We start from the raw sequence: 227831 nt of genomic DNA on the forward strand, positions 1-227831 counted from the left end.
CGACCATGCGCACCGTCCCTTCCCGCAACCGTTACCGCTCGTTTGCGATTCAGCTCACGATCGTGATCCGGTTCGCGACCGGCGGCGAAAGAGGGCTCGCCGCCGAGGAGTTGGCCGTCAGGTACTGCTCCAGCGCCGCCAGGTCGTCCGAGCCGACCAGGTCGTTCGTGCCCTGGCCCAGTGTGGTGATGCCGTCGCCGCCGCCCGCGAGGAAGCTGTTCGTCGCGACGCGGTAGGTGGCCGCCGGGTCGATCGCGGCACCGTTCAACTTGATCGAGTCCACGACGATCCGGTCCGCGCCGGTCTTCGTCATGTCCAGCGTGTACGTCAGACCCGCCGACGGCTGAAGGATCTTCGGCGCCGCCGCGTTCGAGCCGCTGACCTGCTCCTTGAGCACCTGGATCAGCTGCGCGCCGGTGAAGTCCTGGAGGTTCACCGTGTTGGAGAACGGCTGGACCGTGAAGCCCTCGGCGTAGGTCACCACGCCGTCGCCCTCACTGCCCTTGGCCGCGTACGTAAGGCCGGCCCGCACACCGCCCGGGTTCATCAGCGCCAGGTCCGTCTCGGGGTCCAGCTGCTTGCCGTGGGCGAGCTGCGCGTCCGCGATGAGGTCGCCCATCGGGGACTCGGTGCCGGTGCTCGGGATGTCGGCGGAGATGTGGCCGATCGCGCGGTTGCCGATGGGCGCCGCGAGGGTGTTCCACTTGGTGATCAGCTCGGTCATGTCGGTCGCCTTGGCGACGTCCCGGGTGACCACGTGGTTCGCCGTCTTCACGGCCGTACGGGCGATGTCACCCGTCCACCGGTCGTACGTCAGCGTCGTGTCCGTGTAGAGCCGGCCGAAGGACGCGGCCGAGGTGACCGTGCGCGGGTTGCCCGCCGGGTCGTTGATGGTGCAGGCGTAGGCCGCGTGGGTGTGGCCCGTGACCAGCGCGTCGACCTGCGGGGTGATGTTCTTGGCGATGTCGACGATCGGGCCGGATATGCCGTCACCGGCGCCCGGCGAGTCGCAGTCGTAGTTGTACGCCGTCGAGGCCGGGGCCCCGCCCTCGTGGATCAGCGCGACGATCGACTTCACGCCCTGTGCCTGGAGCACGCGGGCGTACTTGTTGATCGTCTCGACCTCGTCCTTGAACTTCAGGCCCTTGACGCCCTCGGCGGAGACGACACCCGGGGTGTCCTCCAGGGTCACGCCGATGAAGCCGATCTTGACGTCCTTCTTCTTCCACACCCAGTACGGCTTGAGGATGGGCTTGCCGGTCTTCTCGTTCTGGACGTTGGCCGCCAGGTACGGGAAGTCGGCGCCGGCGAAGCCCTCTTCGCTGTAGCAGCCGTCCGTCGGGTGGCAGCCGCCGTTCTGGAGGCGGGCCAGCTCGACCGCGCCCTCGTCGAACTCGTGGTTGCCGACGCTCGTGACGTCCAGGTCGAGCTTGTTCAGCGCCTCGATGGTGGGCTCGTCGTGGAAGAGGCCCGAGATCAGCGGGGAGGCGCCGACCATGTCGCCGCCGGCCGCGGTGACGGAGTACTTGTTGCCCTCGCGGGCCTGGCGCAGGTGCGTGGCGAGGTACTCGACACCGCCCGCGTTGATGGCCTCGGTGGTGCCGTCCTCGTGGAGATGGGTGACCCGGCCGGAGGAGCCGGACGGCGGCTCGAGGTTGCCGTGCAGGTCGTTGAAGGACAGCAGCTGGACGTCCTGGTAGCGGCTCCAGCTGTGGCCGCCCTTCCGGTCGCCCTCCTCCGCGGTCGCCGTCGCCGGCAGCGCGGCGGCCAGGGCGCCGGCGGTGGCGAGGCCCGCCGCGGCGGTGAGGATCAGATGCGTCCGGCGTCTGCGGCGGTGCTGCGGCTGCGTGGACATGGCTGGCATACGCCCCCCTGTGAGTCGTGTGAAAGCAGAGTCCTGTGAGGACTGGCCCAGGCGCGCAGCCTAGAGTCAACGCGCGTAGCGCGGAAGGTGGTTCCGGGTTACATCCTGGTTTCCCTTTTGCCGTGGGTTTGCTGTGCCATCGGCTTACCCTCGTACGCATGACCAGCGACGACACCGCACGGCCCGGTGGGGGCCGCTCCATCGAGACCTATTCCGCACTCGCCCCCGAACAGACCGAGGCGGTGCTCGACCTGCTCGCCGAGGCCGCCCACAGCGACGGCCAACAGGCGGTGTCCGAGCAGGGACGGCTGCAACTGCGCGGCGGCGAGCGCGAGGGCGTGCGGCATCTGCTGCTCAGCGTCGACGACGAACTCGTCGGGTACGCCCAGCTGGAGGACACCGATCCGGTGGAGGCACCGGCCGCCGAACTGGTCGTCCACCCCGCGCACCGCGGGCACGGCCACGGACGGGCGCTCGGCTCGGCCCTGCTCGCCGCCTCCGGCAAGCGGCTGCGGGTGTGGGCGCACGGCGGCCACTCGGCGGCCCGGCATCTGGCGCAGGTGCTCGGGCTCACCCTCTTCCGTGAACTACGGCAGATGCGGCGGCCGTTGGCCGGCCTGGACCTGTCCGAGCCGGGGCTGCCGCAGGACGTGACGGTACGGACCTTCGTGCCCGGTCAGGACGACGCGGCTTGGCTCGCCGCGAACGCCGCCGCCTTCGCCCACCACCCCGAGCAGGGCTCCCTCACCCAGCGCGACCTCGACGACCGGATGGCCGAGCCGTGGTTCGACCCCGCCGGGTTCTTCCTTGCCGAGCGGGCGGGCGAGCTGATCGGCTTCCACTGGACCAAGGTGCACGCCGAGGAGGGAATCGGCGAGGTGTACGTCCTCGGCGTGCGTCCCGGTGCGCAGGGCGGCGGCCTCGGCAAGGCGCTCACCGCGGTTGGCCTTCGGCATTTGGCGGAACAGGGGTTGCCGACGGCGATGCTGTATGTCGATGCCGACAACAAGGCGGCGGTGTCGGTGTATGAGCGGATGGGGTTCGAGACGTATGAGACGGATTTGATGTATCGGACGGAGACGTAGGCGCTTGTCGGTCGGCTGCGGCGCCGTCGTGGCTGGTCGCGCCCGCGCGGCGGAGCCGCAAATCGGCACAGCCCCGCGCCCCTAGGGGCGTACTGGTTCCCGAGCCCAGACGGCGAACCCGGCCAAAGCCGCCGTCAGCGCCACCCCCCACCGCTCATGGGCGTCGGCCCACCGCGGGTCGTCCACCGTGACGAACAGCTCCCACCGATCGGGCCAGAGCAGCGGAGCCAGTACGGCCACCGTGAGCAGCCCGGCGCCGACCCCGACACCGGGCTCCGGCTCGTCGGACCGTCGGATCCACGCCGCCGCCCCCGCCAGCGCCAGCGCACACGCGGCCGCCGCCTCCAGGGTGACCGCGCCAACTGGGGGCCGCAGCCCGTCCGGCACCAGCAGGACCGCCGCCGCCCACCACAGCGCCGCGAACGGGGCGACCAGCGCCAGGCGCAGGGCCTGGCGGACGGGCCGTCGGGTGGGCACGGTGGCCGTGGTGTGGCGGGCCGGGTCGTCCAGGAGGAAGGCCAGGCCCAGGGCGAAGGCGAGGGCTGCGGCGCGCAGGGCGTTGAGGGCGAGGCCGGGGCTGAAGCCGTCTTCGAGCCACCGCGCGGTTCCGGCGATCAGCAGTCCTACGGCCGCCCCGGCGCCGAGCGCCCGCCAGGGCAGCGTGCGCCAGACCGGGCGGAGCAACTCCGTCACTCCTGGCATCCGTCCTTCTCCGTGATCCCCTTGACCCCGAGCAGCTCGGCGGCCTGCGCGGTGGTCACCCCGGGAGCCGTCAGCTCGGGCCAGTGCGCCTTCACCTGCGCCGTCACCTCACCGCGAGGGCGGGTCAGCAGCGTACGTACGACATCGGTCTGCGCCGCCGACATCGACAGCGGATCCGTCGGCTGCAGCACGATCGCCGAGCCGGAGACGCTGTCGTCGAGGCGGACCTTGCGCAGCGCGTCCATGGGTTGGTCCTGCCAACCCAGGGCGAGCCACATCACCGTGACCATCCGCCCGTCGCAGAGCTCACTGCCCGCCTGTTCACTCCCCGCCACCAGCACGGCGGCGACGGCCGAGGAGAACTCGGGGACGCGGTTGCCGCCCCACCGGGTGCCCACGGTGACCTCGTGCGCGGTGCTCAGGGGCTGGAGTGCGCCGTCCCCGGAGAGTCCGTAGCGGGCCTCGACCCGCTGGCGGACGAGGAGCCGCTGCTCATGGGCGGTACCGCCGGCCAGCTCCGCCACCTCGTCCACGACCTGCGCCCAGGTCCCGACGCGGGGCGTCCACTCCGGGTAGGCGCAGTACGTCGACCGCCCGCGCTGCACACACGTCTGTTCCGGATCGACCGTGGCCTTTTCGCGGGCCGCCGTCAGCGAGGCCGGTTCGCCGCCGGACTGGGCGACCGCGCCGACCAGCACCAGGGCCATGGCCCCGCCGAGGGCGGCGTAGACAGTCTTCAAGCGGCGACCGCCACCCGCCAGCACCGCGAGGACACCGACCGCGAGTCCCAGCCCGAGCAGATACAGCGCGTGCCAGGCGGCCGGGCGGCCCAGCAGGTCGGAGGGGAGCGTCTCGGAGCTGCTCTCGCCGACCACAGGGTGCAGCCAGCGCGTCCCCGACTCGGCACCGCCGGGGGCCACTCCGAGGACCAGGAAGAAGAGGAAGAACACGACCAGCAGCGGGCCCACGAAGGCCGACTTCAGCACTCGGGCCAGCAGCACCCCGAGCGTCCCGAACAGCAGCACCGTCAGCGGTCCGACGAGCAGCTCGCCCGGCGAACCGTGCCCGACGGCCCCCGGCTTGAGCGCCTCCCAGCCGAACTGCACGCCCACGCACACCGCGGTCAGCAGCACCGCCGGGACGACGGACAGGACGTGGGCGACCGTACGGCGCCAAGTCGTGACGACCAGCACGTCGAAGTGCCGATCGGTGTCCCGGCGCCGGGAGCGCAGCACGGCCAGGTTCACGCTCAGCAGCACCGCGAGCCCGACGAGCAGGGGCGAGCTCTGGGTGTCGCGGTCGGCGTCCTGGAGTGCGGGGAAACCGTCGTAGGAGTCGAGGGTCTGCCACACGATCCAGGCGATGTACACGGCGAAGGCGACCAGCACCGGGGGCGACAGGAGGAGTCGGCGCGCCTCGAAACGGGCGAGCGTGAACACGGACGCCCAGGAGTCGCGGGGTTCGGTGCGTACGGCGACGGGCGCCGGTTGGACGAGCGTGCTCATGCCGTCACCGCCAGGTCCTGGCCGTCGAGGGTGAGCAGATAGCCGTCCTCGAGGGTGGGTTCGAGGAGGTCTGCGCCGGGCGGTGGGTCGCCTACATTGCGGAAGGTGCCGGCGCCGGTGCGCCAGCCCGCCTTCGCGTCCGGGGCCCGTTCGGTGCTGCTCCAGACCCGGCCGGCCGCCCGCGCGGTCAGTTCGGCGGGGGTGCCGTCGAAGTGGATACGGCCACCGGCCATCACCAGCACCCGGTGGCAGAGCATCGCCACGTCCTCGGTCTGGTGTGTGGACAGCAGCACCGTCCGGCCCTCGCCCGCGTGGGCGATCAACTCCCGGAACCGCATGCGCTGTTCGGGGTCGAGCCCGACGGTCGGCTCGTCCAGGACCAGAAAGCCGGGGTCCCCGACGAGCGCGGCGGCGAGCGCGACCCGCTGCCGCATACCGCCGGACAGCTTCTTGATCCGCTTGCCGCGTACGTCGCCGAGGTCGACCTCGTCCAGAACGCGGCGCACCTCGCGGTGGCGGGCGGCGCGGTTGTTGATCTCCTTGAGGATCGCCACGTAATCGACGAACTCGAAAGCGGTGAAGTCCGGGTGGAAGCCCGGCGTCTGCGGCAGATAGCCGAGGCGCCGCCTGACCTCCTGTCGGCCGCGTGTGGAGCCGGGGTCGTGCCCGAGCACCGTGAAGGCCCCGCGCTGGGCGGGCACGGCGGTGGCGAGCACCCGCAACAGGGTGGTCTTTCCGGCGCCGTTGGGCCCGAGCAGCCCGGTCACACCCGGGGTCAGCTCCAGCGACACCTCGTCGAGGGCGCGGGTGCCGCCGTAGTGGAGGCTGAGCCCGGAGGCGGAGACGGTGGAGGTCATACGGCGCTCCTGGGGAAGACGTCGAATCGGTCACGTACGAGGTAGAGAAGGCCGACGGCAAGGGCGGCGACCGCTGCGGCGGTGCCCTGTCCGGCGGCGGTGAACGGGATGAGCGGTCCGTCGCCGCTCGCGTCGGCCGCGGCGATCAGCGCCACCCACGCGCCGCCGACCAGGGACGGCGCGAGGACCGGCCCGAAGCGGGGGGTCAGCGCGAGTCCGGTGGCGGTGAGGGCGAGCGCGGGCAGCAGCCAGGCGAGGGCGCGCAGGCCGTAGTCGGGAAGGGCGAGGGTCGCCAGGCCGTTGAGGCCGAGTCCGGCGGCGAGCACGGCGAGCGTCCGGATCATCAGCAGCTTGAAGCCGTGCACCGGGGCGACGACCGCCATCTCGTACGTCGGGTCCAGCGCGGGGCCGTACGACAGCGCGACCCCCGCGAGCGGCAGCAGCGGTGCCAGGGCGAGGAACAGCGTCGGCGAACCGGCCGAGTGCACCACCCCGACCGTCGTCAGCAGCAGGAACACCACCGCCGCCAGCCAGGAGCGGCGCAGCACGGGTGTCGCGGCGAGCAGTCGCGCGGTGTGGTCGGCGACCCCGAGCCGCACCAGCAGCCCCTCGAACAGTCCGGGGCGGGGCGCGTCGAGTTCGGCGTCGAGCCGCTCCCAGCCGAGGTCGACGGGATCGCTGACCTCGGCCAGCACCGACCGGCACGGCGCGCAGGCAGCCAGGTGGGTGTCGGCGGACCACAGCAGCGGGGCCGCCAACTCGCCCCGCGCATAGGCCCGTAGATCATCTTCTGCCACATGCCAGGTCGTCATGCCAGCGCCTCCCGCAGTTGCTTACGGGCCCGCATCGCCCGCGTCTTGACGGTCCCCGGCGGAATCCCCAGCAGCACGGCCGCCTCACGGGTGGTCAGCCCGTCGACGACCGTGGCCTGGAGCACCGCGCGGAGCTCCGGTGAGAGCCGGACCAGAGCGCCCGCCAGATCCCCGTGCTCAACCCCCGCGAGCACGCGGTCCTCCGCGGACACCTCGTCCCGGTGCCGCAGCCGCGCCAGCGCCTGCCGCAACCGGCCCCGCGCCCCGTCCCCGCGCAGCGCGTCGACGAGCCTGCGCGACCCGATCCGCCACAGCCACCCGGCGACATCCCCGTCCTCCCGGTACTTGGCGGTCCCCCGCCACACCGCGAGAAACGTCTCCTGTACGACGTCGTCGACGATCCCGGGGTCGGCGCACCGGCCCCGCAGACGTGCGGTCAGCCAGGGCGCGAACCGCCGGTACAGCTCCTCGAAGGCGCGCCGGTCCCCGTCCGCCGCGACGGCGCGCAGCAGCTCCCCGTCGCTTCTCGTTTCGCTCACGTCTCCTCATCGGACGAGCCCGGCTGTTCGGTTCACGACATCACGGCTTGACTTTCGGACTCCACTTCCACCACCCTTTCACTACTCAATTAGTGAAAGGGTGGTGGAAGTCAGTGGTCGAGTACCGCATCGACCGGCGCAGCGGCGTCGCCACCTACCTGCAGATCGTCCAGCAGACCAAACAGGCCCTGCGCCTGGGCCTGTTGGCACCGGGCGACAAGCTCCCCACCGCGCGGGAGGTCGTGGAGGCGACGGCCATCAATCCGAACACCGTTCTGAAGGCCTACCGCGAGCTGGAGCGCGAGGGCCTGGTCGACGCCCGCCGCGGCCTCGGCACGTTCGTACGGAAGTCCCTGGGCGCCTCGCCCGCCGACTCCCCCCTGCGCACGGAACTGACGGACTGGGCGGTGCGGGCCCGCGAGGCGGGCCTGGAGCACGACGACGTAGCGGCACTTTTCACGGCCGTACTGGACGAGCACTTCAAGGGGGACGAGGCGTGAACGAGATCGCCATAGAAGCGGCGGCGCTGGGCCGCAGATTCGGCCGACGCCGCAAGCGGGCGCTGGACGGCTGTGAGTTCCGGCTTCCGGCGGGACGGATCTGTGCCGTGGTCGGCCCGAACGGCGCCGGCAAGTCCACCCTCCTCGCCCTCGCCGCCGGCCTTCTCCGGCCCAGCGAGGGCACCGTCACCGTGCTCGGCACCACCCCGGCCGCCGCCCGCGAACGCCTCGCCTACGTCGCCCAGGACAAGCCCCTGCACCCCCAGCTCACCGTCGCCGCCACCCTCCGGCTCGGCCGTGAGCTGAACCCCCGCCGCTGGGACAACGCCGTCGCCGAACGGATCGTCGCCGAGGGCGAGCTCGACCCGGGCGCGAAGATCCGCACCCTCTCCGGCGGCCAGCGCACCCGGGTCGCCCTCGCCCTGGCCCTCGGCAAGCGCCCCGAACTGCTGCTCCTGGACGAGCCGATGGCCGACCTCGACCCGCTCGCCCGGCACCAGCTCACCGGCACCCTGATGGCGGACGCGGCCGAACACGGCACCACTGTTGTCATGTCCTCGCACGTTGTGGCGGAGCTGGAGGGCTCCTGCGACCACCTCCTGCTGCTCGGCGCGGGCCGGGTCCGCCTCGCCGGACCGCTGGAGGACATACTCGCCGCGCACGCCCTCGTCACCGGCCGCGCCGAGGACACCCTCGCCCCGCACACCGTCGTCGAGTCCCGCACGACCGGCCGCCAGCTCACCGCGCTGATCCGCCCCGAGGGCCCGGTCGCTACCGGCTGGCAGTCCAGCGAGCCGACCCTGGAAGAGCTCGTCCTCGCCCACCTGCGCTCCCCCGAGGCCCCGGCGCTCACCCTGGACGAGGCCCAGGAGGCGTCCGTATGACCGCCGCGACGGTGCCCGCGACCGCCGCCGCGCCGCGCTCCCGCGGTCCGCGCGGGCTGCTCTGGGCGATGCTGCGGGTGCACCAGTCGGCGCTGCTGTTCTGGCTGATGCTGGTGGCCGTGGTGGCGGGCGGGCTGCTGTGGGCCTATGGCCCTGGCGCGGACGCCGCCTGGGACGAGTACCGGGACATGGGCTGCGGCGCCGGGCAACCGGGCCTGGGCTGCGACTTCACGGGCCCCGCCTTCGGCCGCTACGACGACATCCTCGCCGTCTGCGGGTCGCTGATGAACTTCGTGCCGCTGTTCGCCGCCTCCTGGGCGGGCGGCGCGCTCATCGGGCGCGACATGGAGAACGGCACCGCCCAGCTGGCCTGGGTGCAGTCCGTCTCCCCGGCGCGCTGGCTGGCCGCCAAACTCGCCGTCCCGGCCGCGCTGCTCACCGCAGGCATGCTCACGCTCACCCTGCTGCACCGCCTGACGTGGTCCTCGGACGGGGAACTGCACCGGACCATGGGCTGGCGCTCCTGGCACGACGACTCGATCTTCCTGGCCAACGGCACCGCCGCTACCGCCTACGCCCTGCTGGGCCTGGCCGTCGGCGCCCTCACCGGCCTGCTCCTACGGCGCGCCCTGCCCGCCCTGACCGTCGCCACCGTTGCCACAGCGGCCCTCACCAACCGCCTGGGCGAGCTGCGCCCGCACCTGTGGCCGACCGAGACCGCGCTCGCCAAGGACGACTACCCCGAGACCGTCGGCATGATCGTCGAAGGCGGCGCCCTCACCTCCACCGGCGCCCGGGTCCCGCTCCCGGACTGCATGGGCGAGCCCCGCTGCCTCAGCGACCGCGACATCACCGGCTTCTACGCCGACTACCACCCGACCTCGCACTTCTGGCCCCTCCAGCTGATGGAGACCGGCATCGTCCTGGCCCTCGCGGCCGTGGCGGTCGTAGCCGCGTTCTGGCTGCTGAGGCGCCGTACCGGAGCCGCCGTATGACCGCCGTCACCGACCCGACCGTCCGAGGCACGGGCCTCTTTCGGGCCGTGCTGCGGCTGCACCGCACGGCGCTTGTCCTGTGGGGCCTCGCCCTGCTCGCCGGCACCGGCTTCCTTCTCTATCTCGCCGCCCTCTCCGACGAGGCCGAGCGCGGGAACAGCGCCTGTGCGATCCCGGCGACCGACGAGCTGCCGTCGTGCGCGGCGGTCGACGCGATCACCGCCGACGAGACGTACTCGACCGGCCTCGCCTTCGTCACCGCCGTCCTGGTCTGGCTGATCTTCCCGGTGGCCGCCTGGGCGGGCGGCGCGCTCATCGGCCGCGAACTGGAGAACGGCACCGCGCGGCTGGCCTGGACCCAGTCGATCACCCCGGCCCGCTGGCTGACCGCCAAGCTCGCCGTACCGGCCGTGCTGCTCACCGTCGGTACGACCGCGCTGGTCCTGCTGGGCGAGTGGGCGCGGGGCAAGGACAACCCGAACCTGGTCGGGGACTGGTACTACCCGGACGTCTACGTCGGCACCGGCCCGACCGCCGTCGCCTACGCCCTGACCGGCCTCGCCCTCGGCGCACTCGCCGGGATGCTGCTGGGACGGGCGCTGCCCGCCGCCGGGGCCGCCCTCGTGGCCTCGCTGGTCCTCTTCAACCTGCTGGAGAGGCACCGCGGGAGCCTGTGGCCGACGATCACCCGCGACACAACGGACTGGGAAGTACCCCGCTCGGTCTTCCAGGTGACCGCCTCCCAGACCAGGTTGAATTTCCACCCCCGGTCCCACTTCTGGCCACTCCAGTACGTGGAGAGCGGCATCCTCCTCACCGTCGCAGCCGCCGCCGTGGCGACCGCCTTCTGCCTGCTGCGCCGCCGCACCCCCTGAACTCCGGAGCCGTACGTCTCTCCTACGGGGGGAGGGACGTGCGGTCCCGGCATACAGGGCCTGTCCGGCGGATCATGTCGACGTCGCGGGCCCTGGCACGCGCTTCTGCCGCGTTGTCGTCGGTTGCCGACGCTCCGCGTCGCCGCCCTCCTCCGCCTTGCAGCTGCACGCACCAGAGCCCGCTCGGCTCAAACCGGTCAGTACCGTGTCCTGCAACCGACCTGATCCGCCGGACAGGCCCTCGACGCCCGGGAGCCGCCGCTCGGTGTCCCGCACGCCATGTCTCCGTAACCATTGGTTCAGACGGACTTGCGACGCTCGGCGAATGAAGCCCGCCGTGCCAGAGCCTTCGCCGCCTCCCGAGGGGAGTTCGGGGAACGGGGACGCCCGACGTCTCGCCGCCAAGCTCCCGCCCGCGTCTTCCGACGCGCCCGTATCCCTGGATGCGCGGAAGAATGGGTCCATGAGTCAGCAGAACGCCCAGGCACAGGTCCAGCACGCGCAGCCGTCCGTCGGTTCCATCGCCGCCCACCGGTCGCGCACCGTGGCCGGTTCGATGTCCGACCTCGAACCCGACATCGATGCCGACCTCGACGCCTACGAGGAGGCGCCGAGCGACGGCGCACCCCTGCCCCAGGGCCGCTTCCTCGACCGGGAGCGCAGCTGGCTGGCGTTCAACGAGCGGGTGCTCGAACTCGCCGAGGACCCCAACACTCCACTGCTGGAGCGGGCGAACTTCCTGGCGATCTTCGCCAGCAACCTGGACGAGTTCTTCATGGTCCGGGTGGCCGGTCTGAAGCGCCGTATCGCCACCGGCGTCGCCACCCGGTCGGCCTCGGGTCTCCAGCCGACCCAGGTGCTGGAGATGATCTGGGCCCGCTCGCGCGAGCTGATGGCCCGGCATGCCGCGTGCTTCCACGAGGACGTCGCCCCCGCGCTCGCGGAGGAGGGCATCCACCTGGTCCGCTGGAGCGAGCTGACGGAGAAGGAGCAGGCCCGCCTGTTCACCCTCTTCCGGCACCAGATCTTCCCCGTGCTGACCCCGCTGGCGGTCGACCCGGCGCACCCCTTCCCCTATATCTCCGGCCTGTCCCTGAACCTGGCCGTCGTGGTGCGCAACCCGGTCAGCGGCCACCGCCACTTCGCCCGCGTCAAGGTGCCGCCGCTGCTGTCCCGCTTCCTGGAGAGCTCCCCCGGCCGGTACGTCCCCATCGAGGACGTCATCGCCGCGCACCTGGAAGACCTGTTCCCGGGCATGGAGGTGCTGGAGCACCACGCCTTCCGCATCACGCGCAACGAAGACCTCGAGGTCGAGGAGGACGACGCCGAGAACCTCCTGCAGGCCCTGGAGAAGGAGCTCATGCGGCGCCGCTTCGGGCCGCCGGTGCGCCTGGAGGTCGAGGAGTCCATCGACCGCGAGGTCCTGGACCTGCTGGTCCGCGAGCTGAAGATCACCGAGGCCGAGGTCTACCCGCTGGGGGGACCGCTGGACCTCACCGGCCTGTTCCGGATCGCCTCCCTGGACCGGCTGGAGCTGAAGTACCCCAAGTTCGTCGCCGGCACCCACCGCGATCTCGCCGAGGTCGAGTCGGCGTCCGCGCCGGACATCTTCGCGGCGCTGCGCAACCGTGACGTCCTGCTGCACCACCCGTACGACTCCTTCTCCACCTCCGTGCAGGCGTTCCTGGAGCAGGCGGCCGAGGACCCGGACGTCCTCGCCATCAAGCAGACCCTGTACCGGACCTCGGGCGACTCCCCCATAGTCAACGCGCTCATCGACGCGGCCGAGGCCGGCAAGCAGGTGCTTGTCCTGGTCGAGATCAAGGCCCGCTTCGACGAGCACGCCAACATCAAGTGGGCCAAGCGTCTGGAGGAGGCCGGCTGCCATGTGGTCTACGGCCTCGTCGGCCTGAAGACCCACTGCAAGCTGTCCCTGGTGGTCCGCCAGGAAGGCGACACGCTACGGCGCTACAGCCACGTCGGCACCGGCAACTACCACCCGAAGACGGCCCGGCTGTACGAGGACCTCGGCCTGCTGACGCAGGACCCCCAGGTGGGCGCGGACCTCTCCGACCTGTTCAACCGGCTGTCCGGCTACTCGCGCCGGGAGACCTACCGCCGGCTCCTCGTCGCCCCCAAGTCCCTGCGCGACGGCCTGATCTCGCGGATCAACAAGGAGATCCAGCACCACCGTGCCGGACGCCCCGCGTTCATCCGCGTCAAGGTCAACTCGATGGTCGACGAAGCGATCATCGACGCTCTGTACCGCGCGTCCCAGGCGGGCGTGCCGGTCGACATCTGGGTGCGCGGCATCTGCGCGGTGCGCCCGGGTGTGACGGGCCTCTCGGAGAACATCCGGGTCCGCTCGATCCTCGGCCGCTTCCTCGAACACTCCCGGGTCTTCGCCTTCGGCAACGGCGGCGAGCCCGAGGTGTGGATCGGCAGCGCCGACATGATGCACCGCAACCTCGACCGCCGCATCGAGGCACTGGTCAGGGTCACCGACCCGGCCCACCGGGCGGCCCTCAACCGGCTGCTGGAGACCGGCATGTCCGACACCACCGCCTCCTGGCATCTCGGTCCGGACGGCGAGTGGACCCGGCACGCGACCGACGCGGAAGGCCAGCCCCTGCGGAACGTCCAGGAGATGCTCATAGACGCCCGGAGGCGCCGGCGTGGCACAGCAACACCTTGACCCGACGAACCCCACGGCCGTGCCGGTGACCGGGGAGGCTCTCGAGACCTACCTGCGTACCCAGGCCATGGAGTTCCTCCGCGCACTGCGGCTGCACCGGGAGACCGGCGGCGGTGACGGAGGATCTCCGGGGCGGGCGAAGTCACGGGCCGGGGAGAACGGCACACAGGAGGCGGTCGACGCGGCCCGGTCCCTACGCCGCTCGGCCCGCCGCATCAGCGCCAGCCTCCACACCTTCCGGCCCCTCCTGGACCCCGACTGGTCGGAACGCATCCGCCCGGAACTGGCCTGGCTGTCCGGCACGCTGGCAATGGAACACGCGTACGCGGCCCGCTTGGAACGCCTGCTGCTGGCACTGCACCGGTTGTCGGGGGCGACGGTGTTCCCGACCCAGGCCGCGGACTCGGCCGACGCAGCGGGCACCCGCGCCGACGCCGCCGCCGCAGGCAGCCGTACCGACGTAGCTGCGGGCAGTCGTGCCGCTGGGGCGGCACCCGTCCCACTGAAAGCGGCCCCCGGCAACGACGGCCACCCCTCCCACCCCACGGCCACGACGGAACGCGGCAACTTCGAAGCCGACGCCGCCGCAGGCACCCGTACCGACCTGGCTGCGGGCAGTCGTTCAGAGCGCGGCAACCTGACAGTCGGCGCCGCCAAAGCCGGCGCCCTACTGGACCGCCAGCTCACCCTCGCCCGGACAAGGGCCCACAGCACCGCCCTCCAAGCCCTCGGCTCCTCCCGCTTCCACGCAGTCGCCGACAACATCGCCGTACTGGCAAGCGAGGTCCCCCTCACCCAGACCGCCGCCACCACCGACCTCCGCCCCCTCGCCGCAGCCGCCGAGGAGCGCCTCACGGACGCGGTGAGCGCCCTCCCTCTGGTCACCGCAGGCCACCCGTACAACGCCGAGGCCCTCATCCACGGCCTCTCCCCGGACCCGGCCCCACACCCCCAGGACGCCCCCTGGCACCAGGTCCGCCTCCTGCTCCGCCTGCACCGCTACTCCCGTGAGTGCCTCCTCGGCGAGGACGCCCCCCTCGACGTACGACTGCTCACCGCGGGCCAGGCCCTCGACCGGCACCGGGACGCCTCCGAGGCGGCGGCAGCGGCAGCAGCCGCGGCGCGCACCCCGCGCATCGCCCCGGCCACGGCGTACGCCCTCGGCGTGCTCCACGCCGACCAGCGCCACGAGGTCGAGGCGGCCCGCTTCGCCTTCCAGCAGTCCTGGCAGACCTGGCAGAAGCAGAAGCTCAGCACCCCCTGAGCCCGACCGAGCACACGAAGGAGGCCGGCGTACCTGTGGCACCGAACGACACCACCGTCCAGGCCGCCGGCTGCGTGCTGTGGCGGCGCTCCCCGGTCGACGGCAGGCTGGAGGTCTGCCTGGTCCACCGGCCGAAGTACGACGACTGGTCCCACCCCAAGGGCAAGCTGAAGCGCGGCGAGGAACCACTCGCCGCGGCCCTGCGCGAGGTCGAGGAGGAGACCGGCTACCGGGCCGTCGCCGGCACCGAGCTCTCCACGCTGAACTACATGGTCGGCGGCCGCCCCAAGCAGGTCCGCTACTGGGCGGCCGAGGCCGGCCCCGGCACCTTCGTGCCGACCACCGAGGTGGACCGCCTCCTGTGGCTGACCCCCACAGAGGCCCGGCAACGCCTCACACAGCCCCGTGACCGGGCGCTGGTCGACGAGCTGATCCGGGCCTTCGAACACACGTAGCGGAATGGTTGAACGGGCGGCGGCTCGGCCGATCGGGGGGCGGCGGTCACACTCCGTGCCGCCCCGGGATGAGGGAAGCAGCTCGACTGCCTAGAGTGGTCAGCCGCAGGCCCGGGACGGGATCAACCCGTGTCCCCAACGTAAGCGTTCCGTGACCTCACCGCACCGTCCCCAGGGGTTCACCCCTCGTTCACTTACGGCCATCGGCGCCTTCACCTGTTCTGCCTAATTTCGGGCTTACGCGGTGCGACGCGCAGTTCGAAAGACACGCGTCCGCATCACCCAGTCTTCGCACGCCGCCGGAATTCAGGACGGCGGCTCCTGGAAGGAACTCCCTCAAGTGAAGCTTCAGCGCATGAACCGGCGGGCCCTCGCTCTCGGTGCTCTTGCCGTCTCCGGCGCCCTGGCCCTCACGGCGTGCGGCTCCGACGACACCGGCACCAGTGGCAACGGCGACGCCACCACCAGTGCTCAGGCGGGCAACATCAAGTGTGACGACGCCAGTGGTCAGCTCCTCGCCGACGGCTCGTCCGCGCAGAAGAACGCGATCGACGCGTGGGTGAAGCAGTTCACCGCCGCGTGCAAGGGCGTCCAGATCAACTACAAGGGTGGCGGCTCCGGCGCCGGTGTCACCGCGTTCACGCAGGGCACGGTCGCCTTCGCCGGCTCCGACTCGGCGCTGAAGCCCGAAGAGGTCACCGCCTCCAAGGAGGTCTGCTCCGGCGGCCAGGGCATCGACCTCCCGATGGTCGGCGGCCCGATCGCCCTCGCGTTCAACGTCGAGGGTGTCGACAACCTCGTCCTGGACGCGCCGACCCTGGCGAAGATCTTCAGCGACAAGATCAAGAACTGGAACGACCCGGCGATCGCGAAGCTGAACCCCGACGCCGACCTGCCCGACCTCAAGATCCAGGCGTTCCACCGCTCGGACGAGTCCGGCACCACCGACAACTTCACCAAGTACCTGCTCGCCACCACCCCGGACAACTGGAAGTACGAGGGCGGCAAGGCCTGGACGGCCCCCGGCGGCCAGTCCGCGTCCGGCTCCTCCGGTGTCGCCCAGCAGGTGAAGCAGACCAACGGCGCGATCAGCTACATGGAGCTGTCCTACGCCAAGGACGCCTCCGTCGTCGCCATCGAGACCGGCGCCAGCGAGCCGGTCAAGGCCTCCGTCGACACCGCCACCGCCGCCATCGCGGACGCCAAGGTCGTCGGCACCGGCAAGGACCTGGCCCTGGAGCTCAACTACGCCACCAAGGCCGACGGCGCCTACCCGATCACCCTGGTGACGTACGAGATCGTCTGCGACAAGGGCAACAAGGCGGAGACGCTGCCCACCGTCAAGGCGTTCCTGACCTACATGGCCAGCGAGGACGGCCAGAAGATCCTCGCCGAGAACGACTACGCCCCCATGCCCGACGACATCATCACCAAGGTCCGCGAGACCGTCGCGGGCCTGAGCTGACCTGAGTGTGCGGTCCGGTCCCCCCGCGGGACCGGGCCGCACCGTCCGGTGCACCGCCGCCAGGAGCCCCGCGTAGAGCAGGGCGCCGCAGACCGGAGAACCCGATGGACATAACTACCAAGACACCTCCCCCCACACCACAGCCGTCCGTGGCCGAGCGCAAGCGCGCCGCCCGCGGCGCCACCCGTCCCGGAGACCGCGTCTTCCTCGGTCTCGCCCGTGGCTCGGGCATCTTCCTGCTGGTGATCATGGCCGCCATCGCGGTCTTCCTCACCTGGCGGGCCGCCGTCGCCATCAGCAAGGACGAGGGCAACTTCCTCACGACCTTCGAGTGGAACACCGCCGGCACCGAGCCGGTCTTCGGCATCGCGGTCCTGGCCTACGGCACGGTGATCTCCTCGATCATCGCCATGGCCATCGCGGTCCCGGTCGCCGTCGCCATCGCGCTGTTCCTCACCCACTACGCCCCGCGCAGGCTGAGCGGCCCGATCGCCTACGTGATCGACCTGCTCGCCGCCGTGCCGTCCATCGTGTACGGCCTGTGGGGCGCCCTGATCCTCGTACCGAACATGGACGGCCTGTTCGGCTGGCTGAACGACTACTTCAGCTGGACCGGCATCTTCGACTGGGAGGGCGGCGCCCCCCGTTCGATGCTCACGGTCGGCATCCTGCTCGCGATCATGATCCTGCCGATCATCACCAACGTGAGCCGCGAGGTCTTCCGCCAGGTTCCGCAGATCCACGAAGAGGCAGCCCTGGCCCTCGGCGCCACGCGCTGGGAGGTCATCCGCATGGCGGTGCTGCCCTTCGGCCGATCCGGCGTGATCTCCGCCTCGATGCTCGGCCTCGGCCGCGCCCTCGGCGAGACGATGGCCGTCGCCACCGTGCTCTCCCCGGACTTCCTGATCCACGGCAGCCTGCTCAACCCGGGCGGCGGCACCTTCGCCCAGAACATCGCCAGCAAGTTCGGTGAGGCGGACGAGTTCGGCCGGGACGCGCTGATCGCCTCCGGTCTCGTCCTGTTCGTCATCACCCTGCTGGTCAACGGCGCGGCCCGCATGATCATCGCCCGCCGCAAGGAGTACTCGGGGGCCAACGCATGAGCACCACGACCGTCGTTCAGCACCCGAGCTCGCTCCAGGGCGCCCGTCTGCCGAAGTGGTCCCCCTGGGCCATCGCGGGCGGCTCCGTCGCCGTCTCCGTCGGCCTCTGCCTGGCCACCGGCGTCGAAAGCAAGATCCAGTGGGGCCTGATCTCCGCGCTGCTCTTCGTCTTCGGCTCCTATGTCATCGCCTCCCTCGTGGAGGGCAAGCGCCAGGCCAAGGACCGCATCGCGACCTCGCTGGTCTGGGTCGCCTTCCTGGTGGCCCTGGTGCCGCTGGTCTCCCTGGTGTGGACGACCATCGTCCGCGGTATCAAGGTCCTCGACGTCTACTTCCTGACCCACTCCATGGGCGTGGTCAGCGACACCGAGCCCGGCGGCGGCATCTACGCCGCCATCATCGGCACCCTGGAGCAGGTCGGCATCGCCACCCTGATCGCCGCACCGGTCGGCGTGCTCACCGCGATCTACCTGGTCGAGTACGGCCGTGGCCACCTGGCCCGCGCCGTCACCTTCTTCGTCGACGTGATGACCGGCATCCCGTCGATCGTCGCCGGTCTGTTCATCCTCAGCCTCCTGCTGATCTTCGACATGAGCTTCTCCGGCTTCGCGGGCGCCCTCGCGCTGGCGATCCTGATGATGCCGGTCGTGGTCCGCTCCACGGAGGAGATGCTCAAGCTCGTCCCGAACGAGCTGCGTGAGGCATCCTTGGCGCTGGGCGTGCCCAAGTGGCGCACCATCCTGAAGGTGGTCCTGCCGACCGCGATCGGCGGTATCACCACCGGTGTGATGCTGGCCGTCGCGCGTATCGCGGGTGAGACCGCACCCGTCCTGCTGCTGGTGTTCGGCAACCCGTTCATCAACAACAACCCCTTCGAAGGGGCGCAGGCGTCGCTGCCGCTGTACATCTACCAGCAGTACGCGAACAGCGCGGGCTCGGAAGCGGCGTACGACCGCGCCTGGGCAGCGGCTCTCACCCTGATCGCCTTCGTGATGATCCTGAACCTGGGTGCCCGCGGCATCGCCCGCTGGAAGGCCCCCAAGACCGGTCGCTGACGCGCGGCCATACAGCGACCGATCGCAAGACTTTCCTGAAAGAAGCAGTGATACCCATGGCCAAGCGAATCGACGTAAGCGGCCTCAGCGCCTACTACGGCTCCTTCCGCGCCATCGAAGACATCTCGATGACCGTCGAGCCCCGCTCCGTGACCGCCTTCATCGGCCCCTCCGGCTGCGGCAAGTCGACCTTCCTGCGCACCCTCAACCGCATGCACGAGGTCACCCCCGGCGGCCGCGTCGAGGGCAAGGTCATGCTCGACGACGAGAACCTGTACGGCGCCGGGGTCGACCCGGTCTCCGTGCGGCGCGAGGTCGGCATGGTCTTCCAGCGCCCGAACCCGTTCCCGACGATGTCGGTGTACGACAACGTCGCGGCCGGCCTCAGGCTGAACGGCTCGTACAAGAAGTCCCAGCTCGACGACATCGTCGAGAAGTCCCTCAAGGGCGCCAACCTCTGGAACGAGGTCAAGGACCGCCTGAACAAGCCCGGCTCTGGCCTCTCCGGTGGTCAGCAGCAGCGTCTGTGCATCGCCCGCGCCATCGCGGTCGAGCCGAAGGTCCTGCTGATGGACGAGCCCTGCTCCGCCCTCGACCCGATCTCCACCCTCGCCATCGAGGACCTGATCGGCGAGCTCAAGGAGCGCTTCACGATCGTCATCGTGACGCACAACATGCAGCAGGCGGCCCGTGTCTCGGACCGCACCGCCTTCTTCAACCTGGCGGCCGTCGGCCAGCCCGGCAAGCTGATCGAGATCGACGACACGGAGCGCATCTTCTCCAACCCGTCGGTCCAGGCCACCGAGGACTACATCTCGGGCCGCTTCGGCTGACAGACCCCTCGCGGTGCTGCATGGCGGTGCCACCGCGAGGCAGATAAGGGCCCGCCCCCCGGAATCCGGGGGGCGGGCCCGTGTCTTTCCCCGCTACTTCTGCTGTGACGTTTCTGCAGTTAGCCGATTCGCGTGTACGTCCGTCCCCTACAGGAACGCGAGGTGCACGATCCCGAACGCCCCCGCGGCCACCAGCGCGGCGGCCGGCATGGTGATGAACCACCCGAGGACGATGTTCTTGGCGACCCCCCACCGCACGGCGTTCAGTCGCTTGGTCGCGCCGACGCCCATGATGGCGGAGGTGATGACGTGGGTGGTCGAGATCGGCGCCTTGAACAGGAACGCCGTGGTGAACATGATCGACGCACCGGTGGTCTCGGCCGCGAAGCCCTGCGGCGGGTCCAGCTCGATGATCTTCCGCCCCAGCGTCCGCATGATCCGCCAGCCACCGGCGTAGGTGCCGAGCGACAGCATCACGGCGCAGACGATCTTCACCCACACCGGGATCGGATCGCCGTAGTCCTCGACATCGGCGATGACCAGCGCCATCACCACGATGCCCATGGTCTTCTGCGCGTCCTGCAGACCGTGCCCGAGCGCCATACCGGCCGCGGACACCGTCTGCGCTATCCGGAAGCCGCGCTTGGCCTTGTGCGGATTGGACCGCCGGAAGATCCACATGATGGCGGTCATGACCAGATAGCCGACCCCGAGCCCCACCAGCGGCGAGATGAACATCGGGATGATGATCTTCTCCAGCACCCCGTCCCAGTACACGGTGGTCCCGCCCGCGAGCGCGGCCCCCACCATGCCGCCGAAGAGCGCATGCGAGGACGAGGACGGCAGCCCGAAGTACCAGGTGATGAGGTTCCAGGTGATGGCCCCGACCAATGCCGCGAAGAGGATCCCCATCCCCTTCGACCCCTCGGGCGTCTGGATCAGCCCCTCACTGACGGTCTTGGCGACACCTGACCCCAGAAAGGCGCCGCCGAGATTCATCACCGCGGCCATCAGCAGCGCGGCCCGAGGGGTGAGTGCCCGGGTGGAGACGGACGTGGCGATGGCGTTCGCCGAGTCGTGGAAGCCGTTGGTGTACGTGAAGAAGAGCGCGACCGTGATGGTCACGACCAGAGCGAAGGTCTCCATGGAGGCGCCTCAGGACTCCTTCACGGCGATGGTCTCCACCGTGTTCGCCACGTGCTCGAAAGCGTCGGCCGCTTCTTCCAGGACATCCACGATCTGCTTGAGCTTGAGGACCTCGATGGCGTCGTACTTGCCGTTGAAGAGATGCGCGAGCAGCTTGCGGTGGATCTGGTCGGCCTGGTTCTCCAGACGGTTGACCTCGATCCAGTACTCGGTGAGGTTGTCCATGGTCCGCAGATTGGGCATGGCCTCGGCGGTCAGCTCGGCGGCCCTGGCGAGCACCTCGATCTGCTGCTCGACGCCCTTGGGCAGTTCCTCGACGTTATAGAGGACGACCAGGTCGACGGCCTCCTCCATGAAGTCCATGATGTCGTCGAGGGACGACGCGAGCTTGTAGATGTCCTCGCGGTCGAACGGCGTGATGAACGAGGAGTTCAGCTGGTGGAAGATCGCGTGCGTGGCATCGTCACCTGCGTGTTCCGCGGCCCGCATACGCTCTGCGATCTCGGCCCGGCCGGCGGTGTCCGCCCCGAGCAGTTCCATGAGGAGCTTGGAGCCCGTGACGATGTTGTCCGCGGATGCGGCGAACATGTCGTAGAAGCTCGTCTCCCTTGGGGTCAGACGAAAGCGCACGTGGGGTCCTCAGGGTGCTTCGGTTTCGGTCAGGCTGATGCTAGGCGCATCATCCGGCCACGGCTAATGGGCCGTCCCCCAGTGTCGCCCATCAGGCACAGTGATCAGCACGGGGGCGTACCAAGGGCCCTATACCCAGCAAAGTTCGGTACGATATACCCAGTAGGGGTATATGTCTGGAGGACGCGATGACGACGACCGAGGCCGGCGCCACGGCGCCCTCCGAGCACGCCGCCGAGCACGCCACGCACGGCTATCACAAGCAGAAGGACGAGCACCTCAAGCGGCTGCGCCGGATCGAGGGCCAGATCCGGGGACTGCAGCGGATGGTCGACGAGGACGTCTACTGCATCGACATACTCACGCAGGTGTCGGCATCGACGAAGGCCCTCCAGTCCTTCGCCCTCCAGCTCCTCGAGGAGCACCTGCGCCACTGTGTCGCGGACGCGGCCGTGAAGGGCGGCGACGAGATCGACGCGAAGGTGGAAGAGGCGACGAAGGCGATCGGCCGCCTGCTGCGGACGTAAGGCCGAAAATCATCGGGAGGGGCGGCCGGGACCCGAGGGGCCCTCGCGCTCCTCCGCCACCCTCAGCACCTGATCGATGCTCTCCATACTGAGCCGGTCCTCGGCGGCCGAGGCCGCGATGATGAGCTCACCGCACAACTCGATCTCGGCGAGGGCCACGTGGTCCTGAACTGCCGTACCGCCGACCGGAGCCACGCGCATCACCTCTTCTCTGCCGTTACCGACTTCCTAGAGTAGGGAGCGGCCTACGCACCGCGCATGGCACGGACGGGCTAGTCCTTGACGACCGTCGAGGTTCCTCACTCCTCGGCGATGCGTCCGGCATAGATGTCGTCGCGGTCGGGCAGCCGTACGTCGACGGGCACACCGAAGTCGAAGAGCAAGGTGGTGGAGGCGACAGCCACAGCATCCTTCTGCTGCCCGTTGACGAAGCTGAACCGATGCCGGACCTTGCGGATCCGCCCTTGCTCGTCCAGATAGACATCGAACGGAACCCGGGGACTGGCGAACCCTTTCGCCGCGGCGGCAAGGGAGTCACGGGTCCCGTCGGAGGCGCGCTGGGCGGCGAGCCGCAGATCCGCGGTGCCACGGTAGTGAGTGACGTCAGTACCGGCGAGCTGCTCCTGCCCCACATAGCTGACGGACTTAACGCCGAGGAGGAGTTGAGCGGCGGCGGAGGGATCGGTGGCGCCGCCGGTGACGAGATTCCCGTCCGAGATGGAGGCGGTCTCGACCCGGACCCATTTGTCGGCGGGAACACCGGCGCCGCGGTTCTTCATGAAGAGAGCGCCAGGGGCAAGGAGTTCGGTGATGGCCCGCTGGGAGGAGTCCCCGGCAGGCCCCTGCGGCAACAGCACCTTGAGCCGCCCCACATGCCGACGAAAGTCGTAAACGCCCTCGCCCCGGATGGTGACACGGGTCCCACCGGTGGCCATCTCCATAGAGGTGTGCGCCTTGGAACTACGAGCATCCACAAGCACGGAGGCGGCCCGCCGCACAACGTCGACCTGCTCCCCACCCCGCCCGTCATCAAGAGGTGCCCCACACCCACCGACGGCCACGACCCCCGCCGCAACAACCGCCCCCCTCCGCCTGAACCGCCGCTCCGCCATCGCCTGCCTACCCCCCAGCCGGTACGTCCGTCACGGGCCCCCCGTCGCCCCGCATAACGACGACCAGGAGCCCCCCGTCACGCACCCGCCCTCCATAGAAGCCCTTTACCAAGCCTCGGTACGGTTGACCCCGTGGCCCACGACCAAGCCTCACCTCCCACCCCCCACCGCACAGTCACCATCGAACGGGGCCCGTTCTGCACGGCCCAGTGCACCTGCGGCTGGAAGGGCCCGGCAAGAAGGGCCAGAAGCCAGGCCAGAGCGGATGCGGCGGCACATAGGGGGGATTGAGCGCGTACGAAGGGGAACGACGCGCCCAATCAAGCCGAACCAACACAGCCCAGCCACATCCAGCCCGTCCGGCGTTTGAGGACGAGGCCGTTCAGGCCGAAGGGGGGTCTGGGGGCGCAGCCCCCAGGGATGGGACGGGTAGGGGCGGCGGGGGCGAGACACTGCTCGGGGCAGCCGAGATGGAACCCCCACCCCCAGCACCCCGTCTCGTTCCACGTAACCCACGGGAGGCGACATGGAACGGCGTACCTTCATCGCCGGCGGCGCAGCCGCACTAACGGCCACCGCCTGCACAGGCACGCGCGCGGACACCAAATCCGGCACCACCACCTCCCGCCCTCCCCTACGCACCACCAGCGCCACCACCCCCACCACCTGGTCCGCCCTCGCCCAAGACCTCGACGGCCCCCTCATCCGCCCGGGCGACACCACGTGGAACACCGCCCGCCAGCTCTACAACACCCGCTTCGACACCCTGAAGCCGGCCGCCATCGCCTACGTCGCCCACCCCGCCGACATCCGCACCGCCCTCACCTACGCCCACGCCCACAACCTCCACGTGGCAATCCGCAACGGCGGCCACTCCTACGCAGGCTGGTCCTCCGGCAATGGCCGCCTGGTCATAGACGTCAGCAAGCTCAACAAGATCCACGCATCGGCCGGCACCGCCGTCATCGGCGCAGGCGCCAAACTCATCGACGTCTACCGAGGACTCGCCGCAAAGGGAGAAACCATCCCCGCCGGCTCCTGCCCCACCGTCGGCGTCTCCGGCCTCACCCTCGGCGGCGGCCACGGAGTGGTCTCCCGGGCGTACGGCCTGACCTGCGACAGCCTCACCCGCGCCACGATCATCACCGCGGACGGCAAACAACTCACCGCCGACGCCACCACCAACAAGGACCTCTTCTGGGCCCTGCGCGGCGCGGGCAACGGCAACTTCGGCATCGTCACCGAGCTCCAGTTCAAGACCCACCCCGCCCCCCAAGCCGTAACGGCCTACATGTCCTGGCCCTGGTCGAAGGCCGCCGCCGTACTGAAGGCCTGGCAGGAATGGGGACCCACCCAGCCCGACGAGATCTGGTCGTCCTTCCACCTGGCGAACGCCGCCGGCGGCACCCCGACCGTCTCCGTCGCCGCCTTCTCCCTCGGCACCTACGGCGAACTCCAGAACGCGGTAGACCGCCTCGCCGACCGCATCGGCGCCCCAGCCACCAGCGTCGCCCTGCGCCGCCGCTCCTACGAGGAGTCGATGGAGCTCTACGCCGGCTGCTCCTCCTTCGCCACGGACGCCCAGTGCCACCTCCCCGGCGCCACCCCGGGCCGCTCCCCGCAGGGCGCCCTGAACCGCGAGACGTACGCCGCGAAGTCGGACTTCTTCGACCGCTCGATCTCCGCGGCAGGCATCCAGACGCTGCTGAACAAGATGAAGTCCGTCCGCGGCGGCTCCGGCAGCATCGCCCTCACCGCCCTCGGCGGCGCGGTCAACCGCGTCAACCCCACAGCGACGGCGTTCGTCCACCGCCGCTCCCGCATGCTGGCCCAGTACATCGCCGCCTGGCGGGCGGGCACGAGCGGCGCCACGGCCCAGTCCTGGCTGACCGAGGCCCACACCGCGATGAAGCCGTACGCGTCGGGCGCGGCCTACCAGAACTACACGGACCCGAGCCTGAAGAACTGGCGCACGGCGTACTACGGGGACGCGGCCCCGCGTCTGACCCAGCTGAAGAAGCAGTACGACCCGACGGGGTTCTTCACCTATCCCCAGGCCCTGTGAAAGGCCCTCAGGCCGCCAGGTCCCGCTCCTCGGCGTCCGCGTTCTCCTTGCGCGCACCCGGGATAACGGCACCGTCGTATGACGACACCTTTCTGGACCGGACGAGCCACCCCACCCGAGGGGACCGCTCGACGGCCTTCATCAGCGGCGTGAGCAGCGCCGAGGCGACCGGCGACAGCAGCAGGGTCACGGCGGTCCCGAGCGCGAACCCGCCGATGACATCGGTCGGATAGTGCACACCCATGTAGACCCGGCAGAAGCCCTCGAGCAGGGCCAGCCCGATCCCCACAAGGCCGAACTTCCGGTTGGCGACGAACAGCCCGACCCCCATGGCCATGGTGATCGTCGCGTGGTCGCTCACGAAGGAGAAGTCGGTCTTGCCGGAGACCAGGACGTCCAGGCCCTGGTGGTCGAGGAAGGGCCGGGGCCGTTCGACGAATCCCCGTATCGGGACATTCACCAGCACCGCGATCCCGGCCGCAAGCGGCGCCCACACCAGCGCGGCGACGGACGAGGCGGCATCCTCCCCGCCCCGCCTGCGCACGGACCACCAGCACCACAGCACCAGCAGCACCATGGCGATGAGCAGCCCGAACTCACCGACGTACTCCATGACCCGGTCGAACCACTGCGGTGCGTCCTTGGCCAGGCCATTGATGTCGTAGAGCAGCTCGACGTCGGGGTTCGACCCGGATGCTGCGAGTCCAGCCATGGTGCTGCGGCCCCTTCGTCGTCTCTCCCGCTACGCCATCAGGAACGCACGGCTCCTGTTAATACGTTCCACACTCCACTGAATGATCACTCAGACGTTATCGAAGAGAGACACATCATCGCAGCTCAGGGGGTGGGTTCACGCTGCGTCTACACCTCGGTGGGGAGCGCTTTCGCGCCATCTTCGGTGACCCGGGTGGCCCCGAAGTAGTCGGGGGTGTCGATCGGGTCGAACCGGATCACAGCACCTGTTCTCGGGGCGTCGATCATGTACCCGCCACCGACATAAATCCCCACATGGCGGATGGCCCGCGAGTTGGTGAGGTCGTCCGAGAAGAACACCAGATCCCCGGGGAGCAGCTCGTCCCTGGCCGGATGCGGCCCGGCGTTGTACTGATCGTTGGCGACACGCGGGAGCGAAATCCCGACACTTTCGTACGCGGCCTTCGTCAGCCCGGAACAGTCGAACCGCCCACCGTCCTCGGCGGTCCCGTCACCACCCCACAGATAGAGCGTCCCGAGCTTCTCCTGCGCGTAGGAGATGGCCCCGGCGGCCTGCTTCGAGGGATCGACCCGGCCGACGGGCGCGGCAAAGCTGTCCTGCAGCGTCGTGATCGTCTTCACGTAGTTCTGGGTCTCGCGGTACGGCGGCACGCCCCCGTACTTGATGACCGCGTACGCCCCGGCGTTGTAGGCGGCGAGCATGTTCTTCGTCGCGTCGCCCGGCACGTCCTTGACGTAGGAGGCGAGTTCGCAGTCGTACGACGCGGCCGAGGGGATCGCGTCCTGCGGATCCCATACGTCACGGTCGCCGTCGCCGTCGCCGTCGATGCCGTGGGTGGCCCAGGTGCCGGGGATGAACTGCGCTATCCCCTGCGCGGCGGCCGGGCTCTGCGCCTTCGGGTTGAAGCCGCTCTCCTGGTAGAGCTGGGCGGCGAGCAGCGCCGGGTTGATGGCGGGGCAGAGGTTGCCCCACTTCTGCACGAGCGTCGAGTAGGCGGCGGGCACCGCCCCCTTGGCGAGCGCCTTGGCCCCGCCGCCGATGCCGTTGGCGAGGTTCCCGGCGACGACGTACACCCCGACGACGAGCAGCATCACGAAGCTGAGCCCCGCCGCGACAACGGCACCCGCCACGATCCACGCCTTGCCCACCGTCAACCGCCCCTCGCCCACCGGGAGTCCGCCCGCGTCAGTCTAGGAGCTTCCCACGCGGAATCCGGCGCAACCAGGGCGGTGGTGACGGTGACTCAGAAGGTCGTCGTCATCCAGCGGTTCAGAACAGCCATGGCTCATCGGCCGGGGCCCATTACCTGACAGGTCATCGACCCCCGCCCGCCCCGCTGACACGATCGTCCATGTCAGCGGATGCCAGCCGATGCCAGTCGAAGCCAGGAGCCCGACCACCCCGACCCGGAAGGACCCCCGCCATGAGCGCCTACGCCATCGCCCATCTCCGCGAGATCACCCCGCACGCGGAGATCGCCGAGTACATCGAGCGCATCACCGCCACCTTCGAGCCGTACGGCGGCCGCTTTCTCGTCCATGGGCGGGAGCACGAGACGGTGGAGGGCGACTGGGCCGGGGCTGTGGTGATGATCGGCTTCCCGGGGATCGACGAGGCGCGTCAGTGGTGGGACTCACCCGCCTATCAGGAGATCGCCCCCTTGCGCTCCCGGCACATCGAGGGCGACATCATCCTGGTCGAGGGCGTGGACGAGGGCTACGACCCGGCCACCACCGCGAAGGCACTACGGGACTCCCTGCCCTCCTAGGCGGTCAGTTCCGTCTCGCCCGTCCGCGCGTCGGATATGAGTTCCTGGCGGATGTACCACTCCGTGCCGAGGATCCCCTCGCGCGCCCCCGCCGGGAGAGCGGCCAGCATGCCCGGCGCCGCCCCTCGCTCGGCCTCGCTGCGATGGGCCTGCACAGCGGCCCACTTCCGCTCCAGCCAAGGGCGGACATCGACCGTGGTCGTGACCCACTCGTCCGGCACGGTCCTCATGCCCTTGCCCGCCTCCGCGAACTCACCCAGCGCCCAGACCGCCGAGTGCGGATGCGTGGCCAGATACAGCGCACGCGGCTGCCAGGGCTCGCCGGCCTCGGGATACAGCCGCTCAAGTCCCGCCGCCTGCACCGCCAGCACGGTCACGCGGTGGGTGTGCACATGGTCCTCATGGCCGGTGAGACCGCCGTACGCGTCATGGGTGACGACTATGTCCGGGCGGAACTCCCTCAGCTGCGCCACCAGCCGGCCGACGGCCCCGTCCAGCGGGGCGTCGCACAGCCGTGGGCTGCCGGGGGCCGACTCCGGGACCCGGGAGTCGGCGTAGCCGAGCATCCGGGGTTTCTCGGAGGTGCCGAGTATCCGCAGGGCTTCGGCGAGCTCGGCAGCCCGGTGGGTGCCCTCGGCCCAGGTGGCCGTCACCACCGCCGTACGAGAGCCCTCGGCGGCGTTTCTGGCCAGCACCCCGCCCGAGAACAGCGACTCGTCGTCAGGGTGCCCGAACACGGCGAGCAGACTCGGCATCGATCGACCACCTCCGGAGGAACTCAGGCCACCTGAACCTCCAACGGGCAGACCACGCCCGTAAGTTCCTCCGACACCGTCCACAGTCGCCGGGCCGTCGCCGGATCGCTCGCCGCCCGGGATCGGCTCACCAGCGTGGGGCCGCCCCGCCACTCGCCCCAGCCGTCGGGGCCGACATAGCCGGCGCCGGGCAGGTCCTGGGTGGCCGCGTACAGGGTGGGCAGGGCGCCCGCCCGGTCGCTCTGGGCCAGGAACCTGTTGCCGAACCGCATCCCCACCCGGTCCAGCGGACTCGCCGCGTGGCTCTGGAGGTTGGTGGCCGAGTAGCCGGGGTGGGCCGCCAGGGCGCGGACGCGGGAGCCGGACTCGGTCAGCCGGCGCTGGAGTTCCAGGGTGAACAGCAGGTTCGCCAGCTTGGACTGGGCGTAGGCACCGCGCGGGGTGTAGTTCGCGTCCATGTTGAGGTCGTCGAAGCGGATCGTCGCGTCGCCCCAGCGGTGGGCGGCCGAGGCGACCGTGACGACGCGGTCGGTGATGTGCGGCAGGAGCAGGTTCGTCAGGGCGAAGTGCCCGAGGTGGTTGGTGCCGAACTGCATTTCGAAGCCGTCCTTGGTCCGCTGCCGCGGGAGCATCATCACGCCCGCGTTGTTGATCAGCAGATCCAGCGGGCGGTCCCAGCCGGCCGCGAACTCCCGTACGGACGCCAGGTCGGCCAGGTCAAGGCGCCGCACCTCGGTGCTGCCGGACACGGTCGCGGCAGCGGCCCGGCCGCGCTCGGGATCCCGTACGGCGAAGACGACATGCGCGCCCGCTCCGGCCAGCGCGTGGGCGGCGGTGAGTCCGATGCCGCTGTTGGCACCGGTGACGACGGCCGTGCGGCCGCTGAGATCGGGGAGATCGGTCGCGTTCCACTTCTGCGTCTGGGTCATACCCCGAATGTAGGCGCCGACAACAATGCTGTCAACGACAACAATGATGGCGACGCCAACAAAGCTGACGCCGTCAACATCGGGCTACGATGTGCCCATGCCCGAGAGCCGCCCCTACCACCACGGAGACCTGCGCTCCACCCTCCTGGCCGGCGCCGAGCGCACCCTGCGGACCAAGGGCGCCGGCGCGCTCTCGCTGCGCGAACTGGCCCGCGAGGCCGGCGTCAGCCACGCCGCGCCCGGCCGCCACTTCAAGGACAAGCAGGCCCTGCTCAACGCGCTCGCCCTGGCCGGTTACGACCGTCTGGAGCAGGCCCTCCGGGCCGCCGACGACCCCGACCTCCCCCTCGAACCGCGGCTCACCGCCCTGGCCCGGGCCTATCTCCGCTTCGCGCTCGACAACGGCGAGCTGCTGGAGCTGATGTACGCCCGCAAGCACGAACCCGACGCCTACGAGCAGATGGCCTCGGCCATCGACCGCACGGTCGGCTCACTGGAACGGGTCATGGCCGACGCCCAGCGGCGGGGCGAGATCATCGAGGCCGACCCCGCCCAGCTCACGCTTCTCACCGGCGCGACCCTGCACGGCATGGCCGCCTTCGCGGCCGGCGGCATGCTCGAACCCGAGGCGGCCCTGGCGGGCATCGAGGAACTCGTCCACACCCTCCTGCACGGCCTGAGGCCCCGCTGACGCCCGACCAGAAGGGCGTAGCCTTCAGTAGCCTTCACTCGGAGAACGTGTGCCCGTAAGAACGGACAACGACGGAACCACACAACAGGTTCCGCTCCGACTTCATTGCCCGGCGTAACCAGCCGTGATACACAGAGTGACGATACGACTCCGGACAAGGCGTTCGTACGAAACCCGCCAATCAATGACGCCAAGTCGACATACGACGGCGACATTGTCGGCGAGAATGAGGCCTGACCTCTGCGCCCACGCAGGGGATACGGAACTACCCACCAGGGGCGGTGACTTACATGCTCTTTGCGGCCGACGAGGGAGACATCAACACCATCATCGGGGGGATCGCTCCGGACTGGGGCCCCTTCGGCAGCCTGGGCAACGAGGCGAAGGTGATGATCGAGGTGGTGATGGCGGTGGCCATCCTGCTGTGCCTCGGCATCGCCATCTGGGGTGCGGCCAAACAGCGCATCGGCGCCACCGCCCTCCGGGACACCTTCAGCGCGGAGCAGGGCAAGGGCCTCATCATCGCGGGCCTGACCGGCGTCTTCATCATCGGATCGCTCGGCACGCTCTTCACCATCGTGTACGGCATGGCCGTGTAGCCGCGCCCACTCGTCCCCTCCGGGCACGCCCGGTCCGGCCCCCGTCCCTCCCACCCGCCCGTCGTGCCCACCGGCTGAGGTTGCGTTTCCCTGATGTCGAGTCACCACACCGCGCCCGCGCGGGAACCAGCACGGCTACCGTCGTACTCCAACGGCTTCCAGTACGGCGGTAAGGGGGCGTACGCGGCATGAGTCTCGGAGACGAGCGGGAGGCCTCCGGCGGTTACGGAGGCACGGGCCAGACCCGCACGCGACTGCCGGAGGGCGGCGGCGACGTATACGGAGGCGCACGGCGGAGCGGCCGCTCGTCGTCCCGGAGCCTGGTGACGGTGGTCGGCGTGGTGGTCCTCCTGATTGCGGCAATCGCGTTCGCCAACCGTGGAGGAGACGATTCCTCATCGAGCGACGAGGCGACCGACAAGCCGCAGGCGGCGCCTACGGCGGCGAGCGGGGAGCGGCCGGTGGAGGCGGGGTTCGCGCGGGATGAGCAGGGGGCGGAGAGTGCGGCGGCCAACTATGCGGTGACGCTGGTCTCGGCCGACATGCTCAAGCCGGCCCGGCGCACCGAGATCGTGCGGCAGGTTTTCGTCACCGACAAGCAGGCGGAGTTGGAGGACAAGTTCAACGCCGCCTACTCCCAGGAGTTCCTGAGCAACCTCGGCCTCGACGAGAACGGCAACGCCACGGGCGGCAACACCTACGTCTCCCGCACCATGCCGATCGGCACCAAGGTCACGAGCTACTCGGACACCGCGGCGACCGTCGAGGTCTGGTGCACCGGCGTGTTCGGCACAGCCGGGGAGGGCTCCACCGACCCGGTCAGCAGCGACTGGTTCACCATGACCCTCCAGCTGCGCTGGGCGGACAGCGACTGGAAGGTCGACAGCTTCGCCCAGAAGGACGGACCCGCACCCGTCCCCGGGGACAACAAGGCGTCCAGCGCCGACGAGATGGCCAAGGCCGTCGAGGAGTACGGAGGGTTCACGTATGCCCGGTAGCCCGCGCCGCGTCCTCAAGGTCGCCGCCGCCGTCACCGCCGTACAGACCACGGCTGTACTGCTCGCCACGCGTGCCGTCGCCGCACCCACGCCCTCTCCGACGCCCTCGGACGACAACTGCGACCTCATCGTCGGCCCCGCCAAGGACTACTGCGAAAGCGACAACGGCTCGGGCGGCTCCGGCGGATCCACCACCCTGGACCCCACCTCCACCCTCGACCCCCTCTCCTCCCTCGCCAAGGGCTGTGCCGATGCCGCCGCATGGACCGTCGAGAAGCTCAGTGAGGCCGTAAAAGACACCGCGAACGTCGACTTCACCAACCCCAAGTTCCTTCAGCAGTACGCCGTCGTGTTCGCGGCCTCGACCATCCTCACCCTCCTGCTGTGGCTGCTGGCGGTAGCCAAGCGAGCCGTGCGCGGCGTACCGCTCACCACCGCCATCGGCGAAGCGATCGGGTTTCTCTGGCTGACCGTGCTCGCGTCCGCCTTCACCCCGCTGATCCTCTACACGGTCGTCTCCGCCACCGACGGCGTCTCCGAGGTCCTCGCGAAGACGACGGGCGATCAGACCGACGCCTTCTTCGGCACCTTCTCCGGCGCCCTGGAGAAGGGCGAGGACATCGGCGGCGGACCGATCATGCTGATCGTCGTCTCCCTGGTCAGCATCCTCGCCGCCGGAGTCCTCTGGCTGGAGCTCGTCATCCGCGCCGCCCTGCTCTACGTCGGCGCCCTCCTCGGCACCGTCGTCTACGCGGGCCTGGTCGACAAGAACCTGTGGGGACACGTCCGCCGCTGGGCCGGCATCATGATCGCCGTCATTCTGGTGAAGCCGGTCATTGTCATCGTCCTCGGGCTCGCCGGTGCCCTGTCCACCGACGAAGGCCCCGACGCCTTCTCCGCCGTAGTCTCCGGCCTCGCCATCATCCTGCTCGCCATCTTCGCCTCGGCGATGATCTACCGCTTCGTCCCAGGCTTCGGCGACGAGATCGCCGGCTCCCGCAGCAACCGCATCATGCAGGGCGCCGAGAGCAAGGCCGCCGCAGTCATCAGCTCCCCCGCAACCCTGGTCGCCCAGGGCATCAAGACCCACAGCTCCCGCGCCGACAACAACGGCCAGGCCGCCGGAGGCAACAGCGCCCGCCCCGCCAACCAGACCGCCGGCGGAGTCGCCGCGCACAGCTCCCGCCCCACGAACGGAGGCGGCGGAACTGTCCCCTCCGCCGCACCCGTGCCCCGGTCCGGCAGCGCGGTGAACACGCCCCACGCCAGCAACACCCGCAACAGCAGTACCAACAGCACGGGAGGTGAAGGGCGTTGACGACCGAGTCCCACGTGTCCCATCCGGTCACGCCCCGCCGTACATATCTGATCGGCCGCGCCCGGCCGAACGCGATCGTCGGCCGGAATCGTGAAACCGGCGAGATCGCGCTGATCATCGCGGGCGCGTTCCTCGGCATGATGTGCGGGCTCCTCGTCCCCGTCCTCACCCTGCGCATCGTGCTGCTCATGGGCTTCCCGATGCTGGCGCTGGCCGCGGTCTACGTGCCGTACAAGCGCCGGACGTTCTACAAGTGGTTCGAGATCAACCGCAGCTTCAAGCGCAGCCTGCGCCAGGGAACCGTCTACCGCTCGGCGGTGATGGAGGCGGGCGTCCGGATCGACGGGCGCGAGGTCGAGGTCGGCCCGCCGCCCGGCATCGGCCGGATCACCTGGCTCGCCGCCCCGTTCGGGCCCGACGAGATCGCCGTACTGCTGCACGCGGACCGCAGGACGGTGACCGCCGCCATCGAGATCGAGGGCCCGGGCGTCGGTCTGCGTGACTCCGAGGACCAGGAAGCCCTCGTCGACCGCTTCGGCACGCTGCTCAAGCACGTGGCCAACGGCGACGGCTTCGTCACCCGTCTCCAGATGCTCGCCCGCACCCTCCCCGCCGACCCCGACGCCCACGCCAAGGACGTCGCCGTACGCGGGGACGAGAAGGCACTGCCATGGCTGCAGCAGTCGTACGACCAATTGCAGTCGATGGTGTCGACCAGCAGTGAGCAGCACCGGGCGTATCTCGTCGCCTGTATGCACTACACGCGCGAACTGGCCGCCGAGGGGCACGCCATGGCGCGGGCCGCGCGGCCGCAGCAAGGGCGGAAGGTCGACAAGGACGCCGGGCTGGCTGTCGTCATGGCGCGTGAGCTGACCGATATCTGCTCGCGGCTCCAGGAGGCGGACATCCGGGTGCGGCAGCCGCTCGGTCAGGGGCGGCTCGCCTCCCTCATCCACTCCATGTACGACCCCGACCACCCGATCGACCACATCCAGGCGATGACGAAACGTAATGCCTGGCCGGCCGAGCTCGACGCCATGGAGCCCACCTACCTCCAGGCCAAGACCCGGGAGTCCTCCACTCGCGCGCCCTGGTGCCATGCCACGGCCTGGGTGAAGGAGTGGCCGATGACGCCCGTCGGCGTCAACTTCCTGGCCCCGCTGCTCGTCCACACCCCGGACGTCATCCGCACGGTCGCCGTCACGATGGACCTCGAACCCACCGAGATCGCCATCGAGCGCATGCTGACGGAGAAGACGAACGACGAGGCGGAGGCCTCCCGCGCGGCCAAGATGAACCGGACCGTCGACCCGCGTGACGTCGCCGCCCACAACCGCCTCGACCAGCGCGGAGAGGATCTCGCGAGCGGCGCGGCGGGCGTGAACCTCGTCGGTTACATCACGGTCTCCTCCCGCAACCCGGAGGCCCTGGCCCGCGACAAGCGGACCATCCGGGCGTCGGCCGGGAAGTCGTACCTGAAGCTGGAGTGGTGCGACCGCGAGCACCATCGCGCCTTCGTGAATACGCTCCCGTTCGCCACCGGCATTCGAAGGTAGGGCCGCCGCATGCGGGATCCGATGTCCATCCTCACCGACGCCTTCACCTCGTTCCTCTTCGGCAAGGTCGAGACGACCCGGCTGCCCGTGCGCACCTCGACCGGGCAGGCCCAGGCCGTCTATCTCCCCACGGCCGCGCCCGGCCTCGGCGACTCGGGCGTCATCATCGGCCGCGAGGTCTACTCCGGGAAGGGCTATATCTACGACCCCTTCCAGCTGTACGGCCAACAGCTCCCGGCTCCGCACTGGCTCGTCCTCGGCGAGTCCGGCAACGGCAAGTCGGCGCTGGAGAAGACGTACGTCCTACGGCAGTTGCGCTTCCGCGACCGGCAGGTCGTCGTACTGGACGCGCAGGGCGAGGACGGCGTCGGCGAATGGAACCTGATCGCGCAGGAGCTGGGGATAACTCCTATCCGGCTGGACCCGATGGCCGCCCTGGACATGGGGATCCGGCTCAACCCGCTCGACCCGGCGATCACGACGACCGGGCAGCTCGCCCTGCTCCGGACCATCATCGAGGTCGCGCTGGGCCACGGCCTCGACGAACGCTCCGGCTTCGCGCTCAAGGTCGCGCACGCCTACGTCAACGAGACCATCGTGGAACGCCAGCCGGTCCTGACCGACATCGTCGAGCAGCTACGGCATCCCGAACCGGAGTCGGCCGAGGCGATGAACGTCGACATAGACGATGTACGGGCCTGGGGACTCGATGTCGCCCTGGTCCTGGACCGGCTGGTCGACGGTGACCTGCGCGGCATGTTCGATGGCCCGACGACGGTCGGCATCGACCTCGACGCGCCGCTGATCGTCTTCGACCTGTCCCACATCGACCGCAACTCCATCGCCATGCCGATCCTGATGGCGATCGTCGGAGTCTGGCTGGAGCACACCTGGATCCGCCCCGACCGGAAGAAGCGCATCTTCCTGGTCGAGGAGGCCTGGCACATCATCAACAGCCCCTTCGTGGCCCAGCTCTTCCAGCGGCTGCTGAAGTTCGGGCGGCGGCTGGGTCTGTCCTTCGTCGCGGTCGTCCACCATCTGTCCGACGTGGTGGACGGGGCGGCGGCGAAGGAGGCGGCGGCCATCCTGAAGATGGCGTCGACCAGGACGATCTACGCCCAGAAGGCGGACGAGGCGAGGGCGACGGGCCGGGTGCTCGGGCTGCCCAGGTGGGCGGTGGAGATCATCCCCAGCCTCACCCCCGGTATCGCCGTCTGGGATGTCAACGGCAATGTCCAGGTGGTCAAACACCTGGTAACCGAGACCGAACGCCCGCTGGTCTTCACCGACCGCGCGATGACCGAATCCTCGAGCGACCACTTGAGCGACGACGCGCTGCGCGCCGCCGAGCTGGAGGCCGAGGAGCGGGCGGCGGCCTTCGTGGAACAGCACCTCGGCGACTCCGAGTCGACGGTGGCGTAAAGGGGGCGACGGCGTGCGCGCAGACGACCGACGGCAGGAACAGGCGGGCGGCATCCCTGACGGGCTGCTGGTCGGCATACTCGCCTTCCTGCTCGGCCTGACCCTGATGGTGTGGACGGCGACGGGCCTGGCCGGGCTGTTCTCGCACGGCGCCTGGCCGACCGGCGTCACCTTCACCCGTACGCCGCTGGCCCTGCGGTATCTGCTCGGCGCCCCGCACGACATCGCCGGGGCATGGCCGGAGACTCCGGAGGGGGAACTTTCGGGGTACGGGCTCTTCTGGGGGCTGTTCATCGGGCAGTTGATGGTGCTGATCGTGCTCACCGTGTTCGTCATGGGGACGGTGGCCCGGTGGCGGGCGGTGCGGGCGCGGCAGCGGCAGGAGCCGGCGGCGCCCGAGCCGGCACCTGAGCCGATTCCCGTGCCCGTCCAGCACGAGGTGCCCGCGCCGAGACCGGAGCCCGTTCAGGAGACGGCCGCACCCGCAGCTCCGCTGCCCGCGTGGGAGAAGGTCTTCGTGGCCCCGCGGGAATCCCGCCACACCGCCGCGACCCAGGCCGTACGCGACGCCGAGGGCCCCGCCCTGGTCATCACCTCCAACCCGGCGATCTGGCAGGACACCAAGGACGCCAGAGCCAAACTGGGCCCGGTCCACCTCTACGACCCGACCCACCTGTGCGACACCCCGTCCCGCCTCCACTGGTCCCCCACGACAGGCTGCGAGGACAAGCAGACGGCGGCGGCGAGAGCGACGGCGCTTCTCGCCCCGGTCCGGCCGAGCGCGAAGATCGACCAGGCCGTGGCGGACGTAGCCGAAACGCTCCTTCGCAGCGCCCTGCACGCCGCCGCGATAGACGGCCGTACGATCCGCCATGTCCACCGCTGGTCCCAGGGCACCCAGCTCCAGGACGCGGTCCGCATCCTCCGTACCAGCCCGAAGGCCGCGCCCGGCGCCGCCGGTGAACTCGAGGCGGCGCTCACCGCGCACCCCGAACGCCGGGACATGGCCCAACAGTTGACGACCCGGGCGCTGTCCGCCCTGTTCACGGTGAACATCCGCGAGGCCTGCACGCCCAACCGAACTGATGCACTCGCCTTGGATTCCTTCGTGAACGAAGGGGGCACGCTTTATGTGGTGGGTGAATCGATCGAAGATCCCCGCACGAACCCGGGCGCGATGCCTCTTCTCACCGCCCTGGCCTCAAGCGTGGTCGAGCGCGGCCGGCGCATGGCCGAACGGTCATCCTCCGGTCGCCTCGACCCACCACTGACGCTCGTCCTCGACGACGTCGCGGCCGTCGCTCCACTTCCCCAGCTCCCGGAGCTGCTGGCCACCGGGGCGGACCGGGGCCTGCCGACCCTGGCCCTGCTCCGGTCCCGCGAACAGGCCCGCGCCCGCTGGCCGCATGACGAACTACCGGTCTGAGCAGCCCTTCTCGATCACGAACTACCGGTCAGTGCCCTTGTCGAGCACGAACTCGCGCTCCAGCGCCCCGGGTTGCCCCGCGAGCGGCACCGTCACCCCGCTCGGCTGAAACCCCATCCGCCGATAGAAGGCCTGCGCCCGCCCGTTCTCCTCGTGCACGATGAGCCGCACCCGCTCGAGCCCCTGTCGCCACGACCACTGCAGTGCCTCGTCGAAGAGCAGCTCGGTCAGCCCGCACCCGCGATGCTCGGGCCGCATGAACACGCCCACGAGATGCCCCTGCCGCCGCTCCACCGGGAACCCCGCCCAGTCCGTCGTCCCCGCCTCTTCCACCAGCACGGTCAGCGTCCCGACCCACGCCCCGTCCGGCCCCTCGGCGACGACCTGCTGCGCCCCGTCGGCCCCCTCGGAGGTCCGCTCGGTCCGCTCCTTCCAGAACGACTCCGGCTTGGCCTCGGCTTCCTCGTACGTCTCCAGAAAGGCGATCGGCGCCACGGGATCCCGCAGCGCGGCCAGCCGCAGCTCCCTCACCGACGGCCACTCATCGGCCCGCACGGACCGGACGACGTACCGCTCCCCATTGCTCACGCTCATGGCCGCCACGGTAATACCCGGGTACTACGCCCCTCACCTGATATCCCGCCCTCGCCCGACGCCCGCGAGCCGCCGAGCAGGCAGGATCGGACCATGCGGACGTCGGCCAAAGCAGCGAGACAGGGCAGCCCCGAGCCCCTGACCCAGTACACCCATCGCGTCCTCACGCGCATCCGCGCCTTCGACCGACGCCACCCGCTCGCCTGGGACCTGCCCCTCACCGGCGCCATCGTCATCGCCGCCGTGGTCGACTACACGAGCGGCGGCTGGAAGTACATCGCCGAGAACGACACCCTCCCCGGCTGGCTGGTCCTCGCCCTGTCCCTGGGCTTCTCGGTGCCGCTCCTGTGGCGCCGCACCCACCCCGTACCAGTCCTCCTGGCCATGATCCCGGTGGCCATCGTCAACTCGGCGACAGGCGCCCTGCTCCAGGCCTCCCACCTGCTCCTCATAGCCCTGTTCAACGCGGCCCTACGCGTCCGCATGCGCACCCTGCTCTGGCTCTACGGCCTGCTCCTGACGCCCTTCGTGGTGGCCGCCGCCCGCTACCCGGCCGAACAGGGCCCGGACCAGACCCTCATACCCGCCACCATGAGCCTCGCCCTGGCCGCGATGTTCGGCATCGTGGTCCGCGCCCGCAAGGACCACCTGGCCTCTCTCGTCGAACGCGCCCGCCAACTGGAGGTCGAGCGCGACCAACAGGCCCGCCTGGCCACCGCTGCCGAACGCGCCCGCATCGCCCGCGAGATGCACGACATCATCGGCCACAACCTCTCCGTCATCACCGGCTTGGCCGACGGCGGCCGCTACGCGGCAGTCAAATCCCCCGAACGAGCCGCCCAGGCCCTGAACTCCATAGCCACCACCAGCCGCCAGGCCCTGACAGAACTCCGCCGCCTCCTGGACGTACTGGCGGCGGACGATCACACACAACCGGCCCTCACCCCCCAGCCCACGCTCACGGACCTGGACCCACTCCTGGAGAAGGTCCGCGAGGCAGGCCTGCCCACATCACTGGCCATCAAGGGCACCCCCACCATCACCCCCGGCCGCCAACTCACCATCTACCGCGTCATCCAGGAAGCCCTCACCAACACCCTCAAACACGCGGGCCCACACGCCACTTCACACATCGAGATGTCCTACGACGAAGGCGGCGCCGTCACCGTCACGGTGACCGACACCGGCCGCGGCGGCACGCCCAACGGCACCGCGGGCCGCGGCCTACCGGGAATGCGCGAGCGAACGGCCCTGTACGGCGGCACACTTGACGCCGGCCCACTGCCCACGCGGGGCTGGCGCGTCCATCTGGAACTACCGGAGGAATCCCACCAGTGACCACGGTCCTCATCGCCGACGACCAGCCTCTCCAGCGCTTCGGCTTCCGGATGCTGCTGGAGAGCCAGGACGACATGACGGTGCTGGGAGAAGCAGTCAACGGCGTCGAGGCGGTACGCCTGACCGCCCGGCACCACCCCGATGTGGTCCTGATGGACGTCCGCATGCCCGGCCTCGACGGCATCGAGGCCACCCGTCGCATCATCGCGTCCGGCGACCGCACCCGAGTCCTGATCCTCACGACCTTCGACCTGGACGAATACGCCTACGCGGGCCTGCGAGCCGGGGCTTCCGGCTTCCTCGTCAAGGACGCACAGCCGGAGGAACTCCTCGCCGGCATCCGCGCGGTGTCGACGGGCGACGCGGTAGTGGCCCCGAGCCTGACGCGCCGGCTCCTGGATGCATACGCCCACCATCTCCCCATGGGCGCGGAGGACACCTCGGAAGGGGAAGACCCTCGCCTGGCCCCGCTCACCGAACGGGAGCGCGAGATTCTTACGGTCATCGGGATGGGCTGGACCAACACGGAGATAGCCGAGCGGCTCCACCTCGCCGAATCGACGGTGAAGACACATGTGGGCCGCGTGCTGGCGAAGACGGGGGCCAGGGACCGGATCCAGGCGGTGATTCTGGCGTATGACACGAGGCTGGTGGAGCCGTCGTGAAATGCGGGTCGTGAAATGCAGAAAGGCCCACACCATAAGGTGTGGGCCTTTCTCAAAATTTGTTCGGCGGCGTCCTACTCTCCCACAGGGTCCCCCCTGCAGTACCATCGGCGCTGTAAGGCTTAGCTTCCGGGTTCGGAATGTAACCGGGCGTTTCCCTCACGCTATGACCACCGAAACACTATGAAACTGTGAACTGCCGCACCACACCGTGACCATGGCATGGGGCTGTTCGTGGTTTCAGAACCAACACAGTGGACGCGAGCAACTGAGGACAAGCCCTCGGCCTATTAGTACCGGTCAACTCCACACGTTACCGTGCTTCCATATCCGGCCTATCAACCCAGTCGTCTACTGGGAGCCTTACCCTCTCAAGGAGGTGGGAATACTCATCTCGAAGCAGGCTTCCCGCTTAGATGCTTTCAGCGGTTATCCCTCCCGAACGTAGCCAACCAGCCATGCCCTTGGCAGGACAACTGGCACACCAGAGGTTCGTCCGTCCCGGTCCTCTCGTACTAGGGACAGCCCTTCTCAATATTCCTACGCGCACAGCGGATAGGGACCGAACTGTCTCACGACGTTCTAAACCCAGCTCGCGTACCGCTTTAATGGGCGAACAGCCCAACCCTTGGGACCGACTCCAGCCCCAGGATGCGACGAGCCGACATCGAGGTGCCAAACCATCCCGTCGATATGGACTCTTGGGGAAGATCAGCCTGTTATCCCCGGGGTACCTTTTATCCGTTGAGCGACGGCGCTTCCACAAGCCACCGCCGGATCACTAGTCCCGACTTTCGTCCCTGCTCGACCCGTCGGTCTCACAGTCAAGCTCCCTTGTGCACTTACACTCAACACCTGATTGCCAACCAGGCTGAGGGAACCTTTGGGCGCCTCCGTTACTCTTTAGGAGGCAACCGCCCCAGTTAAACTACCCATCAGACACTGTCCCTGATCCGGATCACGGACCCAGGTTAGACATCCAGCACGACCAGACTGGTATTTCAACGACGACTCCCCCTGAACTGGCGTCCAGAGTTCACAGTCTCCCAGCTATCCTACACAAGCCGAACCGAACACCAATATCAAACTGTAGTAAAGGTCCCGGGGTCTTTCCGTCCTGCTGCGCGAAACGAGCATCTTTACTCGTAGTGCAATTTCACCGGGCCTATGGTTGAGACAGTCGAGAAGTCGTTACGCCATTCGTGCAGGTCGGAACTTACCCGACAAGGAATTTCGCTACCTTAGGATGGTTATAGTTACCACCGCCGTTTACTGGCGCTTAAGTTCTCAGCTTCGCCACCCCGAAGAGTGACTAACCGGTCCCCTTAACGTTCCAGCACCGGGCAGGCGTCAGTCCGTATACATCGCCTTACGGCTTCGCACGGACCTGTGTTTTTAGTAAACAGTCGCTTCTCGCTGGTCTCTGCGGCCACCCCCAGCTCGAGGAGCAAGTCCTCTCACCAAGCGTGGCCCCCCTTCTCCCGAAGTTACGGGGGCATTTTGCCGAGTTCCTTAACCATAGTTCACCCGAACGCCTCGGTATTCTCTACCTGACCACCTGAGTCGGTTTAGGGTACGGGCCGCCATGAAACTCGCTAGAGGCTTTTCTCGACAGCATAGGATCATCCACTTCACCACAATCGGCTCGGCATCAGGTCTCAGCCTTGATGTGCGACGGATTTGCCTATCGCACGGCCTACACCCTTACCCCGGGACAACCACCGCCCGGGCTGGACTACCTTCCTGCGTCACCCCATCACTCACCTACTGCAAGTCTGGTCCGTCGGCTCCACCACTCCCCTTTGCCCGAAGGCTCCGGGGCGGCTTCACGGACTTAGCATCGCCTGGTTCAGTGTTTGACGCTTCACAGCGGGTACCGGAATATCAACCGGTTATCCATCGACTACGCCTGTCGGCCTCGCCTTAGGTCCCGACTTACCCTGGGCAGATCAGCTTGACCCAGGAACCCTTAGTCAATCGGCGCACACGTTTCTCACGTGTGTATCGCTACTCATGCCTGCATTCTCACTCGTGAACCGTCCACCACTGCCTTCCGGCGCGGCTTCACCCGGCACACGACGCTCCCCTACCCATCACAGCACCCGTTGGGGCTTATTGCTGCAATGACACGACTTCGGCGGTACGCTTGAGCCCCGCTACATTGTCGGCGCGGAATCACTAGACCAGTGAGCTATTACGCACTCTTTCAAGGGTGGCTGCTTCTAAGCCAACCTCCTGGTTGTCTGTGCGACTCCACATCCTTTCCCACTTAGCGTACGCTTAGGGGCCTTAGTCGATGCTCTGGGCTGTTTCCCTCTCGACCATGGAGCTTATCCCCCACAGTCTCACTGCCGCGCTCTCACTTACCGGCATTCGGAGTTTGGCTAAGGTCAGTAACCCGGTAGGGCCCATCGCCTATCCAGTGCTCTACCTCCGGCAAGAAACACACGACGCTGCACCTAAATGCATTTCGGGGAGAACCAGCTATCACGGAGTTTGATTGGCCTTTCACCCCTAACCACAGGTCATCCCCCAGGTTTTCAACCCTGGTGGGTTCGGTCCTCCACGAAGTCTTACCTCCGCTTCAACCTGCCCATGGCTAGATCACTCCGCTTCGGGTCTTGAGCGCGCTACTATACCGCCCTATTCGGACTCGCTTTCGCTACGGCTTCCCCACACGGGTTAACCTCGCAACACACCGCAAACTCGCAGGCTCATTCTTCAAAAGGCACGCAGTCACGACCCATTGGGTAAACCCAATGAGCGACGCTCCCACGGCTTGTAGGCACACGGTTTCAGGTACTATTTCACTCCGCTCCCGCGGTACTTTTCACCATTCCCTCACGGTACTATCCGCTATCGGTCACCAGGGAATATTTAGGCTTAGCGGGTGGTCCCGCCAGATTCACACGGGATTTCTCGGGCCCCGTGCTACTTGGGTGTCTCTCAAGCAAGCCGCTGATGTTTCGACTACGGGGGTCTTACCCTCTACGCCGGGCCTTTCGCATGCCCTTCGCCTACATCAACGGTTTCTGACTCGCCTCACAGCCGGCAGACTGTGAAAGAGAGATCCCACAACCCCGTATGCGCAACCCCTGCCGGGTCTCACACGCATACGGTTTGGCCTCATCCGGTTTCGCTCGCCACTACTCCCGGAATCACGGTTGTTTTCTCTTCCTGCGGGTACTGAGATGTTTCACTTCCCCGCGTTCCCTCCACATACCCTATGTGTTCAGGTATGGGTGACAGCCCATGACGACTGCCGGGTTTCCCCATTCGGAAACCCCCGGATCAAAGCCTGGTTGACGACTCCCCGGGGACTATCGTGGCCTCCCACGTCCTTCATCGGTTCCTGGTGCCAAGGCATCCACCGTGCGCCCTTAAAAACTTGGCCACAGATGCTCGCGTCCACTGTGCAGTTCTCAAACAACGACCAGCCACCCATCACCCCGAACCCATACAGTCCGAGTGCACTGGGGCCGGCGACTGAGGAAAAACCATTCCCTCAGACACCCAACAACGTGCCCGGCACACTCCCCGCTCCCCTCGACGTTCCACACTCTTGCGAGCAGTACTGGAAGGAGAAGACGATCAAGTGTGCCGAATAGTCAACGTTCCACCCATGAGCTAACCACCGTCGATCATTCGCCGACGTAGTGGCTCTGGACCACCAAGCAAGCTTGGCGGCCTAGATGCTCCTTAGAAAGGAGGTGATCCAGCCGCACCTTCCGGTACGGCTACCTTGTTACGACTTCGTCCCAATCGCCAGTCCCACCTTCGACAGCTCCCTCCCACAAGGGGTTGGGCCACCGGCTTCGGGTGTTACCGACTTTCGTGACGTGACGGGCGGTGTGTACAAGGCCCGGGAACGTATTCACCGCAGCAATGCTGATCTGCGATTACTAGCAACTCCGACTTCATGGGGTCGAGTTGCAGACCCCAATCCGAACTGAGACCGGCTTTTTGAGATTCGCTCCACCTCACGGTTTCGCAGCTCATTGTACCGGCCATTGTAGCACGTGTGCAGCCCAAGACATAAGGGGCATGATGACTTGACGTCGTCCCCACCTTCCTCCGAGTTGACCCCGGCGGTCTCCTGTGAGTCCCCATCACCCCGAAGGGCATGCTGGCAACACAGGACAAGGGTTGCGCTCGTTGCGGGACTTAACCCAACATCTCACGACACGAGCTGACGACAGCCATGCACCACCTGTACACCGACCACAAGGGGGGCACTATCTCTAATGCTTTCCGGTGTATGTCAAGCCTTGGTAAGGTTCTTCGCGTTGCGTCGAATTAAGCCACATGCTCCGCTGCTTGTGCGGGCCCCCGTCAATTCCTTTGAGTTTTAGCCTTGCGGCCGTACTCCCCAGGCGGGGAACTTAATGCGTTAGCTGCGGCACCGACGACGTGGAATGTCGCCAACACCTAGTTCCCACCGTTTACGGCGTGGACTACCAGGGTATCTAATCCTGTTCGCTCCCCACGCTTTCGCTCCTCAGCGTCAGTAATGGCCCAGAGATCCGCCTTCGCCACCGGTGTTCCTCCTGATATCTGCGCATTTCACCGCTACACCAGGAATTCCGATCTCCCCTACCACACTCTAGCTAGCCCGTATCGACTGCAGACCCGGGGTTAAGCCCCGGGCTTTCACAATCGACGTGACAAGCCGCCTACGAGCTCTTTACGCCCAATAATTCCGGACAACGCTTGCGCCCTACGTATTACCGCGGCTGCTGGCACGTAGTTAGCCGGCGCTTCTTCTGCAGGTACCGTCACTTTCGCTTCTTCCCTGCTGAAAGAGGTTTACAACCCGAAGGCCGTCATCCCTCACGCGGCGTCGCTGCATCAGGCTTTCGCCCATTGTGCAATATTCCCCACTGCTGCCTCCCGTAGGAGTCTGGGCCGTGTCTCAGTCCCAGTGTGGCCGGTCGCCCTCTCAGGCCGGCTACCCGTCGTCGCCTTGGTGAGCCATTACCTCACCAACAAGCTGATAGGCCGCGGGCTCATCCTTCACCGCCGGAGCTTTTAACCCCCGCCCATGCAGGCAGGAGTGTTATCCGGTATTAGACCCCGTTTCCAGGGCTTGTCCCAGAGTGAAGGGCAGATTGCCCACGTGTTACTCACCCGTTCGCCACTAATCCCCACCGAAGTGGTTCATCGTTCGACTTGCATGTGTTAAGCACGCCGCCAGCGTTCGTCCTGAGCCAGGATCAAACTCTCCGTGAATGTTTTCCCGTAATCGGGATGACACCACGAGAGCGGTGCGAGAGGAGGAATAATCCCCTCGCACACAGCGTCCTCGCTGTGTTATTTCAAAGGAACCTCGACCATCGGAGTATTCCGACGGACGGGGTATCAACATATCTGGCGTTGACTTTTGGCACGCTGTTGAGTTCTCAAGGAACGGTCGCTTCCTTTGTACTCACCCTCGCGGGCTTTCCTCCGGGCTTCCCTTCGTTCTTGCGTTTCCGACTCTATCAGATCTTTCCGATCCGATTTCCTCGGCGCTTTCCAGGTTCCCGCTTTCGCGTTTCCCTTTCCGGCGGTTCCGACTCTATCAGATCCTTTCGGGCCTGACTCCCAGTCAGAGGGGGTTGTCCTCGCGGCCGTTGGGCCGTTCCGACGTTTCAAACCTTAGCGGATCCGCTCGGCAGTTGCTAATCGAGCTGCCGGGCCCGAATCGAATTGAATTCGGGCACGCCGAATTCACTCCGGTCCGGAGATCGTGCTGGTGGTTTGGTTGCCGCTGATGCGGCGGAGGTGCTGTCGCAGAACCGTTACGGCTCGGCGGCAACCCGAAGAACTTTACGGATCGGGCAGGGGGGTGTCAAGCGACCCCTGTCAAGATCTTTAATCGAGGTCGGTCAGCCGGCCGCCGGCATCCGGCTGGGCGTGTTCCACCCTGCGCAGCAGACGGGTGAGGACCTCGCCGAGGGCCGTGCGCTCCTCCATTGAGAGGTCCTGGAGCAGGTCCTCCTCGAAGCCCGAGGCGAGACGCATCGCCTCCGTCCACTTCTCCCGGCCCTCCGTCGTGAGCTCCACGATGACGCGGACCCGGTTGGACTCGTCGCGCTCCCGGGTGACCAGGCCCTCGGTGACCATGCGGTCGATCCGGTGGGTCATCGCGGCCGGCGTCAGACCGAGACGCTTGGCGAGCTCGCTCGGGCCCATCCGGTACGGGGCACCGGAGAGGACGAGGGCCTTGAGGACCTCCCACTCGGTGTTGCTGATGCCGAGGGTGGCGGTCTGGCGGCCGTAGGCGACGTTCATACGGCGGTTCAGCCGGGACAGCGCGGAGACGATCTTCTCGACCTGGGGGTCGAGGTCCTGGAACTCGCGCTGGTAGGCGGCGATCTGCTCTTCGAGTGTCGGCTCGCCGCTGATGCCGGAGTTGTCGCCCATGGGTCGCAGTATCGCACGGCAGTAGTTGGCGTTGAAGTCCTTCGATGTGTACTCTTTAGCTTCGAACTTTAGCTTTGAAGTCTTCAGGCCTAACCACTTCAGGCCTAACTACTTGAGAGAGGTGAACGTGACCAGGGCGATGGGCGCTGCGATGCGCCGGATCCACGTGGGCAACGCACTCAGCGCGTTCGGGCTCGGCTTCACGGTCCCGTACCTGTACGTCTATGTGGCGCAGGTGCGTGGCCTTGGTGCCGTCACTGCGGGTCTCGTACTCGCCGTGTTCGCCGTGGCCGCGCTGGTCGTGCTGCCGTTCGCCGGGCGGGCGATCGTCCGGCGCGGTCCGCTTCCGGTGCTGCTCGCCGCCCTGGTCACTGCCGCCCTTGGTGCGCTGAGCCTCGGGCTCGCGGGGAACGCGACGGCCGTACTGCTGTCGGCGGCTGCGCTGGGTGCCGGGCAGGCCGTGATGCAGCCGGCGCTGGCGACGATGATCGTGGACGTGTCGACGGCGGAGACTCGGTCGCGGGCCTTCGCGATGCAGTTCTTCCTGCAGAACCTGGGTCTCGGCGTGGGCGGTCTCATCGGCGGTCACCTGGTCGACACGACCCGCGTTTCTTCCTTCACCCTGCTCTTCGCGATCGAGGCGGCGATGTTCCTGCTGCTGGTCGTGGTGATGGCGACCGTACGGATGCCGCACTCGCCGCGGATAGGGGACGCGCCCGCGTCGGCGAAGGGCGGCTGGAAGCAGTTGCTCGGGAACCGGGCGATGGTGCAGCTGTGTGTGCTGGGCTTCGTGCTGTTCTTCGCCTGTTATGGGCAGTTCGAGTCTGGGCTCAGCGCGTACGGCGTGGAGGCCGCGGGGATCTCTACGTCGGCGCTCGGGACCGCTCTTGCCGCGAACACGGCGATGATCGTCGTGGCGCAGTTCGCGGTGCTGAAGTTCGTGGAGCGGCGGCGTCGGTCTCGGGTGATCGCTGCGGTTGGGCTGATCTGGGCTGTGGCGTGGGTTGCGGCGGGGTATGCCGGGCTTGGGCATGGCAGCCAGGAGATGGCCACGGCGGCGTTCGTCTCGACGTATGCGCTGTTCGGGCTTGGTGAGGCGATGCTGTCGCCGACGGTTGCGCCGCTGGTGGCGGACCTGGCGCCCTCTGGGATGGCGGGGCAGTACAACTCGGCGTTCGCCCTGGTGAAGCAGCTGGCTCTCGCGGTTGGTCCGGCGGTGGGGGGTCCGATGGGGGCGGCGCTGCATGCGCCGTACATCGTGACGTTCTTCCTGTTCTCGCTGGGCATCACGGTCCTGGCGCTACGTCTGGGCCGCCACCTGACCCCCGAGCAGAACCAGCCGGCGCTGGCGAAGAGCCGGGTGGTGGCAACGGGTGCCACAGCCCCGGCGCGGGTACACGCCTGAATTTCCTCGCCCCCGCCGCCCCTACCCGTCCCATCCCAGGGAGCTCTGCCCCCTGGACCCCCGCTCCTCAAACGCCGGAGGGGCTGAAAATCAGCCCCTCCGGCGTTTGAGGACGAGGCCCCTTCAGCGGCGGGGGCGGAAACAGCCCGGCGTTCTGGCTTACGCGCGTGGCAAGGCGAACTCGCACCACACTGCCTTGCCGCCGCCCGGCGTCCGGCGGGAGCCCCAGGACGAGGCGATTGTCGCGACGATGGCGATGCCTCGGCCCGATTCGTCGGCCGGGTCGGCGCGGCGGCGGAGCGGAAGGTGGTCGTCTCCGTCCGTGACCTCGACGATCAGGCGGCGGTCGGTTCGGCGTAGGCGTAGGCGCATGGGCGGGGTGCCGTGTTGGAGAGAGTTCGCGACCAGCTCGCTTGCCGCCAGCACGCCCAAGTCGTGCAAGTCCGTCGGGAACCGCCAACTCGTCAGCACGCCGGAGGCGAACGCACGCGCGCGTGGCGCCGCTTCCACGCCGCCGAGCAGTTCCAGGGCGGCGTTGCGGAACAGGTCGCCGTCCGGGCCGGTGCGGGCCGGGTGCTGCAGGACCAGGACCGCCACGTCGTCGTCGTGGTCCGCCGTGACGCCCGCCGAGCGGACCAGGCGGTCGCAGATGACCTGGGGGGTGCCGGTGGCGCCCGCCAACGCCCGCTCCAGGGACGCGATGCCCTCGTCCAGGTCCTCGTTCCGGCGCTCCACGAGGCCGTCCGTGTAGAGGACCGCCGTGGAGCCGGGGCTCAGCGGGATCGAGCCCGACGCGTGCATCCAGCCGCCCGTGCCCAGCGGCGGCCCTGTCGGCTCGTCGGCGCGCAGCACCGTGCCGCTCTCGTCGCGCACCAGGATCGGCAGATGCCCGGCGGAGGCGTACACCAGGCGGCCCTCGTTCGGGTCGTGGACGGCGTAGACGCAGGTCGCGATCTGGTTGGCGTCGATCTCGGTCGCGAGGCCGTCCAGCAGTTGCAGTACCTCGTGCGGGGGAAGGTCCAGACGGGCGTACGCGCGGACCGCCGTACGGAGTTGGCCCATCACCGCGGCTGCCCGCACCCCCCGCCCCATCACGTCCCCGATCACCAGCGCCGTACGACCGCCGCCGAGGGTGATGACGTCGTACCAGTCGCCGCCGACCGCGGCCTCCGTGCCGCCGGGCTGGTAGGTCGCCGCGATGCGCAGGTCGTCCGGCTGTTCGAGTTCCTGGGGGAGCAGTGATCTCTGGAGGGTGACCGCGGTCTCGCGCTGGCGGCGTTCGCTGGCGCGCAGCCGCTCGGCGGCCTCGGCGTGGTCGGTGACGTCGGCGGCGAAGACCAGGACGCCTCCGTCGCCTTCGGCGACCGGGGTGCAGGTGAAGGTGTAGGAGCGGCCGTCGGGGGCCTTGCGGGACTTGACCGTACGGGGCTTGCCGCTGCGCAGGACCTGGTCGAGGAGTGGGAGCAGGCCCAGTTCGTCCAGCTCCGGCAGGGCCTCGCGGGCCGGTTCGCCGAGCGGGCGGACGCCGAAGGCCGTGGCGTAGGCGTCGTTGACGTAGGCGAGGCGGTGGTCGGTGCCGTGGACCAGGGCGACGAGGGCCGGCACGCGGTCCAGCACTTCGCGTACCGGCAGTTCGTCGAGGGCGGGGACGGGCGGGGCCTCGTCGGTGAGCTGTTCGGCTCTGGCCGCGGGGACGGAGCCCGCGCTCTCGCCGCGCCGCTCCGCGGGGACCGCGTGTTCGGTCCGCGCTGCGGCGCGGCGCTGCGTTCCGGGGAGCCGGGCGCTCCAGCGCGTGAAGTTCACGAATCCTTGCCTCGTGTCGTCGTCTTCGGCCAGCTCCGGACCCGGCCGGGGCGGAGAGTCGCCCGTCGGAGGGCGGCCGGCGTCGGGGGTCAGTCTGGCAGTGTGGCGGACCGGGCCGACATCCGTCAGACGCCCGCCCGGGCGGTGGAGTTCCTGGGTCCGGTCAGGACGACCCCTTCGGGTCGTTGTCGGTGTCGACAGGAGGCTTTCCACCGGCCGCGAGTTCGAACTCCGCTCGGGGATGTTCGAGCGATCCGAGGGAGACGATCTCCCTCTTGAAGAGCCCCGACAGCGTCCATTCGGCCAGGACACGGGCCTTGCGGTTGAAGGTGGGCACCCTGCTGAGGTGGTAGACGCGGTGCATGAACCAGGCAGGGTAGCCCTTCAGCTTGCGCCCGTAGACGTGTGCGACACCTTTGTGCAACCCGAGTGAGGCCACCGAGCCGACGTACTTGTGGGAGTACGTCTGAAGCGGCTCGCCGCGCAGGGAGTGCGCGATGTTGTCGCCCAGGACCTTCGCCTGGCGCAGCGCGTGCTGGGCGTTGGGGGCGGTCTCGGTGCCGGGCCGCTCGGCGGTGACGTCGGGGACGGCGGCGGCGTCTCCCGCGGCCCACGCGTGCGTGGCGCCGTCGATCGTCAGCTCGGCGGTGCATTTCAGCCGTCCGCGCTCGGTACGCGGGAGGTCGGTGGCGGCGACCAGGGGGTGCGGTTTGACGCCGGCCGTCCACACGACCGTACGGGTCGGGAAGCGGGCGCCGTCGCTGAGCTGCGCTATGCGGTCGGCGCAGGAATCCAGGCGGGTGTTGAGCCGTACGTCGATATTGCGGCGGCGCAGTTGGGTGACCGTGTAGCGGCCCATCTCCTCGCCGACCTCGGGGAGGATGCGGTCCGAGGCCTCGACGAGGATCCATTTCATGTCCTCGGGGCGGACGTTGTGGTAGTAGCGCGCGGCGTAGCGGGCCATGTCCTCCAGTTCGGCGAGCGCCTCGACGCCCGCGTAGCCGCCGCCGACGAAGACGAAGGTGAGGGCCGCGTCGCGGATCGCGGGGTCGCGGGTGGAGGAGGCGATGTCCATCTGCTCGATGACGTGGTTGCGCAGTCCGATGGCCTCTTCGACCGTCTTGAAACCGATGCCGTGGTCGGCGAGTCCGGGGACGGGCAGGGTGCGGGAGACCGAGCCGGGGGCGAGGACGAGTTCGTCGTAGGAGAGCTGCTCGGTGCCGGTGCCCTCCTCCTCGGTGGCGAGGGTGGTGAGGGTCGCGGTGCGCTTCGCGTGGTCGATGGCGCGGACCTCGCCGATGACGACCCGGCAGCGGTCGAGAACGCGGCGCAGCGGTACGACGACATGGCGGGGGGAGATCGAACCGGCCGCCGCCTCGGGAAGGAACGGTTGATAGGTCATGTACGGGTCGGGTGAGACGACCGTGACCTCGACTTCTCCGCGTTTGAGTTCTGGTTTCAACTTTCTTTGGAGTCGCAGGGCCGTGTACATCCCGACGTAGCCGCCGCCGACAACGAGAATGCGCGCACGTTCCTTCACCATCCCATGACGCACCGGGCGCTTGAGTTTGTCCACAGCCTCGGCAATTTGTGTGACCACAAGCCATCGCGCCACCGGGTTGGCCGAATTACCGGAGTGCGGGGAAGGTCCGCAGGTCAACGGGTGTGCGCCGGGGGGTCGCAGGGGGTGCAATCGGGACGTATACGACCCGTACGCCGATCGGGGGGCGCTCCGTGCGGAACGTGCCCCTTCTGAATTGACTCCCTCTCAACTATGTTCGTGTGTCGACGGGGTGTAGGGGGATGCGCTCGTCGGGCTCAACGGGTTCGCGACGGGCGGGCTCGGGTCCGTGCATGTTCCACAACGCTCCGGCGATCAATGGCGGGGAAGTCTCCGGGGGGAGACGTCATTACCGGGGGAACGCTTATGCATGTTCAGGACTCTCATTGGTCGTCCACGTCCGCCATCACACCCGGTGGCGGAGCGATGGGCGGGGCGATGGGTGGAGCCATGAATGCGGCGGGGAACGGACGCGACAGTTCGCGGACGACACCGCTGCGGGTGGACGCACAGCGCAATCTGGAGCACGTACTGCGTGCGGCGCGCGAGGTCTTCGGCGAGCTGGGATACGGCGCGCCGATGGAGGACGTGGCGCGGCGCGCGCGGGTCGGCGTCGGGACGGTGTACCGGCGCTTCCCGAGCAAGGACGTCCTGGTGCGCCGGATAGCCGAGGAGGAGACCTCCCGGCTGACCGATCAGGCCCGGGCGGCGCTCGGGCAGGAGGACGAGCCGTGGTCGGCGCTCTCGCGCTTCCTGCGCACCTCGGTGGCGTCCGGCGCCGGGCGGCTGCTGCCGCCGCAGGTGCTGCGCGTCGGGGTTGCGGAGGAGCACGCGGACGGCGCGGGGTTCGACGAGGCGCGGGTGCCGCAGCAGCGGATGCAGCCGGGCTCGGGCGAACTGCGGCTGGTGCCGGGGGAGACTCCGGCGGGTCCGGCCGTGTCCGCCGAGGACGACGCCGGGGCTTCGGCGCTGCTGGAGGTCGTGGGGCAACTCGTCGAGCGGGCACGGGAGGCCGGTGAACTGCGGGCCGATGTGTCGGTGGCGGACGTCCTGCTGGTGATCGCGACGGCGGCGCCCTCGCTGCCGGACGCGGCGCAGCAGGCCGCGGCTTCGGCACGGCTGCTGGACATCCTGCTGGAGGGGCTTCGCTCGCGGCCGTCGTGATGCAGCGCGGTGACGTGTGACCCGAAAAGGTGACGAGGAGGCGTGGGCGCCGGGCGCTCTCGCCTCGGGAACACTCGTAGAACATTTCGGGAATTCCGGGCGGTTGCTCAACTGTCGCTCCGGGAACGTCATTTGAACCTTCCCCGTATGGGTGATGGCTAGTACTGCCTCGCGTGAAGTCCCCACGGATGAGTGGATGCCCCCTCCTGCCGGTTACTGACCAAAATTCGATATGGCACTCTGACCCGGTGTTCGGGACTGGTTGGGCTGGCGGCGGGGGCTTTCCGCGATGAGCGTTGACGGGCGGGACGGGTCACTCGGTGACGGTGACGCGGAGGGCGGCGGCCCGGCCTCGCCTCATGTGCCGAGTCAGGGCGGACGGGCGGACCTGCCGCAGGGCGGTGACCCCACGGTGGCCCCGATCCCGGCGCAGGGCGGCGAGCCCGTGGAGGGCAGCGTCCCCGCGCAGCGGGACCGGCGCGAGGACAGCGTCCTGCCGCCACCCAGGAATCTTCCGCCGTCGGACGCCGATCTGATCGGGCGGATGCGCTCGGGCGACGACTCGGCCTACGAGGAGCTCTTCCGTCGGCACGCCGACGCCGTCCGCCGGTACTCCCGCACCTGCTGCCGTGACGGCCACACCGCCGACGACCTCACCGCCGAGGTCTTCGCCCGCATGCTCCAGGCGGTCCGCGGCGGTTCGGGCCCCGAGCACGCCGTACGCGCCTATCTGCTCACCTCCGTCCGGCGCGTCGCCGCCACCTGGACGAAGTCCGCGAAGCGGGAGCAACTGGTCGACGACTTCGCGGTGTTCGCCTCCCAGGCCGCGCGGGTGTCCGAGGTGTCCGACGACGACACTCTCGACCTGGGCGCGGATGTGCGCGCGATGCATGAGGCCGAGCAGTCGATGGCCATGCAGGCCTTCCGGTCGCTGCCGGAGCGCTGGCAGGCCGTGCTCTGGCACACCGAGGTCGAGGACGAGTCGCCCAGCGAGGTCGCCACGCTCTTCGGGCTCGACGCCAACGGCACGCGCGTGCTCGCCAGCCGCGCCCGCGAGGGCCTCAAGCAGGCTTACCTCCAGGCCCATGTCAGCGTCACCCTCGCCACCGACGAGGAGTGCGCCCGCTACGCCGACCGGCTCGGCGCCTACGCCCGCGGCAGCCTGCGCACCCGTGCCGAACGCGGCCTGCGCAAGCACCTGGAGGAGTGCGCGAAGTGCCGGCTGGCCGCGGGCCAGATCAAGGAAGTCGCCAGCGGTATCCCGGCGGTCGTGCCGGTCGCGGTCATCGGTTGGTTCGGCGCCGCCGGGTACGCCAAGGTCGCCGCGCTCATCGCCGGTGGCACCGGAGCGGGTGCCGCGGGTGCGGCGGGCGCTGCCGCCGCGGCGGGCGGTTCCTCCTCCGGCGGGGCGAGTGCCGGTGGCGGGGCGGCGGCCTCCGAGGGTCTCGGCGCGCCGGTGAAGGCCGGTATCGCCGCCGGTGTGGTCGCCGTGGCCGCCGCCGCGGTGGCGCTCGCGCTGGTCGGCAACGACGATCCGGCGCCGAAGCCGGACGCCAAACCGCCGGTGTCCTCCCCTGCCCCCGTCGTCGAGGAGTCCCCGACTCCCAGGCCCCCGAAGAAGCAGCCGCAGCCGGCCCCGCCCGTCTTCGCCCCCGACCCGACCCCGACGCCCACCCCCACACCCAGCCCGACCCCCACCCCGAAGCCGACGCCGAAGCCCACACCGACGCCGACCCCGACCCCGACGCCCACACCGACTCCCACCCCGACACCGACGCCGACGCCTCCGCCCGCTCCGGCCGAGTACCAGTGGAGCGAGCTGGCGTACAACGTCAACGGCGACGGCACCGAGCCCGAGATGCGGCTCGGCGAGAGCAGTTGGGTGTGGCAGCGCTACGGCGTGTCGATCGATGGCACGCAGTACGCCCACGGGGTGACGGTGCACGGCGAGTCCTCCGTCACCATCGACCTCAACCGGGAGTGCACCTCCTACCGGGCCCTGGTCGGCGTCGACGACATGAATCTGATGCTGGGCAAGTTCTACTTCTCCGTGTACGCCGACGGGGTACGACTGTGGCGGTCCGGGATGATCAAGGGTGGTGACCCGGCGGTCCCCGTCTCGGTCAACATCGCGGGGCGCGAGACCGTACGGCTGGTGGTGGAACCGCACAGCCACTTCGACAAGATCCTTCTCGCGGACTGGGCGGAGTCGAAGTTCACCTGCTCCTAGCGGCCCCGGCGGGGTGGTCACCGACGGCCCCGGCGAGTTCGCCCAGGACGTCGTCCACCGTCAGGGCGGCGCCCCGGGCCCGCTCCGCGGCCAGGCGGTCGGCGGGCAGGGCCGCTTCGGCGAGGGCCTCGATGCGCTCGGCCTCGGCGCACTCCGGCGTCGGGCGTGGCAGGCCCGCGCGCCAGTGGTCGGAGGCGGCGAGCAGGCGGAGCGCACGCGGCAGGTCGTCGAGCCGGGCGAGCAGCATCGCCGTACTGTCCGCGAACGCCGCCCTGACCGCCTCCGCACACCGTTGGTCCACGGCCTCGCGCAGCGCACGGGCCAGGATCGGCAGTCCGTGTTCCGGGCCGGACTCCTCGGCCGTGACGAGGCCGTGGATCAGGTCGAGGCCCGCGAGGAACTGCGGCGGTGGTGTACCGCGCTCGCATGCCGCCCGTGCCGCCTCGTAGTGCTCGCGCGCGCCGGCGATGTCCTGGTCGTCCAGCGCGATCAGCGCCCGCTGGAGCAGGACGAACGCGCGGGAGTCCGGCACGCCGTGGCGGTCGGCGGCGGCGTTCGCCTCGTCGAGGGCGGCGAGCGCGGCCGTACGGTCGCCCGTGCGGTAGGCGATCTCGGCGAGCCGGGCGATCAGAAACGGTGTCTCGGCGTGTGCGCCGACCTCCTGGGCGAGCCGCAGCGCCTCCTGGTACTCGCCCCTGGCCGCGTCGAAACGGCCGCGCGCCATCGCCGCCTCGCCCGCCGCGCTGCACACCTGGGCCCGCATCCAGCGGTCCCCCGCGCGGCGGCTGAGCACCCGCAGCTCGGCGAGGCCGTCGTCCACGACCCTCAGGCCGCCCGCCGAGTCGACGGCCAGATGCGTGCGGAACATCAGGACGATGGAGATCTCCCAGTCGCCGCCGTAGGCACGGCAGTTGGTCAGCGCCTCGTCCAGTTCGGGCCGTCGGTCCTCCGGGCCGCCCAGCAGGGTGCTCGTCAACGGCCAGGCGAGACCCGGCAGTCGCGCCGCCTCCGGTCCTCCCGCGGCGAAGAAGGCGCGCACTCGGTCGAGTTGTTGCCGCTGCCGTGCGTCCAGGGGGCCGTTCCACGGCTCCGCGTCGGCAAGGAGGAAGAAGCGCAGTATGCGCAGGCGCATCCACAGGGTGTGGAAGGGGTGGTCCGGGTCCTCGTCCGGGTCGGGGTTGCTGCTCAGGCCCAGGACGCGGGCGACCCAGTCCGCGCCCTCGTGACGGTAGTTGCGCAGCCACCAGAACCAGCCCAGGGCCAGGGCCAGTGCGCCGGCCTCCGTCACATCGGCGGCCGTCAGGGAGCGGTGCAGGGCCGCGCGGATGTTGTCCAGCTCGGTCTCCAGGCGGGAGATCCACGGCAGTTGCTCGGCCGAACGCAGGCGCGGATCCGCCTCCTCGACGAGGCCGCGCACCCACGCGCGGTGCCGGCGCTCGGCCGTGGCGCGCACCTCGGGGGTCTCGGCGGCACGCTCCACCGCGTACTCGTGGATGGTCTCCAGCATCCGGTACCGCATGCCCTGGGGGCTGCCCCGCTCGCACGGGGCCGCCACGACGAGGGACTTGTCGACGAGGGCGCCGATGAGCTCGGCGGCGGGTCCCGTGCACACGGCCTCCGCGGCGGCCAGGTCCCAGCCGCCCGCGAACACGGACACCTCGCGCAGGACGGTGCGCTCCCGCTCGTCGAGCAGCTCCCAGGACCAGTCGACGACCGCGCGCAGGGTCTGCTGGCGGGGCAGAGCCGTACGGCTGCCGGAGGTGAGCAGGCGGAAGCGGTCGTCGAGGCGGTCGGCGAGCTGCCGGGGGGTGAGCAGCCGCAGCCGGGCGGCGGCCAGCTCGATGGCGAGCGGCAGCCCGTCGAGGCGGCGGCAGATCTCGGCGACGGCCTCCTTGTCGGCGAGCACGGTGTCCGCGTCGGGGCGGGCGGCGGAGGCGCGCTCGGCGAAGAGGCGGTGGGCCTGGTCGGGGAGCAGGGGCTCGACCGGGCGCACCGACTCGCCGGGCACGCCCAGGGGTTCACGGCTGGTGGCCAGGATCGTGAGCCCCGGGCAGCGGGTCAGCAGCAGCTCGGCGAGGTGGGCTGCTGCATCGATGACATGTTCGCAGTTGTCAAGGATCAGGAGTTGGCTGCGCGGGGCGCAGTACTCGACGAGCAGGGCGACGGGGTCGTCCTGCGGGGCCGTCAGCTCGCTGGTCATCAGCACGGTCTCGCGCAGACCGAGGGCACTGACCACCGCGCCAGGCACCGCCTCCGGCCGGTCGAGCGGCGCCAGCTCGACCAGCCACGCCTGCGGCAGCCCGGCGGCGGCTTCCTCGGCGAGGCGGGTCTTCCCAGAGCCGCCCGGTCCGGTGAGCGTGACCAGTCGGGCCCTGTGCAATTCGGAACGGATGGCGGAGATCTCGGGTTCCCGGCCGACGAAAGTTGTCAGGCGGGGGCGGAGGTTGGTGTGGGGTCTGGGTTCACTCGCGGCCTTGGGCATGGACGGAGCTTCTGCCGGAGCGAGGAGTTCCGCGTGCAGAGCCCGGAGTTCGGGGCCCGGGTCGGTGCCCAGGCCCTCGGACAGGGCCCGGCGGGCGGTTTCGTAGGCGGCGAGGGCGTCGGCCCGGCGGCCGGTGTCGCGCAGGGCGCGGATGAGGAGGGCGTGCAGCGGTTCGTCGTACGGATGCGCCGTGGTGAGCTCCGTCAACTCCGGTACGGCGTCCTGGGCGCGGCCGAGTCGCAGGTCGGCCTGGGCTCGGGCTCTGATCGCGGTGAGCCGCAGCGAGTCGGGGCGGGCCGCGGCGGTGCGGTCCGGGAGGTCGGCGAGGGCGGGGCCGCGCCACAGGGCGAGGGCGGCGCACAGGGTCTCGGCGGCCGTGGGCGCGTCGCCTCGGTCCAGGGCCGACGTGCCGTCGCGCACGAGCCGTTCGAAGACATACAGGTCCACGTCGTCCCGGCTCGCCGCCAGCCGGTACCCGCCGCTCCCGGAGACGATCGCATCCTTGCCGAGGCTACGGCGGAGGCGGCCGACGAGGGCCTGGAGCGCGGCCGGGGCGTCCTGGGGCGGGTCGTCGGACCAGACCTCGTCGATCAAGGTCTCCGGAGCGACTACCTGACCCGGCCGCAGAGCCAGGGCGGTCAGCAGGGCACGCAGCCGTGGTCCGCCGACGGCGACTTCGGCCCCGTTGTCGTCCTCGGCCTGGGTGACGCCCAGGATTCTGTACCGCACGGGGTCATTGTCGCCGGGGGACGACGGCCGTGGTCGTACGGCCTGACTTACGTCCGCCCGCGCCGCGCCCCGGCGGGGTGATCGTGCTGACTTATGCCGACCGCGGGGGCGTCCGCCCTGACCCATGCCCGCCCCGCCCCGGCGCGGATGTCGTGCGGCGTGGCTTACGCCAACCGTGCCCCGCCCCGCGCAGTGGCCGTACCCCCGACCTACAACCCGCCGCGCCCCGCCGTACGACCGGCACTCACGCCCGCCGTGCCCCCGCCCCCGCCCCCAACGCCCCCCTCTGCGGCGTGATCCCTGCAGGCACCGCACGCGCGCGTGCCGGGGTTCCCGTCCAGCAGGTTCCCCTGCGGGCCATCAGTCGGGTGAGCCAGAGTTCCAGGGAGACGAGGTCTGCCAGGCCGTCCAGGGGGAGGGGTTCGCCGTCCGCGGCCGCGCGTAGGGCCTTGCGGACCACTCGCGCCTCCACCAAGCCCGCCTGCGCCAGCAAAGGTGTGCCGAACAGCGCCATCAGGTCGTTCGCCGCCACCCGCAGCCCTGTGCGCGCCGCCACCGCCGCCGGTGCGTGGGACGTGGCGCCCCAGCCCGGCGGGAGGTCGGCCACGCCGGCGCCCTCCAGGACCGTACGCAGGATCGCCGCACGTGCGCCGGGGCGGACGCGCAGGGCCTCGGGGAGTGCGCGGCAGGCGCGGACGACCTGGTTGTCGAGGAACGGCGCGTGCAGGCGCTGGAAGCGGATCTCGGCGGCCTGCTCCAGCACGCGCAGGTCCGCCGCATGACGGGCGAGCGCGGCACGCGCGCGATAGTCGCCGGGGCGCTGTCCCGGGCCGACCCCGGAGCGGCTCGTCGCCCCTTGCAGGCGAACCGATACTTCAGCCAGCGCCTCCCCTGTCAGCCAGCGCGCCGCCGGGCCCGGTCTGGCCCAGGTGAGCGCCGCGAGCGACGCCCCCACGGCACCTCCGGGTTCGTCGAACCGCCGGTCCATGAGCCGCTCGGCCAGCGCGTCCAGGCCCGTGCGATACGGCGTGCGCGCCAGCTTGCGCGCCGCGCCGTACACGCGCGCGGGGACCAGCACCGAGCCGTCCGCCTTGGCGAGCGCGGCGACGGGGCGGACCAGGTGCCGGCGCTGGCGGTCCATCAACAGGTCCGTCAGCCGGGCCGGATGGGCGTCCAGCACCTGACGGGCGCCGTAGCCGGTGAAGTGGTCCGCGCTGCCCGCCGCCAGCCGCGCCCGGTGCCGGGCGGCCGTCACCAAGGAGGGCCCGGGTTCGTCGGTGAGCGGGCCGTCGAGATCGGCGTACGGGAGTGTTTCCTCCCCGCCCGCCACGACCACATGGTGCAGGCGCGGGTTGGCCGCAAGGGTGCCCGCCCGTTCCAGCTCGGACTCCCGGCCGCCGACGGTGAGGTCGTTGAAGGTGACCGCCAGCAGCCGCTCCCCCGCGCCCGTGCCGTGGCCCAGCACGGTGCCCGGCATGCCGGGCAGGCCCGCGGCGAGCAGGGCGAGGGTGCCGGAGGCCGGGCCACCGGAGAGGTCCGCCCCGATACCGGGAACGGGCATCCCGCGCGCGGCACGGCGTTCGGCGGGACCCATGCCGGGGACGGGGCCGGGGTCGATGTCGGCGCCGGGCACATGCCGGGGTGCGGACAGCCGGGCCCGTACGGCGTCCACGAGCGCGTCGCGCACGGCGTCCACCGCGCTGTCCGGGTCGGCCGGGGGCGCCGCCACCGCGAGGGAGGCGACCGGCTCGTACCCGGCGATCTCGCGTGCCCCGGCGCGAAGGATCAGCGCGTGCCCCGGCGGAATGCGCCGGACGCCGTCATAGGGGGTGGAGTCGTCCAGAGCCGCGGGGACGTCCGGAGCGGCGAGCAGGGCGGCCAGATGCCCGAAGTCGAGGTTGGCCTCGATGAGGTCGGCGAGCGGCAGCGCGGCGGTCGCGTACGCCGTACCGCGGGCCCACGGGGTGTAGAACACCGGCCGGGCGCCCGCGAGATCGCCGCACACCATGACCCTGCGGCCGACCTGGACGACGGCCGTGTAGCTGCCGGGCCAGGCCGTCAGATGCCGAAGTGCCCCGCCCCGCGCGGCGAACAGACCGACCCGCAGCTGCTCGTCGCTCGCCCCGCAGATGCCGAGGACGGCGATCCGGTTCTGGGCGTCGGCCTGGACCACGCGCACCTCGTCGGGGCGCCAGTCGCCGACCGCCCACAGCGGATCCGGGTCGCCCCACAGGAGTTGGGACCCGACCGGGTGCACGGTCTCGCCGTCTGGCCCCGTGGCCCCCGCGGAACCGATCTGGGCGGCTCCCGCGGCGGTGCTGCTCCATCCCACCAACCACCGCATCGACGCCTCCACAGGCTGTGGACAACCAGTGCACCGTACGAACCGGCACCATGCTGCCATGAAGGACGCGTGCCGGAGACGCGGTGACACCGCTTGAGATCCGCGAAGTGCGCCCCGTAGGCGCCCCCATAGGGCATCCATACCCGTGCAGGCCAAGGAGACCACTCGGCCACGGCGACGCGAATGCGCCCCCGGTTCACTCCCCCAGAACGCCCTTCGCGCCCTCAAGTGCCGTGGTAGGAGCGGTATTCACCCGCGAGAGGCAGGGTCGGTTTTCGGCCAAATCGGCGTGACGACAACAGATTTGGCCACGCTCCGTACAGGCCCTGCGCATCACTTGGCGTGTGCGCAGTCCGGGAGGCGGGACTCGCCCCCCGGACCGTTCCGCCGCCCGCGGGGATGGAGGCGGCGGTGTCCCCCAGCCCACTGGATCCAGTACAGCGGGCCGACCCACGCACGATCCATGGAATCGCTCCCCCGATGGCCGGAGAAGAGCGCACGGACGGGCGCACGGCCACACAGCGGGAGCACACCGCAACCGTCCGTACCTGAACCGCACTTCAGTACGGACCACAATCCCGCCATCCGGAAGAATGCCCCTTAACGCTTGGGATGCGGCGAACTACGCTGGGTTTACGAATGCCGCGTGGTTATGCCAGCGCGGCAGCCGTCTGTGTCGAGGGGTGGCGCATGTCCAGGGAGCAACGCGGGCCGAACGAAAAACTCGGCACCGTTCTCGCCCTCGCGGGAATCAGCAACGCAGGACTCGCGCGTCGCGTCAACGACCTTGGCGCTCAACGCGGGTTGACTCTTCGCTACGACAAGACCTCGGTGGCGCGCTGGGTGTCGAAGGGAATGGTGCCGCAAGGTGCGGCGCCGCACCTCATCGCCGCCGCCATAGGGCAGAAGCTCGGCCGCCCGGTGCCGCTCCACGAGATCGGCCTGGCGGACGCGGATCCCGCACCCGAAGTCGGCCTCGCCTTCCCCCGGGACGTCGGACAGGCGGTCAGATCGGCGACGGACCTCTACCGCCTCGACCTCGCCGGACGGCGCGCCGGCTCCGGCGGCATCTGGCAGTCCCTCGCCGGATCGTTCGCAGTAAGCGCATACGCAACGCCCGCCTCACGGTGGCTGATAACCCCGGCCGACAGCTCGGTAGCGCGTGAGGTGAGCCCCGCCGAGGACTCCGGCGCACCGGTCAAAGTCGGCCACAGCGATGTGCAGAAACTGCGGGAAGCAGCCGAGGACGCCAGGCGCTGGGACTCCAAGTACGGAGGCGGCGACTGGCGTTCGTCCATGGTGCCCGAGTGTTTACGGGTGGAGGCGGCACCGCTGCTGCTCGGCTCGTACTCCGACGAGGTGGGCCGGGCGCTGTTCGGGGCGAGCGCCGAACTGACCCGTCTCGCGGGGTGGATGGCCTTCGACACGGGGCAGCAGGAGGCCGCGCAGAGGTACTACATCCAGGCGCTGCGTCTCGCGCGCGCGGCGGCGGACGTACCGCTGGGTGGATACGTACTCGCGTCCATGTCCCTGCAAGCGACCTACCGCGGCTTCGGCGACGAGGGCGTCGACCTCGCGCAGGCCGCCCTGGAGCGCAACCGGGGTCTCGCCACCGCGCGCACCATGAGCTTCTTCCGGCTCGTCGAGGCACGCGCACACGCGCGCGCGGGTGACGCGCAGGCGGCGGGCGCCGCGCTCAAGGCGGCGGAGGGCTGGCTGGAGCGCTCCCGGGACGGTGACCACGACCCGTCCTGGCTCGGCTTCTACTCCTACGACCGTTTCTGCGCGGACGCCGCGGAGTGCTACCGCGATCTGAAGGCACCACGTCAGGTGCGGCGGTTCACGGAGCAGGCACTGTCGAAGCCGACGGAGGAGTTCGTGCGCTCGCACGGGCTGCGGCTGGTGGTGTCCGCGGTCGCCGAGCTGGAGTCCGGCAATCTCGATGCGGCATGCGAGCAGGGCGTGCGGGCGGTGGAGGTCGCGGGTCGGATCTCCTCGGCGCGTACCACCGAGTATGTGAAGGATCTTCTGCACCGTCTGGAGCCGTACGGGGACGAGCCGCGCGTGGTGGAGCTGCGGGAGAGGGCGCGTCCTTTGCTGATGACTCCGGCGTAGGTTCCTTCGGCTCTCCCCCCGTGGTTTGAAGGCATTGTCAGTGGCGCAGTGCACTATCGGAGGCGGGAGGTGGTGCTGGTGCGGTCGGTCGCTTACGACTGTGATGTGCTCGTGGTCGGCGGGGGGATCGTCGGGCTGTCCACGGCGTATGCGATCACGCGGGCCGCGCCGGGCACCCGCGTCACCGTGCTGGAGAAGGAGACCGGGCCCGCCCGGCACCAGACCGGGCGGAACAGCGGGGTGATCCACAGCGGGATCTACTACCGGCCCGGGTCGCTCAAGGCGCGGTATGCGGTGCGGGGCGCCGCCGAGATGGTCAAGTTCTGCGCCGAGTACGACATCGATCATGCCGTCACCGGAAAGCTGATCGTCGCCACCGAGCGCTCGGAGCTGCCTCGGCTGCATGCGCTGGTCCAGCGGGGGCGGGAGAACGGGATTCCGGTGCGGGAGCTGGGCGCCGCGCAGATCGCCGAGTACGAGCCGGAGGTGCGGGGACTCGCGGCGATACATGTCGGGACCACCGGGATCTGTGACTTCGTCGGGGTCGCACGACGGCTGGCCGAGGCGTCGGGGGCGGAGATCCGGTACGGGGCCGAGGTCGTACGGGTCGACCGGCGGCCGGAGCTCGGGGTCGCCGTGCAGACGAGCGGCGGCGAGGTCGTGCGGGCGCGGGTGCTGGTGAACTGTGCCGGGTTGTACTGCGACGAGGTCGCTCGGCTCACCGGGGACGAGCCGGGGATGCGGATTGTGCCTTTCCGGGGGGAGTACTACTCGCTGGCTCGGCCGGAGCTGGTGCGGGGGCTGGTGTATCCGGTGCCGGATCCGGCGTTTCCGTTTCTCGGCGTGCATCTGACGCGTGGGGTCGACGGGGGTGTGCATGTCGGGCCCAATGCGGTGCCCGCGCTGGCTCGGGAGGGGTACGAGTGGGGCGTCGTACGGCCTCTTGAGGTCGCCTCGACGCTGGGGTGGCCGGGGGCGTGGGCGATAGCCCGGCGGCATTGGCGGTATGGGGCGGGGGAGCTGCGGCGGTCGGTGTCCAAGAGGGCCTTCGCGGCGGCTGTGCGGCGGTTGTTGCCGGCGGTTCGTGAGGCGGATCTGGTGCCTGCGGCGGCGGGGGTGCGGGCGCAGGCGGTTCTTCGGGACGGGACGTTGGTGGACGACTTCCTGATCAAGGAGGGGGTGCGGGCTGTGCATGTGCTGAACGCGCCTTCTCCGGCGGCGACGGCGTCGTTGCCGATCGGGCGGGAGGTGGCGCGGCGGGCGCTGGCGGTGCTCGGGTCGGTGTGACGGGAAGCCCTGAAGGGCCTCGTCCTCAAACGCCGGACGGGCCGGTGGGTTCTCCTCCCGTAAAATCGATCCCACTGTGTCTGACTCCCTCCACACCCCCGAAGTCCCCCACCCCGCCCCCGGCCATGAGCCCGGTGTGTCTGTTCGGCATTCCCGGGACAAAGGGGAGCCCCGGTTCCCCGATGGGCCCAAGGCCGATCCCGCCGGTTCGCACTTCGAGCGGCGGATTCGGAGTTTTCAGCCGCGACGGAGTCGGGTGACCGCCGGGCAGGCGGATGCGCTGCAGCGGTTGTGGCCCAAGTGGGGGCTGGACATTGATGGGCAGCAGGTCATCGATCTCGGTGAGCTGTTCGGGAATGACCGTCCCGTCGTGCTCGAGATCGGGTTCGGGATGGGGGAGGCCACCGCTCAGATGGCCGCCGCCGATCCCGGTACCAACGTGCTCGCCGTCGACGTGCACACGCCAGGTCAGGGCAATCTGCTCAACCTCGCCGATCACTACGGCCTCTCCAACATCCGTGTCGGCAACGGCGACGCCATCATCCTGCTCCGCGAGATGCTCGCCCCGGACTCCCTCGACGGGCTCCGTGTCTTCTTCCCGGACCCCTGGCCCAAGAAGCGGCACCACAAGCGGCGGCTGATCCAGCCCGAGTTCCTCAGCCTCGCCGCGACCCGGCTGAGGCCCGGTGCGATCCTGCACTGCGCGACCGACTGGGAGCCGTACGCCGAACAGATGCTCGAGGTACTGACGGCGCACCCGGGCTTCGAGAACACGCAGGCCGACGGCGGTTTTGCGCCGCGTCCCGAGTTCCGGCCGCTGACCCGTTTCGAGGGCCAGGGACTGGACAAGGGACATGTCGTGAACGACCTGCTCTTCCGTCGCGTACAGCAGCCTGTGCGGCAGCACGCACCGCACCGAGACATACCCCCCACCGGCGCCTGAGCCCACCGCGCTCTTCTGCGGGCTGCGCCCTTCCCTCGTTAGGGTCAATGCCGTGGCCACCTGTCCCCCGTACCCGACGCACCCCACCGGTCCCCCCGGCGGCGCACTGCGGCACGCGCACTGGTGGCAGCGGTGGGGGTACCCCCTTTGGGGGAGGGTGCGTTACGGCGCGCTGATCACCCTGCTCGCGCTCTCCGGCCTCGTCATCCTCGCGCTCGTACGCGAACAGACCGGCACCCAGGGGTTCCTGGTCGGGCTCGGACTCGCGGTCCTGCCCGTGCCCCTCCTCATAGCCGCCTTCCGCTGGCTGGACCGCGTCGAGCCGGGCCCCTGGCGGAATCTGCTGTTCGCCTTCGCCTGGGGCGCCTGTGCCGCGGCCCTCATAGCCATCGTCGCCAACAGCTTCGCGACCAGATGGATAGCGACGGCAACCGCGGATCCGTCCAGCGCGGACACCCTCGGGGCGACCGTCATAGCGCCGATCGTGGAAGAGTCGGCCAAGGCCGCCGCCGTACTGCTCGTCTTCCTCTTCCGGCGCCGGGACTTCACCGGGCTCGTCGACGGGGTGGTGATAGCCGGGGTCACCGCCACCGGCTTCGCGTTCACCGAGAACATCCTCTACCTCGGCACCGCCTTCGGAACCGACCAGCTCACCGGCGACAGCGGCATCGCCTCCGTCACCGCGGCGACCTTCTTCGTGCGCATCGTCATGTCGCCCTTCGCGCACCCCCTCTTCACCGTCCTCACCGGCATCGGCTTCGGCATCGCCGCGCTCTCCGGCGACCGCCAGCGCTGGCGGCGCGTCCTGCTGCCGCTGTCCGGACTGCTGCTCGCGATGGGCATGCACGCGATGTGGAACGGCTCGTCGGCCTTCGGTCCGTACGGCTTCTTCGCGGTGTACGCGGCGATCATGGTGCCCGCGTTCGGGCTGCTGACCTGGCTGGTGATCTGGACCCGCCAGCGCGAGCTGCGCACCGTCCGCGAGGAACTGCCCGCCTATGCCGTCGCAGGCTGGCTCACCCCGGGCGAGCCCTTCGCGCTGGGCTCGATGCGGGCGCGGCGCCTGGCGCGGCAGTACGCCCGCCGCCACGCCGGGAAGCAGGCGGCGCGGCAGGTGGCGCAGTACGAGGCGTACGCGACCTCGCTCGCGTTCCTGCGGCACCGGGGGCGCCGGGGTCGCGCGGGCGCCGACTTCGTCGTACGGGAACAAGAGCTGTTGCAGGAGCTGTGGCGGCGCCGGGAGGTGGCCCGTCCGGCCCTCGACCATGCCGCCCGTGCCACGGCCCCGCCGGTGCCGGTGGTGGCGGCGCCGTGGCCGATGTACGGGGCGTATGGGCATCCGGCCCAGCCGACGTACCAGCCCTATCCGGCGTACCCGGCGGGACCGTACTCGGCGTACAACCCGTACCGGACGTAAGAAGAGTCCCGGACGCCAAAAACCGGCAGCCCTGACGTCGGGGGGTCGTCGTCAGGACCGCCGGGGTTCACACGGGGAACCGGCTCAGGGGGTGAGGCCCTTGCTGCGCAGCCACGCGAGCGGGTCGATGCCGGAGGAGGAGCCCTCGGGGTGGACCTCCATGTGCAGGTGCGCGCCGGTCACATTGCCGGTCGCGCCCACGCGGCCGATGACGTCCCCGGTGGTGACCTGCTGCCCGACGCTGACGCTGATCGAGGACTGGTGGGCGTACCAGATCTCGGTGCCGTCCTCCAGGGTGAGCACGGTCTTGTAGCCGTACGACCCGTCCCAGCCGGCGGAGGTGATCGTGCCGGTGTGGACCGCCTTGATCAGCGTGCCCGTGGGAGCGGCGAAGTCGAGGCCGGTGTGGTACCCGGAGGACCACAGCGAGCCGGCCTGACCGAAGGTCGAGGTGATGGTGTACGACGACGTCGGCAGCGCGAACTGCTTGGCCAGCGCGGCCAGGCGCTCGGCCTCGGCCTTCTCGCGGGCCTCCTGCTCGGCCTTTTCCTTGGCGGCGGCGGCCTTGGCCTCCGCCTCCTTCTCGGCCTTGGCTGCGGCTTCCGCGGCGGCCTTCTCGGCGGCAGCGGCGGCGGCAGCGGCGGCCTTGGTGTCGACCTGGTCCTGCTGCTGCTCGGCCTGGGCCATGATCCGGGCGCGAAGCGCCTCACCGGCGTCCGAGGTGCCCGTCTCGGTGTCGGTGGTGGTGATGCCGACGCTGCTGAGCGGGGTGCTCGAGGTCTCGGGCGCCTCCTCCGCGGTGTCGTCGGAGATCAGCGGCAGGTCGGGCATGGTGATCGCGACCGGCGGCTTGCCGGACTGCGCGCTGGCCATGCCGCCCGCGCCGACGGCGGCTATGACACCGACGCCGAGAACCGTGGAGCTGCGGGCGAGTCCGCCGCCGCGCTGCTTGGAGACGCGGTGCCGGCCGCGAACCGGGCGAATGGATTCCGCGGTGGGGTTCCATTCCTCCCAGGGGCCCTCGTCGGTGCGTTGGCTGCCGTAGCCGTAGGCCTCGTCATTGCGCTGGCTCGGCACGAACGGGGCCTCGGGGGCAGGCCGGTTTGACGCCACGTGGGCGTGCTCCTTTCCTTCCTTCTCGCCTACCGGGTTAGCTGACGGGTTCGGAGCAGGAAGGTCTCCTACGCGCGTATATCTGCCGTATCTGCACGGCGGATTACGCCCGATTCACCCCAAGTTGGTGGTTCCCCGGTTCCCTTACGGGATTCGGCGCGTGCGCACGGAGCCGACTCTTGTGACGGCTGGGACGACCGCGCTGCGTTATCGAACGTTAATAGACGCGGGGCGCGGATTCCAAGCCGTTCGGCTTGATCATTAACGATTCCGGCCTGGACTTTCGGGTCACGAGGGGTCTAAATCGGGCGAGTTGACCAAGCCTCATGTGCCACACAGGTATTGACGGTATGTCAGTTGTTATGCGGAGGGCTCCCGACCGATCACCCCCGGTAACAATCAGGGTCTTCGTACGGCGAGCAGGGCCATGTCGTCCGTCATCCCGCCCCCGCAGTACACGCGCACGTCCTCGGCGAGGGCCCGGATCAGGATGCCCGGATCGCCGAAGGCACGGCCGGCCAGCCGGGTCTGCGGGTCGTAGAAGACGCCGTGCGCGTCGCGGGCCTCGGAGAGGCCGTCGGTGTGCAGGAGCAGGGTGGTGCCGGGCGGGAAGGGGACCTCGTCGGCGCGGTCGGGCCAGCTGCCGAGGTCGCTCATGCCGAGCGGGAGGGCGGGCTCGCGGGCCGGCAGCGGGCGCACGGTGCCGTCGGGGTACAGCAACAGCGGGGGCGGATGGCCGCGGTTGACGACGCGCACGACCCCGTCGCCGTGCGGGAGTTCGGCGAGTACGGCAGTGGTGAACCCCTCGACGGCCTCGATCCCGTCACGCCGCGAGCCCTCCCGGGCCAGCGCCCGCTCGAGCCGCTGCGCGACCACCTCCAGGCTCGCCTCCTGCTCGGCGGCCTCCCGGAAGGCCCCGATGACGACGGCCACGGCCGCGACGGCCCCCATCCCCTTGCCGCGCACATCGCCCACGACAAGCCGCACGCCGTACGCGCTGTCCTGCACGGCGTACAGATCGCCGCCGATGAAAGCGTCGGCCTGCGCCGCCTCGTAGCGCGCGGCGATCTCGTAGCCGCCGATCCGCTCCAGCGGCTCGGGCAGGACGGCGCGCTGGGTCGCCACGGCGATCTCGCGCTGCGAGGCGAGCCGCAGGTCGCCGCGGCGCACGACACGGTTGAGTACGGCGGCCAGGACGGCGACGGTGACCACGGTGACCACCTCGGTGACCGTGTCCGCGTCCATGCCGAAGCCCAGCCGGACGTGGACGCCGTAGGTGGCGAGCAGCGCCACGACTCCCGTGATGACGGTGCCGCTCAGCCCGTAGAAGGGCGCGGCGACCAGGGGTGCGGCGGTGAAGAAGGGGATCGCAGTGAATCCGCGCGGGGTGACGAAGTCGTAGAGGATCCCGCCCGCGATCAGCAGCGGCGGGAGCAGGAGGACGAGGGTGCGTGCGGGCGGGACGTGCCGTGTCTCGTCCGCGCCTCCAGCCCGCACTGCCCGCCTCCCACCAGATCCGCCGTCCCTCCAGGTTTCCCGGAGCGGGGGCGGGCGGCGAATGGTGTGGGCCGAGTGGATGAGGGGAAACACCGAGGGCCGGAACCCTTTCGGATTCCGGCCCTCGGCCTTCAGTAGCGGGGACAGGATTTGAACCTGCGACCTCTGGGTTATGAGCCCAGCGAGCTACCGAGCTGCTCCACCCCGCGTCGTTGAAACCAGTGTACGCCATCTGCGGGACCCGATGCACACACGCTTCTTCACGCTGCGGGATTGCCCGCGTGGGTCAGCGTCTCCCAGGCGACGAAGAGGTTGTCGGTACCGGCCGGGCGGGTCTGTACGGCGAGCTTGCGGGCGGCCGGGACGGAGCCTCCGCGCCGGTCCTCGAGATGGTTCAGGGCGACCTCCAGGTCGGGCCCCAGATTCCGCTCCACCTTGCCTCCGCACAGCCAGGCCGGCGCGGTCTTGCCCACCTGGTGGCGGGCGTGGAGCTCGAGCGCTGCCTTGAGCCGGTCCTCGGCCTCGCCGTACAGGTCGACGCCCTGGTGCCAGGCGGTCTCGGCGATGTGCGCGGTGGCGGCGATCGAGTGGCCGACGTGCTGGAAGTTGCGGCAGGTCTCCTGGGTGACGCCCTTCTTGTACGTCGTCTGCTGGAACCAGTACGTCGCCAGCCGCTGCGGAGTGTTCATGCTCGACCCCGCCGGGGTGAGCGGGAGGCGGCCGTCCTTCTCCAGGTAGAAGTACGCGGGCACGCGGTCGCGGAAGCGGACCAGGGCGTGGTCGAAGGTCTGGTGGTCGTCGAGGAAGACGGCGATGCCGATGGCGGCGTCGGTGGTGATGAGGTCCCGGTTGCCGTTGACGTCCGGAACCTTCTTGGTGACGTGGGGGAGGTGGGCGGTGCGGAGCATCTCCTCGAAGCGGCGTACGCGCTCCTCGGGCCAGCCCGCGCCGTCACTGTGCCGGACGATCTCGGCGGCCCGCGCCCACGTGGACCCCGCCCACCCGGCCTGGAGCCCGGCGTTCTGCCCGGTGTGCTGCCGCAGCTTCGCCGACCAGGCGTCCATGATCTCCCCGGCCTTGAGGGCATGCTGCCGCTTGCCGGTGACGGTGAACAGCCGGGCCTGCGTATAGGCGGCGATAGCGTCCTCGCGCTCCTCCACACAGCCCCGGCCGGCCTTCTTCCCCGCGGGGCAGTGGACGCCCTCGTAGGGCCGGGCCCGGTACTTGTAGGCGCCGTACTTGCTGTCCCGCATCCCGAGGTACGCCTTCAGCCACGGCTGCTTCCCGGCGGTCACGTGCTTGCGTACGACCGCCGGCTGCGGCGCGCTGACGAGGACGCCGGGGTGGGTGAAGTCGGCGTCGGGCGGGAGGGCACGGGCCATGGTGCGGGTATCGGCCCCGGTTGCTCCGCAGGCGGCGAGGAGAGAAGCGAGCAGGAGCACGGCGACAAGTCGGACAGACCTCATAGGGGCAGCGCGCTGCGGGGGCGGGGCCGCAGTCTGTGTTGGGCCGATCGGACTGGAGGTTGAAGGACGCTGAGCGGGGTGGGGGCGTCTTCCAGCCCGCCCGGCGTTTGAGGACGAGGCGGGCACCTCTCAACCCGGCCCGCCGATCCAGCCCGTCCGGCGTTTGAGGACGAGGCCCGTTCAGGGCCGAAGCGGGGGTCCGGGGGCGGCAGCCCCCGGGGACGGGACGGGTAGGGGCGGCGGGGGCGAAACAACCCGGCGACTCAGCCCAGCAGATGACGATTCGGTGCCTTCGCCCGGTCCTCGAACTCCCGCAGCACCACCACATCCACCCCCGCCGACGCCAGCAGCCCGCTCCCGTCCGCGTCCACCACGAACGTGTTCGGCTCACGCCAGGCCGTGACCACCCTGCGTACCCCCGCCTCCAGGATCAGCCGAGCACAAGGCGCCGGGCGAGAGGCCCGGTGGGCGCAGGGTTCCAGGCTGCTGTACACCGTGGCCGAGCCCAGCCGCGGATCCGCCGGATCGATCTTCGCCAGCGCCGCTTCCTCCGCGTGGACCACCGGATCGTCACCCTCCCGGGAGTGCCCGCGCGCGAGTTCCGTACCGTCGGATGCCACGACCACCGCGCCGACGCTGAACGCCGTCCGTGACGGCGGGCACAGTTCGGCCAGTTCGCAGGCGAGCCGGAGCCAGTGGTGGTCCGCGGCCGTGGTCCGCGTTCCGATGCCGGGAGCCGTGGGTTCGTAGCGCATCAGGACCACGTCCTCGATACGGCGGGACTCCACCAGGCGCAACCGGCCCTGCTGGTATCCCCCGGGTCCGAAGAGGCGCGGCGCGGACGGGTCGCCGACGAACAGAGGAGCGAGCACCAGCTGGAGCTCGTCCGCCAGCCCCTCCTGGAGCAGTTGGGTGTGGATACGGCCGCCGCCCTCCACCATCAGGCGCCTCACGCCCCGGGCGTCGAGATCCTCCAGCAGCCGCCGCCAGTCCAGTTCGGGGCCCAGGGACACCACGTCCGCCCCCAGCCCCAGGGCCCGTGCCCGCTCCGCGCCCTTCTCCGTCGTATAGACGACTTTCTCGCCGCCCGTGTGCCAGAACCTCGCCCCCGGATCCAGCTCCCCGCTCCCGCTGACCGTGACCTTCAGCGGATACTCCGGCCGCCCCGAAGCCACCCGCGCCGCGCGCCGAGAAGGGGAGTTGACCAGGAGCCGTGGATTGTCGGCGCGGATCGTGCCCGCGCCCACGAGGATCGCGTCGACCGAGGCCCGTACCTCGTCGACCCGGTCGAAGTCGGCCGGGCTGGAGAGCAGCAGCCGCTCGGGGCCGGTGTCGTCCAGGTAGCCGTCGAGGGAGACGGCGGCCGACAGCAGGACGTAGGGGAGGGGCATCGGCGCTCCATTGGGGACCAGAACCGGCGGGCTTGTGGGCTTGGGGCACGGCGGGGCTTGGTTCAAGTTTTAAGCAAATCTACACTGGCCCCATGACGACCCGCTGGCTCACCCCCGAGGAGCAGCGCGCCTGGCGCGCGTACATGGGTGCCACCCTCCTTCTGGAGGACACCCTGGACCGGCAGCTCCAGCATGACGCCGGCATGCCGCACATGTACTACTCCATCCTTTCCCATCTCTCCGAGACCCCGGAGCGGCGGCTGCGGATGACCGATCTCGCGGAGCGCCTGAAGATCACGCGGAGCCGGCTGACGTACGCCGTGGCCAGGCTGGAGAAGGACGGGCTCGTACGGCGCGAGGAATGCCGTTGGGACAAGCGGGGCAGCGTCGCCGCGCTGACGGACGAGGGGATGAGCGTCCTGGAGCGGACGGCGCCCGGTCATGTCGCCACCGTCCGGGCCGCCCTCTTCGACCACCTCACGCCGGAGCAGGTGGGCCAGCTGGAGGAGATCTTCACCTCGGTCACGCAGGTGCTCCAGGGCGGGGAACCGACGGATGTGCCCTGGCTGCGCCGCTCGTGCAGCGGCGAATGAGCCACATCACAAACAGGTTGCTTCAAAGTTCAAGCATGGGCTAGGGTCACGACCCGAGGATCTGCTTCAAATATGAAGCAGAAAGTCCCCGAGGACCGGAGACCCGCATGTCCGAGCACCCCGCCGCCACCCCGCGCTCCCGCGTCCGCGTCCCGCTGCGCTTTGCCGACGGCTACAGCGTCGACGCCGACCTCGTCACCTTCCACGGCCTCACGGACGGCCAGGAGCACGTGGCCGTCGTCCTCGGCGACCCCGGCCCCGTCCCGCTCGTCCGGCTCCACTCCGAGTGCCTGACCGGCGATGTCTTCGGCTCGGCCCGCTGCGACTGCGGCCCCCAGTTGCGCGAGGCAGTCGAGCGCATCGCGGAGCGTGGCGGCGTGCTGCTGTATCTGCGCCAGGAGGGCCGCGGCATCGGCCTCTACAACAAGCTCGACGCGTACGCCCTCCAGGACCAGGGCCTCGACACCTACGCCGCCAACGCCGCCCTCGGCCTGCCCGAGGACGCCCGCGACTACACGGCGGCCGCCCAGATGCTCCAGGCCCTCGGCATCGACGCACTCGACCTGCTCTCCAACAACCCCGACAAGGCAGCCCAGTTGCGGGACCTGGGCATCGCCGTCCACGACCGCGTCCCCACCGGTGTCTTCACCACCGCGCACAACGTCCGCTACCTGCGCGCCAAGGTCCTCCAGACCCAACACACGCTGCCGCTGGGCGAGTTGGCGGAGCGTACGGCGGGCTGACGCTCCCCCGGAATGTCTCGCGGACCGCTGGTGCGCAGCCGTTCGACTACGTACAGTGCTGCGGCCGGGGGTGTGACTGGGGGTTGCCGTGGGGCGATTAATGCGTTCGGGGCGAAGAACCGCCCTGCTGTGCGGGGGACTTGTGCTGCTCGGCAGTCCCTGGATGCGGGATCCGCTCAACGAGGCGCGGCCGGACACGCCCCTGATGAGCCTGGTGCACCGCTCGCTGTACGTCCCGGCCTGGGACCTCTCCCCGAGCTCGGAGGGCCTCGCCGAGCCCCTGTATCTGGCGGGCAACACCGCCCTGATCATCCTGCTCGCCGGCGCCGCACTGGCGCCCCGGCTGCTGGCCCGCGGCCCGGCCTCCCAAGGGATCCGGTGGCTCGCCGCGTTCGGCGCGGGCATGATCCTCTCGCTCATCGCCGCGATGGCGTCCTGGGCCGTCGTCAAGGCCGACGGCGAACAGGCCCTGATGTTCTTCGGCTCCCCCACGGACGCGGTGATCGTCAACTTCCTGGTGGACGGCCTTGTCTTCGGGCTGCTGCTGGGCGTGGCCCTGGCAGCCGTGTTCGGCGGGACCGGTACCCGCGCAGCCATGTCCTGTATCCGTGAACGGAGCAGCACCATGGCCCCCTCCTCGCCCGATGTCCCCGGCGGAGTCGTGGGCTCCACCACGCCCGGCGACACCACCCGCCACCTGTGCGCGGCCGCCTACACCGACCCAGGCTTCACCCGCCGCGTCGTCGAGGACGTCCTGCGCGACGAGCTCGGCGCGGTCGCGCCCTCGCCCGGCGTCGACCTGGTTCCCGTCGTCCGGCACAGCCTGGCGGCCCGTCGGCTGCACCGGGCGCGCGATCACCGGCTCGTCGCGATCTACCTGCTGATCGCGGTCTTCGGCCCGCTGTGGCTGGTCTTCGGCAACCTCGCCTTCAAGGCGCTGGCCAAGGCCTCCCGAGCCCCGCGGCGCGTCGTACGCGGACGGGAACCGGTGGACACGGCGGCGGCCGCACGGTGGCTCGTCGGAACCATCGCCGGGCTGCTGCTCGCCGGGGTCCTGTTCGGCCTGTTCCTCTCGGCACTGCCGCTGTCGGGGCCGTGGAGCTGGCTGGCCGGCTCGTACGCGCTCGGCATTCCGCCGCTGCTGGCGGTGATCGGCGGCGGGGTGTGGGCGTACTGGGTCATGGCCCAGGAGGAGCTGGATGTCGACAAGCGGCTGCGCGAGTCACTGCGGCGCGAGAACTTCTCGCCCGAGGCCGGTCCCGAGCCCGGGGAGTCGTGGGCGATCGCCGGAGTGCAGGCCGTGGCCGAGGCGCAGTCCGGCAACGTCACCGTCTACAGCGGCTTCTCCCCCTTCGTGGGCCAGGGCGTACGGCAGTCGCAGTGGTCCCTGTCGCTGCCGCTGCTGCCCGAGCGGCCCGGCACCCCTCTCACCGACTTCGACACCTGGGACGTGGTGGAACGGCTGCGCGCCCGTCTGCGCGAGGCCGCCGTACGGCATGCCACCGCCGAACCGCCCGTCGACGGCGGTCCGAGCCTCGCCGCGCTGGAGGTCGAGGACCGCGTGTTCGTCAGCGGCACCCAGATCACGGGCGACCGGCGCCTCCTGCCCGTCCTGATCAAGGCACCGGTCGCCCGGCTCTCGGGCCCGGCCGTGCGGGACATCGCGCTGGACCCGCAGGGCACGCCCCGGCACTGCCTGGCCGCCCATCTGCCGCTGTGGGGCGGCGCGGTGGTGCCCAGTCAGCTGCTGCACATCGCGGTGGTCGGCCGAACCCTGCATCTGCACTGCGACCGCCACGTCCTCACTCCGCTCCGGCCCGACCTGCGCGGGGTCGATCTGCTGCCCGCGTCCCTCACCCACGCGCACCGGGCGGGCCTGCTGCTGTCGGCCCTGCGGCGCAGCGGCGGCGCCCTCTTCGGCGCGCCCCGGGCGGTGCTCGGCGACGCCTTCCGCGAGTGGGGCGCGCCGCGCCGGCAGCGCCGGGAACGGGAGGCGGCGAAGACGGACCCCGCCTTCGACCGCGGCGCACGGCTCAGCATCCGCGAGCACGCCATGAGCGCCGAGTACCTCGACCACTTCCAACGCGTCGACGCGGAACGGGCGTTCGCCGCCCTCGACCGGCATGCCCTGGCCGCCGTACGGGACTTCCTGGACGAGCACGGGGTGGACACCACCGACTTCCGCACCCAGACGCAGACGATCCTCAACCACGGCGTCCTGCAGACCGGCGGGGTAAGCGTCGTGGGCAACCAGGCCGTCGGCCCGAACGCCCAGGCCACCACCACCAAGACGGCCCCTGCCCCGGCCCCGCAGTAGGGAGACCCCGATGCCCCAGCAGCCCTCCGAGAACACGAACTTCGGCGTCCAGCAGTACGGCGGCCAGAGCCAGGTCGCGAATCAGGCGGTGGGCCCCGGCGCACAGGCCATCGCGGGCCAGATCTCGTTCCAGTCGTTGACGGCCGACCAGCGCACGATGATCCACGACCACCTGTCCCTCATCGAACGCCTCCTGGACGAAAACCGCACCGACCTCCCCGACCAGGACTCCCCGCGGGCGGAGCTGCGCAGGCTCCGCGAGGAACTGGACGAGAGCGCCCCCGAGCCCGGGGTGGTCCGCCGGGCCCTGGACCGCCTGACAGCCTTCGCCGAGCCGGTCGCCCCGCTGGCGGCGGCGGTGGCGGCGCTGGCCGAGGCGCTCCCGTCCCTCTGATCCCCTGAAATTCAGAGGCGGAGCAGCCGCTGGGTGATCTCCCGGTACTGCCTCAGCGCGAGGTGGAGTTCGGCGGAGTGCGTTTCGGGATCCTGGTCCTGCCAGCCCTCGTGGAGGGCACGCCGCTGTTCGGCGAGGGCCTCCATGAGCTGGGCGATCGCTTCGTCGAAGGCGCCTTCGGCTTCCTCCAGCGACTGACGCGGAGTGTCGGGGAACGTGTTGAGGGCCCGTCCGAGGCGCTGGACGATCTTTTCCCGCTCGTCCGACGGGACCAGCGGTTCCGGGCCCGGGGCGCGGCGCGCTGCGGCGCCCTGGGACTGGCCCGCAGGCTGCTGAGCGCGTGTCTGGTCGTACATCATCAAGTGCCGCTTTCCTGTGCGTTGTGCCGGATTTCCGGAGCGGCATGGCTCTGAGCCGTATCGCCAGTCAACGTCCGGTACCGGCCCATGTCAACGCACTGCCGCTCGTGAGCAGACGCGGTTGTTACACAGGCAGGAGTACGGTGCAGAAGACGGAGGCCTTTCGTATGCCGGAATTCGGGATACGGGCCGAGGAGCCACGTTCCTCCGCCGCACGGCGATCGACAGGAGCTTCTCGTGACCACCGCCCTGCAACCCCCGCTTCCCTCCCATCCGCTCCTGCGGCTGCGCCTGGCACCCCAGGGCGGTATACCGCGTGCCATCGACGGAGCGTGGTGGCCCCGTTCGTACGACCTGCTCGCCGAACTCCCCCAGCTGCTCGTCGGGTTGCCGCGCATGTGGGGCCACATCACCAGCGTCACCGTCAACGGGGCGACTTGGTCCGCGGTGCCCGGCCGGATGCTCGTCGCCAACCATGTCGTACGACTGCGCAGGACCCCCACGGCGTCCGCCGCGCACACCATCGTCCTGCTCTCGCCCGGCCAGGGACGCTGGGACCTGCTGGTTGTGCCGCCCGCCACGACTGAGGAGGCCGCGGAACCGATCATGGCGGCCGCGGCGGACGGACCCGCGTAACGCGACGCGACCCACCCGCCGTCTCACTTCCCTCGGCGGCCGTCTTCCGCGGACTGACTGGTCTCCAGCCAGGACCGTGCCGGTTCTGCCGCCCGAGTGGTGTCCACGGTGAGGACGAGACGGGTGCCACCTTCGGCGCCCGCGGGATAGCTGCGCTGCTCAGTGGCGGCGAAGCAACGGCGGAGAACCTCAGCGACACGGCGGGCGACCTCGGGGGAGGCGGCGACGATACGGACCTCGGCGTGCCCGTCCGGAGGTGTTTCCGTGGACTGCATGGTCACCTCGAAGTTCGACGTCCCGGTGGGTGAGACGGAGCGGATCATTCACTCTAGGTCAGGGAGTACCGTGAAAACGAGGAAGCCACTCGGTCTCCTCATGCGCGGCAGGCAGGTGAGGCGATGTCCGACTCCGATTCCCCGCGTGTGACCAGGCCCCTGCCGGACGCCATATACCAGGATGTGGGGCCCGGGACGGCGGTCGTACGGCTGGAGACGACACACGACCGGCGGGGAGTGCTCGACGGGGCGTGGTGGCCACGTTCCCGCGACATCGCGGCCGAGCTTCCCAGCCTGATCACCGCACTGACCGAGTACCTCGGGCCGGTCACGCGCGTCGGCCTGGACGCCGACGCCTGGGAAGAGCTGCCGACACGGATGACCATCGACGACCGTGTCGTCCACATCGACTCCTCTCCGATCGGCGACGACACCGTCCTCATCACGCGGGGCGAGCAGGATCTCTTCTCCCTCCTCGTGATCCCGCCGCACGCGACGCCCGACGCCGCGCGCGCCGCCATGGCCGAGGCCGTCCGAGCGGACAGCGCGACGCAGGCCGAACAGATCCTCATCGACACCGGCACCGACCGAGCGGGATAGCCGCAAACGCCACGAGCCCCAGTTCAGATCCACTCTGAACTGGGGCTCCGTTGTAGGCCCTGTGGGACTCGAACCCACAACCAATGGATTAAAAGTCCACTGCTCTGCCAATTGAGCTAAGGGCCCAGGCGATGTTGCCCCCACGAGCATAGCCGGACGTGGCCGTGTCTCCGATCGGGTATCGGGGACACGGCCGCGTCCGGTGGGTGAAGGGTTACGGATCGACCGGTTCGGGTGCTCCGGCGCGGGCCGCCTCGCGGGCGAGCGTGCGTTCGTGCTCGGGGTTGAGGAACCAGTGCCGGGCCGAGGCCCACCACCAGGTGGCGGCGAAGCCGAGGACGACCAGGACGGCGACCGGGGCGTAGTTGAAGGTCTCCGCGGTGACGGGGGAGACCTGCGGCAGCATGAACAGGACCGTGATCACGCCGACCCACGCCACCGCCACCACGCCGATCGCCGTGGACCAGCGCCCCAGGTGCCAGGGCCCCCGCTCGAAGGCCTCGCCCTTGCGCAGCCGCAGCAATGTCGGGATGACGTAGGCGATGTAGAGGCCGATCACCGCGATCGAGGTCACCGCCGCGTAGGCCGTGACATTGATCAGATACGGCAGGCCCAGGAGCAGGGCCCCGCCGGCCGCCAGCCAGACCGCCGCGACCGGCGTGCGGGTGCGCGGGCTCACCGTGTGCCAGATGTGCGAGAACGGCAGTGCGCCGTCGCGCGAGAAGGCGTAGATCATGCGGCTGTTGGCCGTCACCGACGCCATCCCGCAGAACAACTGCGCCCCGATCACGACCAGGAGCAGCAGCTTGCCCGCGGTCGCGCCGAGCGCGTCGAGGAGGATCTGGGCGGGCGGCGCGCCGGTCGGGGACGTGAGGGCGCCGTCGTACGACTGGATCGCGAAGGTGAAGCCCAGCAGCAGCACGAATCCCGCTATCCACGACGTCCAGATGGACTGCACGATGCCCTTCGGGCCCGCCGTGGACGCGTCGTGGGTCTCCTCCGTCATATGGGCGGAGGCGTCGTAGCCGGTGAAGGTGTACTGGGCCATCAGCAGGCCGATCAGGACTACGTACACCCCGCTCCCCCAGCCCGTGTTGTTCACGAACTCACCGAAGACGAAGGACGCGGACTGGTGTTCGTCCGGTACGAAGGTCAGGGCGCCGACGATGACCGCGACCCCGATGACGTGCCACCACACGCTCACGCTGTTCAGCAGCGCGACGATCCGCACGCCGAAGGTGTTCAGCAGACCGTGCAGGACCAGGATCCCGGCGAACAGCAGGATCGTGCGGCCGGGGGTGACCTCGAAGTCGAACTGGAGGTTCAGATACGCGCCGAGGAAGGACGCGGCGCCGAAGTCGATGCCGGCGGTCACCGCGACCTGGCCCAGCACGTTGAACCAGCCCGTGAACCAGGCCCAGGCGGCCGCGGTCCGGGGCGGGGCGAGCCGGTGGGCCCAGAAGTACAGACCGGCCGACGTCGGGTACGCCGAGCAGATCTCGGCCATCGCGAGACCGACGAACAGCGTCATCAGACCGACCGCGACCCAGCCCCAGGTGATCACCGCCGGGCCGCCGGTGTTCATGCCGAACAGATACAGCGTCAGACAGCCCGACAGAACCGAAATGATCGTGAAGGAGACCGCGTAGTTGGAGAACGCCGACATCCGGCGGGCGAGAACCTGCGTGTAGCCGAGCTGGGCCAGCCGCTCTTCGTCGGAGAGTTGTCCGTCCGACGGCCCGCTCGCTATGGCGTCATCTGTCATGTCCCCAGCGATTCCCTCGTGGGGCCTACGACATGCGTCACGGATGGCTAAAAAGAGGGCCCGCACGACCGAAATCGTGCGGGCCCTTCAAGCTGCTACGCCTCAGCGTCAGCCGTTGCGCTTCCAGCGCGGCTTGTCCTCGCGGCGCTGGAAGGAACCGCCACCGCGGTGGTCGTCACGACGGCCGGACGGACGCTCGTGGCTGGGGCGGTCGTGGCTCGGGCGGTCGTGGCCGCCGGCGCGGAAGCCCGGGCGGTCGCCCTGACGGTCCCGGTTGAAGGGACGGTCGCTGCCGCGGTGCCCACCGCGCTCGTCACGCCGGTCGAAGGAACGGGCCGGACGGTCGTCGCGACGGAAGCCGCCACCACGGTTGTCGTCACGGCGCTCGAACGAACGCCCACCACCACGGTTGTCGTCACGGCGCTCGAAGGAACGGCCACCACGGTCGTCCCGACGCTCACCACGGTCGTCCCGGCGGAAACCGCCACTGCGGTTGTCGTCGCGACGCTCGAAGGAACGGCCACCACCACGGTTGTCGTCACGACGCTCGAACGAACGCCCGCCACCACGGTTGTCGTCACGACGCTCGAAGGAACGGCCACCACGGTCGTCCCGACGCTCGTCGCGACGGAAGCCACCACGGTTGTCGTCACGACGGTCGTCCCGGCGGAAACCGCCACGGTCGTTGTCGCGACGCTCGACGCGCTCCACGTCCTGCGCCACCGGCTGCTCCGGCACGGCGATCTCCGCCGCGGCCGCCGCCTGCGCCTCGGCCACCGCGGCCTCCGGGTCCTCGCCGCGCTCGCGGGCGACCCGGGCGACGAGGCGGTCGGCCTCCTCGCGCAGCTCGGACGCGCGCCGCTGCGCACGCTCCAGCTGCTTGTTCAGGTGGGCGACCTCACGCTCGGCCTGCTGCGCGGCGTTGCCCGCGGACTCGGCCTGCACCTCGGTCATCGAACGGGCGCCGGTGATCTCGGCGACCTCCGGGTCGAAGGCGGCGCCGCCCTGGATGATGTGACGCCCGGCGTCGACGCCCGCGTCCTCCATGAGACGGAAGATCTGGCGGCGCTGGTGCGGCAGGGACAGCGACACGACGGTGCCGGTGCGGCCCGCGCGAGCCGTACGCCCTGCACGGTGCAGGTAGTCCTTGTGGTCACCGGCCGGGTCCACGTTCAGCACCAGGTCGATGCCGTCGACGTGGATACCGCGGGCGGCGACGTCGGTGGCGACGAGGGCGTTGACGTAGCCCTTCTTGAAGTCCTCCAGCACGCGGGTACGTGCGCCCTGCGTCATACCGCCGTGCAGCGCGTCGGCCTTCACACCGGAGTCGCAGAGCTGCTCGGCGATACGGTCGGCACCCAGCTGGGTGCGCACGAAGATGATCGTGCGGCCCTTGCGGGAGGCGATCGCGGCCGTGACCGGCGCCTTGTCCTTGGGCTTCACGATCAGGATGTGGTGCGACATGGTCGTGACGTTGCCCTGGGCGCTGTCGACCTCGTGCGTGACCGGGTTGCTCAGGTAGCGCTTGACCAGCGTGGAGATCTCGTTCTCCATGGTGGCCGAGAACAGCATCCGCTGACCGCCGGCCGGGACCTGGTCGAGCAGCTCGGTGACCTCGGGCAGGAAGCCCAGGTCGGACATCTGGTCGGCCTCGTCGAGGACGGCGATCTGGACGTTCTCGAGGGAGCAGGCGCCGCGGTTGATGATGTCGCGCAGTCGGCCCGGCGTGGCGACGAGGACGTCGACGCCGCGCTCGAGGGCGTAGATCTGGTTGCCCATGGACGTGCCGCCGCAGACGACCTTCATCTTGAGGCCGAGGACGTCGCCGTACGGCTGGAGCGCGTCGGCCACCTGCATGGCGAGCTCACGCGTCGGGGTGAGGATGACGGCGCGCGGCTTGTGCTTCTCGGTGCGACCGCCGGCCAGCGTGGCCAGGGTCGGCAGACCGAAGGAGAGGGTCTTGCCGGAGCCGGTACGGCCACGGCCGAGGATGTCCTTGCCGGCCAGGGCGTCCGGGATGGTCGCGGCCTGGATCGGGAAGGGGGTGGTCACGCCGTTCTGCGCGAGCTTGCGCACGACGCCCTCGGGGAGACCGAGGTCCGCGAAGGTGACCTCGGGGGTCTCCTCGACGGCCTCGACGGGCTCAAGAGCCTCGTTCTCGCTGTTCTCGGGCAGGACGATGTGATCAGAACTGGAAATGGACATGCGTAAGCGAAACCTTCCGGAGTCTCGTCGGCACGCGCCCGTCAACTCCGTGATTTCGCAATACGACCGCCTCTATGCGGTCAGCCACGGCAAGGGAGAGAACGCGCCACACGGCGCGCTCTTCTGTGGCGCCGGGCAAATGAATCAAACGATCTATAACCATACGCACCCACCACCCCCGAAGGCAAACCGAGCCCGTTAGACGTAGCTCACACCGGCGACCCTGCCTCCGGCGCCGGCTCCCGCTGCAGCATCTGCGGCCCCGCCTCCCCGTGCGCCGAGGACGAGGGCTCGGCGGCCGTCGGCGTGGGTGTGGGCGTCGGCTCCGGGGGCGTAGGCGTCGGCGTCGGTTCCGCCGGGCGCGTCGGGGTCGGCGGCGCCTTCGTCGGCTCGGGAGGCTCGGTGGGCCTCTCCGTCTTCCCCGGCTTGTCCTGCGCGGGAGCGCCTCCGCTCGGTTCGGCCGACGCGGATGCCGACGGCGACGCCGACTCCCCGCCCTCGGACTTCCCCTTCTCCTTGCCCTGCCCCCGCTTGCCGTCCGCCGCCGCGGCCCCGTACCCACTGCCGCCGCCGGACACCGCAGAGCCGCCGTCCGGCGCCTCCCCACCCCGCTGCCCCGCGGAGTGCGACGGCTTCGCACCCGGGCCGGCACCGTCGTCACCCACGCTCATACAGCCGGCGGCAGCGGCGACGGCCATCACCGTGGCGGCCAGACGGACGGGTACGTACAAGGGGCGCACGGGCAGCCACCTCCGGTGGAGGATGAAGGAGTCAACCTCCCCAACTCCCCCCGCCCACAAGAGGACACGCGACCCGTATCAGCGGGCGCTCACCCGTACCCGAGTGCGTGCAGCCGGGCGTCGTCGATCCCGAAGTGATGCGCGATCTCGTGCACGACCGTCACCTCGGTCTCCGCGACCACGTCCTCCCGCGACTCGCAGTAGCGCAGCGTCGGCCCCCGGTAGATCGTGATCCGGTCCGGCAGCACACCCGCGTACCACTCACCCCGGTCCGTCAGCGGCGTCCCCTCGTACAGCCCGAGCAGCTCGGGATCGTCGGTCGGCGGTTCGTCCTCGACGAACACCGCGACGTTGTCCATCAGCCGCGTCAGCTCCGGCGGAATCCGGTCCAGCGCCTCGGCGACCAGTTCCTCGAACTCCTCGCGCGTCATCTCCAGCACAGGCCCATTGTCCGGTACAAGACGCCCGTACGAGAGCCGCCGACGCCCGGCATATCCACCCCCGCACTTGGGCATACGGGACCAATGGCCCGCGTCCCCGCCGCAGTCCTCACCGCCACCAACCGGATACGAAGGGCCCCGCGCGCCCTGACGCGCCACTACCGCGCCCGCCAAGCACCCAGCACGATCCAGCTCGTCCCGCAGCCCCACCCCTGGGGCCGCGCCCTCGGCCTGGTCACGGTCGTGCTGCTCGGCGCCTGGCTCGGCCTGCTCATCGTCGGCAATGTGCGCGTGTCCGTCGGGCCCATGAACACCACGATGACCCTGCGCCCGTCCGTCAGCGGCGGCACGAAGATCAACGTCTCCCCGCTCGGCGCCCTCCAGCTCGACAGCCATGTCGCCCCGGTCCGCCTGGACGTCAACGTCGACCAGCTCGACCCCGAGCGCGCCCAAGCCCTCGTCGACCACCCCGAGCGCCTCTCCGGACTCCAGGACGAGGTCGCCGACGACGTCGCCCACGGCACCCGTGACCTGGCCATCCGCTCGTGCGTCGCCGTCGTCGCGGGCGCCACCGCACTCGGCCTCGCCGTCTACCGCCGCCCCCGCCGCGCCCTGGCCGCCGGCGGCCTCGCCCTCACCCTGCTCGCCGCCTCCGGCGGCACGGCAGCCGCCACCTGGAACCCGAACTCGGTCCTGGAACCGAAGTTCTCCGGACTGCTCTCCTCGGCCCCCTCCCTGGTCGGCGACGCCCGCAGCATCGTCACCGAATTCGACGTCTACCAAAAGGAGTTGGCCCGCCTGGTGACCAACGTGACCAAGCTGTACGACGCCACCTCCACCCTCCCCGCCTACCAGCCCGACCCGACCACGATCCGCGTCCTGCACGTGTCGGACATCCACCTCAACCCGGCGAGCTGGAAGATCATCGCGTCGCTGGTGGAGCAGTACCAGGTCAATGTGATCGTCGACTCCGGCGACACCATGGACCACGGCTCGGCCGCCGAGAACGGCTTCCTGGACCCGATCGAGGACCTCGGCGCGCCCTATGTCTGGGTCCGCGGCAACCACGACTCGATGCTCACCCAGCGGTACCTGGAAGACCTCGACAACGTGCACGTCCTGGACGAGGGCCGCGCCACGACCGTCGCGGGCCTGCGCTTCGCCGGGATCGGCGACCCGCAGTTCACCCCCGACCGCACGAACAAACCGGGCGCCGAGGCCTCCCAGGAACTGGCCGGCGCCCGGCTCGCCTCGGCCCTGCGCGACCAGCGGGCGGCCGGGACCCCGGTGGACGTGGCGATCGCCCACGAACCGTCGGCGGCGCGCGAGGTGGACGGCGAGGTGCCCCTGGTCCTGGCGGGCCACCTCCACCACGACGAGATGGAGGTCCTGGAGCAGGGCACCCGCCTGCGCATCGAAGGCTCGACGGGCGGCAGCGGGCTACGAGCGATCGAAGGCAAGTACCCGGACCCCATCGAGACCTCGATCCTCTACTTCGACCGGGACACCAAGCGCCTCCAGGCCTGGGACGAGATCGAACTGGGCGGCCTGGGCCTGACGACGGCCGAGGTCAGCCGACACCTCCCGGAGGAGAACCAGCCGGGCGGTACGCCCTCCGCACCGGCCTCCCCCTAAACCGTTTTGGCGATCCCTCCCGCCATCCCATATGCTTCTCACGTCCCCGACGCGCTGCGAAGCGCCCAGGCGGGCCGATAGCCCTCATCGTCTAGCGGCCTAGGACGCCGCCCTTTCAAGGCGGTAGCACGGGTTCGAATCCCGTTGGGGGCACGCAGTACGGTGTGCGACACTGTCGTACGCAACAGCTTGGTCCTGTGGAGCAGTTTGGAGTGCTCGCCACCCTGTCAAGGTGGAGGCCGCGGGTTCAAATCCCGTCAGGACCGCTGAGGTTTCCTCGGAAGCCTCGTGGCTGGGTAGCTCAGTTGGTACGAGCGATCGCCTGAAAAGCGATAGGTCGCCGGTTCGACCCCGGCCCCAGCCACTCAGTACGAAAACCCCCATCGGGCAACCGGTGGGGGTTTTCGTCGCTCACTGAGAGCCTGAGGGGGGTTCTTGAGACGCATCACGAGAGGGCTGGTGACGGCTGCCGCCGTCCTGTTCTCCACGCTCGCCGTACCCGGCACGGCCCATGCCGCCGGACCCACGGTCAAAGAGGCGCACAGCGACCAGGCCGACTGGTCGGTCCTCGACGTACGCCTGAACTACAGCGGCGAAATCGACAGGATCACCGCGTCACTGCGGCCCGTCGGCAGCGCCGAGTCGGATACACCGGTCGCCACGGTCACCGACTTCGAGCAGACGTACTACGTCAGTGCGTGGGAGGGCGTCTGGTCCTCCCAGCCCATCCATCTGGACACCCTCGGCGACTACACGGTCGACATCGAGGCCAGGAACACGGCGGGCGAGACCACCGTCCAGAAGAACGCGGGCACCCTGCGCTACCGGAAGCAGCCGGTCATCAGCGCCTTCTCGGTCACGCCCACCGCGCCGACCATCGAGAACAAGACGGTCACCGCCGCCGGCGACCTGGTCGTCCGGGACCCCAGCACCCGCGAGACGGTGCCGCTGCCCGGCGCCACCGTGGACCTCCGGCTCGGCCAGAACGGCGAGACGAGCGCGGTGACGGACGAGTCCGGTCACTTCGCCCTCTCCCATCGGCTGACGGAGGGCGGCTGGGCCTGGGCCACGTACAACGGTGACCTGGGATACGCCACCGTCCCCTGGGTCGACATCACGCCCCAGAGGGCGCCGACCCGCTTCGTCCTCGACAAGAGCAGCTACCACGTCACCGCCGGCGACAAGATCAGGGTGACCGGCACGCTCCAGTACCAGAGCGGCACCGAGTGGAAGCCGCTGTCCGGCATCCCGCTGGAGATGGACTACAAGGACTGCACCACCTGCAGTCCCGTCGAGTCGACCACCGACGCGAACGGCCGCTTCTCCTTCGTGCGCTACCCGTACGGCAAGAAGTCCGTCTACGAGGTGGCCTTCCCGCCGTACCCGTACAACCCGTGGATCCAGCGCACCGCCACCGCCGACGTCACCGTCGCGGTCACGGCCACCACGAAGTTCACGGAGTTCACGGCGCGGATGGACAGGTACGCGCAGCTGGAGGTCACCGGCAGCCTCGATGTGATCGGGCACGAAAGCAGCGCCCAGGTCGACGTCCAGATCCAGTACTCGGCCGACGGCACGAGCGGCTGGACCACGAAGAAGACGGTGAAGACCAGCTTCGGCTCGCAGTTCATCGTCGAGCGGCTGCCGGGCTACACCGACGGCTACTGGCGACTGCGCTACGCCGGGTCCACCACCCAGGACATCAAGGGCACGGTCAGCAAGAGCGTGCGCAAGACCCGTGCCCTCACCCGGATCAAGGACGCCAACGCGTCCCCCGAGCCGGTGTCCAAGGGCCGGACGATCACCGTGAAGGGCGTCCTCCAGGAGCGCAAGGTGGACACCTCCACCTGGAAGGCCTACGGCGGCAAGAAGGTGCAGATCCTCTTCCGGCCCAAGGGCGAGACCACCTGGTACCTGATGGCCACCGTCACCACGACGACGAGCGGCTCCTTCAGCAAGGGCTTCACGGCCCAGGAGGACGGCACCTGGGTGCCGGTCCACCTGTATCCCGACACCCAGCACTTCGTGGGCAGCGGCATGGAGGACTACGTCGACGTGCGGTGACGCACACGGCGTAGGTGAGGGGGCGGGGCGGGCGCTGGTGCAAAAGCGTTCGCCCCTTCTTTGTACGGGATGAGATCCTGGACCGCGTATGTCTACGCACCCTGCCCCCGCCCTCGGCGCCCTCGCCCCCCGTCTGACCGAGTTGTCCCTGCGTGATGCGCAGCGGCTCGGGCGGCGGCTCGAAGGTGCGCGCAAGATCCGCAAGCCGGAGGCCCGGGCCGCCGTTCTCGCCGAGATCGAGGCCGAGGTCGTGAAGGCCGAGGAGCGGATGAGCACGCGGCGTGACCGTGTGCCGGCCGTCGCGTATCCCGAGCAGCTGCCCGTCAGCCAGAAGAAGGACGTGATCGCGGCCGCCATCCGCGATCATCAGGTCGTCATCGTCGCCGGTGAGACCGGGTCCGGTAAGACCACCCAGATCCCGAAGATCTGTCTGGAGCTCGGGCGTGGCGTCCGCGGCATGATCGGGCACACCCAGCCCCGCCGTATCGCCGCCCGTACGGTCGCCGAGCGCGTGGCCGAGGAGATGAACACGCCCCTCGGTGAGGCCGTCGGCTGGAAGGTCCGCTTCACCGACCAGGTGAACCCGGACGCCACCTTCATCAAGCTGATGACGGACGGCATCCTGCTCGCGGAGATCCAGACCGACCGCGAGCTGCGCGCCTACGACACGATCATCATCGACGAGGCCCACGAGCGGTCCCTGAACATCGACTTCCTGCTCGGCTATCTCGCGCAGTTGCTGCCGAGGCGGCCCGACCTCAAGGTCGTCATCACCTCCGCCACCATCGATCCCGAGCGGTTCTCCCGGCACTTCGGGGACGCGCCGATCATCGAGGTCAGCGGGCGGACGTATCCGGTCGAGGTGCGGTACCGGCCGCTCCTCGAAGAGGACTCCGACGACTCCGACCGCGATCAGATCACCGCGATCTGCGACGCCGTGGAGGAGCTCCAGGCCGAGGGGAAGGGCGACATCCTCGTCTTCCTCTCGGGGGAGCGGGAGATCCGGGACACCGCCGACGCCCTCGAAAAGAAGAAATACCGGTTCACCGAGGTGCTGCCCCTCTACGCCCGGCTCTCGCACGCCGAGCAGCATCGCGTCTTCCAGCAGCACACCGGGCGCAGGATCGTTCTGGCGACCAACGTCGCCGAGACCTCGCTGACCGTCCCCGGGATCAAGTACGTCATCGACCCCGGCTTCGCCCGTATCTCCCGCTACAGCCACCGCACCAAGGTCCAGCGGCTGCCCATCGAGCCGATCAGCCAGGCCAGCGCCAACCAGCGCAAGGGCCGCTGCGGCCGTACGTCCGACGGCATCTGCATCCGGCTGTACGCCGAGGACGACTTCGTCGCCCGCCCGGAATTCACGGACGCCGAGATCCTCCGTACGAACCTCGCCTCCGTCATCCTCCAGATGACCGCCGCCGGTCTCGGCGACATCGAGAAGTTCCCCTTCATCGACCCGCCGGACCACCGCAACATCCGCGACGGCGTCCAACTCCTCCAGGAACTGGGCGCGTTGGACCCGGCGCAGAAGGACGTACGCAAGCGGCTCACCGACACCGGCCGCAAGCTGGCCCAGCTGCCCGTCGACCCGCGGCTGGCCCGGATGGTCCTGGAGGCCGACCGGAACGGCTGTGTCCGCGAGGTCATGGTGATAGCCGCCGCGCTGTCCATCCAGGACCCGCGCGAGCGCCCCGCCGACAAGCAGGCCCAGGCCGATCAGCAGCACGCCCGCTTCAAGGACGAGACCAGCGACTTCCTCGCCTATCTGAATCTGTGGCGTTACATCCGCGAGCAGCAGAAGGAGCGCGGATCCTCCTCCTTCCGGCGCATGTGCAAGCAGGAGTACCTGAACTTCCTGCGGATCCGTGAGTGGCAGGACATCTACAGCCAACTGCGCACGGTCGCCAAGCAGATGGCCATCCATCCGAACGAGGAGGACGCGGCCGACCAGAGCGTCCATGTCTCCCTCCTCGCCGGTCTGCTCTCGCACATCGGTATGAAGGACGTGAAGGACGGCAACAAGAACGAATACCTGGGCGCGCGCAGCGCCAAGTTCGCGATCTTCCCGGGCTCGGCTCTCTTCAAGAAGCAGCCCCGGTTCGTGATGTCCGCCGAGCTGGTGGAGACCTCCCGGCTCTGGGCCCGCGTCAACGCCAAGATCGAGCCGGAGTGGGTCGAGCCGCTCGCCGAGCACCTCCTGAAGCGGACGTACAGCGAACCGCACTGGGAGAAGGACCAGGCGGCGGTGATGGCGTACGAGAAGGTCACGCTGTACGGCGTGCCGATCGTCGCGCAGCGGAAGGTCAATTACGGCCGTGTCGACCCGGAGACCAGCCGCGAGCTCTTCATCCGTAACGCGCTCGTCGAGGGCGACTGGCGCACGCACCACAAGTTCTTCGCCGACAACCGCAAGCTGCTGAGCGAGGTCGAGGAACTCGAACACCGCGCCCGGCGCCGGGACATCGTCGTCGACGACGACACCCTCTTCGACTTCTACGACCAGCGAGTGCCCGACCATGTCGTGTCCGGCGCCCACTTCGACTCGTGGTGGAAGCGGAAGCGGCATGAGCAGCCGGAGTTCCTGGACTTCGAGCGGGAGATGCTCATCCGAGAGTCGGCGGAGGCGGTCACGAAGGCCGACTATCCGGACTCGTGGCGGCAGGGGCAGCTGAAGTTCCGGGTGACGTACCAGTTCGAGCCGGGCGCGGACGCGGACGGTGTGACGGTCCAGGTTCCGCTCCAGGTGCTCAACCAGGTCACGGACGAGGGCTTCGACTGGCAGATCCCGGGGCTGCGGGAGGAGGTCGTCACCGAGCTGATCCGCTCGCTGCCCAAGCCGATCCGCCGTAACTACGTGCCGGCGCCGAACTTCGCCAAGCGGTTCCTCGATACGGCGGTGCCGCTCCAGGAGCCTTTGACGACGACGATGGCCCGCGAGCTCAAGCGCATGGTCGGCGTCCCCTTCGAGGCCGAGGACTTCGACTGGACGAAGGTCCCCGACCATCTCCGCATCACCTTCCGGATCGTCGACGAGCGCCGCCGCAAGCTGGCGGAGGACAAGGATCTGGAGGCGCTGAAGCTCCAGCTGAAGCCGAAGGCGCGCCAGGCTCTGTCCCAGGCGGCCGCGGCGACGGCTTCCCGGGAGGGCGGCGAGTCGCTGGAGCGCAAGGGCCTCACGGACTGGACGATCGGCACGCTGACCCGGGTCTTCGAGACCCGCCGCGCCGGGCAGCCGGTCAAGGCGTACCCGGCGCTGGTGGACGACGGCGACACGGTCTCCGTACGCCTCTTCGACACGGAGGCGGAGCAGGCGCAGGCGATGTGGCAGGGCACGCGGCGGCTGCTCCTGCGCAACATCCCGGTCAACCCGGCGAAGTTCGCGAGCGACCACCTGACGAACGCGCAGAAGCTGGCGCTGTCGGCGAATCCGCACGGTTCGATCCAGGCCCTGTTCGACGACTGCGCGATGGCGGCGGCGGACAAGCTGATCGGTGACTTCGGGGGGCCGGCGTGGGACGAGGAGTCGTACCGGAAGCTGTACGACAAGGTCCGCGCCGAGATCGTCGACACGACGGTGCGTGCGGTGGGGCAGGTGCAGCAGGTGCTGGCCGCCTGGCAGGCCTGTGAGCGCCGTCTGAAGGCCGTACAGAGCCCGGCGCTGCTCGCAAACCTCACCGACGTCCGCAAGCAGCTCAACGCGCTGGTGAAGCCCGGCTTCGTCACGGCCGCGGGGATTCGGCGGCTGCCGGACCTGATGCGGTACCTGGTGGCGGCGGACCGGCGGCTGCAGCAGATGCCGACGAACGTCCAGCGGGACACGACCCGTATGGAGAAGGTCCATGAGATGCAGGACGAGTACGCCTGGCTGCTGGAGCAGATGCCCCAGGGCCGCCCGGTCCCGCAGCAGGTGCTCGACATCCGCTGGATGATCGAGGAACTGAGGGTCAGCTATTTCGCCCACGCGCTCGGCACGGCGTACCCCGTCTCGGACAAGCGGATCGTGAAGGCGATCGACACGCTGGCGCCGTAACGGAGCCTGCACAGAGGGTGAGTTCGACCAGGACACCCACCCTCCTGTACAGTCTCTTCTCGCAGCGCAACGCAGCAATAAGCGCCGCGAAACCTGGTCCTGTGGAGCAGCTTGGAGTGCTCGCCACCCTGTCAAGGTGGAGGCCGCGGGTTCAAATCCCGTCAGGACCGCATAGATGAAAGAGCCCGGGTCATACGACCCGGGCTCTTCTGCGTTTGCCGTCCCGGGCGACCCCAAGGCGCCCCACGCCGTCTTGACGGCGTCACATTCCGTCGGTACCCAGAAACCAGGGCCCCTTCTCCGTACGGCCCTGGAGGTGGCGTATGACGGCTTCGGCTAGGCATGAGACGCGGGCGTTGCTCCGTGCGCATCTGGCGGCCGCTTCCTCCTACCGGCATCTCACCCGGCACTGCCCGATCTGCCATCAGCTGCTGCGGCTCGCGATGGACTCCCCGCCGCCGGCCCCCGCCGAGCCAGTCGAGTCCGTCGAGTCCGTCGAGTCCGTCGAGTCCGGGGAGGAAAGCCCCGCCCCCGCGTGACCATCGCCGGCCTCAACACCCGCGCCACCGTGGGACGCTGGAACGTGCGGTTCCTCTAGCGCACATACGCCAAGGGCAACAAGCTCCCTGGCATGTGACGGGTGTCACCGCATGAGTTTCCGAAACCGCGGTACTTACACCCCACCTACAACTGGTCAATTTAATATGTGCAATTGCACCACCCACGGGGGTGCATCCACAGGAGATCCGACACCCCTCCCCAGGCTCCGACAAGGCCACACACAGAGCCCCCCGCAAGCCTTGGCTGCGCACACAAAAAAGATCGCGCTGGACCCGGCGGAGTCCAGCGCGATCTACGACGCACCCTGTCAGTTGCCTGAAGCCTTGGGCGTGGGTCCTGTTGGGGCAGTACCCGCGTCGCTTGGAGCTGTAGGTTCTGGACGCCTCGGCATGTTGGGGGACCTGCCGATTTGCCCAGCTATGAAGTTGTTCAGGCCTCGCTGCGCTGCTGCGGGATGCCCGCGAGCAGAGCGCGGACCTCAGCCTCGCGGTAACGGCGGTGCCCGCCGAGCGTACGGATGGACGTAAGCTTTCCGGCCTTCGCCCACCGTGTGACCGTCTTCGGGTCCACACGGAACATGGTGGCGACCTCAGCCGGGGTCAGCAGCGGCTCGGCATCAGGGGTGCGAGCGGTCATGAGCGGCCTCCTCGGGAGAACCGAACCTTCTCGGTTCTTTCCTCTAAATTCTGCACCTTGACCCGCGTTGCCCGAAATGGCGGACGCGAGTCGAGTCGGTTATAGGACGAACGGCTTGTCCTCGGCACTACAACTACACCATCTGTCCAGCCGCGTCGGCCAAACCGATGGAATTGCCCCTCCAGGTGTTCATCAGCGACGGAAGCCGATGGACCATGCCATAGCGGACAGTCACGCCACTGTGACGATCAGTCACAGGGCGATCAGGAGGCACCAGACCCCCCAAAGCGTGCAATGCGAGCGGAGTCCTCCCCGGACTCCTTGTCCTATTTTGGCATGAGGGAGGGCAAGAGACGCAAGAGCCGCGTAAGTGCGGTCCATCACGCTTGACACACCTTGAGGCTGAACGCCCGGATCGGGACCTACGTCCCCATGTTGACGAAACTTCAGCAACGCCAGGCGCGTCAGAAGGAGGACGAAACCCGAAAACGGGCGTCTGGTCAAACGTCAGTTCGTGACCTGGCCCACAGTGACTGGACCCACAGTGACCCGGGCCACAGTGACCTGGCCCACAGTCAGTTGGCCGACCGCCGGTCCCGTACCGACCGCCACCGCTCCACCAGCCGCCCGTACGCCACCCCCGCCGCCGCGCCGTCGCCCTCCCGCAGCGCCGCGATGCCCTCGGCCACATCCGCGGCGGAGTGGTCGTCCTCCAGCTCACCGGCCGGCAGCACATGCACCAGGCCGCCGTAGTCGAGTTCGACCAGGGACCGCGGATGGAACTCCTCCAGCCAGCGCCCCACGTCCACCAGGCCGTCCACGAGCGGCCCTTCGTCGATGGTGTCCTTGAGCGTCCTGAGCGCTCGAGCCACCCGGCGCCGCGCCTGCACCATCGGCGTCCGGTAGCGCAGCATCGGCGGGATCTCGCCGGTGCCCTTGTCGTAGCGCCGCTCCTCGTCCCCGACCAGCACGAACCAGTGCAGCGGCACCTGCCAGGTCGAAGTGCGGATCCAGGGCCGGGCGTCCGGGTTGCGCGCCAGCCAGCGCTCGTAGTCCTGGGCCGCCTGCCGCCGTACGACCTCTGGCAGCACCGCTTCCAGGACCGGCCGCGGCAGCTCCTCGGGCAGCTCGCCGAGCGCCTGCCAGCCGCGCAGCCGGGTGCGCCAGGGGCACACGCACACCACCCCGTCGACCTCGAGCACAAAGGCGTCGCTGCTCTCGTGCACCGGCACCGGGATGGGCGGGGTGGGCAGCAAGTCGGCGAGGGCGCGGCGCAGTTCGTCCTGGTACGAGGGACGGTCGGTGCGGCGGGCGTAGCGCTCCCAGTGGCCGCGCTCGGGCTCGGGGAAGGCGGCCAGCGGCTCGTACACGCGCAGATAGGTCGCGTACGGAACGATCACCGAGGACACCTTGGGCACGCCTGCTCCCTCCCCCGCCGTCTGCCAGGAAAACCTGCGAAACCCGCTCACAAAGACGCGGGAAAACTATGCAAATCGTCGCACGGGGGTACTCCGGGAGTAGGTGATCCTGAGCACGTCGAGGTGGCGGGGCGCCCCAGGCTCTAATCTCATGCTCACAGTTCCCGCCACCCCTACGGGAGCTGCTCCGAACCGCCGCTACTTACACCAGGAGTCACCACAGTGACCGACGTGACCGGCGCATCTGCTGATGTACTGCACACCCTGTTCCATTCGGAGCAGGGGGGTCATGAGCAAGTCGTGCTCTGCCAGGACCGCGCCAGTGGCCTCAAGGCCGTCATCGCCCTCCACAACACCGCGCTGGGCCCCGCCCTCGGCGGTACGCGCTTCTACCCGTACGCGACCGAGGAAGAGGCCGTCGCCGACGCCCTGAACCTCGCGCGCGGGATGTCGTACAAGAACGCCATGGCCGGTCTCGACCACGGCGGCGGCAAGGCCGTGATCATCGGTGACCCCGAGCGCGACAAGACCGAGGAGCTGCTGCTGGCCTACGGCCGGTTCGTGGCCTCCCTCGGCGGGCGCTATGTCACCGCCTGCGACGTCGGCACGTATGTCGCCGACATGGACGTCGTGGCCCGCGAGTGCCGCTGGACGACCGGGCGTTCGCCGGAGAACGGCGGCGCCGGCGACTCCTCCGTGCTCACCGCGTTCGGCGTCTACCAGGGCATGCGGGCCTCCGCCCAGCATCTGTGGGGCGACCCCTCGCTGCGCGGCAAGCGCGTCGGTATCGCGGGCGTCGGCAAGGTCGGCCACCACCTGGTGGAGCACCTGGTCGCGGAGGGCGCCGAGATCTTCGTGACCGACGTGCGCGAGGACGCCGTACGGCGGATCACCGAGCGGCACGCGCGTGTGACGGCTGTGGCCGACACCGAGGCGCTGATCCGCGTCGAGGGCCTCGACATCTACGCGCCCTGCGCGCTCGGCGGAGCGCTGAGCGACGACTCGTTGCCGGTGCTCACCGCCAAGGTCGTCTGCGGGGCCGCCAACAACCAGCTCGCCCATCCGGGCGTGGAGAAGGACCTCGCCGACCGCGGGATCCTCTACGCCCCGGACTACGTGGTGAACGCCGGCGGTGTCATCCAGGTCGCCGACGAGCTGCACGGCTTCGACTTCGAGCGGTGCAAGGCCAAGGCGGCCAAGATCTACGACACCACGCTGGCCATATTCGCACGTGCGAAGGCGGACGGGATCCCGCCGGCCGCCGCGGCCGACCGGATCGCCGAGCAGCGGATGCACGAGGCCGCCGCGGCCCGCCGGGCGCGCTGATCCACGGACGGCGCACAGGTTTGACCGGTACCCGCCGGTGGGCACTTAGAGAGAACTCTCACTTCTACCGGCGGGTCGACCGGCGATAAGTGGTTAAAATCGCCGTTGACCAGCGAGGACAGGGCACCTCGAAGGTCCTGGGCACACGCGCGTCCTGCGGGCGACGTACCGTATGGCCGCGGGCTCAGGTACCGTGGAAGCCCTACGGACCGGTCTCTCTGCGGAGAGCCCGTTCCAGATCATGAACGCGTGTCGAGACTCTGGGGCCGTCGAGCCCCGTCACCGAGGGGGTCGAGCCATGGGGCGCGGCCGGGCCAAGGCCAAGCAGACGAAGGTCGCCCGCCAGCTGAAGTACAACAGCGGCGGGACTGACCTGTCGCGTCTGGCCAACGAGCTGGGCGCTTCGACTTCGAACCAGCCGCCGAACGGCGAGCCGTTCGAGGACGACGAAGACGAAGACGACCCGTACGCCCAGTACGCGGATCTCTACAACGACGACGACGAGGACGAGGACGGCGAGTCCGGTCCCACGTCGCAGCGTCGCGGCGCTTGACGTAGCACGCTTCGCAGTTTCCGTCACAACTGCACTTCACCCGGTCCGGGGCCTTGGCGCCGGACCGGGTTTCGTGCTGCCGATCAGGCGTAGTCCCCCACCAGCTCGGCGCCGGTGGTGTGCTCACCCCGGTCCGTGATCTCGCCGGCGACCCAGGCCTCGACCCCACGGTCGGCCAGCGTGTCCAGAGCCACGTCCGTGGACTCCTCCGGCACGATCGCGATCATGCCGACGCCCATGTTGAGCGTCTTCTCCAGCTCAAGACGCTCGACCTCACCGGTCTTGCCGACGAGGTCGAAGACCGGGGCGGGCGTCCAGGTGGAGCGGTCGACGATCGCGTGCAGCTCGTCCGGGATGACGCGGGCCAGGTTGGCGGCGAGGCCACCACCCGTGATGTGCGAGAAGGCGTGCACCTCGGCGGTCCGGGTCAGCGCCAGACAGTCCAGCGAGTAGATCTTGGTCGGCTCCAGCAGCTCCTCGCCGAGGGTGCGGCCGAACTCCTCGATCCGCGCGTCCAGGGCGAGCCCGGCCTGGTTCAGCAGGACGTGCCGGACGAGCGAGTACCCGTTCGAGTGAAGACCGGAGGCCGCCATGGCGATCACGGTGTCACCCTTACGGATGCGATCCGGGCCGAGCAGCCGGTCGGCCTCCACGACGCCCGTACCGGCGCCGGCGACGTCGAAGTCGTCCGGGCCGAGCAGGCCGGGGTGCTCGGCCGTCTCGCCGCCGACCAGGGCGCAGCCCGCGAGGACACAGCCCTCGGCGATGCCCTTCACGATGGCGGCGACCCGCTCGGGGTGGACCTTGCCGACGCAGATGTAGTCGGTCATGAACAGCGGCTCGGCGCCGCACACCACGATGTCGTCCATGACCATCGCGACCAGGTCGTGGCCGATGGTGTCGTAGACGCCCATCTGGCGCGCGATGTCGACCTTGGTGCCGACGCCGTCCGTGGCGGAGGCGAGCAGCGGACGCTCGTAGCGCTTGAGGGCGGAGGCGTCGAAGAGGCCGGCGAAACCGCCGAGGCCGCCGAGGACCTCGGGGCGCTGCGTCTTCTTCACCCACTCCTTCATCAGCTCGACGGCACGGTCGCCCGCTTCGATGTCGACGCCCGCGGCTGCGTAGCTGGCACCAGTTGTCTCAGACATGTGGTGAGAACTTTCGTGTCGTACGGCAGAACTTAGGGGCGGCGGATCGCGTCCGCGGCAGCCGTGGCGGCGGGCCCTGCGGCCAGCTCGGTCTCCAGGAGCTGCTTGCCGAGCAGCTCGGGGTCCGGGAGTTCCATCGGGTACTCGCCGTCGAAGCAGGCGCGGCAGAGGTTCGGCTTGGCGATGGTGGTCGCCTCGATCATGCCGTCGAGGGAGATGTACGCCAGGGAGTCGGCGCCGAGCGAGGTGCCGATCTCGTCGATGGTCATGCCGTTGGCGATGAGCTCCGCGCGGGTGGCGAAGTCGATGCCGAAGAAGCAGGGCCACTTCACGGGCGGCGAGGAGATCCGGATGTGGACCTCGGCGGCGCCGGCCTCGCGGAGCATGCGGACCAGGGCCCGCTGGGTGTTGCCGCGCACGATGGAGTCGTCGACGACGACCAGGCGCTTGCCCTTGATGACTTCCTTCAGCGGGTTCAGCTTCAGGCGGATGCCGAGCTGCCGGATGGTCTGCGAGGGCTGGATGAACGTACGGCCGACGTAGGCGTTCTTCACCAGGCCCGCGCCGAAGGGGATGCCGGAGGCCTCCGCGTAGCCGATGGCGGCCGGGGTGCCGGATTCCGGGGTCGCTATGACCAGGTCGGCCTCGACCGGGGCCTCCTTCGCCAGGCGGCGGCCCATCTCCACGCGGGAGAGGTACACATTCCGGCCGGCGATGTCGGTGTCCGGGCGGGCCAGGTAGACGTACTCGAAGACACAGCCCTTGGGCTTCGCTTCCGCGAATCGGGAGGTGCGCAGGCCGTTCTCGTCGATGGCGATGAACTCGCCCGGCTCGATCTCGCGGACGTAGGCGGCACCGCAGATGTCGAGGGCGGCGGACTCCGAGGCCACGACCCAGCCGCGCTCCAGGCGGCCGAGGACCAGCGGGCGGATGCCCTGCGGGTCACGGGCCGCGTAGAGGGTGTGCTCGTCCATGAAGACGAGGGAGAAGGCGCCCTTGACCTGCGGGAGGATCTGGTGGGCGGCCTCTTCGATGGTCAGCGGCTTGCCGTCCTCGTCCGCCTGGGCCGCGAGCAGCGCGGTGAGCAGGTCGGTGTCGTTGGTCGCCGCCACACGCGGGGTGCGGCCCTCCTGCTTGGGCAGGTCGGCGACCATCTCGGCGAGCTGGGCGGTGTTGACGAGGTTGCCGTTGTGGCCGAGCGCGATCGAGCCGTGCGCGGTGGCACGGAACGTCGGCTGGGCGTTCTCCCACACGGAGGCACCGGTGGTCGAGTAGCGGGCGTGACCGACCGCGATATGACCCTGGAGCGAACCGAGCGAGGTCTCGTCGAAGACCTGGGACACAAGGCCCATGTCCTTGAAGACGAGGATCTGGGAGCCGTTGCTGACCGCGATTCCCGCGGATTCCTGACCCCGATGCTGGAGGGCGTAGAGCCCGAAGTAAGTGAGCTTGGCGACCTCTTCGCCCGGAGCCCAGACACCGAAGACGCCGCAAGCGTCCTGGGGGCCTTTCTCACCGGGGAGCAGATCATGATTGAGTCGACCGTCACCACGTGGCACGCCACCGAGTGTAGGCGAGATCGACCACTGGTCCGAATTCGCTGAGAGTGGGCTTTCTTACTTCGCACGGGCGACGAGACCGGCCCCGGAGGCCGCCGTGAGGGTCAGTTCCTGGTCTTTCTGCTGGTAGGACACCTTGCCGGAGAGGATGTCGGTCAGCTCCTGCTCCGCCTTCATGACCGGGCCCTCGCACAGCATGCGTGTGGTCGACAGCGGTCCGAACTCGATGGTGCCGTCCTTGACGGTCGCCTTGCCGCGGAAGTTGTTGCAGCCGAGGTTGCCGCTCGCGGTGCCGTCCTTGGCGAGGGTGAGGTGGGCCTTGGCGCCCTTGGGCAGGGACTGGGCCGTGGCGTCGTCGCCCTTGCCGGAGACCAGGGTGTCGATGGTCCACTTGGTGCCCTTCAGGGCCGGCTCGGGCTCCTCGGCCGGTCCCTCGGCCAGGGTGATGCTGTCGCCTTCGCCGCGGGTCAGGGTGAGGAACTTGGTGCCGTCCTGCTCCTCGATCTCGGCCTTCAGAGTGCCGGTGAAGACACTCTGGAACTTCTCCTCGAACTCCTGGACCGGGCCGGGGCAGCCCATCGCGGTCGAGGCGAGGTCGGTGATCTTCACGGTGTCGCCGTCGATCTCGACGTCGGCGCCGAAGTCGTTGCAGCCCACGGTGCCGCCGGACTCGCCGCCGCCGACGTCCGGCTCGGCGGCGCCGGGCTTGAAGGTGATGTGCGCCTCGTCGACCCGGAAGTTCTTCTCCTCCGTCGGCAGCTTGTACTCCTTGCCATCGACGGTCACCGTGTGCGGCACCCAGCGGGTGTCCGCCATGACGTCGGTGGTCCTGGTGGTCTTCTCGCCGTCTCCGACCGAGCCGCTGCCACTGCCGGATTCCGTGCCGCAGGCGGCCAGCACGGCGGTGCCGGCCAGGGCCGCGGCGGCGTACTTCACACTTGTCGTCCGCTTCATGTCTCTTCGACGTACGAGGCGGGTGTTGGGTTCGGTGTCGTTACCGGTCCGTTGTGTCGTCAGCTCATCAGGGGCAGCAAAGCGCCAAGATCCGCCCGCTCCCCGCTGGCGCTGACCTTCGCCTCGCGCAGGGCGTCCGACCACTCCAGCCGCCCGGTCGCGAGCCGGATCCAGGTCAGCGGGTCGGTCTCGACGACATTGGGCGGGGTGCCGCGGGTGTGCCGGGGTCCCTCGACACACTGCACGACGGCATACGGCGGGATCCGCACCTCGGTCGAGCCGCCGGGCGCCTTGACGGCCAGCGCGTCGGCGAGCAGCCGGGTGCAGGCGGCGAGGGCCTGCCGGTCGTACGGCACCTCGAGACCCGGCACCGCGGCGGTCAGGTCGTCGGTGTGGACGACGAGTTCGACGGCGCGCGTGACGAGATAGTCGGCGAGCGGCAGGGCACCGGCGTTGGTCTCCAGCACCCGGGTGCCGGGGTGGGTGTCGAGCAGCTCCTCGAGGGCGCGGGTGATGTCGGCGAGGTAGGCGTCGAGGTCGGGGTGCTCCTCGACCAGCCTTTTCGTGAACTCGTCGATGGCCGAGGAGCTGGCGGAGGTCGCGAAGGGCCAGTCCAGCAGTACGGCGTCCGGCTTCGGCGGCTCCGGCAGCGCGAGGGAGCGCCCGATGGCCGTCACCGCCATCCCGATGTGCGCGACCAACTCCCGTACGGTCCACTCGCCGAGCCGGGTGGGCAGCGCGAGCTGCTCGGGCGTGAGCCCGCGCACGGCGTCCTGGACGTGCCGGAGCTGGGCGAAGACCGCGGCGCGGATCTTGGCGTGGTCGTAGCTGCGGGTGCGCTTCTTGGCCGGGGGCATGCGATCAAGCGTAGGAGAGGGTCACTCGTACGTGTGTACGGCCGTGAAAACCGCCCCGTGGCGCCGGAACCCGACAACACTGGTCTGCGCCTGGAAGGGGGTGCAACATGACGGTTATGGCCGAGCACACGTCTCAGATGTCGGTGGACGAGTTCGAAACGATCGCCTCCGCCGCTCCCGAGACCGTCACGTTGGAGTTCATCAACGGACGGATCGGGGTCAAAGCGGTGACGGACGGGGACCACAGCACCATCGTGTCCTGGCTGGCCCGGCGCTGTATGCAGGCCAGGGCCGACCTGGACCTGTATCAGGGGCAAGGACTCCGGGTCGAGGCGTACCGGGAGGGCAGGGCGAAACCGGATGCGGTGCTCGCGCCCGAGGCCCACTTTGCGGGGCACGGCGAGTGGGCCGAACCCGACGGGGCTCTCATGGTCGTCGAGGTCACCTCGTACGACTCGGACACGGACCGCAGGGACCGGCACGAGAAGCCGGCCGCCTACGGCCAGTCCGGCATCCCGCTGTACCTCCTGATCGACCGGGACAGCTGCACGGTCACAGTGCACAGCTCCCCGGACTGGCAGGTCGGCGGCTACCGACACGTCCTCACCGCGAAGTTCGGCGAGAAGGTGCTCCTCCCCCACCCGATGGGCATCGAACTCGACACGGAGATCCTCAAGAACTACGTGCGGTGAGCCGAGAAGAAGGTCCCGTCCGTTGACCGGACGGGACCTTCATGTCGTACTGCCGACTACGCCAGCAGTGCCGGGATCGTCGCCTCGTGAACCTCGCGGAGTTCGGTCAGGGAGAGCACGAACTCGCCCTGGACGTCGATCTCCTCGCCGTCGACCACGCCGATGCGGGTGACCGGGAGGCCCCGGGCGCCGCACATGTCGTTGAAGCGGACCTCCTCCGAGCGGGGTACGGCCACGACCGCGCGGCCCGCCGACTCCGAGAAGAGGAAGGTGAAGGCGTCCAGACCGTCCGGGACGATCAGACGGGCGCCCTTGTCGCCGAGCAGCGCCGACTCGACGACCGCCTGGATCAGACCGCCGTCGGACAGGTCGTGCGCGGAGTCGATCATGCCGTCGCGGGAGGCCGAGATCAGGATCTCGGCGAGCAGCCGCTCGCGCTCCAGGTCGACCTGCGGCGGCAGACCACCGAGGTGGTCGTGGACGACCTGCGACCAGGCCGAACCGCCGAACTCCTCACGCGTGTCGCCGAGGAGGTAGAGCAGCTGCCCCTCCTCCTGGAAGGCGACCGGCGTACGGCGGGCGACGTCGTCGATGACACCGAGGACCGCCACGACCGGGGTCGGGTGGATGGCCACCTCGCCGGTCTGGTTGTACAGGGAGACATTGCCGCCGGTCACCGGGGTGCCGAGCTGCTGGCAGGCGTCTGCCAGACCGCGGATGGCCTCCGCGAACTGCCACATCACCGCCGGGTCCTCGGGCGAGCCGAAGTTCAGGCAGTCCGACACCGCGAGCGGCTTGGCGCCGGTCGTGGCCACGTTGCGGTAGGCCTCCGCCAGCGCCAACTGCGCGCCCGCGTACGGGTCGAGCTTGGCGTACCGGCCGTTGCCGTCCGTCGCGATGGCGACGCCGAGGCCGGTCTCCTCGTCGATGCGGATCATGCCGGAGTCCTCCGGCTGGGCCAGCACCGTGTTGCCCTGCACGAAGTGGTCGTACTGCGAGGTGATCCACTTCTTGGACGCCTGGTTGGGCGAGCCGACCAGCTTCAGGACCTGCTCCCGCAGCTCCTCCGAAGCAGCGGGCCGCGGCAGCTTGTTCGCGTCGTCCGCCTGGAGCTCGTCCTGCCAGGACGGCCGGGCGTACGGGCGCTCGTAGACCGGGCCGTCGTGCGCGACCGTGCGCGGGTCGACGTCGACGATCTTGCCGCCGTGCCAGAAGATCTCGAGCCGGTCGCCGTCCGTGACCTCACCGATCACCGTGGCGATGACATCCCACTTCTCGCAGATCTCCAGGAACCGGTCGACCTTCGCCGGCTCCACGACCGCGCACATGCGCTCCTGCGACTCGCTCATGAGGATTTCCTCGGGAGAGAGCGTGGAGTCGCGCAGCGGGACGTCGTCGAGTACGACGGTCATGCCGCCGGAGCCGTTGGACGCCAGCTCGGACGTGGCACACGACAGGCCCGCCGCACCCAGGTCCTGGATACCGACGACCAGCTTCTCCTTGAACGCCTCCAGGGTGCACTCGATGAGGAGCTTCTCCTGGAAGGGGTCGCCGACCTGGACGGCCGGACGCTTGGAGGGCTTGGCGTCGTCGAAGGTCTCGCTCGCCAGGATCGACGCGCCGCCGATGCCGTCGCCGCCGGTCCGGGCCCCGTACAGGATGACCTTGTTGCCCGCGCCGGACGCCTTCGCCAGGTGGATGTCCTCGTGCCGCATCACACCGATGGCACCGGCGTTGACCAGCGGGTTGCCCTGGTAGCAGGAGTCGAAGACGACCTCGCCGCCGATGTTGGGCAGGCCCAGGCAGTTGCCGTAACCGCCGATACCGGCGACGACACCCGGCAGCACGCGCTTGGTGTCGGGGTGGTCAGCGGCACCGAAGCGCAGCGGGTCCACGACCGCCACCGGCCGCGCGCCCATCGCGATGATGTCGCGGACGATGCCGCCGACGCCCGTGGCCGCGCCCTGGTAGGGCTCCACATAAGAGGGGTGGTTGTGCGACTCGACCTTGAACGTGACCGCGTAACCCTGGCCGACGTCCACCACACCGGCGTTCTCGCCGATGCCGACGAGCAGCGCGTCGCTCTGCGGCGCCTTCTCGCCGAACTGGCGCAGATGGACCTTGGAGGACTTGTACGAGCAGTGCTCGGACCACATGACCGAGTACATGGCGAGCTCGGCACCGGTGGGCCGGCGGCCGAGGATCTCCACGACCCGCTCGTACTCGTCCTTCTTCAGGCCGAGTTCGGCCCAGGGCAGCTCGACGTCGGGGGTCGCGGCCGCGTGCTCGACCGTGTCCAGAGGCGTCCGGCTCATGCGTTGACCAGCTTCTTGAGGATCGAGGTGAAGAAGGGGAGACCGTCGGTGCGGCCGCTGCCGATGAGCGGCTCCACGGCGTGCTCCGGGTGCGGCATCAGACCTACGACGTTGCCGGCCTCGTTGGTGATGCCGGCGATGTCGCGGAGCGAGCCGTTGGGGTTGAAGTCCAGGTACCGGAAGGCGACGCGGCCCTCCGCCTCCAGCTTGTCGAGTGTGTACTCGTCGGCGACGTACCGGCCGTCCATGTTCTTGAGCGGGATGTAGATCTCCTGCCCGCTCTCGTAGTCGCTGGTCCAGGAGGTGGCGGCGTTCTCGACCCGCAGCTTCTGGTCGCGGCAGATGAAGTGGAGGTGGTCGTTGCCGAGCATCCCGCCGGGGAGCAGGTGGGCCTCGGTGAGGATCTGGAAGCCGTTGCAGATGCCGAGGACCGGCAGACCGGCCTTCGACTGCTCGATGACGGTCTCCATCACCGGCGAGAACCGGGAGATGGCCCCGGCGCGCAGATAATCGCCGTAGGAGAAACCGCCGGGCAACACCACGGCGTCGACCTGGTGAAGGTTCTTGTCCTTGTGCCAGAGGGCGACGGGTTCGGCACCCGCGAGACGGATCGCGCGCTGGGTGTCCCGGTCGTCGAGACTCCCCGGGAAAGTGACGACGCCAATACGAGCGGTCACTTCGCGGCCTCCGCGACTTCCTCCACCTTGACGGTGAAGTCCTCGATCACGGTGTTGGCGAGGAAGGATTCCGCAAGATCGTGGATGCGGGCGAGCGCGGCCTCGTCGACCGGCCCGTCAACTTCCAGTTCGAATCGCTTTCCCTGACGTACGTCCGAGATGCCTTCGAAACCCAGCCGCGGCAGTGCGCGCTGCACCGCCTGGCCCTGGGGGTCGAGGATCTCCGGCTTGAGCATGACGTCGACTACGACGCGTGCCACGTGCACTCCCGGTGGTGTGGTGCTGAGCAGGTTCCTGCAGTGGTTTCAGACTACCTGCACAAAATTTCTACGCGCGTCGACTTGTAGGAATCTACGTGATGGCTGTCACGAGCCGACAGAAGTGCGGGTACACGGAAAAGTTCCGGGAAAGATCCGAGATCGTCACCCGATACCTATTGCGCTCGGACACGCGGGAGGATTTAGTCGGGCTTCACAATGCATTGTCGGGCACTGTACAAATGAATTGTCACCCGTGCCGTACGAAGGGACCAATTTCGTGGCGCAGAAGGTCGTGGTCACCCTCTTTGACGACATCGACGGCTCGGAAGCGGCGGAAACGATCGCCTTCGGACTCGACGGCAAGTCGTACGAGATCGACCTGAACCAAACGAATGCCGAGAAACTGCGTAAGGCGCTCGAGCCGTACGTGGAGGCCGGCCGCAAGCGGTCGCGCTCCGGCAAGGCCTACCGGCAGACCGAGGTCGCCCCGGACCCGGCGGCCGTCCGGGCCTGGGCCCAGGCCAACAAGATGGACGTACCGGCGCGCGGCCGGATCCCCAAGAAGGTCTACGAGGCGTTCGCCGCGGCGCAGTGACGTTCCCCCGGTCGTCCTCAGGGTGTGTCAGCGGGCCCTGAGGACAGCCGACTTGCGCTGCACCCCTGTCGATCAGCTAGAGTCTGGAACACGCCGCGGGGCGGGGCCGGAAAAGCCCAGCTCACGGAGGCATGCGGGTGTAGTTCAGTAGTAGAACATCCCCCTTCCAGGGGGAAGGCGCAGTGTGCAATTCCTGTCACCCGCTCTGCACCGCCGTACCGGGCATCCTTCTGGATCAGGTAGGCTGGTGCTCGCGCCGATCGGTGAGAGCCGGTCGGAGGCAATGCGGACGTAGCTCAGTTGGTAGAGCGCAACCTTGCCAAGGTTGAGGTCGCGAGTTCGAGCCTCGTCGTCCGCTCGGGAATGAGACCCCGGTCCATCGGACCGGGGTCTTTTCATATGCCGCGCGCGTTTGCCTGACATTTGTCATACGCGGTGATGACAGCCCGCACTGTCCGGCCGCCCGCCTCGCCGGGACGCTGAAGTCATGGACAGGAACGAACACGAACACGTGATTGAGGTCACCGACCTGCGGCGTGTGTACGGGGGCGGGTTCGAGGCGGTGCGCGGAATCACCTTCTCGGTGGCGCGCGGTGAGGTCTTCGCGCTGCTCGGCACCAATGGTGCGGGCAAGACCTCCACCGTCGAACTGCTGGAGGGGCTCGCGCGGCCCGCCGAGGGGCGCGTCCGGGTGCTCGGGCACGACCCCTACTCCGAACGGGCCGTCGTAAGGCCGCGGACCGGGGTCATGCTCCAGGAGGGCGGTTTCCCGTCCGAGCTGACCGTCGCGGAGACCGCCCGGATGTGGGCCGGGTGTGTGAGCGGGGCGCGCTCTTCGCTGGAGGTGCTGGCGCTCGTAGGACTCGACCGGCGGGCCGGGGTGCGGGTGAAGCAGCTCTCGGGGGGTGAGCGGCGGCGGCTGGATCTGGCGCTGGCGCTGATCGGGGATCCCGAGGTGCTGTTCCTCGACGAGCCGACGACCGGGCTCGACGCCGAGGGCCGCCGGGACACCTGGGAACTGGTGCGGGCGCTGCGCGAGCGGGGCACGACCGTACTGCTCACCACGCACTATCTGGAGGAGGCCGAGGGCCTCGCCGACCGGCTGGCGATCCTGCACGAGGGGCGCATCGCGGCGGCCGGCACCCCGGCCGAGGTGACCGCGAGCCAGCCCTCCCGGATCTCCTTCGAGCTGCCCGAGAACTGGTTCCTGGGCGACCTTCCGCCGCTCGACGAGCTCGGGGTGTCCGGGCACGAGGTGGACGGCCGGGTCGTACGGCTGCGCACCCGCGAGCTTCAAAGGGCGGCCACCGGGCTGCTGACCTGGGCCGAGCGGGCCGGGGTCGAGCTGCGGCGGCTGGATGTGCGGTCGGCGTCGCTGGAGGAGGCGTTCCTGGGGATCGCCCGGGAGGCGTCCGCGGCCGAGGCGAAGGAGTACGCGGCATGAGCGAGGCGATGACGACCCCGGCGGGGCGGGTGGCGGCGCTGGCGCGGGCCGAGCTGACCCTGTTCGGGCGCAGCAAGGGCATGATCGTGGCGGCCGTGTTCGTCCCGCTGGTGCTGCCGTTCAGTGTGCGGGCGGCGGTGGAGGACATGGACCTCGCCGAGCACGGGCTGGACGTGGGGCAGGTGCTGCTGCCCGGGGCGATCGGCTTCTCGCTGCTGTTCGCGGTGTACTCGGCGCTCATCGGCGTCTTCGTGGGCCGCCGCGAGGAACTCGTACTGAAGCGGCTGCGCACCGGCGAGCTGCGTGACCGCGAGATCCTCGCCGGGGCCGCGCTCCCGCCCGTGGCCATCGGCCTGGTGCAGGCCCTGGTCCTGGTGGCCGGCTGCACGGTGCTGCTGGATGTGGCGGCCCCGAAGGCGCCCCATCTCGCCGTCCTCGGGCTGCTGTTCGGGCTGGTGATGTGCGCGGCGCTGGCCGCCGTGACGGCGAGCTTCACCCGGACCGTGGAGAGCGCGCAGGTCACCTCGCTGCCGCTGGTGATGGTCTCGATGGTGGCCTCCGGGATCGCGGTCCCACTGGAGCTGCTGCCCGAACCGATGGCCTCGGTGTGCGCACTGCTGCCGCTCAGCCCGGTGATCACACTGGTCCGCGGCGGCTGGACCGGCTCCCTGTCCGCCTACGAGGCACTGGGCGCCCTGCTCACCGCGCTGGCCTGGACCGTGCTCGCGGTGTTTGCTGTAGGGCGGTGGTTCCGCTGGGAGCCGCGGCGCTGAGAGCGTGGGGGAGCGTGCCAGGCGGCGGGCGCCCGGCCGGGGATGTGACCCAGGCTCTGACGTACGGGAACAGTCGGGAACAGTAGGGAGTGGCGCGTGTCGGGGGGATGGTGGCGGGGCAAGAGCACGCCCGCGAAGGTCGAGACGTATACGCGCTGGTCGTTTCATTTCTTTGCGCTGGCCGAGGTCGGCGGGGTCGGGGTGCCGACCGGGGAGGCCATGGGAACGGCGGCCGGGGGCTGGCTGCTGGCGCTGGTTCTCGGGCATGCCGTGATGTGCGCGGTGACGGCGTCACGGGCGCTGGACTGGACGCGTGGCCGCCGTGAGCAGCCCGTCCGGCTGCTGTGGGCGCTCACCGCCACCACCGCGGTGATCGCCGTCACCGCGATCGGGATCTCCGAACACGGCCCCGAGGGCGAGGCCGTCGACTCCGCGGCCGGCGCGGTCTTCGCGGTCGTACTGATCTTCGCGGCCGGGGTCATGGCTCTCGGGGTACGGGACCGGCGGCGGGTGTTCGCGATCGTCGGTGGCTTCGCGGTGGGCGCGGGTGCGGTGTCGTTCCCGCTGGGGATGCCGGGACCGGCAGCACTGGCCATGATGGCCGCGGTGCTGATCGGCGGCGGATTCATCGCCTTCACCTCCGCCTTCTCCGTCTGGCTGCTGAATGCCGTCTACGAACTCGACGAGGCCCGCGAGACCCGCACCAGGCTCGCCGTCGCCGAGGAACGGCTGCGGTTCGGGCGGGACATGCACGACGTCATGGGCCGCAATCTGGCGGTCATCGCCCTCAAGAGCGAGCTGGCCGTGCAGCTCGCGCGGCGCGGGCGCCCCGAGGCCGTGGACCAGATGATCGAGGTGCAGCGCATCGCGCAGGAGTCGCAGCGCGAGGTGCGGGATGTCGTACGGGGATATCGCGAGGCCGATCTGGGGGCCGAACTCGCCGGTGCGCAGGGCGTGTTGACGGCGGCCGGGATCTCCTGCGAGGTGAGCGGGCCGGTGGCGGGGCTGCCGGCCGAGGTGCAGTCGGCGCTCGGGTGGGTGGTCCGGGAGGCCACGACGAATGTGCTGCGGCACGGGAACGCGGAGCGGTGTGCGGTGTCCGTGCGGGTGCGGGAGGAGTGTGTGGTGCTGACGGTGGAGAACGACGGGGTCGTGGGTTTCCCCGGGAAGGGCGGCTCCGGGCTTGCCGGGCTGCGGGAGCGGCTCGCGGCCGTGGCGGGGACGTTGGAGGCGGGGGCCGAGGGAGGCGTGTTCCGGGTGGTGGCCGAGGTGCCGTTGGTGGGGGTCGTGGCGTGAGTGTGCGGGTGCTGCTCGCCGACGACGAGCATCTGATCCGGGGTGCGCTCGCCGCGCTGCTGTCGCTGGAGGACGACCTGGTGGTCGTCGCCGAGGCGGCCAGCGGGCCCGAGGCGCTGGCCATGGCCCGGGCCCACCGGCCCGACGTAGCCGTGCTGGATCTTCAGATGCCCGGCGCGGACGGTGTGAAGGTCGCCACATCCCTGCGGGCGGAACTGCCGTCCTGCCAGGTCATGATCGTGACCAGTCATGGCCGCCCCGGGCATCTCAAGCGGGCACTTGCGGCGGGTGTGCGTGGGTTCGTCCCCAAGACCGTCAGCGCCCAGCGGCTCGCTGAGATCATCCGCACGGTCCGCGCCGGAAACCGCTATGTGGACCCCGAGTTGGCCGCCGACGCGATCTCCGCCGGGGACTCACCGCTGACCGCGCGGGAGGCCGAGGTGCTGGAACTCGCCGCCGACGGAGCCCCCGTCGCGGAGATCGCCGAGCGGGCCGCGCTGTCGCAGGGGACCGTGCGGAACTATCTCTCCTCGGCCGTCTCCAAGCTCGGGGCGGAGAACCGTCACGCTGCGGTGCGTCTCGCCCGTGAGCGAGGTTGGGTATAGTTGCTCTCGCGCCACGGCGCATGCGGACGTAGCTCAGTTGGTAGAGCGCAACCTTGCCAAGGTTGAGGTCGCGAGTTCGAGCCTCGTCGTCCGCTCTCTGTTGAGAAGCCCCCCGGTTTTCGCCGGGGGGCTTCTTCTTTTACGTCTTTACGCCCAGCTCGTGCCCGTCAGACGCTCGTACGCCTCCACGTACTTGGCGCGGGTCGCGTCCACCACGTGCTGCGGCAGCGACGGCGGGGGCTGCTCGCTCTTGCGGTCCCAGCCGGACTCCGCCGAGGTCAGCCAGTCACGGACGTACTGCTTGTCGTACGACGGCTGCGCGCGGCCCGGCTCCCACTGGTCCGCCGGCCAGAAGCGGGAGGAGTCCGGAGTGAGGACCTCGTCGGCGATGACGAGGGTGTCGCCCTCGAAGCCGAACTCGAACTTGGTGTCCGCCAGGATGATCCCGCGGTCACGGGCGATGCCCCGGGCCCGGGAGTAGACGGCGAGGGTGGCCTGGCGCAGCTGGGCGGCGGTGTCGGCGCCGACCTGGCGGGCGACCTCCTCGTACGAGACGTTCTCGTCGTGCTCGCCGACCTCGGCCTTGGTGGCCGGGGTGAAGATCGGGGCTGGGAGCTCACTGCCGTCGACCAGGCCCTCGGGGAGGGCGAGGCCGCAGACCGTACGGGAGTCGTTGTACTCGACCAGGCCGGAGCCGGTGAGATAGCCGCGGGCCACGCACTCCACGGGGACCATCTTCAGCGACTTGCAGATCAGGGTGCGGCCCGCCCAGTCGGCGGGGGCGTCGGGCGGGAGTTCGGTGCTCAGCACATGGTTGGGGACCAGGTCGGCGAGCTGGTCGAACCACCACAGGGAGAGCTGGGTGAGGACGCGGCCCTTGTCGGGGATCTCGGTCGGGAGCACCCAGTCGTACGCCGACATACGGTCGCTGGCGACCATCACGAGGTCGCCCGCCTCGTTCTGGTACAGATCGCGCACCTTGCCGGTGTGCAGGTGCACCAGGCCCGGAACCTCGATCGGCTCGGGCTTTTCTACGAATCCGGACACGGTTCCTCCCCGTGGTTTGAATTAAGGGGGGCCCGCAGGGCTCGAATAGGGTGGTGGTGGGAGACGGGCGGGCCAACGGGTCGATTGTCCCGTATAGGCGTCTGACCTTGGACTTGGGGTGCCTTCGGTGAGCTCAGTCACGCTTGCAGATGCGGTCCAGGAGGTTGGCGGTGGCGCGCTGGATACGGGGGTCGACATGGCCCGGGCGGTCCAGGGCCGGGGACCAGGCGAAGGTGCCGGACGCGAAGACCAGGGCGCCGGAAGGGGCGCGGTAGAGGGACGTCTCCTGGTGGCGGAGGGCTCCCTCGCCGTCGGTGTACGGGGAGTGCGCCAGCAGGATGCGCTCCTCGTGCTCGGGCAGCGCGGTGCGCGGGAAGTAGCGGTCGGCCTCGCCCGCGACCATGCCGTCGAGTTCGTCGCCCTCATGGGCGCCGGTGGCGTCCCACAGCCAGTGGTCGGCGTTACGGACGATCAGGGGGTGGGGCTCGGGGACCCGGCCCGCGTACTGGATGCCGACCAACTGCTGTTCGGGGCGGTCGATCTCGCGCCACAGGACCGGCTTGCCCGGGCCCCTGCGTTTACGGCAGGTCAGCAGACGGTCCGGGACGCCGGACGGGGAGGGGCCCAACTCCACCTGCCAGTACATGGTGTTGGCGGAGAGGAAGACCAGCGAGGTGCCGTGCTCCCTGGCCAGCTCGACCGTGCGGCGCATGTGCGGGGACCAGTACTCGTCGTGGCCGGGGAAGACCAGGCCGCGGTAGCGGGTGGGGTCGACATGGCCGGCGTGCAGATCGCGGGCGTCGGCGTAGGCGAGGTCGTAGCCGTAGCGCTCGGCGAAGCGGATGAAGTCGTAGGCGTGGCCCACGTGCAGGGGGAGGCCCGCGCCGGCGTACGGGCGGTCGAAGGAGACGGTCGTCGCGGCGTCGGCCTCGCCGAGCAGCCGGCCGTTCTCGTCCCAGGCGTGGTAGAGGCTGGCGCCGGTGCGGCCGTCCTCCGGGTAGAGGTTGTACGCCTGCCAGGTGATGTCCGGCAGGAGCAGGAGCAGATCCGCCGGGTGGTTGTCGCGGATCGTGAACGGGATGTGGGAGCGGTAGCCGTCGACGGTGGTGAGGACGGCGACGTATGCCCCGATGCTCCAGAACGGCGGGATCTGCAGCCGCCAGGACAGCCACCAGTGGTGGCAGGAGACCGTGCGGTCGGCGGTGAGGGGTGGGGGCTGGACGATGCCGGAGAGGCGGGGGCTGGTGGTGATCTTCGCGGCGCCGTCTCCGCCGTAGTGGCCGATGCGGTAGATGTCGACGGCGAATTCCTGGGGTGGGTCGACGGTGATGTGGAAGTCGACGGCCTCGCCGGGGGCTACCGCGCCGGTGGAGGTGAAGCCCTTGATCTGGCGGTGTACGTCGTCGGCGGAGCGGGGGCCTGGGGTGGGGCGGGTGTTTTTGCTGGTACGGGGGCTCGGTACGCGGTGTTCGCCCGGGGGCGGCGGGGTGTCCTGGGGGGTGTCGACGTACCAGGGGACCACCTGGCCTGTGTCGTCGAAGTACGTCTCCGAGCCACGGAGCCAGGGGACGGGGCCCTGGCCGAAGGGGTCCGTGACGGCGTGCGCGAGTGCTCCCGACTCCCAGCGGCGGATCTGCTCCGACCCCATGGTCGCTCCCCTCCCTCTTGCCCCCGTGGTTGTTATGGCGCCCTTGTGACGGTCGTATGTCGCAAGCCCTTGCCATGTGCGCGATTGGTCCCAGCACATCACATTGCGCACGCATGCTGTCACTATTCGTTGCGAATTGGCCGAAAGTGGAATTGGGGGTTCCGGTACGGGGGGCTTTGGGGCGGGGAGTTCTGCGACTGTGCGTCAGTCCGTTCGGGCCGTTCGGGCTGTCAGACGAGGCGTACCGGCTTTTCCGGGCGTATGCCGGATTTGATCAGCCAGGCCTTCAGGGGGGCCGGGTCGCCGTCCTCGATGAGGCTGAGGACTCGGGGGGTGAGGTCGGCGGCGCGTTCTCCGTTGATGAGGAGGGTGGGGCCGTCGAGCCAGTCCAGGCCGGGGGTGGCGCCTGCGGTGTCCATGGCGGCGCAGCAGACCATGGCGGTGACGTGGTCTGCGAGCAACTCTCGGGCGGAGCGCGGGGGTTGGAGGGGGAAGAGGGGGAGGGTGCCGTCGTCCCAGAGGGTGGTGTCGGGGGTGGGAGTGGTGGTGGGGTGGGTGGGGGTTTCTTCGCGGGCCAGTTCTGCGGTGAGGCCTGCGGCGAGGGTGGCGCAGCGTTCGCTGTCGGGTTCCTCGGCCTCGGCTTCGCCTTCGGCACTTGTTGTGTTCCCACCCGCACCACCCGTGCTGCTTTCATGGTCGGGTGCGGGTGGCCCCTGTGGGGCGGTATCGCCGTCGGCGGGTGCGGGGGTGTGCGTGGCCGAGGTGGGTACCGGCTCGTTTGTTGCCGAGGCGGGGGTGGGCTTGTGCAGGGCCGCGTCGGGGGTGGGGGCCTGGGTCGCGGGGTCGGCTGTGGGTGGTTCTGTCGCTGCGTCGGCTGTGGGTCCATCGGTGGCCGAGCTGGGCTCAGAGGCATCCCTCGCCGAGTCCGCTGCAGAGGCATCCGTCGCCGAGCCGGGGGCAGCGGTATCCCTCGCCGAGCCGAACCCCGAGGCTTCCCTCTCCAAGCCGGGCGCAGAGGCATCCGCCGCCGAGCCGACCCCCGAAGCATCCCTCGCTGAGCCGGGCGCAGAGGTATCCGTCGCTGCGTCGGCCGTAGAGGCATCCCTCGCTGCGTCGGCCGCCGAGGCTTCCGGGGTCGAGCTAGGTGCAGGCGTCGGCGAGTCGGCCGTAGGTACCGGGCGTGGTGTGGGTGGGGTCGACAAGTGGTTCAGGACTCTGGAGAGGGTTGGGCCGTCGGCGTGGGGGTCCGGGGGGCGGACTCCCAGGGTGTTCAGGACCTTGTGGAGGCGGGCTGCGTCTGTGCGCCATTTGCGGTCCACCACCTCCTCCGGGTACTCCTGCCAGTCCACTGGGGACCAGTCGGGGCCCGTTTCCGCGGGGCCGCCGTGGAAAAGGCGGGCGGCCAGAAGGGATGCCGCTTCGTCTACCGCGCCCGGCTCTTCCAGGAGGTCGCACGCCGGGCGTTCGCCCAGGCGGGAGGCGAAGCCCTCGGCCAGGCGGTCTCGGCGGGAGAGTTCTGTGAGGGCCGCTACTACTCCCGCGTCCAGGCGGGACGGCCAGCGGCCCATGCGCCAGGCGGGGAGTGCCACTCGGGTCAGGAGGCGGTCCCAGCCCGCGTAGGCGAGGCCCACCTGTTCCTGGGCGACGATGCGCAGGCCGTAATCCACAGCCTGTGCACGTTCCGCAGCCGCCGCGGCCACCCCTCGCTCCATCTGCGCCGCGTGTTCCCGGCAGCTGCGCAGCAGCAGGCGGGCCACTTTGCCGACGCCGGACAGGACGGCTCGGGACAACGGGCCCCGGTTCGGGGCCGAGGTCACTGCCACCGCCGCGTCCAGGCCTCGTACGAAACGGCGGGCCGCGGCTATGTCGGGGTGTGCCGAGGGACCAGTACCCGCTACTACCGGGGCCAGGACGGCTCGGAGCTCGCCCACCCGCATCCACCACAGGAACGGGGAGCCGATGACCAGGACCGGGGCCGCCGTGGCTCGGCGGTGCGGGCCGCGCAGGCCGCTCGTGAGCTCGTCGCGGTCCTCACGCGGGGGCGGGCCGTGGGCAGGGTGGGTGCGGTCCTCCAGCCAGCTGTCGCAGTCCGGCGTGAGCGCTATCGCGGAGGGTGCGGGGACGTCCAGGCGGTCGGCCAGGTCGCGCACCATCCGGTACAGATCGGGCGCCGACTCCTCCGCGATCGGGACCGTCGGACTGACGGCCGGCCGCGAACGGGCCACGACCAGCGCGATTCCGCCCGCCGCCAGCAGCACAAGCACGGCGACGCAGCTCACGGCCCAGCGGGCGGCATGCCAGCCGGGGCCCACGAGGTGGCCGGTGGAACCGCCGGCCAGCAGCACCACGGCGAACGCCGCGGGCAACAGGGCGACAGCCAGCGCCCGGCTACGGATCCGCAGCACGGCCAGCGCCCGGGAACGCGCCGTCTGCGCGCCCGCCTCCACACCCATACCGGTCACGACCGGACCTCACCCCCTCCCCGATGCGCGGGCCGTCAAGGCTGCGCTGCCTGTCCAACCTGTCCTGGTGTTGGTCACTCCCCCACTGTGGCACCCGCCACTGACATCGCAATGCCGGTGGGCCAAGTGCCGGAACACTTGCGCCGCACCCTAGTTGGGGGTCCGGCCCCCGTCAGCCGGATGGGGCAGCGGTCACTCGATGGAATGGCTCTGGGGAAAGGTGGATGACGGACAGCAAGCATCAGGCCCCGGTTCCTGAGACGGATCCGGGGCCTGGACGGTTCACCGGGAGGGCTTACGGCCCCTTACTCGGCGGCGGCCTTAGCCGCGATGTCCGTACGGTGCTGGGAGCCGTCGAGGCGGATGCGCGCGACCGCCCGGTACGCGCGCTCGCGGGCCTCGGCCAGGTCCTCGCCGGTCGCCGTGACCGACAGGACGCGGCCGCCGGCGCTGACCACGGCGTCACCGTCGGCCTTGGTCCCGGCGTGCAGGACGTACGCGTGCGGGGCGTCCTGGGCGGCGACCTCGTCGAGGCCGGTGATCGGGTCGCCGGTGCGCGGGGTGCCGGGGTAGTTGTGCGAGGCCACGACCACGGTGACCGCGGCGTCGGAGCTCCAGCGCAGCGGCGGCAGGTCGGCGAGGTCGCCCTTGGCCGCGGCCAGCAGGACACCGGCGAGCGGCGTCTTCAGACGGGCGAGGACCACCTGGGTCTCGGGGTCACCGAAACGTGCGTTGAACTCGATCACGCGTACACCCCGGGAGGTGATGGCGAGACCGGCGTACAGCAGTCCGGAGAACGGGGTGCCGCGGCGGTGCATCTCGTCGACGGTGGGCTGCAGGACGGTCTCCATGACCTCGTCCACCAGCTTGGGGTCGGCCCAGGGCAGCGGGGAGTACGCGCCCATGCCGCCGGTGTTCGGCCCCTCGTCCCCGTCGAGGGCCCGCTTGAAGTCCTGGGCGGGCTGCAGGGGCAGGACCGTCTCACCGTCGGTGATGGCGAAGAGGGAGACCTCGGGGCCGTCGAGGAACTCCTCGATGACGACCCGCTCACAGGCGTTGGCGTGCGCCCTCGCGGCCTCCAGGTCGGCGGTCACGACGACGCCCTTGCCGGCGGCGAGACCGTCGTCCTTGACGACGTAGGGGGCCCCGAAGGCATCGAGTGCCTCGTCGACCTCCTCGGGCGTCGTGCAGACGTACGACCGTGCCGTCGGGACCCCGGCTCCCGCCATGACCTCCTTGGCGAAGGCCTTGGAGCCCTCGAGCTGCGCGGCCTCCCCGGAGGGGCCGAAGACCGGGATCCCCGCCTCGCGCACGGCGTCGGCGACCCCCGCGACGAGGGGCGCCTCCGGCCCTACGACGACCAGGTCGGCGCCGAGCCGAGTGGCCAGCGCGGACACGGCGGCGCCGTCGAGGGCGTCGACCTGGTGCAGCTCGGCCACCTCGGCGATACCGGCGTTGCCGGGGGCGCAGTGCAGCGCGGTGACGTCGGGGTCGAGGGACAGGGAGCGGCACAGGGCGTGTTCGCGGGCGCCGGTACCGATGACGAGGACCTTCACGGGGGTCAGCCTAACCGGAGCGGGGGTGGCGGGATTGTGCGGGCTGCTGAAGGGAGGGGTGGGCGGGGGTTGTGGGTTCGTACGAAGCTGGGCCGCTGTCCGGGGCGGCTACTCGTTCGTGAATTCCTCGACCACCGTCGCGCCCAGTTCCCGGACGATCAGGTCGTAGCCGGAGAGGGCCGATTCATTGAGGTCCGGATCGTCGTCCTCCGGGATGTCGTCCTCGGGGGCGACGGGCGGCGGCGGCTCCGGGGCCGGGGGCTGGGCCGCGGGGGCAGGGGTGCGGGGCGCCGGTGCGGGGGCCGCCTGTGTCTGGGCCGTGGAGGCGGGCGGGGGCGTGGGCTGGGGAGGTGCCGGGCGCGTGGGGGACGCCGTAGCGCCACCGCCGCCGTAGCCGCCACCGCCGTAACCGGAACCGCCTTGCGCGGGGGCGGAGCCGCCGCCGCCCGACGGGTCGACGATCGCCTCGATCTTCCACTGGACGTTGAACTGCTCGGCGAGCGCCTGTCGCAGCACGTCCTCGCTGCCGCTGCTCGCGAAGTTGTCGCGGGCGCCGGCATTGACGAAGCCGAGCTGGAGGGTGGTGCCGTCGAAGCCGGTCACCTGGGCGTTCTGGCTGAGCAGGATCCAGGTGAAACGGCGGCGGTTCTTGACGGACTCCAGGATGTTCGGCCAGAGCGTGCGGGGGTCGAGGCCGCCGGTGGGGGCCGCTGCGGGCGTGGGTGCGGGCTGGGGGGCAGGGGTGGGAGCGGGGGCCTGCGCGGGGGTGCTCGGTGCGGGGGCGGGTGCGGGCTGGGCTCCGGTGCCTGCGGGGGTTGCTGTGGGCCAGCCGCCGGGGCGGCGGCCGCCGCCGCCGGAAGTGGTGGTGGCGGTGGTGGGCCAGGCGCCGGGGGCGGGCGCGGGTGGAGCCGGTGTGGGCTCGGGGGCCGGGGTGGGCTCGGGAGCCTGGGACGCCGGGGGTCGCTCAACAGCCGGGGCGGGCTGACCGGCCGATACATGCTGACCAGCCGGTGCAGGCTGACCACCCGGAGCCCCCGGCCCCCGTACCGCCGCGCGAGCCGCCGCCGGGCCGCTACCCGGCGGAACCGCTGCCGCCTGGCCCGGCCCCTGAACCTGCGCGTGGGCCTCGGGCCCGGGCACGTACCCCATCGCCGGAGCCGCGCCGCCCCCCGAGAAGTTCACGCCGCGCTCCAGCCGGTCCAGCCGCGCCATGACCGAACGCTCGTCCCCGTACGCGGCGGGCAGCATCACGCGCGCGCAGATCAGTTCGAGCTGGAGTCGGGGCGAGGTGGCGCCCCGCATCTCGGTCAGGCCTTCGTTGACGAGATCGGCGGCGCGGCTGAGCTCGGCGGCGCCGAAGGTGCCTGCCTGGGCCTGCATGCGCTCCAGTACATCCACGGGGGCGTCGATCAGCCCCTTCTCCACCGCGTCCGGGACGGCGGCGAGGATGACCAGGTCCCGCAGCCGCTCCAGCAGGTCGGCGACGAAGCGCCGGGGGTCGTTGCCGCCCTCGATGATGCGGTCGACGACCTCGAAGGCGGCGGCGCCGTCACCGGTCGCGAAGGCCTCCACGACGGAGTCGAGCAGCGAGCCGTCGGTGTACCCGAGCAGGGAGGTGGCCATGGCATACGTCACACCCTCCTCCCGCGCACCGGCGAGCAGCTGGTCCATGACGGACATGGAGTCACGCACGGAACCGCCGCCGGCGCGCACCACGAGCGGGAGGACGCCGTCCTCGACGGGGATGTTCTCGCGCCCGCAGACCTCGGCGAGGTACTCCCTGAGGGTCCCCGGCGGCACGAGCCGGAAGGGGTAGTGATGGGTCCGCGACCGGATCGTCCCGATGACCTTCTCGGGCTCGGTGGTGGCGAAGATGAACTTCAGATGCTCCGGGGGCTCCTCGACGACCTTGAGCAGGGCGTTGAACCCGGCCGACGTGACCATGTGGGCCTCGTCGATGATGTAGATCTTGTAGCGGCTGCCCGCGGGCCCGAAGAAGGCCTTCTCGCGCAGCTCACGGGCGTCGTCCACACCACCGTGCGAGGCCGCGTCGATCTCGATGACGTCGATGGATCCGGGGCCGTTCCGCGCCAGATCCCGGCAGGATCGGCACTCCCCGCACGGGGTGGGCGTAGGACCTTGCTCACAGTTCAGACACCGGGCGAGGATCCGCGCGCTGGTGGTCTTGCCGCATCCGCGGGGGCCGCTGAACAGGTACGCGTGATTGACCCGGTTGTTCCGCAGCGCCTGCTGCAACGGGTCGGTGACATGCTCCTGCCCGATGACCTCGGCGAACGACTCCGGGCGATAGCGGCGGTACAGCGCGAGAGACGACACGCATACGAGGTTATAGGCGCCCACTGACAACCCGGCCCCACGCAGGGGCTCCGCCCGGGAACGCAAGCGCCCCCCACGCACCCGCCAGAGCCGACCTACCCTTGCTGCCTTCCGGCCCTGGGGGAGTTCAGTCAGATAGCGCCGCGTGAGGGGCTGCCCAAACAGTACCCGATGGCAGGGGGTGGGAACGAGTTCGCGAGCACTCCTCAACGTCTTGTATTGTTTGCGGCGGAGGATTCGCCTAGAGGCCTAGGGCGCACGCTTGGAAAGCGTGTTGGGGGCAACCCCTCACGAGTTCGAATCTCGTATCCTCCGCCAGTGCCTCACCGGGCACGATGTCGAAGGGCCCCACCGTTCGCGGTGGGGCCCTTCGTCGTTGTGCGTTCTCAAGTGTTACGCGGGGGTCGCCGTCAGGAGTGGGGGGTTCTCCGTCGTCCACTGCTGGCTGCGGACCAGGTCTTCGTACTGCGGGCAGCGGGACATGAGGTCGGTGTGGGTGCCCGTGTCCAGGACGTGGCCGGAGTCCATGACGAGGACGTGGTCCGCGTGCTGGACCGTGGACAGGCGGTGGGCGACCACGATGACGCTGCGGGATTGCGCGAGGTCGTCGACCAGGTCGCGCAGGCGGTGTTCGTTGATGCTGTCCAGTTGTGAGGTCGGCTCGTCGAGGAGGACGACGTCGGCGTCCGTGAGGAGCACCCGGGCCAGGGCCAGGCGCTGGCGCTGGCCGCCGGAGAGGTCGGTGGCGCGGCCGAGGACCGTGTCGAGCCCCTCGGGGAGCTGTTCCACGGCCTCGCGCAGGGACACCGCCTCCAGGGCCTGCCACAGGGCCGCGTCGTCGAGCACCGCGTCGGGCGCCGCGTCGCAGCCGAGCAGCAGGTTGTCGCGGACGGTTCCTTCGAGCAGGGTGAAGGACTGGTCGACGTACGCCACACGCCTGCGCAGCTGGTCCAGCGGCCAGGCGCCTACGTCGTGGCCGAGGACCCGGACGGTGCCGGAGCCGGGGTGCAGGAAGCGTTCGACGAGGGTGAGGACCGTGGACTTGCCGGCGCCCGAGCGGCCCACCAGCGCGGTGAGTCCGCGCCGCGGTGCCGTGAAGGAGACCCCGGCCAGGACCGGCTCGCCGTCGTAGGCGAAGGACACATCGGCGAATTCGACGGCGGGGGCGTCCTGGTCGGGCACCGGGCCGTTGTCGGTCGCGCCGTCCGTCTCCTGCGGAAGGGCGAGCAGCTCGTCGAACCGGGCGCGGGCGGCCAGGCCCGCCTGGAGCTGACCGATGCCGGAGGCGACGAAGGCGACGGGGGCGACCAGTTGGAGCAGATAGAGCAGGAACGCGGTGAAGTCCGGCATCGTGAGGTCGCCGGCCGCCATCCGCGCACCACCGCCGAGGATGATGCTGACGAGGGCGATCTGCTGCCCGAGTCCCATCACGGGGCCGATCAGTGACTGCAGCCGCGCGCTGACGAGCGTCGATTCGGTCAGCCGGCCGGCGTCCTCGCCGAGCGATCCGGCTGCGCGGCTCTCGGCCCGGTAGGCCTTCACGGTGGGCAGCGCCGCGAGCATGGCGGTGAACCGCTGGGCCAGCTCGCCGAGGGCCGTCTGCTGCTCGATGACGCTGCGCCGGACACGTACGACGACGAAGCCGATCGCCGCGCCGGCGAGCGCGAAGGAACCGATGGTGATCAGTACGAGCACCCAGTCCAGGACGCTCATCACCACCAGCGTGAACACCACGGTGAGCGCGGCCAGCGGGAGCTGGATGGCGCCGATGTCGACGATCGAGCGCAGCATCATCGCGTCCGAGGTGATGCGCGCGACGAGGTTGCCCTCTCCCTGGGCACGGACCTGGTGCAGGGGAAGGCGCAGGGTGTGGTCCATGACCCGGGCCCGGAGCCTGAGGATCATCTGCTCGCCGATCCGTGCGAGGAGGAATCCGGAGGCCGTCGCCGCCAGCGCGCCGCCGAGGGCGACCAGCACCATCAGGGTCACCGGCCACAGGAGTCCGCCGTCCTCGGCGAGCGCCTCCACGAGGTCCCTGACCATCAGCGGTACGGCCACGGTCGAGGCCGTCGACAGCAGGGCGAGCAGCGCGGAGGCCGCGAGGTGCGGTCGGTGACCGCTCATCAGGTCGGCGCCGAGTCGTAGCCTCCGCTCTTCCGGCGCGGGAATTCGGTCTGCCGCCATGTCTGCACTCCCACCTGAAACGGTCAATTCCGTGGGAAATTCCAGCACAGGGCGGTTCGGAAAAGTAATGCCCTTCATTTGTCGGGGCTTACGGCCGTGGAATACATGTCATGCCGCATATGAAATGGCTCGCTTGCACGCTCGGCAAAGTTGGTGGGCGGGTCGTACCCACCGTTGTCCGCTTACCTGTCGCATGTAGCGTGACGGCGACCCGTAGGTGGAGACAGAAAGGGACGGGACATGCTCGGAAGCCTCGGCAAGAAGGAAGCCCATCTGATCGCGCTGAGCGATCTCGACGAGGCGCGGGAGGCCGTACGGCAGGCGCTCGCCGGTGCGTCGGCGGTCGAGGAGCCCGGGCTGCGGGCCGCGCTGGGCATCCTCGACGGGTTCGGCGGGTCCGATCCTCGGGTGCGGTGGGTGGTGCGGGTGCTCGGGGAGCAGGGGATCGACCCTCGTACGCATGAGGTCGCCGCCATCAAGGCGGTGCGTGAGGCGCTGCCGGGGCTGGGGCTCGCGCCCGCCGCGGCACTGGTGAAGGACGCCAAGCAGGCCGTCTGACCTGCGCGGTCCTTACGACATCGACGCTCGGCCGGGGTTCCCGGCCGAGCGTTTTGCTTCCCTCGACCGGAAAGTACTTGCCAGACTGGAAAGTACGTGCCACATTGGAACAGTAGCCATCACAGGCATCACTCAGCGAAGGGTTCACGCGTCATGAACGGCACCGAAGCGACACGACCCGACCCCGAGGCGGCCGCTGCCGCGCTGCGCGGCTCCGAGGCCGCGCGGGCCGCGGCCGCCCGGCCCCGGGCGGTGCCCGGCTGGCTTCCCGCGGTGCAGGGCCTGCTGTGCGCGGGGGGTTTCACCGCGTTGGGGCTGTCCCTGGTCGAGTCGCAGCTCAGCGGGCTTCTCGTCGGCGTCGCCCTCGTCTGTCTCGTCGGACTGCTGGGCGCGCAGTGGCTGGGCATGCACCACGGCGGAGTCGCCCCCTGGTTCGCGCCGCGCGGGACGCGGTCGCCGTGGCAGTCCTGGGGACTTCCGGCCGCGCCGCTGGTCGTCGGGCTGCTCGCCTGGGCCCTTTTCGGTCCGGCCGGTGGCCTCACGGGCTTCGGCGTCGTCGCGGGTCTGGTCACTTGGGCGCGGGGCCTTGGGCAGGTCGGGAAGGCGTCATGAGCGACCCTCAGGTCCCTCCCGCACAGGTCCCTCCCGCGCAGGTCCCTCCCGCGCTGGACAAGGAGATCCATCATCCGACACGGCTCATGGTGGCGGCGTTCCTCTCCGGCTGCGCGGAGGCCGAGTTCGGGGCCGTACGCGACTACTGCGGCGTATCGGACTCCGTGCTGAGCAAGACGGTCACGGCGCTGGAGAAGGCCGGCTATGTGAGCGTCCGCAAGGGGTACTTCGGCAAGCGCCCGCGCACCTGGATCTCGCTCACCTTCGCCGGCCGCCAGGCGCTCGCCTCGCATCTGGCCGCGCTGGAACAGATCGCGCAGGCCGCCCACCGCGCGGGAGCCGAAGGCACGGCACCCGAGGCATGACGGGACGCGAAAGCACCGCTGGGCGCCTGTGGGGGGACAGGCGCCCAGCGGTGCTCGTGAGGTCGCTGGTTCAGCAGCCCCAGTTCACGGTGCCCGCGACGCTGGCGCCCGAGATGGCGCTGACGGCGCCGCCGCAGCCGCCGCTGGAGCCGCCGATGAAGCTGAGGAGGGTGGGGGTGATGGCCGGGTTCTCGGCCGTGGCACCGGCGCCGAACTCCTCGGCGTTGGTGTAGGCGGTGTAACCGGCGATGAGCTGCTCAGCGGTGTTCATGAAGGTCTCCTCGACAGGATTCAGCTGGTCATGACAGGTGGTGCACAGCGGGTACGCCGCTCAGGGCGCGGCCCGCTCGAAGCGCCCGGAAGCGCAGGTCAGCAGCCCCAGCCCTTGGTGGTGGCGATGCTGCCCGAGACGGCGCTGAGCGAGAAGTAGACGCACTCCGGGGACGAGACGGTCGTGATGGTGATCGCCGGCGCGTCCGGACCGGCGCTGGCACCGAACTCCTCGGCGTTGGTGTACGCGGCGTAACCGGCGATGAGCTGCTCAGCGGTGTTCATGAGGTCTCCTTTGAATCTGTTGAATCTGTTGAATCTGTTGGATCTGTTGAATCTGTTGGATCTGTTGAATCCGTTGCATTTCCGGGCCGGGGTTTTCCCCTTTCCGGAGTGACTTCATTCGATCACAGGGGCCGGGCCGATTCCATGGCCAAATTAATCGCGATCGAGGCGGGATCAGGCGCTGACCTGGACTTTTCTCCGACGACCGCTATCAACTGGCTCACCGGATCCGCCGTGAATGCTGGGGATGCCGGGCCTGATGCAGATCCCGCCAGACGTCCAATTCCAGAAATACTTCTCCGAGCGCCTCTTTCAGCGACTCGACTTCTTTCTCCAGGAGGCTTTCCCGCGTCGGAGGCCGGCGCGGTCCTGCCCCCTCCAGCGCCTGGAGGCCGCCGTCGAGGAACAGCTGCCGCCAGGTCTCGACGGACCGGGTGGAGACCTGGGCGCGCCTGGCGGCTTCCGGCACGGATTCGCGGGCCGTGATCACCCGGACCACCAGGTCCGCGATCTCCTCCGGCGCCAGGCTCATACCGGCGCGATCCCCGGCACGACCGGTGAACCCAGGTTCCTGGCCGGCATGAGCGGGTCCACCCCGGCGTTGAAGAACGCCTCGGCGACGGCCGCCTCCCGCGAGCCCTCGCCGTCGGCGCGCACGGCGAGCCCGACCAGCGCCTCGGCGACCGCCTGGCAGCGATGCTCGCCGAAGCTCAGTCCGCGCTTGCCCGGCCGCGGGTCGTCCGGCTCCCACGCCGCACCCACGCCGTCGGCAAGACGGCGGACGAACGGCGAGGTCTCGGTGCCGAGTCCCGGCAGGCCCTCGACGGAGGCGACCAGCTGGTCCACGGCGTACCAGGCGTCGGGGCCGAGATAGACCACGAGTCCGTCCCGGCGCGGGAAGAGCCGGGTGCCGGAGGTGACCTTGGCCCGGTACCGCACGCCCAGCCCCTCGAGGCGGGTCAGCACCGCACCCCAGACGTCCGGCGCGGACTCCGCGTCGGTGAGGTGGAGGTACACCCGCAGGACCTGGGGGCCGCGGGAGCGTCCGCGGGAGCTGTCGGCGAGGAAGAAGCCCGGCGACAGCGCGGGCCGGGCCGCCGGCAGCCGTAGGACCGCCGGGCCCTCGGCCCCGCCGGGCGGCTGCTCCACGACGGCGGTCGTGGGCACCCGTACGCGGATCCCGTCCACGTCGGCGATCACGGTGTCCGGTACGACGCCGTCGCCGGGCCTGACCCGGGCGTCGACGAGTTCGGCCCGGACCAGCGATCCACGGTGCGGCATCGCGGCGGCGAAGCGCTCCTCGAACTCCGGGTCGCGCAGACTGCGCTTGCGGGCCTTGGTCTGTTCCGGCATGGCGGCGTGCAGGGTCTGGTAGAGCGTGCTGCCCAGTTGTCTGACGAGGTCACCGGGGCTCTCGGCGGCCAGTTTCTCCTCGCCGACGAGGGCGGTCAGGCCGCCCGGCGTGACCTCGATCTGTTCCAGAGCTGCGAAGACTTCGGGGGCGATGAGCCCGGCGGTGGTGGTCACGAGGTGCCTTCCAGGCCCAGGACGGATATGAAGTCGTGCGGCGCCATCAGTACGGTGCGTCCGATGCCGGCGGCGGCACGGTCGCCGGCCGTCAGCCGTACGACATAGCGGGCGCCGGCGAGCATGCGGTCGAGCATGTGCCAGCCGGCGAAGGCCGCGACGCGGGGGACGAAGTCCTCGTCGGCGGCCGGGCGGGTCTCGTGGTATCCCTGCCAGAACTCCGTGATGCGCGGGCGGAGTCGGTCGATCTCCAGTGCGCCGTGCCGGAGGATGTCCTCGTGGGAGGCGTCCTGTCCGAAGACATGGCCCGGTTCGCGGCCGATGGACTGCGGGATCCCCTGGATGACCCGGTAGAGCCACTCGCCGACGAAACCGCCGACGTCCCGGGCGGCGTCGCCGTAGCGGAACTCCTCCCAGTCCGTGAGATACAGCTCTCCGTCGCTGACGAGGTACTGGTCCAGCCTGAGATCGCAGTGGGCCGGCACCTTCGGGGCGGCCAGCTCCCGCTCCCGCAACCGCCGTAGCGCCTGGACCAGTTCGGCGTCGCGCTGGAGCAGCGTCCATGCCTCCATCTCGGCGAAGCAGGACGAGGCGAAGACCGGCAGGGTGAGGGCCTCGAAGTCCTCGATGGCGGGGAGCGGATGCGGGGCCTCGTCCAGGGTGCCCGGCTCGACCGGCAGGGAGTGCAGCGTCCCGAGGATCCGGCCGGCCCGGCGGCACAGCGCGTCGTCGAAGCTGTCGTCGGCGGACAGCTCGGAGCCCGAGCGGGCCTCCTCAAGGTGCTCGAAGGCGACGAGCCGGTTTTCCTCGTCGGCGCCCAGGAAGGCCGGGGTCCGCAGTTCGGTGCCGCCCGCGAGGCGAGCGGCGATCTCCTCGAAGAGGGTGATACGTCCGAATCGCCGCAGCACATCCCCCGGTTCACCACCGACCCGCTTGACGAAGACCTTCGCGCCGCTGGTCGTCGTACCGGCCCAGGTGTCGTTGCGGCCGACATGGGCGACGACGGTGTCCGCGTCGAAGCCGCCCAGGCCGAGCCCGTCCAGGAAGGCGCCGACTTCAGGGACCTTGTCCAGCTGGACCGGTTCGAAGCGGGCGCGGGTCAGCGAGGGCTTCGATGCTTGGTCAGTATTCACGGCCGCAGCGTAGGAACGGGCCGAGAAGACGGGCAACAAGTGGCTCATCCAAGGGATTTGTTGGGTTGGGGCCGGGTGCAACATTTCCCGGTCGCACGGCACCGGTACACCGGCGAGCCGCGGCTCCGAGGTGCAAGAAACGGGGTTTCTGCGTTGTTCTCACCGCGCCTTCGGCCCGCCTATGGTGACCGCCATGCCCATTCCGATACCGCGGCGTCTCACTCTGCCCAACGGCCTTCGTGCGGTGCTCTGTCCGATGCCGGCACTGCCCGCCGTCGGCGTCAGCGTCCACTACGACGTCGGATTCCGGTCCGAGCCCGAAGGACGTACCGGATTCGCCCATCTCTTCGAGCACTTGATGTTCCAGGGCAGTGAGAGCGTGGACCGGCTCGAGCACTTCCGGCAGATCCAGGCGGCCGGCGGCTCGGCCAATGGATCGACTCATCAGGACTACACGGATTACTACCAGGTCGTGCCCTCGGCGGCGCTGGAGCGTGTGCTGTTCCTGGAGGCCGACCGGATGCGCGCGCCGAAACTGACGGCGGAGAACCTGCGGACGCAACTGGATGTGGTGAAGGAGGAAATTCGCCTCAATGTGCTGAACAAGCCCTACGGCGGATTTCCCTGGACCGTTCTTCCCGGACTGCTCTACTCGACGTTCCCCAACGCGCACAACGGATACGGCGACTTCAGTGATCTGGAACAGGCCACGGTGGACGAGTGCGCCCGGTTCTTCGACACGTACTACGCGCCGGGCAACGCCGTCCTCACGATCGCCGGTGGCTTCGACCCCGACCGGGCGGCGGAGCTGGTGCACCGTCACTTTCACGACATCGCCGCGCGTGCCCCGCGCCCGGCCGTCGACCTTACGGAGCCGCTCCCGGCCGGTGAGCTGCGCGGGGAGCACCTCGACCGGCACGCGCCGCTCCCGGCCACGGCGATCGGATACCGGCTGCCCGACGCACGTACCGAACTGGACGCCTATGTGGCGCACATGATCCTCGGTGCCCTCCTCACCGGCGGCGACGACGCCCGCCTCAAGCGGCGGATGGTCCACCGCACCGCGACCGTGACCGATGTCAGCACCGGCTGCGGTCTGTTCGGGCCGCTGGAGGCGCGCGATCCGGACACCTTCCTGTGTGTGGCGACCCATCCGGCGCAGACCACCACCGATCAGCTGCTCGACGTACTGGACGAGGAGCTGGCCGACCTGGCGGGCCGCGGGCCCGGGGAGGCGGAGCTGGCGCGGGCCACGGCCCTGAGCGCCGCCCGCACCCATCGGGCGTACGACTCGCTGGCCGCCCTGACCCGCGCGATGGGCGCCCAGGAACTGCTGTTCGGGCGGGCCGAGTTGGCCGGCTCCATCGCGGACCGCCTCGCCGCGGTGACCGCCGAGGACGTCGCGCTGGCCGCGCGTCGGCTGCGCCCCGACCAGCGGGCCGTGCTGAGCCTGCGCCCCGACCAGGCCGTACCGGGCCCGCGTCCCGCACCGGCCACGGCCGCCCACCCCGTCCCGACCGGAGGCTGAGCCTTGATCCCCGAATCCGGACCGTCCCTGAGAAGCGCCGAGGAGATCGGCCGTACGGCCGCAGGTCCCCGCCGGCTGCCGCCGCTCGACGGCCGCACCCTGCACACGATGCCGACGCCCCTCGACACCGTCCTGCCGAACGGTCTGCGCGTGATCGCCGTCCGGCGCCCGTCCGTCCCGATGGTCGAGCTGAGGATGGCGCTGCCGCTCCCGGCGAGCACATACGCCGAGGCGGCGACGGGCGAGGTCCTGGCCGCGACGCTGTTCCGGGGCGGGACCGGTGAACTGTTCCGGGGCGGGACCGGTGAACTGTTCCGGGGCGGGACCGGTGAGCTGTCCCGCCTGGGCATCGGCCTGGAGGCGAACCGTTCGGCAGGCAGGCTGAACATCTCGGCCTCCGCTCCCGGACCCGCCCTGGGCACTCTTCTGGACGCGCTCGCCGGTGCGTTGACCTCGGCGTCCTACGACGAGGAGGACATCGCCGGGGTGCGGGCCCGGATGCCGCGGCAGATCGCGGTCATCCGGGCGCAGCCCCAGGTGATCGCCCAGGAGGCGCTGTTCGCGCACTGCTACGGAGAGGTGCCGGGACTGCGGGAGGTGCCCCTGGCCGCCGAGGCGGAGCGGGTCACCGCGGACCGGGTGCGGGAGATGCACGCGGCGCGCGTCCGGCCCCGCGGCGGTGTCCTGGTGCTGGTCGGTGATCTGGATCCGGAGCAGGCGGTGGCCCATGCGGAGGCGGCCACCGCCGGGTGGCAGGACACGGGCGAACCGGCCCCGAACCCGGAGCTTCCCGCCCTGCTCGGCGGTGTCGCTCTGGTGCCGCGGGCGGGTGCCGTGCAGACGCAGATCAGGCTGGCCCGGCACGCGGTCTCCCGCTTCGACAGCCGTTTCCCCGCGCTGAGCATCGCCGCCCTGGCGTTCGGCGGGTACTTCTCCTCGCGGCTGGTCATGAACATCCGTGAGTCCAAGGGGCTCGCCTACCGCACCGACTGCGGATTCCAGGACCACCTCGACCGGCTGGCGCTCACCGTGGACGCCGACACCGCCACCGACGCGACCGTCCAGGCGTACGGCGAGATCCTCGCCGAGCTGCGGCGGCTGGCCGAGGCCCCGCCCTCCGCCGCGGAGATCGACGCGGCCCGTGAGTACACCATCGGCATGGCCATGCTCGCCCTCACCTCCCAGGCGGGGTTCGCCTCCAGCGTGCTGACCGCGGTGACCCTGGGCCATGAGCCGGAGCGGGTGATCCGCTTCCCGGAGCTGCTGCGGGAGGTGACGGCCGACGAGGTCGCCGCGGCGGCGGGCACCTTCTTCCGTCCCGAGGCGTTCAGTGGCGTGATCGTGGGGGATGCGGAACGGCTGGAACCGGGCTTGCGTGAGCTGCTGCGGATCGAACCGGAACCTCACAACTAGCTCAAGAAAATTGCCCCTTCATTACCTACCGCCATAAAATTAGGGACAGATCTTCCGGTCGCTGCTGACCACAGCGAAGTCGATGTGAAGGTCTTTCAAAATTAAAATGGGGGTAGTGTGAAGAAGGTTACCGAAGGCTTGGGACTGTGGCTCTTCCGTGAGAAAGGGAACTGATGCCGCGCCCCCCAGTGATGCCTGCTTCCGACAAACTCAAGATAGTCATCGACGTGCTTTCAGGGCGGCACACGCTCGCCGAGGCCGCCCGTCAGGCGAATGTCTCCGAGCAGTCCGTCGGCAATTGGAAGCGACAGTTCCTCGAAGGGGGCCGTACGGCTCTTGAGGGCGGCGCCTCGCGCAACGCCCAGCGTGAGCGGGAACTGCTCGCCGAGATCTCGGAACTCAAAACCGCGCTCGGCGAAGCGTATGTACAACTCAGAGTCCGCAGGAAGTCCGGGGAATATCGTTCGGTCCCTTCCCCGACCTCGAGGCGATCCGAAAAGACGCCGGGCTCACCGTCTCGAGGTTCTGCAGCACCCTGGGCATCCCGAGGCGCACTTACACGCGCTGGCGCGCCAACCATCGGCTCGGGTCAGGGGCCGAGCGGGCGACGGTGAATTCCCGCTGAATCCGGAGCGGATACGGCTGTGTCCCCCGGCGACTCTTTGTCGTCGGGGGCACAGCCCTTTTAGTCATAGCGGTACGGACAGTGCGCGGGCGCCCTCGTCGTCGATCAGTTCCGCGATGGCCGCCAGGTACTCCAGCAGTTCGGGATGCCAGCCCATGTACGCGGCGAAGTCGTGCGCGTGGGTGAAGACGCGGAGTACGGCCGAACGGCCGGCCGCGACCGGATCGGCCGGCGGGCCGTACCCGCGCAGCAGTGCGGCGCGTGTCGTCTCGTAGACCTCGGGGTCCAGGGGTGCGGCCGGGGCGAGGACGGGACGGTCGAGCGTCATCCGCCACTCCACGAACTCGCCGAGCAGCCAGCCCAGATCGTGATCGGCGGGGCCGCGGGCCAGCTCCTCGCCGATCATCAGCCAACCGTGCGGGGGCTCGGGGCCCACGACGATCGAGCCCAGACTCGGTGCGCCGTGCAGAAAGACGTCCCCCGGCCGACCCACCGCCAACTCCTCGCACCAGCCGAGCACACGGTCCCAGCGGGCGGAGCCGAGCAGACGCAGAGCCACGGAGTGCAGCGCCGCGGCGGCACGTGGGCCTGCGGGGGCGGGGGTGTTGGCGGGGGGCGGGCTTGCGGGGGTTGGGGTGATGGGGGCACGCGGGCCTCCGGGGGCCGGGGTGCTAGTGGCATGCGGGCTTCCGGGCGCCAGGGTGCTAGTGGCATGCGGGCTTCCAGGCGCCAGGGTGCTAGTGGCATGCGGGCTTCCAGGCGCCAGGGTGCTAGTGGCATGCGGGCTTCCAGGCGCCAGGGTGCTAGTGGCATGCGGGCTTCCAGGCGCCAGGGTGTTGGCGGCACGCGGCCCCCCAGCCGCCGGGGCACTGGCGGCACGCGAGCTCCCGGGCGCCCGGTCGGAGCGCAGCCACGCCGCGAGTCGCGCCGGGCCCGGGGGGCCGGTGCGCGCGAGGGTCACGGGGACCTCGGTGTGCAGTTGCCGCAGGGCCGCGCCGGTGCCCCGCAGCGCGGCGGCCGCGTGCGCGGGCGGGGTGGCGCAGTCGCCGGGCACGGACAGCTTCGCGGCCACGCCGGTGCCGGGCACCCGGTAGTGCAGGGCGTCGCCCACCGCCTCCGGCAGCACCAGCCGCACGTCCGGTGTGCGCAGCGCGCGCAGAGCCGCGGCGGCCTCAGGGCGGGGCGGAGCAAGGGGGGTGGGCCGGTCGGTGCCGGGCCTGCGGACCAGCACGCAGCCCTCGCCGACCTGGTGCACGGCGGTGCGCTGAAAGCCGGTCTCGAACTGCTCGATCGGCGGGCCGGTGAGCGCGCCCGCGGCCTCCGCCGCCGTCATACGACGCCACCCTGCGCAGAACCGACCCCGGCAGCCGCGCCACCCCGCGGCGAAGCCCCCGCACCCCCCGCCCCCGACATCCGCCCCCGCAGCTCCTCAACCGCCCGGAACACCTCAGGCGGCGGAGTCGCCACGGACGCGTCCATGCGGCCTGTCGTCACGCTGAAGCCGGGCTGGGGTGGGACCACCACCACGTTGGGGCGCTGCTCCAGTGCCTCGACGTGGCGTCGGTACGCCGGGGAGGTGACCCCGCCCGGCGGCAGCGCGGGAGCGATGCCGATGGGTGCCGACGTGCACTGCAGGGCGAGCAGGACGGGTGTGTCGGCGATACCGAGCGCGAACCTGCTGACGAAGTGGAACGTCGCCGGATGCACCACGACCGCGTCCGCCCAGTGCGCCAGATCGACATGCGGGGCGCCGGTCTCCGGCTCCTCGGACCACACGTCCCGCAGCACCTCGGCACCCGCGAACGCGGTGATCGCACCGCGGGTGACGAACCGTTCGGCGGAGCGCGTCACCACGCAGCGCAGCTCGATGTCGGGGTAGGCCGTACGGACCCAGTTGACCCACATCGGCATGAACATCACGCCCATGGCACCGGTCCCGACGAACAACACCTTCCGGGCGCCGAACGCGGGGGCCGGACCGCCCGCCACCCCGTCCTGCGCGCCCCCGTCCATGAGGTCAGCCATGACGGCGGTCCACCGCGGCGAGAATGTCCTGGAGGTCGCGCACCCCGGCGCCCAGCCCCTCGGTGTTCAGCACACCGGCCGGGTTGAGCACGACCTCGTCGACACCGCTGTCCCGGTAGCGGTCGAGCTCCGCCGCGATCTCGTCGGGCGTCCCGGCGACGAACACACCCGCTTCGACGAGCGCGTCCGCACCCGCGTCGGGATCGTCGGGATACGCCTCCACGCCACCGCGCCGCAGCATGTCCGTGTAGTGATCGGCCCGCAGATGGGCACCCGCTCCCGCCCGGGCGGCCAGCCGGATGTCGCGCCCCGGACGGGCCACCGCCACATGGACGACCGTCGCCACGCGCGGCGCCTTGCGCCCCGCCTCGGCGGCACCGTCGGCCAGGGCCGGCAGCAGCGAGTCCCCGATGTAGCCCGCAGGCGTCATCCAGGTCACGGCGACGTCCGCGACCGCACCCGCCATCCTCGCCATGCGCGGCCGCAGCACCCCGAGGCCGATCTCGACCTCGGGCGCCGCCAGGGCGAACATCTCCGCCTCCAGGGAGTGGTACTCGCCCTCGTGGCGCACCACCTCGCCCTGGAGCAGACCGCGCATGACGGTGACGTACTCCCGCATGGCGGTGAGGGGCTTGCGGTACGCGGAGCCGAGCAGCGCCCGCTGGAAGTCCGGTGTCGCCGGGCCGATGCCCGCGACGTAGGGGAAGCCGGAGAGCGCGGCCACGGAACGCGCCTGGACGGCGGCGTCGTAGGGGTGGCGCAGGGGCGCGAGTGTCACGCCGCTGCCCATGGGGACCCGTACGCCCATGCCCGCCAGGGCCGCGAAGATCTGGTGGGTGTCCAGCCGCAGGGACTGGCCGGCCCACAGCCGTCCCGCACCGCGGCGCTGCAGCAGGCGGGCCACGGGGAGGACCTGCCCGATGTCGGTGGGCATGACCGGGTACATGATGCTGGTGAGTGTCGAGGTGGCCACAGCGGTCGCCGATCCCTCCGTCGAATGCGGTCGTTCCATGACTAGGCGCGCAGAAGTCAGCAACTGGGCGCGCTGAAATCAGCCGAGATCAGTAGGCGCGCTGCGCGATCGCCTCCCGGCGGGCCGCGAGACGGCTGCCCGACTCCCGGCGGGAGGCCCTCAGCAGCAGCCGCGGGGTGATCAGCAGACCGGCGACGATCCAGGCGGTCAGCACCCCCGCCGTCTCCCAGTGCTGCCAGCTCTGGGCCGTCTCGGCGGCCAGCGCGCTGTCGGGCAGCAGCGCGGACCGCACGCCCTGCGCGATCCACTTGAGCGGGAAGACCTCGCCGACGATCTGCAGCCAGCGGGGCATGGTCGTGACCGGGAAGAAGACACCGGAGACGAACAGCAGCCCGAGTACGGGGATCATCACCCAGGCCAGCGCCTGGCGCGGGTTGGGCAGCAGGGCGCCCACGGCCGCGCCGAGCAGGGCGAGCGCGACCAGGCCGAGGACGAGGACCCACGCCAGCGTGACCCAGCGGGCGAGCGAGTCCGGGAAGCCGGACCCGGTGAGCAGCGCGCCGCCCACCAGGAGCAGCAGCGCGCAGAACAGCGCCACCGCGGTGACCGACAGCGTCCTCGAGACGATGTACGCGGAGAGGCCGCCGGGCGTGCCCCGCAGCCGCAGCATCGTGCCGTCCTCACGGTCGTTGGCGAGCTGCTGGGGCAGCCAGGACACCGCGACCAGAACCAGCATCGAGGCGATGCCGCCCGCGACGACCATGCGCGAGGAGTCCACGCTGCTGCCGGGGATGGTGCCGTCCTGCAGCGAGGCGGTGAGGAGGAAGAAGGCCGGATTGGTGAGGTGGCCCATGTATTCGCGCGGGCTGCGCATCATCTGCCGCAGCTCCACGCGCCCCCGGTGCAGGCCCACCGTGACGGACTGACGGCTGATCATGCGTTCTCCTGACGCAGCATGCCCAGGTAGGTGTCCTCCAGCGTCGGGCGGCGCACCTCCAGGCCGGGTACGGGACCGTCGAACTCGCGGTGCAGCTCCCACACCGCCTGGGACGGGTCGGCGGTGAGCAGGCTCTGCCGTACGCCGTCCCGCAGCCAGCGGACCTCGGCCTGGGCCTGGATCCGCGCGGCGAGCCCGTCCACGGGGCCGGAGGCGATGACCCGGCCGCCGACCAGGATGGCGATGGAGTCGGAGAGGCGTTCGGCCTCGGCGAGGTCATGGGTGGTGAGCAGGATGGTCATGCCCTCCACCTCGCGCAGCCGCTCGATCAGCCGGTGGAAGTCACGGCGTGACTCGGGGTCGAATCCGGTGGTCGGCTCGTCGAGGAAGAGCAGTTCCGGGCGGCCGATGATGCCCAGGGCGACATCGAGGCGGCGACGCTGGCCGCCGGACAGCAGCCGGCACTCCTGCTTGGCCTGCGCGGTCAGGCCGACCGCGTCGAGCAGTTCCCCCGGGCTGCGCGGGTCCGGGTAGTAGCGGGCGAAGTGCTCCAGCAGTTCGCCCACCCGCCAGCGCGCGTGGTCCCGCCAGGACTGGACGACGATCCCGACCCGGGCACGCCAATCGTCCGAGGCGTCGTCGGGATCGACTCCCAGCACGCTGACCTGGCCGCCGGAGCGGCGCCTGAACCCTTCGAGGATCTCGATCGTGGTGCTCTTGCCGGCCCCGTTGGGCCCCAGGAGCGCCAGCACCTCCCCGCGCCGCACCTCCAGGTCCACCCCGTCGAGCACCTCGCGTGCTCCGTAGCGCATACGCAGGTCCCGGACGCTGATCGCGGGGGACTCCGATCCTGTGGAGGGCGCCGACGGCGGCGCGGCTGTGCGAGTGGACATGTCGGCGAACCTAACGGCGGAAATCCCGCTCGGGCCGTCCCCGCCCGAATGTGGCCCAGCCCCAACACGCCTGTCCCGGCGGCCCGAGGCCCGTGGTTCCTTGGCATCAGGCAGCGGCGCCGGTACGAGCCCCAACCAACGACCTGCCGCCTTTGCTTGGGCATGAACCGCAGACGGAATACCCCTAGGGGGTATATGGTTGATCGTAGTGGGCCCGGGGACACGGGTCTGAGTCAGTGGGGATTGGGGACGCAGTCATGGATCACAGTGCTCATCACGCCACCGCCGCTCACGACCACGCGGGGCACGGCGGTCATGCCGCCGGTGCCTCCTGGGGCATGGCGATCAAGGCCACGCTGCACTGCCTCACCGGGTGCGCCATCGGCGAGATCCTCGGCATGGTGATCGGAACCGCGCTCGGGTGGGGGAACGCCCCGACCATGGTGCTGGCCATCACCCTGGCGTTCCTCTTCGGGTACTCGTTCACGCTGTTCGCCGTCCGGCGGGCAGGGCTGGACCTCAAGTCCGCCATCAAGGTCGCCCTTGCCGCCGACACCGTCTCCATCGCCGTGATGGAGTTCGTGGACAACGCGATCATCGCCCTCACCCCGGGGGCCATGGACGCCCATCTCGACGACGCGCTGTTCTGGTCAGCGCTGCTGGGCGGGTTCGCCGTCGCGTTCGTGATCACCACGCCCGTCAACAAGTGGATGATCGGGCGGGGCAAGGGACATGCCGTCGTCCACGCCTACCACTGATGCCTCAGCCGCGCGGCTCCCGCACCACCGCCACATCACCCGCCGGCACCCGCACCGAACCCTCCACCGCCTTCCCGGTGAGCAGTTCGAGCGCGCCGGGCGCCACCGGAACCTCCGTGCCGCGGGACGTGTGGTTGATCAGGAAGAGGAAATCGGCGTCAGCGCCGCGCCGCAACGCCACCTCCACACCCGGAGGGGCGTTGCGCACCGGCTCCACTCCCGCCTCCTCGCGGATACGGTCCAGAAGCGCCGCCAGTGTCGAAGGATCCGGAGCTGTGGCCACGTACCAGGCGGCACCGGCGCCGTAATCATGCCGCGTCACCGCCGGTACGCCGGTCAGCGGGCCGGACGTGTACGACGTCACCGCACTCGCCCCCGCCAACCGCACCCGCTCGGTCCACAGCGTCGCCGTACCGCCGTCGCTCAGCCCCACCGACTCCCCCGGCAGCAAGGGGAAGAGCTCGTCGGTCGTCACGCCCAGCAGCTCCCGGAACGCCCCGGGGTAACCCCCCAGCCGCACATGGCAGTTCTCGTCCACGGCCCCGCTGTGGAAGCCGACGGCCAGCGTGCCGCCGTTCGAGGCGAAGGCCGTCAGATTCGCCGCGCCCTCCTCGTCCACCAGGTACAGCGAGGGGGCAAGCACCAGCCGGTAAGCCGACAGATCCGCGTCCGGGCGTACGAAGTCCACCGCGACGCCCGCTCGCCACAGCGGCTCGTACCAGGCGCGGACCAGGTCCTGGAAGTGCAGTTCGGCGCTGGGCTGGGAGGGGAGTTCCATCGCCCAGCGGGAGTTCCAGTCCCAGACGATCGCCACCTCGGCCGTACCGACGCTGCCGCCCACCTCGGCCAAGGCCCTCAGATCCGCGCCCAGTTGCACCACGTCCCGCCAGATCTGGCTGTCCGTACCGGCGTGCGGAAGCATCGCCGAGTGCCACTGCTCGGCGCCCGCCTTCGCCGCCCGCCACTGGAAGTAGGCGATACCGTCCGCGCCCCGGGCGACATGGGCCAGGGCGTTCCGCCTCAACTCCCCGGGGTTCTTCGCCCGGTTCACCGGCTGCCAGTTCACCGCGCCCGTGGAGTGCTCCATCAGCAGCCACGGGCGCCCGCCCGCCAGCGAGCGGACCAGATCGCCGCTCAGCGCGATGTCGATCTCCGACTCGGGGTCGGCCGACTGGAGATAGTGGTCGTTCGAGACCACGTCCAGCTTCGGGGCCCAGCGCCAGTAGTCCAGCGCGTCGAAGTTGTACATCACCATGAAATTGGTGGTGGCGGGGATCGAGGGGCCCGCCTCCCGCAGCACCTCGCGCTCCGCCTCGTACAGCGACAGCAGCTCGTCGCTGCAGAAGCGACGCCAGTCCAACTGATGGGTGGGGTTCGGCACGGCACCCGTGGCGCGGGGCGGGAGGATCTCGTCCCAGTCGTAGTACCACTGGCTCCAGAACCGCGTGCCCCAGGCGTCGTTCAGGGCTGCCAGGTCATCTGCGTACCGAGCCCTCAGCCAGCGCCGGAAGGAAGCCGCGCTCTCGTCGCAGTAGCACTCCGCGTTGTGGCAGCCGTACTCGTTGTGGACGTGCCACATCACCACCGCCGGATGGTCCGCGTACCGCTCGCCCAGCGCCCGCGCCATCCGCAGGGCCGCCTCCCGGTAGGCGGGGCTCGACGGGCAGAACGTCTGGCGGCTGCCGTACGACAGTCTCCTGCCGTCCCTGTCGACGGGGAGCGCCTCCGGGTGGGCGCGGAAGAACCAGGCCGGGGGTGCCGCGGTGGGGGTCGCGAGGTCGGCCGCGATGCCGTTGGCCTCCAGCATGGCGAGGACCCGGTCCAGCAGGGAGAAGTCGTACGACCCCTCCGCCGGTTCCAGCAGCGCCCACGAGAAGATGCCGACGCTGACCATCGTCACCCCGGCCTCGCGCATCAGGCGCATGTCCTCGGCCCAGACCTCCTCGGGCCACTGCTCGGGGTTGTAGTCGCCGCCGTACGCGATGCCCTTCACGCGCCACCTCCGAGCAGCCGGCGCGTGGTCGACACGCCCCACTCGTCCAGCGACAGCAGTCGGTCGCTGGAGGCCATCAGACCGCCCGTCGCCTCCACATGCGCGGCCCACCGCTCCCGGGTCTCCACCGTCGGGCGGGCCATCAGGCAGTCGGGGTCGTTGATCCACAGGCGGCCGTGCTGCCACTGCCGTCCGACGCCGGTGAACTCGGCGGCGTCCTGGCCGGGCTGGCTGTAGTCGTCGGCCTCGGGGCGGCGGTGCGGGGCCGTGTCGGGGCTGACCCGCATCGCGTCGAACAGGCCGATCGACGCGAGCAGAGGCGCTCCGCAGCCCAGCAGGTACGCCTCGTCGCCGATCGCCTCGCGGATCAGACGGATGCCGTCGCGGTACGCCGTGAGCGCGTCCACGTCCGCATGGCGTACGCCGTCCAGGGCGCCCGCGTAGAGGAAGTCGACCTTGAAGTAGTCGTAGCCCTCGGCGCGCAGCGTCCGGAAGACCTCGGCGAGATACGCCGCCGCGTGCGGGTGGGTCGTGTCCAGGACGTTCAGGTCGTGACCCCAGTTGCGGCCCGCGTGCAGGGGGGCGCCGGAGGACGTACGGACCAGCCAGTCCGGGTGCTCGGCGGCCAGGTCGCTCGCCGGGTCCACCAGGAAGGGGGCCGTCCAGATGCCCGCCCTGCGGCCCCGGGCGCGGATGGCGTCCGCGATGCCCGCGCGGGAGCGGAAGCGGCCGGAGAGGGTGAGCCAGTCGCCCAGCCTGCTCTGGTAGCCGTCGTCGATCTGGACGACGTCAATGGGCAGGTCGAGGGTGTCCATCGCACGGAGGTTCTCGTGGATGTCGTCCTCGGTGACGGCGGTGAAGTACTCGTACCAGGAGCACCAGACCGTGGGTGCCGGGCGGGGCTCGGTGAGGCCGAGGCTGTCGGCCCAGTCGGCGAGGGCGCCCTGGATGCCGCCGGGGCCCAGGTAGGAGTAGAAGTCCACCTTGCCGTCGGCGCTGATCTCCGCCCGGCCGTCGCGCACGTCGAGCCGGATGGAGGGCACGGAGCTCCGCGGATCGGCCGCCGCGCACACGACGACCGGTCCGTCCTCGCCCTTGGGAGCCAGGGCCAGCAGCCCCTCCCCCTGGAACACCCCGTCGGGCACGGTCACCCCGGGCCGGTAACACACCGTCGCCCAGTTGGAGTTGGTCGGACGGTACGGCGTGGCGTCCAGGGCGTACGCCCCACTGGGGCTCCAGGACTGCCAGCCCTCCTCGTGGACACGGGCGGTGCGCCGGTCCACGGGCACGGAGGCTACGGGGGTGAAGGACACGGTGGTTCTCTTTCCGAACTGGGGGCGCTTCAGCCCTTGTTGGCGCCGAGGGTGAGACCGCTGACGAACTGCCGCTGAAGCACGAAGTACACGATCAGCGTGGGGATCGCGGTGAGCAGCGCGCCGGCGGCGACCAGGTTGGGGTCGGTGAAGTACGTCCCGGTGAGGTTGTTCAGCGCCGAGGTGATCGGCATGTTCTCGCCGGTCGAGATCAGGACGAGGGCCCAGAAGAAGTCGTTGTAGATCCAGATGGACAGCAGTGTCGCCAGGGCCGCCATCGCCGGACGGCACAGCGGCAGCACGATCTGCCAGTACATGCGCCACACCGAGGCGCCGTCCACCAGCGCGGCCTCGGTCAGCTCGTGCGGCAGCGTGCGCATGTAGTTGCTGAGCACGAAGGCGCAGAAGCCGGACTGGAACGCGACGTGGATGAGGACGAGGCCGAGCGCGGAGTCGTACAGCTTGCCGGACATGGTGATGCCGGGCAGGTCGATCAGCAGGTAGAGGCGGTACAGCGGGGTGATGATGACCTGCTGCGGGAGCAGATTGCCGGCCGTGAAGACCAGCAGCAGGGCGAGGTTGAGGCGGAAGTCGAAGCGGCTGACGTAGAAGGCGACCATCGACGACAGGAACAGCGTCAGCAGGACCGCCGGGACGGCGATGATCAGCGTGTTCACGAAGTAGTGCGTCATGTCCGACTGCGTGAACGCGTTGGTGAAGTTGTCGAAGTTCAGCGTGTCCGGCCAGGACACATATCCCTTCTCGCTCGTCTCCGCGTACGGCCGCATCGCCGCGTAGACCGCCCAGAGCAGCGGCGCGAGCCAGGCCAGGGCGGCGCCCGCGAGGAAGAGGTGCAGCAGGATCCGGGCGGGGCGGATCGGCGTCTTCGGCTTTTTCAGAGCGAGAGTGCTCATGCGCGCCGCTCCTTCCGGAAGGTGGCGACCAGGTACGGGACGATCACGACGAGCGAGATCAGCAGCAGAACGACCGCGATGGCGGAGCCGTATCCGATCCGGCTGGACTCGCCGATGATGTTGCTGGTCACGAGGATGGAGAGCAGCTCGGTGCCCTCGGCGCCGCCGTTGAAGACGTAGACGAGGTCGAAGGCGCGCAGGGCCTCGATGATCGTGACGACCAGGACGACCGTGTTGGTGGGGCGCAGGGTCGGGAAGATGACGTTCTTGAACGTCTGCCATTCGCTCGCCCCGTCCAGCGCGGAGGCCTCCCGCAGCGAGGGGTCGACGCCCTTCAGACCGGCCAGGTAGAGGATCATCATGTACCCGGCGTGCCGCCAGGACGCGGCGATCAGGATGGCCCAGAGGTTGAGGTCCGGGTCGCCGATCCAGTCGATGTACTTGCCGGGCTCGTTGGCGCCGATGACGCTGTTGATCAGGCCGGTGTCGGGGTTGTAGATCAGCTGCCAGACGAAGCCGATCACGGCCATCGACATCACGACGGGCAGGAAGAAGGCCGTCTGGTAGACCCGGCTGAAGCGGATCTTTTTGTCCAGCTGCACGGCCAGGAACAGGCCGAGCGGGGTCGGGATCACGATCAGCACGGCGAACCAGATGACGTTGTGCTGGACGGCGGGCCAGAACTGCGGGTTCTGCTCGAACAGTTCCTTGAAGTTCTGCAGGCCCACCCACTGGATCGAGTCGAAGCCGATGCCGTCCCAGGTGGTGAAGGCGAGCGCGATCGAGGCGAGGGCGGTGACCCAGACGAGGGCGATGTGCAGGATCGTCGGCAGACCCGCCATCAGACCGAGAGTGAGCCGGTCGCGGCGGGTGAGCAGGCGGCGGTGGCCATGAACGGCCTTGGGGGCGGCGCCCGGAGGCGGCACGGTGGCCGCCTCCGGGATCTCCTCGGTGATCTGGGTGCTCATGAGGACGCGAAGATCGTCTTCTTCTGGCGCTCGATCGAGGACAGCAGACTGTCGACGCCCTTGGGGTCACGGATGAACTTCTGCAGCGCGGGCTGCATCACCGTGGAGGTGAAGTCCGGGCGGCTGTCGCGGTCCATGAACTGGGTGAGGCTCTTGGCGCCCGCGATCATCTCGTACGCCTTCTTCTGAAGGGTGGTGTACGAGGCGGTGTCCGCGTCGGTGGTGGCGTGCACCACGCTCGGGTCGGACTTGAGGTAGATGTCCTCGGCGGCCGAAGTGCCCAGGTACTCCAGGAGCTTGACGGCCTGGGCCTTGTTCTTCGGGCTCTTGCTCATCATGAAGCCGTCGGTCGGCGCCTCGACGGTGTCCTGGCCGAACGCCGGGTCGATCTCCGGGAAGGCGAAGAAGTCGAGGTCGTCCAGGTCGGCCTTGTTGGTGAACTGCTGGGCCACGAAGGTGCCGAGCATATACATGCCGGCCTTCTTCGATGCCAGGGTCTGGGCCGCGTCCTGCCAGGTCCGGCCCGTGGAGCCCTCCTGGTGGTAGGGGAGGATCTCGGTCCACAGGTCGAAGGTCTTACGGACCTTGGCGTCGGTCCAGGCGGCCTTGCCGGCCATCAGGTCGACGTGGAAGTCGTAGCCGTTCTGGCGGAAGTTGATCTGGTCGAAGGTGCCGAGCGCGGGCCAGGCGTCCTTGTCGCCGAAGGCGATCGGGACCAGCTTGTCCTTCTGCATCTGCTTGCACAGGGCGACGAAGTCGTCCCAGGTGGTGGGGACTTCATAGCCGTACTGCTGGAAGACGCTCTTCCGGTAGAAGACGGCCCAGGGGTACGAGTACAGCGGCACGAAGTAGTACTTGCCGTCCTCGCCCTTGCTGAGCTTGTGCATCGCCTCGGGGAAGTTGCCGCCGATGGTCTGCCACACGTCGTCGATCGGGGTGGCGAGGCCCTTGGCCGCGAAGAACTGCATCCGGTAGCCGGCGAACCAGGTGAACACGTCGTCCGGCGTGCCCTGGAGGTAGGAGTTGATCTGCTCCTGGAAGGTGTTGGAGTCCTTGGTGTTCACGTCGACCGTGATGCCGGACTTCTTCTGGTAGGCCGCGTAGATGTCCGCGAAGGCCTTCTTCGGCACCGGGTCGGACGCCTTCGACCCGAGGGTCACGGTCTTCGGATCGGCGGCCGCACCACTGCCGCCACACGCGCTGAGCAGGGGTATGCCGGCGCCGAGAACGGCGGCGCCGCCGATGCCGCGCAGCAGGGTGCGGCGCGAGGGGGAGGGGAGGTTGTCGAGCATGTGCGGCTCCTGAGGCAGGGGCGGTCCCAGGGGCGGTGGCGCGCACACCGCCCCGAAATTGGTCGAAACCAATCAGAAACCAACTGGACCGAACAGAGGGTGGCGTAATAACAGCCGGATGTCCTGTCATACGTCAAGAGCCGCCGAGGTGCTTTGTTGAAATGTGACCGACTTGAGTCGCCTAGCGGATCTGGATCCGCCGCTCCACGCTCACCTGGTCGATCTCCGAGACCCGCACGGTGATCTTCATGGTCCAGGTGCCGGCGAGGGGCAGATTGACGAAGCTGTTCGCCCAGTAGCCGCCCTGGTCTTTCAGCCCTGCGTCGAGCGGGCCGATGTCCTGGGCGGGGAGCGTGAAGGAGACACGCAGCTCGGGGACGGTGGACAGACCGCCGTCCGGTCCGAACACCACGGCCTGCAGGGCGTTGTCGCCGACCCGACCGGGGTCGAGGGTGAGTTCGACCTTGCCGGTACCGCCGGGGGTGCCGACGTCGAAGGGGACCGTGACCGCGACGGTGCCGCCGGTCGGGGGCGCGGCCTGGGCGGCCTCCGCCTCGGCGCGCGAAGGCAGAGTCCCGGTGAGCACGGTCGTGATCACCAGCACGATGACGCCCACGGCGACTTCGGCCAGGACCGAGCGGCGAAGGGCGCGGGGGTTGGTCTCGGGGGCTGGAGGTGGGGGCGGTTCGGGGAGCGGGGGGCCGCCTGCGGGTTGCGGGACCTTGTGGCTTACGGCTTCAGGTACGGCAGCCAGCCTGGCCGTCCAGCTGCGGGATACCGCCGCGGCGGCGAGGAGCAGGACCACCGCGGCCAGCTTGAGGGTCAGGAGCCTGCCGTAGGTCGTGCCGGTGAGCGCGTCCCAGTCGCCGAGGCCTCGCCAGGACTGGTAGGTGCCGGTGATGACCAGGACGGTGACCGAGGCGAAGGCGAGGCGGGAGAAGCGGGTGACTGTTTCCGGGGTCGGGTGGGCTCGGTACAGGGTGATGAGCAGGGCTGTGAGGCCGCCCAGCCATACCGCTGTCGCCAGAAGGTGCAGTACGGATGAGGTCATCGCCAGGGGTACCTGGATGCCTGCGGAGGCGTGGTCTGATGCGGCCCAGGTGAGGGCGAGGGCGGTGGCGAGGAAGGCCGGTGGGAGGGTGCGGCGCCATTGTGGCTGGTCGCGCCCCGCGGCGGAGCCGCAAATCGATACAGCCCCGCGCCCCTTACCTGCGCTGCCCAGCCGTCGGAGATACGTGGCTGTCAGCAGGAGCAGGGCCAGCCGTGCCAGCAGGGCCAGGCCTGGGCGGCCCGTGAGGGTTCTGGTGAAGGCCTCCAGATCCAGGGCCGCCGCCGGGCCTTCGCCTGTCTCGTACGGGGCCCGAAGCACCAACAGCGCCAGTGTCGTGCCCAGCAAGGTCCACCAGCCGATGAGGAGCGGCCTGCGCAGCACCCCGGGGTCCTCCGGGCGGCATACGACGATGAACGCCGCCGTGCCGATGAGCAGGGCAGCCCCGAGGTACGCCAGATAGCGGGCGATCTTGTGGAGGGCCGCGGTCGCCGGATCCTCCGTGGGACCGGTGTCGACCGCGACCGGCGTCGGGGACGGCTTGCCGATCGAGAACGTGAACGCGCCCGACACCGGGTGGCTGTCCGCCGACACCACGCGCCAGGCCACCGTGTAGGTGCCCTCGTCCAGACCGCGGGGCAGGTTCACGCGGGCCGTGTCGGCGTCCTCCGCGTGCTCGGCCTCCCCCAGCCGCAGTCGCCTGCCGTCAGGGCCCAGGACGCGGACGGAGTCGTCGAGGAAGCCGACGGACTCGGTGAAGGTCAGGGTGAGGTGACGCGGGGCCGTTCGGAGGACGGCTCCGTCCTCGGGGTCGGTACCGCTGAGGGCCGCGTGCGCCGAAGCCGTTCCCGCACCGCCGAGGACGAGCAGGACCAGCACGGCTGCCAGCAGCACCAGCCCTTGAACTCCGCGCCGTCGGGCCACGTCGTCTCTCCGTCTTCCCCGGTATCAGCCACGAGGATACGTACGTACGGCAAGCCCTCCGCGCTCACCAGGTTGGCCGAGCCAACACCCCTCCGTCCACGACCAAATCGTGCCCCGTGATCCAAGAGGCCATGGGCGACGCCAGAAACACACACGCGTCCCCGACCTCCTCCGCCCGCCCGAGCCGCCCCAAAGCCGTCGCCGCCCTCCACCGCCGTACGCCCTCCGGCCAGGCCTCGCCCAGGCCGTCCCGTTCGATCAGCCCCGGTGAGACCGTGTTCACGCGGATGCCGTCGCGGCCGTACTCCAGGGCCGCGGAGCGGGCGTGCATCACGACCGCCGCCTTGGACGCCGCGTAATGCCCGTGCCCCTCCGCCGGCAGCCGCGCCTCCACCGAGGCGATGTGGGTCACCGAACCGCCGCCCCGCCCCCGCATGACCTCCGCCGCTGCCTGCGTACAGGCGAACACACTCGTCAGGTTGGCATCCAGCACCGCCCGAAACTCGGCGGCCGTCATCCCGGACAGTTCCCGCACCGGCTGCACTCCGGCGTTGTTGACCAGCGCCGTCAGCCGTCCGCCGCCCCACTCCGCGGCCTCCCGCACCACGCGACGGCACTCCTCCTCGACGGTCAGATCTCCTTGCAGGACGACCGATTCGCCGATGAGAGACGCCACTTCACGTGCCGAGTCCACCGAGGTGCGGCAGTGCACGGCCACCCGCGCGCCGGCCTCGGCGAACCGCAGTGCGATGCCGCGGCCGATGCCTCCACCGGCCCCGGTGATCAGAGCGACCTGGCCCTCGAGAAGCTTCATGGACGGCACAGTTCCACGATCCGCGCGGCCTCGTGCGGATACGAGGCGGCGAGAGACTCCGCGTCGCCGTGCTCGTAGTCCTCGTAGGTGAAGCCTGGCGTCATCGTGCAGCCGAAGAAGGTCCAGGAGCCCCCTGCCACCACCCGCGCTCCCATCCAGGTGCCCGCGGGGACGGTCAACTGCGGTTGCTGGCCGTGCAGTATGTCCGGGCCCAGGGCTAGCGTGCGGGAGCTGCCGTCGGGGGCGAGCAGGAGCATCTCCAGGGGATCGCCGAGGTAGAAGTGCCAGACCTCGTCGCCGTTCAGCCGGTGCAGGGCCGAGAAGTCGCCCGGCTCGGCGGTGAGCAGGGCGACTATCGCGGTGCCCGCAGGGCGGCCGTCCGCGCGCCGAGGGCCCGCCCAGGTCTGGCGGAACAGGCCGCCCTCGCGCGGTATCGGCTCCAGGTTGTAGTGGGCGACGAGGTCTTCCGGGGTCACCCGGGGAAGGCTACCTCCCGGCGCATAAAGGCGAGTTGGGCCTTCTTCTCGGGCAAGTAGACGTCCGGGATGTCGATCTCGGGGAGGGTGACAAGGGGTCCCGCCTCGAAGCCCTGCTTCGCGAAACGGGCGATCGCCTTCTCGTTGGCCGCGTCGGGATCGACGACGACCCGCCGCCGGTCGAGGCCGATGAGGACGTACGACAGGATCGCGCGCACGAGTCCGGCCGTCCAGCCGGGACGGGCGCCCTCAGGACCGGCGGGCGCGAGCAGCAGATGGACGCCGATGTCGCCGGGCTCCACGTCGTAGCACTCGCTGACCCGGTCGGCCTCCGGCTCGTACGTCTGGAGCAGCGCGGCCGGTACGCCGTCCCGCTGGACGAGGAAGGCGTGGTGGGTGTCGAGGGTGTCCAGATGGCCGTAGATCTCGGCGACCTGCTCGCGGGTGAGGCCGTTCATGCCCCAGAAGGAGGCGCGTTCCTCGCTCACCCAGCCGTGCACGACCTCGGCGTCGGCCTGCGGGTCCAGGCGCAGGATCCGCACGGCGGCCTCCTCGTGCACCACCTCGCGGGGCTCAGACATCGGTCTCCTTCTTCAGTAGCGCGAAATCGGTGACAACGGGGACGAGATCTCCCCTTGTCCACAGGGGCAGTTGATCGCGGTGGTGGGGCGTGCCCGGCACCCCCGAGGCGCCGAACGGCACCACCCACAGGCTGTGTTCACGGTCGGCCAGGTCCCACACGTACCGGGCCGCCGGGCCGCGTGCGGCGAGGTCGGTGATGCCGGGCACGGCGGAGGTGCACAGCACACAGTCGTGGTCGCCGGAGAGACCTGGTTCGTCGTACTCGGCCGCGATCGCCCGCCAGGGGGCGAGACGGTGGGTGTCGCCCCACACGCCCTGCGGCGGCTGCGCGGCGACCTGCTCCACGGCCGCGCGCACGGCTTCCGGCCGGTCGATGCCGTACAACTCCTCGGCGCGCAGCAGGTGTTCGAGGGCGAAGCCGATGCGCGGGACGAGGGCGAGCCAGGGGAGCAGGACCTCGGGGTAGGCGGGCAGGGTGGTCAGGGCGGCGAAGGCGGGGTGCGCGGCGAGCTGTCGTACGACCGCGCTGCGCACCGCCGCGTAGAGCGCGGCGGGTCCGCTGTCCGCCTCCATCCGGCGGTCCCAGCTCAGGAGCGTCTCGCGGAGGCGGGCCGCCTCGGGGGAGAGGCCCTCGAGGGCGGTCAGGTGGTCCATCAGGGGGGCGGCGGAGGCGAGATGGGTGTCGGTGTGGATCGCGGGCATGTCGCCCGGCGACCACTTGTCCTTCTCCCCCAGCAGCGCGGCGATGCGGTCGGCTCGGTGCGGCGGGGCGAACTCGACGCCGAGGGGCGTGGCCGGGCCGCGCTGGTTGGCCATCACCGCGACTCCGTCGGCGAGTTCGCCGTACGGCATCTCGTGCCAGCCCCGCCACTCGTGGCCGGGTTCCCAGGCGGGCACGAGGTGTACGCGGTTGGCCTCGGACCGGTCCGGCACCTTCCCGGCGACCCGGTGCAGCAGTCCGCCCTCGGTGTCGGCGGCCTGCACGACATTGACCGGCTCGGTCCAGCGGTCGAAGGCCCGGTCCACGTCGGCGACCCGACGGGCCCGCAACAGGGGGAGGAGGGCGCCGAAGCCGAGGTCGCCGGTGACGCGGGGCGGGTAGCGGAGGCTGACGGCGCACTCGGTGCCGTCGTCGAGCCCTTCGGGGCCGCCGATGACGACCGGACCCCGTTCGGTCTCGATCACCTCGACCTCGACCGGCTCCTCGCCGGCCACCTCGACGATCTCGGTGTGCCGGGCGGCGCGGGCCCAAGTCCCGTCCGGACCAAGGGCCTCGACCCCCGCGCCCGTCCGCCGCAGCCGCTCCCGGTACAGGTCCTGGTAGTCGGCCATGGCGTTGGTGATGGCCCAGGCGACCGTGCCGGTGTGCCCGAAGTGGGCGATGCCGGGGACGCCCGGGACGGCGAGGCCCACGACGTCGAACTCGGGGCAGGACAGGCGGATCTGCTGGTAGACGCCGGCGTCCTCGATGAACCGGTGCGGATCGCCCGCGATGATCGGCTGCCCGGTGACCGTCCGCTCGCCGCCGACCAGCCAGCCGTTGCTGCCGGAGGTGCCGGGCCCGTCGATGGCGAACAGGCCCACGGCCTCCGCGCCGAGATGCCGCACCGCCTGCTCGCGCCAGAGCTTGGCCGGGAAGCCGGCGAAGAGGATGTGGATGCCGAGCCAGACCCCGAGCGGGGTCCAGGGCTCCCAGCGGCCGGGGATGCCGACGGGCAGGGACGCCTCCGCGAGACCCTCGTTGACACCGTCGACGTACGCCCGTATCCACGCGGCCGTCTCCGGATCCGTCCGTTCCAGCTCGGCCCAGCAGCGGCGGGCGGTGTCGTCGAGCCTGGCCCGCCGGACGAAGCGGTCCCAGGGCAGGGAGTCCGGGCCGAGGAGGGCGGCGGAGGTGCCCTGGGCGCGGCGTCGCTCCACCTCCAGCTGCCAGGCCCGGTCGAGGGCGGTGACGCGGCCCTGGGCGCGGGCGAGTTCGCCCACCCCGTCCGCCCGCAGATGCGGGATGCCCCAGGCGTCGCGGTAGATCTCGGCGGTCACCTGTCACCCTCCTGTGCTAGTACTGTGCTTTAGGTTAGCCTTGCCTAAGTAATTCGTGGCGGAATAGTACGCGAAGGGTGAAGAGGCAATGGGGCAGGGGCACGGTTGGCAGGGCACGGTCCTGAAACTGCTGGGCGCCAAGGACTTCGAGTTCACGGTCACCGGCGCCGAGGACGTCTCCTCCGACTACCGGCGGCTCCATCTCACCGACGGCGGCATGCTCGCGGCCACCGGCGTCCACCCGACGATGTGGGTCCGGCTGTGGTTCGAGAACGGCGGCAAGCCGCATCAGCGGGCGTACACCCTGGTCGACCCCGACCCTCACGCCGGCACTTTCAGCCTCGAATTCGCGCTCCACGAAGGATGCGCCAGCGACTGGGCGCGGGCGGCGAAGCCCGGGAACACCATCGAGGCGACGGTCCAGGGCACGGGCTTCCAGCGGCCCCGGCCCGAGCCCTCGCACGTCTTCGCGATGGCCGACCCGGCTTCACTGCCCGCGCTCAACTCCCTCCTGGACGAACTGGGTTCGGCCCCGGCGACGATCTGGTTCGAGGGGAACCTGGACGGACTGCCGTTCCGCGGCGACCCGGCCGACGTCCGCACGGTCCCACGCCACGACCTCGTCGACGCCGTACGCGCGGACCTCCCCGCCCTGCTCAAGTCCACCGAGCACCCGTACATCTGGATCGCCTGCGACACGACGACGACCCGCACCCTGTCGATGTACGCCCGCAAGGAACTGGGCGTCGCCAAGGACCGTATGCACGCGCTGGGGTACTGGCGCGCGACCTGACCCCGTACGCGGCATCATCGAGCCATGGACGTCACCCTTCACCTCGCCCAGGACCCGGACGCCGACGAGTTGCTCGGCCGCAGTCCGCTCGCCGCGCTGGTCGGGATGCTGCTCGATCAGCAGGTTCCGATGGAGTGGGCGTTCAAGGGGCCCCGGACGATCGCGGACCGGATCGGTACGGACGACCTGGACGCGCACGACATCGCCGCGCAGGACCCGGAGGCCTTCGTGGCGCTGCTGTCGGAGAAGCCGGCCGTGCACCGCTACCCGGGGTCCATGGCCAAGCGCATCCAGCAGCTGTGCCAGTACCTGGTCGAGCACTACGACGGAAACGCCGAGCTGGTCTGGAAGGGCGTCACGGACGGCAAAGAACTGCTCCGGCGCCTGGAGGAACTCCCCGGCTTCGGCAAGCAGAAGGCACAGATCTTCCTCGCCCTGCTGGGCAAGCAGCTCGGCGTGGCCCCCAGGGGCTGGCGGGAGGCGGCCGGGTCGTACGGCGAGGCCAAGTCCTTCCGGTCCGTTGCCGACATCACGGGACCGGAGTCACTGGCGAAGGTGCGGGCGCACAAGCAGGAGATGAAGGCGGCGGCCAAGGCGGCCAAGAAGTAAGCCGTTCGGCCCACCCTTGGTGGCAGGGCGGGCCCGGTCGTTCCCACCATGAACCATGACCGAGGTACCGTCCGGCCCCGCCTGGGGCCCCGAGTTCGACGACCGCAAGGTTCACGCGCAGCACCCCCCGCGCGGTGGGCATGAGCCCGAGCCGCCCTTCGAGGGGCCGTTGCACGCCCTGTCCCAGGCCGCCTGGCAGGTGGTGCTGCTCACCGGCATCGCGTCGCTGATCCTCGGCGTGCTGGTGCTGATCTGGCCGGGCTCCACGCTGCGCGCCACCGGCTTCCTGTTCGGCTTCTACCTCCTGATCAGCGGCGTCTTCCAGCTGGTCGCCGCGTTCGGCACGCACAAGACGACCTCGCTGCGCGTGCTGGGCTTCATCAGCGGTGCCCTCTCCATCCTGCTGGGCCTGTTCTGCTTCCGCGGACCGATGCAGTCACTGCTGCTGCTCGCCCTGTGGATCGGCATCGGCTGGCTGATCCGCGGCATCACCCAGACCGTCGCCGCCGTTTCCGACCCGGCGATGCCCGCCCGCGGCTGGCAGATCTTCCTCGGCATCGTCACCTTCATCGGCGGGATCGTGCTGATCGACTCCCCCTTCGAGTCGGTCTTCGTCCTCACCGTCGTCGGCGGGATCTGGCTCATCGCCGTCGGCCTCGTCGAGATCGTCACGGCGGTACGCATCCGCGGCCGCGCCAAGCAGGTCCCGCGCGAGGTGTGAGTACGCCGTGCGGGCGGATCCCACGGACGGCGCGTTCCACGCCGTACACCACCAGGGCAGACCAGCAACCATGAGCACCAGAACCTGGCTCCGCGCCTTCGTCCTGCTGCTCGCCCTGTGCCTGCCGGCGGCCCCCGCCGAGATCCCCGTGGCACCGGCCGTCCAAGCGGGCGAGATCGTCGAGTACGACGTCATGGACACGGCTCTGCGCCAGGTGTCCCCCCGCCGCGCGCACCGCCCCCGGCCGCCCGCCACCGCCGTACCCCCAAAACCCTCACCCCGCCCCGAGGCGTCCGTCGCCACGCCCCGCCCATGGGATCCACCGGCCCGCCGCTCGGTGGTCCTGCGCTGCTGACAGAACCGGCACCCACAGGTTCGTCAGTCAGTACGACGCAAGGAGCACCCCCATGCCCATGGACCCGTACGCCGTCCTGCGCGCCCTGGTGCGGGCCGAGGCCGCGCGCAGCGCGCCGAAGCCGCAGGTGAAGCAGGGCGAGCAGGCCCCCAAGGACAAGAACCGCTGAGCGAGCGGCGGAGGCGTGTGTCGGCTACCGCCTCCGCCGCGCCGTATCGGAGACCGAGCGGGTGAGCCGAAACCGTCGGCGGCGGCCACACAGCAGGCAGTGTCCCCATTGGTGGCGCTGCACGGCAGCGCGGCATGGAGCGCCCCGCCCTGTCATGGCCCGGACCTCGGCGTCACCCAGGTGACGGTGGTGCGACGGCCTGCGTCGTAGGGCTCCCACTTGTTGCCTCGCGACAACGCCTTCGCCACCTCGATGCGGTCGATGAAGCAGCGCAGAAAGGCGCGCCTGTCGGTCAGGGGCGCGCACTGCCACTGACCGGCCTCATAGGCCTGCGCCCTGACCACGAGATCCGCTACCGAGCCGAAACGAGCGCCGGCCTCGGTAAGAAGCTCGACCGAGCACCGCTGCCCCTGACCGGCTCGGGAGATCTCGGTGAAGACCCGTTGGATCACGTACTCCTCGACGTGCTCTCGCTTGATGCTGTTCCCACCGTCATGTCCGCCCGTCGCGCCCTTGGGCCGGGAACAGCGGTACGAGGCGGTGGCGCCGGCCGTGCCATTGCTGACCATGGTCGCCCCGCACACGCAGCGCAGCACTCCCAGCCCGCTCAGGAGCGAACTGGCCCGTCGTCCGTGCGTCCCGGGCATGCGGGTGTCCAGCCACGCCTGAAGCTCCTCCCAGTCGGCGGCGTCGAGCACAGGCTCATGACTCATCAACGGCGTCAGAGTCTGCGGATCGACCACGCTTCGGTAACCGACGACAGAGGGACGAGCCCCAGGGGCGCTCTTCGAGTCCGGACCGTAGACCGGTTCAACAGCGTGACCGATCAACCGCGGATCCCTCAGAATCCTCTTGAGTGTCGACACTTCCCACAGTGACGGCCCGCATCGCCCGTCCAACCCACCGGGTCCGGTAGCGCGCCACTTGTCGGCAAGCCTTGCGGTCTTCGTCGGCACTCCCTCCGCGTTCAGTTCCGCGCAGATGCCCGAGAGCGATCCAGGGTGCCGACGACCGAAGGGTGCCTCTTCATCCTTGTGAGTGAGGATCCTGCGGACGACGTCCCGAATGACCTTGGCTTCCTCCGGCACCACGACCAGCTGCCGAATCGTGAGCCCGTCCCTGCGCGCCTCGGCCACCGCGTATCCGAACGGCGGAAGCCCGCCCACCCATGAACCCGCTGTGCGCAGGACCCTCTTCGTGTCGCTCACATGACGCGCCCGGTTCACGCTCTCCTGATGTGCCGCCTCCAGCCGCCGGGCCAGTTCCTCGGTGTCGGCGGGGCCGTACGCGCCTTCGGTCACGAAATCACGGTTACACCGAGCCCGTGGAGTTCACCGGCAAGAGACCAAACCGCACCCTCGTCCTGCCGGGACAAACGGCTCAAGTAGTTCACGACAACAGCGTCGGCATGGCCAAGCCGCAGGTCGGCCAGCACGCGCTCGAATTCCGGACGGACAGAGCCAGGGCGGTAGGCCGAAACAGCCTCATCCACGTACTCACGCTCATACCGGTAGCCACGTGCCATCGCCTCGGCACGGGATGCGGCGAGCTGTGCTCGGACGGAGCCTGCTGACTTGTCCGGCCGCCCGAGGCTCTGCCGCGCATACCCGACCGCTACCTTTCGATCATTCATAGGGGGAATGTGTCAGCAGCCCATCCACACTCACCCCCTTTGACCGATATTGGTCAAGTTCTGCATGTACTTGGCTTGCACGGCCCCAGCCGGGAGGCTGCGCCCGGAACGTCTGGACCGGTAGGCTTTCCGTGTGATCTTCAAGCGCATCGGAAACGGCCGGCCGTACCCCGACCACGGCCGGGAAAGCACCCGGCAGTGGGCGGACGTCGCGCCGCGCCCGGTCCGCCTCGATCAGCTCGTGACGACCAAGGGCCAGCTCGACCTGGAGACCCTGCTCGCCGAGGACTCCACCTTCTACGGCGACCTGTTCGCGCACGTGGTGAAGTGGCAGGGCGACCTGTACCTCGAGGATGGTCTGCACCGCGCCGTGCGCGCCGCGCTCCAGCAGCGCCAGGTACTGCACGCGCGTGTACTCGAGCTGGATTGAGTGACTGTCCGGTGAAGGGTTGACCCTTTCGGGTTCTCCTGTCCGGCATCCAATGATCATCTAGTAGGCATCGCCGCCCCGGCGCACTACGCTGCGCCCATGAGCATGCTCACTCCCCCTGGCATGGGCGGCCAGTACCGGATCAGGGGGGACAAGTACCCGCGGATGCGCCGACCCCGGCGGCGCGGCAGGCTCGTGCTCCTGGCCGTCGCCTCCGTCACCGCGCTCGGTGTGCTCGGCTGGGGCACGCTTCAGCTCATCGACGTCTTCACCGACGGCGGCAAAGAGGCCTCTGCTGCCGGCCCCAAGGCGGACTGCGCCACCCGGGCGACCCCCTCGGCCACGGCGAGCGCCGCCGCGCTGCCCGAGCCGGGCCGGATCACCGTCAACGTCCTCAACGCCACGCCCGTCAGCGGCCTCGCCAAGAAGACCGCGGACGAGCTGAAGAAGCGCGGCTTCAAGATCGGCGACGTGGGCAACGCGACGAAGGAGTACGACAAGAAGGTCAAGGGCACGGGGATACTGCTCGGCCCCTCCTCCGCCCTGGACACGTCACTGCCGGTCCTGGCCGCGCAACTGCCCGGCGCAGAACGCCGCACGGACGCGGCCCGCAAGGGCACCGAGGTGGACCTGATCCTCGGGACGGCCTTCAAGAACCTCACGACGAAGGCGGACGCCGACAGGGCACTGGCCGAACTGACCGAGCCCGAGCCGACGCCGGCCGCGTCGAAGAACAGCTGTTGAAAACGCCGTAGGGGCAACTCCCCAGGGGCGCGGGGCCTTATCGGGCCGCGCCCCTACAGCGAACAGGCGCTACTCCGCCGCCCCATACATGCGATCCCCCGCATCCCCCAGCCCCGGCACGATGTACCCGTGCTCATTGAGCCGCTCATCAACAGACGCCGTCACAACGGTCACCGGCGTCCCCGCCAGCTCGCGCTCCATGACCTCGACGCCCTCCGGCGCGGCCAGCAGCACCACGGCCGTCACATCGTCGGCGCCGCGCTTGATCAGCTCCTGGATCGCCGCGACCAGCGTGCCGCCCGTGGCCAGCATCGGGTCGAGGACGTACACCTGGCGCCCGGAGAGGTCCTCCGGCATCCGCGTCGCGTACGTGGACGCCTGGAGGGTCTCCTCGTCGCGGATCATGCCCATGAAGCCGACCTCGGCGGTGGGCAGCAGCCGGACCATGCCCTCCAGCATGCCGAGACCGGCCCGCAGGATCGGCACCACCAGCGGGCGCGGGTAGGACAGCTTGACGCCCGTGGTCCGCTCGACCGGCGTCTGGATGTCGACCTGTTCGGTACGCACATCGCGCGTCGCCTCATAGGCGAGCAGGGTGACCAGCTCGTCGGCGAGACGGCGGAAGGTCGCGGAGTCGGTGCGCTGATCGCGCAGCGTGGTGAGCTTGTGGGCGACCAGGGGGTGGTCGACGACGTGGAGACGCATGTCCCTAACAGTAACCGGGCCACCGTGCCCCTCGCGCTGGCATCAAACCGCCCATCAGAGGGAAAGTGGGAGGGACGTACTGGGGGTGCGCAGATGCCTGACAGTGAGTCCCGGGAGGACCCCGCGCAGCAGGAGACGGACGTGGAACGGCGGCAGCGCCGCAACCAGTTCCTGCGCGAACTGGCCGAGGCCCGCGAGCTGCGCGACCGCGTACAGCCCCGCCGCGCCAAGGCCGCACGCCTGCGCCACGCCATGCGAATGCGCAGCTTCCGCTGGTAGACCTTGAGCCGTTCTTGGACCGTCCGATGACCGTCTGGTGCATGCGCCACGCCGGGGGCCGCGTACGATCCCGCTGGTGGACGATCAAAACGGGCGGACACAGGGAGCCGAAGACGTCCCCTGAACGCTTCGTTTCTGCCACGATTCCGAGTGGGTGGGGCTCGGAGCCCGAGCTCTCCCCGCCCGCAACCTCCGCCGGGGGGACCCCCAACCGGCACGCCTATGACCAGTGGGAGAGTCACGGTGTACTTCGCCGCACTGCTCGCGCGCACCGAAGACGGGTGGGAAGCGAGCGACACAGAGCTCGACGATGTGGAGACCCTGTCGGATCTGGCCGAACTGGCCCGTGAATCCTCTCCCGAGGACGACACGGTGCTGGTGCTCATCGAGCAGGAGGACGCCTGGTTCGGCGTCGTCCGCATCGACGGCGAGGACGACCCTCGGATCTACGTCTCGGACGCCGCCGCCGCTGCCCGCAGCAGCTACGGCGAGATCCTGCTCACCGACGAACTGCTCGGAAGGGAGCCCGGGGACGACGACACCGACCTGGACGCCCTCGACCTCGACGGCACGGAGGAGCCCGACGGCGACTCCGACGACGACGAGGACGGCACCGCCGCCGACGCGGTCCCGCACAGCCCGGTGGGCGACAGCGAGATCCTCGACGACCTGGGCGTCAGCGAGAAGGAGCTGAAGGCCCTGGACGCCGACGACGCGCTGGGCGCCATCGCCGAGGCGCTGGGTGCCGCGGAGGTCCTGGAGACCGTCCGCTGACCCCGACAACCATCCCCAAGGGTCCCCCGGACCCGGTGCGCGACCGCTGGCGGGACGCGATGCGGCTCGCCCTGGACGAGGCCGAACTGGCCGTCCGGGGCGGGGACGTCCCCGTCGGCGCCGTCGTGCTGTCCGCGGACGGTACGACGGTGCTCGGCGTCGGGCACAACGAACGCGAGGCCACCGGCGACCCGACCGCGCACGCGGAGGTCCTCGCGATCCGCAGGGCCGCAGCTCAGCTCGGCGAGTGGCGGCTGACCGGCTGCACACTGGTCGTCACCCTCGAACCGTGCACCATGTGCGCGGGCGCGCTGGTGCAGTCGCGGGTGGACCGGGTCGTCTACGGCGCCCGGGACGAGAAGGCCGGCGCGGCGGGCTCCCTCTGGGACGTCGTACGCGATCGGCGGCTCAACCATCGCCCCGAGGTGATCGAGGGCGTGCTCGCCGAGGAGTGCGCCCGACTGCTCACGGAGTTCTTCCGGAACCGGTGAATACCGATTTCAAACCATGCCCACCTGTGCTGTAAGGTCTCCCTCGGTAGCGTGTCCGAGCGGCCGAAGGAGCTCGCCTCGAAAGCGAGTGTGGCGCAAGTCACCGAGGGTTCAAATCCCTCCGCTACCGCTCTGAGAAGGGCCCCGTCGTCGGACGGGGCCTTTCGTGCGTCTGCGGGCGTGACGGTTACACTCACCGCCGTCAACAGGGGGCCCATCGGGGGACGCCAAGGGCAGGGAGGCCGCAGTGGCGGTGAATTCGAAGAAGGTCGCCGTCTATGTGCTCGTGGTCTTCGTGCTCTATTTGATCATCACGGACCCGGCCAAGGCCGCGGACTATGTGCAGATAGGGTTCGAGGGCATATCGAACGCCGCCAAGGCCATCGGCGACTTCATGACGTGGATCGCCAACGGAGGAGACGAATGATCCGCCACCTGGTCCTCTTCAAGCTCAACGAGGGCGTGGAGCGCGACGACCCCCGTGTCCTGGAGGGCGAGAAGGCCTTCCAGTCGCTGGAGGGCAAGATCTCCGAGATCCGCTTCTGGGAGCTCGGCTGGAACCTCAGCGACCGCCCCATCGCCTACGACTACGCGATCAACTCCGCCTTCGACGACGCCGACGCCCTGCGCCGGTATGTGGAGCACCCCGAGCACCAGGCGGGGGTGGCCCTCTGGAAGGAGTTCGCCACCTGGGTGATCGCGGACTACGAGTACTAGGACCGCGTACCGCACAGCCCTCCGCCGGAACGGCGGGGGGCTTTTCTGCGTCTTTCGCACCACTTCACCCTCAACACGGCGTTATGCGGTGCTTGCACACAGTGCACATGTCTTGTGATGCTATGACCGCTTTTGACGGATGAGTTGATGGATCACGAGGTGGAGTTGACCGTGTCGGCCAGTACTGCGCCTCCCCAAGAAGCAGCGCCGGAAGCGGCGCCACAGGCGGCGCCGGAAGCAGCGGCGACCGCCCCGCGCAGCCGTGGCGCCGACACCCGCGCGCTCACCCAGGTGCTCTTCGGCCAGCTCAAGGAGCTTCGGCCGGGCACGCCGGAGCACAACCGGGTGCGCGGGGCGCTCATCGAGGCCAACCTCCCGCTCGTGCGCTACGCGGCCGCCCGCTTCCGCTCCCGCAACGAGCCGATGGAGGACGTGATCCAGGTCGGCACCATCGGGCTGATCAACGCCATCGACCGCTTCGACCCGGACCGGGGCGTCCAGTTCCCGACCTTCGCGATGCCGACCGTCGTCGGCGAGATCAAGCGGTACTTCCGCGACAACGTCCGCACGGTTCACGTACCGCGCCGGCTGCACGAGCTGTGGGTGCAGGTCAACAGCGCGAGCGAGGACCTGACCACCGCCTTCGGACGGACCCCGACGACCGCCGAGATCGCCGAACGGCTGCGCATCAGCGAGGAGGAGGTGCTGTCCTGCATCGAGGCCGGACGCTCGTACCACGCCACCTCGCTGGAGGCGGCCCAGGAGGGCGACGGACTCCCCGGACTGCTGGACCGGCTCGGCTACGAGGACCCCGCGCTGGACGGCGTGGAGCACCGCGATCTGGTCCGGCATCTGCTGGTCCAACTCCCGGAACGGGAACAGCGAATTCTGCTCCTGCGCTACTACAGCAATCTCACCCAGTCGCAGATCAGTGCCGAACTCGGCGTCTCCCAGATGCATGTCTCGCGGCTACTCGCGCGTAGCTTCCAGCGATTGAGGTCCGCGAACCGGATCGACGCCTGACCGAAAGCATGAGCGAACCGTAACCGGCGCGAGCGAATCGCCCACCAGGGCGCTTCCCGACAGTTTCGCGCCGAAAAACCGTCAGACCCCTTGTTTCCAGGGCGGATTCACGTCTTACATGTCGACATGTCACTACAGCGTGTTGCCGACATGTGACATTCTGCCGGAAGCGCGTTTGCCGCGGCTTCGGCTCCGGTATTCAGGTGAAGGCAAACGTTCCTCGATGGAGCGTTCGCCGCGACCGTCCCGCGACCCAAAGGGGGTGGCATGTCCGCAGACCAGGGCAGCTCGAAGGTGCTCACGCTCACGAAGAGCGAGGCTGCGCCCGCGCTCGACGAAGACGTAACGGCTCTTGTCGAGGCCGCGCCGGCCCCGGCCCTCCCCACCTCGGGAGCCATCGACACCCGCACCCTGTCCCGCTCCCTGTTCCTGCGGCTCGCCGCGCTGGACGAGAACAGCCCCGAGCGTGCGTACGTCCGTGACACGTTGATCGAGCTCAACCTCCCGCTCGTGAGGTACGCGGCAGCGCGCTTCCGCTCCCGCAACGAGCCGATGGAGGACATCGTCCAGGTCGGCACCATCGGCCTGATCAAGGCGATCGACCGGTTCGACTGCGAACGGGGCGTGGAGTTCCCGACGTTCGCGATGCCGACGGTGGTCGGTGAGATCAAGCGGTTCTTCCGGGACACGTCCTGGTCGGTCCGGGTGCCCAGGCGGCTGCAGGAGCTGCGGCTCGCCCTCACCAAGGCCAGCGACGAGCTCTCCCAGAAGCTGGACCGCTCCCCGACGGTTACCGAACTCGCCGCGGTGCTGGGCGTGTCCGAGGAGGACGTGGTCGACGGCCTGGCGGTCGGCAACGCCTACACGGCCTCGTCCCTGGACTCCCCGGCCCCCGAGGACGACGGCGGCGAAGGCTCCCTCGCGGACCGCCTGGGCTACGAGGACACCGCCCTGGAGGGCGTCGAGTACCGCGAGTCCTTGAAGCCCCTCCTGGCCAAACTCCCGCCCCGCGAGCGCCGCATCATCATGCTGCGCTTCTTCGCCAACATGACCCAGTCCCAGATCGGCGAGGAGGTCGGCATCTCCCAGATGCACGTCTCCCGCCTGCTGACCCGGACCCTGGCGCAGCTCCGTGAGGGGCTCATCTCCGACTGAGGGGTTCCCTTCTGACGGAGCGTCAGCCACCATGGCGCGATGCTTCGGGCGACGACATGGACACATGGCCGCAGAGGCGCCCTGATCGGCGCCTCGGCGGCCGTCGTGTGTCTGGGCGGCCTGCTGGCCGCGTGCGCGGGCGGCGGGGACGGTGACGGCTACGTAGCCGTGGGAGCGCCGGGCGAGCCGGACCGTACGGCGGGGCCGACGGGCGGGGTGACGCTGGTGCCGCTGGCGCCCCCGGACGAGGCAGCGGCGACGCCGGAGCCTGCTCCTCCGGCCAACTCCTCCACAGGAAGCGGCACTTCACCGGCACCCCAGCCGGACGGAAGCGGTGACCCGACCCCGGGTCCGGCACCGTCGGAGGCCGCCGATCCCCCTCGTACGCCTGAGAATTCACCCGCGCCGACCCCCGGGGTCACCACCCCCGCCGCCCTCACCTGGTCGGAGCCGAAGCGGGAGGCCGTCGAGAAGCGCTGGTGCGAGAAGGTGTCGCTCGAGTTTCACAACTCCGGTGGGAGCCCTGTGCGTTCGGGCACCGTGACCTTCGGGACGCACATCATCGGGGCGCTCGGGATCGACTGGGGGACCGTCGAGTCGGTCGAGGAGCTTCCGGTGCCGCTCGGGGGCGGCGTGCGGAAGGAGAAGAGCTGGACGGTGTGCGTCGACGCGTGGCGCGTGCCGCTGGGGATGCACGTGGAGACGCGGGACGTGTCCGTCCAGTGGAAGTAGCGGGGCGGGTTACTTCAGCGCCAGCCAGGCCACCGCCGCGACGACCGCGATGGCGACGACGACACCGATGATCAGGCCGATACGGGGACCGGAGGAAGCGGCCGCCTGATGCTGCCCCTGCGGGGCCTCGTCGACGAACGCGCGGAACATCTGGGTGTTGCCGGCGGGGTCGTAGTTGCCCTGGGGGCCCTGGGTGTTAGCCATGGGCCGCAACCCTAGCGAATCCGGGGGTGGCGCCCAAGTGCGGGAGGGGCACCCGCACCACCGCACACACAACCCACCCCACCTGCACATTTACGTTCGCAATACTTGCCTTTGCCAAGTTTTTATGGCGCCCCCGCCCAATTTATTTGCCTGTAGCAACCAACGGCTCTTACGGTTGCCCCAAGCAACGAAATCCGGGAGGTGCGATGGCCGAACAGACGCAGTACGAGGAGCTCGTCCGCCAGTTCAGTGCCTTCGGTGCCGTGAAGCGGGAGATCGGGCGGACGCTGCCGTCGGACTGCCCCGCCGGCTCCGCCGCCGTACTGACGCTGCTGGACCGCCACGGCGACATGCGCATGAGCAAGCTCGCCGAGCTGCTTGCCGTCGACATGTCGGTGACCAGCCGCCATGTCGCCCATCTCGCCGAGCGCGGCTGGATCGACCGCTCCCCGGACCCCGCCGACAAGCGCAGCCGCATCCTGCACCTCACGCCCTCGGGCCGGACGCAGGTCGACGAGCTGTCCCGGCGGACCACCCGGATGCTCGCCGAGCGGCTGAGCGACTGGACCGACGACGAGGTCGCCCAGCTCACCGCGCTCATGGCACGGCTGCGCGCCAGCTTCGACGACTGCCGGCACCCGGCCGTCGCCCCTCAGCAGTCCCCCCGTACACCAGCGATCACCACGTAAGAAGAGGAAGTTCATGGCAACGACCACACCAGCCGGTGTGCGGGCTCATGCCAAGCACTCGGGAGGCTCCGGCGAGGCTCCCATGACGCATCGGCAGATCATGGAGGCGCTGTCCGGGCTGCTGCTCGGCATGTTCGCCGCGATCCTGTCCTCCACCATCGTCTCCAACGCGCTGCCGGAGATCATCCAGGACCTCGGCGGCGGCCAGAGCGCGTACACCTGGGTCGTGACCGCCGCGCTGCTGGCGATGACGGCGTCCACCCCGCTGTGGGGCAAGCTCGCCGACCTGGTCAGCAAGAAGGCCCTGGTCCAGATAGCTCTGGTCGTCTACATCATCGGCTCGGTGGTCGCGGGTCTGTCGCAGAACTCCGGGATGCTCATCGGCGCCCGGGTGATCCAGGGGCTCGGCGCCGGTGGTCTGACCGCGCTCGCCCAGATCATCATGGCCGCGATGATCTCCCCCCGGGAGCGCGGCCGTTACTCCGGCTACCTGGGCGCGACCTTCGCCGTCGCGACCGTCGGCGGTCCGCTGGTCGGCGGGGTCATCACCGACACGGACTGGCTGGGCTGGCGCTGGTGCCTGTACGTGGGGATCCCGTTCGCGCTGATCGCCCTGTTCGTGCTGCAGAAGACGCTGCATCTGCCGGAGACCAAGCGCAAGGTCAAGGTCGACTGGGCCGGTGCCTTCTTCATCACCGCGGCCGTCTCGCTGCTGCTGATCTGGGTCACCTTCGCCAACGACAAGTACGACTGGCTGTCCTGGCAGACCTACTCCATGGTCGGCGGCGCGCTCGCGCTGGTGCTGGTCTTCGTGTTCGTGGAGACCAAGGCGTCCGAGCCGATCATCCCGCTGCATCTCTTCAAGAACCGCACGATCACGCTGGCCTCGCTCGCCTCCCTGCTCGTCGGTGTCGCGATGTTCGCGGGCACGGTCTTCTTCAGCCAGTACTTCCAGCTGGCCCGCGACAAGTCCCCGACGATGTCGGGCGTCATGACCATCCCGATGATCGCCGGTCTGTTCGTGTCCTCGACCGTCTCCGGCGCGATCATCACCAAGACCGGCAAGTGGAAGGCCTGGCTGGTCACCGGCGGTGTCCTGGTGACGGCGGGCCTCGGACTGCTCGGCACCATGCGCTACGACACCGAGTACTGGCACATCGCCGTCTTCATGGCGGTCATGGGCCTCGGCATCGGCATGATGATGCAGAACCTGGTCCTGTCCACGCAGAACCAGGTCGCCCCGCACGAGCTCGGCGCCGCCAGCTCGGTGGTCACCTTCTTCCGGTCCCTCGGCGGTGCGGTGGGCGTCTCGGCGCTCGGCTCCGTGATGTCGACCCGGATCAGCCACTACGCCACCGACACCATCGGCTCGCTCAACCCGCAGGAGCAGGCCGCCGCGGCGGGCGCCATGGGCTCCGGCGAACTGCCCGACATGGACGCCCTCCCCACCCACATCCGCACCTGGCTGGAGAGCGCCTACGGACACGGCATCGCCGACATCTTCCTGTACGTCACCCCGGTCGCCTTCCTCGCCTTCCTGGTGACGCTGTTCATCAAGGAGGTCCCGCTGCGGACGTCCGGCGCGCTGGCGCAGGCGGCGCAGAGCACCGAAACGGAGGTTCCTGTGGCTGACACCGTGCAGGTCACCGGTGGTGGCATCCCCGTGCGCGGCTACGTCCGCGGCGCCGAGAGCGCGCCCGTAGCGCGAGCGGCGGTCACGCTGATCTCGCTCTCCGGCCGGCAACTGGGCCGCTCGGTGGCCCAGGCGGACGGCTCCTACGGCGTCGACGCGCCGAGCACCGGCAGTTACGTCCTGATCGCCTCCGCCGACGGTTTCCAGCCGCAGGCGTCCACGATCGTCGTCGGCGAGGAGCCCTTGGCGTACGACATCCTGCTCAGCGGCACCAGCGGGCTGAGCGGTGTGGTGCGGGCGGCCGACGGGGCGCTGCCGGTCAAGGACGCGATGGTGATCGTCACCGATGTGCGCGGGGATCTGCTGGCCACCGCCGCCACGGGGGAGCAGGGCGAGTTCGCCTTCGGCGAGCTGGTGCCGGGCACGGTGACCGTCGCGGTGAACGCCGACGGGTTCCGGCCGCGCGCCCTGCCCGTCGAGATCGGCGGCACCGGGGTCACCCGGGTCGAGGTCGACCTCGACTCCGGCGCACGGGTCCAGGGCGTCGTACGGGCGCCGCAGGGTCCGCTGTCCGACGCGCGGGTCACACTCGTGGACGCGGCGGGCAACGTCGTCGGCACGGCGACCACCGGTTCGGACGGGGCGTACGCCTTCACCGACCTGGACGGCGGCGACTACACCGTCATCGCGACGGGGTACCCGCCGGTGGCCTCCGCGCTGACCGTGAACGGCCGTGGCATCGACGACCACGACATCGAACTCGCCCACCCCGGCGAGTAGTCGGTTCTTCTTCGAGGAGTTACGTGAGATGGGACTGACCGCGAGGATCCGTACCCGGGACGGATGGGCCGTGTCGCACGCAGTCGTCACCGTCACGGACATGACCGGTACTCAGATGCTGCGTGCGGAGGCGGATGCGGAGGGGGCGGTACGGGACCCGAATCCCCTGTCCCCCGGGGCGTACACCGTCATCGTCACCGCCGTCGGGTACGCGCCGGCCGCGTCGAGCGCGATCGTCACGGCGAGCGGGCGGGCCGAGGTGGGCACGGTGACGCTGGCGCGGCAGGGTGGGGCGGAGCTGCCGCCACCGGGGCCGTGGACGGTGGACCCGGCGCACTCCACGGTGGGCGCAGTCGCCCAGCACCTGGGGATCTCCAGCGTGCACGGACGGTTCACCGACTTCTCCGCGACCGTCGAGATCGCACCGGACGACATCACCAAGTCGCGGGTGGAGGCGGTGATCCGGGCGTCGTCGATCGACACGGGGAATGCCATGCGGGACGGGCATCTCCGGTCGGCGGACTTTCTGGATGTGGAGCGGTATCCGGAGATCACGTGTCGGTCGACGGGCCTGAGCGTGGCGGCGGGTACGGATCGGTGGACGGTCCATGGGGAGTTGGGGCTGCATGGTGTCGTACGGCCGGTGGATCTGGACCTCGCCTACCTCGGGACCGGGGCGGATCCCTGGGGCGGCACCCGGGCCGCTTTCCGGGCGACCGCCGAGCTGCGCCGGGAGGACTTCGCCATGAACTACAACCAGGTCGTCCAGGCGGGGATCGCGGCCATCGGTACGACGCTGAAGGTGGAGCTCGATGTCCAGGCGGTGCAGGGGGATGCGCTGCCGGAGGCCTAGACATAGGCATAGCAGGGTCAGTCACGAGGGGGTCTTCAGCCCCTAGGCTGCCGCCATGGCACCGAACATCGCGACCAACACCGCCGTTTCGCTGAACGAGTTGCTGGACTTCGTACGGCCGCGTCATCGCGCGATCCTGCTGACGCGGCGGGGGGACGGTGGCCCACAGGGGTCGCCGCTGACCTGTGGGGTCGACGACGCCGGGCGGATCGTCGTCTCCACGTACCCCGAGCGGGCCAAGACGCGCAATGCCAAGCGGGATTCCCGGGTGAGCCTGCTGGTGCTGAGTGACGACTGGGACGGTCCCTGGGTGCAGATCGACGGTACGGCCGAGGTGATTGATTCGCCGGATTCCGTGGAGCCGTTGGTCGAGTACTACCGGAATATCGCCGGGGAGCATCCGGACTGGGATGAGTATCGGGCGGCGATGGTGAAGCAGGGGAAGTCGATTATTCGGGTTACGCCGGAGAAGTGGGGTCCGGTGGCGACGGGAGGATTCCCCGCTCGACTCGCCGAGAACTCCTAACCCGCCCTCTCCACCATCGCCTCGATGCCCGCAACCAGCAGGTCCAGGGCGAAGACGAAGTCCCGTTCCAGCATCTCCTCGACCGTGTCTCCGCCCCGGGCCGCCATGATGTCCTTGGCCTCCTCGATGACCTCCGCGGTCGAGGGGGTCTCGCTCACCGTCGTCATGGCCTGCTGGAAGTAGGCGTCGGGGGTCATGCCCGTGTCCTGGACGCGGGCGAAGAAATGGCCCTCGATCGTGCCGTAGCCGTACACGAACTGGAAGACGGCCGAGATCGCGCCCGTCACGCCCTCGGCGGGCAGGCCCGTTCTGCGGATCACTCGCTGTACGACTCGGGAGAAGGCCAGGGAGTTCGGCCCGATGTTGAGGTACGTCCCGGCCAGCGGCGACAGCCAGGGGTGGCGGACCAATAGTGCTCGGTACTCGCCGGCCAGTGTGCGGAGTTGGTCCCGCCAGTCCTCGTCCTCGGCATCGGGGTCAGGGAGCCGGACTTCGCCGTACACCGCATCCAGAGCGAGCTCCAGAAGGTCGTCCTTGGTGTCGACGTACCAGTAGACGGACATCGCCGTCACATTCAGCTCGGCGGCGAGGCGGCGCATGGAGAACTTGGCCAACCCCTCCGCGTCCAGCAGCCGCACGGTCACCTCGGTGATCCGCGCTCGGTCGAGCCCGGAGGGCTGCCCCCCACCTTTCCCACTCCGGCGCGCTTTGTCCTCCAGCCAAACGCTGGCCCGCGCGGCTGCCTTACCCATGGCGCACCTTCCTCAACTTTCAAAACGCCGGTCACGAAAGCGCCCCGTCAGGGGCGCGGGGAACTGCGCGACAAGCCACAACGAACCCGCAGCCGCACACGCACCCGAACCCCCGAGCTAGTGGGCGACCACCACCTCCGAGTCTGCCCGCTCGGCCCGACGCAACAACGCCGCCGCGACCAACCCCCCAAGCAACACAGCCAACGCCCCCACCAACTGACTGGTCTCAAGGCCGGAGGCAAACGCATCGGTGATCCGAGACTTCTCATCCTCAGACTCCGCCGAGGCCAACGCCGCAGGCAAACTGCTCGCCGCCACCGGAATCAACGCCGCGAACCGCGAGTTCAACACAGCCCCCAGCACAGCAACACCAAGCCCGTTCCCGAACTCCGCCAACGTGCCATTGATCCCGGCCCCAACCCCCGCCTTCTCCCGAGGAATCGCACTCATGATCGCGTGCGCCATCGCCGGATTGGCAATCGCACAACCCACCCCGATCAACACCAACCCGAGCAGCGTCCCCGCATAACCACCGGAGGTAACCGCTATGGAAACCAGCCCCGCCGACATCAACACCATCCCGAGCAGAATCGACATCGGTGTCCCCAACCTCGCCGTCCACTTCGCCGAAACGCCCGTGAAGTTCAGCGCCACGACCGTCAACGCCAGCGGAGCGGTCCGCAGGCCAGCCTCCAGGGCGCCGTAGCCGAGCACGAACTGGAGGTGCTGCGTGAGCAGGAACAGCGCGCCGCCCATGCCGAAGGTGATCAGGACCGCTCCGGCGACCGCGCCCGTGAACCGGCGGTCCCGGAAGAAGTGGAGGTCGAGCATGGGATACGGGATCCGGCTCTCCCAGTACCCGAAGACCGCGAGCACCACTACTGCCACCGCGCCCGTGGCCAGCACCCGGCCCGAGGTCCAGCCGTGCTCGGGGCCGGAGATGATCGCGTAGACCAGCGAGGCCATGCCGATCGTGGAGAGCAGTGCGCCGAGGAGGTCGGGGCGGTCCCCCTGAGGATTCTTGGACTCGGGGACCAGGGCGACGACGGCGATCAGGCCCAGCGCCGCGACGGGCAGGTTGATCAGGAAGATCGCGCCCCACCAGAAGTGGTTCAGCATGAAGCCGCCGATCAGGGGCCCGCAGGCGAACCCGAGTGCGTTGACCGCGCTCCAGATGCCGATCGCCTTCGGGTGCTCCTCCGGCGCGAAGATCTGCATCGCCACCGCGAGGGTCGTGGTCAGCAGCAGCGCCCCGCCGACGCCCATCCCGGCCCGCGCGGCGATCAACTGGCCCGTACTGTCGGCGAGTCCGGCGACGAGGGAGCCGATGCCGAACAGGGCCAGGCCGGTGATCAGCATCTTCTTGCGGCCGTAGCGGTCGGCGGCGCTGCCCGCCGTGAGCAGCAGACCGGACTGCACGAGCGAGTACGCGTTGATCATCCACTGGATGTCGGAGGTCGCCGCGTCCATCTCACGGGTGAGCGTGGGGATGGCCACGTTCAGGATCGTGTTGTCGAGCAGCACGGTGAGCTGGGCGAGACAGATGACCCCGAGGATCAGCCAGCGCTGGGGATGGCCCTGGGGACCTTGGGACGTGGACATGCTGTACACCGTATAACGACTCCCATACGGTGTACAGCACGCCCTCTTCGTAGCTCCGCTGCCGCTAGCTGCTCGCTTCCTGCGTCAGGTCGTAGAAGGTGGCCGAACCGACCGTGACCTCCTTGAAGTTGGCCTCGACCCACTCCGTGATCTGGGACGACGTACCGCTGTCGCTGCCACCCATGCCGCCGCCGGAGCCGCCGGAGATGAAGTAGTGGATCTTGCCGTCCGCCACGTACTCCTTGAACTCGGCGAGCGTCGGGGACGGGTCGGTGCCGTTGAAGCCGCCGATCGCCATCACGGGTTCGCCGGTGGAGAGCTGGTAGCTCGCGGCGTTCTGGGCGCCGATGGCCGCGGCGGCCCAGGTGTAGTCGCCGGCGTTCTCCGTCAGGAGTTCCTCGGCCTCGTCGGAGACCGTGGCGCCGTTGAGCAGACCGCCCATGCCGCCACCGCCGCCACCGGCCATACCGCCGTCACCGTTCTGCTGACCACCCTGCTGACCCTGCTGACCTGGCATGCCTCCGCCGGTCCCGCCGGTCGGGGGCTGGCCCATGCCACCGCCCTGCTGACCCTGCTGGCCCTGCTGGCCCGGCATGCCGCCACCCGGCATACCGCCGCCACCGCCGCCGCCCGGGCCGCCGCCACGGCCGCCCGACACCGACGGACCCGCGGTGACGATCGAGCCGGTGTGGCCTTCGTTCACCGTGGTGAGGGTGTACGCCGTGGGACCGGCCAGCGCCGCCGCCAGCCCCAACCCCACGACTCCCATGGCCAGTTGACGACCGAGCCTGCTCGCGAAGATCAGCCCGAGCGCGGCCACCAGACCGCCCACCAGCACCAGCCACTTCAGCCACGGCAGGTAGTCGGAGGACCGGTTGAGCAGGACGTAACCCCAGCCAGCCGTCGCCGTCATCGCGCCCGCGAGCGTCAGCGACGCCCAGGCCTTGTCCCGCTTCTCCCACAGCAGCGCCGAGCCCATGCCGATCAGGGGCGCGATGTAGGGGGCGAGGGCCACCGTGTAGTACTCGTGGAAGATGCCCTGCATATAGCTGAAGACCACCATCGTGATCAGCAGCGCGCCGCCCCAGACCAGGAACGAACCGCGGGTCACCGACGTGCGCTTCGCCTTGCGCGTCGCCACCAGGCCCGCGATCAGCAGGATCAGCGCGGCCGGGATCAGCCAGGAGATCTGGCCGCCGATGCTGGAGCTGAACAGCCGGTCCCAGCCGGTCTCGCCCCAGTTGCCGCCACCATTGCCGCCACCGCCGCCGCCACCACCGACACTGCCGGTCTCGTCACCGTTGAGCCGGCCGAGGCCGTTGTAGCCGAAGGTCAGTTCAAGGAAGGAGTTGTTCTGCGACCCGCCGATGTACGGGCGCGAGGACGCCGGCCACAGCTCTACGATCGCGACCCACCAGCCGCCCGAGACGACGATCGCGGCCAGGCCTGCCGCCAGCTGTCCGATCCGCTTCTTCACCGTCACCGGGGCGCAGACGCCGTAGACAAGGGCGAGCGGGGGCAGGATCAGGAAGGCCTGGAGGGTCTTGGCGAGGAAGGCGAAACCGATCGCTGCTCCGGCCCAGACCAGCCACTTCGTCCGGCCGTCCTCCAGGGCGCGGATGACGAAGTAGCAGGCCACGGCCATCAGCAGGGCCAGCATCGCGTCCGGGTTGTTGAACCGGAACATCAGCGCCGCGACGGGCGTCAGCGCGAGTACCGCGCCCGAGATCAGACCGGCGGCCGGGCTGAACCGGCGGCGGACGGCCGCGTAGACGACGGCGACGGTGCCGACGCCCATGAGCACCTCGGGGACGAGGATCGCCCAGGAGCTCAGGCCGAAGATCCGTACCGACAGGGCCATCGGCCACAGCGCGGCCGGGGGCTTGTCGACGGTGATGGCGTTGGCCGCGTCCAGCGAGCCGAAGAAGAGGGCCTTCCAGGACTGGCTGCCGGCCTGGACGGCCGCGGAGTAGAAGGAGTTGGCGTAGCCGGAGGCGCTCAGGTTGTAGAGGTAGAGGACGGCGGTGGCGAGCAGCAGGGCGAGGAAGGCCGGGCGCGCCCAGCGCGGGTCCTCGGGTCGGCCGCGCCACAGTCTGCGCAGGACCGGCTGCTTGGGTTCGCCGGCGTCAGGGGCCGCCGTGATCGGCTCCTGTACGGCCGTACTGGTGATGGTCATCGGGTATCCCCCGGGTCGGTGTCGGAGGGGCGCACCGGCTGAAGCCGCATGGTGGCGTCCCTCCAGGTGTGGTCCGCGGCGTCACCGGCGCGGAAGTGAGAGGTGGGGCGCTGCGGCAGCGGCGGCTGCTGGACGACGTACGTCGGAATCGGCGCCGTGACGACCGGCTCCTCGCGCCGGTCCGGGAACACCCACGCCCGGAAGAGCAGGAAGCGCAGTACGGTCGCCGCGAGGTTGGCGGCGATCAGGACCGCCAGTTCGGTGGAGTGGTCGGGGTCCGCGCTCGCCGCGCCCAGCGCGACCAGCGAACCGCTGGTCAGCGCGAGGCCGATGGCGAAGACGACCAGGCCCTGCGCCTGATGCCGGATCGCCCCGCCGCGGCCCCGCACCCCGAAGGTGAGGCGCCGGTTGGCGGCCGTGTTGGCGACGGCGGAGACCAGCAGGGCCAGCGCGTTGGCCACCTGCGAACCGGTGAACTGGCGGAAGCCGCTGTAGAGCAGCAGATAGAAGAGCGTGGACAGACCGCCGACCACACAGAAGCCGACGAGCTGGCGGGCCAGGCCCTTCGGTACGTCCTTGATCTCGCGGTCGCGCGGGTCGTCGCCGAAGGGACGGGCGAGGCGGTCCAGCGGAAGCGAACCGGTGGCCAGGGCCTTGCCCACCCGCCAGACGCCCTTCAGATCGTCGGTCGCCGTCTTGACGATGTGGACGGTGGAGTCCGGGTCGTCGACCCAGTCGACCGGCACCTCGTGGATCCGCAGCCCCGCGCGCTCGGCGACGACCAGCATCTCGGTGTCGAAGAACCAGCCGGTGTCCTCCACCAGCGGCAGCAGTACCTGGGCCACATCACGCCGGATCGCCTTGAACCCGCACTGGGCATCCGAGAAGCGGGCCTGCAGCGAACCGCGCAGGATGAGGTTGTACGAGCGGCTGATGAACTCCCGCTTGGGGCCGCGTACGACGCGGGAGGAGCGGGCGAGACGGGAGCCGATCGCCAGGTCGGAGTGGCCCGAGATCAGCGGGGCCACCAGCGGCAGCAGGGCGTTGAGGTCGGTGGACAGGTCCACGTCCATGTAGGCGAGGACGGGGGCGTCCGAGGCGGACCACACGGCGCGCAGGGCGCGACCGCGGCCCTTCTGCTCCAGGCGGAAGGCCCGGACCTCCGGAATCTTCGCCTCCAGCCGCTGGGACACCTGAGGGGTGGTGTCCGTGGACGCGTTGTCCGCGATCGTGATGCGGAACGCGTACGGGAAGGTGCGCTTGAGGTGCTCGTGCAGTCTCAGCACACACGGCTGGAGGTCCTTCTCCTCGTTGTAGACGGGGATCACTACGTCCAGGACAGGCGTACCGGCGTCTCCGGCCGGGAGGTGCTCCCGCGCCGGCAGGGTGCCGGGAGAAGAGTCGGTTCGCATGGAACCGACTCTTCTCAAGCGCCCTGTTGCACCCGTGTGGTGGCGCTGTGCTGTGCCTGTGAGTGCGATTGCCAATTCGTTTCGGGCGCGGGCTGCGCGGCGAGCGCGGGCAGATGGACCGTGAAGACGGTCCGCCCGGGGACGCTGTCGACGGTCACGGCACCGCCGTGCGCGGTCGCGACGGCCTGCACGATGGCGAGGCCGAGCCCTGTCGAGCCGGAGGCGCGGGAGCGTGAGGAGTCGCCGCGCGCGAACCGTTCGAAGACATGCGGCAGCAAATCGGCCGGGATGCCCTGGCCGTTGTCCTCGACGTCCACACACATCCAGGGGCCGCGCCGCTCGATGCGCGCGGTGATGGTCGTCCCGGGGGCGGTGTGCTTGCGGGCGTTGCCGAGCAGATTGACCAGTACCTGCTGGACGCGCGCCGCGTCCGCCGACACGAGGGCCGGTTCGTCGGGCAGGTCGAGCCGCCAGTTGTGGTCCATCCCGGCCGCGCGGGAGTCGCTGACGGTGTCCACGACCAGCGGGATGAGGTCGGTCTGCTCGAACTGCAGCGGCCGTCCTGCGTCCAGCCGGGCCAGCAGGAGGAGATCCTCGACGAGCAGCGTCATCCGGCCCGCCTCGGATTCGATACGGCCGAGGGCGTGCCGGGTGTCGGGTCCGATCTGTTCTCTGCCGCGTCTGGTCAGCTCGGCGTACCCGCGGATGGAGGCCAGCGGGGTCCTGAGCTCATGGCTGGCGTCGGCCACGAACTGCCGTACCCGCATCTCGCTCTGCTGCCGCGCGTGCAGGGCGCCGTGGACATGGTCCAGCATCCGGTTGAGCGCGGCGCCGACCTGGCCGACCTCGGTGTGCGGGTCGCATTCGGACTCCGGGACGCGCTCCTCGAGGTTCACCTCGCCGGTGTGAAGCGGGAGTTCGGAGACGCGGGTGGCGGTGGCGGCGACCCTGCGCAGGGGGCGGGTGGCGACACCGACGATGACGGTGCCGGCGAGGGAGGCGGCGATTAGGCCGGCGGCGGTGACGCTGACCTCGATGAGGATGAGGGTGTTGAGGGTGCTGTTGACGTCCTTGGTCGGGATGGCGACGTAGTAGCTGCCGTTGGTGCCGGTCTTGTACTCGACCCGGTACTCACCCAGGCTGCCGAGGTCCACGGTGTGCTTCTCACGGTCCTGGGGGACGGAGTTGAGCGCCTGGATCTGGGCCTCGGTGAGGTCCTTGGGCTCCAGCCCGCTGAAGTCGGTGCTGTTCTCGTCCTCCAGGCCGACCTTGGCCGCGGTGATGGAGCCATTCTGCACCTCGGCGATGACCGTGCCCTGCGGCTGGGGGCCGTGTGTGACGGCCTCGTCGATGCTGAAGGCGTTGGCCTTGTCGACCGCGTTGTCCTTGCTGGGATCACCGCCGGGGGGTCCCCCGAAACCGGCCGCGCGACCTGCGACTTCGGTCAGCCGCCCGTCGAGCTGGTCGTACAGATGCGACCGCAGCGCCAGCGTGGTTACCGTGCCGATCACCGCGCAGACCACGGCGATCAGCACCACGGATGCGACGACGAGCCGCGTCCGCAGGGTGCGCGGCTGACCCGCTCGCATCTTCTGCGGACGCGTCCGTCGTCGTCCGCTCATGACGCCGCGGGCTTGATCAGATAACCGGCGCCGCGCCGGGTGTGAATCATGGGCTCCCGCCCGGCGTCGATCTTCCGCCGCAGGTAGGAGATGTACAGCTCGACGACATTGGCCTGCCCGCCGAAGTCGTACGACCACACGCGGTCGAGGATCTGCGCCTTGCTGAGCACGCGCCGCGGGTTGCGCATCAGGAAGCGCAGCAGCTCGAACTCGGTGGCGGTGAGGTGGATGGAGTCACCGGCCCGCGAGACCTCGTGACTGTCCTCGTCGAGGGTGAGATCACCGACGACGAGCACGGAGTCCGAGCGGCGATCGGCGGCACCGGAACGACGGATGAGCCCGCGAAGCCGAGCGACGACCTCTTCGAGGGAGAACGGCTTGGTGACGTAGTCGTCACCGCCGGCGGTGAGCCCGGCGATACGGTCCTCAACGGCGTCCTTCGCGGTGAGGAAGAGGACGGGCACCTCGGGAAGCTCGCGCCGCAGCCGCCCGAGAACGGTCAGCCCGTCCATATCGGGCAGCATCATGTCGAGAACGACGGCGTCGGGCCGGAACTCCCGCGCGGTCTGGATGGCACCTGTGCCATCCCCCGCACTCCGGATCTGCCAGCCTTCGTATCGCAGAGCCATGGACAGCAGCTCGGTGATCGACAACTCGTCGTCCACCACAAGCACTCGGACGGGGCTCCCGTCCGGCCTCAGCAGTTCGGTGCGCCCCTGGGGCGAGGTCGTGGTCATGCTGAACACCTTGTCGGGGCCCTCTGAGAACACGCTTTCTACAAGCTGTGATTTTCCTGAGAAACGCACAGGAGGCTCTCAGGGAATGCCTGGGTGGGGGGTGGCATTCCGGTTCGGGGCGGGGGCTCGAAGCGGGTGTTCGAGGCGGGGGTTCGGGACGGGCGGCTTCCCGGCCGGACGCCGGTTCAGAACAGCCCGTCCTGGGTGGTGACGGCGGTTTTGAACGCCTTGATGGGGAGCGCCTGGTGCCCGTCGGCGGCCGCCACCAGCTCCCACCCTCTCATCAGCCGGGTGTCGAGTACGACGACTCCGGCGTCCGTCTCCAGATGCAGATCGGGTCCGGCGGCGGCGACGAGGCGCCCCCGGATGGCTCCGCCGGCCACGAGCTCGGCGACTTCTCCGACGGCGGGGGCCAGTCCCGCGAGCCCGAAGGCGTCGACGTGATCGACGGGACGGCAGGGCGCGGGGGTGAGGGACTCGGGCCAACCGGGGAGGGCGAGGGCCTGCGTATGCAACTGCTCGACCTCTGCGGCCCGCTCCTCAGGGGAGCTCGGCAGCGTGGACCGTACGGCCCGCTTGTCGCCGTACGGAATCCGATCCGGCACCCGGAGCGCGGCGCGCAACAGCTCCTCGGTGCGGCGGGCGGCCATGAGCGGCCCTGTGCCCAGCCAGCTCCAGCAGACGGCACCCTGCTCGAGCAGCCGCGCGGAGCCCCGCTCTTCGGCGGTGATACCGACCTTGATCATGCCGGGCCCGAACCACGCCAGATACACGCGGTACGGCCGGGGATCGTCGGCGATCGTGTCGGCGGCCACGGAGTGCGCACGGTCCAGCCGGGCGCATTCCTCGCACCGCGCGCCGGTACTGCGCCCCGACACAACAGCCCGCACCGGACAGCCATGCTCCCTGGCCCCCACACACGTCCGCACACCCCCTTCGGCGACCCCGAAGTCCACCCGTTTCCCCCAGGTCAACGCAGTACGCCGGCCACCGACCCACCCCAACACGGGCCCATCCGCCGACCACCGCAGCCCCGAGCACATCCATGCCTGTCCCATCGCCTTCGAGGGTAGGGGGAGGTACTGACAATGGCCCCGGCGGCGGCTGCTGTCCCGGTAATGTGCGAGAGGGCCCGAAGCCGCAACTTCTTCTTGCGACTTCGGGCCCTGCTGTTCCCTTCAGGTCGTCCTACGGCAGCACGTAGACCGGCGCCCCGTCCTCCGCACACCCGGCCTGCCGCACACAGCCCCGCTTGAGCAGCATGCGCACACAGTCGTGCACGCGGTCGAGCGTCAGCCCCGTGCGCTCGGCGACCTCCTCCAGCCGACACCGGGCCGGGCCCCGCACCAGCGCGGGAGCGAGGTAGGCGGCCACCGCGTGCACGTCGTCGGTGACGACGAGGTTCTTGGAGCGCCAGCGGGAGAGGAGCTCCTGGGGGGTGAGGGAGCGGGGACCGGCGGCTGGGGGACGGAGGCGTTCGGCGATGTGTCCAAGGTGGTCGGCGATGCGGTCCAGCAGGTCATTGGTGCGACGTGCTTCCGCGATCCGCTCCTCCTGCGCCACGGCGAGCATCTCGTCCGCCCGGATGGGTTCCGTTCCTCCAGCCGGACGATCGCGTCGGCGACTTCCTGCGGCATGACGTATGCCGTGCCACCGCTCGGCGCGGGCTGTACGGGGGCCGGTTCGAGGCTGTAGGAACCGTCGCGCTGGATGGTGGCGATGACTTCGGAGACCCATCGTTTGAAGGGTTGAGCCTCAGGTTTCGTGCAGCCGTTGACCAACTGAATCAGACCCTGCAGGTTCACGAGATTCATATTCCGACGCCATCCCTGACCTGCGGGAATGCTCGAAGTGTGCTTCTGAAGCACACTTTCAGCACAGTTGAAGTTGGTCGCATCGGCAAGGTTCCGTAGCGCGGATCCCACGTGGGCGTACCCCAGGTGCTTGCACACATCGACCGCCGGGAACCAGTACGTCCCGTCAGGCATCGTCAGCCTCCGCACACGCGCACCCGTCGCCGCGTACACGAAGTCACTGATCTCGATCGCATCCCGCTTCTCCACCGCCTGCTGCTCCGGCGGCACATTGTTCTGCTCGTACATCGAGCATCACCTCCACCACGGAAGCTAGGCATCTGTACACCCAACTCCTGTACGTGGACGGCACGTTCACTCGAAAGGTGACAGCCGTATCGATTCACCACCAGACACCGCCGCGACCTCGGGAATCACCTCCCGCCGACCCCGTCCCCGCCCGGCCAGCCGGCACCCGAGGCACCCCGAATGCCCCTCCCGCGCCAGGGAATCACGCACCCGCATCGGCCACTCCTCCCGCGGCCGCCGCCCCGACGGCTTCCCCCAGCCCGCGAGGTGCAGGGCCCAGGTGACCAGAAGACTCACGGCCCCGATGGCGAAGCCGAGGGCCAGCCAGGCGACCGACACCGTACAGACGCCGACCCCCAACGCCGCCGCCCCGACCGTCGCTATGCCGAAACCGGTCCACCCCGCGACCGTATGTCCGTGGTCATACTGATGTGCGCTCACGTGCCGCCTCCCAGTCGGTACGAGAATCTCTCACCTCGTAAGAAATTTAGCGCAGAAATCTCTTACTAGCTAAGGTAATCAGGAAGATGCAAGCCAAGCCGCGCCCCACCGCCACCCCCGCCCAGGCGCTGGACGCGATGGACTCCCTCATCGCGGCTCACCTGCTCGGCCAGCAGGAGATGGCCCAGCGGCTGGGCCTGAACATCACCGACCTGCTCTGTTTCGGCTGCGTGCTGAAGGCCGGCGAGAACCTGCTCACCGCGGGCGATCTCGCCGAGCACGCCCATGTCACCACCGGCGCGATGACCGGCATCCTCAACCGCCTCGAGCGCGCCGGCTTCATCACCCGCGTCCCCGATCCGACCGACCGCCGCCGGGTCCGCGTAGCCGCGGTGCCGACCGCCGTCGCCCGCGTGGAGAAGCTGTACGGGCCGTACTACGGCCGCCTGAACGCCCTGTTCGCCGCCTACTCCCCCGACGAGATCGCCGTACTGACCGACTGGTTCACCCGCACGACCGGCCTGGCCCAGCAGTACATCGACGAACTCCGCGACCACGACGGCTGAGGCGCCGCACCAAGTCAGCGCCGCCGCCCACGCCCCCGCTCCTCCTCGCGCTCGTCATACGCAAACCGGGCCCGATCCACCCGTTCCAGGTTGACCGACCACTCGGACAGCGCGGAGAACAGCGGGGCCAAGCTGCGCCCCAGTTCGCTGATCTCGTACTCCACGCGCGGGGGGACCTCGGGGTGGTAGGTGCGGATGACGAGGCCGTCGCGCTCCAGTTGACGCAGGCGTTGGGTCAGCACCTTCGGTGTGATCGTGGCGATTCGGCGCTCCAGTTCGACGAAGCGCTGCCGACCGAATTCGTGGAGGGCCCACAGGATCGGGGTGGTCCAGCGGCTGAAGACGATGTCGACGACCGGGGCGATGGGGCAGGCGTTCTCGGGCTCGACGGCTTTCGGTGTGCTCTCGATCACAGCGACCACTTCCCCCAATACTTTCCTCTAGGTACCTACTAGCTTCGCACAAGTACCGTTCCTGAACAGGAAGTTGACGACTCGGAACGGAGTACGACGATGATCGTGGTGACCGGAGCGACGGGCAATGTCGGACGGCCGCTGGTGCGGGCGCTGGTCGAGGCGGGGGAGCGGGTTACGGCGGTCTCGCGGCGGACCCCGGCGGGGGAGGCAGGGGCGGGCATCCGTCATCAGCAAGGCGATCTGGCCGACCCCGCGACACTGAAACCCGCCCTCGACGGCGCCTCCGCCCTCTTCCTGCTGACCTCCGGCGACTTCATCGGCTCCGGTGGCGACCTCGGCGCCGTCATGGAGGTCGTACGGGCCGCCGGGGTGGGGCGCGTGGTCCTGCTGTCCTCGCAGGGCGTCGGGACCGGGCATCTGCCCGCCATGCTGGAGGACGCCGTCAAGGCCTCGGGCGTGGAGTGGACGATGCTGCGCCCCAGCGGCTTCCACTCCAACGCCCTCCAGTGGGCCGAGCCGATCCGCGCACACCGTGAAGTCGCCGCCCCCTTCGGCGACGTGGCCCTGCCGACCGTCGACCCCGTCGACATCGCCCAAGCCGCCGCCGTAACCCTGCGCGAGCCGGGCCACGGCGGGAAGGTGTACGAGCTGACCGGACCCGAACCCGTCTCGCCCCGGCAGCAAACCGCCGCTATCCAGGCCGCGTTGGGCGAGCCCGTGCGGTTCATGGAGCTGACCCGGGCGGAGGCGCGGGCGCGGATGGTGGGGTTCATGCCCGAGCCGGTCGTGGAGACCACGCTCGACATGCTGGGCAATCCGCCCGAGGCGCTCACGCGAGTGAGGCCCGACGCCGAGCGTCTCCTCGGCCGCCGCCCGCACGACTTCGCGGACTGGGCGGCACGGAACGCGGAGGCGTTCAAGTAGGCCGGCCGGCGGCCCCACCTCCCTTGGTGGGGCTGGCACCACCCCCGATTCGGGAGCAGGCCACCTCGTCCGGGACGGCGGGCCGCGGGATCGTTGAACTCGGCTGGTCAAGACAGCCGATCAACGTCCAACGGCCCTCCCCCGGAAGGAAGTTCCATGACCTCGCCGCTCGCCTCCTTCGCCCGGTTCGTGGTGTGCGGTGGCGGCGTCGGGCTCGTTTCCGGCGCTACGGTGCCGCTGCTGGCGTACTCGATGCCATGGGCGCTGGCCAACGCGCTGATCACGGTGGCCTCCACCCTGCTCTGCACGGAGCTGCACGCCCTGTTCACCTTCGGCACCGGCAGCCGCCCCGGCCTGCGCCGGCACCTCCAGTCGGCGGGTTCGGCGGCGGTGGCCTACGCGGTGACGTCCGCCGCGATCCTGGTCCTGCACGCGCTGGAGCCCTCGCCCACGCTGCTGTGGGAGCAGACGGTCTACCTCACCGCCGCCGGACTCGTCGGCGTCGGCCGCTTCCTGGTGCTGCGGCTGTTCGTCTTCGCGGACGAGGGGACCCGACCGCGTCCGCGCAAGGTCGGTGTCCCCTTCCCGGTCCCGGCAGCCTGCTAGGGACTAGGAACCGTCCGCCCGGACCGCGTACACATACCGCTTGTTGACGTACTCGCTGACGTTCCAGATCACGGACTCGGTGTACGCCCATCCCGACGCGCCGCTGCTGTGGAAGCTGAGGTCCTCGCAGCCGATGGCCAGGTCGGCGACGGTGGTCGCGGTCGAGCCGCCGGAGGTGAAGGTGCGCAGGGCGCCCTTGGTGGTCTCGCCGACGCTGACCGAGAGGTAGTGCTTGGTGTTGCGGGAAACGACGCCCTGGATCTTCTTCTGGGCGACGGTGACGGCCTCGGTCGCGGTGGGCGAACCCGGGTGCCGGTCGGTGTAGTCGAGCGGCCAGCGGACCACATGGGGGGTCGTCTCGCCGGGCGGGACCGTGCCGCTGAAGGTGTGGCCGGGGTCGTTGTAGGAGACGACGCCGTCGAGGGAGTACTCGCTGATCACCAGGCTGTCGGGGCTGCTGGCACGGTCGAGCCCGATGGTCGAGTAGCGCAGATACGTTCCGGCATTGTCGTAGGCGTGGCTCTGCGAGAGGACGTACTGGTAGCCGTAGCCGTAGTACTTGCCGTCGGTGTGCAGACCGCAGATGTCCTTCTCGGCGGGGTCGACCGTGAAAAGGGTGTTGAGGTCGAAGATCCGCAGCCCCTTGTACGTGTCCACGACGTACAGCAGGTTCCCGTACCACATGATCCCGCCCGCGTGCTTGCGGACGGGGTTGAACGAGTACTCGCCCGTGCCGGTCCTGACCGGCTCGACCAGCAGCACATGCCGATACGTGGGCGCAGCGGGGTTGTTGTAGTCGACGAAGGTCAGCCGCATGCCCTTGTCGAGCGGGTACTCCAGCTCGGCGTCGTCATCGGTGTTGGTCTCGAAGTACCAGGAGACGAGGATGACTTTGTCGCTGCCGCCGGCCGGATAGAGGCCGTTGCCGAAGGCGTCGGCGCTGGTGGTGACGCCCTGGGGTATCCAGTACGCGACCTCCTGATCGGCGGTGTCCCAGGCGAAACCGGCCTGGAAGGCCTCGGCGGTGCTGGGGGCACCGGTAAGGACCTTGGCGCTGCGATTGGCGTCGGCTATGACCGCGCTCGCGTCGACCTTGGGCAACTTGACCGCCAACCCGGCCGCCAGCGCCGCGAATTCACCGTGGCTGTTGTAGGAGCGGCTGGTGATGGAGTACTGGCTCGCATCCACGGTCGCCGCGTGGGCGGGGGCGGCGGAGAGCAGATTCACGGCCGCACCTGCGAAGGGGGCGGCGGCCATGCCCCGGAGAATTGATCTTCTCGGAATGGTCATGGCGGGCAAACATAGGCGCACTCGAACAGACGGCACAAGCACGTATGTTCGGAGCCGGATCGCCCTGCCGCCTACTGCCGGGCCACGGCCAGCGAGTAGTCCACCTCGGTGGCGAAGTCCCCGGACCTGCCACGGATTTCGAGCGTGTGCTTGCCGGGCGGGAGGGCAGCCATCTGCACCCACAGCCCACACCCGGTGGCGGAAAAGGTCCCCGCCTCCCCGGTCACGGGGTTCCCCTCGGCACCGGTGACAGTGACCGTCTCACCGGAGTACCGATCCGCCTCGACGGCCTCACCATCCAGTACGACCGACCCCTCGGCCGTACGCATGAAGTCGACGCAGTCCGCCTCCGCGCCGATCCGATTCACCACCGGAAAGGCAATCGGCACCCCCGCGGGAACCGGACAGGACCGCTCGGCCTTCGTCCCGAAGGTGCCGGCGAGAAACCAGACGTCGTCAGCCTGATTGACCGCACAAGCGCTCCCGTCCTCGTCCGCTACGGGGTTCGTCTCCTCGGGCTCGGTGGCGGCCCAGGTCCACCAACGGCTCTGCAGATCACCGGAGGCAAGACGTGCGGCGTCGTCGGTGGCCGCACCCGACCCACACCCGGCGGCGAAAGCGACGACGAGCCCGGCGGCCGAGACGGACGCCGCCCCACGACCCCTCATCACACGCATGATCCCCCCACACACAAGATCAGAACCGCTGCCCGCCGACCATCACCAGAAACACCGAGGGCCCCGGATCTCTCCGGGGCCCTCGACTTATGTGCACTCGGCAGGATTCGAACCTGCAACCTTCTGATCCGTAGTCAGATGCTCTATCCGTTAAGCTACGAGTGCTTGTTCTGTTTTCTCGCCGCTCCCCGGCCCTTTCGGCCCGCTCGCGGCGACAGGAAGAACATTACATGACTGCCGCCGCCATGTGAAATCCGTTAGCTGTACCCCTTGTGACCTGCGGAAACGTGCTCTGGAAGCACTAAAGCCCCGGTCGTGTGACCGGGGCTTCGGTGATCTACGGCGGAGGCGGAGGGATTTGAACCCTCGATGGGCTTGAAGGCCCAAACCGCATTAGCAGTGCGGCGCCATAGACCGGACTAGGCGACGCCTCCAGCACAGCCGCTCGCGCGAGCGCGAGTGGTGCGTGCCGATGATGACACAGTCGAGCGCGGTGTCACCAATCGCCCCCCACGGTACTAGGCAGGCGGGGTGCGGGGCAAAGCCCTTGTCGCTGGTGGGGCGCCCCGCGCAACGTCCCGGCGCGTGGGGCGTTAGTCAGGTCATGTTGCAGGCCTCACGCCCCTCGGGCAGCCATCGCGCCCCCCGCCCCTCCCGCACCGGCCGTCTGGGCCGGTTCCTGGTCGTCGCCGCCGGTTCGGTCGCCGCCGCCTCCGCCCTGCCCGTCGCCACCGCGTCCGCCGTCGTGCACCCGGGCATCCCGGACTCCGCCCGCCCCGGCGACCACCTCACCGTCACCGTCAAGAACGCCGGCGGCGCCGACGGCCGGTACGAGCTGTACTGCCACCCCGGCGGCGGTGACCACCCCGACGTCTCCGGCGCCTGCGCCGCGCTCGACCGCGGCGCCCGCTGGGGCAAGGACGCCTTCGCCCCCGTACCGGAAGGCAGCGTCTGCACCATGCAGTACGGCGGGGCCGCCACCGCGCATGTCACCGGGACCTGGGCCGGGCGGCCCGTTGACGCCCGGTTCGAGCGAGGGAACGGGTGCGAGATCGGCCGGTGGGACCGGCTCGTGCCCGTACTGCCCGATCTGCGGCCCGCCGGCCAGGGATGACCGGCCCCCGCCGGACCCCGGCTCCGTAAAGGTCCCGCGAAGGTCTGGCGAAGCGCGGGGACGTCGAGGGCACGCGGTCATACGTTCTGGGTCACTTCGTCGTGCGACCTCCCTCTCATCCGGCGTCGCCGTCACAACCCCAGCCCTTAGACTCCCTCGCGTGACACGTCGCGGGCCCCTTGGCAAGATGGCCCGAGCGGTCGGCAAGGTGCGGTAACAGGAGGGAAGCGTCTCGTGAGCAGCAGGCCATCCCGAGGCGCTGCTCGCCTCGCAGCCATACTCGACGCGCTGCCCGATGCGTTGGTGCTGGTCAACGCCAATGGGACCGTCGTCAACGCCAACACCATCGCCCTGGAGGCCTTCGAGGCGCCGGGGACCGCGCTGGTCGGGCGCGGGCTGCTCGATCTGCTGCCGCAGTTCGACTCCAAGCTGATCCCCGGCTCCATGCGGCGCCCCGACCACATGGATCCGCGGGGACGGACCAAGCCGACCCGGATGATGGCCCGGCGGACCGACGGCAGTGAGTTCCCCGTCGAGGTCACCTCCGCGAATCTGGAGAACGGCCAGCAGGCCTACGACAATTACGGCTACGCCAGCGACGAGCTGCTGATGCTCGTCGTCCGTGATCTGTCCGGGACCATCGACACCGAGGCCGAGCTGGCCCGTCAGCAGCGGCAGACCGAGATGATCCTGCGGGCCGCCGCCGAGGGCGTGGTGGGGACCGACACCGACGGGCGGATCGTTCTCGTCAACCCGGCCGCCGCTCAGATACTGGGCTACCGGGCCAGTGATCTCGGCGGGCGCGAGCTGCACGACCTCGTCCTGCACTCCCGTCCCGACGGGACGCCCTTCCCGTACGAGGAGTCCCCGCTCGCCGACACCCTGCGCTCCGGGCGCAAGCACCGGGTGCGCGGGCAGGTGCTGTTCGCCAAGAACGGCGACCAGGTGCCGGTCGACCTGACCACGGCGCCCGTGCGCGACGGCGACCAGCTCGTCGGCGCCGTGATGACCTTCACCGACCGGCGGCCCTACGACGCCCTCGCCGAGGAGAAGGACGCCGCCGAGAAGCGGCACGAGGAGGAGCTGGAGCGGCTCTCCGAGGAGCACGCCTCCGAGCTCACCGCGCTGCGCCAGAAGCATGTGACCGAGGTCGAGGAGCTCCAGGAGCGGCACGAGGAGCAGCTCGGCGCCAATGAGGAGCGGTACGCGGCGCTCGGCGAGCGGGAGAAGGACCGCTACGAGGCGCTCGCCGGACGGCACGAGCAGCTCCTCACGCTACTCGGGACCTCGCTGCGCGGACCCCTCGACGAGCTGCGCCGTGAGCTGGCCGCGCTCGCCGCGGACGACGCGGGGCAACTGTGGCCCGAGGCCAACCAGGTGCTGCACCATCTCTCGGCCGGCTACTCCCGGATCACCACCCTCATCGACAACGTCCTCGGCTACCAGCGCCTCGACACCGGCAGCGAGGGGGTCACCCGTACGAAGGTGATGCTCGACGCGGTCGTCGCCGCCGGTGTCGACGGGGCCGTCGAACTGATCGGGCCGGGGCGGGTGCAGTTCGCCGTGCACGCGCCGCCCATCGAGGCGGAGGTCGACTCCCGGATGCTCGCGACCGCGCTGGCGCATCTGGTCGCCGATGTCGCGGGCGTCGACGCGACCGGCAACGCGCCCGTGTCGGCGGGCGGCTACATGGACAACACGGTCGTCGTGGCGGCGGCCCAGCGCGGTGAGGTCGTCCGCATCGAGGTGCGCGGGCCGTATGCCGGGGGCGACCCGGTGCACGAGCCGATCGTGCGCGGGATCGTGCGGGCGCACGGCGGTGTACTGCAGACCCACGAGGTGCCGGGGATGAGCGGCAGCGCCTTTGTGCTGGAGGTGCCGATCGGGGGCGGGGCCGGGGCGGTTCCGGGCTCCGAGATCGCCCTTGTCGCCCCTCCGGCCGAGGCCGAGGCCGGCGAGCAGACCTCCGGTGGCGGGCGGCGGCGGGCCCGGCGGTCCTCCGTGGACGCCTTCCTGGAGAGCGAGGTGGCCGGTCAGCCGGGCGGCGCCGAGAGCGAATCCGCGCCCACCGGGCGGCGCAGGCGGCGGGCGGCGGAGACGGCGCCCGTTCCGGCCCAGGCGCAGGCACCGGCCGAGGTGTCCGGCGGGACGGGGCGGCGGCGCGGGCGTCCGGCCGAGATCGCCGGTGCGGACGGCGGCGACGAGGGTGTGGCCGAGGGAGCCGTGGTCATGGCCGCGGAGCACGCCGCCGGAACCGCGGCCGTGGGAACGGGCCTGGGCGGCACGGTGCCGCCGCAGGGCGTGCCCGCGCCGGGCGGACGGCGGGCCCGACGGGACTCCGGCGAACAGCACGCGCTGCCTCCGGCGTTGCCCGCGGTCTCCTCCGGGCCGGTTCCGGCCCAGGGCGGCCCTGACTCCGCCTCCGACGCCGATTCGGGCTCCGGCTCCGGCTCCGGTGAGGACGGTCAGCCGACCGGGCGTCGGCGGCGGGCGCTGGCGGCCGCGAACGAGCGTGCGGCCGCGCAAGAGGCGGGACCTCGTACGGTGTTCGCCCTGCCGCCGGCCGAGGCGGACCGGGCGGAGCAGCAGACTCCGGTGGCGATGCCCGCGCCCACTCCGGTTCCGGTTCCGGCGCAGGCTCCGGCACCCACATCGGACGACGGCCGGCACGACGCCGTACCGCACGACCAGGCCGCGGACCACACGCCGCCGCAGCCGCATCCGACGAGCGCGCCGACCGGGCGTCGGCGGCGGGCCGTGGGGCAGCCGGGTCAGCCCGGACAGGGACAGGCCGTCCAGGAGGCGGGCACGCCCGCTGAGGCTCAGCCGATCCCCGCCCAGCCGATCCCGGCCCAGCAGTCCGAAGCACAGGCCCCGGCAGCGACCCCGCTCCCCGCCGAGGCCGCCACCCCGGCCCAGGGCACTCCTGCCCAGCCGTGGCCCGGCGCGCAGGACACCTCCGGCGCCGGTACGGCCGTAGCCCCGAACCCGGCTCGGGTCACCCCCGCCCCCCAGGCGTGGCCCGCCGCGGACGACGCCTCCGGCGCCGGGACGGCCGTACCGCCGAAGCCGGCCAAGACGCAGCCGGCGCCCGTACAGGGGACCCCGTCCCAAGGCACCCCGCTTCCCCCGGAGGCCGGGAAGCCGCGGGTCGCGCAGCCGTTGCCCGCCGAGGCCGCCGCTCCTGTCGATCCGAGCTCGACGCAGGGGCGGGCGATCAGTGTGCGGACGTTGGGGCAGGGTGTGCCGTTCACGCGGCAGGCGGCGCAGGTGCAGCAGCCGTCGGCGACGCCTCCCCCGCATCAGACGAACGGTGGCCGTCGGCGCAAGCTGGGGACGCGCCCCGATCCGGAGACCGCAGCGCAGCCGGAGCAGGCGGCGCGGCCCCATCCGCAGGCCGAGCAGCCGCAGCCTGCGCCCGCCGGTCAGTCCCGGCTGGCGCAGGCCACCGAGGGCACGGGACGGTCGTACGCCATAGGCGCGCCGGACGAGAACGCCGCCGAGGGTCCCGAGCCCTTGGACGGTCCGGGCGGGGCGGTCGAGGTGGCGGACACGCCGCGGCCGCAGCCGATGGACGACGAGCTGCCGCCGGAGCCGCTGGACAATCCGCGTCGGCTGCTGGTGTGGCCGGCGCCGGACGTCACCACGCAGCAGGCGCTGAGCGACCGTGGCTATCGGCCGGTCATCGTGCACTCGCGCGAGGAGGTGGACGCGCAGATCGCCGCGTTCCCGGCCGCGCTGTTCGTGGACCCGCTGACCGGCCCGATCACCCGTACCGCGCTGCAGTCCCTGCGGCAGGCCGCGGTGGCCGCCGAGGTGCCGGTGATGGTGACGGCGGGGCTCGGACAGGCCTCGCGGGAGGCGGCGTACGGCGCCGATCCCGCTGTTCTGCTGAAGGCGCTGGCGCCTCGGGACAGTGAGCAGCATCCGCCGCGGGTGCTGCTGATCGAGGAGCACGCGGAGATCGCGCTGGCGCTGACCGCGACGCTGGAGCGGCGCGGGATGCAGGTGGCGCGGGCCGCGAGTGATGTGGACGCGGTGACGCTGGCGGGGCAGTTCCGGCCGAACCTGGTGGTGATGGACCTGATGCAGGTGCACCGGCGCCAGTCCGGCATCGTGGACTGGCTGCGCGCGAACGGCCAGCTCAACCGGACCCCGCTGGTCGTCTACACGGCCGCCGTCGACCAGGCCGATCTGCCGCGCCTCGCGTCGGGGGAGACGGTGCTGTTCCTGGCGGAGCGGTCGACGAGCCCCGAGGTGCAGAGCCGGATCGTGGATCTGCTGGCGCGGATCGGCACCAACTAGCAACGCAACGAGAAGAGCCCCCGGCCTGGTGCCGGGGGCTCTTCTCGCGTCCGCGTCAGCTCAGCTGCGTCACATCCAGCGTGCCCTCCGCGTACTGCCTGCGCAGCACCTTCTTGTCGAACTTGCCGACGCTCGTCTTCGGCACCGACTCGATGACCGTCCAGCGCTCCGGGAGCTGCCACTTGGCGATTCCGGCCTGGTCGGCGAGGAAGGTGCGGAGCGTGGCGAAGTCGGCCGTCGCGCCCTCCTTCAGGACCACCGTGGCCAGCGGGCGCTCGCCCCACTTGTCGTCGGGGACGGCCACTACGGCGGCCTCGGCGACCTCCGGGTGGGACATCAGGGCGTTCTCCAGCTCCACAGACGAGATCCACTCGCCGCCGGACTTGATGACGTCCTTCGCGCGGTCCGTCAGGGTCAGGAAGCCGTCCGCGCTGATCGTGCCGACGTCACCGGTCTTCAGCCAGCCGTCCTCGCTGAACTTGTCGTCGGGGCGCAGGGGTTCGGCGTCCGGGCCGTTGTAGTACGCGCCCGCGATCCACGGGCCGCGCACCTCCAGCTCGCCCGCCGACTCGCCGTCCCAGGGCAGGCGCTCGCCGCCCGGGCCCGTGAGCCGGGCCTCCACCGAGGCGGGGAAGCGGCCCTGGGTGAGGCGGTAGCCGAACTCCTCGTCGGTGCCCACCGCGTGGGCCGGCGGACGGGCGATCGTGCCGAGCGGGGACGTCTCCGTCATGCCCCAGGCGTGACAGACCCGCATGCCCAGCTCGTCGAAGGCCTTCATGAGCGAGGGCGGACAGGCCGAGCCGCCGATCGTCACCTGACCGAGGGACGACACCTCACGCGGCCTCGCCGTCAGCTCGCCGAGCAGGCCCTGCCAGATGGTCGGGACCGCCGCCGCGTGCGTCGGCTTCTCGCGCTCGATCATCTCCGCCAGCGGGGCCGGCTGGAGGAAGCGGTCCGGCATCAGCATGTTGACGCCGGTCATGAAGGTGGCGTGCGGCAGGCCCCAGGCGTTGACGTGGAACTGCGGGACCACGACCAGGGAGATGTCCTGGTCGGTCAGGCCCATCGACTGGGCCATGTTGACCTGCATGGAGTGCAGATAGACCGAACGGTGGCTGTACACCACGCCCTTGGGATCACCGGTCGTCCCGGACGTGTAGCACATGGAAGCCGCGGCACGCTCGTCCAGCTCGGGCCAGTCGTACGAGGTGGGCTTCCCGGCGATCAGGTCCTCGTACTCGTGGACCTGTACGGCCGCGTCCGCCAGCAGGGCCCGGTCGCCGGGGCCCGAGAGCACCACGTGCTCGACCGTCTTGAGGTGCGGGAGCAGCGGGGCGAGCAGCGGCAGCAGGGAGCCGTTGGCGATCACGACCCGGTCGGCGGCGTGGTTGACGATCCAGACCAGCTGCTCCGGGGGGAGACGGAGGTTGAGGGTGTGCAGCACCGCGCCCATGGAGGGGATCGCGAAGTACGCCTCGACGTGCTCCGCGTTGTTCCACATCAGGGTCGCGACCCGCTCGTCGGCCGCCACGCCCAGGTCGTCCCGGAGCGCGTGCGCCAGCTGGGCCGCACGGGCGCCGATGTCGGCGAAGGAGCGGCGATGCGGCTCGGCCTCGCCGGTCCAGGTGGTCACCTGTGATGTGCCGTGGATCGTCGACCCATGGGTCAGGATCCTCGAGATCAGCAGCGGTACGTCCTGCATGGTGCTCAGCACGGTGGTCCTCCCGGGGGCGACATTGCCTACGCGGTGGTAAGGGATGCGCAGATTCTGCGCGCATACCACGCGGTATGTCACTAGGGGAGGGTGATCGATCACGTCACGTTGCACTCACCGGAGGATGCCGCTATCGCGCCGGGGCCAGCTCCGGGTCCTCGCGCAGCTTGCCGAGCGCCCGGGACACCGCCGACTTCACCGTGCCGATCGATACGCCGAGCACCTCGGCCGTCTGGGCCTCGCTGAGGTCCTCGTAGTACCGCAGGACGACCATCGCCCGCTGCCGCGCCGGCAGCTTCATGATCGCCCGCCACATCGCGTCGTGCAGCGCCTGCTGCTCCGCCGGGTCGGCGCCGCTGGGGCAGTGCTCGGGCTCGGGCAGATCGTCGGTCGCGAACTCGTCGACCTTGCGTTTGCGCCACTGCGACGTGCGTGTGTTCACCAGCGCCCGGCGCACATAGCCGTCGAGCGCGCGATGGTCCTCGATGCGCTCCCAGGCGACGTAGGTCTTGGTGAGCGCGGTCTGCAGCAGATCCTCCGCGTCGCACGGGTTCGAGGTCAGCGACCTGGCGGTACGCAGCAGCACCGGCTGGCGGGCCCTCACGTACGAGGAGAACGACGGGTACGGAAGGGTCTGCGCCCTGGGTGTGGCGGCGTTCGAAGCGCTGGTGCAGACGGGTGTGGTCATGGCTCCACGCTAGGAGCGGGCACCACTGTCACTCATCGGCCGGAGGTCCCGAAGCAGAGTCCCCCTCAGGTTGTAGGGGTGGGGGCAACTCCACCTCCTGAGGGTGGACAAGAGGACGGGGTCTACTACGGGATGACCCCCAGGGGTCATACATCCGCAGTCAGTACAAGACCCGACGTCGGCACCCCGGTCCCGGCCGTCACCAGGGCCCGGACCGCCCCCGGAACCTGGTTCACCGAGGTCCCCCGGATCTGGCGTACGCCCTCCGCGATGCCGTTCATCCCATGGAGGTACGCCTCGCCGAGCTGACCGCCGTGGGTGTTCAGCGGCAGCCGGTCCTCCGCCACGAAGTGCGCCGCCTCGCCCCTCGCGCAGAAGCCGAACTCCTCCAGCTGCATCAGCACGAACGGGGTGAAGTGGTCGTAGAGGATTCCTACGTCGATGTCGGCGGGCCTGAGTCCCGTCGTGCGCCACAGCTGCCGGGCCACGACCGCCGACTCGGACAGGCCGGTGAGATCGCCGGTGTGGAAGCCGGTCATCTGCTCCTGGCCCCTGGAGGCGCCCTGGGCCGCCGCGGCCACCACGGCCGGCGGGTGCGGGAGGTCGCGGGCGCGCTCCAGCGAGGTGACGACGACGGCCTGGCCGCCGTCCGTCTCCTGGCAGCAGTCCAGCAGCCGCAGCGGCTCGGCGATCCAGCGGGAGGCCGCGTGGTCGGCGAGGGTGATGGGGCGGCCGTGGAAGTGGGCGGCCGGGTTGGTCGCCGCGTGGCGGCGGGCCGTGACGGCGACGGGGCCGAAGGCGGCCTCGGGGGTCAGGCCGTAGGTGTGCAGATAGCGCTGGGCCGCCATCGCCACCCAGGACGCCGGGGTGAGCAGGCCGAACGGCATCACCCAGCCGAGCGCCGCGCCCTCCGCCGACGGCTCCCGCTGCTGCACCCCGGAGCCGAAGCGGCGGCCCGAGCGCTCGTTGAAGGCGCGGTAGCAGACGACGACCTCGGCCGCCCCGGCCGCCACCGCCAGCGCGGCCTGCTGGACGGTCGCGCAGGCGGCGCCGCCGCCGTAGTGGACGCGGGAGAAGAAGGACAGCTCGCCCATCCCGGCCGCCTGGGCCACGGTGATCTCCGGGCTGGTGTCCATGGTGAAGGTGACCATCCCGTCCACGTCGCCGGGGGTCAGCCCCGCGTCGTCCAGCGCCGCCCGCACCGCCTCCACGGCCAGCCGCAGCTCACTGCGCCCGGAGTCCTTGGAGAACTCGGTCGCCCCGATCCCGACGATCGCCGCCCTCACCGGGCACCTCCGAGAGTGACGGTGGCCGTGCCGGTCACATGGGCGCCGATGCCGTTCGTGCCGATGACTCGTACGGTCGCCGTGTCGCCCTCCAACTGCTCGATCCGCCCGGTCAACACCATCGTGTCCCCCGGGTAGTTGGGAGCTCCGAGCCGGATGGAGAGCTTGCGCAGCACCGCCGTGGGACCGAAGTGGTCGGTGAGGTAGCGGCCGACGAGGCCGTTGGTGGTGAGGATGTTCATGAAGATGTCCGGGGAGCCCTTCTGCCGGGCGAGTTCCGGGTCGTGGTGCACATCCTGGTAGTCGCGGGAGGCGATGGCTCCGGCGACGATCAGGGTGCGGGTGACAGGGATGGTCAGGGGCGGCAGCTCATCACCGGTCCTCATTCGGCCACCCGCCACACCGGAAGGGTCAACTCATCGTCGTACGCCCGGAATTCGACCCGAACCGACAGCCCGATCCGCACCTTGTCGTACGGCACCCCGACCACGTTCCCGAGCATCCGCACGCCCTCCGGCAGCTCGATCAGGGCGACCGCGTAAGGAGGGTCGAAGGCCGGGAACGGCGGGTGGTGCATGACGACGTACGAGTACACCGTGCCCTCGCCGCTCGCCTCCACGGTGTCCCAGTCGAGGTCGCCGCAGGCGTTGCAGCCGGGGAGCCAGGGGTGACGCGGGGTGGCGCAGGCCGTGCAGCGCTGGAGGAGGAGCCGGTGATGGCGGACGCCCTCCCAGAAGCCCGCGTTGTCGCGGTTGACGACCGGGCGGGGGCGCGGGGGCTTCTTCGATTGTTGGGCGGGGGCGTACTTGAGGATGCGGAAGCGGTGGGTGCCGACGCGGTCGGGGCCCACGCGGATGTCGGTGCGGGTGGTGACGAAGTGGCCGGTGCCGAGCTTGGTGGTCTTGCGGGCCGAGACCGACTCGATCACCGTGTCGAAGGTGATCTCGTCGCCGGGGCGCAGGGGGCGTTCGTACTCCTGCTCGCAGTCGGTGGCGACGACCGAGGTGCAGCCCGCCGCGTCGAGCAGGCCGAGCAGTTCGTCGTACGCCGCCGAACGCCCCGTATGCCCGGACAGGCCGCCCATCGTCCAGGCCTGGAGCATGGTGGGCGGGGCGATGGCGTCCGGGCCGGTGTACGCGGGGTTCGAGTCGCCCAGGGCCTCGCACCAGTGCCGGATCATGGGCAGGTTGACGGGGTCCTTGCCGGTGCCCTCGACGGCGGCGGGGCGGCCTTCGAAGGCCTTGAGGCGTCGCAGGGTCAGGTCTTCGTCATCGGCGTCCACGACTGACTCCCTCCCCTCCTAGAGTTTCTGACTCTCCGTCAGATATGAGGGATAGTCAAGAGTGCTCGAGGGCCCCGGAAAACACCTGCGCGGCGATGCCGTAGCACCGCCGCGCAGACGCGTTACACCCCACAGAGCACACCACTCGAGAGACCGGGACCGGCGCCTTCAGATGCCGGTCCTCAGCTCACCACCACAGCGGGGTGAAGTTGACGGCCACGTTGTCGTTCCCCTGGTTGATGGCCGTGAACGCGGAACCGTCGACCTGGGCGGTGTTGCTCTGGTTCGAGGCACCGGCGCCGATCGCCTGCTGCTGGGTGGTTGACGAGTTGCCGTTGTTGTTGCCGCCCACACCACTGCCGATGATGCCCTGCCAGGCATTCGTGACGGCCGCGCTCGATCCGTCGTCCGCGATGGCGCCGTTGTCCGCCGACGCGACACCGGTGAAGAGGGCGGCGGCGAGCGGAAGTGCGGAGACGGCGGCGATGACGCGGGCGGTACGGATGCTTGCCATGTTGTTCCTCCAGAACGTGAAGTACGTGAAGCACGAAGTACGTGAAGTACGGGTTCCGCCAAGGCAGTTGGCCGACCGCCCCGGTCTTGTTGCTCGACGTCGCGAATCCAGAGTTGCCCACCGAATCCCCGGCGAACCACCTCGGAAGCCGTGATTCGCCCTCAAGCGTGACGACAAGTCGATAAACCCCTTTGCGTCACTTGAGCCCCCAGTTCAGGGCAGTAGGGACGACTCCGCCCAAGTGCCGCAAGAGGTGAAGCGTTCCGGCACGTTTCCGGCCAATCCGCCCCGCCCGGCGAGTCGTGCCGGGACCCTCTTCCCTTTTTCGAACACACGTACGAACATGGATGCATGGCCACCACCGACCGGCAGGCCACGACGCTGGCCCTCGCACACGCCCTGTCAGCCGCCGAACGCGGACTGGCCGTCATCCCCCTGTCCCGGACGAAACTCCCGGCCCTGCGCTCCCCCCACCGCGACGACCCCCACTCCTGCCACGGCGAATGCGGCCGCTTCGGCCATGGCGTCTACGACGCCTCCACGGACCCCGGGCGCATCCGTGAACTGTTCGCCGCCGCACCCTGGGCGACCGGCTACGGCATCGCCTGCGGCCTCCCGCCCCACCATCTGATCGGCATCGACCTCGACACGAAGTCGGGTACGGACTCCTCCGCCGCCCTGCGCGAACTGGCCCTGCGCCACCTGTTCACCATCCCCGACACGGTGGTCGTCCTGACCCCGAGCGGCGGGCGCCACCTCTGGCTCAGCGGCCCCCCGGACGTCGTCGTCCCCAACTCGGCCGGCCGCCTGGCGCCCGGCATCGACATCCGGGGCGCAGGCGGCTACCTGGTCGGCCCCGGCTCCCGTACGGAACACGGCGTCTACGGCACCGCTCCGGGCACCGCGCACCTCGCCCCCGCGGCCTGCCCACCCGCCCTCCTCCGCCTCCTGCTCCCCCCGCCCCGCGCGCCGCACAGCCCGGTGCCTGCGTCGGCGGGCGACCACGGCCGGGGGCTGGTCCAGTTCGTCCTCGCCGCGCACGAGGGCCAGCGCAACACCCGGCTGTTCTGGGCCGCTTGCCGGGCCTACGAGGACGGGATCGGGCCCGCGCTGGTCGATCCCCTGGTCGAGGCGGCGCTCGACACGGGGCTGAACGAGCGGGAGGCGCGGGCAACGATCGCTTCGGCGGCGCGGATGACGGGGCACAGGCCATGAAAAATCGGTTCAGGGCCCGTAGCTGGGCGCCCTAGGGTGCCGACCATGCCCCTGACCCGCATCACCCTCGCCTCCGGCCGCTCGATCGACCTCACGAAGCTGCAGCTGTCCTCGACCTACAGCGGAATGCTGGAGGGCTACCCGTGCAAGCTGGTGAACGAGATGCAGATCAGGGGCATGCTGTACGACGCCGAACTCGCCTTCCCGGGGACGCCCGTCCACCTGATCCCGCCCGTGCTGGAGTACCCGGACGCGAGCGGCGGCGCATTCGGCCCGGTGGAGGTGTTGCCGCCGGTGTCCTGCGTGGGCCTGTTCCACTCCACGGCCCTGTCCGAGGACACGGTCCTGTACCGCTCCCACGTCGCCGTGGCCTGGTTCCAGCAGACCCCGACGGCACCGTCGGCCGACGAGGCGGAGCTGCGCGATCTGGCGTGGGAGGAACTGGCGCGGGACTACGAGCTCTAGAAACGGACGAGGGCGCGGTCAGCGTGGCGAAGACGCGCGGGTGATCGCGGACGCTGGCGGGGATGTCGCGGCGGTCGTCACCGGCCAGGCCCGCACGGATGAGGTGATACGTGTCGCCCGCGTAGGTCCAGGCGCAGGCCGGGCAGCGCGAGGCGCGGCGGTTTCCGCAGGCGACGCGGAGGCGGCCGCCGGGTTCATCGGCGGTGGGTGTCGGTGTCGATCCGGGCGCCGGTGCGGGCGTGGTGGTCGGCTGCGACCTTGCGGGCGTGGTCGACCAGCGCGGCCGGGACGGGCATGGCCGGGGAAGGTGCGGTAGTGGGCAGGGCCGGGCTTTCCTCGGCCACCGGGACCGCGGCGGGTTGGGGCACCGGGTCCGGCTCAGTAGCGGTCGGTTCCGGCTCAACCTCCGGCATGAGGGCCGACGAGTGAGCGAGGAGGGTGCCGCCCATGAACGCCAGGGCGGGCCACGCTGCGACGAGGATGCGCAGCCAGTCCGGGACGTCGTTCAGGTCGAGCAGTCCGGCGGTGGCGACGTTGGCGCCGAGCGAGGCGACCAGGGCGATGAGGAACCAGCACCAGGCCAGCCCGGACGGGCCATCGATGCGCAGCCGTCGCCAGGCGGCGACCAGGAGCAGGTCCACCGAGACCGGATAGGCCCAGGCCTTCCAGCCGTCCTGTCCAGCGGCGGCGAGGTCGTGCAGGTGGGCGAAGGACAGCGCCCCGGCAATGACGGCCTGAACGAGCACGGCGTCCACACGGAGGGCGGGGCGGGCCATGACAGCTCCTTCCTGTGATCAGGCATGGCGGGGGTAGGGTTGCCTTGACTCGGTCGTTGCAACTCCAGTCCAAAGCCGCTCCGTTGACCGCGCGGTCGAGATCACGCGCGTGCCACGACCGTGCCAGAACGGGCGGGAGCAGCGGGGAATAGCGGGGAGGGACGGGAGCGGGAACAAGAACGGCCCCTGACCAAACTTGCTGGTCAAGGGCCGATTCTCATCAGCGTGGCGGCGCCAGGATTCGAACCTGGGAAGGCTGAGTCGGCAGATTTACAGTCTGGTCTCCCCTCATTTGGTGCTGATGTTGCCGCCAAGTGCCTCGCGCGCCATGTCCGTTGCGGCTGTGACGGCGCGCTTTCGCCGATCCACAACCTCGGCCTTCGCAACGTCTGACTTCTCACCCCGACGTACCGCACGGATAGTCCTCAACTCGTCATAGAGTGCAACCCGCAGTTCCCACGCGCGCTCTGAGACTTCCACCGGACCTTCGACCGACACCACGTTGATCAGTGGGACGAGGTTGTTGGCCTCGCCCCAAGCTGCATCGAACAGGTGCTCGAAATCATCATCTCTGAGATGCGGGGCATGAGCTTTGGTGATCGTGTCCACGACGCTATCCGCCCGGTCCAGAAACGCCACATAAGCATCACGACGCGATTGGCGAAGCGCTTCAACTCTGCGCTCGGTACGTTCCTCGCGGGCGAGTGTGAGTTGTTGCTCATTCTGCAGGCGGGCGCTTCGCAAGCTGAGGAACGCGGTCAGTCCCGATCCGCCGAACGCTGCCGCGGCGGTGACAACCGCGACGGCCACAGTCTGATTCATGCCAAGAGTCCTCCACTGTTAGACATTGCATGCTGCCTCACACATGTGCCGTACAGCAGCGAAGTACAGCAACCACCACGATCGCAGTCGACCGTCACCGGCCCCAGGCGATAGCCTGACCAGCCCCGCAAACCTCAGCGACCGCTCCGCCTGTAGTTCGCATCGAGGGGGCGCAGTGAGTGTCTAACTGCGTGACAACGACGGCGGACAACGGCGAACAAGCGCGGACGCCAACGAACCGTCCCAGCAGGTCAGCAGCGGACTAGCTCCTGGTCCGGATCTCGCCCAGGTTGCTTCGGGACGAAGAGGTCGTGCGCTAAAGGCCGTCGCGCTCGATCAGCGAGCCGTCGGGCCCGAACGTGTACACGCGTGGCGGTCCCATGGCTTCCACGGCCCTTCGCAGCTGCGCTTCCTGCTCAGCGGGATCAGGGCCGTGCGGGTCCCGCACCTGGAAGCCGTGCAGTCGGATGTTGTCTGCGTCGACGTCGTCCGGCTCGGGGCGGCCCTCCTGGATGAAGCCGCAGAGCGCTCGCAGTGCGTCTTCGCCCAGTTCCAAGGGGTGGAACGGCAGCGGGTACGGGTCTTCGTCCTCGTCCGGCCAGGGGATGACGTCGGCTGGGCGGTCTCCAGCCCAGTAGGGCAGCTCAAAGGGGAGCGGTTCGCCGATGTTCTCGATGATGCCGCTGTCCGGAGACAGGCTCAGGGAACGGACGAGACGCCCGTCCTCCCACACGGCGAATGCCAGCCAGTCGACGACGCTGTGCATGGCGTGCAGGACGAGCCGTCGGCCGGCGCTTGCCGCCACGAGGTGTTCGGGGAGCTGGGAGGGGGCGTCGATCATCACCCTCTGATCACCGATGACGTCCACGCCAGGCCAGCTGGCCGCGTACGCCGTCCCCTTCGGGGGATACACGCTGTCCCAGAGCGTAGAGCCCTCGCACTCCTCGATCTCCCAGCCCGGGTAGAGCCGCCGCATCATCGTGGCCGTCCGATCTTGGTCCGCCGCCCCCACTCGTCGCAGCACCTCCGGCACGTCGCCGTCGGCGTATACCAGCAGTCCCGTCTTGGCTCCCAAAGCCCCTCCCCAAAGCGTTGCCCTTGATGGCGGACGCACCATAGCGGCACGCACTGACAACGAAGGCGACTCATTTCGCCTGCCCAGCTGGGCCGTCTCTGGGCCGTCCGAGGGCGCCCGAGGCGGATGGGGTGTTGCTTACCACGAGAGGGCACAACAAGGCCCCTCAAACTGAGGGCACGTTCATTCCCACTAGGACGGCAATCAAGGTGGCAATACCCACGCTGAGGACGAGCCTCCCCGTCCTGAGCGGACGGCATCGTGCCCTACCGTCGACGAACTGAACGCCCCATGATCCCAGCGGTATGGCCACTCCGCCGATCACGATCAGACTGATCCTGGATCCGGCGATCCCGAGCGCCAGAAAGAGCGCACCGAGCAACTGAACAACGACCGCAGCAAGAGTGAGGCCGAGGATGATCCCCGCGCGCCGTTCCGCCGCCTCCATCTCGGGTGTGACGATCTTGACTCGGACGTAACGAGGCATGGCTCTCCCAGACGTCATGTATGGGCAACTGATCGCTCAGGGAGCCTAGCGAACCATGCGAAAACCGTTGCGCTCAGTGGCTGTTGAGGGACAACTCGGCACGTCACATAGCGGATGTTCGACCCTTCAGAGCGGTTCCCACCCGAGCCGATCCGTCGTCTCACATGTCAGGTCGCTCATTTCTCGCCGCGCATAGTGTGGAACCAGACGTTGGCCTCCCACACACCATCGCACTCGGGACAGGTCCTGAGTTCCGTTGTACCGTCGGGCGCTGAGCTTGCTGGGTGGGGACGTGACCGCACGCAAGCAGCCACGGCAAGTCGTCATGATCGGCTCAGGCCGCACCACAAGCACACCAGATCGAGCGGGGAACAGCAGGGAATCACGGCGAAGCAGGCGCCGCCGACGATTCCGAAGTCCGGCCGTTTGCCCAGGTCAGCGCCCAACCCGGCCGCAAAATGCTCGCAGCTTCCCAAGCCCAAAGCGCGAGTTCGAGTCTCGTCCCCGCTCTCAACACGACTCCCGGGGGCCATGGACTCGGGGTTCCGCACCGGCTGGAGGGTGCCGACCATCAGCGACTTGGACTCTCAGGTTCTCCTCAGAGAATTGATCATCTTGTTGTCGCGTGCATGCCCTGCACATAGTGTCCAAGTGCTTGATCGCCACGGGGGCGGTCCACCGGAAAGGTGTCACATGGGCATCGGTACACGGCACGCTTCGACCGGCGCTGCCACTGCCGCACTGCTTCTCTGCTTCGGGACTGCGGGCACTGCTGCCGCAGAGGAAGTGCCGGCTGACGACTTGGTTGTGTCTGCCGATGAGACGACAGACATCAACGACAGACAGGGCTGGGAGGACGAGACCGACCAGCCGATTGACGAGCGGGAGACGCGTCGGTGTACCGGTCCAGATACCTGGTACGAGTTCTCGTCGAAGAAGGCGTATCACGTGCCTTCGTGGTGGAACGGCACCAAGTACAAGGACGGGCCGGGCGGAACCATGTCGGTGTCCGTGACCAAGAGCGGCACTATTGCTCTGGAAATTTCGGGTAGCGGCGAGTGGTCGGCCGGGGTGCTCCTCGCGAAGGCCAAGACAACGATCTCCGCCAAGATCACCGCCACCGTAGCTGTCACTACAGGTCACACCTATACCCACGAAATCAGCAGGAACAAGTACGGTCACCTGCAGTACGGTTCCTGGGGCTACAAGGCGAGCTGGAAGAGATACAAATCTGTGGGCAATGGCTGCGGCGCTCCCCGCCTGATCGGCAGCGGCACGATGACGGCGCCCACCAAGGAAACCGGCTGGAAGTATTGGGAAACCAACTCATGATCCATTCGCTCCCGAGAGCGTCTCGGGTCGCCGGATACGCTGTGGTGATGTCGGCGTTCCTGCTCACGTCGTGCACGACATCCGACAGCGGTGAGGACGCCGCTGCCCCCCGGTCAACGTCGCCTGCACCAAGCACGACTCGAACGGCGACCGAGCCATCGGAAAAGGATCTCACCGAGCGGGCCCAAGCGGCCATTGCCGCAGTCCACAGCGGGACGTTGGTCGAAGCCGGCGTGGAGCGTGTGAGCGATGGCATCCACACCGAGCCCGGTCTGAGCAAGGGCAAGACCTACCGGCTCAACCTGGTCTGCGTCGGCAGCGGCAGCGCGCAACTGGAGTTCGTGCCCGCGAAGGCAGGTACAAAGGCATCAGTGCCTTGCGATGAATCAGTGGTGCAGCAGCGGATCACCGGGGACGGGCTTGCTCGGATCAATGTCGACGGCGCCAAAGGATCAACCGGCGTGATCGCTTGGCAGATCGACGCCATCTGATCCGGAGAGAGACTGTCCCGGCATCGCGGCTGACGCGCCCGTGCCGTACAGCAACCACAGCAACCGCCCATGACCCACATCGGCTCTCTGGGGCCGAACGATGGCCTCTATGACCCTCGTTGACCGATCTCTGTAAAGCTACGGATCAGAAGTTGGGTGCCCAGGGCTCGATCAGGCGAACAGCGCTCCCGACGTGCCGTCCCCATGGCCTACTGCAAGCAATGGGCCGTACAAGGACATCCGCGGGCGCTCGGCGACGAGCGATGACACCAAGAAGCGGGGTATCTCAGAAGAATCTTCTTCTGAGATACCCCGCTCTCCGGGATGGCGCTACTCAAACGGTGCCAGGCGGTGACCGCGGCTGATTGCCACGCGGAGCGTGTCCCTCAGTGCTCCGGCCAGGTCATTCGCCAGGAGTCGCAGGTCGTTCGGGTCCGTATCGGTGTCGCCGAGCATGGCTAACGCCTGGTCCAAAAGTTCGGCCGCCATGCCGAGTTGGACCGATTCGACGTTGTCGGCCAAGCGGGACATATGGCCGTCGCTGTCATCGGTGCTGAGAAGGCAGGGCTTGCCGTCGGGTCCCGTCCACGGGAGGAGCCGCAGTTCGCTCGACATCGTCATCCTTCCGCCGCCCTCTCGTCGATCACGTAGTGAGTGGTGAACACCGCGTCCGCGCGGTCCCCCGGCAGCACCAGGAGCGCGGCCTCGACCACGCGTCCAGCGGTGTCGACTGTCTGACGCGTGACAGCGAGGACTGCCAGGGCAAGGCTGATCCGAAGGGTGGATGCCTCCTTCGGTGTCGGGAGGCGGACGTTGATCTCCTCCCGGACTTCAGCCAACGGTGGGCGGAGTTCCATCAGTCGCGTCATCACCCCCTCGTACGGGAGTGATTCGCGGAGCCCGGTGGCCGGCGCGAGGTCGCAAGGGACGTAGACGCGAGCCAGGCTGTGAGGCCTCTCGCCCTCGTGGCCGAGACAGAGGATCTCGGTCAGAGGGCTGCCGGTCGGCAGCCTCAGCAGGGTCGTCAGGTGCCCACGAGCACGAACCCTGGTGGTGTGGACGGTGACGCTCAGAGGTGCAAGAGCCGCGATCTGTGCGTCAGGGGTCCGACCTCCTCCGACGTACGTGATTCTGCGGAAGGGACGACGAACGAAGTTCCCCTTGCCGTGGACCTTCTCGACGAGGCCCTCAACTTGGAGCACAGCGAGAGCGTTCCGCAGTGTCGGTGTGCTGACCTCGTATTGCGCGGCGAGGTGGGACTCGGACGGAAGGCGCTCGCCGGGCTTGATCCGGCCGGTGGTGATCCGGTCTCGGAGGTCATCGGCGATAGCGTCGCGACGAGAGGGCACGGGCCGGATCACCGCCTCGCACTCTCAGGAGCCGCAGGGCGATAAGCCGGGTCCGCGTGTGGAGGGTCAGCAACTCTCCCGAGTCGAACACAAGTCGTTTGGCCCCGTTGGGCAGTTGGAAGATGTTGGCCACTCGGCGGTGCTGGCCTCCGACCGTGATGACGTCACCGCGCTGCACACTGGCCGCGGTGATCTCAACGGGGGAGAGCAGCTCGCCGCTGGGTGTTCCTCCCCTCACCGCGTCACCTCCGTCGGAGCTTCTCGATCGGCGGTCCTGTGACACGCACAGTCGCAGGACTCGTAGATCACCGGTACGTCAACCGGTGCGGTGACCGGGGACGACTCCGCACATGCGGAATGCGTACCGATGCGGCAGGAGCTCGACCGGTACGAGTCCGCTTCCGCCTGTGTGAGGTGACGCTGTTGGCGGGGAGGCATCAGTGGTCACCCACCGAGGCGAAGGGGCCCAGCCGTTGAGCGGTGCTGTGCACGCGCCTCACTGGCCAGTACGTACGGGCGCACGAGCGCCGTCTCCTCGCCCACGAGAACGCCCGTGTGTTCGCCGCCCTGGCACAGGAACAGCGGTGCACCGTAGGCGACTTCAGGAGACGCGGCCAACGGCCGGACAGGCCGTGCGGGGCGGCGATGCCGGCCCTTGTGGAGGTACCGCTCCCTGAGGCGCGCGGCGGTGCGGCGGATACGCTTGAACACGGTGTTCAGCTCCTATCGCTGATGGCCTGGTCCCCCGACATCGCCCGTCGCGGGGACCGTTTTGCGCACGACCGCCCAGAGGGTGCGGTCGTGCGAGCTGGTGGCGAGGAGACCGAAGCGGTCCGCCTCGGCCACCGCTTCCAGGACCTCCCGCCATGACTCGGCGGAGAGTGGTTCCGGCACCTCCGCCTCGATGGCCGTGCAGTCGTCGCGCTCCTCCACGCGGGTGGCGAGCCCGACGGCCGATAACCGGGCTGCGATGGCCTCCGCGCTCACCTCTGAAGCAGGCACAGGGCATCCTCCGGTCACCGGCGATCACTTTGAGTAAAGCTAGTTAACTAGATTAGAGCTAGTGGACTAGATTTTCCATATGTCTGAGCAGCCGCCCTATCTCCGTATCGCCGACGAACTACGGCGGCGGATCGCGGAGCACGAGTGGGAGCCGGGGGACCGGCTTCCCTCCCGCGCCCAGATCGGCCAGGAGTGCGGCGTGGGCGACAACGTGGTGCGCCGGGCGCAGGAGTTGCTGATCTCCCAAGGTGTGCTGGAAGGCCGCGCCGGTTCCGGCACCTACGTCGCCGAGCCCCGGCAGCGGGTACGGGTGGTCCGGTCGTCGGCGCGCGAGCAGCCCAACGGGTCCCCGTTCCGCGCGGACATGAAGGCCGTGGGCAGGCAAGGCGACTGGGAGAGCCGGACCGAGGCCAAGGTCCCGGCACCGGCGGAGGTCGCCACGCGTCTCGGCATCGCCGAAGGTGAGCTGTGCGTCCGCACCGCCTACGAGTTCCTCGCTGACGGCAAGCCGGTGCAGCTGTCTACGAGTTGGGAGCCGTACGACCTCACCGCAGGCACGGTCGTCGTCCTCCCCGAGGGAGGGCCGCACGCCGGGGCAGGCGTCGTGAACCGCATGGCGGAGATCGGCATCACCGTCAGCCACGCGGTGGAGCAGCCCGAGCCGCGGCAGGCTACCGCCGGGGAGGCTTCGCTCCTGGGCATCCAGAAGGGCGCACTCGTCACGCACATCCGGCGGACGTACTACAGCGACCAGGGGCGGCCCGTGGAGACCGCGGACATCGTGGTGCCCGCCGCACTCTGCGAGATCGTCTACGAGATTCCGATCAGTCGATGAGGAGTCGTCCGCGCGTGCCTGCCCGTGCCCCTTCCGTGCCCGATCGGGCGGGGAACCGCGGAGAACAGCGGGCAGAGACGGGGGTCGAGCATGCGAACGGCCCCTGACCAGATACCAGGTCAGGGGCCGTTCTCACTGCTCTCAGCGCGGAGGCGGTGAGATTCGAACTCACGGTGACATCGCTGCCACGACGGTTTTCAAGACCGTTCCCTTAGGCCGCTCGGGCACGCCTCCCCGCGCGGTGTTGATCCCCGCGCGGGGACAAGAGTAACGGGTGGGCCCGGAGGCGGAGGCGTCAGCTGTCGCCGACTCGGGAGCCCAGGGTGAGTTCGGCTGTGTGGGTCTTGCCGTCTCGTTCGTAGGTGATCTTGACCTTGTCGCCGGGCTGGTGGGTCCAGATTTCGCCGATCAGGGTGGGGCCGGAGTCGATGACGCGGTCGTCGAGCTTGGTGATGACGTCGCCGGGCTTCAGGCCCGCCTCGGCCGCGGGGCCACCGGACTCCACGGCGTCCGAGCCGCTCGCGCCCTGCTCGGTGATCTTCGCGCCGCCGGTGCCTTCCTCCAGGGAGACGGAGGCGCCGATCTTGGCGTACACCGGCTTGCCGGTCTTGATCAGCTGCTGGGCGACGACCTTCGCCTGGTTGATCGGGATGGCGAAGCCCAGGCCGATGGAGCCGGACTGGCTGGTGCCGCCCAGGCCGTTGCCGGCGGACTGGATCGCCGAGTTGATGCCGATCACATTGCCCTGGGCGTCGAGCAGCGGGCCGCCGGAGTTGCCCGGGTTGATCGAGGCGTCAGTCTGCAGGGCGCTCATGTACGAGGCGTTGCTGCCGGTGCCGTCGCTGGAGGCCACCGGGCGGTTCTTCGCGCTGATGATGCCCGTCGTCACCGTGTTCGACAGACCGAAGGGGGCGCCGATGGCGATGGTCGAGTCGCCCACCGCCACCTTGTCGGAGTTGCCGAGGGTGAGCGGCTTCAGGCCCGAGGGGGCGTTCTTGAGCTTGATGACGGCCACGTCGTAGCCCTGGGCGTTGCCCACGACCTCCGCGTCGTACTTCTTGCCGTTCGGGAACGTCGCCGTCAGCTTGCCGCCGTCGACCGCGTCGGCCACCACGTGGTTGTTGGTGACGATGTGGCCCTCGGTGTCGAAGACGAACCCGGTGCCGGTGCCGCCCTCGCCGCTGCTGCTCTCCGCCTCGATGGTGACGGTGCTGGGCAGCGCCTTGGTCGCCACGCCGGCGATGGTGCCCGCGTCGCGCTTGAGGTCGCCGCCGGTGTCGGAGGCGGCGACGGTGGTGGAGGAGCTCGCGTCGTCCTTGGCCAGGGTGTAGCCGAGTCCGCCGCCGAGGCCGCCCGCGACCAGCGCGGCGATCAGGACCGCGGCGAGCAGACCGCCGCGTCCCTTGCCGGCCTTCGGTGCGGGCGCCGGCTGCTGGTACGCGGCGCCCCAGACGGTGCCCGAGCCCGCGCCGCCGTCCGAGGGGGAGGCGTAGGTGGGGGTGGCGGGTGCGGGGGGCGGCCAGGACGCGTCGGGAGGCGTCGGGCCCTGGTGGTGCGTGGGCTCCTGCCCCGTCGCCGCCTGCGGTACCGGCGGCAGTGGTGTCGTCGGGGCGCCGGTGGCGGGAGCCGGGTGGCCCTCGGGCTCCGGAGCAGCGGGAGCGTCCACCGGCACGGGGGGTGCGGACGGGGCCGGGGGTACCGCGGCGCCCTCGTTCTCGGTGCTCACAGCTTTTCTCCTCGATCCACGGCTGTATTTTTCGGTCGCACTCGGTCACGCCCGTTCACGTGTCGACGGCCCGGTGCGCTTCAGCTGTGCATGTGTTTTTGCATGCCGTCAGCTTTTCCCACGGGCCGTCAGAGCACCATAAGCGGTTGCTGTGGGTCCGAGGCCATTCTTTATATAGGTCATGTCCGACTAAAAGGGCGCAATCTCTGCGCCTCCGCCGACACGCCTACCCCCACTCGGTGGCACCATGACGCGGTGACCCACGCACGGCAGCACACGCCTCAAGTCGTCGCTCACCGCGGAGCCTCCGAGGAGGCCCCGGAGCACACCCTGGCCGCGTACAAGAAGGCGATCGAGGACGGGGCGGACGCCCTGGAGTGCGACGTCCGCCTCACCGCCGACGGCCATCTCGTCTGCGTCCACGACCGCCGCGTCAACCGCACCTCCAACGGCCGCGGCGCCGTCTCCGCCCTGGAGCTGGCCGACCTCGCCGCGCTGGACTTCGGCTCCTGGAAGAAGGGCGAGCCCTGGCGGAACCGGAACGAGGAGCCGGACTGGGAGGTCCGCCCGGAGGACCCGCAGGACACCTCCGTCCTCACCCTGGAACGCCTGCTGGAGCTGATCTCCGATGCCGGGCGCCCGGTGGAGCTGGCCATCGAGACCAAGCACCCCACCCGCTGGGCGGGCCAGGTCGAGGAGCGGCTGCTGCACCTGCTGAAGCGGTTCGGGTTGGATTCCCCAACCGACGCGGCCGCCTCGCCGGTACGCGTGATGAGCTTCTCCGCCCGCTCTCTGCACCGCGTGCGTGCCGCCTCGCCGACGCTGCCGACGGTCTATCTGATGCAGTTCGTCTCGCCTCGGCTACGCGACGGGCGGCTGCCCGCGGGGGTACGGATCGCGGGCCCGTCGATCCGGATCGTGCGCAATCACCCCGCGTACATCGAGCGTCTGAAGCGCGCAGGGCACCAGGTGCACGTGTGGACCGTGAACGAGCCCGAGGACGTCGATCTCTGTGTGGAACTGGGCATCGACGCGATCATCACCAACCGCCCGCGCGCGGTGCTGCATCAGCTCGGCCGCTGAGCTGCGACAACCCATCTGCCCCGGTACGACCTCTTGACCCGGTGGCCACACCGGCCCCATCCTCCACATCTCGGCCACACCGTCGATTTCCAGCCAGGCAATTACAGGGAGTGCTCCGGCGCGTTCGGTCCGTATTCGATCGTTGCGAATGCGTCACCGCACATGGATTGGCCGGTTTCCGGTACAGGCCAATGGGGCATCCACACCGTGGCGTGGGGCGAAGGAGGTCTCGGGGGTGGCGTTGGTGGTGGCACAGGAGGTGCCCACGTCGTCGAGCATGGCCGTACCCCATGGCCCTGCGGGCGTGGGGAAAGCGAGACACCGGATGCGTGCTCAGTTGCGCAGGGGTGGCGTGGCGGAATCGGTCATCGACGACGCCGTATTGATTCTTTCCGAACTTTTGAGCAACGCGTGCAAACACGGTCGGCCACTGGGCGACGCCCTGGCCGGGGACGGTGATGTCCGGGCCGCTTGGCAGGTGGACGCGGCCGGTCGGCTCACGGTGGAGGTCACGGACGGCGGCGGGCCCACCCGCCCGGCTCCGGCCACGCCCTCGGTCACCGCGCACGGCGGCCGTGGGCTGAACATCATCACCGCGCTGGCCGACGACTGGGGCGTCCGGGACGACGCCCGGGGCGAGGTCACGGTGTGGGTCGTCGTCCACGACGACGTACACGACCCCGACGCGGGTCACCGCCGCCATGATTTCGCTACGCGCGTCGCGGCCCCCTCGGTCGCCGCGATCCCCCAACTGGACTTCGCGGACGCCTTCGACGACCTGGACTGAAGGCTCCGGCTCCCGGAGGGACTCCGGACGCGTTGTCCACAGGGTCGCGTCGGCCATGGCGTGAACAGCTAGGCTCCCGCCGTACGAGACGAGCCGTTTCCGGGAGACACCCTCATGGCCAAGAAGCGATCCCAGACGAAGGCCACGCGCCCGCAGCTCACGGGCGGTGCCCGCGCCGCAGGCGCTGATGAGCACGTTCCGGTCGTCGGCGCCCGCGAGCCCTGCCCGTGCGGCAGTGGCCGCCGCTACAAGGCCTGCCACGGCAAGGCTGCCGCCGAGGCCGTGACCGAGCTGGTGCAGCGCCCGTTCGAGGGGCTGCCCGGCGAGTGCGACTGGGTGGCCCTGCGCGAGCTGGTGCCCGCCGCCACCGTGGCGCTGCCCCTGAAGGGCGGCCTGCCCGAGGGCGTTCCGGCCGTCACGCTGGCGACCGTGCTGCCGATGGCCTGGCCGGCGCTGCGCCGCGACGACGGCTCGGTCCTGCTGGGCCTGCAGAACGACACGGCGTCCGGTGACATCAGCCGCGATCTCGCCGACACCCTCCAGCGCGCCCTCGAGGCGAAGCCCGGCTCCCCGGTGCAGGCGCGGCGCGCCCCGGCCGACGGTCCGCGGCTGCAGGACCTGCTCGACCCCGAAGGCGCGTTCGAGCCAGTTGTGCACCCGGGCTTCGAGTTCTGGGTCCCGGACGCGGAGAACGCCACCCCGGAGGTCACCGCCTCCCTGGAGCGGGCCAACGCCGCCGCCATCCCGACCGTGCGGCTGACCGGCGTGGACGCGGCGTACTGGTGCGAGACGCCGGAGAAGAACCACCTGCGCTGGGTCATGCCGTACCCCGAGGAGCAGCTTCTGGACGCGCTGGCGCGGCTGCACGCGGCGGGCCGGTCGAACCTCGGCGAGGGCACCCGTCTCGTGGGCTCCTTCCGCGCTCACGGCCTCACCGTCCCGGTCTGGGACCTGCCGAGCGGGGTCGTCGCGCAGGACGTGGAGAAGCCGGCCGCCGAGTTCGCCGAGCGGCTCACCGCCGCGCTGGCAACCGACGCGCCGCTCACCGCGGACGAGCGCCGCGCGCGTGGGGGTCTCACCAACCGCCAGGTCACGCTCAGCTGACGCACAGGAAGACGATCCTCCCCGGCTGACCGACCGGTCAGCCGCCAGGGGGCGCTCGGAACAGGTGACTCCGATCACAACTCCCCGTCTCCACAGGGAAATCGGTGACCGGAAAGCCCGGATCGAATTTGCGAACGGCCGATCTCTTGTTACCGTTCCAGTAGCCCGGTTGCTGGTGCATCCCCCGTCGCCAGCAACCGGGTCTTTCCATGTGTACGGTTCTTTACAGAACGCCGTCACATGTCAACTGCCCGTAGGTGCCCCGGAGTTGCTCCCGGAACGCAGCAACAGCGGGCCCTCGCCCGGACTGGCCGCGAACTCCGCGACCGCGGTGTAGCCGTCCAGTTCGCCCCGGGTGCGCTCATGCGGTGTCTCACAGCTGCCGGGCTCGTCCTCGGCGCCCACCGCGCACCGCATCTGCACGGTGCGTCCACCGGGACCCATGAGGCTCAGCACCGAATCCAGCGCCCCGCCTGTGGTGTTGCGGTAGTAGGTGCGCGCCCAGGTCTCCTCGCCCTGGGTGAGCACACAGGTCTGCGCCTCGATGCCGTCGGGGGAGGTGAGTTCGGGTCCGCAGCGGGCGGCGGTCGCGAGGCCGAGGCCGAGCCTCAGGGGCGAGGGGGAGGACGCCTTCGCGTCGGCGGGCGCGGACGGCCGTACAGACGAGTGCTCGGGCGGTCGTACCGAATCGCCCACCTGCCCCGCGGACGCCATGGCCAGCGGCAGCGCCACCGCGCTCACCGCGACGCCCCCGAGGGCGAGCAGACGAAGGTTCATACAGCGGAAGATAACGAGGGAGGGCGGGCGCCCCGTCCGGCGCGCGCCCAACACCCCTACAACTCGGGCGCGCTCACACCCGTACGAGTGAGGGCCTCCACCACGGCGTCCACCACGGCCTCCACATCCGGCACCCACGGGGTGGCCGAGCCGGGCAGCGGCGCGCGCTCCCAGCGGATGTCGCCCTCGCCGGTCTCGGACGGGGGCAGGGCGAGATAGCCGCCCGTGCCGTGGAACCTGAGGGAGCCCGGGACGAAGTCCTTGGCGTACAGCAGTTCGCCGAGCCGCTCCAGGGAGTACGGCTTGACGAGCAGCGCCCAGCGGGTGGGCGAGGCGATCACGGGACCGAGCCGCATGCCCATGCGGTCGAGCGCGGTGAGGGCCTGGGCGGCCGGGAGGGCCGGCAGGCTGACCGCGCAGGGCGCCTTGCCGCCGGTGGCGAGCATGATCGGCGCCGCCGGGCGGTTGGTCCACCACCAGCGCACCATGCGCTCGTCGGTGGTGGCCGCGAGGAGGCCGGGGTCGAAGGGGTGCGCACCGGGCACCGTGCACTCCGGGTCGGGGCAGCCGCAGCGGGACCGCCCCTGCGGGTCCGCCGTCACACCCGGGAGTACGGGCCACTGCCATTGAGTCGCGAAGGTCAGGGCCGCGCTGAGCAACTCAGGCCTCCCGCCGTTGCGCTGGGACAGGAGCCTGCGTCGCCTTCCGAGGATCTCGCGCATGAGCGCTCGTTCCTTTCCGTTGCACCGCTGGCAACACCGTGGTCCACATCACACCATGTGTCGATCACTTCACTGTGCGTACCTGTTGGCGCATCACACCCCTGCGACGAGCAAGGGGATCCCCTATGGGCCGAGCGTTGGCTGCGTCCGCGGCAGCCTCGCCCATACCTGCGTCTATCAAAAGCACGGGCGTGGCGTGGGGTGGCGAAGTCTGGCGTTTGCCGTCCCGCGTATTTCTCTTCGCCTCCGCCACGGGAGGATGGGGCACGGTCATCGGTGGCTAAGACGCCCGGGTCCGCCACCAGGTTCCGGGTGACTGTCAACCACCCCTGGCCTTCTCCGAGTACGTACCCATCACGACCGCTGTGACGCTCCGTGGAGCAAGCCCAGTCGACCGCAATAAGGCGTTCCCTGAGGCAGTTTTAAGCCAACTTTGCCTTTCCGCAAGGGGTCGGGGAGATGTGCACCGGTTACCCACGGACACCAGGAATCCCGGCAGGACAATGCTGGACATCCCCTCACGAGTGCGTGTACATGTGGAGACACTGCTAGCGGCGCAGAATGACATGGGGGTTTGCGATGCTTTTGAGCAATACGCACCGGTCGGAAAGCCGGACGCCATGAACGCCCCTCACCCTCCGAAAGTGGCCGGAATCGATTCAACGGTTCCCTCGCCCGCACACACTGTCGCGCCCGCGCCCGCGGCCTCCGAAAGCACATCAACCACCCCCGTCACAGCCCCGACCGCACCGGGCGCCCCCGGACTGCTGCTCCAGGACCGCCTCGCCGGCTGGGTCTCCGACCTCACCACCCTGCACGAACTCACCGAACGCCTGGCCCGTACGCCTTCCTTGTCCGACGCCCTCCAGGAACTGCTGCGCGCCGGATCCGCCCTCGTCGGCGCCCGGCGCGGACTCGTCGTGCTGGAACCGGCCGACGGGCGGGGCCCGGACACCACCGTCGGCCTGGGCCTGGGCCGCGCGGACCTCGGCCACATCGAGACCGTGCCGCGCGGCTCGATGTCGTTCGGGAAGATCCTCGACGGACTGCCGGGCGGGGACGGCGAGATCGCGCAGCCGGATCTGTTCGCCGAGGACGGCCTCGACCCGCGCCACCGCGAGGTGGCCGCGCGCCTCGGTTACGCCGCGAGCTACGCACTCCCCCTGCACACCGACACCGCGGGCCGGCTCGGCGCCGCCGTATGGCTCTACGACGAGCCCGCCGAGCCGTCCGAGCGCCAGCGGCACCTCGTCGGCCTGTACACGCGCCACGCCACCGAGCACCTCGCCCGGCTGCTGGAGGTGGAGCGCACGCGCGCGTGCATGGCGACGATGTCCGAGGAACTGCTCCCTTCCCGGCTGCCCCGGGTGGCCGGCGTCCAGCTCGCCGCCCGGCACCGCACCGGGCCGCTGGGCGGCGGTGACTGGTACGACGCGCTGCCGCTGCCGGACGCCGCCCTCGGCCTGGCGGTCGGCTCGGTCACCGGCTCCGGGCCGAGCGCGGTCGCCGCGATGGGCCGGCTGCGGGCGTCGCTTCGGGCGTACGCCGTGATGGAGGGCGAGGACCCGGTGGCGGTCCTGTCCGATCTGGAACTGCTGCTGCGGCTGACCGAGCCCGCGCGCTCGGCGACCGCCCTGTTCGCCTACTGCGAGCCCGCCGTGCGCAAGCTCACCCTCGCCGGGGCCGGACACTGCCCGCCGCTGCTGATCGGCGAGCGGCGCACCGAGTTCGTGGAGACCTCCGTCTCCGCCCCGCTCGGCATGCTGGCCTGCTGGGAGGCACCGAGCGTGGAGTTCCAGGCGGAGGCCGGAGAGACGGTTCTGCTGTACACCGACGGGCTGCTGCACCGTGCCGGCGACGCCACGGACCGGGCCTTCGCGCGGCTGCACACGGCGGCGGCGAGCGTCCCCCGGGCGATCCGGCACGACCCGGCCGCCATCGCCGATCACGTGCTGCGGGCGATGCTGCCCGACGGTCTCGACACGGCGGACAGCGCGGAGGACGTGGTGCTGCTCGCCGCGCGCTTCGAATGACGCCGGTAAGAGGTCCTTCGGCCCTGGGCCCCCTTCCGTACGACCGTACGATGGAGGGGGTCCAGTGCCGTATCAAGGAGGATGACCGTGGCGGAAGATCTCCCGGAGACCCCGGAGACTGCCGAGGAAGAGCCCGTCGGGCAGCGTAAGAACGGCCTGTACCCGGGCGTGTCCGACGAGCTCGCCGAGAACATGAAGTCCGGCTGGGCCGACACCGAGCTGCACGACCTGCAGCCGATCCCGCAGGCCGCCGAGACCGCTGCCCGGCGTGCCGCGCTGTCCGCCCGCTTCCCCGGTGAGCGTCTGGTCGTCCCCGCGGGCAATCTGAAGACCCGCTCGAACGACACCGAGTACCCCTTCCGGGCGTCGGTCGAGTACACCTACCTCACCGGCAACCAGACCGAGGACGGCGTCCTCGTCATGGAGCCCCGAGGTGCGGGCCATGACGCGACGATCTATCTGCTGCCCCGCTCCGACCGCGAGAACGGCGAGTTCTGGCTCTCCGGCCAGGGCGAGCTGTGGGTCGGCCGCCGGCACTCTCTGGGCGAGGCCGAGAAGCTGTACGGCATCCCCGCCTCCGATGTGCGCGAGCTGGCGGACGCGCTGCGCGAGGCCACGGGTCCGGTCCGGGTCGTCCGCGGATACGACGCCGGGATCGAGGCCGCGCTGACCGACAAGGTCACCGCCGAGCGGGACGAGGAGCTGCGGGTCTTCCTCTCCGAGGCGCGGCTGGTCAAGGACGCGTTCGAGATCGGTGAGCTGCAGAAGGCCGTCGACTCGACCGTGCGCGGCTTCGAGGACGTCGTGAAGGTCCTCGACAAGGCCGAGGCGACCTCCGAGCGCTACATCGAGGGCACCTTCTTCCTCCGCGCGCGGGTCGAGGGCAACGACGTCGGCTACGGCTCCATCTGCGCGGCCGGTCCGCACGCCTGCACGCTGCACTGGGTGCGCAACGACGGGCCCGTGCGGTCCGGGGATCTGCTGCTGCTCGACGCGGGCGTCGAGACGCACACGTACTACACCGCCGACATCACGCGGACGCTGCCGATCAACGGCCGGTACACCGAGATCCAGAAGAAGATCTACGACGCCGTGTACGAGGCCCAGGAGGCCGGGATCGCGGCCGTGCAGCCGGGCGCGAAGTACCGGGACTTCCATGACGCCTCGCAGCGGGTGCTCGCCGAGAAGCTCGTGGAGTGGGGGCTGGTCGAGGGGCCCGTGGAGCGGGTGCTGGAGCTGGGGCTTCAGCGGCGGTGGACGCTGCACGGTACGGGGCACATGCTCGGTCTCGACGTCCACGATTGCGCTGCCGCGCGGGTGGAGACGTATGTGGACGGTGTGCTTGAGCCGGGGATGTGCCTGACTGTCGAGCCCGGGCTGTACTTCCAGGCCGACGATCTGACGGTGCCCGAGGAGTACCGGGGTATTGGTGTGCGGATCGAGGACGACATTCTGGTGACGGCGGACGGGAACCGTAATCTGTCGGCCGGGCTTCCTCGGCGGTCGGATGAGGTTGAGGCCTGGATGGCCTCGTTGAAGGGCTGACGGTTTTTCGTAGATGGCCGGGCACCTGTGGGGTGTCCGGCCATCGTCGCGGGCTGCGGGTGTGTGGGGGTTGTTCGCGCAGTTCCCCGCGCCCCTAGGGGGTTTGTGTGGACCTGCATCTGGAGCTTGCCTCTGCCGATGGGCGGCGGGCGGGACTTGAGCGTGCTCTTCGGGATGCCGTTCGGGACGGGCGGTTGGCGCCTGGTACTCGGTTGCCCGCCACCCGGAAGCTCGCCGATGAGCTGGGGGTTTCCCGGAACACCGTGAAGGGGGCCTACGACCAGCTTGTTGCCGAGGGGTATTTCACTGCTCGGCAGGGGTCGGGGACCGAGGTCGCGCCGCTGCCCTCCGACGAGTCCGAGCCCGCGGAGGCTGCCGCACGCGCGCGTGAGCCGCAGTTCGATCTGCGGCCCGGGAGTCCCGATGTCGGGGCGTTTCCGGCGGCCGCGTGGTTGCGGGCGCTGCGGCGGGCCATCGCCACCGCTCCCTCCCTGGCCTACGACTACGGCGATCCCCGGGGGCGGATCGAGCTGCGGACCGCGCTCTCCGGCTATCTCGGCCGGGCCCGGGGAGTGATCGCTCCCCCTGAGCGGATCGTCATCACCTCGGGGTATGTGCAGGGGCTCGCGCTGCTCACGCGTGTGCTGGACGGCTGCGAGATCGCCATGGAGGATCCGGGGCTGCCGTTCCATCGGGATGTCGTACGGCGCAATGGTGGCGCCGTGGTGCCCGTGCGGGTCGATGAGCGCGGGACCTGTGTGGACGATCTCGGGGAGCCCGCGGCCGTCGTCGTGACGCCCGCACATCAGTATCCGACCGGGGTCACCCTCCACCCTGAGCGGCGGCGGGCGCTCACCGACTGGGCACGCGCGCGTGACGGGTTGATCGTCGAGGACGACTACGACGGGGAGTTCCGTTACGACCGGCAGCCCGTCGGGGCCCTGCAGGGGATGGCGCCGGGGCAGGTCGTGTATCTCGGGACCGCTTCCAAGACGCTCGGGCCCGCGCTGCGGCTCGGGTGGATGGTGTTGCCGCCGCAGCTGGTCGACGCGGTCGCCGACGCCAAGCTGCACAGCGACCATCACACCGAGTCGCTCGGGCAGTTGGCACTCGCCGAACTGATCGACAGTCATGCCTACGACCGTCATGTGCGCGCGTGCCGGCTGCGGTACCGGAGGCGGCGGGACCAGCTGGTGGACCGGCTCGGTGCGCGGCGCGGGGTGCGGGGCATCGCGGCCGGGCTGCATGCGCTGGTCGAGGTCGACGACGAGGCCGAGGTGCTGGCCCGGGCCGAGGCGGAGGGACTTGCGGTGGGGTCTCTCGGCGAGCACTGGCATTCACCCGAGGGTGAAGGGCATCCGCAGGGGCTGGTCGTGGGGTACGGGACGCCTCGGGAGCGGGCGTATCCGGAAGCCTTGGAGGTGCTGGGGAAGGTGCTCGACAGCGGGTGAATTGGGCCAAGGATTTGGCGTGTTAGTGGTTCTGTATCGAGATCCAGTGCGCGCCTAGATTCGGGGCATGACGAACTCCCTCCTTCCGCCAGCGGGCCCGCAACGCGTCCTGGCTCTGGCCCAGTTGGCCAACTCGGTCGGGGACGGCGCCTTCTATGTCACCTCGGCGCTCTACTTCACCCACGTCGTCGGGCTCGACCCCGCGCGCGTGGGGCTCGGGCTGACGGTGGCCTGGGGAGTCGGGTCATTGGCGGGGGTGCCGCTCGGGCGGCTCGCGGATCGGCGGGGGGCGCGGGGGACCGCGGTGCTGTTGGCTTTGGCGACGGGGGTGGCCGTCGCGTCCTTCCTCGTCGTGCGGGGGTTCTGGCCCTTCGTGGCTTCCGCCGTCGTCTACGCCACCGCGCAGTCCGGGCTCGCGGCGGCTCGGCAGGCCCTGCTGGCGGGGCTGGTGTCCGCCGGGGAGCGGACCGGGTTGCTGGCGCATCTGCAGTCGACGCTCAATGCGGGGCTTGCCGTGGGGGCGGGGCTGGGTGGGCTGGCGCTGCATGTGGGGACGCGGGGTGCGTATCTCGTGGTCTTCGCGGTGGATGCCGTGAGTTTTCTGGTGTGCGCGGGGGTGTTGCTGCGGTTGCCTTCGGCGGCGGCAGGAGCGGCGGCGGTCGGCTCGGTGAAGGGGAACGGGCTCGCGGTGTTGCGGGATCGGCCGTATGTGGTGCTGACGGTTCTCAACACCGTGTTGCTGCTGCGGATGCCGTTGCTCAGCCTCGGGCTGCCGCTGTGGATCGCGGAGCGGACTCAGGCGCCTGCCTGGCTGGTGTCCGTGCTGTTCGTGCTCAACACCGGGGCCGTGATGCTCTTCCAGGTGCGGATGGCTCGTGGGGTGAGCGGGGTTGCGTCGGCCGTGGGGGCTGTGCGGCGGTCGGGGTGGGTGATGCTTTCCGCGTGCGGGGTGTTCGCGGTGTCGGGGGGTGTGTCGGCCTGGGTGGCGGTGGGGGTGCTGGTGGCCGGGGCGGTGCTGTTGGTCGTCGCGGAGATGGGGCAGTCGGCGGGGGCCTGGCAGCTGTCCTTCGATCTCGCGCCGGGGGAACGGGTCGGGGAGTATCAGGGGTTCTTCGGTACGGGGGTGACTGTGGCTCGTACGGCTGGGCCGCTGGTGCTTACCGCTCTGCTGGTGCAGTGGGGGGCGCCTGGGTGGGTGGTGTTGGGTGGGGTGACGTTGGTGGCGTCCTATGCGATGGGGCCGGTGGCTCGGAAGGCTGCGCTGGCTCGTACGGCGGTTCTGGTGCCGGCTGCTTGACGCGTTGTCCGGGGTGGGGCGGACGGGGGGTGCGCTCACCGGCGCTGGCCGGGTGCCGCCTCTTTGGCAGCGGGCGCCGCCCCAGCGGCACGACTGCCCGCAGCTCAGCGGGGTGGATGGAGCAGTACAGCTGCTCGCAGCTGGGCGGATACAGCGGTGCGGCTACCCGTAGCTACTGCGGCTATCGGCAGCGCGTCCAGGAACAACGCCCCCGCCAGCAGCCCCGCGCTCCCCCGAGGGCTCCACGATCGTTCGTGCAGGTCCGTACCCAGTGCCGCCAGCGCCTCCGCACCCGCGACCGTCCCCGCACCTCCCGCCTCCAACACCCCCCGCGCGCCTGCCTGTACGTGCCGGAGTCCGAGCGGGCCCGCCGTGTACAGGAGTTCCGTGTCCTGGAGAGTAGACATGATCGTCAGTAGGGCGTTCAGGCGGGACTGGGGTTCTGGGGTGCCCGTGCCTCGCGATCTGGTCAGCTCCTCCAACGCCCTCCGGACGTGCGGGAAGCCTGCCCTTGCCTCTCCCCTCGCACCCGCCGCTCCGTACTTCGCCGACATCGACGAGCCTCGGGACGGTCTGCGCGGAGCCCCCTTGTCGGGGTGCGCTGCTATGCGCTTCGCCGTTGCCGTGACGTCCCCGGGGTTCAGCGCCGCCCCCGCGACCAGCAAACCCAGCGTCCACAGCGCGCCCCGGTGGCCGCCGCCCGCCAAACCCACGGAGTGCTCCGTGCTGCGGCCTATCGCACCCAGCTCGGCGCGGAGACCGGGCGTTGGCTCGCCCGTGCGGCGGGCCGCCGCTGCCATTGCTGCGAGGCCGGGGGTCAGGGACTTTGCCGACCAGCGCAGGGTGTTGTGGTCGCGGTGGGACGGGTCGGGGAGACCCGGTTTCGGGGTCAGGGAGAGTTGGGCCGTCAGTGCGGTCACCGCGGCCTGGGCCAGCGCCTCGTCCTCGCGGCTCGTCATCGCCGTATCCCCGCTACGAGGACGGGGCGTCGCTCGGCGGGGTGCCGTCCGGAGGCGTACCGCCACCGCCGCTGCCCGCTCCCGTGCTCTCCGCGTCCGGGTCTACGCCCAGCGTCAGGAAGCCCTTGTAGCCCTTGGACGGGTCGGCCTTCTTCACCGGCTTCAAGGTCAGCAGACCGCTGGACGCGCCGCCGCCGTCGTAGACCATGTCGTTGTCGAGGGTCGTGTAGCTGCCGGAGTGCTGGGAGTACGGCTCCAGCGTGAAGATCTCCTGGGCGATCTCGTCGTCGAAGAAGAACTGGCCCGTGTAGTTGACCTTGCCGCCCTCGTAGGTGCCGTCCTCCTTCTCGCCGCCCGTGTGCACCTTGACGTGGATGTGGCAGGTGCGCGGGGTGTACCAGCCCGGGAAGATCGTCTCGAACTTGACCACCCCGTTGGCGTTCGCGATCTGGTAGCCGCGCAGATAGGTCTTGTCGTTCGCGGTCGAGCCGTCCTCGCTCTCCGCGGGGGCCGAGCCGCCGGGGTTGGCCGTCGTGTAGCCGGAGTAGTAGCCCCAGGCGTCGCAGTGCCAGATCTCCACCGCCGCGCCCGGCACCGGGGTGCAGCCGTCCGTCGCGTCCACGACCGTCAGGCGCAGGGTCAGCGGGACTCCGCTCTTGCCCTCGGTGATGTCTTTGCGGACCAGGGCGCCGTCCAAGTAGTACGGGCCTTCGGTGACGCTCGTCATCAGCGTCATGCAGGTGGTCGTACTCGAAGAGGTGGCCGTAGCAGTCGCCTCGGTCGTCGCCTCGGACGTCGCCTCGTCCGCGAACGCCGCCTGGTAGCCCGCGAACGCCAGCCCGCCCGCCGCCACCGTGCCGCCGGTCACCGCGAGGGCGCGGCGCCTGGTGATCGAAGTGTCCTTGTGGTTTCCCGTCATGCACATGAACGTAGAAACGGTGGCCGTCAGGACCATGGGTGGCGGCTGTGTGCCGGCTGAGAGTACTGAGGAAGCTGAAAATTCAGCGGGTGAGCGTCGGCGCCGGGGTGCGCGGCCACACCGTCCAGCCATGGCGGCGGGCCTGTTCCCGCATCTCCGGGTCGTCGCCGACCACGACCGCCCGGCCCGTCATGCGCAGGAGGGGCAGGTCGGAGATGTGGTCGCCGTAGGACGTGGAGGCGGGCAGGTCCAGTCTGCCCGTGGTCGTCAGGGTGCGGACCGCCTCCGCCTTCGCCTCGCCGATCATCGGGCGCTCCACCTGCCCGGTGTACATGCCGTGCGCGGTCTCCGGGTCCGAGCACACGACGATGTCCGCGTCCAGGTGCCGGGCGATCGGCGCCAGGCAGGCCCGGAACGAGCCCGAGACCAGCACGATGAGGTCCCCCTCGCGCTGATGCCGGCGCAGGGCGGCGACCACGTGCTCGTTGAAGAAGGCGCCCCGGTCCAGTTCGGCCCGGAACCACTGCTCGGCGAGGGCCGCTGTGGCACGTACGTCCGCGCCGGCGTACGACGCGAAGTAGGCGCGGTTGGTCTCCGTGCGCGGGACTCCGGCGGCCGTCATGGCCTTCAGCCGCTGGCGCTCGTAGCGGTACGCCGACGGCGGATGCCCTTCGGCGGCCAGCCGGAACTCCAGGAAGCGGAACATGCTGGTGACGTTGATGACGGTGCCGTCGACGTCGAAGAACGCGGCAGTGCGTGGTCGCAAGGCGGTTCCCTTCCGTGAGGTGGATGCACCCGCCCCGCGCGGCCGACGGGGGGTTGAGGGCACGCGCGGGGCGGGAGCGGTCAGCCGGCCTCGGCCAGCGGGGCGTCGGCCTCGGCCACCGGCAGCAGGCCCCGCTCCGCGAACACCCGCTTCGCCGTGCTGAGGCTGTTGAAGGTGCGTGGGAAGCCGACGAAGGCCAGGCCGTGGACCAGGGCGTCCACCACCTCCTGCGGGGTGACGCCCGCGTTCAGGGCCAGGTTCAGATGGAAGGCGAACTGGCGCTCGGTGTCGCCGAGGGCGGTGAGCAGCGCCAGCGTCGTCAACTGCCGCTGCCGGTCGTCCAGACCGCCCCTGCCGTACAGGTCTCCGAAGACGAACTCGGCGACGTACCGGCCCATGTCGGGCGCCACGTCGGCCAGCGTCGTGAAGATCGCGTCGCCCGAGTCGCCGAGTTCGAGGAGCTTGGCCTGCCCGCGCTCGAAGCGAGGGTTGCCCTTTTGTTCGTCGCGGATGTCGCGGGTCATACGGCGGGCTCCGCATGGCGGGAGGTGAAGTCCAGGAGGCGCTGCCAGGCGTCGGCGCTGATGTCCTTCCACTCCGGGGCGCCGCCGTCGAAGAAGGAGTGCGGGGCACCGTCGTAGATCTTGTACTCGTACGGCTTGCCCGCGTCGTCCAGCTTGCCGCGGAAGGCGGCGAAGTCCTCCTGGGTGGTGGCGACGTCGTCGCCGGCGAGGAGGAGCAGCAGGGGTGCGGAGATGTCCTTCAGGCGGTCCTCGGCGAGGCCGGGAAGGCCGTAGAAGCCGATCGAACCGGCCAGTTCGAGGCCGCTGCCCGCAAGCCGCCAGGAGTGGCCGCCGCCGAGGCAGAAGCCGACCGAGAAGACGGTGACGCCGGGGTTCTGCTCGGTCAGCCAGGCGACCGCGGCCCGGGCGTCGTCGGCCACGCTGTCCGGGACCAGCTGCTTGAAGTGCGGCTGCCACTCGAACTCGTCGTCGCGCGGCCCGAGTCCGGCCGTACGTCCGTAGTAGTCGAGCACGACGGCGGCGAACCCGGCCTCGGCGAACCGCCGGGCCAGCTCCTGGTAGTAGGCGTGGACGCCGCGGATGTCCGGCAGGATCACCACGCCGCGTCCATTGGGCTCACCCGGCCGCGCGTGGAAGGCGCTGAACGCCGTCCCGTCCTGGGAGGTCAGCTCGATCAGCCCCTCCTCGGCCACGCTGCCGGGGTTCTCGACGGCGGGGGGCCTGCTGTCGGTGCTGTGGCACATGGGGTGTTGGCCTCTCTTCGATGGTGATTGCGGGGGGACCCCGGATCCCTCACGCCGTGCGCAGGACGCCGCGGGAGCGGGCGCGGACGCTGATGGCGCAGGTCAGCCGAGCGGTGCAGGTGCGTCTGCCGGAGCTGTCGGTGATGACGATCTCGTAGGTGGCGGTGGTGCGGCCCTCGTGCAGGGGGCGGGCTTCACCGGTCACCGTGCCGCCGGCCACCCAGCGGTGGTGGGTGCAGGACAGGTCCAGGCCGACCGCGTGGCCGCCGGGTCCGGTGTGCAGGAACGCGGCGAGGGATCCCAGGGTCTCCGCCAGTACGGCGTTGGCGCCGCCGTGCATGATGCCGACGGGCTGGCGGTTGCCGTCCACGGGCATGGTGCCGATGACCAGGCCCGGCTCGCAGCGCACCAGCTCGATGCCCATCTTCGAGACGAGCTGCTGATGGCTGAACTCGGGCGTCACGACCCAAGGGCCGAGCGTGATGTCGGACATGGCTGCCTCCCCGTGTGCGGCACTGGAATCCGTGTCCGCGAACACCTCGGACGCTAGTCAATTCCGGGGCGTGCGGAAAAGGGCGACAACTGGTGGTGTCCAGGGTGGTGTTGGCAGTAACCGCATGAGCCGACTCTCGTTGTGGCGAGATTTCTCGGCTAGCTTCGAGCAGACCGAGAAGCGCCCCCTGGATCCGCCAATAGGAAACCTGGGCCCGTCATAAGGGAGTTGTCTGGAATGCTGCCTGCCAAGGAATTACTCCTCGACTCCGTCGACGACTATCTGGGGCCCGGCGAAAAGCGGTTCTTCGGTTCCGGATTCCGGCGCGTGCAATACCGCTACGACAAGGTCGAGATGACCGGCGGCCGGGACCTGCCCACCGAGCTCGGCAGCCGGCTCGACGTCGTCTACCCGGCCGACTGGTCGACCAAGGCCAAGACGCGGGGTGATCTGCGGCCCCATCTGAGCACCGTCGACGGCCTGATCATCGCCGTGCACATGAGCGAGACGGCCCTCACCCACGCCCTCGGCCTCGGCCCGGAGAGCCGGCGCGCGGGCCGGGTGCTGTCGGTGCGGATCAAGGCGGGCACCGGGCCGGACGAGGAGCTGACCGGTCTTCCGGTGCGCACCACCGTGCTCGGTGTGCCGGTCCCGGACCGCGAGGGCGAGGCGGTGTCACGGCTGCAGACCATGGTCGGCGCCATGCGGGTCCGTACCGACCTGCGCCATCCGCTGCCGGAGCCCGCTGCCGGCGCAGCCGCCGCATCCACCTACACCGGCCCGGCGGAGCTGCTCGGGCCGGTGGACCGGCAGTACTACGGCACCGGTTTCGCGGCCCGGACGCAGAGCGTGCGCAAGGTCGCGGTCCGGGTGGCCGAGGCCCGCGCCCACGCTGTCGTGGACGTGGCCCAGGAGCCCGGCACCGTGCTGGCCACCGAGGGCACGGAGGGCCTGTACCAGCCCTTCGTCGGACTGATCGACACCTTCGTGACCAGCCTTCAGCTCGGCCAGATCCTGCTGTACGAGACCGACGGGATCTCCCGGGGCTCCAGCAACACCCTGTGGATGCGCACCACCGCCATGAAGGCGAGCGCGGAACCCGATCCCATCCGCTACGAGACCCCGCTGGATGTACGGCTGGAAAACAGCACGTTGCTTCGGCGGGACGAAGAGATCTGGCGCGCCGCCGACATCGTCGGACAGCTCGCCGGAAACACCGTGCGTTGTTCCATCGCGCACCGGCTTCCCGGCTGATTCACCGGCCACCCTTTTCACAACTGGAGAGCCTGTCATGCGTATCGCCATATCCGGCACGTATTCCTCCGGAAAGACCCTCACCTCGTACGCCCTCGCGCATTACGTGGGAATTCCGCGCACCCGTGCCCGCACCATGCGGGAGCTGCTGCCCGAGGCCGTGCCCGGCAAGACCCTGGAGCAGTGCACCGCGGCCGAGCTGGTCCAGCTGATCGTGCGCCGCCATGTGGACCGGGCCGTCCACGAGAGCCGCTTCAAGGGCTCGTTCATCTCCGACGGCTCCTCGCTGCAGGAGTGGATCTACGGCGCGGTGCGCGTCGTCGTCGGCATCAACCCCAATGACTCCGTGCACCTCAGCGAGCTGGAGAGTGTCGAACGCACCGCGGACATCCGGGTGTTCGACGCGGTCATGGAGCAACTGGGCATCGCCTTCAAGCAGCATGTGAAGCAGACGTACGACGTCTTCGTGCATCTGCCCAACGAACTGGCGCTGGCCGCCGACGGGCACCGCCCGGTCAACGAGCGGTTCCGTTCCATGGCCGACGAGCGGCTGCTGGAGGTCGCGGCCGAACTCGGCATCCCCGCACACGTGGTGGGCGGCACCGTCGAGGAGCGGCTGGTGGAGATCGCCCGGCTGTTCGACCTGCCGGCGCTGATGTCGCCGGAGGAGGCCATCGCCAAGGCCCAGGCCGAGTACGAGGCCCTCGACATGCGCACCGAGTCCGACCGGGCGTCGGTGATCGTGCGATGACCGCACGGACCGCCGTTCTCGCGGGCCTCGGCTCCGCACTGCCGCCCCGGGTGGTGACCAACCACGATCTGACCGCCCGGATGGACACCTCCGACGAGTGGATCCGCACCCGGACCGGTATCGCCGAGCGGCGGATCGTCGACCCCGGCACCGCCACCAGCGACCTCGCCATCGAGGCCGGACGGCGGGCCCTGGACTCGGCGGGCGAACCGGATGTCGGGGCCGTGGTGCTCGCCACCGCCACTCCGGACCACCCGTGCCCGGCGACCGGTCCGACCGTCGCCGCGGGGCTCGGGCTCGGCACCGTGCCCGCCTTCGACGTCGGAGCCGTGTGCTCGGGGTTCCTGTACGCCCTGGCCACCGGCGCCGGTCTGATCGCCTCCTCGGTGGCGGACAGCGTCCTGGTGGTCGGCGCCGACGCCTTCACCACCATCGTCGACCCCTACGACCGCAACACCGCGCCGATCTTCGCGGACGGCGCCGGAGCCGTAGTGCTGCGCGCGGGACGGGCCGACGAACCGGGCGCTCTGCACCGTACCGAACTCGCCAGTGACGGGCTGCAGTCCGACCTGATCCGGGTGGCGGCCGGCGGCTCCCGGCAGCGCAGTCACCACAGCGCGGCGCTGCGCGAGGACCAGTACCTCACCATGCGCGGCGGCGAGGTGTTCAAGAACGCGGTGCTGCGGATGACCGAGGCCTCCCGCACCGTCCTCGAGCGCACCGGCTGGTCCACCGCCGATGTGGACCTCCTCGTCGGCCACCAGGCCAACGTCCGCATCCTGCACGCCGTAGCCGAACAGCTCGGCATCGGCCAGGAGCGGGCCTACGTGAACATCGGCCACACCGGGAACACGGCCGCGGCCTCGATTCCGCTGGCCCTGGACGACGCGCACGGCGAAGGGCGGCTGCGGGCCGGGGACAAGGTGCTCCTGACCGCCTTCGGCGCCGGTACGACCTGGGGCGCGATCACTCTGACCTGGCCCGACGGCCTCCAGTACACCGGCATGCCCCACTCCGCCGCGGCCTGATCCAGCCCGGCGCCCGCACACCGCACACCTCACCCCCGCCTCACCGATCCACGCAAGCCCCGGAGCCCGGCTCCGAGGAGGGAGTACGAGATGCCTGTCACGGCATATCCCGGACTGGTCGCGTTCATAGCCGAGAAGGCCGAGATCCCCATCGAGGAGATCGACCCGGAGCGCACCCTGGAGGACCTCTCACTGGACTCGCTCACCCTGATCGAGATCGCCCTGTTCATCCAGCGCGAGTACGGCATCGAGGTGCCGGAGGGCGACCTCGTCCTCGGCCAGAAGCTGTCCGAGTGGGCGGCCTACCTCGACGAGCGGAGCGGCCGGTGAAAGCCGTCGTGACCACCGGGGCCGGCGCCCCGGACGTGCTGCGCCTGACCGAGGTCGACCGCCCCACGCCACTGCCCACCGAGGTGCTGGTCCGCGTCGAGGCGGCGAGCGTCAACCCCGTCGACTGGAAGATCCGCGCGGGCGTCTTCCCGCCCGGAGCGCTCGGCGCCCCGCCGTTCGTGCAGGGCTGGGACGTCGCCGGCGTCGTGGAGTCCGGGCCCCGGGTGACCCGGTTCGAGCCCGGCGACGAGGTGTTCGGCCTCATCGGCTTCCCTCGCCCGGGCGGCGCGTACGCCGAGTATGTGACCGCGCCCGCCCGGCAGTTCGCCCGCAAACCGGTGGGGCTGAGCTTCGAGGAGGCGGCCGCGCTGCCGCTGGCGGGGCTCACCGGCTGGCAAACGCTGGTGGAGACCGCGCGGATCCGGCGGGGCGACAAGGTACTCGTCACCGCGACGGCGGGCGGCGTCGGCCACCTGGCCGCCCAGATCGCCCGGGCCCACGGAGCCGAGGTCACCGGCACGGCCCGCGCCGAGAAGCACGACTTCCTGCGCGAGGTCGGCGTGGACCACCCGGTCGACTACACGGCTGGCCCGCTGCACCACACGGTCACCGGACAGGACGTCGTCCTCGATCTGCTCGGCGGGGAGCACAGCTTCGAACTGCTCCGCACCCTGCGCCCGGGCGGACTGCTGATCACCGTGATCGGACACGTCAGCCCCGAACTCGCCACCCACGCCGCCAGTTTGGGCGTACGCGTGACGGGCTTCCTGGTCGAGCCCGACCACACAGGGCTCGAAGCGCTCGCCGCGCTGGTCGAGGCGGGCCGGCTGAAGGTGCGCGTGGACCAGGTGTTCAAGCTGGCCGACGCCGCGAAGGCGCACGAGTACGGCGAGTCCAACCGCACCACCGGAAAGATCGTGCTGATCCCATGACGTCGCCCATCGCCGCGAACAGCTCGGCCGGACGCCGCGTAGCCAGGCCCAGTCCGGCGGTTCAGGTCGGCCGGAAGGAACGGCACATGGCAATCGAGTCGAGCGGCGGCGATGGGGGCGCCCCCTCCGGGGGAGCCCGTACCAAGGCCCGCGCCGAGGCGATGCGCCCGGCGGGCGGTCTGCCCGACCGGCTGGTCACGGTGTTCGCCGTGGCCGCCGGGATGGCCGTGGCCAACATCTATTACGCGCATCCGCTGCTCACCTCGATCGCCTCGGCGTTCGGTGTGGGCAGCACCGCCGCGGCGCTGGTGGTCACGGCCTCCACCGCCGGGTACACCGTGGGCCTCGCCCTGCTGGTGCCGCTCGGCGACACGGTGAACCGGCGCCGGCTGCTGGTGGCGCTGCTGCTGGTGACCGCGGTGGGGCAGGCCGCCTCGGCCGCCGCGCCCACGGTCACCGCGCTGATCGTGCTGTCCGGGCTGATGGCGGTGACGGCGGTGGGCGCCCCGCTGCTGGTGGCGTTCGCCGCCGCCCTCGCCCGGCCCGAGCAGCGCGGCCGGGTCACCGGCCGGATGCTCAGCGGGGTCCTCCTCGGCGTGCTCCTCGCCCGCACCGGCGCGGGCCTGCTGGCACAGTGGACCGGCAGCTGGCGCTCGGTGTTCGCGGTCGCCGCGGTCGGGATGCTGGTGCTCGCGGCACTGCTGTGGCGGCTGCTGCCCGACCTCGAACCGGCCGAGCGGCTCGGCTACTTCACCCTGCTGCGCTCGGTCGCGTCGGTGGTCGCCCAGGAACCGCTGCTCAGGCTGCGCTGCCTGTACGGCTTCCTCACCTTCGCCTCCTTCAGCGTCTTCTGGACCTCGGCGGCCTTCCTGCTCGCCGAGCCTCCGTACGCGTACGGCGAAGCCCTGATCGGCGCGTTCGGGCTGCTCGGGGCGGCTGGGGCGCTGGCCGCGCGGTTCATGGGGCCGCTGGTGGACCGCGGCCGCGACCGGCTGGCCTCGACCCTGCTGTACGTCGCGAACCTGGCCGCCTGGGGGCTGCTCGCCCTCGACGGCGGCCACCTCCTGGTGTGCCTGGTGCTCGGTGTGCTGCTGCTCGACTTCGGTGTGCAGGGCGCCCAGGTGACCAACCTCGGTGTGCTCTACCGGCTGCGTCCCGAGGCCCGCAGCCGGATCACGATGGCCTACATGTCCGCCTACTTCCTGGGCGGTGCGGCGGGTTCGGCGCTCTCGGGTGTCGTGCACTCCGCCGCCGGGTGGGCCGGAGTGTGCGCTGCCGGGGGCGGCCTGGCCGCACTCGTGCTGGTGCTGTGGGCCGTCGAACAAGCGCGCACCCCACGGCCGTAGCGAATCCCTCCACATACGAACTCTGGAGTTCTCGTGTCCACTCGTCCGACGGGTGCCTCACGGTCCCGTCCCGTTCTCACCCTCCTCGCGGTCTGCGTCTCCTGCGGACTGCTCCCCGCCTCCCTGACCGGAACCTCCGTCGCCCTGCCCGACCTCGGCAGTGATCTGGACGCCTCGCTGGTGACCGTGCAGTGGGTCGTCAACGCCTACAACCTCACCTTCGCCAGCGTGATGCTGGTCGCGGGATCACTCGCCGATCTGGTCGGCCGGCGCCGGATGTTCACGCTCGGGCTCGTCGTCTTCGTGCTGTGCACGGCCGGTTCGGCACTGGTCTCCGAGGTCGTGCTGATCGACGTGCTGCGCGGTGCCGCGGGCGTCGGCGCGGCGATGGTGCTCACCGCGGCGACCGCACTGCTCGCCCAGGCCTACGAAGGCCCCGCCCGGGCAAAGGCGTTCGGCCTCCTCGGCTCCTCCTTCGGGCTCGGTCTCGCCCTCGGCCCCTCCCTGTCCGGGCTGCTCGTCGGAGCCTGGGGCTGGCGCTCGGTGTTCCTCGCCCACGCCGCCGTGGCCGCCGCCGTACTGCTGCTGCGCCCGGCGCTGGCCGAGTCCCGCGACCCGGAGGCCTCCGGCGTGGACTACGCCGGGGCGACCACGTTCAGCGGCGCCCTGTTCGCCTTCACCCTCGCCCTGGTCGAGGGGCCGCAGCTCGGCTGGGCGCACCCGGTGGTGCTGGCGCTCGCGGTGCTGGCCGTCGTACTGATGGTGTCGTTCGTGCGGATCGAGAAGCGGCGGGCGCGGCCGATGCTGGAGCTGTCGCTGCTGCGCGAGCCCAAGTTCGCCGCGATCAGTCTGATGCCGGTGCTGCTGGCGTTCGGGTTCGTGTGTCTGCTGGTCTTCCTGCCGTCCTTCTTCATCGGCGTGAACGGCATGAGCTCATCGCGCGCCGGTCTGACCATGCTGCTGCTCAGCGGCCCGGTGCTGGCCCTGCCCGTGATCAGCGGGGTGCTCGCCCGCAAGGTCAGCACCTCGGTGCTGCTCGGGGTCAGCCTGCTGCTGGTGGCCGGCGGCGCGGCCTGGCTCACCGTCCTCGACCAGCACTCCACCACCGCCGTCCTCGTCGGGCCGCTGCTCGTCATCGGCACCGGCGTCGGCATCTCCTTCGGTCTGCTCGACGGCGCCGCGATCGGCTCCGTGGACGCGAGCCGGGCGGGCATGGCGGCCGGACTCTTCAACACCATGCGGCTGACGGGCGAGGCCGTCGCCATCGCCGGGATGGGCTCGGTGCTGGTCAGCCTCACGCAGCGCAATCTGCACGGCTGGGAGGGCAGCGTCGACGACCTCGCCAACCGGGTCGTGCAGGGCGAGATCAGTGCCGCGGCGGATCAGGTGCCCGCCGAACAGCGGGCGGACTTCACGGCGTTCGTCTCCGGCGCCTACACCGACGCCCTGCACACCGTGCTGTGGCTGCTCGCCGCCGTATGCGCGCTGGGCGCCCCGCTGATCATGCGGATGCTGCGCCCCGCCCCGGCCGGGAAGGCCACCGCCGCCGCCGATCGCGACACCCGGGAACCGATCACGATGGGAGAGACCTCATGAGCACACCCGACAGGAGCACCCCCGATGACAGGGCGGTGCTGGTCGTCGGCGCGGGCCCGGTGGGCCTGACCGCCGCGGCCGAACTGGCCCGCCGGGGCACCCCGGTGCGCCTGGTCGACAGGACGGACGGGCCCAGCCCGCTGACCAAGGCGCTGATGGTGTGGCCGCGCACCCTGGAGGTGTTCCGCGGGCTCGGCGCCGCCGCGTACATCGACCAGCACGGTCTGCCGGTGCACTCCTTCCGCTACAACTCCGGCACCGACCCGATCTGCGACATCGTCTTCGGCGACCGCACCCGCCCCATGGTGATCATCCAGCCGGACGTCGAGGAACTGCTGCACGAGGCCTTCACCGAGGCCGGCGGCAAGATCGAGTGGCGCACCGAGCTGACCCGGCTGAGCCAGGACCCGGACGGGGTCCTCGCCACTCTGCGCGCCCCGGACGGCACCGAGACCACCGAGGAGTTCGCCTACGTCATCGGCGGCGACGGAGCGAGCAGCACCGTCCGCAAGTCGCTGGGCATCGAGTTCAAGGGCGCCACGTACCCGAACGTCTTCATCCTCGCCGACACCGAGATCGACGGGGACCTCCAGCGCGACGCCGTGCACTACTACTGCACCAAGAACGGGATCATGGTCCTGGTCCCGCTCTACAACGGCCGCTTCCGCGTCTTCACCGCGGGCCCGCCCGGCATGCGCCCCGAGGACCTCACCGAGGAGGTCCTCCAGGACTTCGTCGACAAACGGGGCCCCGGCGGCCTGAAGCTGTACGACGTCTCCTGGCAGACCACGTTCAGCATCCACGCCCGGCACGCCGAGCGGTTCCGCGCCGGACGCGTCTTCCTCGCGGGCGACGCCGCGCACATCCACAGCCCCGCGGGCGGCCAGGGCCTGAACACCGGGGTGACCGACGCCCACAACCTCGCCTGGAAGCTGGCGCTGGTGCACCGCGGCGCGGCCGCGCCGGGGCTGCTGGACAGCTACGGCAGCGAGCGCGCCGCGGTCGCCGAAGGTGTGGTGAAGCAGGCCGAGGTGCAGACGAAGGCGTGGATGCTCGCCAAGCGCTGGCAGATCGCGCTGCGCGATGTCTCCGCCCGGCTCGCCGAACGCTCCGGCGTCTTCGACCGGTTCTACTCGCCGTGGCTTGCCGGTCTGACCAACCACTACCCGGCGGGACCGGCCGTCGACGAGGAGCAGGGCGGCCGGCTGCGCCGCCCCCGCCTGCGCAACGGCCATCTGATCACGGACGCCGCCCTGCGCGAGTCGCTCCCCGTCGACCGCTACACGCTCCTCGTCACCGGCCCCCGCCCGCCCCGGCTGGCCGAGCTGGCGGAGACGTACGGCGATCTGGTGACGGTCCGCTCGGCGCCGGGCCGGCGTTTCTCGGCCGTCCTGGTCCGCCCGGACCACTATGTCGCCGCCCAGGACACCACCCCCGAACTCGACCGCATCCACGGCCATCTGGCCACGCTGGCCCCGGCCGGCCATCTCACCAGGGAAGGACACAGCGCATGACGCAGAACACCACAGAGATCGTCCAGGAGTTCTTCGGCCGGTTCGGCGTGGGCGATCTGCCCGGGCTGCCGGAGCTGTTCGCGGAGGAAGCGGACCTGGTGGTGGCGGGCGCCCCCGTCGTCCCGTGGACGGGGCACCTCGTCGGCCGCCATGAGGTGGAGGGCTATTTCCAGCGGTTCGTGGCCGCGGTGGACACCCAGAGCTTCGATGTCGAGCGCATCGCCGTGGACGGTGAGGACGCCTTCGTCCTCGGGGAATTCACCCACAAGGTGATCTCGACCGGCAAGTCGTTCTCGGGCCCCTTCGCGATCCGGATCACGGTCCGCGACGGCCTCATCCAGCGTTATCAGACCTTCGAGGACTCCTACGCGGCGGCGATGGCCTTCGACGGCAGCTGATCGTCGTCGGCCCCTCCTGCTGGCTCACCGTCCTCGCCCGGCCGGTCCGGATCGTCCGGACCGGCCGCGGCGAAGAAGGTGTCCAGTTTGTCCCGCGTTTCCTGCACTGTCGGCATGTGCAGGACCAGCTGGACCTCGTGGTCGGCCGCGAGTTCCCATTCGTGCACATCGAAGCTGAGCGCTCCGACGGTGTCGTGGCTGATCTCCTTGGTACGGCTTCTGGACGGTTCCAGCACTTCATGGCTGCCCCACAACCGGGCGAACTCCGGGCTCCTGTCGGTGAGCTCGTCGAGGATGCGCTCGACCTCGGGGCGGCCGAAGCAGTCGGCCACGTCCGCGCGGTAGCGGGCGACCGTGCTGCGGGCGAGCGCGTCGGCGTGTGCGTAACGGCGGCGGCAGGTCTCGTCGGTGAAGAACTCCACCAGGATGTTCCCACCGGGTCCCCCGAAGCCCAGGAACTCCGGTACGGCCGAGTTGGCGGCCAGGATGTTCCAGGAGCGGTCCCGCACCAGCGCCGGGTTGGGGAACCAGTGGTTCACGATCTCCGCGAGACGCTCGGGATCGGCGGGGCCGCTGTCGGGCCGCTGGTCGACGTCCGGCGTCTTCAGGCCTGCGAGCCGGTGCAGGTAGATCTCCTCGGCGGGGTTGAGCCGTAGCGCTCCGCTGATCGCGCCGAGCACCGATTCCGAGACGTTGATGTCCCTTCCTTGTTCCAGCCACGTGTACCAGGACGTGCCGACCCCGGCGAGGACGGCGACTTCCTCCCTGCGCAGTCCGGGAGTACGCCGGCGACCCGACGCGCTGAGCCCGACTTCCGCCGGGGACAGTCGCATTCGCCGGGTCCGTAGAAAGTGAGACAACTCTTCAAGTTGACGCTTTCGGCGACCTATCGTCATGAATCACGAGGCTGTACGAAGGGCAATAACCAGTCAAGCAAAAGGTTCGTCAAGGATGGCTTGAAACCGCCAGCCCGGGGCCAACGAGTCGTAGAACAGCAGGTCCTGAGGGAGCTTCGAGAAAACTTCGAGTTTGCCGTGTGGCTGATTCTGGACGCCGATAAAGGCGGATTTCAGACCTCCACTTTCGGCCACCGAAGGGTTACCGCCAGAAAGCGCGCGGGATTTTCTGATTCGCCGTTCAAATACCCCGGTGCCGCTTTCGGAATTGGTGCGGCAGGGCAACTACACCGCCAGCAAAGGCGAGGCGTCCTTCCGCCACTTGAGGATCTTGTCGAAGCTCACCACCGCGCCGCCCTGCCCCGGTTTGTTGCCGATGTGGACATGATCGGCGAGCTCCTGGATCAGATACAGCCCCCGGCCGTCCTCGGCCTCCATGGACATCGGACGCGAGCCCCGGTTCGTACCGCCGAAGCCGGGGCCGGAGTCGGCGACCTCGATCCGGCAGGTCTCGCCGTCCAGGTAGGCGGTGACACGGTAGGCCTGCGAGCCGCCGTCGAGGGCGGTGTCCCCGCCGTGCTCCACGGCGTTCGCACAGGCCTCGCTGAGCGCGATGGAGAGGTCGTACGACACATCCGGGTCCACGCCCGCGCTCTCCATGGTGCCGAGCAACAGCCTCCGTGCGAGCGGCACGCTCGCAGCTTCCCGCCGCAAATGGAGTGACCACCAGATGCTCATGCTCCAGCCTCCCGGCCGCGGCTCGACATACCGTTACGTATTGCCGCGCGCGCCCGGGTGTAAGCACATCGTTGACGTGATACCGCCCATATGGGCGATGCGCCTACAGCCGCCGACGGTGTATGTGGGGCCGGTTCACACCAGAGGGGGATCTTCCGGCCCTTAGGTCATCTTGTGGACCTGCCGTATGGGCGCCGTAAGGCCAGTGCGATGATTGGGCCGCCATGAGTGCCCCCCACCAGCGCACGGCGCGCGCCGGACGCGATGTCCGGATCCTGCGGGCCGCGGTGTTCGCCGCGGTCTGTGTCGTGCTGGCCGCGGGCGGACACGCACTCGGCTCCTGCGCCGCCATCCCGCTGTGGACGCTGGGGGCGGGATTCCTCGCGGTCCTCGCGGTCGCCGTACCGCTCGCCGGACGCGAGCGCTCGCTGCCCGGCATCGCGGCGCTGCTCGCGCTCGGACAGACCGTGCTGCACACCCTGTTCGGTCTCGGCCAGCACGGGGCCACGGCCACCACGAGCGCCACCGCCGCCGACGCCTCGCTCGTCGCGCAGGCCGCGCGGCTCGTCTGCGGGACCACGGCGGCGGCCATCAGCCCCGCCCAGGCCCACAAGATCCTCACCGAGGCCCGGCTCCGGCCCGCCTCCGCCCACCCGCACCACGAGGCGGAGTCCGTCACCGAGTCCGCGTCGCTGCTGCCGTCGCTGCCGATGCTGCTGGCCCACCTGCTGGCGGCCGTGGCCGCCGGCTGGCTGCTGCGCCGCGGTGACCTGGCCCTCGGGCGACTGGTCGAACTGTCGGCCTCGGTCACCGAAGGCGCGCTCGTACGGTCGCTGCGCGCGGCCCTCGCCCTGGTCCGCGCCGGACTGCCGCGCATGCCCGAACCCGGCCCGCGCCTGCCGCGCACCGCGGCCCTCGCGCCCCCGCGGCCGCACACCACCGCCCTTCAGCACACGGTGATCCGGCGCGGCCCGCCCGCCGCCGCACCCGCACTCGTGCTCGCTGCCTGACGCGACGCGACCACCACTGGGAGATCCACCTCGGATTCCGGTAGGGGCCGCCGTCGCGCGGCCCGCGCATGCCACCACAGAACGCATGCGCCCCTCTTCACCACCGGAACAACCGAATCTCACTCACCGTGGAGTGCTCCCGCATGAAGACCTCTTCCCGTATCGCCGCCGCCTGCGCCCTCGCCGGTACGGCCGTACTCGCGCTGTCCGCACCCGCCTTCGCGCATGTCACCGTGCAGCCCGAGGGCGAGGCCGCCAAGGGCGGTTACGCGGTCGTGGACTTCCGGGTCCCGAACGAGAGCGACAAGGCGTCCACCGTGAAGCTGGAGGTCAGCTTCCCCATGGACACCCCGCTCGCGTCCGCCATGCCCGAGCCGATCGCCGGCTGGACCGCGAAGGTCACCAAGGCCGAGCTCGACAAGCCGATCGAGCTGCACGGCCAGGAGATCAACGAGGCCGTCAGCAAGATCACCTGGACCGCGACCGGCAAGGGCGTCGAGCCCGGCTTCTTCCAGAAGTTCCCGGTCTCCATGGGCGCCCTGCCCGAGGACGCCGACGAACTGGTCTTCAAGGCGGTCCAGACGTACGACGACGGCGAGGTCGCCCGCTGGATCGAGGTCCAGCAGGAGGGCCAGGAGGAGCCGGAGAAGCCCGCTCCGGTGCTGACCCTGTCCGAGGCCTCCGAGGACGGCCACTCGCACGGCTCGGAGTCGAGCGAGGAGGCGAGCGAGGAGCCGTCCGACGACGCCTCCCAGGCCGCCGCGACCACCACCGCCGACGACGCCGACTCCGACAGCAGCGACACCACCGCCCGCGTCCTGGGCGTCGTGGGCATCGTCGTCGGCGCGATCGGCGTGGCCTACGGCGTGCTCGCCGGCCGTCGGCGTACCAACGCCTAGTCCTGGGCGCGCGCCGGGCCGTACCGCCCGGCGCGCGCCCCAGCCCTTCACCTCCGGGAAATTTCGCCATGCGCACCAAGAAGTTCGCGGCGGCCGCGCTGCTCGCCGCTGCCACCCTGACCCTGTCCGCCTGCGGCAGCGGTGACGACGACGCGTCTCCCGTCACCGTGGTCTCCGAGGAGGCCGGCTCCGAGAAGGCCGCGACCGTCCTCGACCAGCCCTTCGAGAAGCCGGACCTGGTCCTCACCGACACCAACGGCAAGTCGTACGACTTCCGCAAGGAGACCGCGGGCAAGCCGACGCTGATCTACTTCGGCTACACCAACTGCCCCGACATCTGCCCGCTGACGATGAACAACATCGCCGTCGCCAAGAAGCAGCTGCCCAAGGCCGAACAGGACGAGCTGCGCGTCGTGTTCGTCACCACCGACCCCGAGCGCGACACCGCGTCCGCGCTCGGCAAGTGGCTCAAGGGCATCGACTCCCAGGTCGTCGGCCTGACCGGCGACTTCGACACCATCCAGGCCGGCGCCCGCACCCTCGGCATCAGCATCGAGCCGCCGCACAAGGAGAAGGGCAAGATGGTCTCCACGCACGGCACCCAGGTCATCGCCTTCTCGCCGAAGACCGACGGCGGCTATGTGCTCTACGGCGAGGACGCCACCGTCGACGACTACACCAAGGACCTCCCCGAGCTGATCAAGGGGGAGAACCCGTGAGGCGTCCCGGCATCGCTGCCGCGGTGACGGCCGTCGGCGTGCTGTTGGCCGGCTGCGGCTCGGACGACGGCGACTCGGGCCCCGAACTCTCCGTCAGCGGCGCCTACATGCCGCAGCCGGTCTCCGACTCCATGGCGGCGGGCTTCCTGACGATCGAGAACGGCGGCGGCACCGAGGACGAACTGACCTCCGTCACCAGCGACATCGCGGGCGCCGTCACCGTCCACGAGACCGTCGACTCCGCGATGCGGGAGGTCAAGAACCTCGCCGTGCCCGCCGACGGACAGGTCGCCTTCAAGAGCGGCGGAAACCACCTGATGTTCGAGAAGCTGAAGCGCA

Annotated in this window: 209 protein-coding genes, 15 tRNA genes, 3 rRNA genes, 1 other RNA gene, 2 pseudogenes and 1 riboswitch (1 of these 231 cut by a window edge); of the genes and pseudogenes, 113 read left to right on the forward strand and 117 right to left on the reverse strand. The window is 69.9% G+C overall.

Going from position 1 to position 227831, the window contains the following annotated elements; translation table 11 throughout:
• Positions 1-49 precede the first annotated feature (49 nt).
• Positions 50-1864 (reverse strand): bifunctional metallophosphatase/5'-nucleotidase, encoded by a 1815-nt coding sequence (locus OHT76_RS20400; RefSeq protein WP_328872294.1) that lies wholly within the window; start codon positions 1862-1864, stop codon positions 50-52.
• Positions 1865-2022: 158 nt separating this feature from the next.
• Here OHT76_RS20400 and mshD point away from each other — a divergent pair, with 158 nt between their 5' ends.
• On the forward strand, positions 2023-2949 hold the full coding sequence (gene mshD, locus OHT76_RS20405; protein ID WP_328872295.1) for a mycothiol synthase: 927 nt from the start codon (positions 2023-2025) through the stop codon (positions 2947-2949).
• Positions 2950-3030: 81 nt separating this feature from the next.
• Here the strand turns inward: mshD and OHT76_RS20410 are convergent, their stop codons facing one another.
• The 5 genes from OHT76_RS20410 to OHT76_RS20430 are packed head-to-tail and all read right to left on the reverse strand — an operon-like array spanning position 3031 to position 7364.
• Entirely contained in the window at positions 3031-3651 is a 621-nt protein-coding gene (locus OHT76_RS20410) for an ABC transporter (RefSeq protein WP_328872296.1), read from the reverse strand.
• Positions 3639-5156 carry an ABC transporter permease gene (locus OHT76_RS20415; RefSeq protein WP_328872297.1) on the reverse strand — a complete coding sequence of 506 codons (1518 nt, stop codon included), beginning with the start codon at positions 5154-5156 and terminating at the stop codon, positions 3639-3641. The genes OHT76_RS20410 and OHT76_RS20415 overlap by 13 nt, the downstream gene beginning before the upstream one ends.
• The gene (locus OHT76_RS20420; protein WP_328872298.1) at positions 5153-6013 is read right to left on the reverse strand and encodes an ABC transporter ATP-binding protein; all 861 of its coding nucleotides are present in this window, start codon (positions 6011-6013) and stop codon (positions 5153-5155) included. Before OHT76_RS20420 ends, OHT76_RS20415 begins: the two co-directional genes overlap by 4 nt.
• Entirely contained in the window at positions 6010-6825 is an 816-nt protein-coding gene (locus tag OHT76_RS20425; RefSeq protein ID WP_328872299.1) for a zf-HC2 domain-containing protein, read from the reverse strand. The genes OHT76_RS20420 and OHT76_RS20425 overlap by 4 nt, the downstream gene beginning before the upstream one ends.
• Entirely contained in the window at positions 6822-7364 is a 543-nt protein-coding gene (locus tag OHT76_RS20430; RefSeq protein WP_328872300.1) for an RNA polymerase sigma factor, read from the reverse strand. Before OHT76_RS20430 ends, OHT76_RS20425 begins: the two co-directional genes overlap by 4 nt.
• A 113-nt stretch (positions 7365-7477) precedes the next feature.
• Between OHT76_RS20430 and OHT76_RS20435 the strand changes: the two genes are divergently transcribed.
• The 11 genes from OHT76_RS20435 to pstB all read left to right on the forward strand — a co-directional run bounded on the left by OHT76_RS20435 (position 7478) and on the right by pstB (position 19488).
• On the forward strand, positions 7478-7864 hold the full coding sequence (locus OHT76_RS20435) for a GntR family transcriptional regulator (protein ID WP_328872301.1): 387 nt from the start codon (positions 7478-7480) through the stop codon (positions 7862-7864).
• Positions 7861-8748 carry an ABC transporter ATP-binding protein gene (locus tag OHT76_RS20440; protein ID WP_328872302.1) on the forward strand — a complete coding sequence of 296 codons (888 nt, stop codon included), beginning with the start codon at positions 7861-7863 and terminating at the stop codon, positions 8746-8748. The genes OHT76_RS20435 and OHT76_RS20440 overlap by 4 nt, the downstream gene beginning before the upstream one ends.
• Entirely contained in the window at positions 8745-9743 is a 999-nt protein-coding gene (locus OHT76_RS20445; protein WP_328872303.1) for an ABC transporter permease, read from the forward strand. Before OHT76_RS20440 ends, OHT76_RS20445 begins: the two co-directional genes overlap by 4 nt.
• Entirely contained in the window at positions 9740-10618 is an 879-nt protein-coding gene (locus OHT76_RS20450; RefSeq protein WP_328872304.1) for a hypothetical protein, read from the forward strand. The genes OHT76_RS20445 and OHT76_RS20450 overlap by 4 nt, the downstream gene beginning before the upstream one ends.
• Positions 10619-10943: 325 nt before the next feature.
• Positions 10944-13313 carry an RNA degradosome polyphosphate kinase gene (locus OHT76_RS20455; RefSeq protein WP_443049816.1) on the forward strand — a complete coding sequence of 790 codons (2370 nt, stop codon included), beginning with the start codon at positions 10944-10946 and terminating at the stop codon, positions 13311-13313.
• Positions 13294-14577, forward strand: coding sequence for a CHAD domain-containing protein (locus OHT76_RS20460; protein ID WP_328872306.1), 1284 nt, complete (start codon positions 13294-13296; stop codon positions 14575-14577). Before OHT76_RS20455 ends, OHT76_RS20460 begins: the two co-directional genes overlap by 20 nt.
• Positions 14578-14612: 35 nt before the next feature.
• On the forward strand, positions 14613-15032 hold the full coding sequence (locus OHT76_RS20465; RefSeq protein ID WP_328872307.1) for an NUDIX hydrolase: 420 nt from the start codon (positions 14613-14615) through the stop codon (positions 15030-15032).
• A gap of 340 nt (positions 15033-15372) precedes the next feature.
• Positions 15373-16497 (forward strand): phosphate ABC transporter substrate-binding protein PstS, encoded by a 1125-nt coding sequence (gene pstS, locus OHT76_RS20470; protein WP_328872308.1) that lies wholly within the window; start codon positions 15373-15375, stop codon positions 16495-16497.
• Positions 16498-16601: 104 nt separating this feature from the next.
• Entirely contained in the window at positions 16602-17600 is a 999-nt protein-coding gene (gene pstC, locus OHT76_RS20475) for a phosphate ABC transporter permease subunit PstC (RefSeq protein WP_328872309.1), read from the forward strand.
• Positions 17597-18655 (forward strand): phosphate ABC transporter permease PstA, encoded by a 1059-nt coding sequence (gene pstA / locus OHT76_RS20480; protein ID WP_328872310.1) that lies wholly within the window; start codon positions 17597-17599, stop codon positions 18653-18655. The genes pstC and pstA overlap by 4 nt, the downstream gene beginning before the upstream one ends.
• 56 nt (positions 18656-18711) lie before the next feature.
• Positions 18712-19488, forward strand: a complete 777-nt coding sequence (pstB, locus tag OHT76_RS20485) for a phosphate ABC transporter ATP-binding protein PstB (RefSeq protein ID WP_328872311.1) — start codon at positions 18712-18714, stop codon at positions 19486-19488.
• A gap of 147 nt (positions 19489-19635) precedes the next feature.
• Here pstB and OHT76_RS20490 read toward each other — a convergent pair whose 3' ends face one another.
• A complete protein-coding gene (locus OHT76_RS20490) occupies positions 19636-20634 on the reverse strand; it encodes an inorganic phosphate transporter (RefSeq protein WP_328872312.1) in 999 nt (332 codons plus the stop codon).
• A gap of 9 nt (positions 20635-20643) precedes the next feature.
• A complete protein-coding gene (locus OHT76_RS20495) occupies positions 20644-21264 on the reverse strand; it encodes a DUF47 domain-containing protein (RefSeq protein WP_315885668.1) in 621 nt (206 codons plus the stop codon).
• 188 nt (positions 21265-21452) lie between these two features.
• Here OHT76_RS20495 and OHT76_RS20500 point away from each other — a divergent pair, with 188 nt between their 5' ends.
• A complete protein-coding gene (locus tag OHT76_RS20500) occupies positions 21453-21791 on the forward strand; it encodes a metal-sensitive transcriptional regulator (protein WP_328872313.1) in 339 nt (112 codons plus the stop codon).
• A 9-nt stretch (positions 21792-21800) separates the two neighbouring features.
• Here the strand turns inward: OHT76_RS20500 and OHT76_RS20505 are convergent, their stop codons facing one another.
• A complete protein-coding gene (locus tag OHT76_RS20505) occupies positions 21801-21992 on the reverse strand; it encodes a hypothetical protein (protein WP_328872314.1) in 192 nt (63 codons plus the stop codon).
• 98 nt (positions 21993-22090) lie between these two features.
• Complete coding sequence (locus OHT76_RS20510; protein ID WP_328872315.1) at positions 22091-22903, reverse strand: hypothetical protein; 813 nt, start codon at positions 22901-22903, stop codon at positions 22091-22093.
• Between the two features lie 526 nt (positions 22904-23429).
• Between OHT76_RS20510 and OHT76_RS20520 the strand changes: the two genes are divergently transcribed.
• Positions 23430-24968 carry an FAD-binding oxidoreductase gene (locus OHT76_RS20520; RefSeq protein ID WP_328872316.1) on the forward strand — a complete coding sequence of 513 codons (1539 nt, stop codon included), beginning with the start codon at positions 23430-23432 and terminating at the stop codon, positions 24966-24968.
• 7 nt (positions 24969-24975) lie between these two features.
• Here the strand turns inward: OHT76_RS20520 and OHT76_RS20525 are convergent, their stop codons facing one another.
• Together OHT76_RS20525 and OHT76_RS20530 are read right to left on the reverse strand one after the other, a co-directional pair.
• On the reverse strand, positions 24976-25680 hold the full coding sequence (locus OHT76_RS20525) for a phosphatase PAP2 family protein (RefSeq protein ID WP_328872317.1): 705 nt from the start codon (positions 25678-25680) through the stop codon (positions 24976-24978).
• Between the two features lie 149 nt (positions 25681-25829).
• Positions 25830-26774, reverse strand: a complete 945-nt coding sequence (locus OHT76_RS20530) for a C40 family peptidase (protein WP_443049927.1) — start codon at positions 26772-26774, stop codon at positions 25830-25832.
• 332 nt (positions 26775-27106) lie between these two features.
• Between OHT76_RS20530 and OHT76_RS20535 the strand changes: the two genes are divergently transcribed.
• Positions 27107-27451 carry a DUF1330 domain-containing protein gene (locus tag OHT76_RS20535; protein ID WP_328872318.1) on the forward strand — a complete coding sequence of 115 codons (345 nt, stop codon included), beginning with the start codon at positions 27107-27109 and terminating at the stop codon, positions 27449-27451.
• Here OHT76_RS20535 and OHT76_RS20540 read toward each other — a convergent pair.
• Together OHT76_RS20540 and OHT76_RS20545 are read right to left on the reverse strand one after the other, a co-directional pair.
• Entirely contained in the window at positions 27448-28206 is a 759-nt protein-coding gene (locus OHT76_RS20540; protein ID WP_328872319.1) for a PIG-L deacetylase family protein, read from the reverse strand. The two genes, OHT76_RS20535 and OHT76_RS20540, sit on opposite strands and share 4 nt — an antisense overlap.
• Positions 28207-28229: 23 nt before the next feature.
• Positions 28230-29135: an oxidoreductase gene (locus OHT76_RS20545; RefSeq protein WP_328872320.1), complete on the reverse strand. Its 906-nt coding sequence runs from the start codon at positions 29133-29135 to the stop codon at positions 28230-28232.
• A gap of 97 nt (positions 29136-29232) precedes the next feature.
• Here OHT76_RS20545 and OHT76_RS20550 point away from each other — a divergent pair, with 97 nt between their 5' ends.
• The 7 genes from OHT76_RS20550 to OHT76_RS20580 all read left to right on the forward strand — a co-directional run bounded on the left by OHT76_RS20550 (position 29233) and on the right by OHT76_RS20580 (position 37145).
• Complete coding sequence (locus OHT76_RS20550; protein WP_328872321.1) at positions 29233-29826, forward strand: TetR/AcrR family transcriptional regulator; 594 nt, start codon at positions 29233-29235, stop codon at positions 29824-29826.
• A gap of 290 nt (positions 29827-30116) precedes the next feature.
• On the forward strand, positions 30117-30425 hold the full coding sequence (locus OHT76_RS20555) for a hypothetical protein (RefSeq protein ID WP_019526682.1): 309 nt from the start codon (positions 30117-30119) through the stop codon (positions 30423-30425).
• A 188-nt stretch (positions 30426-30613) separates the two neighbouring features.
• Positions 30614-31423, forward strand: coding sequence for a hypothetical protein (locus OHT76_RS20560; protein WP_328872322.1), 810 nt, complete (start codon positions 30614-30616; stop codon positions 31421-31423).
• The gene (locus OHT76_RS20565; RefSeq protein WP_328872323.1) at positions 31413-32741 is read left to right on the forward strand and encodes a hypothetical protein; all 1329 of its coding nucleotides are present in this window, start codon (positions 31413-31415) and stop codon (positions 32739-32741) included. Before OHT76_RS20560 ends, OHT76_RS20565 begins: the two co-directional genes overlap by 11 nt.
• Positions 32738-34297: an SCO6880 family protein gene (locus OHT76_RS20570; protein ID WP_328872324.1), complete on the forward strand. Its 1560-nt coding sequence runs from the start codon at positions 32738-32740 to the stop codon at positions 34295-34297. Before OHT76_RS20565 ends, OHT76_RS20570 begins: the two co-directional genes overlap by 4 nt.
• Before the next feature lie 9 nt (positions 34298-34306).
• Positions 34307-35719 carry an ATP-binding protein gene (locus OHT76_RS20575; protein ID WP_328872325.1) on the forward strand — a complete coding sequence of 471 codons (1413 nt, stop codon included), beginning with the start codon at positions 34307-34309 and terminating at the stop codon, positions 35717-35719.
• 13 nt (positions 35720-35732) lie between these two features.
• Entirely contained in the window at positions 35733-37145 is a 1413-nt protein-coding gene (locus tag OHT76_RS20580; protein WP_328872326.1) for a type IV secretory system conjugative DNA transfer family protein, read from the forward strand.
• A gap of 21 nt (positions 37146-37166) precedes the next feature.
• Here the strand turns inward: OHT76_RS20580 and OHT76_RS20585 are convergent, their stop codons facing one another.
• On the reverse strand, positions 37167-37739 hold the full coding sequence (locus tag OHT76_RS20585; RefSeq protein ID WP_328872327.1) for a GNAT family N-acetyltransferase: 573 nt from the start codon (positions 37737-37739) through the stop codon (positions 37167-37169).
• A 93-nt stretch (positions 37740-37832) separates the two neighbouring features.
• On the opposite strand from OHT76_RS20585, the gene OHT76_RS20590 reads away from it, so the two are divergent.
• Both OHT76_RS20590 and OHT76_RS20595 read left to right on the forward strand, forming a co-directional pair.
• Positions 37833-39077 (forward strand): sensor histidine kinase, encoded by a 1245-nt coding sequence (locus OHT76_RS20590; RefSeq protein WP_328872328.1) that lies wholly within the window; start codon positions 37833-37835, stop codon positions 39075-39077.
• Entirely contained in the window at positions 39074-39742 is a 669-nt protein-coding gene (locus OHT76_RS20595) for a response regulator transcription factor (RefSeq protein WP_328872329.1), read from the forward strand. Before OHT76_RS20590 ends, OHT76_RS20595 begins: the two co-directional genes overlap by 4 nt.
• A 61-nt stretch (positions 39743-39803) precedes the next feature.
• Here OHT76_RS20595 and rrf read toward each other — a convergent pair.
• The 4 genes from rrf to OHT76_RS20615 form a co-directional block, all read right to left on the reverse strand.
• Positions 39804-39920, reverse strand: a 5S ribosomal RNA gene (gene rrf / locus OHT76_RS20600).
• A 92-nt stretch (positions 39921-40012) separates the two neighbouring features.
• A 23S ribosomal RNA gene (locus tag OHT76_RS20605) occupies positions 40013-43136 on the reverse strand.
• 309 nt (positions 43137-43445) lie between these two features.
• Positions 43446-44971 (reverse strand): 16S ribosomal RNA (locus tag OHT76_RS20610).
• Together the 16S, 23S and 5S rRNA genes form the textbook arrangement of a ribosomal RNA operon.
• 624 nt (positions 44972-45595) lie before the next feature.
• On the reverse strand, positions 45596-46147 hold the full coding sequence (locus OHT76_RS20615) for a MarR family winged helix-turn-helix transcriptional regulator (RefSeq protein WP_328872330.1): 552 nt from the start codon (positions 46145-46147) through the stop codon (positions 45596-45598).
• Between the two features lie 139 nt (positions 46148-46286).
• Between OHT76_RS20615 and OHT76_RS20620 the strand changes: the two genes are divergently transcribed.
• Positions 46287-47552 (forward strand): MFS transporter, encoded by a 1266-nt coding sequence (locus tag OHT76_RS20620; protein WP_328876581.1) that lies wholly within the window; start codon positions 46287-46289, stop codon positions 47550-47552.
• 159 nt (positions 47553-47711) lie between these two features.
• Here OHT76_RS20620 and OHT76_RS20625 read toward each other — a convergent pair whose 3' ends face one another.
• Positions 47712-49355, reverse strand: a complete 1644-nt coding sequence (locus OHT76_RS20625) for an ATP-binding SpoIIE family protein phosphatase (protein ID WP_328872331.1) — start codon at positions 49353-49355, stop codon at positions 47712-47714.
• 163 nt (positions 49356-49518) lie between these two features.
• Positions 49519-50898 carry an NAD(P)/FAD-dependent oxidoreductase gene (locus OHT76_RS20630; RefSeq protein WP_328872332.1) on the reverse strand — a complete coding sequence of 460 codons (1380 nt, stop codon included), beginning with the start codon at positions 50896-50898 and terminating at the stop codon, positions 49519-49521.
• 384 nt (positions 50899-51282) lie between these two features.
• Between OHT76_RS20630 and OHT76_RS20635 the strand changes: the two genes are divergently transcribed.
• Together OHT76_RS20635 and OHT76_RS20640 are read left to right on the forward strand one after the other, a co-directional pair.
• Complete coding sequence (locus OHT76_RS20635; protein ID WP_328872333.1) at positions 51283-52080, forward strand: TetR/AcrR family transcriptional regulator; 798 nt, start codon at positions 51283-51285, stop codon at positions 52078-52080.
• A 289-nt stretch (positions 52081-52369) separates the two neighbouring features.
• Complete coding sequence (locus OHT76_RS20640) at positions 52370-54310, forward strand: sigma-70 family RNA polymerase sigma factor (RefSeq protein ID WP_328872334.1); 1941 nt, start codon at positions 52370-52372, stop codon at positions 54308-54310.
• On the opposite strand, the gene OHT76_RS20645 is transcribed toward OHT76_RS20640, so the two are convergent.
• Both OHT76_RS20645 and OHT76_RS20650 read right to left on the reverse strand, forming a co-directional pair.
• Positions 54297-57521, reverse strand: a complete 3225-nt coding sequence (locus tag OHT76_RS20645; protein WP_328872335.1) for a BTAD domain-containing putative transcriptional regulator — start codon at positions 57519-57521, stop codon at positions 54297-54299. The genes OHT76_RS20640 and OHT76_RS20645 overlap by 14 nt on opposite strands.
• A gap of 244 nt (positions 57522-57765) precedes the next feature.
• Positions 57766-59865, reverse strand: coding sequence for an asparagine synthase-related protein (locus OHT76_RS20650; protein ID WP_328872336.1), 2100 nt, complete (start codon positions 59863-59865; stop codon positions 57766-57768).
• Between the two features lie 690 nt (positions 59866-60555).
• Between OHT76_RS20650 and OHT76_RS20655 the strand changes: the two genes are divergently transcribed.
• From OHT76_RS20655 to OHT76_RS20670, 4 genes are all read left to right on the forward strand, one after another.
• Positions 60556-61980, forward strand: a complete 1425-nt coding sequence (locus OHT76_RS20655) for an MFS transporter (protein WP_328872337.1) — start codon at positions 60556-60558, stop codon at positions 61978-61980.
• A 75-nt stretch (positions 61981-62055) separates the two neighbouring features.
• Positions 62056-63267: an L-2-hydroxyglutarate oxidase gene (gene lhgO / locus OHT76_RS20660; RefSeq protein ID WP_328876582.1), complete on the forward strand. Its 1212-nt coding sequence runs from the start codon at positions 62056-62058 to the stop codon at positions 63265-63267.
• A gap of 76 nt (positions 63268-63343) precedes the next feature.
• Positions 63344-64210 (forward strand): tRNA (guanosine(46)-N7)-methyltransferase TrmB, encoded by an 867-nt coding sequence (gene trmB, locus OHT76_RS20665; protein WP_328872338.1) that lies wholly within the window; start codon positions 63344-63346, stop codon positions 64208-64210.
• A gap of 52 nt (positions 64211-64262) precedes the next feature.
• The gene (locus tag OHT76_RS20670) at positions 64263-65627 is read left to right on the forward strand and encodes a PrsW family intramembrane metalloprotease (RefSeq protein ID WP_328872339.1); all 1365 of its coding nucleotides are present in this window, start codon (positions 64263-64265) and stop codon (positions 65625-65627) included.
• A gap of 84 nt (positions 65628-65711) precedes the next feature.
• Here the strand turns inward: OHT76_RS20670 and OHT76_RS20675 are convergent, their stop codons facing one another.
• From OHT76_RS20675 to OHT76_RS20695, 5 genes are all read right to left on the reverse strand, one after another.
• The gene (locus OHT76_RS20675) at positions 65712-66740 is read right to left on the reverse strand and encodes a M23 family metallopeptidase (protein ID WP_328872340.1); all 1029 of its coding nucleotides are present in this window, start codon (positions 66738-66740) and stop codon (positions 65712-65714) included.
• Positions 66741-66751: 11 nt separating this feature from the next.
• A riboswitch (cyclic di-AMP (ydaO/yuaA leader) is annotated at positions 66752-66909 on the reverse strand.
• 230 nt (positions 66910-67139) lie between these two features.
• Positions 67140-68237 (reverse strand): PP2C family protein-serine/threonine phosphatase, encoded by a 1098-nt coding sequence (locus OHT76_RS20680; protein WP_328872341.1) that lies wholly within the window; start codon positions 68235-68237, stop codon positions 67140-67142.
• Between the two features lie 135 nt (positions 68238-68372).
• A tRNA-Met gene (locus OHT76_RS20685) sits at positions 68373-68446 on the reverse strand.
• 51 nt (positions 68447-68497) lie between these two features.
• Positions 68498-69703, reverse strand: a complete 1206-nt coding sequence (locus tag OHT76_RS20690; protein ID WP_328872342.1) for an alginate lyase family protein — start codon at positions 69701-69703, stop codon at positions 68498-68500.
• 263 nt (positions 69704-69966) lie between these two features.
• Positions 69967-71094 carry a dihydrofolate reductase family protein gene (locus OHT76_RS20695; protein ID WP_328872343.1) on the reverse strand — a complete coding sequence of 376 codons (1128 nt, stop codon included), beginning with the start codon at positions 71092-71094 and terminating at the stop codon, positions 69967-69969.
• A 92-nt stretch (positions 71095-71186) separates the two neighbouring features.
• Here OHT76_RS20695 and OHT76_RS20700 point away from each other — a divergent pair, with 92 nt between their 5' ends.
• The 4 genes from OHT76_RS20700 (at position 71187) to OHT76_RS20715 (ending at position 75141) form a co-directional block, all read left to right on the forward strand.
• On the forward strand, positions 71187-71687 hold the full coding sequence (locus tag OHT76_RS20700; RefSeq protein ID WP_328872344.1) for a MarR family winged helix-turn-helix transcriptional regulator: 501 nt from the start codon (positions 71187-71189) through the stop codon (positions 71685-71687).
• A gap of 107 nt (positions 71688-71794) precedes the next feature.
• A complete protein-coding gene (locus tag OHT76_RS20705; RefSeq protein WP_328872345.1) occupies positions 71795-72430 on the forward strand; it encodes a GTP cyclohydrolase II in 636 nt (211 codons plus the stop codon).
• 100 nt (positions 72431-72530) lie between these two features.
• Positions 72531-74747, forward strand: coding sequence for a hypothetical protein (locus OHT76_RS20710; protein WP_328872346.1), 2217 nt, complete (start codon positions 72531-72533; stop codon positions 74745-74747).
• Positions 74748-74757: 10 nt separating this feature from the next.
• On the forward strand, positions 74758-75141 hold the full coding sequence (locus OHT76_RS20715; protein ID WP_328872347.1) for a hypothetical protein: 384 nt from the start codon (positions 74758-74760) through the stop codon (positions 75139-75141).
• A gap of 11 nt (positions 75142-75152) precedes the next feature.
• Here OHT76_RS20715 and OHT76_RS20720 read toward each other — a convergent pair whose 3' ends face one another.
• Entirely contained in the window at positions 75153-75500 is a 348-nt protein-coding gene (locus OHT76_RS20720; RefSeq protein ID WP_328872348.1) for a hypothetical protein, read from the reverse strand.
• Between the two features lie 237 nt (positions 75501-75737).
• Here OHT76_RS20720 and OHT76_RS20725 point away from each other — a divergent pair, with 237 nt between their 5' ends.
• On the forward strand, positions 75738-76136 hold the full coding sequence (locus OHT76_RS20725) for a DUF5994 family protein (RefSeq protein ID WP_328872349.1): 399 nt from the start codon (positions 75738-75740) through the stop codon (positions 76134-76136).
• A 23-nt stretch (positions 76137-76159) separates the two neighbouring features.
• Here OHT76_RS20725 and OHT76_RS20730 read toward each other — a convergent pair whose 3' ends face one another.
• On the reverse strand, positions 76160-76411 hold the full coding sequence (locus tag OHT76_RS20730; RefSeq protein WP_328876583.1) for a hypothetical protein: 252 nt from the start codon (positions 76409-76411) through the stop codon (positions 76160-76162).
• A gap of 123 nt (positions 76412-76534) precedes the next feature.
• Here OHT76_RS20730 and OHT76_RS20735 point away from each other — a divergent pair, with 123 nt between their 5' ends.
• On the forward strand, positions 76535-77011 hold the full coding sequence (locus OHT76_RS20735; protein ID WP_328872350.1) for a DUF5994 family protein: 477 nt from the start codon (positions 76535-76537) through the stop codon (positions 77009-77011).
• A 53-nt stretch (positions 77012-77064) separates the two neighbouring features.
• Here OHT76_RS20735 and OHT76_RS20740 read toward each other — a convergent pair.
• The 5 genes from OHT76_RS20740 to OHT76_RS20760 form a co-directional block, all read right to left on the reverse strand.
• A tRNA-Lys gene (locus OHT76_RS20740) sits at positions 77065-77137 on the reverse strand.
• Between the two features lie 88 nt (positions 77138-77225).
• Positions 77226-78776 carry an amino acid permease gene (locus OHT76_RS20745; RefSeq protein WP_328872351.1) on the reverse strand — a complete coding sequence of 517 codons (1551 nt, stop codon included), beginning with the start codon at positions 78774-78776 and terminating at the stop codon, positions 77226-77228.
• Between the two features lie 108 nt (positions 78777-78884).
• Positions 78885-80981, reverse strand: a complete 2097-nt coding sequence (locus OHT76_RS20750; protein ID WP_328872352.1) for a DEAD/DEAH box helicase — start codon at positions 80979-80981, stop codon at positions 78885-78887.
• A 209-nt stretch (positions 80982-81190) separates the two neighbouring features.
• The gene (locus tag OHT76_RS20755) at positions 81191-81721 is read right to left on the reverse strand and encodes a hypothetical protein (RefSeq protein WP_328872353.1); all 531 of its coding nucleotides are present in this window, start codon (positions 81719-81721) and stop codon (positions 81191-81193) included.
• Between the two features lie 89 nt (positions 81722-81810).
• Positions 81811-82161, reverse strand: coding sequence for a metallopeptidase family protein (locus tag OHT76_RS20760; protein WP_328872354.1), 351 nt, complete (start codon positions 82159-82161; stop codon positions 81811-81813).
• Positions 82162-82245: 84 nt separating this feature from the next.
• Here OHT76_RS20760 and OHT76_RS20765 point away from each other — a divergent pair, with 84 nt between their 5' ends.
• The 8 genes from OHT76_RS20765 (at position 82246) to OHT76_RS20800 (ending at position 90432) form a co-directional block, all read left to right on the forward strand.
• The gene (locus tag OHT76_RS20765) at positions 82246-83796 is read left to right on the forward strand and encodes a metallophosphoesterase family protein (RefSeq protein WP_328872355.1); all 1551 of its coding nucleotides are present in this window, start codon (positions 82246-82248) and stop codon (positions 83794-83796) included.
• Positions 83797-83876: 80 nt separating this feature from the next.
• Positions 83877-83949, forward strand: a tRNA-Glu gene (locus OHT76_RS20770).
• A gap of 38 nt (positions 83950-83987) precedes the next feature.
• Positions 83988-84062 (forward strand) — tRNA-Asp (locus OHT76_RS20775).
• 24 nt (positions 84063-84086) lie between these two features.
• Positions 84087-84160 (forward strand) — tRNA-Phe (locus tag OHT76_RS20780).
• 71 nt (positions 84161-84231) lie between these two features.
• Positions 84232-85860 (forward strand): hypothetical protein, encoded by a 1629-nt coding sequence (locus OHT76_RS20785; protein ID WP_328872356.1) that lies wholly within the window; start codon positions 84232-84234, stop codon positions 85858-85860.
• Positions 85861-85948: 88 nt separating this feature from the next.
• Positions 85949-89893, forward strand: coding sequence for an ATP-dependent RNA helicase HrpA (gene hrpA, locus OHT76_RS20790; protein WP_328872357.1), 3945 nt, complete (start codon positions 85949-85951; stop codon positions 89891-89893).
• A 95-nt stretch (positions 89894-89988) separates the two neighbouring features.
• A tRNA-Asp gene (locus OHT76_RS20795) sits at positions 89989-90063 on the forward strand.
• Between the two features lie 153 nt (positions 90064-90216).
• Positions 90217-90432, forward strand: a complete 216-nt coding sequence (locus tag OHT76_RS20800) for a DUF6274 family protein (protein WP_328872358.1) — start codon at positions 90217-90219, stop codon at positions 90430-90432.
• A gap of 451 nt (positions 90433-90883) precedes the next feature.
• Here OHT76_RS20800 and bldC read toward each other — a convergent pair whose 3' ends face one another.
• The gene (gene bldC / locus OHT76_RS20805; RefSeq protein ID WP_003949541.1) at positions 90884-91090 is read right to left on the reverse strand and encodes a developmental transcriptional regulator BldC; all 207 of its coding nucleotides are present in this window, start codon (positions 91088-91090) and stop codon (positions 90884-90886) included.
• Between the two features lie 575 nt (positions 91091-91665).
• Positions 91666-92508 carry a hypothetical protein gene (locus OHT76_RS20810; RefSeq protein WP_328872359.1) on the reverse strand — a complete coding sequence of 281 codons (843 nt, stop codon included), beginning with the start codon at positions 92506-92508 and terminating at the stop codon, positions 91666-91668.
• Positions 92509-92730: 222 nt separating this feature from the next.
• On the opposite strand from OHT76_RS20810, the gene OHT76_RS20815 reads away from it, so the two are divergent.
• Both OHT76_RS20815 and OHT76_RS20820 read left to right on the forward strand, forming a co-directional pair.
• Positions 92731-93834 (forward strand): Leu/Phe/Val dehydrogenase, encoded by a 1104-nt coding sequence (locus OHT76_RS20815; protein WP_328872360.1) that lies wholly within the window; start codon positions 92731-92733, stop codon positions 93832-93834.
• Between the two features lie 298 nt (positions 93835-94132).
• Positions 94133-94387: a DUF3073 domain-containing protein gene (locus OHT76_RS20820; RefSeq protein ID WP_328872361.1), complete on the forward strand. Its 255-nt coding sequence runs from the start codon at positions 94133-94135 to the stop codon at positions 94385-94387.
• Between the two features lie 83 nt (positions 94388-94470).
• Here OHT76_RS20820 and purM read toward each other — a convergent pair whose 3' ends face one another.
• The 4 genes from purM to OHT76_RS20840 are packed head-to-tail and all read right to left on the reverse strand — an operon-like array spanning position 94471 to position 98905.
• The gene (gene purM, locus OHT76_RS20825) at positions 94471-95535 is read right to left on the reverse strand and encodes a phosphoribosylformylglycinamidine cyclo-ligase (RefSeq protein ID WP_328872362.1); all 1065 of its coding nucleotides are present in this window, start codon (positions 95533-95535) and stop codon (positions 94471-94473) included.
• A 32-nt stretch (positions 95536-95567) separates the two neighbouring features.
• Positions 95568-97094, reverse strand: coding sequence for an amidophosphoribosyltransferase (purF, locus tag OHT76_RS20830; RefSeq protein WP_328872363.1), 1527 nt, complete (start codon positions 97092-97094; stop codon positions 95568-95570).
• A gap of 57 nt (positions 97095-97151) precedes the next feature.
• A complete protein-coding gene (locus OHT76_RS20835; protein WP_328872364.1) occupies positions 97152-98048 on the reverse strand; it encodes an META domain-containing protein in 897 nt (298 codons plus the stop codon).
• Between the two features lie 59 nt (positions 98049-98107).
• Positions 98108-98905: a maleylpyruvate isomerase family mycothiol-dependent enzyme gene (locus OHT76_RS20840; RefSeq protein WP_328872365.1), complete on the reverse strand. Its 798-nt coding sequence runs from the start codon at positions 98903-98905 to the stop codon at positions 98108-98110.
• Between the two features lie 107 nt (positions 98906-99012).
• Here OHT76_RS20840 and OHT76_RS20845 point away from each other — a divergent pair, with 107 nt between their 5' ends.
• The gene (locus OHT76_RS20845) at positions 99013-99597 is read left to right on the forward strand and encodes a Uma2 family endonuclease (protein ID WP_328872366.1); all 585 of its coding nucleotides are present in this window, start codon (positions 99013-99015) and stop codon (positions 99595-99597) included.
• A 56-nt stretch (positions 99598-99653) separates the two neighbouring features.
• Here the strand turns inward: OHT76_RS20845 and purL are convergent, their stop codons facing one another.
• From purL to purS, 3 genes are read right to left on the reverse strand one after another with little or no spacing between them, the layout of a single operon-like run.
• Positions 99654-101912, reverse strand: a complete 2259-nt coding sequence (gene purL, locus OHT76_RS20850; RefSeq protein ID WP_328872367.1) for a phosphoribosylformylglycinamidine synthase subunit PurL — start codon at positions 101910-101912, stop codon at positions 99654-99656.
• Positions 101909-102589 carry a phosphoribosylformylglycinamidine synthase subunit PurQ gene (gene purQ, locus OHT76_RS20855; RefSeq protein ID WP_328872368.1) on the reverse strand — a complete coding sequence of 227 codons (681 nt, stop codon included), beginning with the start codon at positions 102587-102589 and terminating at the stop codon, positions 101909-101911. The genes purL and purQ overlap by 4 nt, the downstream gene beginning before the upstream one ends.
• Complete coding sequence (gene purS / locus OHT76_RS20860) at positions 102586-102849, reverse strand: phosphoribosylformylglycinamidine synthase subunit PurS (RefSeq protein WP_015659417.1); 264 nt, start codon at positions 102847-102849, stop codon at positions 102586-102588. The genes purQ and purS overlap by 4 nt, the downstream gene beginning before the upstream one ends.
• Positions 102850-103126: 277 nt before the next feature.
• Between purS and OHT76_RS20865 the strand changes: the two genes are divergently transcribed.
• The 8 genes from OHT76_RS20865 (at position 103127) to OHT76_RS20900 (ending at position 107657) form a co-directional block, all read left to right on the forward strand.
• Positions 103127-103444 carry a histone-like nucleoid-structuring protein Lsr2 gene (locus OHT76_RS20865; protein WP_041821757.1) on the forward strand — a complete coding sequence of 106 codons (318 nt, stop codon included), beginning with the start codon at positions 103127-103129 and terminating at the stop codon, positions 103442-103444.
• 133 nt (positions 103445-103577) lie between these two features.
• Positions 103578-103649: transfer RNA gene (locus OHT76_RS20870), tRNA-Gly, on the forward strand.
• A gap of 80 nt (positions 103650-103729) precedes the next feature.
• Positions 103730-103802: transfer RNA gene (locus tag OHT76_RS20875), tRNA-Gly, on the forward strand.
• 129 nt (positions 103803-103931) lie between these two features.
• Entirely contained in the window at positions 103932-104888 is a 957-nt protein-coding gene (locus OHT76_RS20880) for an ABC transporter ATP-binding protein (protein ID WP_328872369.1), read from the forward strand.
• Entirely contained in the window at positions 104885-105661 is a 777-nt protein-coding gene (locus OHT76_RS20885) for an ABC transporter permease (RefSeq protein WP_328872370.1), read from the forward strand. Before OHT76_RS20880 ends, OHT76_RS20885 begins: the two co-directional genes overlap by 4 nt.
• A 96-nt stretch (positions 105662-105757) precedes the next feature.
• Positions 105758-106957 carry a sensor histidine kinase gene (locus OHT76_RS20890; RefSeq protein WP_328872371.1) on the forward strand — a complete coding sequence of 400 codons (1200 nt, stop codon included), beginning with the start codon at positions 105758-105760 and terminating at the stop codon, positions 106955-106957.
• A complete protein-coding gene (locus tag OHT76_RS20895) occupies positions 106954-107562 on the forward strand; it encodes a response regulator transcription factor (protein WP_328872372.1) in 609 nt (202 codons plus the stop codon). The genes OHT76_RS20890 and OHT76_RS20895 overlap by 4 nt, the downstream gene beginning before the upstream one ends.
• 22 nt (positions 107563-107584) lie before the next feature.
• Positions 107585-107657 (forward strand) — tRNA-Gly (locus OHT76_RS20900).
• Between the two features lie 52 nt (positions 107658-107709).
• On the opposite strand, the gene OHT76_RS20905 is transcribed toward OHT76_RS20900, so the two are convergent.
• From OHT76_RS20905 to ffs, 6 genes are all read right to left on the reverse strand, one after another.
• Positions 107710-108609 (reverse strand): phosphoribosylaminoimidazolesuccinocarboxamide synthase, encoded by a 900-nt coding sequence (locus OHT76_RS20905; RefSeq protein WP_328872373.1) that lies wholly within the window; start codon positions 108607-108609, stop codon positions 107710-107712.
• Between the two features lie 133 nt (positions 108610-108742).
• Complete coding sequence (locus tag OHT76_RS20910) at positions 108743-110257, reverse strand: N,N-dimethylformamidase beta subunit family domain-containing protein (protein WP_328872374.1); 1515 nt, start codon at positions 110255-110257, stop codon at positions 108743-108745.
• Positions 110258-110487: 230 nt separating this feature from the next.
• Positions 110488-112719, reverse strand: coding sequence for a hypothetical protein (locus OHT76_RS20915; RefSeq protein WP_443049817.1), 2232 nt, complete (start codon positions 112717-112719; stop codon positions 110488-110490).
• A 305-nt stretch (positions 112720-113024) separates the two neighbouring features.
• Positions 113025-114275 carry a phosphoribosylamine--glycine ligase gene (gene purD / locus OHT76_RS20920; protein WP_328872375.1) on the reverse strand — a complete coding sequence of 417 codons (1251 nt, stop codon included), beginning with the start codon at positions 114273-114275 and terminating at the stop codon, positions 113025-113027.
• Positions 114276-114383: 108 nt separating this feature from the next.
• Positions 114384-116612 carry a DNA polymerase III subunit gamma and tau gene (locus tag OHT76_RS20925; protein WP_328872376.1) on the reverse strand — a complete coding sequence of 743 codons (2229 nt, stop codon included), beginning with the start codon at positions 116610-116612 and terminating at the stop codon, positions 114384-114386.
• Between the two features lie 59 nt (positions 116613-116671).
• Positions 116672-116770, reverse strand: an RNA gene (gene ffs / locus OHT76_RS20930) — signal recognition particle sRNA small type.
• A gap of 72 nt (positions 116771-116842) precedes the next feature.
• On the opposite strand from ffs, the gene OHT76_RS20935 reads away from it, so the two are divergent.
• Positions 116843-116930 (forward strand) — tRNA-Ser (locus tag OHT76_RS20935).
• Positions 116931-117005: 75 nt separating this feature from the next.
• On the opposite strand, the gene OHT76_RS20940 is transcribed toward OHT76_RS20935, so the two are convergent.
• Entirely contained in the window at positions 117006-118796 is a 1791-nt protein-coding gene (locus OHT76_RS20940) for an ABC transporter ATP-binding protein (protein WP_328872377.1), read from the reverse strand.
• A gap of 240 nt (positions 118797-119036) precedes the next feature.
• Here OHT76_RS20940 and OHT76_RS20945 point away from each other — a divergent pair, with 240 nt between their 5' ends.
• From OHT76_RS20945 to OHT76_RS20955, 3 genes are all read left to right on the forward strand, one after another.
• A complete protein-coding gene (locus OHT76_RS20945; protein WP_328872378.1) occupies positions 119037-119354 on the forward strand; it encodes a hypothetical protein in 318 nt (105 codons plus the stop codon).
• A 153-nt stretch (positions 119355-119507) separates the two neighbouring features.
• Positions 119508-119966: a hypothetical protein gene (locus OHT76_RS20950; protein ID WP_328872379.1), complete on the forward strand. Its 459-nt coding sequence runs from the start codon at positions 119508-119510 to the stop codon at positions 119964-119966.
• On the forward strand, positions 119963-120331 hold the full coding sequence (locus OHT76_RS20955) for a transcriptional regulator (protein WP_328872380.1): 369 nt from the start codon (positions 119963-119965) through the stop codon (positions 120329-120331). The genes OHT76_RS20950 and OHT76_RS20955 overlap by 4 nt, the downstream gene beginning before the upstream one ends.
• A 70-nt stretch (positions 120332-120401) precedes the next feature.
• On the opposite strand, the gene OHT76_RS20960 is transcribed toward OHT76_RS20955, so the two are convergent.
• The 5 genes from OHT76_RS20960 to lxmK form a co-directional block, all read right to left on the reverse strand.
• The gene (locus OHT76_RS20960; RefSeq protein WP_015659229.1) at positions 120402-120602 is read right to left on the reverse strand and encodes an LxmA leader domain family RiPP; all 201 of its coding nucleotides are present in this window, start codon (positions 120600-120602) and stop codon (positions 120402-120404) included.
• Between the two features lie 98 nt (positions 120603-120700).
• Positions 120701-120886, reverse strand: coding sequence for an LxmA leader domain family RiPP (locus tag OHT76_RS20965; RefSeq protein ID WP_328872381.1), 186 nt, complete (start codon positions 120884-120886; stop codon positions 120701-120703).
• Positions 120887-121106: 220 nt separating this feature from the next.
• Positions 121107-121418, reverse strand: coding sequence for a helix-turn-helix domain-containing protein (locus tag OHT76_RS20970; RefSeq protein ID WP_328872382.1), 312 nt, complete (start codon positions 121416-121418; stop codon positions 121107-121109).
• On the reverse strand, positions 121415-122413 hold the full coding sequence (locus tag OHT76_RS20975; protein WP_328872383.1) for a T3SS effector HopA1 family protein: 999 nt from the start codon (positions 122411-122413) through the stop codon (positions 121415-121417). Before OHT76_RS20975 ends, OHT76_RS20970 begins: the two co-directional genes overlap by 4 nt.
• The gene (lxmK, locus tag OHT76_RS20980) at positions 122410-123546 is read right to left on the reverse strand and encodes a class V lanthionine synthetase subunit LxmK (protein WP_328872384.1); all 1137 of its coding nucleotides are present in this window, start codon (positions 123544-123546) and stop codon (positions 122410-122412) included. Before lxmK ends, OHT76_RS20975 begins: the two co-directional genes overlap by 4 nt.
• 193 nt (positions 123547-123739) lie before the next feature.
• On the opposite strand from lxmK, the gene OHT76_RS20985 reads away from it, so the two are divergent.
• From OHT76_RS20985 to OHT76_RS20995, 3 genes are all read left to right on the forward strand, one after another.
• A complete protein-coding gene (locus tag OHT76_RS20985; RefSeq protein WP_328872385.1) occupies positions 123740-125074 on the forward strand; it encodes a M16 family metallopeptidase in 1335 nt (444 codons plus the stop codon).
• A gap of 3 nt (positions 125075-125077) precedes the next feature.
• On the forward strand, positions 125078-126487 hold the full coding sequence (locus OHT76_RS20990) for a M16 family metallopeptidase (RefSeq protein ID WP_328872386.1): 1410 nt from the start codon (positions 125078-125080) through the stop codon (positions 126485-126487).
• A gap of 191 nt (positions 126488-126678) precedes the next feature.
• Positions 126679-127101, forward strand: a complete 423-nt coding sequence (locus OHT76_RS20995) for a helix-turn-helix domain-containing protein (RefSeq protein ID WP_328872387.1) — start codon at positions 126679-126681, stop codon at positions 127099-127101.
• A 75-nt stretch (positions 127102-127176) separates the two neighbouring features.
• On the opposite strand, the gene OHT76_RS21000 is transcribed toward OHT76_RS20995, so the two are convergent.
• The 5 genes from OHT76_RS21000 to OHT76_RS21020 all read right to left on the reverse strand — a co-directional run bounded on the left by OHT76_RS21000 (position 127177) and on the right by OHT76_RS21020 (position 131940).
• Positions 127177-128445, reverse strand: coding sequence for a hypothetical protein (locus OHT76_RS21000; RefSeq protein ID WP_328872388.1), 1269 nt, complete (start codon positions 128443-128445; stop codon positions 127177-127179).
• Positions 128442-129137 (reverse strand): flavoprotein, encoded by a 696-nt coding sequence (locus tag OHT76_RS21005; RefSeq protein ID WP_328872389.1) that lies wholly within the window; start codon positions 129135-129137, stop codon positions 128442-128444. Before OHT76_RS21005 ends, OHT76_RS21000 begins: the two co-directional genes overlap by 4 nt.
• Positions 129130-130110, reverse strand: a complete 981-nt coding sequence (locus tag OHT76_RS21010) for an LLM class flavin-dependent oxidoreductase (RefSeq protein WP_328872390.1) — start codon at positions 130108-130110, stop codon at positions 129130-129132. The genes OHT76_RS21005 and OHT76_RS21010 overlap by 8 nt, the downstream gene beginning before the upstream one ends.
• A gap of 88 nt (positions 130111-130198) precedes the next feature.
• Positions 130199-131047 (reverse strand): ABC transporter permease, encoded by an 849-nt coding sequence (locus tag OHT76_RS21015; protein ID WP_328872391.1) that lies wholly within the window; start codon positions 131045-131047, stop codon positions 130199-130201.
• Entirely contained in the window at positions 131044-131940 is an 897-nt protein-coding gene (locus OHT76_RS21020) for an ABC transporter ATP-binding protein (RefSeq protein ID WP_443049818.1), read from the reverse strand. Before OHT76_RS21020 ends, OHT76_RS21015 begins: the two co-directional genes overlap by 4 nt.
• Positions 131941-132197: 257 nt before the next feature.
• On the opposite strand from OHT76_RS21020, the gene OHT76_RS21025 reads away from it, so the two are divergent.
• Positions 132198-132698: a DUF4396 domain-containing protein gene (locus OHT76_RS21025; RefSeq protein WP_328872392.1), complete on the forward strand. Its 501-nt coding sequence runs from the start codon at positions 132198-132200 to the stop codon at positions 132696-132698.
• A 4-nt stretch (positions 132699-132702) separates the two neighbouring features.
• Here OHT76_RS21025 and OHT76_RS21030 read toward each other — a convergent pair whose 3' ends face one another.
• The 10 genes from OHT76_RS21030 to OHT76_RS21075 form a co-directional block, all read right to left on the reverse strand.
• Positions 132703-134691 (reverse strand): beta-galactosidase, encoded by a 1989-nt coding sequence (locus tag OHT76_RS21030; protein ID WP_328872393.1) that lies wholly within the window; start codon positions 134689-134691, stop codon positions 132703-132705.
• The gene (locus OHT76_RS21035) at positions 134688-136004 is read right to left on the reverse strand and encodes a glycoside hydrolase family 36 protein (RefSeq protein WP_328872394.1); all 1317 of its coding nucleotides are present in this window, start codon (positions 136002-136004) and stop codon (positions 134688-134690) included. The genes OHT76_RS21030 and OHT76_RS21035 overlap by 4 nt, the downstream gene beginning before the upstream one ends.
• A 29-nt stretch (positions 136005-136033) precedes the next feature.
• The gene (locus OHT76_RS21040) at positions 136034-136918 is read right to left on the reverse strand and encodes a carbohydrate ABC transporter permease (protein WP_328872395.1); all 885 of its coding nucleotides are present in this window, start codon (positions 136916-136918) and stop codon (positions 136034-136036) included.
• Complete coding sequence (locus OHT76_RS21045) at positions 136915-137886, reverse strand: carbohydrate ABC transporter permease (protein WP_328872396.1); 972 nt, start codon at positions 137884-137886, stop codon at positions 136915-136917. The genes OHT76_RS21040 and OHT76_RS21045 overlap by 4 nt, the downstream gene beginning before the upstream one ends.
• Positions 137883-139178 carry an ABC transporter substrate-binding protein gene (locus OHT76_RS21050; RefSeq protein ID WP_328872397.1) on the reverse strand — a complete coding sequence of 432 codons (1296 nt, stop codon included), beginning with the start codon at positions 139176-139178 and terminating at the stop codon, positions 137883-137885. Before OHT76_RS21050 ends, OHT76_RS21045 begins: the two co-directional genes overlap by 4 nt.
• 181 nt (positions 139179-139359) lie before the next feature.
• Positions 139360-141120 carry a copper resistance CopC/CopD family protein gene (locus OHT76_RS21055; RefSeq protein WP_328876586.1) on the reverse strand — a complete coding sequence of 587 codons (1761 nt, stop codon included), beginning with the start codon at positions 141118-141120 and terminating at the stop codon, positions 139360-139362.
• A 94-nt stretch (positions 141121-141214) separates the two neighbouring features.
• Positions 141215-141964 (reverse strand): SDR family NAD(P)-dependent oxidoreductase, encoded by a 750-nt coding sequence (locus OHT76_RS21060; protein ID WP_328872398.1) that lies wholly within the window; start codon positions 141962-141964, stop codon positions 141215-141217.
• Positions 141961-142440: a cupin domain-containing protein gene (locus OHT76_RS21065; protein ID WP_328872399.1), complete on the reverse strand. Its 480-nt coding sequence runs from the start codon at positions 142438-142440 to the stop codon at positions 141961-141963. The genes OHT76_RS21060 and OHT76_RS21065 overlap by 4 nt, the downstream gene beginning before the upstream one ends.
• Positions 142437-143021, reverse strand: a complete 585-nt coding sequence (locus OHT76_RS21070) for a GNAT family N-acetyltransferase (RefSeq protein ID WP_328872400.1) — start codon at positions 143019-143021, stop codon at positions 142437-142439. Before OHT76_RS21070 ends, OHT76_RS21065 begins: the two co-directional genes overlap by 4 nt.
• Positions 143014-145062: a penicillin acylase family protein gene (locus tag OHT76_RS21075; RefSeq protein WP_328872401.1), complete on the reverse strand. Its 2049-nt coding sequence runs from the start codon at positions 145060-145062 to the stop codon at positions 143014-143016. Before OHT76_RS21075 ends, OHT76_RS21070 begins: the two co-directional genes overlap by 8 nt.
• Positions 145063-145150: 88 nt before the next feature.
• On the opposite strand from OHT76_RS21075, the gene OHT76_RS21080 reads away from it, so the two are divergent.
• The 4 genes from OHT76_RS21080 (at position 145151) to OHT76_RS21095 (ending at position 147540) form a co-directional block, all read left to right on the forward strand.
• Positions 145151-145855 carry a siderophore-interacting protein gene (locus OHT76_RS21080; RefSeq protein ID WP_328872402.1) on the forward strand — a complete coding sequence of 235 codons (705 nt, stop codon included), beginning with the start codon at positions 145151-145153 and terminating at the stop codon, positions 145853-145855.
• A 24-nt stretch (positions 145856-145879) separates the two neighbouring features.
• Positions 145880-146464 (forward strand): HhH-GPD-type base excision DNA repair protein, encoded by a 585-nt coding sequence (locus OHT76_RS21085; protein WP_328872403.1) that lies wholly within the window; start codon positions 145880-145882, stop codon positions 146462-146464.
• Between the two features lie 55 nt (positions 146465-146519).
• The gene (locus OHT76_RS21090) at positions 146520-147185 is read left to right on the forward strand and encodes an HdeD family acid-resistance protein (protein WP_328872404.1); all 666 of its coding nucleotides are present in this window, start codon (positions 146520-146522) and stop codon (positions 147183-147185) included.
• Positions 147186-147255: 70 nt separating this feature from the next.
• Positions 147256-147540 (forward strand): hypothetical protein, encoded by a 285-nt coding sequence (locus OHT76_RS21095; RefSeq protein WP_328872405.1) that lies wholly within the window; start codon positions 147256-147258, stop codon positions 147538-147540.
• Between the two features lie 321 nt (positions 147541-147861).
• On the opposite strand, the gene OHT76_RS21100 is transcribed toward OHT76_RS21095, so the two are convergent.
• Positions 147862-148845, reverse strand: coding sequence for a recombinase family protein (locus OHT76_RS21100; protein WP_328872406.1), 984 nt, complete (start codon positions 148843-148845; stop codon positions 147862-147864).
• Positions 148846-149006: 161 nt separating this feature from the next.
• Complete coding sequence (locus OHT76_RS21105; RefSeq protein WP_328872407.1) at positions 149007-149342, reverse strand: recombinase family protein; 336 nt, start codon at positions 149340-149342, stop codon at positions 149007-149009.
• A gap of 133 nt (positions 149343-149475) precedes the next feature.
• On the opposite strand from OHT76_RS21105, the gene OHT76_RS21110 reads away from it, so the two are divergent.
• Together OHT76_RS21110 and OHT76_RS21115 are read left to right on the forward strand one after the other, a co-directional pair.
• Positions 149476-149772 carry a type II toxin-antitoxin system VapB family antitoxin gene (locus tag OHT76_RS21110; RefSeq protein WP_003999914.1) on the forward strand — a complete coding sequence of 99 codons (297 nt, stop codon included), beginning with the start codon at positions 149476-149478 and terminating at the stop codon, positions 149770-149772.
• 123 nt (positions 149773-149895) lie between these two features.
• Positions 149896-150516 carry a LytR C-terminal domain-containing protein gene (locus OHT76_RS21115; protein ID WP_328876587.1) on the forward strand — a complete coding sequence of 207 codons (621 nt, stop codon included), beginning with the start codon at positions 149896-149898 and terminating at the stop codon, positions 150514-150516.
• Positions 150517-150585: 69 nt separating this feature from the next.
• Here the strand turns inward: OHT76_RS21115 and upp are convergent, their stop codons facing one another.
• Complete coding sequence (gene upp, locus OHT76_RS21120) at positions 150586-151221, reverse strand: uracil phosphoribosyltransferase (RefSeq protein ID WP_328872408.1); 636 nt, start codon at positions 151219-151221, stop codon at positions 150586-150588.
• Between the two features lie 93 nt (positions 151222-151314).
• Here upp and OHT76_RS21125 point away from each other — a divergent pair, with 93 nt between their 5' ends.
• From OHT76_RS21125 to OHT76_RS21165, 9 genes are all read left to right on the forward strand, one after another.
• A complete protein-coding gene (locus OHT76_RS21125) occupies positions 151315-151500 on the forward strand; it encodes a hypothetical protein (RefSeq protein ID WP_328872409.1) in 186 nt (61 codons plus the stop codon).
• A gap of 243 nt (positions 151501-151743) precedes the next feature.
• Positions 151744-152274 carry a tRNA adenosine deaminase-associated protein gene (locus OHT76_RS21130; protein ID WP_328876588.1) on the forward strand — a complete coding sequence of 177 codons (531 nt, stop codon included), beginning with the start codon at positions 151744-151746 and terminating at the stop codon, positions 152272-152274.
• Positions 152275-152333: 59 nt separating this feature from the next.
• Positions 152334-152765, forward strand: coding sequence for a tRNA adenosine(34) deaminase TadA (tadA, locus tag OHT76_RS21135; protein WP_328876589.1), 432 nt, complete (start codon positions 152334-152336; stop codon positions 152763-152765).
• A 45-nt stretch (positions 152766-152810) separates the two neighbouring features.
• Positions 152811-152895: transfer RNA gene (locus OHT76_RS21140), tRNA-Ser, on the forward strand.
• Between the two features lie 117 nt (positions 152896-153012).
• Positions 153013-153192, forward strand: a complete 180-nt coding sequence (locus OHT76_RS21145) for a hypothetical protein (RefSeq protein WP_315887157.1) — start codon at positions 153013-153015, stop codon at positions 153190-153192.
• Positions 153189-153482, forward strand: a complete 294-nt coding sequence (locus OHT76_RS21150) for a Dabb family protein (RefSeq protein ID WP_328872410.1) — start codon at positions 153189-153191, stop codon at positions 153480-153482. Before OHT76_RS21145 ends, OHT76_RS21150 begins: the two co-directional genes overlap by 4 nt.
• Positions 153483-153629: 147 nt before the next feature.
• Complete coding sequence (locus OHT76_RS21155) at positions 153630-154505, forward strand: RNA polymerase sigma factor SigF (RefSeq protein WP_328872411.1); 876 nt, start codon at positions 153630-153632, stop codon at positions 154503-154505.
• A gap of 267 nt (positions 154506-154772) precedes the next feature.
• The gene (locus tag OHT76_RS21160) at positions 154773-155660 is read left to right on the forward strand and encodes an RNA polymerase sigma factor SigF (RefSeq protein ID WP_328872412.1); all 888 of its coding nucleotides are present in this window, start codon (positions 154773-154775) and stop codon (positions 155658-155660) included.
• A gap of 39 nt (positions 155661-155699) precedes the next feature.
• Positions 155700-156392: a hypothetical protein gene (locus OHT76_RS21165; RefSeq protein WP_328872413.1), complete on the forward strand. Its 693-nt coding sequence runs from the start codon at positions 155700-155702 to the stop codon at positions 156390-156392.
• Positions 156393-156401: 9 nt separating this feature from the next.
• On the opposite strand, the gene OHT76_RS21170 is transcribed toward OHT76_RS21165, so the two are convergent.
• Entirely contained in the window at positions 156402-156596 is a 195-nt protein-coding gene (locus tag OHT76_RS21170) for a hypothetical protein (RefSeq protein ID WP_328872414.1), read from the reverse strand.
• Between the two features lie 206 nt (positions 156597-156802).
• Here OHT76_RS21170 and OHT76_RS21175 point away from each other — a divergent pair, with 206 nt between their 5' ends.
• Genes OHT76_RS21175 through OHT76_RS21190 form a run of 4 tightly spaced genes read left to right on the forward strand, consistent with a single transcriptional unit; the run spans position 156803 to position 161077 of the window.
• The gene (locus OHT76_RS21175) at positions 156803-157285 is read left to right on the forward strand and encodes a MarR family winged helix-turn-helix transcriptional regulator (protein ID WP_328872415.1); all 483 of its coding nucleotides are present in this window, start codon (positions 156803-156805) and stop codon (positions 157283-157285) included.
• Between the two features lie 13 nt (positions 157286-157298).
• Positions 157299-159698, forward strand: a complete 2400-nt coding sequence (locus OHT76_RS21180) for an MFS transporter (RefSeq protein ID WP_328872416.1) — start codon at positions 157299-157301, stop codon at positions 159696-159698.
• 28 nt (positions 159699-159726) lie between these two features.
• Positions 159727-160551 (forward strand): YceI family protein, encoded by an 825-nt coding sequence (locus tag OHT76_RS21185; protein ID WP_328872417.1) that lies wholly within the window; start codon positions 159727-159729, stop codon positions 160549-160551.
• Between the two features lie 55 nt (positions 160552-160606).
• The gene (locus OHT76_RS21190) at positions 160607-161077 is read left to right on the forward strand and encodes a PPOX class F420-dependent oxidoreductase (RefSeq protein WP_328872418.1); all 471 of its coding nucleotides are present in this window, start codon (positions 160607-160609) and stop codon (positions 161075-161077) included.
• On the opposite strand, the gene OHT76_RS21195 is transcribed toward OHT76_RS21190, so the two are convergent.
• From OHT76_RS21195 to OHT76_RS21240, 10 genes and pseudogenes are all read right to left on the reverse strand, one after another.
• Entirely contained in the window at positions 161074-161829 is a 756-nt protein-coding gene (locus OHT76_RS21195; protein ID WP_328872419.1) for a TetR/AcrR family transcriptional regulator, read from the reverse strand. The genes OHT76_RS21190 and OHT76_RS21195 overlap by 4 nt on opposite strands.
• 117 nt (positions 161830-161946) lie before the next feature.
• Complete coding sequence (locus OHT76_RS21200; RefSeq protein ID WP_328872420.1) at positions 161947-163431, reverse strand: MFS transporter; 1485 nt, start codon at positions 163429-163431, stop codon at positions 161947-161949.
• A 64-nt stretch (positions 163432-163495) separates the two neighbouring features.
• Positions 163496-165607, reverse strand: coding sequence for a glycosyltransferase family 39 protein (locus tag OHT76_RS21205; protein WP_328872421.1), 2112 nt, complete (start codon positions 165605-165607; stop codon positions 163496-163498).
• Entirely contained in the window at positions 165604-167019 is a 1416-nt protein-coding gene (locus OHT76_RS21210; protein ID WP_328872422.1) for a bifunctional glycosyltransferase family 2/GtrA family protein, read from the reverse strand. Before OHT76_RS21210 ends, OHT76_RS21205 begins: the two co-directional genes overlap by 4 nt.
• Before the next feature lie 14 nt (positions 167020-167033).
• Entirely contained in the window at positions 167034-168641 is a 1608-nt protein-coding gene (locus tag OHT76_RS21215; protein ID WP_328872423.1) for a sensor histidine kinase, read from the reverse strand.
• Positions 168638-169378 carry a response regulator transcription factor gene (locus tag OHT76_RS21220; protein WP_328872424.1) on the reverse strand — a complete coding sequence of 247 codons (741 nt, stop codon included), beginning with the start codon at positions 169376-169378 and terminating at the stop codon, positions 168638-168640. Before OHT76_RS21220 ends, OHT76_RS21215 begins: the two co-directional genes overlap by 4 nt.
• Before the next feature lie 185 nt (positions 169379-169563).
• Entirely contained in the window at positions 169564-170436 is an 873-nt protein-coding gene (locus tag OHT76_RS21225) for a DUF2797 domain-containing protein (RefSeq protein ID WP_328872425.1), read from the reverse strand.
• A 130-nt stretch (positions 170437-170566) separates the two neighbouring features.
• Positions 170567-170941 carry a hypothetical protein gene (locus OHT76_RS21230; RefSeq protein ID WP_328876772.1) on the reverse strand — a complete coding sequence of 125 codons (375 nt, stop codon included), beginning with the start codon at positions 170939-170941 and terminating at the stop codon, positions 170567-170569.
• Between the two features lie 218 nt (positions 170942-171159).
• Positions 171160-171480, reverse strand: a pseudogene (locus OHT76_RS21235) (BRO-N domain-containing protein); the annotation flags it as partial.
• Positions 171481-171546: 66 nt separating this feature from the next.
• Positions 171547-171921 (reverse strand): HGxxPAAW family protein, encoded by a 375-nt coding sequence (locus OHT76_RS21240; protein ID WP_328872426.1) that lies wholly within the window; start codon positions 171919-171921, stop codon positions 171547-171549.
• Between the two features lie 86 nt (positions 171922-172007).
• Here OHT76_RS21240 and OHT76_RS21245 point away from each other — a divergent pair, with 86 nt between their 5' ends.
• The gene (locus tag OHT76_RS21245; protein ID WP_328872427.1) at positions 172008-172487 is read left to right on the forward strand and encodes a MarR family winged helix-turn-helix transcriptional regulator; all 480 of its coding nucleotides are present in this window, start codon (positions 172008-172010) and stop codon (positions 172485-172487) included.
• 14 nt (positions 172488-172501) lie between these two features.
• On the opposite strand, the gene OHT76_RS21250 is transcribed toward OHT76_RS21245, so the two are convergent.
• Positions 172502-172900 (reverse strand): winged helix-turn-helix transcriptional regulator, encoded by a 399-nt coding sequence (locus tag OHT76_RS21250; RefSeq protein WP_328872428.1) that lies wholly within the window; start codon positions 172898-172900, stop codon positions 172502-172504.
• Between the two features lie 99 nt (positions 172901-172999).
• Between OHT76_RS21250 and OHT76_RS21255 the strand changes: the two genes are divergently transcribed.
• Together OHT76_RS21255 and OHT76_RS21260 are read left to right on the forward strand one after the other, a co-directional pair.
• The gene (locus OHT76_RS21255; protein ID WP_328872429.1) at positions 173000-173827 is read left to right on the forward strand and encodes an NAD(P)H-binding protein; all 828 of its coding nucleotides are present in this window, start codon (positions 173000-173002) and stop codon (positions 173825-173827) included.
• Positions 173828-173983: 156 nt separating this feature from the next.
• Complete coding sequence (locus OHT76_RS21260; protein ID WP_328872430.1) at positions 173984-174433, forward strand: GtrA family protein; 450 nt, start codon at positions 173984-173986, stop codon at positions 174431-174433.
• 3 nt (positions 174434-174436) lie between these two features.
• On the opposite strand, the gene OHT76_RS21265 is transcribed toward OHT76_RS21260, so the two are convergent.
• The 4 genes from OHT76_RS21265 to OHT76_RS21280 all read right to left on the reverse strand — a co-directional run bounded on the left by OHT76_RS21265 (position 174437) and on the right by OHT76_RS21280 (position 176834).
• Positions 174437-175690 carry a hypothetical protein gene (locus tag OHT76_RS21265; RefSeq protein ID WP_328872431.1) on the reverse strand — a complete coding sequence of 418 codons (1254 nt, stop codon included), beginning with the start codon at positions 175688-175690 and terminating at the stop codon, positions 174437-174439.
• A gap of 104 nt (positions 175691-175794) precedes the next feature.
• Positions 175795-176391: a signal protein gene (locus OHT76_RS21270; protein ID WP_328872432.1), complete on the reverse strand. Its 597-nt coding sequence runs from the start codon at positions 176389-176391 to the stop codon at positions 175795-175797.
• A gap of 101 nt (positions 176392-176492) precedes the next feature.
• Positions 176493-176565, reverse strand: a tRNA-Arg gene (locus tag OHT76_RS21275).
• 178 nt (positions 176566-176743) lie between these two features.
• Positions 176744-176834 (reverse strand) — tRNA-Ser (locus OHT76_RS21280).
• Between the two features lie 170 nt (positions 176835-177004).
• On the opposite strand from OHT76_RS21280, the gene OHT76_RS21285 reads away from it, so the two are divergent.
• Positions 177005-177514, forward strand: a complete 510-nt coding sequence (locus OHT76_RS21285) for an SSI family serine proteinase inhibitor (RefSeq protein ID WP_328872433.1) — start codon at positions 177005-177007, stop codon at positions 177512-177514.
• 234 nt (positions 177515-177748) lie between these two features.
• Entirely contained in the window at positions 177749-181819 is a 4071-nt protein-coding gene (locus OHT76_RS21290; protein WP_328872434.1) for a hybrid sensor histidine kinase/response regulator, read from the forward strand.
• Positions 181820-181874: 55 nt separating this feature from the next.
• Here the strand turns inward: OHT76_RS21290 and OHT76_RS21295 are convergent, their stop codons facing one another.
• The 6 genes from OHT76_RS21295 to OHT76_RS21320 all read right to left on the reverse strand — a co-directional run bounded on the left by OHT76_RS21295 (position 181875) and on the right by OHT76_RS21320 (position 187303).
• Positions 181875-183533, reverse strand: coding sequence for a long-chain fatty acid--CoA ligase (locus OHT76_RS21295; RefSeq protein ID WP_328872435.1), 1659 nt, complete (start codon positions 183531-183533; stop codon positions 181875-181877).
• A gap of 130 nt (positions 183534-183663) precedes the next feature.
• Complete coding sequence (locus OHT76_RS21300) at positions 183664-184221, reverse strand: SigE family RNA polymerase sigma factor (protein ID WP_328872436.1); 558 nt, start codon at positions 184219-184221, stop codon at positions 183664-183666.
• A 146-nt stretch (positions 184222-184367) separates the two neighbouring features.
• On the reverse strand, positions 184368-185507 hold the full coding sequence (locus tag OHT76_RS21305; RefSeq protein WP_328872437.1) for a lipid-transfer protein: 1140 nt from the start codon (positions 185505-185507) through the stop codon (positions 184368-184370).
• Positions 185504-185893: a MaoC family dehydratase gene (locus OHT76_RS21310; protein ID WP_328872438.1), complete on the reverse strand. Its 390-nt coding sequence runs from the start codon at positions 185891-185893 to the stop codon at positions 185504-185506. Before OHT76_RS21310 ends, OHT76_RS21305 begins: the two co-directional genes overlap by 4 nt.
• The gene (locus OHT76_RS21315) at positions 185890-186789 is read right to left on the reverse strand and encodes a bifunctional MaoC family dehydratase N-terminal/OB-fold nucleic acid binding domain-containing protein (protein ID WP_328872439.1); all 900 of its coding nucleotides are present in this window, start codon (positions 186787-186789) and stop codon (positions 185890-185892) included. The genes OHT76_RS21310 and OHT76_RS21315 overlap by 4 nt, the downstream gene beginning before the upstream one ends.
• 187 nt (positions 186790-186976) lie before the next feature.
• Positions 186977-187303 (reverse strand): hypothetical protein, encoded by a 327-nt coding sequence (locus tag OHT76_RS21320; protein WP_328872440.1) that lies wholly within the window; start codon positions 187301-187303, stop codon positions 186977-186979.
• 351 nt (positions 187304-187654) lie between these two features.
• Between OHT76_RS21320 and OHT76_RS21325 the strand changes: the two genes are divergently transcribed.
• Entirely contained in the window at positions 187655-188518 is an 864-nt protein-coding gene (locus OHT76_RS21325) for a bifunctional DNA primase/polymerase (RefSeq protein ID WP_328872441.1), read from the forward strand.
• Positions 188519-188563: 45 nt separating this feature from the next.
• On the forward strand, positions 188564-188983 hold the full coding sequence (locus OHT76_RS21330) for a hypothetical protein (protein WP_328872442.1): 420 nt from the start codon (positions 188564-188566) through the stop codon (positions 188981-188983).
• A 7-nt stretch (positions 188984-188990) separates the two neighbouring features.
• Here the strand turns inward: OHT76_RS21330 and OHT76_RS21335 are convergent.
• From OHT76_RS21335 to OHT76_RS21360, 6 genes and pseudogenes are all read right to left on the reverse strand, one after another.
• Positions 188991-189188 (reverse strand): annotated as a pseudogene (locus tag OHT76_RS21335) (replication initiator); the annotation flags it as partial.
• On the reverse strand, positions 189178-189759 hold the full coding sequence (locus OHT76_RS21340; RefSeq protein ID WP_328872443.1) for a DUF2637 domain-containing protein: 582 nt from the start codon (positions 189757-189759) through the stop codon (positions 189178-189180). The pseudogene OHT76_RS21335 and the gene OHT76_RS21340, both read right to left, overlap by 11 nt.
• A 226-nt stretch (positions 189760-189985) precedes the next feature.
• Positions 189986-190071 (reverse strand) — tRNA-Tyr (locus OHT76_RS21345).
• The gene (locus OHT76_RS21350; RefSeq protein ID WP_328872444.1) at positions 190048-190581 is read right to left on the reverse strand and encodes a hypothetical protein; all 534 of its coding nucleotides are present in this window, start codon (positions 190579-190581) and stop codon (positions 190048-190050) included. The genes OHT76_RS21345 and OHT76_RS21350 overlap by 24 nt, the downstream gene beginning before the upstream one ends.
• A gap of 316 nt (positions 190582-190897) precedes the next feature.
• Entirely contained in the window at positions 190898-191656 is a 759-nt protein-coding gene (locus tag OHT76_RS21355; protein ID WP_328872445.1) for a DUF6928 family protein, read from the reverse strand.
• Positions 191657-191822: 166 nt separating this feature from the next.
• Positions 191823-192143: a hypothetical protein gene (locus tag OHT76_RS21360; protein ID WP_328872446.1), complete on the reverse strand. Its 321-nt coding sequence runs from the start codon at positions 192141-192143 to the stop codon at positions 191823-191825.
• Positions 192144-192836: 693 nt separating this feature from the next.
• On the opposite strand from OHT76_RS21360, the gene OHT76_RS21365 reads away from it, so the two are divergent.
• The gene (locus OHT76_RS21365) at positions 192837-193475 is read left to right on the forward strand and encodes a hypothetical protein (protein ID WP_328872447.1); all 639 of its coding nucleotides are present in this window, start codon (positions 192837-192839) and stop codon (positions 193473-193475) included.
• A gap of 47 nt (positions 193476-193522) precedes the next feature.
• Positions 193523-193966, forward strand: coding sequence for a hypothetical protein (locus OHT76_RS21370; RefSeq protein WP_328872448.1), 444 nt, complete (start codon positions 193523-193525; stop codon positions 193964-193966).
• A gap of 330 nt (positions 193967-194296) precedes the next feature.
• On the opposite strand, the gene OHT76_RS21375 is transcribed toward OHT76_RS21370, so the two are convergent.
• From OHT76_RS21375 to OHT76_RS21385, 3 genes are all read right to left on the reverse strand, one after another.
• Positions 194297-194587 (reverse strand): hypothetical protein, encoded by a 291-nt coding sequence (locus OHT76_RS21375; RefSeq protein ID WP_328872449.1) that lies wholly within the window; start codon positions 194585-194587, stop codon positions 194297-194299.
• Positions 194584-195327, reverse strand: coding sequence for a GntR family transcriptional regulator (locus OHT76_RS21380; RefSeq protein ID WP_328872450.1), 744 nt, complete (start codon positions 195325-195327; stop codon positions 194584-194586). Before OHT76_RS21380 ends, OHT76_RS21375 begins: the two co-directional genes overlap by 4 nt.
• A gap of 711 nt (positions 195328-196038) precedes the next feature.
• Positions 196039-196317 (reverse strand): hypothetical protein, encoded by a 279-nt coding sequence (locus OHT76_RS21385; protein ID WP_328872451.1) that lies wholly within the window; start codon positions 196315-196317, stop codon positions 196039-196041.
• Between the two features lie 79 nt (positions 196318-196396).
• Between OHT76_RS21385 and OHT76_RS21390 the strand changes: the two genes are divergently transcribed.
• Positions 196397-197152 (forward strand): GntR family transcriptional regulator, encoded by a 756-nt coding sequence (locus OHT76_RS21390; protein WP_328872452.1) that lies wholly within the window; start codon positions 196397-196399, stop codon positions 197150-197152.
• A 147-nt stretch (positions 197153-197299) separates the two neighbouring features.
• On the opposite strand, the gene OHT76_RS21395 is transcribed toward OHT76_RS21390, so the two are convergent.
• Both OHT76_RS21395 and OHT76_RS21400 read right to left on the reverse strand, forming a co-directional pair.
• A tRNA-Ser gene (locus OHT76_RS21395) sits at positions 197300-197386 on the reverse strand.
• A gap of 61 nt (positions 197387-197447) precedes the next feature.
• The gene (locus tag OHT76_RS21400) at positions 197448-198878 is read right to left on the reverse strand and encodes a S1C family serine protease (protein WP_328872453.1); all 1431 of its coding nucleotides are present in this window, start codon (positions 198876-198878) and stop codon (positions 197448-197450) included.
• Positions 198879-199133: 255 nt separating this feature from the next.
• Here OHT76_RS21400 and OHT76_RS21405 point away from each other — a divergent pair, with 255 nt between their 5' ends.
• The 3 genes from OHT76_RS21405 to OHT76_RS21415 all read left to right on the forward strand — a co-directional run bounded on the left by OHT76_RS21405 (position 199134) and on the right by OHT76_RS21415 (position 201852).
• The gene (locus tag OHT76_RS21405) at positions 199134-199961 is read left to right on the forward strand and encodes a glycerophosphodiester phosphodiesterase (protein ID WP_328872454.1); all 828 of its coding nucleotides are present in this window, start codon (positions 199134-199136) and stop codon (positions 199959-199961) included.
• 148 nt (positions 199962-200109) lie between these two features.
• Positions 200110-200748 carry an ATP-binding protein gene (locus OHT76_RS21410; protein ID WP_328872455.1) on the forward strand — a complete coding sequence of 213 codons (639 nt, stop codon included), beginning with the start codon at positions 200110-200112 and terminating at the stop codon, positions 200746-200748.
• 114 nt (positions 200749-200862) lie between these two features.
• Positions 200863-201852: a DUF5926 family protein gene (locus OHT76_RS21415; protein WP_328872456.1), complete on the forward strand. Its 990-nt coding sequence runs from the start codon at positions 200863-200865 to the stop codon at positions 201850-201852.
• A gap of 243 nt (positions 201853-202095) precedes the next feature.
• Here the strand turns inward: OHT76_RS21415 and OHT76_RS21420 are convergent, their stop codons facing one another.
• The gene (locus tag OHT76_RS21420; protein WP_328872457.1) at positions 202096-202629 is read right to left on the reverse strand and encodes a hypothetical protein; all 534 of its coding nucleotides are present in this window, start codon (positions 202627-202629) and stop codon (positions 202096-202098) included.
• A gap of 56 nt (positions 202630-202685) precedes the next feature.
• A complete protein-coding gene (locus tag OHT76_RS21425) occupies positions 202686-203351 on the reverse strand; it encodes a bifunctional DNA primase/polymerase (RefSeq protein ID WP_328872458.1) in 666 nt (221 codons plus the stop codon).
• A gap of 503 nt (positions 203352-203854) precedes the next feature.
• On the opposite strand from OHT76_RS21425, the gene OHT76_RS21430 reads away from it, so the two are divergent.
• The 4 genes from OHT76_RS21430 (at position 203855) to OHT76_RS21445 (ending at position 209677) form a co-directional block, all read left to right on the forward strand.
• Positions 203855-205384 (forward strand): PP2C family protein-serine/threonine phosphatase, encoded by a 1530-nt coding sequence (locus OHT76_RS21430; RefSeq protein WP_328872459.1) that lies wholly within the window; start codon positions 203855-203857, stop codon positions 205382-205384.
• Between the two features lie 81 nt (positions 205385-205465).
• Positions 205466-206929: an aminopeptidase P family protein gene (locus OHT76_RS21435; protein WP_443049819.1), complete on the forward strand. Its 1464-nt coding sequence runs from the start codon at positions 205466-205468 to the stop codon at positions 206927-206929.
• A 107-nt stretch (positions 206930-207036) separates the two neighbouring features.
• Positions 207037-208380: a MocR-like pyridoxine biosynthesis transcription factor PdxR gene (gene pdxR, locus OHT76_RS21440; RefSeq protein ID WP_328872461.1), complete on the forward strand. Its 1344-nt coding sequence runs from the start codon at positions 207037-207039 to the stop codon at positions 208378-208380.
• A 67-nt stretch (positions 208381-208447) separates the two neighbouring features.
• Positions 208448-209677, forward strand: coding sequence for an MFS transporter (locus tag OHT76_RS21445; protein WP_328872462.1), 1230 nt, complete (start codon positions 208448-208450; stop codon positions 209675-209677).
• A 104-nt stretch (positions 209678-209781) separates the two neighbouring features.
• Here OHT76_RS21445 and OHT76_RS21450 read toward each other — a convergent pair whose 3' ends face one another.
• The 6 genes from OHT76_RS21450 to OHT76_RS21475 all read right to left on the reverse strand — a co-directional run bounded on the left by OHT76_RS21450 (position 209782) and on the right by OHT76_RS21475 (position 214081).
• The gene (locus OHT76_RS21450) at positions 209782-210636 is read right to left on the reverse strand and encodes a triphosphoribosyl-dephospho-CoA synthase (protein WP_328872463.1); all 855 of its coding nucleotides are present in this window, start codon (positions 210634-210636) and stop codon (positions 209782-209784) included.
• Positions 210637-210649: 13 nt separating this feature from the next.
• Positions 210650-211555 carry an intradiol ring-cleavage dioxygenase gene (locus OHT76_RS21455; RefSeq protein WP_328872464.1) on the reverse strand — a complete coding sequence of 302 codons (906 nt, stop codon included), beginning with the start codon at positions 211553-211555 and terminating at the stop codon, positions 210650-210652.
• An 82-nt stretch (positions 211556-211637) separates the two neighbouring features.
• The gene (locus OHT76_RS21460; protein WP_328872465.1) at positions 211638-212321 is read right to left on the reverse strand and encodes an HAD family hydrolase; all 684 of its coding nucleotides are present in this window, start codon (positions 212319-212321) and stop codon (positions 211638-211640) included.
• 80 nt (positions 212322-212401) lie between these two features.
• Entirely contained in the window at positions 212402-212845 is a 444-nt protein-coding gene (locus OHT76_RS21465) for a carboxymuconolactone decarboxylase family protein (protein ID WP_328872466.1), read from the reverse strand.
• Positions 212842-213588 carry a dienelactone hydrolase family protein gene (locus tag OHT76_RS21470; protein WP_328872467.1) on the reverse strand — a complete coding sequence of 249 codons (747 nt, stop codon included), beginning with the start codon at positions 213586-213588 and terminating at the stop codon, positions 212842-212844. The genes OHT76_RS21465 and OHT76_RS21470 overlap by 4 nt, the downstream gene beginning before the upstream one ends.
• A 49-nt stretch (positions 213589-213637) precedes the next feature.
• Positions 213638-214081 (reverse strand): hotdog fold thioesterase, encoded by a 444-nt coding sequence (locus OHT76_RS21475; RefSeq protein ID WP_315882995.1) that lies wholly within the window; start codon positions 214079-214081, stop codon positions 213638-213640.
• Positions 214082-214318: 237 nt separating this feature from the next.
• Here OHT76_RS21475 and OHT76_RS21480 point away from each other — a divergent pair, with 237 nt between their 5' ends.
• The 9 genes from OHT76_RS21480 (at position 214319) to OHT76_RS21520 (ending at position 223230) form a co-directional block, all read left to right on the forward strand.
• Positions 214319-215335 carry an AvrD family protein gene (locus OHT76_RS21480; protein ID WP_328872468.1) on the forward strand — a complete coding sequence of 339 codons (1017 nt, stop codon included), beginning with the start codon at positions 214319-214321 and terminating at the stop codon, positions 215333-215335.
• Positions 215336-215372: 37 nt separating this feature from the next.
• The gene (locus OHT76_RS21485) at positions 215373-216086 is read left to right on the forward strand and encodes an AAA family ATPase (RefSeq protein WP_328872469.1); all 714 of its coding nucleotides are present in this window, start codon (positions 215373-215375) and stop codon (positions 216084-216086) included.
• Positions 216083-217114 carry a beta-ketoacyl-ACP synthase III gene (locus OHT76_RS21490; RefSeq protein ID WP_328872470.1) on the forward strand — a complete coding sequence of 344 codons (1032 nt, stop codon included), beginning with the start codon at positions 216083-216085 and terminating at the stop codon, positions 217112-217114. The genes OHT76_RS21485 and OHT76_RS21490 overlap by 4 nt, the downstream gene beginning before the upstream one ends.
• A 90-nt stretch (positions 217115-217204) precedes the next feature.
• Positions 217205-217444 carry an acyl carrier protein gene (locus OHT76_RS21495; RefSeq protein WP_315882991.1) on the forward strand — a complete coding sequence of 80 codons (240 nt, stop codon included), beginning with the start codon at positions 217205-217207 and terminating at the stop codon, positions 217442-217444.
• Complete coding sequence (locus OHT76_RS21500; RefSeq protein WP_328872471.1) at positions 217441-218376, forward strand: NADP-dependent oxidoreductase; 936 nt, start codon at positions 217441-217443, stop codon at positions 218374-218376. The genes OHT76_RS21495 and OHT76_RS21500 overlap by 4 nt, the downstream gene beginning before the upstream one ends.
• An 86-nt stretch (positions 218377-218462) precedes the next feature.
• Entirely contained in the window at positions 218463-219722 is a 1260-nt protein-coding gene (locus OHT76_RS21505; RefSeq protein ID WP_328872472.1) for an MFS transporter, read from the forward strand.
• A 33-nt stretch (positions 219723-219755) separates the two neighbouring features.
• The gene (locus OHT76_RS21510; protein WP_328872473.1) at positions 219756-221318 is read left to right on the forward strand and encodes an MFS transporter; all 1563 of its coding nucleotides are present in this window, start codon (positions 219756-219758) and stop codon (positions 221316-221318) included.
• Positions 221315-222832, forward strand: coding sequence for an FAD-dependent monooxygenase (locus tag OHT76_RS21515; RefSeq protein ID WP_328872474.1), 1518 nt, complete (start codon positions 221315-221317; stop codon positions 222830-222832). The genes OHT76_RS21510 and OHT76_RS21515 overlap by 4 nt, the downstream gene beginning before the upstream one ends.
• A complete protein-coding gene (locus OHT76_RS21520; protein ID WP_328872475.1) occupies positions 222829-223230 on the forward strand; it encodes a nuclear transport factor 2 family protein in 402 nt (133 codons plus the stop codon). Before OHT76_RS21515 ends, OHT76_RS21520 begins: the two co-directional genes overlap by 4 nt.
• Here OHT76_RS21520 and OHT76_RS21525 read toward each other — a convergent pair.
• Both OHT76_RS21525 and OHT76_RS21530 read right to left on the reverse strand, forming a co-directional pair.
• Positions 223197-224126: a helix-turn-helix transcriptional regulator gene (locus OHT76_RS21525; RefSeq protein ID WP_328872476.1), complete on the reverse strand. Its 930-nt coding sequence runs from the start codon at positions 224124-224126 to the stop codon at positions 223197-223199. The genes OHT76_RS21520 and OHT76_RS21525 overlap by 34 nt on opposite strands.
• Positions 224127-224411: 285 nt before the next feature.
• Positions 224412-224864: an ATP-binding protein gene (locus OHT76_RS21530; RefSeq protein WP_328872477.1), complete on the reverse strand. Its 453-nt coding sequence runs from the start codon at positions 224862-224864 to the stop codon at positions 224412-224414.
• Positions 224865-225088: 224 nt separating this feature from the next.
• On the opposite strand from OHT76_RS21530, the gene OHT76_RS21535 reads away from it, so the two are divergent.
• The 4 genes from OHT76_RS21535 to OHT76_RS21550 all read left to right on the forward strand — a co-directional run.
• Positions 225089-225874, forward strand: coding sequence for a hypothetical protein (locus OHT76_RS21535; protein ID WP_328872478.1), 786 nt, complete (start codon positions 225089-225091; stop codon positions 225872-225874).
• Between the two features lie 143 nt (positions 225875-226017).
• On the forward strand, positions 226018-226773 hold the full coding sequence (locus OHT76_RS21540; RefSeq protein WP_328872479.1) for a YcnI family copper-binding membrane protein: 756 nt from the start codon (positions 226018-226020) through the stop codon (positions 226771-226773).
• A 68-nt stretch (positions 226774-226841) separates the two neighbouring features.
• Positions 226842-227492 (forward strand): SCO family protein, encoded by a 651-nt coding sequence (locus OHT76_RS21545; RefSeq protein ID WP_328872480.1) that lies wholly within the window; start codon positions 226842-226844, stop codon positions 227490-227492.
• Positions 227489-227831, forward strand: the 5' portion of a protein-coding gene (locus OHT76_RS21550) for a copper chaperone PCu(A)C (protein ID WP_328872481.1). The gene runs 113 nt beyond the window's last position; only the first 343 of its 456 coding nucleotides appear in the window; it begins with the start codon at positions 227489-227491; its stop codon lies off the right edge, out of view. Before OHT76_RS21545 ends, OHT76_RS21550 begins: the two co-directional genes overlap by 4 nt.

Origin of the sequence: Streptomyces sp. NBC_00287 (assembly GCF_036173105.1) — a bacterium.
GTDB lineage: Bacteria > Actinomycetota > Actinomycetes > Streptomycetales > Streptomycetaceae > Streptomyces.

Coding starts and splice junctions, on each gene's coding strand:
- OHT76_RS20400 (WP_328872294.1), bottom strand. CDS start 1,864: ATGCCAGCCATGTCCACGCAGCCGCAGCACCGCCGCAGACGCCGGACG.
- mshD (WP_328872295.1), top strand. CDS start 2,023: ATGACCAGCGACGACACCGCACGGCCCGGTGGGGGCCGCTCCATCGAG.
- OHT76_RS20410 (WP_328872296.1), bottom strand. CDS start 3,651: ATGCCAGGAGTGACGGAGTTGCTCCGCCCGGTCTGGCGCACGCTGCCC.
- OHT76_RS20415 (WP_328872297.1), bottom strand. CDS start 5,156: ATGAGCACGCTCGTCCAACCGGCGCCCGTCGCCGTACGCACCGAACCC.
- OHT76_RS20420 (WP_328872298.1), bottom strand. CDS start 6,013: ATGACCTCCACCGTCTCCGCCTCCGGGCTCAGCCTCCACTACGGCGGC.
- OHT76_RS20425 (WP_328872299.1), bottom strand. CDS start 6,825: ATGACGACCTGGCATGTGGCAGAAGATGATCTACGGGCCTATGCGCGG.
- OHT76_RS20445 (WP_328872303.1), top strand. CDS start 8,745: ATGACCGCCGCGACGGTGCCCGCGACCGCCGCCGCGCCGCGCTCCCGC.
- OHT76_RS20450 (WP_328872304.1), top strand. CDS start 9,740: ATGACCGCCGTCACCGACCCGACCGTCCGAGGCACGGGCCTCTTTCGG.
- OHT76_RS20455 (WP_443049816.1), top strand. CDS start 10,944: ATGAAGCCCGCCGTGCCAGAGCCTTCGCCGCCTCCCGAGGGGAGTTCG.
- pstC (WP_328872309.1), top strand. CDS start 16,602: ATGGACATAACTACCAAGACACCTCCCCCCACACCACAGCCGTCCGTG.
- pstA (WP_328872310.1), top strand. CDS start 17,597: ATGAGCACCACGACCGTCGTTCAGCACCCGAGCTCGCTCCAGGGCGCC.
- pstB (WP_328872311.1), top strand. CDS start 18,712: ATGGCCAAGCGAATCGACGTAAGCGGCCTCAGCGCCTACTACGGCTCC.
- OHT76_RS20490 (WP_328872312.1), bottom strand. CDS start 20,634: ATGGAGACCTTCGCTCTGGTCGTGACCATCACGGTCGCGCTCTTCTTC.
- OHT76_RS20500 (WP_328872313.1), top strand. CDS start 21,453: ATGACGACGACCGAGGCCGGCGCCACGGCGCCCTCCGAGCACGCCGCC.
- OHT76_RS20505 (WP_328872314.1), bottom strand. CDS start 21,992: ATGCGCGTGGCTCCGGTCGGCGGTACGGCAGTTCAGGACCACGTGGCC.
- OHT76_RS20510 (WP_328872315.1), bottom strand. CDS start 22,903: ATGGCGGAGCGGCGGTTCAGGCGGAGGGGGGCGGTTGTTGCGGCGGGG.
- OHT76_RS20520 (WP_328872316.1), top strand. CDS start 23,430: ATGGAACGGCGTACCTTCATCGCCGGCGGCGCAGCCGCACTAACGGCC.
- OHT76_RS20525 (WP_328872317.1), bottom strand. CDS start 25,680: ATGGCTGGACTCGCAGCATCCGGGTCGAACCCCGACGTCGAGCTGCTC.
- OHT76_RS20530 (WP_443049927.1), bottom strand. CDS start 26,774: ATGCTGCTCGTCGTCGGGGTGTACGTCGTCGCCGGGAACCTCGCCAAC.
- OHT76_RS20535 (WP_328872318.1), top strand. CDS start 27,107: ATGAGCGCCTACGCCATCGCCCATCTCCGCGAGATCACCCCGCACGCG.
- OHT76_RS20540 (WP_328872319.1), bottom strand. CDS start 28,206: ATGCCGAGTCTGCTCGCCGTGTTCGGGCACCCTGACGACGAGTCGCTG.
- OHT76_RS20545 (WP_328872320.1), bottom strand. CDS start 29,135: ATGACCCAGACGCAGAAGTGGAACGCGACCGATCTCCCCGATCTCAGC.
- OHT76_RS20550 (WP_328872321.1), top strand. CDS start 29,233: ATGCCCGAGAGCCGCCCCTACCACCACGGAGACCTGCGCTCCACCCTC.
- OHT76_RS20555 (WP_019526682.1), top strand. CDS start 30,117: ATGCTCTTTGCGGCCGACGAGGGAGACATCAACACCATCATCGGGGGG.
- OHT76_RS20560 (WP_328872322.1), top strand. CDS start 30,614: ATGAGTCTCGGAGACGAGCGGGAGGCCTCCGGCGGTTACGGAGGCACG.
- OHT76_RS20565 (WP_328872323.1), top strand. CDS start 31,413: ATGCCCGGTAGCCCGCGCCGCGTCCTCAAGGTCGCCGCCGCCGTCACC.
- OHT76_RS20575 (WP_328872325.1), top strand. CDS start 34,307: ATGCGGGATCCGATGTCCATCCTCACCGACGCCTTCACCTCGTTCCTC.
- OHT76_RS20585 (WP_328872327.1), bottom strand. CDS start 37,739: ATGAGCGTGAGCAATGGGGAGCGGTACGTCGTCCGGTCCGTGCGGGCC.
- OHT76_RS20590 (WP_328872328.1), top strand. CDS start 37,833: ATGCGGACGTCGGCCAAAGCAGCGAGACAGGGCAGCCCCGAGCCCCTG.
- OHT76_RS20615 (WP_328872330.1), bottom strand. CDS start 46,147: ATGGGCGACAACTCCGGCATCAGCGGCGAGCCGACACTCGAAGAGCAG.
- OHT76_RS20620 (WP_328876581.1), top strand. CDS start 46,287: ATGGGCGCTGCGATGCGCCGGATCCACGTGGGCAACGCACTCAGCGCG.
- OHT76_RS20630 (WP_328872332.1), bottom strand. CDS start 50,898: ATGGTGAAGGAACGTGCGCGCATTCTCGTTGTCGGCGGCGGCTACGTC.
- OHT76_RS20635 (WP_328872333.1), top strand. CDS start 51,283: ATGCATGTTCAGGACTCTCATTGGTCGTCCACGTCCGCCATCACACCC.
- OHT76_RS20640 (WP_328872334.1), top strand. CDS start 52,370: ATGAGCGTTGACGGGCGGGACGGGTCACTCGGTGACGGTGACGCGGAG.
- OHT76_RS20650 (WP_328872336.1), bottom strand. CDS start 59,865: ATGCGGTGGTTGGTGGGATGGAGCAGCACCGCCGCGGGAGCCGCCCAG.
- OHT76_RS20655 (WP_328872337.1), top strand. CDS start 60,556: ATGTCCAGGGAGCAACGCGGGCCGAACGAAAAACTCGGCACCGTTCTC.
- OHT76_RS20690 (WP_328872342.1), bottom strand. CDS start 69,703: ATGAGGTCTGTCCGACTTGTCGCCGTGCTCCTGCTCGCTTCTCTCCTC.
- OHT76_RS20695 (WP_328872343.1), bottom strand. CDS start 71,094: ATGCCCCTCCCCTACGTCCTGCTGTCGGCCGCCGTCTCCCTCGACGGC.
- OHT76_RS20700 (WP_328872344.1), top strand. CDS start 71,187: ATGACGACCCGCTGGCTCACCCCCGAGGAGCAGCGCGCCTGGCGCGCG.
- OHT76_RS20705 (WP_328872345.1), top strand. CDS start 71,795: ATGTCCGAGCACCCCGCCGCCACCCCGCGCTCCCGCGTCCGCGTCCCG.
- OHT76_RS20710 (WP_328872346.1), top strand. CDS start 72,531: ATGCGTTCGGGGCGAAGAACCGCCCTGCTGTGCGGGGGACTTGTGCTG.
- OHT76_RS20715 (WP_328872347.1), top strand. CDS start 74,758: ATGCCCCAGCAGCCCTCCGAGAACACGAACTTCGGCGTCCAGCAGTAC.
- OHT76_RS20720 (WP_328872348.1), bottom strand. CDS start 75,500: ATGATGTACGACCAGACACGCGCTCAGCAGCCTGCGGGCCAGTCCCAG.
- OHT76_RS20730 (WP_328876583.1), bottom strand. CDS start 76,411: ATGCAGTCCACGGAAACACCTCCGGACGGGCACGCCGAGGTCCGTATC.
- OHT76_RS20735 (WP_328872350.1), top strand. CDS start 76,535: ATGTCCGACTCCGATTCCCCGCGTGTGACCAGGCCCCTGCCGGACGCC.
- OHT76_RS20745 (WP_328872351.1), bottom strand. CDS start 78,776: ATGACAGATGACGCCATAGCGAGCGGGCCGTCGGACGGACAACTCTCC.
- OHT76_RS20750 (WP_328872352.1), bottom strand. CDS start 80,981: ATGTCCATTTCCAGTTCTGATCACATCGTCCTGCCCGAGAACAGCGAG.
- OHT76_RS20765 (WP_328872355.1), top strand. CDS start 82,246: ATGGCCCGCGTCCCCGCCGCAGTCCTCACCGCCACCAACCGGATACGA.
- hrpA (WP_328872357.1), top strand. CDS start 85,949: ATGTCTACGCACCCTGCCCCCGCCCTCGGCGCCCTCGCCCCCCGTCTG.
- OHT76_RS20800 (WP_328872358.1), top strand. CDS start 90,217: ATGACGGCTTCGGCTAGGCATGAGACGCGGGCGTTGCTCCGTGCGCAT.
- bldC (WP_003949541.1), bottom strand. CDS start 91,090: ATGACCGCTCGCACCCCTGATGCCGAGCCGCTGCTGACCCCGGCTGAG.
- OHT76_RS20820 (WP_328872361.1), top strand. CDS start 94,133: ATGGGGCGCGGCCGGGCCAAGGCCAAGCAGACGAAGGTCGCCCGCCAG.
- purM (WP_328872362.1), bottom strand. CDS start 95,535: ATGTCTGAGACAACTGGTGCCAGCTACGCAGCCGCGGGCGTCGACATC.
- OHT76_RS20835 (WP_328872364.1), bottom strand. CDS start 98,048: ATGAAGCGGACGACAAGTGTGAAGTACGCCGCCGCGGCCCTGGCCGGC.
- OHT76_RS20840 (WP_328872365.1), bottom strand. CDS start 98,905: ATGCCCCCGGCCAAGAAGCGCACCCGCAGCTACGACCACGCCAAGATC.
- OHT76_RS20845 (WP_328872366.1), top strand. CDS start 99,013: ATGACGGTTATGGCCGAGCACACGTCTCAGATGTCGGTGGACGAGTTC.
- purL (WP_328872367.1), bottom strand. CDS start 101,912: ATGAGCCGGACGCCTCTGGACACGGTCGAGCACGCGGCCGCGACCCCC.
- OHT76_RS20880 (WP_328872369.1), top strand. CDS start 103,932: ATGGACAGGAACGAACACGAACACGTGATTGAGGTCACCGACCTGCGG.
- OHT76_RS20885 (WP_328872370.1), top strand. CDS start 104,885: ATGAGCGAGGCGATGACGACCCCGGCGGGGCGGGTGGCGGCGCTGGCG.
- OHT76_RS20910 (WP_328872374.1), bottom strand. CDS start 110,257: ATGGGGTCGGAGCAGATCCGCCGCTGGGAGTCGGGAGCACTCGCGCAC.
- OHT76_RS20940 (WP_328872377.1), bottom strand. CDS start 118,796: ATGGCGGCAGACCGAATTCCCGCGCCGGAAGAGCGGAGGCTACGACTC.
- OHT76_RS20945 (WP_328872378.1), top strand. CDS start 119,037: ATGCTCGGAAGCCTCGGCAAGAAGGAAGCCCATCTGATCGCGCTGAGC.
- OHT76_RS20950 (WP_328872379.1), top strand. CDS start 119,508: ATGAACGGCACCGAAGCGACACGACCCGACCCCGAGGCGGCCGCTGCC.
- OHT76_RS20955 (WP_328872380.1), top strand. CDS start 119,963: ATGAGCGACCCTCAGGTCCCTCCCGCACAGGTCCCTCCCGCGCAGGTC.
- OHT76_RS20960 (WP_015659229.1), bottom strand. CDS start 120,602: ATGAACACCGCTGAGCAGCTCATCGCCGGTTACACCGCCTACACCAAC.
- OHT76_RS20965 (WP_328872381.1), bottom strand. CDS start 120,886: ATGAACACCGCTGAGCAGCTCATCGCCGGTTACGCCGCGTACACCAAC.
- OHT76_RS20970 (WP_328872382.1), bottom strand. CDS start 121,418: ATGAGCCTGGCGCCGGAGGAGATCGCGGACCTGGTGGTCCGGGTGATC.
- OHT76_RS20985 (WP_328872385.1), top strand. CDS start 123,740: ATGCCCATTCCGATACCGCGGCGTCTCACTCTGCCCAACGGCCTTCGT.
- OHT76_RS20995 (WP_328872387.1), top strand. CDS start 126,679: ATGCCTGCTTCCGACAAACTCAAGATAGTCATCGACGTGCTTTCAGGG.
- OHT76_RS21000 (WP_328872388.1), bottom strand. CDS start 128,445: ATGACGGCGGCGGAGGCCGCGGGCGCGCTCACCGGCCCGCCGATCGAG.
- OHT76_RS21005 (WP_328872389.1), bottom strand. CDS start 129,137: ATGGCTGACCTCATGGACGGGGGCGCGCAGGACGGGGTGGCGGGCGGT.
- OHT76_RS21015 (WP_328872391.1), bottom strand. CDS start 131,047: ATGATCAGCCGTCAGTCCGTCACGGTGGGCCTGCACCGGGGGCGCGTG.
- OHT76_RS21020 (WP_443049818.1), bottom strand. CDS start 131,940: ATGTCCACTCGCACAGCCGCGCCGCCGTCGGCGCCCTCCACAGGATCG.
- OHT76_RS21025 (WP_328872392.1), top strand. CDS start 132,198: ATGGATCACAGTGCTCATCACGCCACCGCCGCTCACGACCACGCGGGG.
- OHT76_RS21040 (WP_328872395.1), bottom strand. CDS start 136,918: ATGAGCACTCTCGCTCTGAAAAAGCCGAAGACGCCGATCCGCCCCGCC.
- OHT76_RS21045 (WP_328872396.1), bottom strand. CDS start 137,886: ATGAGCACCCAGATCACCGAGGAGATCCCGGAGGCGGCCACCGTGCCG.
- OHT76_RS21050 (WP_328872397.1), bottom strand. CDS start 139,178: ATGCTCGACAACCTCCCCTCCCCCTCGCGCCGCACCCTGCTGCGCGGC.
- OHT76_RS21060 (WP_328872398.1), bottom strand. CDS start 141,964: ATGAAGCTTCTCGAGGGCCAGGTCGCTCTGATCACCGGGGCCGGTGGA.
- OHT76_RS21070 (WP_328872400.1), bottom strand. CDS start 143,021: ATGTCTGAGCCCCGCGAGGTGGTGCACGAGGAGGCCGCCGTGCGGATC.
- OHT76_RS21080 (WP_328872402.1), top strand. CDS start 145,151: ATGGGGCAGGGGCACGGTTGGCAGGGCACGGTCCTGAAACTGCTGGGC.
- OHT76_RS21085 (WP_328872403.1), top strand. CDS start 145,880: ATGGACGTCACCCTTCACCTCGCCCAGGACCCGGACGCCGACGAGTTG.
- OHT76_RS21090 (WP_328872404.1), top strand. CDS start 146,520: ATGACCGAGGTACCGTCCGGCCCCGCCTGGGGCCCCGAGTTCGACGAC.
- OHT76_RS21095 (WP_328872405.1), top strand. CDS start 147,256: ATGAGCACCAGAACCTGGCTCCGCGCCTTCGTCCTGCTGCTCGCCCTG.
- OHT76_RS21105 (WP_328872407.1), bottom strand. CDS start 149,342: ATGAATGATCGAAAGGTAGCGGTCGGGTATGCGCGGCAGAGCCTCGGG.
- OHT76_RS21115 (WP_328876587.1), top strand. CDS start 149,896: ATGGGCGGCCAGTACCGGATCAGGGGGGACAAGTACCCGCGGATGCGC.
- upp (WP_328872408.1), bottom strand. CDS start 151,221: ATGCGTCTCCACGTCGTCGACCACCCCCTGGTCGCCCACAAGCTCACC.
- OHT76_RS21125 (WP_328872409.1), top strand. CDS start 151,315: ATGCCTGACAGTGAGTCCCGGGAGGACCCCGCGCAGCAGGAGACGGAC.
- tadA (WP_328876589.1), top strand. CDS start 152,334: ATGCGGCTCGCCCTGGACGAGGCCGAACTGGCCGTCCGGGGCGGGGAC.
- OHT76_RS21150 (WP_328872410.1), top strand. CDS start 153,189: ATGATCCGCCACCTGGTCCTCTTCAAGCTCAACGAGGGCGTGGAGCGC.
- OHT76_RS21155 (WP_328872411.1), top strand. CDS start 153,630: ATGGATCACGAGGTGGAGTTGACCGTGTCGGCCAGTACTGCGCCTCCC.
- OHT76_RS21160 (WP_328872412.1), top strand. CDS start 154,773: ATGTCCGCAGACCAGGGCAGCTCGAAGGTGCTCACGCTCACGAAGAGC.
- OHT76_RS21165 (WP_328872413.1), top strand. CDS start 155,700: ATGCTTCGGGCGACGACATGGACACATGGCCGCAGAGGCGCCCTGATC.
- OHT76_RS21170 (WP_328872414.1), bottom strand. CDS start 156,596: ATGGCTAACACCCAGGGCCCCCAGGGCAACTACGACCCCGCCGGCAAC.
- OHT76_RS21175 (WP_328872415.1), top strand. CDS start 156,803: ATGGCCGAACAGACGCAGTACGAGGAGCTCGTCCGCCAGTTCAGTGCC.
- OHT76_RS21180 (WP_328872416.1), top strand. CDS start 157,299: ATGGCAACGACCACACCAGCCGGTGTGCGGGCTCATGCCAAGCACTCG.
- OHT76_RS21185 (WP_328872417.1), top strand. CDS start 159,727: ATGGGACTGACCGCGAGGATCCGTACCCGGGACGGATGGGCCGTGTCG.
- OHT76_RS21190 (WP_328872418.1), top strand. CDS start 160,607: ATGGCACCGAACATCGCGACCAACACCGCCGTTTCGCTGAACGAGTTG.
- OHT76_RS21195 (WP_328872419.1), bottom strand. CDS start 161,829: ATGGGTAAGGCAGCCGCGCGGGCCAGCGTTTGGCTGGAGGACAAAGCG.
- OHT76_RS21200 (WP_328872420.1), bottom strand. CDS start 163,431: ATGTCCACGTCCCAAGGTCCCCAGGGCCATCCCCAGCGCTGGCTGATC.
- OHT76_RS21205 (WP_328872421.1), bottom strand. CDS start 165,607: ATGACCATCACCAGTACGGCCGTACAGGAGCCGATCACGGCGGCCCCT.
- OHT76_RS21210 (WP_328872422.1), bottom strand. CDS start 167,019: ATGCGAACCGACTCTTCTCCCGGCACCCTGCCGGCGCGGGAGCACCTC.
- OHT76_RS21215 (WP_328872423.1), bottom strand. CDS start 168,641: ATGAGCGGACGACGACGGACGCGTCCGCAGAAGATGCGAGCGGGTCAG.
- OHT76_RS21220 (WP_328872424.1), bottom strand. CDS start 169,378: ATGACCACGACCTCGCCCCAGGGGCGCACCGAACTGCTGAGGCCGGAC.
- OHT76_RS21225 (WP_328872425.1), bottom strand. CDS start 170,436: ATGGGACAGGCATGGATGTGCTCGGGGCTGCGGTGGTCGGCGGATGGG.
- OHT76_RS21245 (WP_328872427.1), top strand. CDS start 172,008: ATGCAAGCCAAGCCGCGCCCCACCGCCACCCCCGCCCAGGCGCTGGAC.
- OHT76_RS21255 (WP_328872429.1), top strand. CDS start 173,000: ATGATCGTGGTGACCGGAGCGACGGGCAATGTCGGACGGCCGCTGGTG.
- OHT76_RS21260 (WP_328872430.1), top strand. CDS start 173,984: ATGACCTCGCCGCTCGCCTCCTTCGCCCGGTTCGTGGTGTGCGGTGGC.
- OHT76_RS21265 (WP_328872431.1), bottom strand. CDS start 175,690: ATGGCCGCCGCCCCCTTCGCAGGTGCGGCCGTGAATCTGCTCTCCGCC.
- OHT76_RS21270 (WP_328872432.1), bottom strand. CDS start 176,391: ATGAGGGGTCGTGGGGCGGCGTCCGTCTCGGCCGCCGGGCTCGTCGTC.
- OHT76_RS21285 (WP_328872433.1), top strand. CDS start 177,005: ATGTTGCAGGCCTCACGCCCCTCGGGCAGCCATCGCGCCCCCCGCCCC.
- OHT76_RS21300 (WP_328872436.1), bottom strand. CDS start 184,221: ATGACCACACCCGTCTGCACCAGCGCTTCGAACGCCGCCACACCCAGG.
- OHT76_RS21310 (WP_328872438.1), bottom strand. CDS start 185,893: ATGAGGACCGGTGATGAGCTGCCGCCCCTGACCATCCCTGTCACCCGC.
- OHT76_RS21320 (WP_328872440.1), bottom strand. CDS start 187,303: ATGGCAAGCATCCGTACCGCCCGCGTCATCGCCGCCGTCTCCGCACTT.
- OHT76_RS21325 (WP_328872441.1), top strand. CDS start 187,655: ATGGCCACCACCGACCGGCAGGCCACGACGCTGGCCCTCGCACACGCC.
- OHT76_RS21330 (WP_328872442.1), top strand. CDS start 188,564: ATGCCCCTGACCCGCATCACCCTCGCCTCCGGCCGCTCGATCGACCTC.
- OHT76_RS21340 (WP_328872443.1), bottom strand. CDS start 189,759: ATGGCCCGCCCCGCCCTCCGTGTGGACGCCGTGCTCGTTCAGGCCGTC.
- OHT76_RS21350 (WP_328872444.1), bottom strand. CDS start 190,581: ATGAATCAGACTGTGGCCGTCGCGGTTGTCACCGCCGCGGCAGCGTTC.
- OHT76_RS21360 (WP_328872446.1), bottom strand. CDS start 192,143: ATGCCTCGTTACGTCCGAGTCAAGATCGTCACACCCGAGATGGAGGCG.
- OHT76_RS21365 (WP_328872447.1), top strand. CDS start 192,837: ATGGGCATCGGTACACGGCACGCTTCGACCGGCGCTGCCACTGCCGCA.
- OHT76_RS21370 (WP_328872448.1), top strand. CDS start 193,523: ATGTCGGCGTTCCTGCTCACGTCGTGCACGACATCCGACAGCGGTGAG.
- OHT76_RS21375 (WP_328872449.1), bottom strand. CDS start 194,587: ATGACGATGTCGAGCGAACTGCGGCTCCTCCCGTGGACGGGACCCGAC.
- OHT76_RS21390 (WP_328872452.1), top strand. CDS start 196,397: ATGTCTGAGCAGCCGCCCTATCTCCGTATCGCCGACGAACTACGGCGG.
- OHT76_RS21410 (WP_328872455.1), top strand. CDS start 200,110: ATGCGTCACCGCACATGGATTGGCCGGTTTCCGGTACAGGCCAATGGG.
- OHT76_RS21415 (WP_328872456.1), top strand. CDS start 200,863: ATGGCCAAGAAGCGATCCCAGACGAAGGCCACGCGCCCGCAGCTCACG.
- OHT76_RS21420 (WP_328872457.1), bottom strand. CDS start 202,629: ATGAACCTTCGTCTGCTCGCCCTCGGGGGCGTCGCGGTGAGCGCGGTG.
- OHT76_RS21425 (WP_328872458.1), bottom strand. CDS start 203,351: ATGCGCGAGATCCTCGGAAGGCGACGCAGGCTCCTGTCCCAGCGCAAC.
- OHT76_RS21430 (WP_328872459.1), top strand. CDS start 203,855: ATGCTGGACATCCCCTCACGAGTGCGTGTACATGTGGAGACACTGCTA.
- OHT76_RS21435 (WP_443049819.1), top strand. CDS start 205,466: ATGACCGTGGCGGAAGATCTCCCGGAGACCCCGGAGACTGCCGAGGAA.
- OHT76_RS21445 (WP_328872462.1), top strand. CDS start 208,448: ATGACGAACTCCCTCCTTCCGCCAGCGGGCCCGCAACGCGTCCTGGCT.
- OHT76_RS21450 (WP_328872463.1), bottom strand. CDS start 210,636: ATGACGAGCCGCGAGGACGAGGCGCTGGCCCAGGCCGCGGTGACCGCA.
- OHT76_RS21455 (WP_328872464.1), bottom strand. CDS start 211,555: ATGACGGGAAACCACAAGGACACTTCGATCACCAGGCGCCGCGCCCTC.
- OHT76_RS21465 (WP_328872466.1), bottom strand. CDS start 212,845: ATGACCCGCGACATCCGCGACGAACAAAAGGGCAACCCTCGCTTCGAG.
- OHT76_RS21470 (WP_328872467.1), bottom strand. CDS start 213,588: ATGTGCCACAGCACCGACAGCAGGCCCCCCGCCGTCGAGAACCCCGGC.
- OHT76_RS21475 (WP_315882995.1), bottom strand. CDS start 214,081: ATGTCCGACATCACGCTCGGCCCTTGGGTCGTGACGCCCGAGTTCAGC.
- OHT76_RS21480 (WP_328872468.1), top strand. CDS start 214,319: ATGCTGCCTGCCAAGGAATTACTCCTCGACTCCGTCGACGACTATCTG.
- OHT76_RS21485 (WP_328872469.1), top strand. CDS start 215,373: ATGCGTATCGCCATATCCGGCACGTATTCCTCCGGAAAGACCCTCACC.
- OHT76_RS21490 (WP_328872470.1), top strand. CDS start 216,083: ATGACCGCACGGACCGCCGTTCTCGCGGGCCTCGGCTCCGCACTGCCG.
- OHT76_RS21495 (WP_315882991.1), top strand. CDS start 217,205: ATGCCTGTCACGGCATATCCCGGACTGGTCGCGTTCATAGCCGAGAAG.
- OHT76_RS21505 (WP_328872472.1), top strand. CDS start 218,463: ATGGCAATCGAGTCGAGCGGCGGCGATGGGGGCGCCCCCTCCGGGGGA.
- OHT76_RS21515 (WP_328872474.1), top strand. CDS start 221,315: ATGAGCACACCCGACAGGAGCACCCCCGATGACAGGGCGGTGCTGGTC.
- OHT76_RS21520 (WP_328872475.1), top strand. CDS start 222,829: ATGACGCAGAACACCACAGAGATCGTCCAGGAGTTCTTCGGCCGGTTC.
- OHT76_RS21525 (WP_328872476.1), bottom strand. CDS start 224,126: ATGACGATAGGTCGCCGAAAGCGTCAACTTGAAGAGTTGTCTCACTTT.
- OHT76_RS21530 (WP_328872477.1), bottom strand. CDS start 224,864: ATGAGCATCTGGTGGTCACTCCATTTGCGGCGGGAAGCTGCGAGCGTG.
- OHT76_RS21535 (WP_328872478.1), top strand. CDS start 225,089: ATGAGTGCCCCCCACCAGCGCACGGCGCGCGCCGGACGCGATGTCCGG.
- OHT76_RS21540 (WP_328872479.1), top strand. CDS start 226,018: ATGAAGACCTCTTCCCGTATCGCCGCCGCCTGCGCCCTCGCCGGTACG.
- OHT76_RS21545 (WP_328872480.1), top strand. CDS start 226,842: ATGCGCACCAAGAAGTTCGCGGCGGCCGCGCTGCTCGCCGCTGCCACC.